This window comes from Winogradskyella sp. MIT101101 (genome assembly GCF_047126865.1).
GTDB lineage: Bacteria > Bacteroidota > Bacteroidia > Flavobacteriales > Flavobacteriaceae > Winogradskyella > Winogradskyella ouciana.
This window is the reverse complement of the sequence record NZ_CP138982.1, coordinates 2,520,933-2,751,618: the sequence shown is the minus strand read 5'-3', so window position 1 is coordinate 2,751,618 and position 230,686 is coordinate 2,520,933. Positions and strand designations below refer to the sequence as shown.

The following is a 230,686-nucleotide window of genomic DNA, read 5'->3' as shown; positions in this document are numbered from 1 at the left end:
GGATTCTCCCAATCTTAAATCTGCCTGACGTACTCCTTGCATGGAAATTGCACCAAGAGTATTGTAGGCGGCATCCTTAAGAATTGCGTTGTCGTCTAATTTGACGCAAAGGTTAACTGGAATTGATACAATTTCAGCATGGTTGGCATAACCAGCACCAGCACAAGCTACTTTATCGCCAATTTGGAATTCCGTAACCCCTTCTCCTACTTCTATAACTTCGCCAGCACAACTGTAACCCAGTGGTGAGTAGGCGTCTAATTTCTTCATCACGGCACGGTAGGTTTGAATTGGGCCTTGTTTTTTTAAGGTGTCTATGACTTGCTTTACTTGCTGTGGTCGTTCCTTTGCCTTGCCGATTAAGCTTTTTCTTGCCGCAGCAACTGTTGAGCCTTCGGTACCTGCACTGATGATAGAATAATGGTTTTTAACGATGACCATACCTTTGCCCAATTGTGGGTAAGGGACTTCTTGTATGACCATGTCACCAGAACCTAGTTTTTGTGTGAGTTGTTGCATTAATCTACATTTTTATGAACCTTTGGTAAAGATCTATAAGGTTTTTCTAATTCTTTTAAAATCTTAATAGGATTGCCAGCGGCAACCACACCTTCTGGTATATCTTTATTTACTACTGAGCCAGCACCAATTATAGCATGACTACCTATTGTAACATTTCTCATAACAACAGTATTGACACCAATAAACACATGATCGCCAATGGTTACATAACCAGTTCCATTGTCTTCTGGGTTTATAATATGTGCTGCACCATCGTGAGATAGGATATAACAACCATGAGTAATTAGACAATGATCCCCAATAGTAACTTTTCCTCTTCTCACATCAATTTTGGCCCCTAAGCTAATCATGGTATTCTTGCCGATAGTTGCACCAGAGGCTCTTAAAAATGATATTTGTACAAACCTCAACAGATTGCCCAAATAATGCACTATTCTTCTTATGATTATTTTCACGATGCCAAAGTTTTAGTGATTATACCTTTAAAATTACTAGCAATGGTCTCAATCGAAAAATTTTCTACAACATTGTTTCTATTGTTTCTTCCTATTGCTTTTCTATTGTTTTCATCGCTTAGTATTTTCCTTAGGGCTTTTTTCATTTGTTCTAAATCCCCTGGAATGAACGTATAACCATGGACTTCATTTTCAAAAACTTCACGATGTGCCCCAACTGGTGTAAAGACTGCTGGTTTTCCTATTGCCATAGCTTCCAATAAGGATCTCGAAAACCCTTCAGAATACGAAGCTGTCAAAAATACTTCGGCAGTCTGTATGTGCTTCATTTTATCTTTACCGCTTATGATTCCCAAGTTTACATAATTGTCCTTAAATCTTGAATTCAAAATTTTTGCTTCAGCTTCGTATGGGTTTTCATACTCAATCTTTTCACCGGTATATTGGTTATAGAACACGCCTCTTTCCCCTCTTCTTATGTTTCCAGCAAAATAGAATTTTACCTTAGGAAACTCTAGGCAAATGTCAGGAATTATTTTTAAAATATCCGTATATCCCTTGGCTTTGGTCATATGACCCATTACCAATATTTTTCCATTTTCTGTCTCAATATCATAATCGTCAGAATATTCTTCTATATCCATTGCCTGATATAGCACAGCCATTTTATTATGTTTTACGTACGGCTGAAATTGATCTTTAAGATATTCTGCCTGTACAATGGCACAATCTACCCGTCTTAAGCTAAAACCTACCAGTTTTTTAATTAGAATATTAAATTGCTGAAAATTTAACTTAAAATGACTACCCCTTAAGTGTATGATGACCTTTGTACCAAAAAGTTTACCTAATAATATTGTCCAAGCGTCTCTACCAACCCACCCTATTTGTGTAGGTGTTACAGGATAATATACACAAGCTGGTCTTTTAAAGCTTAAGTGCCTTAAGAGTTTAGTGAAGTAAATAAAGAAATTAGTGAACATAGAAAAGTCTAGCTTTCCTTTCTTAGTGTTATCTGTTCTAAAATTGGTCTTTAAAAACGTGATATCGAAGGCTTCATTAAGCAGTTCTGATTCCAAGAATTGCTGCATACTCAGTTCTGGTCCGGAGTAAGGTGGTGGCGTAGGGCCAATAAACAATATTTTAGGCTTTTTATCACTCATGCATTAGGCTTATCTTTATTTGTTGTACCCAATTTTGAACTGAAAGTCGTTTACCTTTTTCATTGGCGCTGTGACAAAAGTTTTCTAGCTTTTCCCTATTTTTCAATAGTTCCGATATTTTTTTAACAACTTCATTATCATCCGAAAGTATATATCCGTTTTTTCCGTTATCGATATAATCAATTTCAGGCGCATGACTTGACCCTCTTAAAGTAATATATGGACGGCCATAGGCAAAGGCATGATTTATAGATAAGCCTGAATGGCCTGGTACAAAAATGAGAGACGACCTTTGCATAATTGGTGCTATTTCACTCTCATCTACAACAGCTCCATGCCAAATGATAGAATCATCTTGCATTATTGCTGATTCAATAATATTCTTTTGTGGACCATCTCCAATTATCTCTAGTTTTAGGCCAGATATAACAACTTTTAACTGAGCATAATATTTTAATAAATCGTCCAGTCTTTTCGTAGCTATTAGGCGGCCTATAAAAAGTATATTAAATTGATTAGCTGGAGGCAAATTAAAGGTATAGTTTTTTGCAATCTCAATATTATCTAGTGTGTTATTTGCCCAGAAAGCTTTTTCTGGACTTATTATTTTGTTCTCATTCACCATATATTTATAACTCTCTTCTGTATAAAAAATAACCCTATCTAATTTATTGAAATAAAACTTAGTCAGAACCCTATCCAATAAAGTTGTCTTTCCTTTTTTGGATTTGAGAATAGGGTGGTTATAAGAAATTAATTTGGTAGAAGGATTACTCTTCCTCAAGTACAATAAATACAAAAAAAGAGGTAAGTTCTTTTTCTCAGCAGGTATCAGTACCCAGTCGAAATCCGAAAACACAGATTTTAAGTGCCTGACAATAGGTATAGACCAACCAAATTTTTGTTTTGATACACTTTTCTCAATATGACGAAAATTCCAATTAGCAGTGATTTTTTTATCTCCCATTTGACTTCTCCCGCTTCCTGACAAAACACTAAGCTCAATCTCACTTTCTTTTGCCAAATGATTCAAAAAGCGAGCTTTATAATGGTTGAAATTAGGTGACAGCCATAATATTCTTATCATACTATGTTTTTATTAATTTGTGAAGCTATTGCGACCACAAAATACATTAATGCTCCTGATGCCAATAAAGGAAGTGCACTGATACTGTACATTAGTATTACTATCACTGAAGCTAATAACAGGAATTTAAATTCCACTATTCTGGTCTTTAATGTCTTTTTAATAAGATATATCAGAAATGACACATAACATAGTATTCCTATTATGCCTGTGGAGAAAAAAAATCTCACATAATCATTATGCATTCCACCGCTCATCATTACACTAGATTTTTCATGCTGTGCAAAACCAGCTCCAATCCATTGGCCAAGTACATTGAAATTTTCCCAAAACGCATAATATTTTTTCCATAGATAGACCCTACCATTAAGTGCAGCAGTTTCTTTTGCCCCACCTTCATAGACCGCAATATCCTTTGCAAATAAAGTTTCAAAAATCTGGGTATAAAAATAACCTCCTACACCTAATGCTATAATAAAGAAAACAAACAATTGAAATGCAGACACTTGTTTTCTTATAAAATACACAAACATTGAAAGAAGTATCAGAGATACTGCCCAAGAAGCTTGATGGCGCAAATTATAAATACCTATTAAGCATATTAAGAGCACAAACAAAAAACCAACATTGCTAAATATAAAATGTTTACTTTTTCTTTTACTGTATTTTATATAGAAATAACAATAGCATATAAAACCACATATAAGATGGCTCATATAACCGAACAAATCTGCATAAAACCCACTTAACCTTAAACCGCCACCTCGCGAAGCTGTATTATAAACTTCCCTTATTGGATTGAACAAAATCTCATAATATAAGGTAGATATCGGAAAAACAGAAGCTATTAAAAATGTTATCAAAAACCCTTCAATATCAATAACAGAATTTAAATGTTTTCTGAAATAAAAGAACAACAGGAAGGGTAATATAGTCCGTATAGTATCCCCAAATTGAGAAAATGAACCTTCATAAAAAAACACCAACAGCAAATTAGTGATTAATAGAAAAAGGAAAACATAAAATAAAAAAAAGAGATTAGGAGCTTTAGTTTTTTTACTAATAATAGACATAAACGCAAAGGCAAACACCAAAAGACCTAATAACTGAAGTGGAGAAAACCCGGATGATTTTTTCATTTCCCAAGTTGCCGCGAACATAGGAAATACTAGAATGACCAATAGCATCCACTTTAAGTTGATTGGTCTGGTTGCAAACCATTTTTTAAAGGTTTTTCTATTCCAATATACACTGCCGCCTAAATTATACACTTCTTACCTTTTTAAATTAAGTAATTATCCCATTAACTCATTATAAACTTCTTGATAATCTTTTTCCATTCGAGTAATGCAAAAATTTTTGATTGCATATGCCTTTCTAAGCTTAGCGTTCTGAACAATTTCATGTTTATTATGATAATAATGACACAAACGTTCTGCCAATTCTTCTTCGCTCTTTACAACGTCTTTGGGTTCTAGAGGTGACACAACTTCCATTAAACCACCAGAATCATTAAAAGCCAGCATTGGCAAACCATGAAGGTAAGCCTCTACAGCCACTAAACCAAAACCTTCATTATCGGAGGGTTGAACGCAAACATTAAATTGTTTGTAATAAATATTTACGTTGTTGGTATATCCAATCAGATCAACCTTCTTCTCTAAATTCATCACTTTTATTTGCCTCTTTATATCACTAAAGTTAATACCATCACCAACCAATATTAAGCGTCCGTCCAATCCCTTTTTAAGAAATAAATCAAAAGCATTGATCAGTCTGTCTATTCTTTTTCTTGGCGTAAACCTAGAGACCATCCCTATTGTAAATTCGGTCTTGCTACCTATATAATCAGTATTGACAAAAGATCCTAAAGAAACTCCATTTAAAACCGCTTTATGTTTTATCTTTTTTAACCCATAATGTGTTTTGGCTTTTGACAAGGTAAATTCAGAATTCGCAATAAAGTAATCAACTTTGTTAAGACATTGTTTTTTTAAAAATTCCCTAACCTTATATTTTAAAAGATTCTCTTTACGAACATTTTTTGAAAGGCCATGAATTGTGTATAACACCTTTGCCGAAGACATTAATGCCGCTATTGAACGAATAGGGGAAAAACTATGCAAATGTATAACGCTGAACTCATTGAACTCATTTTTAAGCCTGGTATATGTACTTAAACTCATATCAAATCCATTTTTAATACCTGAATCTAATATTGGTATATTCTGAGCAATCAAAAAATCATAGAACTGTCCTTTCCTAGTGTCTAGCATTATAGAAACATCAAGTCCTTGCTGCTTTTGTTCTTTAGCTAGTTCAATAACTAAACGCTCAATACCGCCAATATGTGGGCTATTTAGACAATGTAATATCTTCATCAACTATTCTTACACTTTGGATTAATATATTGACAAACTAGAAGTGATTGCCATATAATGCGGATAAGACACCATATTTTTACTTACCATTTGCTTACTAAATTTAAACCTATCATCTAACAGAGTAGAATCGCCAGGAATTTTATATGGGATGTAATATTTGAATTCATTCAAGCGGTATTGTAAATTTATGAATTTCTTTCCCATAAATTGAAAAACACTTGGCAATACTATACCTCTATGGTCTTTATGAAAGTATTCGCCTCTGAGAATTTTAAAATTGCCAGGCAAACTAATGTTATTATATGGCAGATAGAAATCTTCTTTTTCTAGGATAGTCATTAGCAATTGTTCTAACTCTAAATAAAAACTTAGAACCAGCTCTTTTATTTCTTTCTCTTTATGTTTGTTTTTAAACCATGTACTCCTATAATCCAATATTTTATTGACTAAGTTAAAAAGCTCTCCATCTTTAATTCCCAACAGTTCCAAGTCGAACTTAATTGCCTTGCCCAACAATAAAAAAGAACGAAGTTTTACTGTTTTTAATTTGATTTGTGTATCTAAGGTGATATACATTTTTATCATATACTCTAGGGCGATTTGGTCTTTAAGTTCTTGACTGAAAATGGTTTGGTTTTCATCTAGGTTTAAGTTTTCACCTCCCAAGAATTTAAGATTAGACAATAGGTTATAGGATATTGTTTTTTCTAAATCTTTTACTTCCAAGCCAAAAATACCATGAGTTAGAATCTTCTTTTCGTTTATAGTAAGGTTATTTCTTAAATCAGCATTACACGTTGAGTCATTCTTAAAAATGCATATAATATCTAAATCTGAGATACCTGGATCTTTAACAGAGCCCATTTGGTAAACGCTAAGAACAGATCCTTCAGATAGCAACTGATTTACCAACTTAGTCCTTAAATCATTATATTGTTTTAATGCAATTTTTACGGGTTGATCTATTAATTTAAAGGTCATACAACATCTTCTTTTATTTTTCTAACAAGTATCATTAGGTTTCCGTAAAATTCCTCATTTAATTTTTTTTGGACAGCAATTGGTATTTTAGGTGCAAAAAAACGAGTTACAATCTTTCTGGCTGTTGTACCTGTTAAACTAAACATTGCCCTTTGAAAGCCATTAAGTGAACAATGCCAATTTGTTCTAATTTCTGTAGCACACTTTATGGGCATCCACTCTGGTTCTGAGAAATAAGACTTTACAGCCTCAAAGCTTTCTCTCTTAAAAACACCTTTGTTATGAATTGCCGAGAAATACAAACAGGGAATTAGCATTACCTGGCTCAGTACACTTTTTAATTGGTACATATTATTAGGTCTCCAATTCTCTGCGTCTCTTTTTTCAAATTGTTTCAGCATTTTGAAAAGTGAGGTTTTATAATCCACGTTTGAACTTACCTGTAGGTTTAGTTCTTTGTGTTCTACTTTAGGGTGAATAAGCTTGGAGTGTTGCAATGTTGAAACAGGCAGGTAACTTTCTGGGTAGTTTTTTAAATCGCTTTTCTTGATTTGAAACCAACCATGATGTTGTAATGGGTCAAACTTACAAACCAATTTCATGGATTCCTTCTTAAAAGATTCCAATTGTTTTGAATCTGCGTAGAAGTCATTAACAATGAGTAATCCATCGAAATCGCTATAGGGTATCACTTCATTGGTTGCAACACTACCATGCACCAAAATTGCATAAAACAGGTCTTGATATTCTTTTGAGACTAATTCTTGAATAGAATTTATCAACTGCAAATTGCCGTTGTATTTATTAATAGTCAAGTTATGTTTTGAGCCACTATCCATCAATCTGTTTTTCCTTGATAATATTTAAAACATTTGTAATCGTTTGCCTATGGAATATAAATAAAATCACTGTAGCTACAATTAGCATAATTACCAAAAGCAACAAAGCTTCTATTTTTAAGTACTTAAAATAATACAGTAAATATATGGTACTGAGTAGCACCAATGATACCATAGGTCCTTTTAGGCTCTGCAATAATCGTTTTATCGAAAACGGAATATGATGATTAAGCACAATCAAAAACAGTAGGTAAGATAGTGCCTTTGCAACTACCAACAAATAAGCAACCCATAATATACCATACTGTACACCAATTACAATAGCCAATATCGTTAAAATTGTTCTACCTATAGATACATATAACTCTACTTCTGGTTTGCCTATACTGGCAAAAACAACACCTCCAAATTGGCTAATGGATTGAATGGCTCCTGCAAAACATAAAATTCTTACAATAGGTATAGCCTCGTTCCATTTGTTTCCGAACACAGTTTGTATAACCAACTCCGCATTAAAGGCCAATATAGCCATTGCAGGCACAGAAACCATAGCCACTAAGGTCACCGATTTAAAATACCCATTAATGATCTTTATCTTGTCTTCTTTAAAAGATGAAAATGAAGGGAACAAAACTTCACTGAAAATATACGAAATACGCTTTACAGGTGTGTACATTATGTTATAGGCAAATGCATAATAACCCAAAATAACGCTAGTAAAAAACTTACCTAAAATTAAGTAGTCTATATTTCTCTCAAAGTACAAAGCCATATTTGATGCCTTAAACCTCATAGAATACCAAACCATGCCTTTTATTTCCTTGAAATTAAAATGAATTGATGGTTTCCATTTTTTACAAATCAATACAAAAATCAGTCTTACGGCAGAAGATACCAAAGGTTGCAACAATAGTGCGTACACTCCAAAACCTAAAAATGCGCCAGCAATAGCTGCCAAAGAACCTATCACTGTACCAGTGAGGTTAATTCTACTAATGGTCTTAAATTCTAAATCCCTCTCTAGGAGTTTGTAATGGATTATAAATATTGGATTGAGTAAAATGCTAAGTGCAGCTATGTGAACAATAGAAGTTAGTCTTTCTTCATCATAAAAATCTGCCGCTAAATGAGCCGTGGAAATTACAATTAAAAATGATGTAATGGATAAGCCAAAATTCAACCAATAAATGGATGATAATTGCTCTTGGCTCGTATCACTTTGATGAATTATGGAAGACCCAAAACCCATATTAGTAAATAATGTGATAAAACCAATAAAGGTCATCGTCAATGCCACTAAACCAAAATCTTCTGGCAATAGTAAACGCGCAAGAACAATATTGACTACAATAGCCAACAATTGAGAGAGTAAATTGACGATAGTGAGGTAGAATCCCCCTTTTATGATTTTTGATTTAACTAGTGCCATGCAACTTTGATTGGCAAAAATTAAGTATTTTGCCCATGGTATATTCAAAACTATGCTTTTGTGCATAGTTGTATGCAAGTTCGGATTTTAGGTTCATTTTTTCTTCGTCCTGCAAAATTTCTTTTACCTTTTTTATTAAAAGCTTAGGATTGTCTGGTTCAACAAAAAACACAATTTCTTCTGGAAATAAATGACGTAAGGATGGAAGATCCGAAAACAACACTGGGTTTTTACTATTAAAATATGAGCTTGATTTTCCTGGACCTAAATAGAATTTGTTGTAGTAAGTGGCTTCGTAATAGTCAACCAACAAATCCGCTGCTTTCACATATTTATAATATTCTGGCAAAGGCAGAAAAGGAACAACGGTTAGGTTGTTTAAGTTGTCCTCTTTTATTACACGCTGATAATACCGCATTGTATTTTCGTTGGCACCAACCAGTACAAAATTAAATTCCTCTAAGTTTTTTGCGCACTCCAAAAAATATTCAACACTCTTCTTACCTACACCTGTTTTGCCTGCATACAAAATGTACTTTTTATCGTCTATAAACTTCAGTTCCCTACGGCAATCTTGCTTACTAAGCTCTTCTTTTCCTCGCATTGAGTTAGACAGAAAGACTAATGGTGTATCGGCAAATTTTTCTTTATTAACGCCTGTATGCTTTATAATATCTGAAACGGTATATTTTAGTCCTGCTATTATAAGGTCAGAATTTCTAATGACAAATTTATGTAAATATGATTTAGGTTTAATTGAAGCAGCAGTAAACACTATTTTTGATGACACTAATCCAACTTTTCTTAGTAAAATATAAGGGACAGCGGAAATGTAGCATTGACTATAAATGATGGTTTCATCATTGGAAAATGTCCTTTTATTACTCCAAAAGAAACCAAAAAAGTGTATCAATTTTTGAATTGTGATTGTCCAAAATTTCAAACTCCCCTGGGTTTTTTCATTAATCCGAGTAGGCAATTCTTTAATGTTAAACGTTTGCTCTAAACCATACAAATCAAATATTTCTGAAAACTTAACATTATAGCCATTACGCTTAACTTTAGGCGTGACTAAGACTACATTAGTATTATGTTTGGCTAGAGCACTACAGCACATCATTATATGCACCGCATCGGATCTATTTTTTCTCATATCGCGAGGAGATATGTAATAGATGTTTTTAATCAAAATGATATCTGGATATAGTGTTTAACCTTTTTCACACATTAAAAATATACTAGAGCATAAATCTGGGTATTGTTGTCCTAGTTGAAAGCAGCCTTCAAGGTATTCTTTTGAAATAATATCCGTTTCTAACAACCTATCCCACTGAAAGTTTGCCAATGCTTTAAAGAAAATCCCTGACCTGTGCACAACTTTTAAGCCTGCTGCTTTAGCATCCCTTTCTAAAGTATCCAGAGTATAGGTTATATGATGCCCATGTTCTTTTTCCGCAGGAGTTACAGCAGAGTTATGTGAAATAATACCCATTTTAACTGCGATTTGTCTTGATGGTGCATTGGCATTTGGGCATACTAAGAAAAATCGCCCATTATCGCTTAGCCACTCGTCATTTATGCGCTTTAATACGTCAACAGGCGCATCCAAATGCTCTAAGACATGGGTTAAAATAATATTATCGTATTTTTTTGGCAACGTTACTTCCTCAAAGAGCGCATTTATATAATTTATATCATCCCCCAAAGTTTTTTTAGCAATTTCTATAGCTTCATCAGAAGCTTCAACGCAAGTAATATCATCAAAATGCGGTATTAATCTCTTTGTAAAATCGCCCTTAAAGCTTCCAAGCTCCAGGATATTACCTTCATTAAAAAATGGCTTAAAAGATTCTATCATATAATGATGCATTACATCAAAATCAAAATTATAAGCGTATTTATGATCGTCTGTATCCCTAAACTCCTTGTTATAATCTCTTTTGGTTTTTAAAGTCATAATGAGTGTTTTTTTTCTAGTCTCTGTGATGCTAAAATTATGCTTTTTATAAAAATTAACTGCATTTTGATTAGATTTATATACTTCTAAATCAATCTTCTCAATCTTTAAGCTCTTACAGTGATTAATGCATTTATTTAACAAAGCCTTTGCTATTCCTTGTTTCTTATATGGTTTGTGTAAACTTACGTTAGTTATGTAAGCTGATTTTAAATTTTTGTTGTCATAAGCAGCAATTAAACCAATTAAATCATTGCTATCCCATGCCTCGAAGGTGTTACTTTTTGCCCTAATCTTTGATGCATATTCGGTAATACTGACATAAGTACTCAATGGTGGACTGAACTCCTCAGAAGCTATTTGCAGATGAATCTCAATCTGTTCTTTTGTTGCCCTATTGAACTTATAACTAATCATCTTCTAAAACCGCTAGTCCAAAGCCGTATCTTCCAAAATCGTTACCGTTATATATCATATAATATTTGCCGTCCAACTCAAAAACATGTGGATAATGGTGCATTTTACTGTCCCAACCATTTTCACTGTAATGAATACCGACATTGGCGTCATCCCTTTCCCAATTAAACTTATCTTTTGAGGTCGCATAGCCTATTTTATAGCCTCTGTTTTCAGCAGTTCTAAAATTTAAGCCTTGTCTATACACAAAGTACATGTGGTATTTGTCTTTATATTTGAATACATCTGGACCAGCTTGACATTCGTTTTCGTCATATATATCGGCAATGATATTTCTGTTTTCACGATTCCAATTAATCCCGTCGTCAGAGGTTGCCATACGGTTTTTGTAAACAATCTCTGGTAAACCATCAGTCTTTATCCATCTGCTTCCTGCCAGATAATACATAAAGAATTTACCATCAAACTTTCTAACTTTTGGACCACTAATAACAAATGGTTCAAAAGGACCAGCCGGTAAAATAGGCCCTTTGGCATAACGTTTAAAGGTAACTCCGTCGTTATCGCTTATAGCTAAACCTACCGAAGTATTAAATGGTACTGACTTGCAACGAGACCAACCTGCATAATACAGTAGCACCTTACCGTTATGACGAATTACAGATGTTGGGTAAATGGCATTTTCGTCAAATTGACCTAGTTCCCCAAGTTCTAAAACTGGACGATCCGATACTCGTATAATTTTTTTAAGATTGGTACGCTCTACATCTAAAAATGTAGTTACAGAGGTTGCCTGACCATCTTTATCTTTATCATAACGGCTAGAAAAATAAATTCTCACAAAATCATCAAAGACAAGTGCACTTGTACATTGCGAATGGCTCTTCATCCAATCCCTATCCATACCATCATTCCATGTGGTAGGGTCAAAAACCTGACCTAATTTCTTCCACTTCATATTAATCTGTAATTATTTAACCAGTTTTTTACTTCTGTTTTATCATTAAACATCAATACATCCAAGATCGACAATCCAGGAACAAAGTCTTCATTAAACTGCTTGTATGTATTTATTTTGCTCTCCACAAACTTTAAGTTTATGTTTTTTTTCGAAAATGACTCTTTATCATATAATTCCATTCCTCCTATTGAATTATGATAAACATTGGCCTTTGTAACCTCACAAATATTCAAAACTTTATCTTGGCTTTTTAAACTAGGATCATAGTCTAATTCAGATGAATTTATCAACTCCGTATCTATTTCCAAATGTTCGCATAAAACTTTTATAGAATTATAAATGAAACCAAACAAATTACTTTCCTCAAAATTTATTATGGTTTCAATTATTGGCATGGTCTCCTTATAATAAGGTGCTTTTCTATATAGCCCTTTTACCTTGTTAAGGATTTTGGTTTTGTCCTTCGACCAAGAATCTGCCAAATATCTCTCATTAACATTTAAATAATCAGAATCTTTCTTAATAGCAAGTGAAATATATTGTGGTTTTCCATTAACCAATATTCTATTTCTATTGATCCATCCTTTTTTTGTGTACTCTATATCATCATACACCACAAATGTATCTACAGAATTGATCAGTTGAAAATAACCTATATACGGTAAAAAATAAGGTTGCATTATTGCAATAACCTTTTTGAGCTCTGAGTTATTTGAAATCATCATTATAGATTAATATACGTGCTATTAACTATTTACATTTAAAATCAATTTACTTATTACTTCAACATCCTCTAGAGTTAAGTCATAATATAATGGTAAACATAATATGCGGCTAGATATGTCATCAGTAATAGTTAAGCTTTTTTGCTCTACATAAGGCAGATTTGCCAAAGATGGATAAAAATATCGTCTAGGAAAAATGTTATTTTCATTTAAAACCTGCTGCGTTTGCAATAGTTTTTTTTCAGATTTAAAAATAAGTGGGTAATAACAATAGTTCCATTTCGTTTCCTCTCTAATCTTAAGCTTGGTGAAGTTTTCATTATCAAAAAATGAATCGTACAACTCACATATTCTTCTTCTAGAATCAAGAATATCGCTCATATAGGGTAAAACACTCAATCCCATTGCGGACTGAAGCTCGCTAATTTTAGCATTGGTGCCAATACCAAAATATTCATGCGGCCCATTATGTCCAAAATTATGTCCAAAAAACATCTGATTGTGCAATTCTTCATCTTGAGAGAACACCGCTCCACCTTCTGCGGTATGAAACAATTTTGTAGCATGAAAACTACATGTGCTTACGTCCCCATAGTTAAAAACAGAAGTCCCTTTATAGGTTACCCCAAAACAATGCGCTGCATCATAAATAACTTTAAGATTATGTTTTTTTGCTATTTCTTCAATGATCTCAACATTACAAGGATTGCCATAAACATGTGTTGCCAGTATCGTCGTTGTTCTAGGGGTTATAGCAGCTTCAATCTTAGTTTCATCAATAGTTAAATATTCTGGGTGAATATCCACAAAAATAGGTGTACATTTTTCCCAAACAATGGATGATGTAGTTGCCACGTAAGAAAAAGGAGTCGTAATAACTTCGCCTCCTTTTGCAAGTGCGCTCAACGCAATATGCAATGGCAAAGTACCATTAGTCATCACAATTACATTATTGATACCCAAGTAGGATTTCAATTTATCCTCAAGTTCAACAACCAAATTTCCTCGGTTTGTAAGCCACTGATTTTCCCAAATTTTAACAATATATTTCTGGTAATCTTCTATAGGTGGGAAAAACGGCTTTGTGACTGTAATCATATATTTTCGGAAAAATCAAAAAAGTTGTTAGTAAATGGCAAAGCTAATCAAATCCTTAAATTATCATTAAGAAAACATTATTAAAAAACTTATTTAAATGTATGATTTGAGTATTCCTCAACACACTCAATATACCTTATTAAAACTTTTTTAATATAAAAACACAAAAAGTGACCTAAGCTTATTAATTGTATCCAATTTATGGATTAACCGTTTGTTAATATATTAATCATATATAAATCTTAAGTTTTACTATATTTGTTTTCCCTTTTCTACACTCATATCCTTAACTGAATATTTTTTGTTATAGTAAAACAATAAATATTTAGAACACACATGAGACATTTTTACACTTTTTTAGTTGCCATTTTATTTACTAGCTTTGGTTTTGGGCAGATTATTAGCCAATACGTAGAAACCAATTCTGGCACTACCCCTAAAGGAATAGAGATTTGGAATAATACTGGGTCGGATATAATATTTTCTGGTAGTAATAATCTCCAGATTTCACAAGGAACAAATGGTGGAGCTTGTTCAGCAATAGCTAGCACAAATACTACATCAGGAACTCTGGTTGCTGGAGAAGTATGGATAATAGGTACATCTGACATAATCTCATATGTAACAACAAATGGCTCTGATGTAAGCGGAACCACAACATATAATTTTGGATTTAATGGAGATGACGCACTTGAAGTTCGCCTAGGTGGCACATTGATAGATATGTTTGGCACTTGCGGAACTGATCCAGGTTCTGCATGGTCAGGTTCTGGTGTCTCCACTGCCAATCAAAATATTGAACTCTTAAATAGCGTAACAACAGGGAATACAGGTGGATTTACTGACCCTAGTACAAGATTTTCAACCGTTAGTACAACACCTGCAACTTTACCCGCTGGGCTTGCTGGATTTGGAAACGCACCTTCCGCACCTTCAGCTAATCCATCTATTGGTTTTGATTCCCCTACAAGCACAGAAAATGAAACCAATACTACGTTTACAAGCTCAAACATACCTATCACTGTAAGCAATTACGATGGTAATCAAATTGATATCGATGTCAATGTGACCGGAGGTACAGCTGAAGCTGGTGATTATACTTTTACCTCACCAACGTCTTTGTCGTTTACTGCGGATGGTACCCAAAATATTACTATAGATATTAATGCTGATGCCGATTTTGATGATGAAACGGTAGAGCTGACTATTACGGAGACCAGTTCTGTCACTGGCTTGGTGATTTCTCAGGCGACGCATACGGTAACGATACTTGATGATGACACCCCTCCATTACCAAACATTGTCATTAATGAAATATTAGCAGATCCTAACGGCACTGATGCCAATGGAGATGGATTTGATGATGCCACAGAAGACGAATTTGTTGAATTAGTAAATAATGATATAACAGCAGTTGATATAACAGGATATACTCTATCGGACGCACTTGGTGTAAAGCATGTTTTTGGAAGTATCGTTTTACCTGCCGGAGGCTCTGTAGTCGTTTTTGGCGGTGGAACACCAACAGGAATCAGCGGAGCTTCTGAAATAGCATCAACTGGTGCTTTGCAGCTCAACAATGGAGGAGATACCGTTACATTAGAGGATACAAGTAGCAACGTTATTGCCAGCTACACTTATGGCTCAGAAGGTGGTGATGACCAATCCTTGGGTCGTAGCGAAGATTTATTTGGCGGTTTTGTACAACACCTAAGTATTGACGCCAATCCTGTTGCAGCTTCACCAGGCTTACACAATAGAGCAGGCGTTGCTTTTTCTACGCCAACATGGAAAGGTTTTGTCGACACCGATTGGAGTAACAGTGCCAATTGGGGCAGCGGCAGCGTTCCTGGAGCAGGTGATGATATTGTGATTTTAAGTGTCAATAATATTGCCACCATCGGCTCTAGTATTACGGTAAATTCTGTAACTACCAATCCTGGGGCCAACTTAATTGTATCTTCAGGAGGTACACTTAATGCTTCTAACGTAACGCTTAGATCTACATCATCTAGTTTTTCAAGTTTAATATCGGACGGTTCAATAAATAGTAGTATTGCCTATGATCGTTTTGTAAATGAAGTAGGTACAGGTGCTACTGGTACAGGTGGCAACGATTTAATTTCCTTGCCTTTATTTCCTTCTGGAGGGTTGACTTTTGATACGTTTTTAACGCTTGGAAGTCCAACTAATGCTACTAAATTAGCCTCACAAACAACCATAGCTACCACTTATGCATTTGGCCCTTACAACAATGGGGCTCCTGTGCCAGATTATGAAAATTATGATTCTAATAGTACAGATGCTCTTGTAGTTGCCAAAGGCTATAGAGTTGCCACGACAACAGGTGAAGCCCTGACGTTTACAGGTGATGCTTTGCAAGCCAACCAGACTATAATGCTCACCAATCCTGTGGCAGGAGGCTCGCAGTGGAATTTAATAGGTAACCCTTTTGCCAGTTATGTAGATGCACAAGCTTGGTTGAGCACCAATGGAGCTATTTTAGACCCTACTGCAATAGCCATATACGGCTATAACAGTGGTACTTACTCTGGTAGTGACCAAACTATAGGTAATTTTACTATAATTAATGGCACATCCAATAACACACTGAACATTGCACCTGGTCAAGCCTTTTTTGTGGCAGCAGACACAGGCGATATTTCTGGTAATGCCGGTACAGTTGTTTTTGCGGGCAACTCGGGCTTCCCAGCTGATATGCGTACTACAACAGGTGATGATGATTTTATCGAAGGAAGAAATAGTATAAATCACCACTTGAAACTGAAATTGAATGGTACAACCAGTGAAACAACAAGTTTTTATTTTAATGATCATTCTACCCGAGGTCTAGACCCAGGATTTGATGCAGCCACCTTAGATGCCTTTACTTCTGAACACTTGTTATATTCTCATTTGGTAGAAGATAATACAGGTAGAAGTATGGCCATAAATTCCTTGAGTTTGGAAGATATGTTAGACGTTACCATTCCATTAGGGGTTAACTCTAACCAAGGAGAAGAAATTACTTTTAGCATTGATACAAGTACTTTACCTAATGGCATCGATGTGTATCTAGATGATAACGTAGCCAACACTTCTACATTATTAAACTCTAGTGACTATACGGTAACACCTTCTGTAGATCTTAATGGCACAGGGCGTTTTTACTTGCGACTAGGTGATAGTGCACTATCTGTACCAACTGCTATTTTTGACCAAATAGACATTTTTACCAATAGAACTGAGAAAACTGTTGTTATATCTGGAGAATTACCAGAATCTTCCGTGGCGCATATTTATGATCTTCAAGGAAGACAAGTTCTCAGTACTGCTCTAGATACGGCATTAAGAACACAACGCATTAACATTAGTGATTTAAGTACTGGTGTCTATGTTGTAAAAGTCAGTAATAACACTGCGAGTAAATCACAAAAAGTGATCTTAAATTAAGATACTTTAGTTTAGAATAATTCATACGGTTGAAAAGTGGGCTATTGGTATAGTCCACTTTTTTATATGTTAATATTGGGTATTTTTCACTATTTTTATCCATCATAAACATTACGAATAAATATTCAAATCAATTAAAACTACTTATATTATGACAAAATATTACTCAATAATTATGCTTATCGCATTTGTATATGCTTTTACAGGAGGCACTGTCAAAGCTCAACAAAATGTTTTCAGCAGAAGTGACGTTACTACAGGGAATTTTGGAGATGGTCAATTACCTTGGTTTTATCAAACAGATAATAATAATCAAGGAGATCCAGATAATGGAAATACGGTTAGAAACTTTGTTAAAATAGGTCATAATAGCAATACTACAATGACTACAAATGTTAGGTTCTATCAAGTTAACACCCTAGATTTTGAAGCTGGTGCTACTTCAGCAAGAACCATAAATAACAGTGGAGGTGGTTTATCCGCTTCGGGAGGTATTTACAATGCTTCAAGCGCAACACATACCTTCAATACTCCAATAGGTATTGATGGGGCTACAGTACAATTGCATGCTAATTCCACTGGTGGTTTAACTTTTACGGATAACATATTTATTAATGCTAATACCGTAGAATTTGGTAATCTTGGAAGTGGTCAAATTTCCGTAAGTGGTACAATGTCTGGTTCTGGTAATGTCAGTAAGGTTGGCTCTAACATATTGACTATTTCCGGAAGTAATACTTATACAGGTACAACAACAGTTTCTGGAGGAACGCTCGTACTTCAAAGTGATTTGTCTAGTAGCGATGTTACTGTTGAGAATGGTGCAACTTTAGAAATTGATGGTACAATTACCCTTAAATCGCTAACCGTCAATACTGGTGGACAAGTCTCAATAACTGCAGGCAATGCCCTAACTGTTACCAATGCTATCGTTAACAATGGCACCATAACACTAGAATCTACTTCTACAAGCTATTCTAGCCTCATACCAGAAGGTACGATTACGGGTACTGTAAGTTACGAAAGGCATGTTAATGGCAACTCCACATTAGGAGACACCAATGCTATTGGCGATAACGATTTAATATCTCCTCCTGTTTCTGGGCAAACTTTTGGTGATTTTGCTACAGCGAACCCTAATCTGTTGGAAAATCCTGGTGATGCTACAGAAAAAGCTTTTGCACCATTTGATAAAACCACAGGAGCATACGAAAATTACTTTACCACAACAAATGCAGCTACAGTATTAGATGCTCGTCTTGGGTATAGAGCTGCTACAAACGATACTTCTACACTTACTTTTTCCGGTACAGTAATAACAGTTAGCGAGAGTTATAATATTGTAAACTCAGGTCCTACGCAAGCAGACTGGAATTTAATAGGTAATCCATATCCTTCTTATATCTTGGCTCGAGACTTCTTGGAGCATGAGGTTGATACTGGTGTTAGAAACATAGATTTATTTCAGCCAGATACGGCTGCAATCTATGGCTATGATGGTGATGTTAATAACAATACCAATAGTTATACGGTTTATAATTTAGCAACTACGCTACCTACCACAGTAATAGCACCTGGCCAAGGATTTTTGGTAAGTGCTGATCCTGCTGACGTTGTAGCTTACGATGTAGAATTTACGCCTGCTATACGTACCACAGGAACCGATGATGATTTCATTGTTGGGCGTGGTGGTTCCCTTATTAATTTAGAACTTCAATTGACAACGGCAACTGATGGCGCTGTCACGGACTTTTATTTTAATGCGAATGCAAGTTTAGGATTGGATCCAGGTTACGATGCTGCCATATTTGGTGGTACTGCCCCTCCATTTTCAATCTATTCGCTTCTTGTGGAAGACAATGACGGAACGCCATTTATTATACAGGCCCTAGGTGATATGGATTTTGGTGATACTACGGTTGCCTTAGGTGTTAATGCTAACCAAGGAGAGCAGCTCACCTTTAGTGTATCAACCAACACATTACCAAGTACCGTTGAAGTGTATTTAGATGATACTGTAGCCTCAACATCAACATTGCTAAGTTCAGGTGATTATGTACTTACACCAGCGACTGAATTGATCGGGACTGGAAGATTCTATTTAAGATTTTCTGACAGCTCCTTATCAACCGTTGAAAATAGCTTTGATGATTTAACGATTTATACCAATCAGGCGCAACGCAGTATTGTTATTTCGGGACAACTCGTAGAGCATACCATTGCCAATATTTATGATATACAAGGGCGTTTGGTGCGTTCTCAACAGTTAGATACCACTACAACACTACAGACCATTGCTGCAAGTGAATTGGGTACTGGTGTTTATATAGTAGAATTATCTAATGACCGTACAAGTAAAACTGAAAAAATAATATTAAACTAAAACCAAGCGTAGTAGTTTTGCGTATACAACTATAAAGAAACGAGGTTTTTTCACTGTAATGCCGTGTATTAAATTTGTATTTTTGATAAAATCTCGTTTTTTATACTTAAGTTAGTTTTTTTATCATAATCCTTTTGAGATTATGGCTTTATAAATAAATTATTTTATTATTTTTGATTTAAATATTTAGGCTACTGCCATGAAGAAAGATAACCATACAGATAAAATCACACGTAAAGATGCCATTAAAAAGATGGGTAAGTATGCTGCATTAACAGCTGTAGGAACTTTTGTGATTTTAAATCCACTTAAAGCACAATCATCTTCTCCCCCAGATCCAGGAGGAAACCCCTTCGATTAATTTTCTTTTTATATTTTGAATAACGACTTAGCACCAACATATAAACGGTTGTTTGGTCTGTATTGGGTATTGTGGTACTCCACATCCAATAACTATAGTATAGTTGAATCTGAGTTTAAATCCCTTTTAGATTTTTATTTGCAATCCAATTCTTTAGATGAATTTGGGTCTAAAATTTCTTCTGTTGAGCATGTTTCTAATCTCAGTACCATTACCAACAACCTTAAAACCTATTTAGAAAGCTGCAACGCAAGTAACACTTCATCTTTAGAAGATAGTGCTGAGTTTAACCATAGCAACTGTAATATAACAAAGTATTATAGTGTTAATGATAAGCCGATAACGATTAACTATGATACTGAATTGGTTGAAAACACCATTCACCCTGCCCTAGCTCATCTCGAGGTTAATAAAAACAATATAGACGCTCAAATCACCTTTGACATTTATTTAGATAGTGGGCGATTAACATTATTTAAAAACCAGCAATTAATTACATCTGTAGCTCAACGCGATTATCATTTACTACAAGGTAAATTTATTATGCAATTGCTCTGTGTAATGCACGATAAAGACGAGTCTGACTGGGTAGGGACTTTTCATGGATCTACAATCTCTGATGGTACCAACTCCATCTTATTTATTGGTAATTCTGGGAAAGGAAAAAGCACCTTATGTGCGCTATTAGCTGCAAATGGTTATGAATTATTAGCTGATGATGTCTCACCAATGCTGGCTAAAGATGGTCATATTTATCATAACCCATCGGCAATTTCAATAAAGGAAGGCGCATTTAGTGTATTACAACCCTTGATAACGGCTTTTGAGAATTTACCTATTACCGTTTTCAATAAAAACAAAGGCCCACTAAGGTATTTACCATGCGATCATCCTAAAAAGGACAACTATCCTTGTAAGGCCATAATCATAGTCAATTATGAGGCTGATGCCAAAACGAATGTAGAACCTGCTTCAATTAAGACCATTTTAGAAACTCTTATACCTGATTCCTGGTTATCTCACCACCCATTGCATGCTGAGCAATTTTTAAATTGGTTAAAAACCGTCCACTTATATCAACTAAGCTATAGCGACACCGATACTGTTATTACTGAGCTTTCGACAATTTTTAATGAATTCAAGAGCAATTAATAATACTTATATTTGGGTATATAATTCAAAATTAAATGGGTAATCTAGCCGTAACATATCAAAACATAGCTGATATCCTGAGTTTTGAAACTTCTAATTCTGAATTAGAGCAACTTCTCAGTCATTCATCCTTTAATTGGGATGCTATAGTTTCGGAAGGTAGTAGACATCTTGTTTTACCAGCTTTATATTGTCGATTACAATCGAAAGAACTTCTTCATATTCTACCTAATGATTTAAATGAATATTTAGAAGAAATTACTGAATTAAACAGAGAAAGAAACTCAGCAATTCTCGATCAAATTAATATCATTACAGAATGGTTCAATAAGCACAATATTGAGCATGCTTTTTTGAAAGGTGCAGCACTTTTAGCTTTAGATTGTTATGATGACATTGCTGAACGCATGATTGGCGATATTGACATTCTTGTTGCCACAGACCAATTAGACCTTGCTTTTGACTTGCTAAAAACGAAAGCATATTCGCCCACTGAGCAGACGCTCGGTTTTGATTTTTTTGAACACAAACATTTGCCTAGGTTGAAAACAGAACATCACATTTGTGCCGTTGAGTTGCATAAAACGTTATTTGTTACCTACAAAGACTCCTATCTTACAACCTCTAATATTCTCAAAAAGAAACAGTACAAAAATAAAATCTCAATTCCATCAAGGGCTCATCTATTAAGACACAATATTCTTAACTATCAAATTAACGATAAAGGTAGTTGGTTTAATAGTATCAGTTTCCGTTCTGCATACGATACCCTAATATTATTGAGGGGTAAACATTTTAATCCCTCGGACTATAATAATAAGATTTACAGAAAATACTTCAATGTATCAGGGCTGTTTTTTAACGATATTAAAGTTCTTACAAAGTCTAAAGAAAGTTTTTTAACCTCATTTTATCTGTTCAAATTAACTCATATTAGCTTTTATAAATTTTGGAATACGTTGCTAAAGATCATCGACTCGTCTTTATTGCTATTTGGGAGAACCTTATTTTTTTTAAAAAATAAAGACTATAGAAAGGCCATTATTAACGATAAAGAAAGAATTTATAACCGTATTAAATCATTTTTAAGTAATTCTTAATGATTTTATTATATTTACCCTTAATAACTTTACATCATTATTTGTTTTATATTTGATAAAGTTTACCTTTGAATAAATTGAACTTAACATGAAAAAATTAACTTTATTACTAATATTAGTTTCTTTTAGTTTATCCTCCAACGCACAGAAGAGTGATAACGAGTGGTTTGCCAGTGTTGGATTAAACGCAATTAACAGCTTGGGGTCACAATCTCCAATTTACAGACCAGGAGATTGGGCGAATGGTATTCCTATATCCTTAGCGGTTGAAGTTGGTTGGACTACAGGGTTTTCAATAGAACAAGCATTTACTGTAAATAAATTTTCAGAAGATGACGAAATTGATGGAGCTGATCTTAAACAAGATTATACCTATACATCATTTGACACCCATGTAAAATACTATTTTGGCAAGCATATTTTTCCAGACGCTGATTGGCTCGATTTTTATGGTAATGCAGGTGTAGGTTTTTTCTCTATAGATAACACGAATGTATCAGCCAATTTAGGTGGAGGAGTTCTAGTCTGGCTAAATAGAAGACAAACCATAGGTATTAGAGGGCAAGTTATTGGAAAGTTCGCTCTAAACCATAAAGAAAGTGGTTTAGACAATAACCATTATCAAACACATTTACAGGTTATTTTTGCATTATAAATTTATATAACTAATAATAAAAAAGCCTCATTATTAAATGAGGCTTTTTCTTTTTTATTACATATGGTAAAGTCATTTGATTTACCCATTTATTTTGATAAGAGTTTTTCAAAATAATCGATGGTATATTTAAGACCTTCTTTCAATGGCACTTTTGGTGCCCAGTTATTTAATTCTTTTCTAGCCAAGCTAATGTCTGGTTGACGTTGCATTGGGTCGTCTTGCGGTAAGGGCAAATATATTATTTTAGATTTTGAGCCCGTTAGTTCTACAACTTCGTTAGCTAATTGCAACATTGTAAACTCTACAGGGTTACCAATATTAACTGGCCCTGTAAATCCAGATCTAGAACCCATCATACGTATAGTGCCCTCAATTAGGTCATCTACATATTGAAAACTTCTTGTTTGGGTACCATCACCAAAAATGGTAATATCCTTACCCGTTAACGCTTGTACAATAAAATTAGATACCACCCTACCATCTTGAGGGTGCATTCTTGGTCCATAAGTATTGAAAATTCTAATGATTTTTATATCAACATTATTTTGATTGTGATAATCCATAAACAAGGTTTCCGCGCAGCGTTTGCCTTCATCATAACAAGAGCGTAAACCTATAGGGTTCACATTTCCCCAATAACTCTCTGGTTGAGGGTGCACATTTGGATCTCCATAAACTTCACTTGTTGAAGCCTGTAATATCTTTGCCTTAACACGTTTAGCGAGACCTAACATATTTATAGCACCCATCACCGAAGTTTTTACCGTTTTTATTGGGTTATACTGATAATGCACAGGTGATGCTGGGCATGCCAGATTATAAATTTCATCGACCTCTACCATGTAAGGATTGGTAATATCATGTCGTACCAATTCAAAATAATGGTGGTCCATTAAATGCTCTATGTTGCGTTTAGAACCTGTAAAGTAATTATCTAAACAAATGACTTCATTACCTTCTTTGAGCAGACGTTCGCAAAGATGAGAACCTACAAATCCCGCACCTCCAGTTACCAATATTTTTTTCATGTAAACCTGTATAATGAATGCTCAAAAATAAGATTTTATTTTAAGCAATTTAATAACCTGCATATTTAAAATTGAGCATCTGCCTCATGTAATTATAAAGTTTAGGAAATTGCGACTTAAATTCTTGTGGTGTTTCAATGAAATTTTCTAACAGAACCGCAAAAAACTCATAATGGTTGGTATAGGCATAAGCTCTAAAGTATTTTGAAGCAATTAGGTTTTCTCTCACAACTTTATGATGTTGCAAATAATTGGTAAGTTCCTTAAAACCTTCATTAAATATTAAACTACTTACGTCATTATTACTATAAGCATTTAAATGAATGGCGTGCCCAAACTCATGGATGCCTAAATTTAAATTATCATCACCAATATGATAACCCTTTTTAAAGTCTTCCCAAGAAAAAACAATAGCCTTCATAAGTGGATTGGTTTCCCCTTTATGATACGTTTTATTTATTTCCGAGAAATAGGCTTTAGGATATATGATAACCATTTCTATTAGTTCTATAAGGTAATCCCTAAAACCGAATGTTAACATAATAGCTGTAGCAGATAATAAAGTCTTCATTTCATTATTAGGTACTAAACCATCTCTACCAATAAATTGCTTTTGTTTTATAAATGTGGCCAATCGATGCCTAAATATGGCCTTATCTTTTGTATTCAGTCTTCTATAAAAAGAAAATTCGCTTTCTAGAAGTCTTATTTGGGCGACACTAAGTTCTTTTTTAAATACAATCGCATTTTTAAAAAAGGGCCTCTTATATTTTAAGGCATAAACTTGTTCAAAATAAATGTAAAATCTGCTAAGAATGACTGAAGCCATACCCACAAAAAATATGATTATAAAAATCAGTTTTAAAGTAGGATTCATAGAAGGCGCTTGTGTCTCCTGAAGGTAGAGTAAGATCATGGTTAAATATAGAAAGAAATTAAAAACCACGCCTTAAAGCGTGGTCTAATTGTTTCTGTGACTGCGAAGGGACTCGAACCCCTAACCCTCAGAGCCGAAATCTGATATTCTATCCAATTGAACTACGCAGCCAATATTTTATGTGCTATGACATTAGCTTAGCTTTGACAATAGTTGAAATTGTTTTCCCATCTGCTCTACCTGAGAGCTCCTTATTTACTATTCCCATCACCTTGCCCATATCTTTCATACCCTCTGCACCAATGTCATCAATGGTCATTACTACGACCTTTTCAATTTCTTCCTCACTTAATGCCTCAGGTAAAAATTGACTAATCACTTCTGCTTGGTCAATCTCTGGCAAAGCCAAGTCCTTTCTGTTCTGCTCTAAATAAATAGCAGCACTATCTTTACGTTGCTTCACTAATTTTTGAAGAATCTTAAGCTCTTCTTCCTCGGTAAGTTCTTCATTACCACCCGAAGATGTTTTAGCCAATAAAATAGCCGATTTAACCGCTCTTAAAGCTTCTAAAGCTACTTTATCCTTTTCTTTCATAGCTGTCTTCATAGCAGCCATAATATCATTTTGTAAGCTCATATTAACTTAATTAAATAGATGTGCGAAGATACTAAAAAGATAAGCATGGTTTAGAATTCAACACTAAAGAAAAACAAAAAGCCCAAAAGATTGAGGAACTTTTTGGGCTTTGACAATAGTGTGTAAACACTTAACTTAAATCTGCTATTAATCTACGTTATCGTGTAAAAATGAATTGTTACTTCTTAACTGAATATCGTCGTTATCATCTGTACCGACAGACATTCTAGAAGCGTTGGTTTCTGATGAATGCTGTGCATCCTCTAAATTAACACCTTGTCTTTTGTAAGCAGGTTCCTTTTCTATTTCATCTATTTTAGCTGTATTGAACTTATAGTTAAAATCCTTCATGTGCTTTCTGCGCTCATCGGCACGTGCTTTAATGAGCTCAGAAATTGGACTGTTCATAGGATCAATCTCATCCTCAGTAATTTCATCTGTATCTTCAACAGGAAGTGTTTTCTTTTCAAAAACAACTTCTTCTTTTACTTCAGCTTCTTTTGTATTTGTATTCATTGAAGACTCAAACGTTTCAAAATCATCTAAGGCATAACGCTTTTCGCCTTCTTCATTCACCTCTGTTACAGAAATTATTTCAACAGGTTCATTAACGTTAATATCCTTTACGTCTTCATCTAAGCTAAAAAACATTTTTTCTTCGCCAGATTCCGGTTCTTCCTCTATTTCAGGTTTTGTGCTAGACAATGGCAAATCAAATGTTAGTGTAATTTGCTCTTCCTCTGGTTCTATATCAATAGCTTCGGCTTTGTTTTCAATAGGAGTGATTACAAATTCTTCAGGCTCTGTATCCATCTGAGGTTTAGAATCTAAAACTTCATCATAAATCACATGCATGTCTCTAAGCAAATCTGTAGTAGGGATGATATTCATACCGTTATTCCCTTCTTTTTCAGCTTCCTCATCATCAACCAATAAGTGCTTCACTACTGGTTCTTCTTTTTTCTCTTCTAAAACTATATCTGGTGTAATGATTGCAGGATCTCTTTCTTGAACTCCTAACTCTTCAGCTACATCTTCTTCTAAAGCATGAATAACTTTTTTGGTCTCAGTGTTTGATATCTCGTTCTGTTGATCTAGATTAAAACCTGTAGCAATAATAGTTACAGCAATGGACTCCTGTAGAGATTCATCTTCACCAACACCCATAATGATGTTTGCTCCATGACCAGCTTCATTCTGAATATGATCATTAATTTCACCTATCTCATCAATAGTTATTTCTTGTGATCCAGAAACGATGAGCAACAATACGTTTTTGGCACCTGTAATTTTATTATCGTTTAATAATGGCGAATCCAGCGCTTTCATAATAGCTTCTTGGGCTCTAGTTTGACCAGAAGCTGTAGCCGATCCCATAATGGCTGTACCACTGTTACTTAAAACTGTTTTAGCATCACGTAAATCAATGTTTTGTGTGTAGTGATGTGTTATAACTTCAGCTATTCCTCTTGATGCCGTAGATAACACCTCGTCGGCTTTTGAGAATCCTGCTTTAAATCCAAGATTTCCGTATACTTCACGTAGTTTATTATTGTTTATTACCACTAACGAATCTACATGGCCACGTAGGTTTTCAATACCACGCTGCGCTTGTTCATTACGCATTTTACCTTCAAACTGAAACGGCATCGTAACAATACCAACTGTAAGAATATCCAGTTCTTTTGCCATCTTGGCAATGATAGGTGCAGCACCTGTACCTGTACCTCCACCCATACCAGCAGTAATAAACACCATTTTGGTATTGGTATCTAACATTCTGCGGATATCCTCCAAACTTTCAACAGCGGCTTGTTCACCAACATCTGGGTTGGCACCAGCTCCTAAACCTTCGGTTAAGTTAACTCCTAATTGAATTTTGTTTGGAACACCACTATTTTGAAGTGCTTGTGCATCTGTATTACAAATCACAAAATCAACACCTTTGATACCTTGTTGAAACATATGATTTATGGCATTGCTACCACCTCCACCAACACCAATCACCTTAATAACGTTAGATTGATGCTTAGGCAAATCAAATGAGATGTTTCCAAATTCGTTGCTATTACTCATATTTTTTGAGATTATGGGATTTTATATTCTTGATTAATTAATTTCTATTTTACATTCGTCTTAGCGCTACTCAGCGTTATCCAAAAACTCTTTAACACGTTCGGTTAACTTATCTAAAAATGAACGACGCTCTTTCTTAGGTTCTTCAACAACTGCTTCTGGTTCTGTATCTGCACCGCGTTCCGTCTCTGCTGTATTAAGCATTTCTTCTTCTAATTCTTCCGCTCGCTTTCTGTCTTGACGCTTTAAACCATCCATTACCAAACCAACTGCTGTGGCAAATAACGGACTTGCAATATCGTCATCACTATCGCCTGCCAAATGCTCATTAGGATAACCTATTCTGGTATCCATACCAGTGATATATTCTACCAATTGCTTTAAATGCTTTAACTGGCTTCCACCTCCAGTTAATACAATTCCCGCAATTAGTTTTTTCTTTTGTTCTTCGTGGCCATAATTCTTTATCTCTACATATACCTGTTCTATAATTTCAACCACTCGAGCATGAATGATTTTAGACAAGTTCTTTAATGTGATTTCCTTAGGCTCTCTTCCTCTTAATCCTGGAATAGATACAATTTCATTATCCTTATTCTCACCTGGCCAGGCTGATCCAAACTTTATTTTTAAGAGCTCTGCTTGCTTTTCAATGATTGAACAGCCTTCTTTAATATCTTCGGTAATAACGTTACCACCAAATGGAATCACAGCTGTATGACGAATAATTCCGTCTTTGAATACCGCTAAATCTGTAGTTCCGCCACCTATATCAATCAATGCTACACCAGCCTCTTTTTCTTCCTGACTCAGTACCGCGTTTGCAGAGGCCAATGGCTCGAGTGTAATACCTTCAAGTTGTAAACCTGAACTTTTTACACAGCGCCCAATATTTCTGATGGATGACACTTGCCCAACAACAACATGAAAATTAGCTTCCAATCTCCCGCCATACATGCCTATAGGCTCTTTGATTTCTGCCTGACCGTCAACCTTGAATTCTTGTGGCAATACATGAATAATTTCCTCACCAGGAAGCATCACTAACTTATGCACCTGATTGATTAAGCGATCGATATCCGCTTCATCAATTACCAACTCAGAATTAGCACGTGTGATGTAATCACTATGTTGTAAACTGCGGATATGCTGACCTGCTATACCAACAGTTACTTCTTCAATTTTTTCAGATGCCGCTGCTTCTGCTTCTTGCACTGCTTGCTGAATAGATTGTATGGTTTGTGTAATATTATTTACAACACCTCGATGCACACCCATACTTTTGGATTTGCCAACACCAATTATTTCAACTTTACCGTACTCGTTTTTACGACCAATCATGGCCACAATTTTTGTGGTTCCTATATCTAAACCTACCGAAATGTCATGCTTGTCCATAGCCTATATTTTGGTGCAAATCACTTGCTTATCAAATTTGAGATTCACAAGTTTGTAATTATCTAATATCTTGTCTTTTAAAGCTTTTTGATAAAAGGCCTTAAAATTATTTATCTTCTTTTTTAACTGATTCAATGTTCCTAAATGAACAACAAAATCACTTTTTCTAATTTTAAAATCAATGGTTTTATCGTCGTTCTGACGAATCTCAATGACATGTTTTTTTAAGAACTCATCCTCATCTACAGTCTTGGCAAATTGAAAAACCGTTTCTAAATCATTTTTCTTAACACTACCAGTAACTAATGGTACTCTTGCTGCATAATTAGATGACAATGGCATAAATGATCCTTCATCATCAATGTAATATGATGCATTTGTATTGACTCGTGCAATAGGTCGTTTTTGTTCAATTTCTGCTGAAAGCTCACCGTTCACTGACATAAACACTTCTGCTTTCTTTATCATTGGATTAGAATTTAGGGCAGTTTCTAATTCGTTCAAATCTATAATTTCTTTAGGTTGTCCCGTAACGGACTGTTGATTTTGTATTAACAATTTACTAACAGTTGCTTCGGTAATGAATAATTTGTTTTCCCCAAAGAATTTAATGATTGGTTCAGAGGTGTTTCTATTGCTGTTTCTGTGTTTTGAAAATGCAAATAAACCAACCACCAAAAACAGCAAACCAATGATTTTTATGTAGTTATAATTAATTCGCAATACTAAAAGCTTCTTTTATATGTTTAACTTCTTCTCCGATATCTCCTGCTCCCAATGTTAAAATTATTTGAGCATCCGATATTTTTATTTCATTAATTAATTCTGATTTTAAAATCAATTTTTTATTTGGGTTTTTAATTTTTTCCAATAGCCAATTTGAAGTCACTCCTTCAATAGGCAACTCTCTTGCAGGATAAATATCCAATAGCACTACTTCGTCAAATTTTGAAAGGCTTTCAGCAAAACCATCTGCAAAATCACGCGTTCTTGTATAAAGATGTGGTTGAAAAACCGCCAACACCTTTTTACTCGGATACATTTCTCTAACCGCCTGATGCACGGCATTAATTTCTTCTGGGTGATGTGCGTAATCATCGATAAACACAAAATCATCCGTTTTGATTTGATAGGTAAACCTGCGTTTTACGCCTTTATAAGATGCTAATCCCTTAGCGAGCTGCGGATGAGGGAGTCCATATTCTACAGACATCGCTAAGGCTATTATTGCATTCGACAGATTGTGTCTACCAGGTAGGTTAAATTTGAAATCTTTATATAATCCGTTAGGTGTCCTTACATCGAACACGTAACTTCCATTTTCTATTCTTACGTTTTGTGCACTATAATCTGAATGGTTCTCAATGCCATAGGTAATACCATCTAATGGCAATCCATTTCTAACGAACAGCTTGCCGTTAGGCTTAACACATTTTGAAAAATCTTCAAATGTTTTTACCAATTCTGAAGCATCTCCATAAATATCTAAATGATCTGCATCCATTGAGGTGATACAGGCCAAGTCTGGCGATAAGGTTAAAAATGAACGGTCAAATTCATCTGCTTCCACAACCGTAACTTCGGTTCCGTTTAGAATTAAGTTTGAATTGTAATTCTCACTGATGCCACCTAAAAAAGCAGTAACAGGCACATCGCACTCCTTTAATAAATGTCCTAAAATACTTGTCGTTGTTGTTTTACCGTGCGTACCTGCAACCGCCAAACAGGTTGTTTGTTTTGTAATTTCACCGAGAACTGTTGAACGTTTCAAAACCTGAAAACCATTTGTGCGGAAATAGTTTAACTCGGAATGGTCTTTTGGAATTGCTGGTGTATAAACAACCAAAGTAGCATCTGGGTTTAAATATTTTGAGCCTATATGGGAAACATTATCATTAAAGTGAACTTCTATATCTAAATCTTGTAAGGTCTTGGTGATCTCACTCGGAGTTTTATCGTAACCCGCTACCTGTTTTCCGTTGGCCACAAAATAACGCGCCAAAGCACTCATACCGATACCTCCGATACCGATAAAATAGACGTTAGAAGCCCATCCCAAACCCTTCCCAGAAGAAAGGGCTTTATCACGATTGCTTATATTTTCTTTATCCTTTTTATTCATGCATTTTGGGTTTCCTCCCTTTGGGAAGACGTAAGATGGGCTTTATTCAATAATTTCTCAACTTCATCAACAATGTCATTGGTAGCATTTACAAGTGCCAATGCCTCAATATTTTTACTTAATTCTATTCGTTTTTCTTCATTTGTTATCAATTCTGAAAATTGATTCTCAAACTCATTACCCAAGTCTCCTTCCTTAATTAAAATTGCCGCATTCTTATCTGCAACGGCCTTTGCATTCTTGGTTTGGTGGTCTTCAGCCACATTTGGAGACGGAATGAATATTACCGGCTTGCCCACTATACACAATTCTGAAACAGAAATCGCTCCAGCTCTTGAGATGATAACATCTGCTGCTGCGTAGGCCATATCCATATTATTTAAAAACGCATGCACCTGAACATATTTCAGCTCATTGTACTGCTTATATCTATCATAATAGAGTTTACCACATTGCCAAATCACTTGAACATTTTGAGCTTCAAAAAATTCGAGATTTGATTCAACAAGTTCATTTATCCGTCTTGCACCCAAACTTCCCCCTAGTACCAAAAGTGTGTATTTACTATGGATAAGCGTAAAGGCATCTTTACCTTCTATATGTTTTCCTTTGACCTCCAATAAATCCTTTCGGATAGGATTGCCAGTCACTCTTATTTTTTCCTTCGGAAAGAATTTCTCCAAACCTTCATAAGCCACACAAATTGTATCCACCTTCTTTCCCAATAGTTTATTGGTAATACCTGGATATGAATTTTGCTCCTGTATTAAACTAGGTACGTTTTTAGATGTTGCCACTTGTAACAATGGTCCACTTGCAAAGCCACCTGTACCAATCACCACATCTGGTTTAAAGGTTTTAATGATATTTCTAGAGCGCATCAAACTTGTCATTAGCTTAAAGGGGAATGCCAGGTTTTTTAAAGTCAATCTCCTTTGAATTCCAGAAATCCATAGTCCTTCAATCTTGTAACCAGCCTGAGGCACTTTATCCATTTCCATTCGGTCAGAGGCACCAACAAATAGGAATTCGGCATTCGGGTAGCGCGATTTTAATTCATTTGCAATAGCGATGGCAGGATAGATATGTCCTCCTGTTCCGCCTCCTGACAATATGAATTTATAGTTACTCATTAAATTGTTTCGCTTAATATATCTAGTGGATTTACATCCTCCGTTGATTCCTTATCTTTAATTTCTTGGCGCTTGGCACTAACACTTAATATTATACCAATAGCCAAGCATGTCATCCAAATCGATGTTCCACCACTACTTATCAACGGCAAGGTTTGACCCGTAACAGGAAATAACTCTACGGCAACTGCCATATTGATTAATGCCTGAAATACAATTGGCAAGCCAACACCCAAAACCAATAACTTCCCGAAAATGGTATCTGATTTTTGAGATACGATGACTATTCTAAATAACAACCATGAATACAGCACTAATAGAAACATACCACCTAACAATCCATATTCTTCTATGATGATGGCGAAAATGAAATCAGAGGACGATTGTGGTAAAAAGTTCTTTTGAACGCTTTTTCCAGGTCCTACTCCCTGAATGCCACCTGAAGCAATCGCAATTTTTGCCTTTTCAATTTGATAATCGGCTTCCGTATCTTCTCCATTGGCAAAATTCTCAATACGACTCATCCAAGTATCTACACGATTTGGCATTTGCTCTGGAAATGCCTTAGCCACTAAAATAAACATGGTCAGTGCCACCAAACCTGTCCCTATGACAAGCGCAAGGTATTTTATGGGATAACCACCAATAAACGCCAACATCATAATCATAGTAAATATGATAGCAGTTGTCGAAAAATTAGCAGGTAAAATGAGTAATAAAATTAAAGATACAGGTGCCCAAAGTGGTAAGACTGTATCTTTAAAGCTAATATCTTTATCTCTAATTTTAGACAGATAACGTGCTACATAAACCATTAATACCACTGCCGCCAAGGTAGAAGTCTGAAAAGAAACACCAACCACAGGAATCTGAATCCAGCGACTTGCGTTAGCACCTTCAATAGTTGTTCCTTGTAACATTGTGATGGCCAAAAGAACAATAACAATAGGCACCATTATCATTGATAATCCTCTGAAGTATTTGTAAGGCACTTTATGAATACCATAGATAATGGCAAAACCAAGTGCTAAATGCATAAAATGCTTTACGAAATAAGAGAACGTACTTCCTATACCTCCCACATAAGCCAGATTACTTGCCGCACTATAAACAGGTAAAAAGGAAAAAATAGCCAATAGGGTAACTATTGCCCAAATGGCTCTGTCTCCTTTTATTTGTTTGAATATGTTTTGCATTCCTTTTATATGATTGCTGAGGCTCTTAAGGCTTTCTAACCTAAAATTATGGTGATTTCTAGAACCTCAGTCACCAAGTATTCTTTTATAAATTCCTAACCGCATTTTTAAATTGACGACCTCTATCCTCGTAATTCTCGAACAAATCGAAACTTGCACAAGCAGGTGATAACAGCACATTATCACCAGCGTTTGCCAATTTGTATGCTATTTTAACCGCTTCGCTCATATACTGCGTTTCAATAATAACATCGACCATATTACCAAAAGCCTCAAATAACTTTCCGTTATCCACACCCAAACAGATAATTGCCTTTACCTTTTCATTAACAAACGGAAACAATTCTTTATAGTCGTTACCCTTGTCAACTCCACCAACAATCCAAACCGTAGGTGCATCCATACTTTCTAGAGCGAAATAAGTCGCGTTGACATTGGTCGCTTTGGAGTCATTGATATATTGCACTTTGTTGATTTTCAACACGTGCTCCAATCGATGCTCCACTCCTTGGAAGTTCTCCAGGCTTTCGCGAATGGTTTGCTTTCTAATTTTTAATAAATGCGCCACAGTAGAAGCTGCCATTGCATTTTTAACGTTATGTTTACCTTCTAATGTTATGTTTTCTGTTGGCATAATGATTTGATTGTTATCTATTGTTATTATTATCTTATTGTCTTTGTAATATGCTCCTTGGTCAATGACTTTAATCAATGAAAAAGGCAGTTTTTTGGATTGAACTTGATGGTTTTGAAGCCATTCTAAAATCACTTCATCATCTGCGTCATAGATGAAAAAATCGTTTTCCGTTTGATTTTCTACAATTCTAAATTTTGAAGCGATATAGTTTTCAAACTTGTTGTCGTATCGATCTAAATGATCTGGTGTAAGGTTGGTTAAAACCGCAATTTTAGGTTTGAAATGATGAATATCATCTAATTGAAAACTGCTGACTTCCAAAACATAGTTGTCGTGATTTTTCGCCAGAACCTGTTTTGCAAAGCTGTCACCTATGTTTCCGGCTAAACCAATATCTAACTCTTGTTTAAGTAAATGATGCGTTAAGGTTGCCGTCGTTGTTTTACCATTGCTTCCTGTAATCGCCACCAAAGTTGCATCGGTATAGTTTGAAGCAAATTCAATTTCTGAAACCACTTTTATACCAGCTTCGCGAATTTGTTTCACCAAACCCACTTTATCTGGTATACCAGGACTCTTCATAACGACATCGGCATTCAGAATTTTTAATTCCGTATGCTGTTCATCTTCAAATTCAATCTCATTATTTAAAAGAACGTCTTTATACTTTTTTTTAATTTTTCCTCTATCTGAAACAAATACTTCGTATCCTTTTGCTTTTCCTAGAAGTGCTGTTCCTACTCCGCTTTCTCCACCACCAAGAATCACCAATTTTTTCATTACCTAATTTTCAATGTCACTATCGAAATAATGGCGAGCAAAATGCCAATAATCCAAAATCGTGTGACTATTTTACTTTCGTGATATCCTGATTTTTGATAATGATGGTGCAAAGGTGACATCTTAAAAATCCGCCTCCCTTCACCATATTTTTTCCGCGTGTATTTGAAATAACTCACCTGTAGCATTACCGATAAATTTTCAGCCAGAAAAATGCCACACAACAATGGAATTAACCACTCTTTTCTAACTGCGATGGCGATAACAGCTATTATTCCACCAATGGTTAAACTTCCCGTATCACCCATAAATACTTGTGCTGGATACGCATTGTACCAAAGAAACCCAACCAATGCACCCACAAAGGCTGCGATGTAAATGGTGATTTCCTCAACTTGTGGTATATACATTATGTTTAAGTATTGTGAGAATATGATATTACCAGAAACCCAGGCAAAAATTCCTAGAGTTAGTACAACAATTGCCGATGTGCCTGCAGCCAAGCCATCGATTCCATCCGTTAAATTGGCTCCATTGGAAACTGCCGTAACTATGATGATGCTTACCAGAATGAAAATAATCCAGGCATATTGTTCTAAATCTGGACTAATCCATGTTATTAAATCTGAGTAATCAAACTCGTTGTTCTTTACAAAAGGAATTGTCGTTTTGGTCGATTTTTCTGCCACATCGAACAATTGTGCTTCCGGTAAATTTGGATTTTCAGCCAGTAAAACCCTTTGCTCTTGTAGTGGTAGCTCTTCTTTAATCGTTACATCTTCATGAAAATAGAGGGTTAGTCCAACTATTAAACCCAATCCGACCTGACCCAATACTTTAAATTTTCCTTTTAAACCTTCTTTATCATTTTTGAATTTTTTGATATAATCATCAATAAATCCAATTGTTCCCATCCAAAGGGTGGTTATAATGAGCAGTATGATGTAGATATTTTCTAGCTTAGCCAGAAGCAACACAGGAATCAGAGTTGCTAATATGATGATGATTCCACCCATGGTTGGTGTCCCTGCTTTTTCTACCTGTCCTTCTAATCCCAAATCACGAATGGTCTCTCCTACCTGCTGTCTTTGTAAAAATCTTATAATGCGTTTACCATATATTGTAGAAATCAACAATGACAAAATGATAGCCATAGCCGCCCTAAAGGTTAGGAACCCAAAGAGTGTTGCGCCTGGCAATTGAAACTGTTGTTCTAAGTATTCAAATAGGTAGTATAACATTTATCTTATTCTTTTCAACTTATCGACTATGTTCAAAGTGATAGTTTTATTGATTTTTATCACTTTTTATTTACGATTCTCGATTTACGATTCTTGGCTCTCATTGTTTTTATTGATGCTACTACAATTGATAGTAACTCATTGCCTTCGGCATGTAACCTCTTTATTTCAGTATGCTCTTTGTTGCTTACTTCAAGCAATAATTCTAAGAAATACATACTTTCATCTGTCTCTTCCTCAACTATTTTTAGCTTATTGATAAAATCAGCATCAGATTTAGCTCTACATGCTGCCCTATAATTAGCACCAACTGAACTTGAGCATCTTATCAACTGATTACAAAAAGCATTAAACTCTCTAGAAACAGGAAACTTAGTACACAAGTGCCAACAATCTGCTGCGTATTTTTGGGTTCTATTTTTTATTATTTGTTTCAATTTCTATTCGTAATTCTAAAATCGTATATCGTAAATCTCAATTCACTTTTGTAATTGTTTTAAAAATTCTCGTACTATTTTATAATCATCAAAATCGAAGCGTTCTCCTTTGATCTCTTGATAGGTTTCGTGCCCTTTTCCTGCTATAAGGATAATATCCTTGGCTTCTGCCATTTGACAAGCTGTTTTAATCGCTTGTTTTCTATCTGTTATAGACAGTGTCTTTTTAAAATTCTGTGGCTCAACCCCTTTTTCCATATCTTCAATAATGGTTTCAGGGACTTCGCTACGTGGATTGTCACTTGTAAAAATCACTTTAGTGCTCAAAGCTGATGCGATATGCGCCATTTTTGGTCGCTTTGTTTTGTCTCTATCTCCACCACAACCAACAACCGTTATCAATTCTTCGTTTTTGGTTCTTATATTGTTTATGGTTTCCAATACGTTCTTTAAGGCATCTGGTGTATGCGCATAGTCCACGATAGCCGTGATTTTGTCTTCGGAAATAAAATATTGAAAGCGTCCTGATACATTTTCCAACTCGCTTATTAACCTTAAAACTTCATCGCTTTCTAATCCCAACAAATCGGCTGCTGCGTAAATTGCCAAGATGTTATAAGCGTTAAAGCTTCCTATTAAGCGCGTCCACAACTCATTATCGTTGACTTTAAGAAGTAAGCCTCCAAATTCGTTTTCTAAAATTTGCGCTCTGTAATCTGCATAATTTTTTAAGGCATAAGTGTATTTTTTAGCCACTGTATTTTGAAGCATTACCAAACCATTCTTATCATCCATATTGGATAAGGCGAATGCATCCTTAGGCAATCCATCAAAGAATGCTTTTTTTACATCTCTGTATTCCGCAAACGAATCGTGATAGTCTAAATGGTCGTGTGAAAGGTTGGTGAAGATTCCACCAGCAAACTTTAAGCCTTCCGTTCTACTTTGATGAATGCCATGCGAACTCACCTCCATAAAACAGAACTCTACACCTTCGTCATTCATCATTTTAAGATACTTGTTGATGGTCAACGAATCTGGAGTGGTATGTGTGGCTTTAAAGGTTTTGTCATCTACCATAACTTTTACCGTAGATAATAACCCAACCTTATACCCTGCCTTCTTGAAAAGCTGATACAACAAACTTGTAACTGTAGTCTTGCCATTAGTGCCAGTAACTCCGATCAGTTTTAAATTTTCTGATGGATGCTCGTAATAATTGGCCGCCATATATGCCAATGCCTGGTTAGAGTTAGCCACTTCTATGTAGGTCACTCCTTCTTCTAGAGATTTAGGGAGTGTTTCACACACTATAGCAATTGCTCCATCAGCAATGGCTTTTTCAATAAACTTGTGACCATCTGTAATTGTGCCAGATATGGCTACGAAAACATCATTCTTTTTGATTTGGCGCGAATCGAATTCTATTTTGTTTACAGAAACACTTGTGCTACCAACCACAGCGTTAATAGTAACCTTGTACAATATGTCTTTTAATATCATCATGATGCTTCTAAGACAATGGTTTGGTTAGGCTTTAATTTCTGATGTCTTTCAACAGACTGTGCTTTTATGATGCCGCTGCCCTTTAGCTTAACTTTTACGTTAACCTGAAGATTTTCAAGTAGAGCTATTGCATCCATTGCAGGCATGCCAATGACACTTGGCATTAACTCTTTGTATTTACGGGCGTTTTCATAGTAGTCTTCAAAATCTTCATCAACCACTTTATTATTAAAGTCTAAAGTTTTTACTTCATCTATAATCGGTGTGTCTGTGTATATTTTTTGGGCAATACGCTTAAAAACAGGACCTGTAACATCTGCTCCATAGTATCCAACTTCTGTGCTTGGTTTATGGATTACCACTATACAAGAATACTTTGGATTGTCAGCCGGAAAGTAACCTGCAAAAGATGAAATGTACTTTCTGTCCTTTCTCCATTCTTCATAATTAGCATAGTCCGTTCTGGCTGTACCAGTTTTTCCTGCCATGGAAAACGTTTCGGAATACATACGTTTTCCCGTCCCACGAATCACTACATTTTTTAGAATATCCTGTATTTCTGACAAAGTTTTATCTGAACATATCTTATCGACCAAGACTTCCTTTTTAAACACTTCAATATCCTTATCGAAGGATTTTACAGACTTAATAAAGCGAGGTTTTATCATTTCACCCTTATTGGCAATGGCATTATAAAATGTTAGCGTTTGCAATGGTGTAATGGTTAAATTATAGCCGTAAGCCATTGATGGTAAAGCATTTTTACTCCAGTTAGATTTACCTGGCTCAGGTATATTGGGAATACCTTCACCTAAAATTGGTATATCCAAGGAATCGTTTAGCTTCCATCGCTTAATGTGATTTATAAATTTCTTAGGGTTTTTTGAGTAGTTTTCATCAATAATGGTTGCCAAACCAATGTTAGAGGATACTTCCAAGGTTCTAGCAGCCGATATCTTCCCATAACCATTACCAGAATCATTAATTACGCGACCATAAAAGTATTTTCGTCCATTCTTTGTATCGATAACCGTAGAAGTGTCTATAACCTTATCTTCAAGAGCAGCCATCATGGCCATAACCTTGAACGTTGAGCCTGGCTCGTGAGACTCATACACGGCATAATTTCTTTTCTCGTAGTAGGTTCCTTTTGATGTTTTAGCTAGGTTAGCTATAGCTTTTATTTCACCGGTCTTTACTTCCATAACCACAACACAACCATGTTCTGCTTCATACTTTTCAAGTTGACCTAAAAGCGAATGGTGCGCTATATCTTGAATGTTAACATCAATCGTCGTATAGACATCGTAGCCATCCTGCGGTTCAACTTGGTCAAAATCGGCAATTGGTTTCCATTGTCCATTTCCTATTTTTTGTTTTAAACGTTTTCCTTTGACACCTCTTAAATATTTTTCACCAAAAGCACCATCGATACCTGCCCTGCTTACATGGCCATCTTCGTCAAAACGCTCATAACCAATTGATCGCGCAGCAATTTCACCCATAGGATGCTCACGTCTTGTAGTTTGCTCTACAATTAAGCCTCCTTTAATTGCTCCAAGGTTGAGCAAAGGGAAGTTGCGCATTCTTATATAGTCTGAATAGCTAATATTCCTTGCCAACAGGAAATATCTATTCTTGTTTTGGCGTGCCTTTCTTATGATGTTTTTGTAGTAGGATGCTGACTTTCCTTTATAAACCGAAAGTGAATCTGCTAATGCACCTATGTGTTCTTCAAAAACTGGATCCTTTGCCTGTATCGCATCAATTCTTATGTCGTATTTTGGAATGGAAGTCGCCAATAAACTACCATCTGCTGAATATACATTGCCTCGATTGGGCTCTATGTCGAAATCCTTGACTGTTCGTTTTTCGGCCAATTCCCTGTACTCATCTCCTTGGATAAATTGAATAGTACACAACTTAAACACCACAGCAAGCGCAAAGACAAACATGCAGCCTGCTACGAAGTACAATCTGTTTAATATGTTGGTTTCTGTTGTTGCCAAAGTTTATTCTTGTTGTGATCTTACTCTAATTTTTGTTGGAGGAATCTCAGAAATCTTAATGTCCTTTTTCGCCACTTTTTTTATAATGGTTGACTCCATTTTTAATCGCATCAATGTTGAGCGTCCATCTACAAATGCTGACCTTAATTCCTTTACCTCATTAGTGAGTCTTGCAATTTCATGCACTTTTTTGTCTGCACTATGCGAACTCGCAATCATTACAATGGCCAATGCCGAAATAAAAATGATGATGCGCCAATTTTTAAACGAATCATCACTGATTAGAAACTTTCCACGTAATATGCTGTAGATGTTTTTCTTCATGCTACTTCCTGCATAGGCAGGAATCTCTTTTAATTTATTCTAACAAAACACTTCGACTGCGCTCAGTGTGACATTATATTATATCTTCTCAGCAATACGAAGCTTTGCGCTTCGTGCTCTATTGTTGTTTTTTATTTCTGATGCTGATGGCACTATTAATTTGCCCACTTTTTTTAATGGCACTTCAAAATTTCCGAAGACATCACGCTCAGGCTCTCCTTCAAACAAGCCGTTTCTTATAAAACGTTTTACCAGTCTATCCTCCAAAGAGTGGTACGAAATAAAACTTAATCTCCCACCAACTTTCAATATTTCTGGCATCTGTAAAAGCAGCTCTTTCAACACCTCTATCTCTTGATTCACTTCTATTCGGACGGCTTGAAAAATTTGAGCCAATACCTTATTTTCCTTCCTGTGATTTAGAAACTGCTTCAAGACCACCTTTAATTGCTCGCTGGTTTCAATTGGTGCTACTTTTCGCTCCGAAACAATTACCCTTGCCATAGCTGGTGCTTGTCTCAGTTCTCCATATTGATAAAGCACTGCCCTAAGCTGCTCTTCTTCATAATTGTTAATCACTTCAAAAGCAGACAGCTTGCTGTTTTGGTTCATTCGCATATCAAGCTTCGCTTCAAAACGTGTTGAAAAACCACGTTCTGCAACATCAAACTGATGTGATGAGACTCCGAAGTCTGCCAATACACCATCAACTTCCTTTACTCCATAAAATCTTAAGAACCTTTTTATATATCTAAAATTCTCATTAATGAGAACAAATCGATCGTCTTCAATGGTATTGGACAACGCGTCCTTATCTTGATCAAAAGCATAGAGTTTACCGTTCGGCCCAAGTCTGGATAAAATCTCCCTACTATGGCCTCCTCCACCAAACGTGACATCTACATAAACTCCATCTGGTTTTATGTTTAAGCCATCAACGGTTTCTTTAAGTAGTACTGCATTATGATATTCCATTGTCATCATCATCTTGTCCCATCACTTCTTCAGCTAGATCTGCAAAATCTGAAGCCGCATCGTCAATAGCCTGTTCGTATTTTGTCTTGTCCCAGATTTCAATAATGTTAACCGCAGAGGCCAGCACTACTTCTTTTGTAATACCAGAAAAACCAATTAAATCTTTTGGGATTAATAGTCGGCCTGCATTATCAACCTCTACCACTTTAACACCTGCCGTAAATCGTCTTATAAAATCATTATTCTTCTTTTTGAATCGGTTAAGCTTATTCACCTTGGCCATTAGGTTGTTCCATTCTGCCATTGGATAGAGCTCTAAGCATGGTTGAAACACAGCTCGTTTGAGCACAAAACCATCTTGTAAAGCAGCAGACAACTGCTTTTTTAACACAGCAGGAATCATTAACCTTCCTTTGGCATCAGCTTTACATTCGTATGTTCCAATAAATGAATTCAATATCCTTGATTTCCCACTTTAACGATTGAAATTCAAATATATTGAAAATTTTACCACATTTTACCACGATCTCCCACTTTTGTTGATAAGTTTTGAATTTCAAGTTTTCCTATCTTTTTGTAAGCCCATTAAAATCAGAACGCTTCACATTATTCAGCAAGTTTTGTTTATCAACAGATTAAGCGTTATCATTACAAAATGAAACGAATTGAAAGCCAATAATTCTATTTGTTTTAAAAAGGATTTAGTTATATTTGTTTTTAACACTAAGCACTAACTTTATAGATGGCACACCTTTTAAAAAAAGAAAAGGATTATAGATATATTGAAGTAGGAGAAGGCACACCGATTATAGTGCTTCATGGATTAATGGGTGGATTGAGTAATTTCGATTCTGTTACCAATTTCTTTAGTAATAATGGTTATAAAGTCGTTATTCCGGAACTCCCTATCTATACCATGTCACTATTAAAGACCAACGTAAAAAGTTTTGCTAATTATCTTAAGGATTTTATTGAGTTTAAAGGCTTTGATGAAGTTATCCTGTTAGGAAATTCATTAGGAGGTCATATAGGTTTATACCACACCAAATTGTATCCTGAAAAAGTTAAGGCACTTATTATTACAGGAAGCTCTGGACTTTACGAAAGTGCCATGGGTGGCGGTTATACCAAGCGTAGTGATTATGAAGTGATAAAAAAGAAAGCACAAGACGTGTTCTATGATCCTGCGGTTGCTACTAAGGAAATTGTTGATGAGGTTTATGAAACCGTAAACGATAGAAACAAACTTGTAAAAACACTGGCCATTGCCAAAAGTGCCATTAGGCATAATATGGCTAAGGATCTGCCCAATATGAATACTCCAACCTGCATTATTTGGGGGAAAAATGACAGTGTAACTCCACCTGAAGTTGCAGAAGAATTCCATGAACTTTTACCTGACTCTGATTTGTTTTGGATCGATAAATGTGGGCACGCTGCCATGATGGAGCATCCTGAGGAATTCAATAAAATTTTGAATTCTTGGCTTGATAAACGAGGGTTTTAAGCCCATCCCTAACCCTTCCCACAAAAAAGAGAACATCAGTGTAAAAAATAAAGTTTAATTTAAAAAGATTTCCACTTTCGTGGGAACAAAAAATGGGAAAAATAAAATCAGCTGAATTTGTTGTTAGTAATTCTGAAGTGGCAAAATGCCCTAAGAACCCTATACCTGAATATGCCTTTATAGGAAGGAGTAACGTCGGGAAGTCTTCATTAATAAATATGCTAACTGACCGAAAAAGCTTGGCAAAAACTTCAGGAAGACCTGGTAAAACACAGCTTATTAATCATTTTATTATTAATGACAGTTGGTACTTAGTGGATTTACCTGGTTATGGTTATGCACGTGTGTCTAAAACCTCAAAAAAGAAATTCCAGAAGTTTATTACCAACTATTTTGAGCAGCGTCAACAATTGGTTTCCGCATTTGTGTTGGTAGATATTAGACACAAACCTCAGCCTATCGATTTAGAGTTTATGCAATATTTGGGTGAAAGCGGAATACCCTTTGGTATCATCTTCACAAAAGCTGACAAATTGAAACCTAAGGCCATTGAGCGATATGTAGAGGACTATTGCCAGGAACTATTGAAGACTTGGGAAGAATTGCCACCTTACTTTATTACTTCTTCAAGCAAAAAAATAGGACAGGTAGACGTTTTAAATTTTATTGAAGCAACTAATGAGGAGATTGAGCGATTGAGGAATCAATAGACCCCTATGTTTTCACATCCAAAGCATCTCGTAAGGCATTACCAACCAACATAAATGCCATCACTAAGACCATTATACACAGTCCTGGAATCATTGCTAAATATGGTTTACCTAATATGATGTAATTATAATGATCTTTTATCATCGCTCCCCAACTTGCCATTGGTGGTTGAGCTCCGATTCCCAGAAAACTCAATCCACTTTCAATTAAGATAGCTGCGGCAAAGTTGGCTGCTGAAATTACGATTAACGGCCCAAATATGTTTGGCAAAATATGTTTAGTGATAATTCGGTAATCGTTATATCCCAAAGCTCTTGCAGCTGTGACATACTGCATTTCCTTAGCACTGATAATTTGCCCTCTTACGACTCTGGCGACCTCAACCCACATAGTTAAACCTACAGCTATAAAGACTTGCCAAAAGCCTTTTCCCAATGCCAATGTTATGGCTATTACCAACAACAACGTCGGAATGGACCAAGTCACATTAATAATCCACATAATTATGGTATCTACCTTTCCACCATAGTAACCAGCAAGGCTTCCCATTAGCAAACCTACAACCAAGGAAATAAACACCGCAATAAATCCAATAAAAAACGAAATGCGAGAACCAATTAGTATTCGACTCAAATAATCCCTTCCATACTTGTCCGTACCGAAGACGAAACTTCTATTATCTAAATACTTTTTATAATCTGAGTCAGGAAATCGATTCAATTCAATTTGCTTCTCCATGCCTTGCAATCCATCTGAAGCATACTCTATGTAGTGAAGCCTATTTCCTTTTACCTCATAAGACTGAATTGGAATTTCCGTGTCCGTATTTACTTTGCCAAAAAACAGCTTTGATAAAAAGTTTTGGTCAGACTCAACACCAGATGGGATTGTTAGCATTTCCACTTCAAACCCAGGGGATTTTGAATGAATTGACAAATGCATTTGGTTAGCATTCTTTGAAGCGTCTGGAGCAAAGAGATAGGCAAAAATGGAAATCAACCCAATACAAACAATAATGCCAAAACTAAAAACGCCCCAAAAGTTCTTTTTAAACTTTTGAAGCGCTAAACTTGTTAGTGAGTTGTTTTGGTTTGCCATTAAGGTTTTTTAATTCTTAACATCCGCGACATTGTTCTTAATAGCATAAGTCATTTTTAAATCATTAAGCACATTTAATGCTTCTTCGATGTAAACGTCCTTAGCCAAACTTACATGCCAACGCTTGCGTTTTTCTTTTAAAACCGAATCTTTTTCCATTAGTTTTATTTCATAAGGCAATGAGCTGAACGTTAAGTCAGTTTTATACTCTGACAGTTTCTCAAAGCGTTTTGCTTCTTCTTCGTTGAGCTCCATTTCCTTTTTATAATCTTCATAATTCAAGGAATAAATTTCACGGTCTCTAATTTTCTTTACCCATTGTGCATTGGCATCGATAAGCTTTAACTGCTCGTTAGCTGCCATACGTGCTTTACTTTTTTCTATGGTCGTATCGTAATCGAAATAATTTCCCCATAGTTCGTAATCCACAGCATCAATTTTATCCCAAGGCAATGGGTTTTCTTGATCTTTTTCGCCTATATTAATATAACTGTAACGATCTGGCACTACAACATCACTCTTAACACCTTCTAACTGTGTAGAGCCACCATTGACACGATAGAATTTCTGAGTCGTGAACTTTAAAGCTCCCATATCTCCGTTAGAATTGTTTCGCACCATTCTATTTAAATCCAATACGTTTTGCACTGTACCTTTTCCATAGGTTTGCTTACTACCTATAACAATAGCACGTTTATAATCTTGCATTGCTGCGGCTAAAATTTCTGAAGCTGAAGCCGACAGTTCATTTACCAAAATTACCAAAGGCCCATCCCAAATAATCGCTTTATCTTTATCTTTAAGAACTTCTTTAGGTTCTCCAGTTGTTTTAACTTGTACTATTGGGCCATCTTCAATAAACAGACCAGCGATATCAACTACAGTTTGTAGTGAACCACCACCATTGTTTCTTAAGTCTAATACCAAACCTTCAACACCTTCCTGCTTAAGACGAATAATCTCTTGCTTTATATCCGAAGCTGCGTTTCGTTTGTTGTAATCCTCAAAATTGATGTAGAACTTAGGTAAGTTAATCACACCAAATTTCTTATCATCTTTAATAACGGTTGAAGATTTAGCGTAGGTTTCTTCCAACTCTACAATATCCCTTGTTATTGCGATTTCTTCTATAGTACCATCTACTTTTTTAAGTGTCAGATTAACTGTTGTGCCTTTAGGGCCTTTAATTAACTTAATGGCATCATCTAAACGCATACCTACAATATTAACTGGCGCTTCTTCATCCTCTTGTCTCACCTTCATGATTTGGTCTCCCACTTCAAGCTCATTGGCCTTCCATGCTGGTCCACCGCTGATAATTTCATTAACTATTATAGCATCCATCTTCTTTTGAAGTCTTGCTCCAATACCTTCAAAATTACCAGACATAGCCACATCGAAACGATCTTTATCCTCTGGTGCAAAATAGAACGTATGTGGATCGAATTCTTCAACAATGGCATTGATATAAACGGCAAACCAATCTTTACGCTGTCTATCATCAATAAAGTCATAAAGCTCGTCAAGTGAACGTTTCGTTGCTTCTCTAGCTTCTTTTTCAATTTCTTCTAGAGATTTCTTCTCTTTAGTTGTTGACTTTTCATTTTCAGCAGAAAATACACTTTCAGGAAGGTTGTTTGCTCCTAAGTTTGAATCGCGTTGTGCTATAGCATCATCATAGTTAGCAATAGTCGAAAACTTGAGTTGCTGTCTCCAACGCTCTTTCATCTCGCGCTTATTGGATACGTATTCTAAATTGTCATAATCTGACGAATAAGTTTCATCCTTTGAAAAATCAAAAGGTTTACTCAAGATATCATTATAGATTTTCTTTGATTCCTCTATGCGCTGTAACAAACGCTCGTGCGTAAGACTGAAGAAAGACACATCATATGCTTTTATCTGATCGTCTAACTTATGCTTGTAAGCTTCAAATTCCTTGATGTCAGACTCATAAAAGTAACGCTTAAATGGGTCGAGCTGATTTAAATAATCCTCAAACACATTTTCAGAAAAATCATCATTTATGTCCTGAGGGTGAAAATGCCCTTGGTCCAATACGTAAGTAATCAGTTGTATAAGTAATTTGTCCTTATCCGGATCGTCAAAAGTTTTGCTTGTAAAGCTACATGAGGCAAAGGCTATTAATAACGCCAGCAATAAAAATTTATAATTCCCTTTCATTCTTTCAAATTTTAATATTAATAGTGAAGTAGGCTTCAATAATTCACTAAAATAGAAGAAAAAACCGTGCCATAAAAAAACAAGGCACTAATTTTTTGTTAAAGGTGTAGTTACCCTACGTTCTTTAGCTTTTTAGTATTTTTACCCAATCATAAAAAAGATAAGACCTATGTCTAAACGCCCTTTAATTTTAGTGACCAATGACGATGGTATTACAGCGCCAGGAATGCGGACCTTAATTTCCGTTATGCGAAAGATTGGAGATGTTGTGGTTGTTGCGCCAGATGGCCCTCAAAGTGGTATGGGACATGCCATAACCGTTAACGACACATTGTACATTGAAAAGGTGGATATTGATGGTAAACAACCCGAATATAGTTGCTCTGGCACACCTGCGGATTGTGTAAAGCTTGCGGTTAGAGAAATTTTGGACAGAACACCAGATATCTGTGTTTCTGGCATCAATCATGGATCTAATTCCTCAATTAACGTGATTTACTCTGGCACCATGAGTGCTGCTTTAGAGGCAGGCATTGAAGGGATTCCTGCGATTGGGTTTTCGCTTTTAGACTACAACTGGAATGCCAATTTTGAGCATTGCAAACCCTTTGTTGAAACCATTACAAGACAAGTTTTGGAGCATGGTTTACCTGATGGAGTCGTATTAAATGTTAACCTACCAAATCTCGACAAAAAAGACATTAAAGGGATTAAAGTTTGTCGCCAGGCACGTGCCAATTGGGTAGAGGAATTTGATAAGCGTACCAACCCAATGGGACGCGATTATTACTGGTTAGCCGGTAAATTTGTAAATATGGACGAAGGCGAAGATACGGATGAATGGGCTTTGGCGAATGGCTATGTTTCTCTTGTTCCGGTTCAATTTGATTTAACGGCACATCATAGCATTCAAAATATTAATACCTGGAAACTAAATGACTAAAAAAGACATTATCATTGGATTTGTAGTCGGTGTTATTGCTGCAGTGTTTGGGTTGATTTTTGCCATACAGATTTTTGGAAAGTCGGATAATTGGGGAGAAGTTATACAACAAGCCATTGCAAGTGGCACCTTAACCAAACTTATGAGTATTGGAGCCTTGTTGAATCTTGGTGCTTTTTTTCTATTTCTAAAGAAAAATCAAGATAACCGAGCTAAAGGTGTGCTCATTGCTACTTTGCTAATTTTTATAGTAACCATGATCATTAAATTTTTTAATTAATGAAATACTACATCATTGCTGGCGAAGCTTCGGGCGATTTACATGGCTCTAATCTTATGAAGGCTTTATTTCAACAAGACATTGAAGCCAACATTAGATTTTGGGGAGGTGATTTAATGCAAGCTGTTGGTGGTGAGTTGGTGATGCATTACAAAGAGCGCCAGTTTATGGGCTTTGCTGAGGTGATTTTTAACCTCAGAAAAATTTCTGGTCATATAAAATTCTGCAAAATGGATATTGAAACGTTTCATCCTGACGTGATTATTTTCATTGATAATTCAGGTTTTAATCTCAGAATAGCCAAGTGGGCAAAGGAGCATAATTTTAGAACACATTATTACATTTCGCCACAGGTTTGGGCTTCTAGAGCAGGTCGTGTTGAGAAAATCAAACGCGATATTGATGCCATGTACTGTATTCTTCCGTTTGAAAAGGAATTCTATAAAAAGTATGGTTATGATGTGAATTTTGTGGGCCATCCATTAATTGATGCCATTGCAGATCGACCTCAAATTGACGAAAATGAATTCAGAACAACTCATCTCTTAAGTACCAAACCCATAATTGCACTATTACCAGGCAGTAGAAAGCAAGAAATCACCAAAATGCTTGGAGTAATGCTGAGTTTGGTTGATGATTTTGAAGATTATCAGTTTGTCATTGCTGGTGCACCAAGTCAGGATTTTGAGTTTTACGAAACATTTATCAAAAAGAGTAATGTGAGTTTTGTGTCTAACAAAACCTATGACTTGTTGAGCATTTCAAATGCCGCTTTGGTGACTTCTGGCACAGCGACTTTAGAGACTGCGCTTTACAAAGTACCGCAAGTGGTTTGCTATAAAGCCAATTGGATTTCTTACCAAATTGCCAAACGCATTATTACCTTAAAATTTATCTCATTGGTAAATTTAATTATGGATCGTGAAGTGGTTACTGAACTCATACAAGGAGACCTCAATAAAAAACGTTTAAAGAAAGAATTGGCTTCCATCTTACATTCCGATAAGCGCGAGCAACTCTTTTTAGATTATTATGAATTAGAGAAAAAATTAGGAGGCAAAGGTGCCAGTGAGAATGCGGCTAAGTTGATTGTTTCAAAAATTTCAAATGACAAAAACTAAATTCCAAATCCTACAAATGAGAAGACTATTACCGATACTGCTTTTAGTGATGATTGCAAGTAGCTGCAAATCCAAAAAAAACTATTCCAGTAAAAAAAGGCAAACACATACGGTAAAGGTTAATACCAACACAAAGCCTTCAGAAGAAGCTGAAACCATTGCTAATTACGCCAAAAAGTTCAATGGCACACGTTATAAATATGGTGGCACTACAAAGCGTGGTATGGATTGCTCTGGTTTGATTTATACATCATTTACAGACAACAACATTTCTGTGCCTCGTACGACATCTGATTTAAAAAGCTTTGGAGATTGGATAGACCTTAAAGAAGTAAACGTAGGAGATTTAGTATTTTTTGCTACTAGGAAAAACAGCAGAAAGGTCAACCATGTCGGCATTGTTACCAATGTCCGCACAGGCAATGTAGAATTTATACATGCCTCAACAAGTAGAGGTGTTATGATTTCGTCCTTGGCAGAAAAGTATTGGTATTTTGCTTTTGTACAGGCGAGAAGAGTTTTGTAATCATTTCTTATATTAGTAACTCATTTCCATGAAGTTACTAAATTTCACCATCATAAAATTAACGCTATGCCTTATCATAGGCATTGTCATTGCGCATTATTTTAAACTTGATTTTAATAGTGCTCTTATTGCTACTATTGCTTTAATCCTTCTACTTGGTGGCTATTGGTTGTTGCTGAGACGAAAAATAAACCGTAAACCCTTTTTCGCATTGCTGACCTATCTATGCATGGTTGGTATTGGCATCAATGCCTATAACATTCAAAATGAAAAGTTACGACCGCATCACTATACAAATTTAGACGTTAATGATACGTTTAACACCATAACCTTTAAAATAGATGAGCGCCTTAAGCCAGATACTTATAATGATAAATATATTGTTTCTGTATTGTCAATTGATGATAAGTCTGCCACAGGAAAATTGCTCATAAACGTTAAGCCAGATTCCATTGGTGGAGTTTTACCAGTGGATTCCGTATTCTTTACGTCCTCAGAACTTCAAACGATTCAAAAACCGTTAAATCCACATCAGTTTGATTACAGTAAATATTTAGAATTGAAACAGGTCTATCACCAACTCTATCTTAAACAAAGTGAGTTGTTTTTGGTGTCAGACTCTAAAACATCCATCTATGGATTCGCCGACCAATTGAGAGCCACCATCAACGAAAAACTTGTTGAAGCCGGTTTTGCAGATGATACGCTCAGCATTATAAATGCCTTGTTGTTGGGCCAACGCCAAACCATTGATAAAAGCGTGTATAATAATTATGTCAATTCTGGCACCATACATATTCTGGCAGTTTCTGGACTTCATGTTGGGATTATACTATGGATTCTAAATTTTCTGTTTAGACCTCTACTCTATCTCAAGTATGGGAACTACATCAGACCATTAGTCTTGGTTACTATATTGTGGTCGTTTGCCGTAATAGCAGGTCTATCGCCATCCGTTACCAGAGCCGTAGCCATGTTTAGCATCATCAGTATTGCGATGCACTTAAAGCGACCAACCAATATTTATAATACACTAGCCATATCAGCCTTTTTAATTTTACTTTTTAAACCCACATTTCTGTTTGAAGTCGGTTTTCAGATGAGTTATTTGGCGGTTTTGGGCATTGTCAGTATTCAACCGATATTCTATAGACTTTGGAAACCCAAGTATTTGGTGACCGACAAGCTATGGCAAATCTTTACCGTTACGCTTGCAGCACAATTTGGTGTGGTACCCATTAGTCTGTTTTACTTTCATCAGTTTCCGGGTTTATTCTTTATCTCAAATTTAGTCGTCATTCCGTTTTTGGGTTTGATTCTTGGCTTTGGGTTGTTGGTTATTATATTGGCGCTTTTGAATGTATTACCAGAGTTTATAGTCAAAGGTTACAGTCTTATCATTGAAAGCCTAAACGGGTTTATTGCTTGGGTAGCACAGTTTGAGGATTTTCTGTTTCGGGATATTCCGTTTACTTTACTTCAAGTGATATGTGCTTACTTTATCATTGTTGCTATGGTGCAGATATATAAATTCAGGAATTTTAAGTGGATAGCGATATGTTTAGTTGGGATTCTAGCCTTTCAAGCTACATTTATCCATAACACGCTCAACAATAAAGAGGAAGCATTTATTGTGTTTAATAAAAGTCGGTTTTCACTGATTGGCTTGAAACAGAATGACAAACTCATTGTTCATCATAATCTTAATGCTGAAAAACAAGCAACCGACAACGTCATTAGAAACTATAAGGTTGGCGAAATCATTGATTCTATATCAATAGATAGTTTGAAAAACGTCTATCAATTTAAAGCTAAAACCATTTTGACTATTGACAGTTTGGGAGTGTATAAAGGCATCTCTTTTAAGACTGATTATATCTTACTACGTAATTCCCCAAAAATAAATCTTGAAAGAATGATTGACAGTCTAAAACCTAAGCAAATCATTGCTGATGCTAGTAACTATAAATCTTACGTAAGACGTTGGAAGGCAACATGCGCACAAAGAAAAATCCCTTTCCATTACACTAATGAAAAGGGAGCTTTTATACTTGAATAAGCTTTTTATTCCTTAAACGTCGGTTTAAAGGATTTAAAATATTCGTTAAACTTTTCTTGCGTATCCATTTCCTTGTATTTATCTGTGTTAAACAGCTTTAAATACAATTCTATTTGTTGTGGTTTCATATATCCTGAAATTGGCGCGATAACGTTTGCCTCTTCATCAAAATACACTATTGTTGGGTAAGCCCTGACTTGAAGGTATCTTGCAAATTCATGGGCACTATTACGTCTATTGGCCTTGGCAGGATCGTAATTGGGATTTTTAAATGTTTTATCATTAAAAGTCACCTCGTCATTACCTTCTGCATTAAATTTTACGGCATAGTAATGCTCATTGATATACTCAACAACGTCTGCATTCTGAAAGGTGTTTTTATCTAACATCTTACACGGTCCACACCAATTGGTGTAAACGTCCATAATGATTTTTTTAGGCTCTTCTTTTTGAAGTTCAATGGCCTCTTCTATAGTTATCCAATTAATTTTGTCCGCATCATTATTTAGGCTCTTTTGAAACGACATTAACGCTCCAAAGGCTATAAATGCTATTATATAATGTAATTTTTTCATTTGTAGGTTTTCATTTTTATAATTCTGTCAAATGTAATTCGTCAACCAACCTATAGCTCCAATTATGAATTCCATCTTTTCCTCATTTCATATCTCATTTGTAGCAAATGTTATACCGAACTTACAAAAAATGCTCCTATTGAGGAGCATTTTAAGGTATTTTAACGGTTTCTGGCTAATTGAGATTAGCGAATACCATGCATCATTCTTATTAAAGTTTTATTTAATATTAACATTATTACTCCTGCTCCAACTGGTACTGCTGTAAATATCAAAAAGAATGTGCTCATACCATATTCTTCGACAATAGGATCTATATAACTACCTGTCCAACCTGCAGTTAAATTAGCAATAAAGTTGGCGACAAACCATACACCAAACATTAAGCCCACTAATTTAATCGGTGCCAATTTACTCACATAAGAAAGACCAACAGGAGATACACATAGTTCACCTAAGGTGTGGAATAAGTATGCCAATATTAAGAATATCATACTAACTGAAGCTGTTTTTGCTCCTAACGGAATACCCATTGAACCGTAAGCTAATATTCCAAAACCGAGTCCTAATAAAATTAATCCAATGGCAAACTTCACTGGACCTGATGGATTGTATTTACTTTCCCAGACTTTAGAAAACAACGGTGCAAACGCAATGATAAAGAATGAGTTTAGGATACCAAACCATGACGCAGGCACCTCAGATTCTTCTGAACCAAATTCTCTGTTTAACATCCAAATCACAATTCCCCAGATGATAACGAAACTTGTACCGAGTAATAAATTAGATAGTGAATATTTTGAAAATGTCTGTTTAAATAACAACAGTAATACCCAGGTGATAATTAACATAGGCACAACAGTCAATAGTGTATTAAATATTTTAAAGGTAATAGCGCCTTCACCCGTTAATACTCTATCGGTATAATCTGCTGCAAAAACAGTCATAGAACCTCCTGCTTGTTCAAAAGCCCACCAGAAGAAAATGGTAAAGAATGCAAAAACACCAATTACTTTTAACCTATCAGAAGTAATTTTTGATTTTTCAGCCTCACTTGATACTTCTTCAATAATATCCTTAGTCTCTTCTAATGAATCTTCAACGGCGTCATCAAAATCTTGAGTACCTTTTGGTGACAATCCAATTCGTCCAAAAATCTTCTGAGCAAAATAGAATTGCAACATACCAAAAAACATAAAAATTCCTGCTAGTCCAAATCCATAGTGCCAGCCAACTTTTTCTCCGATGTAACCACACAATAAAATCCCTAAGAATGCACCTGCATTAATACCCATATAGAAAATGGTATAGCCAGCATCCTTTTCTTTTCCTTGTGATTTATATAATTGACCGACCATAGAAGAAATATTTGGTTTAAACATTCCATTACCAATAATTAAAAGTCCTAGACCTAAATAGAAAAACATATCTGCTGTCACCTCTAGCGCCATTGAAGCATGTCCTAAGGTCATAAGCAAAGCTCCTATAACAACAGCATTACGATAACCCGTGAATTTATCCGCAATAAAACCACCAATAATCGGTGTTATATAAACCAAACCAGTATACCATCCATACAATAATAGAGCTTCTGAACGCTCCCAGCCCCAGCCACCTTCACCTAATATAGCTGCAGTTAAGAAAAGTACAAGTAAAGCGCGCATTCCATAGTATGAAAATCGCTCCCACATTTCTGTAAAAAACAATACAAATAGACCTGAAGGGTGACCTAATACAGTCCTTTGGTTAGTTTCTGATCCTCCGAATTTAAATTCCATATATAATTAATTTAGTTAGTTTTTAGTTTACCTAGCCTTTAATCTTAGATGTTTCCGTTTCCTCTTTCTCATTTTGCTCTAGCTTATCACCTAGAGTTTTATGGATAAAATTGGTCATCTTTTTATATAAATGTAATCTTGTATTGCCTCCATAGATTCCATGGTTTTTGTCTGGATAAATCATCCATTCAAATTGCTTATCGGCTTGTACCAAAGCTTCAACCATACGCATGGTGTTCTGTAAGTGTACGTTATCATCTCCCGAACCATGGATTAATAAAAAGTCGCCTTCAAGCTTATCCACATGATTGATTGGTGAGTTCTCATCATAACCACTTGGGTTTTCCTGTGGTGTAGTCATATAACGTTCGGTGTAAATGGTGTCATAAAATCTCCAGCTTGTTACAGGTGCCACCGCAATTGCCATTTTAAAGACATCGTTACCTTTAAAAAGTGCATTACTACTCATAAAGCCACCATAACTCCAACCCCAAATTCCGATGCGGTCTTCATCAATATATGATAGTTTACCCAACTTTTTTGCCGCAGCGATTTGGTCTTCTACTTCGTATTTACCCAATTCATTTTGGGTTACTTTTTTAAAGTCAGCACCTTTATAACCAGTACCTCTTCCATCTATACAAACCACAATATAGCCTTGTTGTGCCAACATTTGGTACCAGTAATCATTTGTACTGTTCCAACGGTTGGCCACTTGTTGCGAACCTGGACCAGAATACTGATACATAAACAGCGGATATTCTTTGTTTTCATCAAAATCTGCAGGTTTAATCATCCACATGTTTAAGTCATTCCCATTAACGTTAATGGTACTGAATTCTTTCTTCGACGTCACATAATCACCAACTTTTTGAGCTAGCTTGTCATTATCTTTTATGCCTTTTACAAGGTCACCAGTTTTAGCATTGTGCAACGTATATTCCGGTGGTGTGGTGGCACTGGAATGTGTATTGATAAAATACGTGAAGTCTGCACTAAATGACGCACTGTTAGTGCCTTCAGATTTTGTCAGTCGCTTTTTATTTTTACCGTTTAATTTGATGGAATAAACATCTCTATTAATAGAACCGTTTTCTGTCGATTGATAATAAATTTTGTTGGCTTTTTCATTGAAACCATAGTAATTAGTTACTTCCCAATCACCATCGGTAACCTGATTGATTAAATCACCGTCTTTTGAATAGTGGTAAATATGATTGAAACCATCCTTTTCACTCGTCCAGATAAAACTATTATCCTCTAAAAAAGTAAGGTTGAAAGTTACATCGATATAAGCATTATCCTTTTCAGCCAAAACCAAATCGGAAGACATCTCTTTTGTATTGATGAACCACAGGTCTAGCTCATTTTGATGACGATTCATGTATTGTACGCTTAACACATTAGGATCCTTGGTCCATTTTATTCTCGGGATATAAAAGTCTTCGTATGTTTTATCAACCTTTAACTCGGATACATTATTAGATTCTAAATTATAAAGATGCAACGACACTTTAGAATTAGCTTCACCTGCTTTAGGATATTTAAACACCTGTTGCGTTTGGTATAAACCAGATCCAAAAACATCCATTGAAAATTCTGGCACTTCAGTTTCATCAAAGCGAATAAAGGCAATTTGGTTGCTATCCGCACTCCAATCAAAAGCCCTTACAAAGCTGAACTCTTCTTCATACACCCAATCCGTAATACCATTGATGATTTTGTTCTTTTCACCATCAGTAGTAATCTGATTCACTTTACCCGAAGCTAAATCCTTCACATAAAGGTTGTTTTCAAAGCCATAAGCGATTTTGGTGCCGTCTGGTGATAAGGTTGGTTCTTGCACCAAGTCATCAGAAACCTTGGTCAATGATTTGGTTTCAATATCATATACATAATATTCACCTAGTCGAGAGCGTCTGAAAACAGGTTTTTCGTTAGTGGTTAGAATTACTTTGGACTCGTCATCACTGAAGGTATAATCAAAAAAACCTTGAATCTCCGAAATATCTTCAGAAGACACCAAGGTCTTTACTTTTTCCAAGGTTTTGTAATCGTAAATATCTATAGTAGCTGTTCTGCTTTCTCTATCAAAATTTAATACCGAATACTGTTTACCATTCTTCATAGAATGTAAGGCTTGCATGCCTTCGGTTCTGAATTCTCCACTCCAAATATCTTCGAGCGTGATTTGCTTATTTTGACAATAAATTAAAGAAGTGGTTAAAAAACCAATAAGGGCAATGAAGTGTCTCAATTTCATAAATTTTCTATTTCAATAAAGCAATGCCAAGTTTACTAAAAATTATGGAAAAAACAGTTATTATTAACAGTAAATCGGCAATTAAAACAGATTATGCACACAATTTATGCCAATCTCAGTATCTTTGTTTTTTAAATTACTTAATCTATGTCAAATGCTATTTCTGGCTTTTCTAAGCTTTCAAAATCCGAAAAGATTGAATGGCTCTTAGATACTTACTTTACCGACAAAGACATAGCTCGAAAACTGGTAAAACAGTATTGGAATTCTGATGAAAAGCTCCAGAAGCTACATGATGAATTTATTGAAAACACCATAACAAATTACTATCTACCTTTAGGTGTTGCCCCTAATTTCTCAATAAACGGTAAACTCTATACCATCCCAATGGCCATTGAAGAAAGTTCTGTAGTGGCAGCAGCTAGTAAGGCTGCAAAATTTTGGCTGAAAAGAGGTGGGTTTAAAGCTGAAGTTATTTCTACTGAGAAAATTGGCCAGGTGCATTTTACGTATGATGGCGATTTCAATGACTTAGCTTCTTTTTTTAAAGTAGTAAAGCCGAAGCTTTTGTCCTCAACCTCAGATATCACGAAAAATATGGAACGTCGTGGAGGTGGAATTTTGGATATTGAACTTAGAAATAAAACTGAAAAATTAGATGATTATTACCAGTTGCATACTACGTTTGAAACGCTAGATGCCATGGGTGCAAATTTTATCAACTCGTGTTTAGAGCAGTTCGCTGATACCTTGAAAAATGAAGCCGAGCATAATTTAGAAGGCAATCTCGATGTGGTTATGAGCATACTCTCTAACTACGTGCCCAATTGTTTGGTGAGAGCCGAAGTAGAATGTCCTGTTTCTGAATTAAAAAGTAAGGACATAAAAAACCCAGAGGAATTTGCTGAGAAATTTAAGCAAGCTGTAAATATTGCTGAAGTAGAACCTTATAGAGCAGTAACGCACAATAAAGGAGCGATGAACGGTATTGATGCTGTGATATTGGCCACAGGAAATGATTTTAGAGCAGTTGAAGCAGGAGTGCATGCTTATGCAGCAAAAGATGGACAATATTCTAGTTTAACCCATTGCTCTATTGAGGATGGTGTTTTTAAATTTTGGTTGGAAATACCATTAGCGCTAGGCACGGTTGGCGGACTGACCAATTTACATCCATTGGTGAAATTTTCCCTTGAAATGCTACGAAATCCTTCTGCCAGAGATTTAATGCAGATTGTAGCTGTTGCAGGTTTAGCACAGAATTTTGGAGCTGTTAAATCACTCACCACAACCGGAATTCAAGAAGGGCATATGAAAATGCACCTTATGAATATCCTCAACCAACTTAAAGCGACACCTAAGGAAAAAGTGCGGTTGATTGAACACTTTAAAACCAATGTAGTGACTCATGGCGCTGTAGTTGAGGCTATTAAGAATTTAAGATAAAATTAATCTATACTGGTGGCTGAGCGAAGTCGAAGCCATATAATTAAAAAATGCCCAAAGGTTACGTTTACATATTAAAATGCAGTGATGGTTCTTACTATACTGGAAGCACTATCGATATTGAAACAAGAATCAATGAGCATAATGATGGCAAAGGTGCCAATCACACAAAAAAACGGTTACCTGTAGAATTAGTTTATCTAGAAGAATTTCAAAGAATTGATGATGCTTTTTATAGAGAAAAACAAATTCAAGGCTGGAGTAGAGCTAAAAAGGAAGCTTTGATTAAAAACAATTTTGAATCATTAAGGAAACTATCAGAATGTAAGAATGATAGCCATTTTAAATTATGGCTTCGACTACGCTCAGCCACCGAAAACCTAACAAATGGTTAAGACTTCAAAAACATACCACAGCCACGGCAAACTTTTAATCACTGGAGAATATGTTGTGCTGGATGGTGCTAAGGCATTGGCAATTCCAACAAAATATGGGCAAAGCTTGACTGTTGAGCCAAATGATAACAATACTATTGTTTGGAAAAGCTATGATGAGCTAGGTAAAGTTTGGTTTAATGGTGAGTTTTCAATTGACGACAGCTCGACTGCCTGCCTGTTCGGCAGACAGGCGCTCAGTGTGACAAGTGAAAATTCCAATGAGGTTAGTAATCGATTAATTCAAATATTGGAGGCTGCACAAAAATTAAATCCTGAATTCCTAAGTGATCATCAAGGTTATAATATTACTACGCATCAAGATTTTAATAGAAAATGGGGATTGGGAACATCCTCAACACTCATCAATAATATAGCCGATTGGGCAGAGGTTGATGCCTATGCACTTTTAGAACAAACGTTTGGTGGAAGCGGTTATGATATTGCTTGTGCTCAACATAATTCGCCAATAACATATCAATTAGATGAAAATCACAACCCAGTGGTTACAACCGTTGCATTTAACCCGAAGTTTAAGCATCATTTATATTTTGTTTACCTCAACCAAAAGCAAAACAGTAGAGATGGCATCAAAGCCTACAAAAGCTTAAATAGAGTTGACGTTTCTATTATAAAGAAGGTAAATCAAATCACTGAATCCATGATTGCATGTGAATCACTTTCAACATTTAATAGTCTTATCGATGCGCATGAAAATCTTATTTCTGGATTAATCCTACAGGAGCCTGTTAAAGCTAGCTTGTTTCATGACTTTAAAGGAGCCATAAAAAGCCTTGGTGCTTGGGGAGGTGATTTTGTTTTAATGACCTCGGAAACCGATCCAACGGATTATTTTAAAGCCAAAGGGTATGACACTGTTATTCCGTTTGAGGCTATGGTTCTTTAGTTAAATACTGTCGATTTATTGAAGAAAATTGGATGTGACAAATCAAAAAAGGCTTTGCGTTTCTGCAAAGCCTTTTTAATTATTCGTTGTTATATCTAAATACTAGTAAACCGTTTTGGCTCTGTTATCTTCAATCTCAGCAGCTTTTTCTAATGCTTGGTAAACACGAGACTGTACAGCGTTTTTAATTGTAGTATTTAACCTATTGACTATAGACGTATAATTATCTAACTCAGTAGCTTCATTAACTTTAGTCACCTCAATAACATAAACACCATTGGTTCCGTCTATTGGACCTGATGTCTGTCCCTCTTCTAAACCAAATGCAGCTCCAATTACCTTTGGTTCTGCACCTGCACCAGAAAGCGTTGTGTTTTTCATGGTTAAAGCAGCAGCTGTACGTGGACTTTGTCCTTGGTTTTTAGCGATCTCATTAACCGTTGTAGCCGTGATTTTTTGACGAATCATTTTCGCTTTCTTTTCTTTTCTTATTTCTGGCAATGCGGTTACGGAAGCATCCTCAACACTCATTAATCCTTCTTCGTTTTTCTCAACAAGTTTTGCGACAATAAATCCGAATCCGGAGATTGGAAAGTTCTTGTAGTCACCTACATCAGTATCTTCTTCAAATGCCCAACGCACAACTTGTCTCTGGCTTCCTAAGCCTGGCATATTCTCATCCAATTCCTTAAATGTGATTGGCTTTACAGTCAATTCACGTTCTGCCGCCAACTCATTAAAATCAGCATCTTTAGCAGCAATTTCGAACTTAGACATTTTGTTGAACACATCTTGTAATGTTTGGTCAGATGGCTCAATCTTTCGTGCTATTGTTCCGATTTTATAAGTCTCATTAAAACTCTTTTGTTCTAAAATTTCTATAACGTGGTATCCGAAAGACGTACCTACGACGTCAACATCTCCTTCTTCATTTTCAAATGAAAATGCTTTAAACTCTGGAGCCATACCTGCATTGTATGCAAACTCTATTTCGCCATCTTTTTCGTTACTCACTTTATCTGACGACAACTCTAATAGATCCAAAAACTTGGTCCCGCTTTTAATCTTTGCCAAGATGCTATCTGCTGTTTTCTTAGCTTCTTGAGGTGTTTTAGTCACCGAGGCATCAGCTCTTTGTCCACCTGCAAAAGGAATTAAGATATGTCTTACCTTAACCGAGTCTGGCATCTGCTCAACAGCTAACATTTTAGATAGTTTAAAGAACTCACCATCCTTGTATGGTCCATAATACTCACCAACCTCTAAATTCATTAAGCTGTCTTTAACTGTAGCAGGTAATTGGGCAGCTCTTAAAAATGAATCGTTAAATTTAATATCTGAGTTGGAGTTGATAAATTCCTCTACATCAGTCGTTGAATTAAAACCAGGAATAGTGTCATAATTTCCACTACTATCGTTATATAAAGGCTGATCGTTTTTTAATTTTAGAAGTTGTGCTTTTATAGCATCTTCATCAGCTTTAGAAGCCTCTTCTTTAAACTCTACATAAACAACCTCTCTATTGGCATCAGCTTTAAATTTGTCTTCGTGCTTTTTCATGTAAGCCTTTATATCTGACTTTGACACTTCAACCAAACTATCTGCAATAGACGTGTAAGGTATTTGTACATAGCGAATATCAACCGTTTTGGCGTCTGCCATATATTCATCTTTTGCCTCAGCTAAAGTAGCACCAACACCAGCTTTAATCATGTTATAATACGTTTGCTGAATGGCATTAGTAGCAATCGTTTGCTCGTTATTGGCCCAACTCTCATAATTCACTAAGAAATTTCCAAGCGGTGCAGCTTCACCGTTAAGGTCTTTTAGGTTTGCGATAAATGCATTAAGACGATTAACATCAAAGTTTCCGTTTTCATCCTGAAACTCTGGATACGATTGAAAACTATTCTTCAACAAATCGCGCATTTCATCCTTTTCAACAGAAAAGCCAAGTTCTTCATACTCCTCTTCCATAATAATTTTACGAAGCTCTTGGTTGTAAATGGTATTCATAGCTTGGGTAGAAGTCACTCTTCCACCTACTCTATCTTGATAGTTTTTTACCTTTTGTTGAAATTCATTTCTTTCAATATCGGTTCCGTTAACTGTTGCAACAACCCCTTGCGTATCTGAAAACGCATTTGGATTATCAATAACACCTTGAATAACAAAAGCGAATAATGCCAATGCTATTACTAATATTAAGATTAGCGAACGTTGTCTAATTTTATTTAAAATTGCCATAGTCTATCGTTTGATATAAATAAGTCTGCGAAAATAGTACTTTCTACCAAATTATAAAAGGAGAAGTTTAGTTTTTGTATGCTGTATTTGCTATTAATCGACTTCGAGTATTCTTAGAAGTACAACATCTATTTTTGTTGATGAAACTTCTTTGATGGTGAACTTAAAATTGCCTATCTGTACATCTTCGTTTTCTTCGGGAATACCTTCTGTTTCGTTAACGATCAATCCTCCTAAGGTTTCATAGGTTTCACTTTCCGGCAGGTTTAATTTATAGGTCTCGTTGATGTAATCGACTTCTAACCTTGCCGAAAATTTATAAGTTTTATCATCGACCTGCTCTTCAATCATTTCGAGTGTATCGTGCTCATCTTCTATTTCTCCGAATAATTCCTCTACAATATCCTCAACGGTCATGATACCAGAAGTACCACCATATTCATCGATAACAACAGCTATACTTTGTCGTTTTTTGGTTAAAATATTAAGTACATCCTTAATAAGAATGGTTTCTGGCACAAAGCTTACCGGAATAATAATGGATTTAATTGTTTTTGGTTTTTTAAACAATTCAAAGGCATGTACATACCCTAAAATATCATCTATATTGTCTTTATAAACGAGAATTTTGGTTCTGCCAGTTTCAACAAAGAGCTGCCTTAGATTTTCTATTGATTCTGAAATGTCCACAGCTGAGATTTCGGTACGTGGAATCATTACCTCGCGTGCTTTAACCTCTGTAAATTCCAATGCATTCTGAAATATTTGTATCTCACTATCCACATCTTCATGGTCTTCCACCGATTCCATTTGTTCGCTAATGTAGTTACCCAGCTCTACCTTGGTCATTGCCAATACTACATCTTCTCCTTGAGCTCTAAAAATGTATTTTAATACGGCATCCGAAATCCAGAGCACAAAATCTGAAACCCAAGTAAACAGCACATAAAATATATAAGTAGGCAATGCCAACACTTTTAATAGTGTATTGGCATAAATCTGAAAAAACACTTTTGGTAAAAACTCAGCTGTAATTAATATCACAAGCGTTGAGATGACGGTTTGTGTCAGTAGTTGCAAATCGACAAGCAAGTAGTTTAATGTTGTACTATCTGAAGGCAAATAACTTTGAAACCACCTTACCAACACGTCTCCCATTTTTAACCCATAGATGACCAGTGCTATATTGTTACCAATGAGCATGGTGGCAATATATTTTGATGGCCTAGCGGTAAGCTTGGTCAGTATTTTTCCCAGAAAGTCGTCCTGTTTCTTTTCTAGCTCTATATGTATTTTATTGGAAGATACATATGCGATCTCCATACCCGAAAAAAAGGCTGAAAGTATAAGTGTGGTTACAATAATGACTATATCAACAGTCATAAATTACTTTTTATTACGATCCTCAAACTTTTTTGCGAATCGTTTTCTAAAAAAGAACATAAATATAGCTAAAGCAGCAAAAAACAAGGACATATAAGCTCTATTTCCTTCTTCGTTCCAATTAGAAATGGCATCCCAAATAAAGAGTGCTGCAAAAATTAGATATGCGTATTGAAAGAATTTTAAAATCTTCATCGGTTAGTTTATCTATTAAAAGCACAAAGATAGTTAATTATCGAGCTCAAAATCACCACCCATCTCTAACATTTGGAAATTTTTGAAGTCTTTATCTGAATCAAACCCGATACCATGTAGAGGCCCTATAGCTCTTTTAAACAACCAAGGCTCATTAGTAAACACCCACTCTAACTTCTCATTATAGTACAATTGCTCTGTAAACAAAGTGTCTTTTTGATGTGTGGCAATCCTAACATTACCTCTTAAGTCTATAATATCCGTATCTGAGTAGAAGATCGCGTAACGCGAAGTAATGGTTGTCATCTTACCATCGTCATCATAGACCTTTAGTTCTATCCCATCCGGGAACTCTGAAAACGAAAAATCGCGATTGGAATAGTCTAACAATTTAGGACTAATCAAGTTTGCTTTTAAACGAACCGTGTCGTCGATGAACTCGGTATATTTTAAATCGATATTCTCAGCTTCGCCAATAGGTTGATTTTGCAAAACACCAACCTTCTGCACATCGCTAAAGTTATTTTCACAATTAAAAAACAAAGTCATAGCAAATGCTATGACTAAGTTTTTTATAATATGTGAATATTTTATTCTCATTAAATATTAGGAACCGTTATGGTACGTCCTATCCAACATCCTATTTTGAGAGGCTGACCTGCGTTTCCTTTCTGGAAAATCTCAGACTTTGTTGGCGCACTCGCTCTATAGCTTGCTGCTGATTTAGCTGCAGCTGACTTTAAACGACCATCTACTCTACCAGCTTTTTCAGCTTCTAAAGCTGCTAACCAAAATACAGCTCTTTTACTAAAGTTATCTGATCCACAGTTGTTAGCACTCTTGGCATACATTGCTGCAATCGCAATATAAGGAGAACCGTCTGACGGGTTTAATTTCATGGACTCCATATAGTACTGTCTTGCTTTACCGTAGCTTCCCTTACTTTTTAGATCTTGGGCTAATTTCTTGTACAGTTTTGCTTTCTTTAAAGGATCTGTTTCCAAAGAAATAGTCTCATCAAAGTACTTTTGCTCACCAGTTAATATATATAAGTAGTATGCTGTATCTGCACTTGGCTCAATACTATTTTTTTGCTCCACCAATTTTAAAAACAATGGATCTTCCTTACAGCCTTTAGCATACATACGGTTCATGGCTCGTTGTAACCAAACACCATCATTTTTATTAGCTTCATAATTCTTTTCATATAAAGGAATCAACACATCACAATTAGCTCTGTCTCCAAGTTTTTTGTCCATACTTCCCAAAATCTGATTCTCGAAAGCTTCAATATTAGACTCATAACTAGACTTATATCTAGCTTCCTTTTTTGATAAAGTCTGTCCTGCTTCTTCCTTTTCAGCATATTTGTTAAGCTTTATCGTATATCCTGCAATTAAGTTTTCGATCAACTCATTAACATCATCATATTTATCAAACATCTCCTGAGCAGGTTTTTTACCAGCATCAAACAAATCCACAGCTAATGAAAAATAGGTATAAAGCCCTTTAGCGCTTGTAAAGTTTTTAGGATCTTTTTTATAAGCTTCATCGAACATGTCATACAATTGCTGAGCGGACTTATTCAATTCATCCCTGTACTTATAAGCTAAGTTTGCCTTATCCACTAAAATTTCACCTTCATCATACTTAGAAGGAAAGTGTTCTCTACTTTGATCGTAAAGCGACATTAAATCATTGATATGTGCAACCTGATCTGCACCAGTAGAGTTTTCGATTTTGTGTGTAAGTATTTTTTCACCATGTGCATAGATAGCCCTGTTGAATTTTGGGCATTTGTTACGCACAATCTTCCAAGGCTCATAGGCTTCATCATATCGTTTGCTCTTAACATATCCATCAAATAGCGACAGATTGTTCATACACTCTTCATCTTGCTGAGCAAAACTAATGTTGAAACTCACAAACAGAGCAGCCAGTAGTATTGTAATTCTCGTCTTCATCTTGTTATTTATTATTGTTAGTTGTACTTCTTTTGTCTAAACCATCTAGAGTTTAAAGATAAACTTAAGTTAAAGTTTATAAAATTCTCTTGGATTAAATTTTTGTCAGTTGTTCCTCGTTGTCCTATTTCAACGCCTAAATTAGCGTTAGAAAATAAGTTTTGACGTCCAACTGGTAAACCTAGACCAAAAGATATGCCAAACTCTTTAATTGACTCATCTTTTATTACTAATCCTGTATTTGCAAAGTTAATACCTGCTCTGTAAACGACACGCTTAAAGTAACCAGAAAAAGCATCATAATCAGGAATATAGAAACCTCCTATCGCTATTTGAGAAGCATTTTCGAAGGAAGAAATATCATTATTAAAAATTGGGTTAGAAAAATCACTTGTATTCTGCAGTGTGTATTCTGCACCTACAAACCAAGATTTAGGCTTACCCAAACCTGCACCAAACGATAATCGCGATGGTAAGGTAAGCTTGGTGTTTTTCAAACCCTCAGATTCCAGGTCAGCTTCTGATGTATTAATGGTACCTTCTGCATTGGTTGTTGTATTAATTACAATAGTAGAAAAAGACCGTTGATTGTCCGAAGACAACTTACTCTGTGGTGCGTAGGTTGCCGTTGCCGAAAGCTCTAAAGTGTTAGACACCATTGTTTTATATGCCAAACCAAAGTTAAGACTTAATCCACTTAAATCTGATCTGTTATCCTCTCTGGTTTGATACTGAACCAACTCTCCTTCGGGTGTATAAGCAAACTGAATAGCAGAGTTTTGTATGTTACCGAAGTTATAACTAAAATCCACTCCAATACCAAGTTTAGGTGATAGCTGATAGCCAAAACCCGCAAACACTCTATTAAGACCACCTTCTCCTCTAAAACGATTTTGAAAATCACCATCATCATTGACATCATCTAGCTTATAACCAACAGAAGTATATGGTAAGAGCCCAAAGCCAAAGCCAAATTTTCCAATAGGAACAGATAATGCTATATAATCAAAGGTAGAACTGTTAGTCTCACCTTCTCCAGAATTGCTTTTAAGTTTCGTGTCGCTCGTAGTACCAGCCACAGTAAATTTTACTGGTCTGCTTTCTCCATCAAAAGGAAAAGCATCAACGTTTTTACCTACATAAGCTGCTGGATTTCTCAGGTTTACATGCACACTATCTAAGTAAACACCCATACCTCCCATGCTTCTGTTTTCTACCGTACCCTTAAACTTAAGCGTACCTATTCCATAAAATGAGTATGGTGAAGCTGTTCCTTCTTGCGCAAAAGCACTAGAACCTATAATTGCAAGACAAACTACAATGAGTTTTTTTATCATTATTTCGAATTATAATCTAAAATGAAGTTCAAACCCTCTAATAGAAAATTTGAATTCGCAAATATGCTATTTTTTAATTGGTTTGACAAAAAATTGGCATCACCTCCTGTTAAAATAACTGTTAAATCTTGGTGTTTCTCCTTATATTGGTCTATAACACCATCAATTTCCTTAACAACTCCGATAACAACACCAGAATGAATTGATGATTCTGTAGAATTCCCAATTATTGTTTTGGGCTGGTCTTTTTCTAATAACGGAAGGTTTGCCGTTAAATTATGAAGGGCTTGATATCTCAACCGTATTCCTGGTGAAATAGCTCCTCCAAGGTACTCATTTTTATCGGTAACAAAATCATAGGTTATACAAGTACCAGCATCTATAATTAACACATTATTATCTGGAAACTGGTTTACCGAAGCACTTGCAAGCGCTATACGATCTACGCCTAAGGTTTCGGGAGTTTTGTAGAGGTTTTTAAACGGAAGTTTTGTGTTGCTATTTAGTTCAAGCACCTTTAAATCATCGTCGATAATCTCAATCTGCTTCTTGGATAATCGGCCAACTGAAGATATTATTGACGTCTTTAGCTTTGGAAATTCCTTTTTCAGTAATTTATATTGCTTTTTAAACTCCGACAGTTCAAAACTCACTTTGTGAATGAGTTCATCATTCTTAAAAATGGCAAACTTTACAAAGGTATTTCCAACATCTACTATAAGATTCATAAGCGATACTAATTGTGCAAATTTAAAAAATCAAATTTTACAAGTTTCTTTTTGGTAATACTAAAAATGAATTTATATTTGCATCCGCTTATTTAAGCAACTGGTGCCTTAGCTCAGTTGGTAGAGCAAAGGACTGAAAATCCTTGTGTCCCTGGTTCGATTCCTGGAGGCACCACCATCAAAAACCCGATTCAAATGAATCGGGTTTTTTGGTTTCTGAAGATACCGCTTTTAGTATTTCTTAAAAATATACTCGAAAAACCACATTAGTTGCTGACCTTAAAGAGAATCTCGAGAACTTATTTACTGTATCACTTTCATTGACTCTGTAATAATTATTGATAGCATTTTCCCTATTTGATATATTCCAAATCGATGCTCCAATTTCTGACCTAAAAGTGTCGTTTATCGTGAACTTATATATAGCAGAGGCATCAATTCTTATATAATCCATTAACCGTTCATTATTACCTTCGTCAAAATTTACATCACCATCAACAATCTCATTCCCTTGTTGAGGAATAGAAGTAGGCTTCCCAGTTCTGTATTTAATTCCAGCTGAAATGTTCCAATATTTGTTGCTAAAAGTTGTTCCTAATGTAAAAGAATGAGTAATATCAAAATTACTAGGAAACTCAACATCTTCAAGGGCTTCAAAAGTGTAAGTATTATTGATGTAAGAATAACTCAGCCAACTGTTGAAGTTACCAAACTTTTTTCTAAATAAAAACTCAAATCCATAGGCATCATAACTGCCTTTTTCTTTTGCAAATTCATATTTAGTAGTAAAACTTTGACTTTGGGTAGTTATACCATCCACAGTTTTATAATAGCCTTTAACATCAAATAGCCAACCATTATTTTTATATGTTATACCTAAAGACCCTTGTTTACTCCGTAGGATGGGAATACTATCATTGTCGGTTAACTGCCAACGCCTTTTCTCTATACCTAAAAAGTCATTTTGAAAGTTGATAACTTGTGAGGTACTTTGATGTTTATACTCTCCTTGTGCTTCAATTTCAATATGCTCTCCAATCGATTGTCTTACACTTAATCTTGGTTCGACAATCATTTTTTTAAATCGAGTTAAGTAATTTGCCCTAATTCCACCTCTAATTGAAAAGTCATTATTAGAGTTTTTGTACCAAGCCTGCCCAAACACACCGTGTTCTCTTAATATTTCTTCATCGCGTCTTACAAATCGAGGTAAATCAATATCATTTAAGTTAATGACCTCGGTTTCTGTAAACTGATAACCAAGGTTAAACCTCCATTGATATTGGTCTAATACATTATTAAGTAAAATGCTTGTTTCAGAAACAATGTTTTCTTGTAATTGTAATTGATTGTTCAAGACATCTGCATTTAAGGCTTCAAGTTTATATTCATTGTCATAGATATTTATCGTTGATGATAACTTCTCATTCCATAGTCTTTTGTAATTAAGACCCACCGCAAGTGTATTTTGCGATATACTACTGCGTCTAGTCCTTGTAGTTCCATTAACATCAGCAGTTTCATTGAACCCTAAATCATTATTTATTAGAATAAAGTTCACTCGAATAAAATCCTTATCCGTAGGCTGATACAACCATCGTAAAGAAACATCATAGAAATCAAATTCCTGCTTAGAATTTGTAACGGCAGAAACATTGTTTTCAGCTTCGGTATCTTGTGTTACTCTTTCAAAATATACCTCGTAAGTGGGTGTTCTTAAAACATCATCTAAAGATTTTCTCGATGCAATTTGTAAGGATGACTTATTGCCAATGGGAATATTAGAAAACAATTCGGCATTTAAAAAGTTAATCCCAAATACACCATTGAATTCCGAATCTATTTGTTTCTCTGTTTGCATATGAATAGTCCCAGAGATACCATCAGTCAATACTACGTCTGATCCGTTGCTGATCACACTTGCTTTTTGTGTCATAAGTGGATTAAAACTAGATATTAAACCGAAAAAATGACCTGTTTGATACATTTTAATACCATCCCATAGCATCAAATTCTGATCGTGAGATCCTCCTCTAACATTAATATTAGAAACCGTTTCATCAACGCTTAAAATACCTGGTAATGCCTGAACGGTTTGCAATACATCAGATTCAATAAGACCAGGTAATAGACTAAATCGCTTGTAGTCAATTGAGGTTGACCAGTCCTGTCTTTTATCTATACCTCTAACAAGATAAGTTTCTATTAGTACTGGAGAAATAATTTCCTGCTGCACAAGCATTGTTATCGTTCCGCAATCTTCTAAATTGAAAAACTTTACCTGACGTTCTATGGTTTTATATCCTATATGTCTTATGGTTAAAATTTCATTTTCAGATTTCAACTCAATTTCAAAATAACCATTATTATCGGTGACTGCATAGGTAAATTTACCTGTCACAGTAGCACCAATGAGAGGCTCTTGTAATTCTAATCCTTTGATGTAACCACACAATTGAATCGTTTCTGAAATCGTGTAAACTAAATCGCTAACTTTTTCGAAAACTAAGTTGGTTTGCTTTTCAAGGTTATTGATTTTTGCAGCTAAGCTTAAATCTTGGGATACAGGAGTTACAGTTATACCCGTTAGAAGGCTACTCTCATAATTGAAAGTGATAGAGTGCTTTTTTGTGATATTGTCCAGAACTTCAGAGATGGAAACTTTCTGTTCTAAACTTTGTCCCATCAATTTAGAGGTGAGAGAAAAACACAGCAATAAGCATATATAAAATTTAGTTTTGCCCATTCCTTATTATGACCGTGTTAGTGTTCTTAATGGTGTAGGTCAAATTAAGGGGCTTTGTAATAGATTCTAGGGCATTCTCAAGATTATTGTGCTCAAAAGCACCTGTAAATTTTACAGTCATGTCAGATGGATATTGAACTTTTATGTTGTATTGTTTTTCTAGTTCATTAGCAACGGATTTAAGTGAAGCATCTTCAAAAACACTCATGTTTTTAAGCCAATAGGGCTCAGCGATTACAATGTCTGACTTTTGTCCTTTGCCTGAAGACAAAACAAACTCTGTACCAGCAGGTAACTCAACAGTGTTATCCTCATAGCTCACTTGCACCAAACCTTCATAACAAGAAACTTTAAAAATACGGTCTTTGGATAGTACATTAAACTCTGTTCCCAAAACACTTACTTTACCAAAGTCTGTATGAACATCAAAACGTTTACCTTCCTCCACATCAAAATACGCTTCACCATTAAGGTTTAACGATCTATTTTCATTCCAATTAGAACTATTGTATTCTAGCTGTGATAATTCGTTTAGGCTTACGGTTGAATTGTCAGGTAATGTGATAATTTCGTTTTGAGCCAAACCAGTCTTAAATGAACTTATTTGGTCTTTATTTATCAATGTAAATAATGCAAATCCCACAACAATAATTGCGGCTAAACTTGAAACAACTTTTATCCAATAAGTAGATGAGCTTTTTTTGGAAACTAAACGCTTATCAAATGCATCAAAGGATGCCACTTTAGCGTTGGTATTACCGTTGAACCTTTGAGCTTCCTCAATAATTTCTTTATATAAGTCAGCATCTTCCAACGCATGGAAAGCCTTTGACTCAGTCTCTGACAGGTCGTTATTTAACCACTTTTTTACTAATTGTTCTTTGTCCATAACATATGTTATATATTTAAAACAACTCAATAAAGGATTGTCCCATAATTATTTTCTATTGAGTTCTTCAAGTTCATCTTTGAGCTTATTTAAAGCACCATAGATTCTATGTTCAGCGACTTTTTTTGTGATGCCTAAAATTTCTGCAACCTCTTTATGTGTTTTACCATCTACTTTATTTAGTAGGAATGCAACGCGTTCCTCTTCTTTTAATTGCGAAAGAACACGCTCAAAACGTTTAAGGAATTCTTTTTTACGCAACACAAATTCAGGAGACTCATTGGTATAATCCTTCGGCTTTACCTTTTGATATTTTAAAACCACCTTTTGATGCTTTACCGCATTAAGCATCATATTGTTGGCTGTGGTATATAGATAGGTTTTGGCAGCTTCTGGTGCAATCTTAGCACAGTTTTCCCAGAGCTTAATAAAAGCTTCCTGAACCTTATCGGCCGGATTTAAGCGTTCCCCATACTTGTAAAACAATATATTGCTTAAGGATTGTGCATACGTCTCATAGAGTTTTGAAAATCGTATCTTATCACATATATCTTTATAAAGGGACTTTGGCATTACCAGTAAATTTCCTTGAAATTATATAAAATTTTTCAATCTCCTTTGGGACATTTCCAAATAAAAATGTTTTAACTATAAACTGCCTAAAGAATTAAGATTTGAAAATATCATGCAATTACAATGCACAGAAAGAACATCAAAATTCATTAAATCACTCGCTTTGATTAAGATAGAGGAATTATGGCAATGCAAAAAGAAAATAAAAACACTCGAATAAACACTCCAATATAACCACAATAAAATAGATCTCTATAAATACAGGCAAGCAAACCAAAGAATTGATAACTTAAAGTTTACTATTCTTAATCTAAAAGCATTGGAAATAAAGATGAATCAAAAATTTTAATTATTTTCTTGGGACATTCTTTTACTAAGTTGTTTTAAGAATAAAGAGGCGATTTAAAAGCCAATTAACAAACGAACTTAAAAATTAAAATAAATCCATTATGAAATCATTAAAACCAATTTTAGTAATAACAATCGGAGTTCTGCTTTCATTTACCTCCTGCAGAACTGAAGACGATGTAGCCATTGACCCACCAACAGAAGATACCATAGAAGCCAATTCTACCATTGCTAACCTTATGGCCAATGTGGCAATAAATGATGGATCGTTCGATAATATCATAGACAACGCAAGTTGCTTAAGCGTACAGCTACCTGTTACCGTAACGGTCAACGGAATAGAGGTAACTGTAAACGATGATGATGGTTACGAGGATATCGAAGATATTATCGATTTGTTCGATGACGATGTAGACTCCATTGAAATAACATATCCGATCACCGTAATTTTAGCAGACTACTCTACCGTAATTGTTAACTCAGATGCAGAATTAGCAGCACTCACTGTGGACTGCCCAGGTGAGAACGAAGATGATGACGACATAGAATGTATAGATTTTCAATACCCAATCACCGCATCCATATACAACGAAAACAATGATCTTATCAACACAATCACTATCAATAACGATAATGATATGTATGATTTTATAGATGATTTAGACGACTTTACCGCAGTGACCATTAACTTTCCAATAACCGTAGTTTTGGCTGACGGCAATTCACTGACCATAAATACAGTTCAAGAATTAGAAAATGCAATAGAAAATGCGGACGATACCTGTGATGAAGACGATGATAACGATTTTGATGATGACGATTGCGATAACTGTACCACATCAGAGCTCGACATGGTCTTTGCAGATTGTACCGAATGGACAGTAGATAAATTAGAACGAAACGATAACGACCTAGAAGACAACTATGTAGGCTATGTATTTGAGTTCAATAGTGACGGAACAATTCTAGTCACCCAAGGCGCCAATATGTTCAACGGAACTTGGGAGGCAGATGGTTCAGGCAATAATATTGCAGTGACCATCAATGTAACAGGTTTATCAGACTTCAATGACACTTGGAACCTACACGAAATAGATCAAGATCCAGGCGAAGTAAAGGTAGATTTAAGACTGGGTGATGACAGATTGCGCTTCGAGAGCGACTGCTCTAGCGATGGTGGTGTCGATGACTCAACATTGGTTAGTGCATTAACCAACGGAGACTGGTACGTCACCTACTTTTTCGATGATACAGACGAAACAGCTGACTTTGCAGACTACACATTCAATTTCGCGTCAGACAATACAGCAACCGCGACAAATACTAGTGGCACTACCAATGGCTCGTGGGCAACAACATCTGGAGACCAGACACAATTAGGATTAATCCTAAACTTTGGCACAAGTATGCCGCTAGACGAACTTGAGGACGATTGGGATGTCCTAGAAGTCACAAACGATATCATTAGGCTAAAAGATATAAGTGGTGGCGATGGATCCGAAGATTTCTTAACCTTTGAGCGACAACCTTTCGATGGAGGTATTGACGACTCAGCATTGGTTAGTGCACTAACCAACGGAGACTGGTACGTCACCTACTTTTTCGATGATACGGACGAAACAGCTGACTTTGCAGACTACACTTTCAATTTCGCATCAGATAATACAGCAACCGCAACAGACACTAACGGCACCATCAATGGCTCGTGGGCAACAACATCTGGAGACCAGACACAATTAGGACTAATCCTAAACTTTGGCACAAGTATACCGCTAGACGAACTTGAGGACGATTGGGATGTGCTAGAAGTCACAAACGATATCATTAGGCTAAAGGATATAAGTGGTGGTGATGGATCCGAAGATTTCTTAACCTTTGAAAGAAACCCATTTGATGGAGGAAGCGGCAACGACAATTTAGAGGATATCCTAACAGATGGCCTTTGGTTTGTGGCATCTTACGTCGAGGACTCAGACGACCAAACCTCAAACTACGCAGGTTATGAATTAGATTTTAACATCGATGGTACTGTAACTGCATCAAATGGCTCTAATACCAATAATGGTAACTGGGCGGTAATAAGTGGAGGTGACCAAATGGTTCTAAATTTTGGTACAGACTTGCCGTTTGAAGAGTTCAATGATGATGACTGGAATGTCCTCTCCGTCTCAAGTACAGAAGTGATCATTCAGGATGTAAGCGGAGGTAACGGCGGTACCGACACCTTAACACTACAAAAATTATAATTCTAAATCATTTTAAAATAATTAATCATGAAAAAAATAGGTAATATCGGATTGTTAATAATGCTAAGCTTTTCACTAATGTCATCCATGTGTTCTAGTGACGATGACGACGGAAGCTCAAACAACAACAACCAGCAAATAGCAGAAATAGAAGGCACAGCGCAATCAGGAACATGGAGAATCTCAAACTTCAATGATTCAGGGCAAAATGAAACCTCGGATTTTAACGGTTACAACTTTAGTTTCAACGCTGACGGATCACTTGTAGCAACAAATGGCTCTAACACTATGACAGGAACTTGGTCTGTGACAGATGATAGTAATAGTAGTGATGATAGCAGTAGTGATGACGATATAGATTTCAACATCTTTTTCCCGGTATCAGATAGCAATGACTTTGAAGACCTCAATGATGATTGGGATGTAGTAACAACCACATCTACAAGAATTGAACTCATAGATATCAGCGGAGGCAATGGTGGCACAGACCTGTTGACATTTGAGAGAAACTAATTAAAAATGGGAATAAGTTAGTAATTTGTCCCTTAGCTCCAGATTGTTTGATTAATAGCAGGCCAACCATGAGATTCATGGTTGGTTTTTTTTTGTGTAATACTTTAGATTAAATTACAATAACATAGCATAAAGTAAAAGCGGCACCAGAGGCACAACTTTTCAAACCCTCTAAGGCTTTGTTTTACAAAGTTTTTTTGTTTATATAAGAACTAAATTACAGACAACAAAACTTCTAATGATCGTGATCTGAATGGTCATCACTTTTTGTTTCGCCAGATTGATTCATCATCATATCGTGATCGTATTTACAACACCCTGGTAATCCTTCATACGCTTCTTCATCACCTGCAACTTTTTCTGTATCGTAACCTGAAGCTGCAATTGCTTTATGAATTGCCATAGCATCAGTTTTGGTATCATCAAACGTGACATCAATTTTCTTTTTATCAACGTCCCAATTGGCGCTTGCCACACCTTCAACACCATTAGCTGCCTTTTCGATAGTGCTTTTACACATACCACAATTACCTCTTACACCAAAAGACAGGTCTGTCATTGCCATAACTTCAGACATTTCAGTAGTTGTGGTTTCAGTTTCTTTTTTGGTTTCGTTTTTACAACTTGTTACACCTAATGCTGCGATTACAGCGATACTTAAAATTAGTTTTTTCATTTTCTTAAATTTAATTGTTATTATTTGTTTTATTATTCTATGACTTGTTTTACTTCACCGCAGGTTAGCATGGCATCACCAAAGTATGGATTGATTACTTTTTCTTCTTTGCTCAACCAATACGCACCCTTGTTGTTATCTGCCATTGGACAAAATTCTACATAGACTTTTTCATTGATTCCATATAATTGTACAGCATTGATTAGATGTGATGACAAATGCTTGAAATGGTCTCTTTGGGTTTTTATATCTGATGCTTTAGAAATAGAAGTTGCTGAAGATTTTATGTTGCCTTCCAATGACATCCAACGGTTATGAGTCTTATTATCTGACAACAATGTCATATCTACTTTACCCAAATTGTTTAATAAACTTCTAGCACTTCCTGTTGCGCTATTTAAATCTTCTTTTACTAAAGCATTTTTTAAAATGATATAATCACTATAAACTGCTTTTAATTGCTCTTGAAAATTCTTCGGTACCTCAACACGTTCATCCATACTGGCAAGGTCATTTTCTTTGTTGGATGCGTTGTTGTCCATTCCCATATGACCTTCATGACCTGTCATTGCTTTTCCACCGTCTTTATTCATCATAGACTTTTTGCCTTGTAATTGTGCTGCTGCATCAACAGTAAAGGTTCCGTTAGTTACGATTTCATTACCAGCAAACAAGCCTTCTAAAACTTCATATTGGTTACCCATTTGATTGCCTAATTTAATTTCACGCATTTCAAAAACAGGTTGGTTAGGGTTCGTTTTTAAATACACCACAGAGCGTTCACCTGTCCATAACACAGCAGAAGCAGGAATTATTATAACTTCGTCGTTATTCGCAGTACTACCTTCAATAGTTGCGGTTACAAACATTCCTGGTTTAAACACATCGTCCTTATTGTTTAAAACGACACGTAAGGTTACGGTTCTTGTTTTGTTGTTTAAAACTGGATCAATAAAATCGACAGTGCCTTTAAATTCCTTATTAGGATAAGCATTGGTGGTTATCATCACTTCCTGTCCTTTTTTAAAGCGGTCAATCTGATTTTCATACACATCAAAATTTCCCCAAACTGTGTTAAGATTAGCAATTTTTAATAAGGGTTGACCTTGCTTGATGTAATCGCCTTGTTCTACCAATTTTTCTGTAACGGTTCCAGAAACCGTTGCATACACAGGGAAGTTTTCTTTTACTTTTCCAGTTTCTTCAATCTGGTTGATTTGATTTTCTGAGAGCTTCCATAACTTTAATTTATTGCGAACCGCTTTGTACAAAGCAGGTTGCGATGCTTTTAAAGATGCTGCTGTAATCAATTCTTGTTGTGCAGCATAGAGTTCAGGTGAATAGATTGTTGCTAATAGTTGACCTTTTCGGACTTCCTCACCAGTAAAACTCACATTCAAACGCTCAATTCTACCAGAAAAGTAACTTACTTGTACCGAATTTGCTTCTTCGTTTTCAGCAATTTTACCAGATAGCTTAATGGTATTGTCTTCAACATTGCCTTTGCCAACAACAGTGGTTTGGATATTGGCTAAAGCCATAGCATTTTCTGTGAGTTTAAATTGGTCTGCCAACAAGCCATCACTTCCGCTTTCAGCAGGAATTAAATCCATACCACAAATAGGACAATCGCCTGGCTCTGGTTGCATAATTTGTGGATGCATAGAACAGGTCCACATTTGATTGGTTTCTTCAGTAGTATCGTGATTATGGTTAGTTTCCTCATCTGATGAGCCACCAAATAGCAACCAACCCAATAACACGCCTACTACCAGTAAACCTGCGTATATAACTATTTTACTATTTTTCATTCTCTAATCGTTTTATCATTGCTTTCATTTCTTCAATTTCTTTACGTTGTGCTTTTATAATGTCCTCTGCCAATTTTTTAACTTCCGGATCTTTAATATCTGCTCGTTCACTGGTTAAAATAGCAATAGAATGGTGAGGAATCATTCCTTTCATCCAAAGAACATCACCAACAGTTGATTTCTGGTCTCGTACCAGTCCTAAAGCACCAAGAAAGAGCACAATACTACCTATTACAATGCCTAAATTTTTCTTTTTATTGGTGTACATATTTTTCATGAAGAAAAACATAATCAGAGCCATAGCTGCAATTCCTAGGCAAACCATATAAAATCTGGTTAAACTAAACCAGACGTGGTCAAATTCATAAGTATTAAGATACATTGTGATATACATTGCTATAAATGATGACCCTAGCATTAAAAAGAATTTTGTGTAATTGCTCATTCCTTTGTCATTGTTTGTATGTTCATTAGCATTCATAATCTTTGGTTTTATAGTTAAACTTTATGTTTTTGTTTTTTTAATTATTTTTCTAATTGAAGGTGAAGAGGTAAACCACAATAAGAAGCCACTTAATACGGTAATCAAGCCTAAAAGTGAAAATGCTCGTAAAACAAGGGTGTTAAAATTGTCTCTACCTTCATAATCCATAGTATGTGTCATCCATAAAAAATCAAACCAACGCCAGGAACGATGTCTTACGGTTTGAAATTTTCCATCGTTTACAGAAACATAGGCTTTTAAAGCCTCATCTGTTTTATAGGAAATAACATAAGCAGGCAACAGTCTTTCTCTATACTCGTGATGCTTTCCAGCTTCAGTAATTTGCTCTACAGATTCTACCTCTAAACCATTTTTCATATAGTTTTTGGCAATATAGAGGGCTTCTTCTTGTGTAATACTATTTTTTGGACTTCCATCGATAGCGTTATACAGTCGTTTTTTGTTTACCCAATAGTAAGGCGTATTCTCAATATCTCTTAATTCAATCGTATTAACACCTCCTGATGCGCTAAGTTTTGAGGGACTTATTAAATTATTAAACGCTTTGGGCTGATACTCCAAGTTTTTGAATTGGTCTCCATGAATTTCATCAATATTCGTCCAACTAAAGTATAAACCACTAATCGTCCAAAACAGGAACTGAATCCCTAAAAAGAGACCCAAATACCTATGTGTTTTTCTAATTTTTAAAGCTGTATGCCTGTTTACCATTTTCTAATTTTTTATTGCAAAAGGAAACTCGATTTTAACTTTTTCCCAAGCCATTGAAATAGTGCCGCTTTCATCATCTATTTTATTGACCTTATATTCTAAATGTTCTACGGATTCCTCTAAGGTTATTGGTTTCACCTTAAACCTTACAACATCATCTTTTTCATCATATTCATCTTTACCATGTTGATCCCAATTTTTATTAATCATTACAGTCCAATCATCTTTAGAAGGAATTGTAAAAAATCCATACTTCCCTGCAGGAAGCGCTTTGCCATCTATAACTAAATCTTTATTAGTCTCTAACCAAGTCGCCATATGCGCTCCTGCTTGCCATACTTGGTCATAACCAACCAAACCACCAAAGATGATTCTATCCCTTACTCCTGGTGATGAATAATCAATATGAATATGAGCGTCACCTATCATTGCCATTGTTTCGGTATGCGGACTTAATGGTTTTTTCTTTGGTTCTTCAACTTTTTCATGTCCATTGTTATGATTGTGTTTTTGCTCTTCCAAGCTTGATTTTTCATTTTTACAACTTACGATTGTAAGCACTAGCACAATTAATAGGATTGGATTTTTCATTAGTTTTATATTTATAGTTATACGTTAGTTGTTCTTAATCGTAGTGCATTTCCAATAACAGAAACAGAGCTAAAGCTCATTGCTAAAGCGGCTATCATTGGTGAGAGTAATATTCCAAAGAAAGGGAATAAAACACCTGCTGCGATAGGCACACCCAATGTGTTGTAGATAAGTGCAAAAAACAGGTTTTGCTTGATATTCTTCATTACTGAATCGCTTAAATTTCTTGCTTTTACAATGCCGTTTAAATCGCCTTTTACTAAGGTTATCATTGCACTTTCAATGGCTACATCTGTCCCTGTTCCCATAGCAATCCCAACATCGCTTTTAGCCAATGCTGGTGCATCATTAATACCATCACCTGCCATAGCAACTACTTTTCCATTTTCTTGTAATTTTTCTACTTCTTTGAGTTTGTCCTCTGGTAGCATACTGGCTTTAAAATCTGCCAGATTCAATTCTGATGCGACTGCTTGTGCGGTATCATGATTATCTCCTGTAAGCATTATCACATCAATGCCTTTTTCTTGAAGTGCTTTAATAGCTTTGGCACTGGTTTCTTTTATCTTATCTCCAATAACCACATAGCCAACAACGGTTTCATCTATTGCTAAATAAGACACTGTTTTACCTTTTTTTTGATAGGTTTTTGCTTCCTCTTTCATTGTAGAGGTAATTTTTGCTTTGGCATATTCCATCATTTTAGGATTACCCAATGCTACTTTTTTGCCATCAATTTTTGCTTCAACACCTTTTCCAGTAACAGCACTAAAATCTTCTGACTTTAATATTTCTGCATTCTGATCTTTTCCATACTTAACGGTAGCTTCTGCCAAAGGGTGCTCACTATTCGTATTTAATGATACGATGTATTGTAACACCTCTTTTTCGCTTAAACCATCATTAAAAGTACCTATGGATTCAACTGTTGGTTTTCCTTCAGTAATTGTTCCTGTTTTGTCAACTATCAATGTATCTACCTTATCCATTTTTTCAAGAGCTTCGGCATTTTTTATCAACACACCATTTTGAGCACCTTTACCCACACCAACCATTACAGACATTGGCGTTGCTAACCCTAAAGCACAGGGACACGCTATAATTAAAACGGCAATAGCATTAACTAATGCATAGACATAAGCAGGTTCTGGTCCCCAAATAGACCATATTATAAATGTGATGACCGAAATGATTACTACGACTGGCACAAAATAACCCGAAACTTTATCGGCTAAATTTTGAATAGGTGCACGACTTCTACTGGCATCATTCACCATATGAATAATCTGTGATAATAAAGTGTCACTTCCAACCTTTTCGGCTTTCATTAAAAAGGATTGATTCCCATTGATGGTACCGCTACTTACTTTATCATCTACAGCTTTGTTTACTGGAATAGGCTCACCTGTAATCATCGATTCATCAATACTGGTGTTACCTTCCGTAATGACACCATCTACAGGAATTTTATCACCTGGTTTTACTTTTAGAATATCGTTGAGTTCTATCTCGTCAATACTGACTTCAACTTCCTCACCATCTACAATTTTTATAGCTTTATTGGGTGCTAATTTCAACAGTTCTTTTACTGCCGAATTGGTTTTACTATGAGCACGAGCTTCTAACAATTGACCTAAAAGCACTAACGTTAGAATTACCGTTGCAGCTTCAAAATAGACGTGTACCGCACCTGATTCCGTTTTAAATTGATCAGGAAATGCATCTGGAAATAGCATCCCAATCACGCTAAACAACCACGCTACACCTGCACCAATGCCTATAAGTGTAAACATATTGAGATTCCACGTTTTGATACTTTTGTAAGCACGTTCAAAGAACATCCACGTAGCGTAAAAGACAACTGGAATGGATAAAACAAACTGAATCCAGTTCCAATATTGCTGTTTCATTATGTCGTATAACGGATTGTTATGAACCATTTCACTCATTGCGATTAAGAAAATTGGCAAGGTAAATGCTGTGGCAATCCAAAACTTCTTTAATAGTTTTTTATAGGTTTTTTCTTCAGCTGAAAGGTCAGGTTGCATTGGCACTAAATCCATCCCACAAATAGGACACGAACCAGCTTCGACTTTGACAATTTCTGGATGCATAGGACACGTCCATTGTTCTGCTGAAGCTGTTGATAGATTTTGTTCTTCCACCAAATCCATTCCGCAAACAGGACAATCGCCTGATTCATCATAAGTTTTATCGCCTTCGCAATGCATAGGACAATAAAATGTGCCTTTGCCTTTCCCTTTTGGTTGCTCTTTCTTTTTATCTTTTGAATGTTGATTCTGTTCACCTTGTTTATGAATACTGTATCTGTCACCATCCTTTTTTAAGGCTTCTTGAAATCTTTCAATGGGAATATGTGATTCCATTTCTATGGTAGCTTCAGCCTTTTCTAAATCGACGGTTGCTTCTGAAACGCCTTCCACTTTAGAGAGTGTTTCTTCCACGTGACTGCGACATCCGTTACAGGTCATTCCGTGTATATGATATATGTGTTTCATTTTTAAATATTTTAGAATTATTAGGCTAAATTACAAGGACTTACCTTATAATATTATTCTAATTCTGGCTAATTTTTATACAATTTCATCCAAGGATTTTCTGTCACCATATTGTAAGTTTTTATAATCTGTCATTGACATTCCAGTAACTTGTTTAAACTGTTTCGATAGATGACTACTGTTTTTATAGTTAAGGCTATAGGCTATTTCTGAAAAATTAAGCTGATTCAATTGAATATACTCTTTAGCTTTTTCTATTTTCAGGTTGATAAAATACTTTTCAAGTGTTATCCCTTCTGATTTACTAAACGTTTTACTCAATGTAGAATAACTTTTGCCTATTTCACTCTCAAGTTTACCAAGAATTTCATCTGTATCATTTTTTTCAATATGCTGAATAAAATTAATTTTAATTTTTTCAATCAATGCCTTTGTAGGATCCTTAATCACTTCAAATCCTAAAGCATTCAACTGTGTTTCTAGCCGAACATAATCATTACTAGACTGTTCTTTAATAACAATTTTACCCAATTGTATAGATTCCACTTCATAGCCTTCATCATCCAACAAATTTATAATCGTCATTTTACAGCGATTACAGACCATATTTTTTATATGAAGAATATGATTCATTGTTTATTGATTCAATTTTTTAAATGAAGTATGTGAATGAATAATCTTCCAATCTCCATCTATTTTTTTTAAAATTGAAGTTGCTACGCCTTTACTTTCAATGGTTCGTTCTTTTGTTCCTTTAGCTTCATCTGCCTTTAAAACTATTGTATACAAATAATTTTCAGTTGTATATGCATAGGGCAAACTTACATTTACATCAATCTCATAATCTGAAAATGTAAAACTTTTAAAATGCCCAAGTTCTGGACCTAAATGACCATCTATATAATCTTTATAAGTTCCTTCTACTTTACCTTGCTCAAAAACGGTGGCATCTTGCGTAAAGAGTTGAAAAGTGCCTTCGGTTGTTAAGTTTTGAATGGCATCTTTATAAGATTTCATAATTTTCAACACTTCCTCTTTTTCATTTGTGTTGTCAACAACGACCTCTTTTTGAGTTTCGATAGTTGTATCTTGTTGTTTACTTTCTTTACAACTCACAATTAAAATCGTGAGTAATAAGACAAATATGGGTGGTTTCATAATCGAATATTTTGATGTTTGACTTTTAATTATTTAAATTTTCTTTTAAATCTGACATATACTCTATGAGTAATTTCTTTTCGCTTTCAGACAATTTTGCGTTTCCGTGAATTAATGTATAGGAATCCAAAGGCATTTCGCCACTTTCAATTTGATTAATGATGGATTTTAGTTTACTGTTTTTCCTTCTATTTGAATAATCATCCCATTCATTAAAATTTAATTCTGCCTTACCTTCTTTGATATGGTCTTCAAGAAACCAGGCTACCGGTTGTACCTTATTGTACCAAGGATATATTGTATTGTTACTGTGGCAATCATAGCAAGAGACTTGCAATTTGTTCTTGATATCATTTGGGACATCATTTACCAATATAAAGTCGGTTTTTGGAACAACTTCACTTTGATTGCGTGTTGTGGGTATAAATTGAATACCCACAAACGCCACCAACAATACTATTGCTATGATTTTTAAAATTTTCATTTAGTTAATTTCTCTTTGCACTTTACCACATTTCAACATTTGGTCACCGAAATAAGGGTTTCTAATTTCTTCGTTCATACTTAACCAAGCACCACCTTTATTGTTATCATACATTGGGCAGAATTGCTCATAAAGCTTCATCCCTGTTCCCGTAATGGCAACCATATCTGTAACATCTTTACTCAATACTTTGAAATGCTCACGCTGATGCTTGATGTCACTTTCTGAAATATGCTCTGCGTGTTCCGTAGCATCTTCGATAATGTCATTCAATTCTGATTTTTCACTTTCAGAATATTTTGATGCATCAAAAGATTTAAGAGATTTAACCAATGTGCCTCCCAATTCCTTTGCTTTATCATTATCATCGCCTACGAGGGCATCTTTTAAGTTGAAATAATCTTTTAAAATTGCTTCTGCTCTTGTGTCTTGATTGTCTATCATTGCCATATCGTCCTTGTCATCTACAGATTCTTGATTTACCTGATTATTACCATTTGTAACAGATTCATTTTTATTTCCATCTTTACAGGAAATTGTTAACATCATTGTGGCAGCAAGTGCCATTGTACCTATTGTTCTTTGTACTGTTTTCATAAATTTTGGTTTTAAAGATTATTATGTATTAATTATTATTTAAAATCTGGCTAAAAGTCCACCACCCCAACCATATCGGTTGTTATAATTACCTTGTATTGAAAAATTTCTAGATAAGATGTACGATGCTCCAATTAACCATTGCGTTTCTCCTTGATAAGATTTGTTATTTTCTAAATCATTGACCCATCCAAAATCCGCTCTATACTCGTATTCTCCTTCGAGAAAAATTCTAGGAAAAATCAATAGTTCTCTGTCCAAACGTATTCTTGGGCGCAGTTGATTATCCATACTCACATCCACATTAAACCTATAAGGCGTGAAATATTTAACTCCAACCAATCCCACAGTATTGAATGTATCATAAGAATCTGGTGTTGAAGTTTCGGTATTTACGCCTGCATACACGCGTACCCAATCATTGAGATATCTGTTATAATTTACTTCTATCTCGGCATTTTGGTTATAATCAAACTCGGCACGTAGTCCAAATTCGTTGCGGATGTTGCTCGACATCAATAAAAGTTCATTAAAGTTTGAACCTCCACGAAGCATTCCCCACGAATAGTAATGGTCTGTCTCGTCAATTAGGTTTTGTACTGGATAAGGTTTCATCCTTTCATCTCGTGGTGTATCATAGCTAAATACTCTTGCCATACCACCCATCATATGATATAGTACGTGACAATGAAAGAACCAATCACCATATTCTTCGTTATAAAATTCGATGACCACTTTTTGCATTGGTGGTACGTTAACCGTGTGCTTTAATGGTGAACGCTCTCCATTTTCATTAATCACCCTAAAATAATGACCATGCAAGTGCATTGGGTGGTGCATCATTGTCAGATTATTTAAGGTAATCCTTGTAACCTCATCACTTTTAATTTTAATCTTGTCTGTTTCGGATAATGGTGTGCCATTCATACTCCAAACATAGCGTTGCATATTACCAGTTAGATTCAGTAAAATTTCATTTACTGGCACATCAGTCTTAAAAGTGGTGTTTTCCTTTGCCTTTAAAAAATCATAATTGAAATAAGTTTTACGTGTATCATAATTAAATGAAGCGGTGTCCTTTTGCATCGTAGACATCTTATGATTCATTGGCGTCGCATCCTTTTTCATTTCCATATTCATTTCATTCTCCATCTTCATCTGTCCGTCTTTCATATCCATATTCATCTTCATTCCATATTTCTGCATTAGGGCTTTGGGGGTATTTCTATTTTTATTTCCCACTAAAGCAGGTGCACCCATCTTCATATCCATTTTTGCCATTTGCTTCATCATAGCCACTTTATCTGGTCTGTCTATTACAGTTGCTGGATACAATTTTCCGCTACCCAAGTGAATGGACGTATTACCAGAACCATCTTGGGCTGTTGCGGTAATTTCTAATGTACCTTCTGGAATGGTTACAATCACATCATAGGTTTCGGCAATTGCAAAAAGAAATCGGTTTTTATATTCTGGTATTACATCCACACCATCACTCGCAACTATCATCGGGTTACCACCACCAAAATCCACCCAATAATAAGATGAAGCAGATGCGTTGATAAAACGTAGTCGTACTTTTTCACCTGTTTTAAACTCTGGATATTCTGCAAGTTTTTTACCATTGGCTAAAAACGCAGGATAGTAGATGTCTGCAATATCAGCGCCTTCCATTCTATCGCGCCAAAATTTGAATTGTGCGCCTAATGCACCTTCTTTTATAACTCTGCTTAATGGTACTGCTGTCCCTTTTTTAACCTGATACCATTCGTTTCCTCGTTTAAGGTTTCTCAGTACATTCATTGGTTTTTCGTTGGTCCAGTCAGATAACACTATAACCAAATCTTTGTCGTAGTCCAACGTCTTTTCTTTAGGATGAATGACTATTGAGCCATAAACTCCTTTTTGCTCTTGCAACATCGTATGGGAATGATACCAATATGTACCAGATTGGTTGATAGGTATTCTATATTGAAATGTAGTATTTGGTTTTATAGGTGGTGTTGTCAAATAAGGAACACCATCATAAAAATTAGGAAGTATTAAACCGTGCCAATGTACAGAGGTTTCTTCATCCATTTTATTGGTTACATTAATAATAGCGAGGTCACCTTCATTAAATTCTAATGTAGGACCTGGAATTCCACCATTAATTGTCATTCCATTTGCGGTTACACCTGCAAGGGTTATTTCATTTTCTTTTATAGTAAGGTTATACGCTTTAATGTTTCGACCTTCTTCCTTTCTATCTTCACCATTTGTCCCAACTTGGGCGAATGTAATTGAAGTTAAGAATAAAAGAAGTATTGTGTTAAATGTTTTCATTGTTTACTTAATTAAATAATTAATAATAGTTGTCTGCAAATAATAGGTCTTTACAGATTCTATTTGATTCATTTGAAATTTTAACTGCAACTCTTGTATATCTAAAACATCATTAAAATCAATCGTTCCTGTTTCATAGCTTTTGATTAAAATATCTTCTGCATCCTTAGCTTGTTTTAAGTTTTTGGTTTGGGTAGCATAGCTTATTCTTGCTGAAATACGTTCGTTAACCGCTTTACTTAATAGCGTTTCCAGGGTATTTAGTCTTTCTTGTTTTTGAGCAGTAATTTCCAGCTGTTGCAACTCATTTTGTTTGGTTTGGGATTTATATTTTTTATTGAAAATAGGGATAGACACAGACACCATTGGCATGACAATATCCTTTCCGTTATCACTAAAATCCATTTTTGGTCTTTCAGCAACATTGATATAGTCTAAACCAAAACCAATCATAGGACTGCTTTCTTTTTGATTCAATAATTCTGATTGTTCTACTGATTGATAGAGCTTATCATATTTCAACAATTCGGGATGTAATGCTAAATTTTCTGTAGTAACATCAAAGTCTTCAGTAGGTATCATTAAACTATCTACCACATTCACGGTAACATCATTATCTCTATTCAATAGATTATTGAAGTTAGTCTGTTCTGCTAAAAATTGTCGTTGCAATACGTCTTTTAATTGTTGCATTTCGTTCTGACGCATTTGCAATCGCAATACATCTACTGCGGATGCTTTACCAACCTCAACAGAAGTTAAAGCTAAAGTTTCGTAAGTTTCTAAAAGGTTGATGTTTTCGGTTAACACCTCTTGTTTTGCTTGGTTAGCATACAAATTGTAATAGGATTGTGATACCGAAGCCATTAGTTTTCGCTTTGCGATAACGATGTCCTCGTATTTTGCATTAGCTAATGAACTCACGTAATTTTCTCGTGAAGTAATGGTACCAAACCACGGTAACATTTGTTTAGCTGACACCTTAAAGCGTTGTGCACCTGTTCTGGTTTCTGGTTCACTTACAAAATATCCTACGCCGAATTCAGTATTCGGAATGGTATTGACTTCGTTGACTTTTTCAGAAGCTCTTTTGTATTGCAATTCAAACTTTTGAATTTCAGGATTGTTTGACTCTGCTTCTTGGATGTAGGATTGAAGCTCTTGTGCTTTCGCCAAAGCGGAAACAAACAAAATACTGATTATTACAATTATATGTTTCATTTTGATGTTCTTTTAAGTTGAACTTCTGCTTTCAAGCTGTACAATACTGGTACAACAAATAAGGTGATTAACGCAATTAGCATTCCGCCAAAACTTGGAATTGCCATAGGAATCATTATATCGCTACCTCGTCCAGTGGATGTGAGGATTGGTAATAGTGCTAAAATAGTTGTTGCAGTGGTCATTAAACAGGGTCTGATTCGTTTTTCACCTGCTTCAACTACTGATGCTCTAATCTCTTTTTTATTATCTGGTGTATTTCTATTGAATGTTTGCGTTAAATAGGTTGCCATTACCACACCATCATCAGTTGCAATTCCGAAGAGTGCAATAAACCCAACCCAAACCGCTACACTTAAATTAATTGGGTGCATTTGGAATAAGTCGCGCAGATTTTTGCCAAAGAAATTAAAGTTTAAAAACCAATCTTGACTATACAGCCATATCATTATAAATCCACCTGCAAATGCGACAGCTATACCTGTAAATACCATTAATGATGTGCTTACAGAACGGAATTGAAAATACAGAATCAAGAAAATAATGGCCAATGCTAAAGGCACAACAACCGATAAGGTTTTTTCTGCTCTTAGTTGGTTTTCATACGTTCCTGTGAATGCATAGTTGATTCCTTTTGGTACAATTAATTCACCAGAATCTATCTTTTCTTGAATTAAGGCTTGTGCATTTTCTACGACATTGACTTCTGCAAAACCATCCAGTTTATCAAATAAGACATAACCTACCAAAAAGGTATCTTCACTTTTAATAACTTGTGGACCTTGTTCGTAACGAATGGTTGCCAATTCACTTAATGGCACAGGACTTCCTTTTTCAACTGGAATGTAAATTTGTTGTAAATCGGTTGGGTCTGCTCGTAATTCTCTTGGATAACGTACACGAACACCATAACGTTCTCGACCTTCTACGGTTTGCGTTAAGACCATTCCGCCAACTGCAACTTTTAATACATTTTGTACATCATCAATGGATATACCATAGCGTGCTATTTTCTCTCTGTCAATATCAATTAACAAATAGGGTTTACCAACAATACGGTCCGCAAAAACAGCTTCTTTTTTAATGCCTTCAGCCTCCTTGATAATGTTTTCTAATTGTACACCAAACGTTTCAATCTGTTTTAAATCCTGACCTTTCACTTTGATCCCCATGGGTGCACGCATTCCTGTTTGTAGCATTACCAGTCGGGTTTCAATAGGTTGTAGTTTCGGTGCAGAAGTCACACCAGGTAACTTTGTAACTTTCACAATTTCATTCCATATATCGTCTGGTGATTGTATTTCTGGTCGCCAGTTACGGTAGAACTCGCCATCATTGTCTGGAATGAGTTGAGACCTTTCGACTGCGCTCAAGATGACATTTTCAGTGTTATTTGGATTCGCTAGTAAACGTCCATCTTTCAATTCAAATAAACCATCATCATTGACTTTATAGCGTTGACGCTTTCCGTATTCATTCAGCATATATTCTGGTTTGTACTGAATGATATTTTCATACATTGATAGTGGTGCTGGGTCTAAAGCTGATTCTGTACGACCTGCTTTACCAACTACGGTTTCAATCTCTGGAATACTGGCGACAGCCATATCTAATTGTTGTAAAACCCGTTTATTTTCTTCTACGCCAGAATGAGGCATCGAGGTTGGCATTAATAGAAATGAGCCTTCATTCAATGAGGGCATAAACTCTTTGCCTGTGTTTTTCATAATGAAAAAACCTGCAATGACGATTGCTGTTGGGACAGACAAAAAGAGGAACTTATTATCTAAACACCACCTTAAAATACGTGTGTAGTATTTGATAAACAACGAGAAAACCCCTAATAAACCGAAACAAATAACACCTACGAAAATGAGATTCCAGAAAATGCTTTTATCCACACCTAATGGTCTCCAATATTCGGCTAACAAGAATACTATTGCTGATGCAGAAATAATAATATTAATACGATTAGCTTGCTTGTCTGTTATCTTATTTTGAAGATTAAGACCTGCTGTAATTCCAAACGCTATCAAGATCAATCCTAACCAATACCCATAGACTATTGCTACGATTCCCAATGCTATTAAAACGCCATTTAAAACATATTTAAAAGTGTTTTTAATGTTTTTCTTTCTGAATAAGAATGCAGCAAACGGTGGAATCAAAAATAACGCAACAATAATGGATGCTGTTAATGCAAAGGTTTTTGTAAATGCTAATGGTCTAAACAGTTTTCCTTCTGCTCCAATCATTGTAAATACTGGAATGAAACTGATAATGGTGGTCATTACTGCGGTTACGATAGCACCAGAGACTTCCGCTGTTGCGTTGTAAACTATCTGGTTAATTGATAGTTTGTCATTCTGAACATCGTGAAGAATCTCATTATGAGATTCCTCGTCGCTCGTTCCTCGCTCTGTCGGAATGACATTCTCGTTTTCATCTAAATGCCGAATGATGTTTTCTGATAGTATAACACCGACATCGACCATGGTACCAATAGCAATAGCAATACCAGACAAGGCGACAATATTGGCATCAACACCAAAGAGTTTCATCGCAATAAACACCATTAAAACCGCAACAGGTAATAGTCCAGAAATTAATACGGATGCTCGAAGATTAAAAACCATAATGATTATGACCAGAATGGTAATCAATATTTCAAGAGTTAAGGCTTCATTAAGCGTCCCTAATGTTTCTTGTATCAGTTCTGTTCTGTCATAAAAAGGCACTATGGTTACTTGGGAAGTTCTGCCATCTGCTAATACTTTTGAAGGTAATCCCGCACTTAATTCGTTGATTTTATCCTTTACGTTATTGATGACTTCCATTGGATTTGCTCCATATCTCGCTACCACAACAGCACCAACAACTTCAGCACCTTCCTTATCTAATAAGCCACGTCGTGTTGCAGGACCTAAAGAGACTTTTCCTATATCCTTTATTTTAATAGAAGTGTAATCTTCGGAAGTGACTACTGCATTTTCGATGTCCGAAATGGATTTAACATAACCCAAACCACGAACTAAATATTCGGCTTGATTAATTTCCAAAGTCTGTGCACCAATATCTTTATTACTTTCTTTAACTGCTTTTACGACGTGATGCAATCCAATATTATATTGACGCATCAATTCTGGATTCACGTCCACTTGGTATTCCTGAACATAACCACCAATAGAAGCGACTTCAGATACACCACTTGCAGACGATAGCGCATACTTTACATAGTAATCTTGAATACTGCGTAACTCTTGTAAATCCCAACCACCAGTTACGTTTCCGTTTTCATCACGACCTTCAAGCGTATACCAAAATATTTGACCTAATCCGGTAGCATCTGGACCCAAAGCAGGATTAACACCTTCTGGTAATAAACCACTTGGTAAGGAATTGAGTTTTTCGAGAATACGACTTCGACTCCAGTAAAATTCTATGTCTTCTTCAAAAATGATATAGATACTTGAAAAGCCAAACATAGAGGAACTACGAATGGTTTTTACTCCAGGGATACCAAGTAAAGATGTTGTGAGTGGATAGGTGATTTGGTCTTCTATATCTTGTGGCGAACGACCATCCCATTTGGTAAAAACGATTTGTTGGTTTTCACCAATATCTGGTATGGCATCTACAGCCACAGGATTACTTGGTAAGAAACCTGTATCCCAATTAAAAGGTGCGTTTACCGTTCCCCATCCTACAAAAAGGACGAGTAGTAGAACTGCAACGAGTTTGTTTTCTATTAAAAATTTGATGCTTTTATTTAGCATTAGCTTTGATTATTAAACAGTTAGACATTGGTTTGACACCTAATAAACTTCAAAATAATCGATTGAATTAGTTTCTATTTCCTTTATATTTCAATATAAAATAGAACCGTAACTTTGGCTATGCTTATATTTTCTATTTCATCTAAAGAAAATATAATTCAAATTCACTATCAATCATTTTAAAATTCATTCGGTATTAAGAAAACACCGAATACAGCGAATTATCCTTACGACATAAAGCCATAGGATAAAACAGTCTATTGTTTAAAAATCAAATTAAATAAGTCTCGTCAATCTTGTAGAGTTGCCTTATGACGAGTGGCGGTTTGTATTCTTCGTAAGAAGAAACGTTATTTTCTAAACCTTCAAAAAGGTTAATGTAAGTGTAAACAAATGAAGCTATAAATACTTGTTGTTCAAATGTGATTTTGTCAACTTGCAATTGTAATTCATCTTGACCTTCAATTGTTAATTGTTCATCATCACAACAATTTTTCTTGGTAATAGAACATCCTTCAGTAGATGGTTTTTCCATTTCCATTCCGCAACCTTTGGCCTTATGAAAAATAGCAGTTTCTACTAACGTATCTCCGCAATAATGCATATTCACAGTAAATAACATTGTAGAGCATAACACTACAAAAGCCATTGCTAAAGACATTATTTTATGGAAAAATTGCTTCATATCTATTTGCGAAGTTACGAAATTTTAACAACTCAATATTTTGTTTAACAGAAGTTTAATGTACCAACAACCCTAATCCCAAGGCAACCACTGTAGCTTAACAGCATTCAAAATGGCTAAAAGTGCCACGTTTAAATCTGCAAAAACAGCTTTCCTCATGGTAGCTAAACCACTTAATCCTAAAATAAATACAATGACTTTAACACCTTCGGGATATTCGCCAATGATAAATGCACCAATTGTTGCAATAGACATTAAAAAGAACTCGGTAAAAGCATCTCCTTTTATAAGGCTTTTCCATCCTTCTTTGATTACTGGAAATCCAACAGGAATATAAGCTTAAATGTGCCCAACTACTCGAATCCACCCTTCAAATTGAGGAATCACATCAAAATAGTCTCAACTCCTTTTGAAAAGTTAAAATCATCTAGAATGTATTCAATAGTCCTATTAGCATTTATTTCTGAAATTTAAAAAATTATAACAGCCCACTTTCCATAGCAATCTTAATAATTCCTACACTGTTCTTTGCCCCTAGTTTGCTCATTATATTCATACGGTGCGTTTCAACTGTTTTTGGACTGATGAAGAGTTTTTCTGAAATTTCTTGAGTGGTCAGTTCCTCGGAAATTGCAACTAGGACATCTTGCTCTCTTCTTGTTAAATTTGTTTTCAAATCATTGTTGGTTCTTTTTTTTGTGGACGGCATCAAAAGCTTTCTTTGAATATCCTTTTGAACAAACAATTCACCTGAGAGAACAGTTTTCATAGCATTTATCAATTCCAATTTATCAGTATTTTTTAATAAATAACCATGAATTCCATTTTTAAACATTCTCCTTACAAAAGAAATGTCCTCAAAATTGGTTAGGGCAATTATTTTTAGTTCTTCGTGTCTTTTTAAAAGCTGTTTGCTTAAATCGATGCCGTTGATATCTGGCAAATTGATATCCAGAAGTAATATATCTGGATTATCATGTTCTATATTACTAAGGGTTTCATTAGCATTCTTATAAGTACCAACAAATTCCAGTTCCGAAGTACTTTCAAGCATAGAAACAATGCCTTGTAGCACCATTTCATGGTCATCGGTTATGGCAACTTTAATCTTCATTAAGTTTTTCTTTATCAATATCTATGGTGTATGAAGTTCCATTTTTATTCGAAATTAAATCTATGGAAGCGTTTAAATAGTCTACTCTGGATTGCACATTACTCAACCCAATACCGTTCGATTTCGCTTCATTCTTATTAAAACCAATACCATCATCCTCCACAGTAACTTGAATATGGTTATTACGATTACTAATTTGCACATTAATAACTGATGCCTTGGCATGTTTTATAGCATTGGTCACAAGTTCTTGTACAATTCTAAAGATATTAATTTCTGCCTTTTTAGGTAAATCGATGTCATCACCCATGTGCTGAAATACAATTTCTGTTGACGGATTGGTTTCATTGAGATTGTTGCAATACACCTCAGCAGCTTCAACGAGATTAAAATTTTCTAACGATGGTGGCACTAAATCATGGGAAATAGCTCGTACTTGTTTACAAGAATTGTCAATCATTGTGATGGCCTCCATAATGACTTTATTATTCATTTCCAATAACGATGACAACTTGTATTTGATGGCCGATAAATCGCCATTAACTCCATCATGAAGTTCTTTGGCTATTCTAACCCGTTCATTTTCTTCTCCTTCAATTAGTGCTTCTAAAGTTTTGATTTGGTGTTGGCGTTTAAGTGCTAAAATCTCTTGGTTTTTACGTTTTTGACGTTGTTTGAAACCAAAAAATATCAGAATTGATGTAAAAAGCAAAAACAAGGAAATGACAGTCATATAATTATATTGGGTTTGCTTTTTTTGATAGGCTTCTTCTTGTTTGTGGAGTTTCAATTCTTGAGCAATGATTTCTTTCTCTTTCTTTTCGGTTTCAAATTGAATTTGTAATTGGTTTAAGGACTTTAATTTCTCTTCATTAAGAAGGGAATCTTTTAATTTGATATATGTATTTTGGTAATCGTACGCCTTATCCAAACTATTCAACTGCAGGTATATGTCAGATAAGCTTTTGTTGAGATCTCTCTGACCTGCCAAATCATGAGATATTTTGGCAATTTCTAATGCTTTTTTATAATACTGAATAGCAGTTGGGCTGTTTCTCTGCAATTTATGATAGTGTCCCAAGTCCCTGTAAACACTAATCTTTAAATTCTCAAACTTCGTATCTTTTAGTATTTCCTCAGTTTCGGTTAAATACCTGTAAGCAATTTGAGGATTGTCTTCCAAATAGGTTTTGCCCAAGGTATGCATGACCAAACTTTTAATATGTATTTCGTCAAGTTCATTTGCAATTTTAAGTGATTGATCTAAATAAGCTCTAGCTTGTTGTATATCATTTTCAATCAAATACATTTCACCAATGTTTTTTAAAGTATTTGACACATCACGCTGGTTACCAAGCTTTTCAAAAATAATTGTCGCTCTTTTAAAATTATCTATAGCTTCTGTATTCTGTCCCAATTGCCCATTAACAACCGCTATGCTATTTAATGTTGAGGCAATGGCAAAAGAGTCCTTTTTAGCCTCAAAAATTTTTAAAATCTCTAAATATGTTTTTAAGCTTTTTTCATAATCACCCATTTCATCATGTATGACACCTATTTGAAACAGGGCATATGACACTAGCGTAGAATCGTTCTTAAAATAGCGCATATTGCTATCTAAATGATTGAGTGCTTTTTTATAGTTGCCTTCAAAACGCTCCAGAACACCATATGTAAAATGGCATTGTGCCTCTAATTTTTTGAGTTTCTTTTTATTTGCAAGGAAAAAAGCACTGTCAAGATAGATACGACCCAATTTTAAGTCGTTAAGTCTACGCATTGTATAGTTAGCTTCCTTGTAGTATTTCTCAGCACGCAAGCTATCCGAAATTATTTTTTTTAATTCCGAAGAAATGCTGTCCTTGTATTTCTGGACCGTTTGCTTGTTTTGCTGTCCTAAAACACCCAATGGCAACAGCAAAATATATAGTACGAAAGTTTTCAAAATATTGACTGATTACTAACTGTCTTAAAGATAATGATTTATTGTTTGATTATCTTTTTAGAAATACGAGCTTTATCAGTTTTGAGATGCATTAAATAAGTCCCTGAACCCAGATTTCGCAGATCAATGTGATTAGACGAAGCATTACTTTGAAAGACAACCTGCCCGAGCAAATCAATGATTTTCACTTCAGTGATAGCCTGATTATTCAAATCAAAATACAATATGTCTTTCACAGGGTTAGGGTAGAATTTGAATCCTTGCAATTCAAAATCATTGTTAGATAACGACGATAACATTTCAGATATGGTATACAAACTCCATGTACCATCTGTGTTTTGAACACGCACGTACAAAAAATGATCACCATCTGGTAAATCTACTGGCACATCTATTGTTAGGTCTTCATTTAAATCTTCAGTATTGTCTAAATCTATCGGTGCTCCATTTCCTAAACCTGGATCAATATCAAAAAAGTATTCAGCTGATGTGATTAATGCCGTATTGGAATTATTTTCACTTACATAGAACACATTGCAATCATACAAACTCCAAGTGTTATCTTCATTGATAAGGCGTATACATAGTTTATGAATCCCATCAGGTAAACCAGATGTAGGTATGTCGAAGTCCATATCTACAATATTACCTGAAACCGATAGTGCTGTTCCATTACCAACGCCAGGATCTGTATCTATAAAATATTCGGCACCTGTTATGTTTGTGTTATTAGTATTATCGGGAAGAATATAAAACACATTTTTATCGTATAAACTCCAATTTCCGTCAGCATTCTCTACGCGTATATAAAGTTTATGTATACCAGCAGAAAGCCCAATTGTGGGTATACTAAAATCGGAATCTATAACATTACCCGTAACGGTCAAGGCTATACCATTACCCACACCTGGATCTGTGTCAATAAAATATTCAGCTGAAGTAATTTGAGCTTTGCCGTAGCCGAATGCAAGTAATAGAATTATTAAGAATAGTGATTGTTTCATTGTATCCATATTTACTAATCATTAATATTTGCGTTGGCCTTTATGTTGATATCCAAGGTCTCACCAGGACTAATAATATTGTTGAATATTACAAAATCCGTTAAGTATGGCAATTCGGTAGGATACCCTCTTTGACTAAAAGGAAATAGCCCATTGTACACACCAAGGTTATTGCCATCTGTACCTGCATTTTCGGCAGGCGAACTTGTTTGTATATTAAAGTCGTTAGAGGCACTTTCTAAAGATGAGCCTATGGTGTAAGCTACAAACTGCGGATCGGTATTGTCAATATTATTTGAACCAGACAAGGCATCTAAAGTAGTATTAAGGCTATAGGTTAAATTATTCTGATAGCTTAATGCCGAATTAGAACCTAAATTCATATTAACTAAATTAGTCCCTGTAAAGAGAAAAATATTATTACTTATTTGGGTACCATTGCAAGCATTAAATACACTTATTGATTGGTTAGTGTCCCCATTTTGTGTAGACCAAATTATATTATTACTCAATATAGTTGAATTCTTGAGCCTCGAAAAAATGTAACTAGTTGAGCTTGTAGTTTGTTTTGCAAATAGGTTGTTGGATATGATCCAGTTTTGTGAGTTATTATTATCAATAGAAAATGACCATGTAATAAAGACATTTCCAGCAATGATGACATTGTTTGCGTTTGAGGTTGAACTATTTCCAAAAATAGTTCTGATTCTATTATTGGTGATTAATACATCATGATTTTCAAAAGTTGTATTGTCTAGATAGATTTCAGTAATATTCAACCCAGATATTTCAGAGCCAGAGGCATTTCCGTGTCTAAATGCGACATTGGAAACCGATGCTCTTTGTCCTGAATTGAGCTCAGGTTTATACCCAAGACCATATATTTTTAACGGCTTGGTCATTTGTATGCTTCCATAACTGTTTGGCGAAGGTTGAATATAAATAATGTCATTATCAGCAGCCGCATCTACAGCATCCTGTACATTGGTATATGGTGCAGCAGACCCTTGATTATTATCAACTATATGAACAGTCTGAGCTATTATCAAAGAACTAGAACAGGTAAGTAGTAGCAATAAAAAGTATATATTTTTCATAACTTAAATTGTGTTGGTTTTACTTGAATGCAAGTTAGCATTTGAAAGTCTTGAAAGAGTAAGGGCTTTCCTTGATTTGTGAAAAATCAGGGTATTCCCTTAAATAATTATGACTATTTAAAGCTCCTTAATACCTTATAAATAACGATAAAATATTTGCTGTTTTTTATTATATGCTGTAAAGTCAATTATTAAGCTTTGTAAATCTTTATGAGAACAGTTCGACTTATGTTCCTTTGGCACCACCATCAATCCTGAAGTTACGGGACCATCCAATTGAATCGGGTTTTTTGGTTATAAAGTTTAAATATAAAGACCAAAAACACCTGATAGTAAGCATATTATTACAAATTGTATTCGTTTCAACGGTTTTTACGTTAAAAAAACCATTACAAATAACTTTTTCTTTAATTTTCTTAATCCAAATCCTTAAAACTTAATCTACCATGAAAAAGTTATACTTTATTTCATTGGCACTACTATTCCTTGTGTTTGCCTGTGAAACCGAATCACTATCAAATTCAGATTTAAACACAACAACCTACAGGTATGATTCTGAATATCAATTTTCAACTATAGAATCGTTTATAATTGATTTTGAAGATTTTAGCCCTGGAGACATTGTGTCAGAAATACTGATTACAGATTCTTTCGAAAATGCGCAAGTTGAAGGTATTACCATGGCTTTTCCCGATAGTAATGCAGCGATGATTTTTGACTCATCAAACCCTACAGGAGGTGATTTTGATATTGGCACTCCAAATGAAATCTATGGTGGACCAGGAATTGGAAATGGTGGTGCTAGTAATAATGTTGCATTAGGAAACGTCCTTATTCTTTCTGAAGATTTAGATCAAAATGATCCTGATGATATTTTAGAAATAGGTGCCAGCTTTGTATTTAACTTTAGTGCTAATGATAATGTTACTCTAAATTCGTTTGATATTTTAGATATTGAAGCAGCTTCTAACCCTACCATTGTTAATTTATACGATAATGAAGCAAACGTAATCTTTAGTACTAATATTACTCCAGGTGGCGATAATTCAAAAACAACTGTTGATCTTAACTCTACTTTTGGTGTAGCATTCATGGAAATTATAATGAATAATTCTGGAGCTATTGATAACATTTCGCTTGAATTAGAAACAGAAGAACCATGTGTTGAGTGTGATAGCAATATTGTAGAACTAACATTTAGATATATTGGTGCATCGCAAGAATCAGCTGTTAGAATTGAAACTCTTAACGGTGATATTCTATTTAACGACACTGTTGAGATAGATGAATTGTTTACTATCTCTGGGAATGCTTCAGATGGCAATTTCAGTAGCGATCTCATCGTTTTTATAGATAATGAACAAGTCGCTCAACTGGCTACAGATTGCTCTCAGATTATTGGCCCAGGTTTATTAGTAGGCAGTTTAGAAGTTGTATCTGGATCAACACAAACAGGAGGTCATTTATGTCCTGTAGAAGTAGCTTTTTAGCCCAAACTAAAGAATAAACACAGCTGTATTCACAATAACCAAAAACCCATCTCAATTGAGTTGGGTTTTTGGTTTTCAAAGACAACTGATAATTCTAGAATAATACGTAATTTAGAAGTATGAAGCCTTCGTATGTAGATTTACACTGCCATCCATCATTAAAGCCTTATGGTAAGAGTTTTAAATACCAGCCACAAAAACAGAATCACCTTAATAGCGGTAGAAAAAATTCGATATGGCATTACAGTCCACCAAATTTTCTGGAACGCCAAGTCAGCAGACTACTCACTTTGACCAAGTTCACCCAAACTGATATGACCACATTGGCAAAAGCCAACTGTAATATCGTAGTGATGTCCCTCTATCCTTTTGAAAAACATTTCCTAAAGGAAAAGATGTTGGGCTTTAAGTTTATTCCAGATTTATTGGTGAATCTTGCTGCTGGTGTAAGTCAAAAACGAATTGATAATTTACGGAATCACAATAGTTATTTTCAAGATTTACAGGACGAATACAACTACTACATGCAGTTGCATAACATGGCTCAGATTATTGATGGCATCACCTTTACCTATAGACTGGTCAACAATTATGCTGATATTGAAAACAACATCAATAGTTCAACTAAAACAAGAAAAATAATCAGTGTAGTTAATACGATTGAAGGAGCACATGCCTTTGAAACCGGATTGCACAGAGATAAAAACACAGCAGATGAAACAACGGTTTTAAACAATATCGAAACCGTGAAAAACTGGGAACACAAACCATTTTTTATCACCTTAGCGCATCACTTTTACAACGAAATCTGCGGTCATGCCAGAAGTATTAGCATAGGTTTAATAAAAAAACAACAAAACCGAGGACTCAATTCAGACATAACGGAATTGGGCTTTAAGATCATTGATAAGTTGCTAGACAATTCACAAAGAAAGCGCATACTGATTGACGTCAAACACATGAGCACTGCATCCCGAAAAACCTATTACCAACTTTTAGATACCAAATATGCCAGTCAAAATATTCCAATAATAGTCAGTCACGGAGCTGTAAATGGAAAACGTAGTATTGTAGAATGGGACAAATCAGATTCAAAACTCAGTAAAGCATTTAGCGATATTGATGTCAATTTTTATGATTCTGAAATCCTGCTTATTGCAAAATCTAAAGGCATTTTTGGATTGCAATTGGACGAACGACGCATTGGAAGCAAAAAAGCCATAAGAAGCTCTCGCATTTACTGGCCCAGTAAAAAACGACGCTCAAGAAACAAATCGCAATTAATCTGGAACCAAGTCCAACACATCGCAGAACTTTTAGATAAAAACGGGTTATTTTGTTGGGAAACCGTTGCTATAGGCTCTGATTTCGATGGTATAATAAATCCAATAAAAGGGCTTTGGACAGCAGAAAACATAGCAGACATTAAACCTTATTTGATTGAAAAAGCTGAGGCTTATTTGAAAGAAAATAGATCAAACCTACAGGCTCAAAATCAAATTTCAGCACAAGAAATCATCGACCGTTTACTTTTTATAAATGCAAACGAATTTTTGAAACATAACTTTAAATAACCTAAATTGTGTTCCCTTCTTCAGGAAGGGCTAGGGATGGGTTTAAAAAATTGAAAGAAATTAAATAAATGAATAAAAAAGAACAATTCATGAAAGAAGCAGTAAACGCTGCTTTAAAAGGTATGAAAAATAATGAAGGTGGCCCTTTTGGTTGCGTTGTGGTAAAAGATGGAAAAATAGTAGGTAGAGGCAACAACAAAGTCACCTCAACCAATGACCCAACAGCACATGCCGAAGTGACCGCCATTAGAGATGCCTGCAAAAACTTAAGTTCCTTTCAATTGGATGGTTGCGAAATTTACACCTCTTGCGAACCTTGCCCAATGTGCTTAGGTGCTATTTATTGGGCACGACCAGATAAAGTGTATTACGGAAGTAATCAAGTAGATGCGGCTAACATTGGCTTTGATGATGAGTTTATCTATAATGAAATTCCTTTGCCATACGAAAAACGAAGCATCCCTTTTGAGCAGTTAGCGAGAGAGATTGCTTTGGAGCCATTTGAAGAATGGGCTAAGAAAGAGGATAAGACTGAGTATTAAATTCTAGGAATTAATATGAGAAATAAAAGTTTAAATTATAATTGGGGAAATGAATTAAAAGAATTAGGATATACTAAGAAGAAGGTAAATCATTTTAGGAAAAAATATAAAAAAAACACTGGCTATGTATTGATTATGATTTAATGGGATTTATTTTAATGTTTAGAGTCTTAGGTCTTGATGCTTTTAACAAAACAAAATGTATCAAACATAAAGATATCGAAGATATGACTTCACTAACTCAAATTGGATTTATTAATATGGTGAATAAAATAGAAAATGAATTTAAGTCATTTATTGATAACGGTAAATAAAAGTATGCAAGTAAATGATAACCTTCATCCTAAATAACAAAACCATTAAAACCTCAGCCCATTCTGGTATGACTTTACTAGACTTTGTGCGCTACGAACAACGTCTAACAGGAACCAAAATCGGTTGTCGCGAAGGCGATTGCGGTGCTTGCACAGTTTTAGTTGGAACTCTAGAAAATGATACCATCTCTTACCAAAGTATCACCTCATGCATTTCACCATTAGGAAACGCACATGGAAAACATATAGTAACGGTTGAAGGTACAAACTTAAAAGATAAATTAACCACTGCTCAAGAAGCCATGAAAGCCAATTACGCCACGCAATGCGGATTTTGCACACCTGGTTTTGTCGTAGCATTGACTGGTTTTGCAATCTCAAATTCTGATAAGAATTACAATAAAGCTCTTGATGCTATCAGTGGTAACATCTGTAGATGTACGGGTTATAAGTCTATTGAAAATGCAGCATACCAAGTGGTAGAAACACTTGAAAATCAAGAGAAAAATTCCTTTAAATGGTTGATTGAAAACGGTTTTATTCCTGAATATTTTGAAGGTATTCCAAAACACTTAAAGGCTATTGAAGCTGATGACCTTGACCAACCCAAAGGCAAATATGTCGCTGGCGGAACGGATTTATATGTTCAACAAGCCGATAACTTAATTGACAATTCCGTTCATCTGATTCAAGAAAAAAGCTTTTTAAAAGGTATTGAAATCAATAATGGAATTTGCAACATTGGCGCTAATTCTACAGTTACAGATTTGTGGAATCATACAGAACTTAATAGCTATTTTCCTAACCTAAAAAAACATCTTAAACTAGTCTCTTCAGAGCAGATTAGAAATATGGCTTCCTTTGGCGGCAATCTGGTTAATGCGTCACCTATTGGAGATATGACCATTTTCTTTTTAGCCTTAAACAGTGACATCACCATTATTAATCCTGCTGATAAAGAACGACAATTGCCGCTTAAAGAATTTTATCAAGATTATAAAACTTATGATCTAAAGGATGGAGAACTTATCAAAACCATAAGCTTTAAACTCCCAACAAAAGATTCATATTTCAATTTCGAAAAAGTCTGCAAGCGAACCCATTTAGATATCGCAAGTGTGAATTCTGCCATACATATTTCTGTAGAAAACGAAAAAATTCAAGAGGCTCATGTGTCTATTGGAGGTGTTGCAGCTATTCCTAAATATTTGCACAAAACCTCAGCATTTTTAAACGGAAAATCATTGACTTCAGAAATCATTTTGGAAGCCAGTGATATACTTCAAAATGAAATTTCACCAATTAGTGATGTTCGTGGGTCAAGCGACTATAAACGCTTACTGGGAAGACAGTTGTTTTTTGCCCATTTCACAGAGCTTTTCCCAAAGCAATTCACCTTAAACGATTTTGTACAGCATGCATAAAAACAAATCAAATAACACCTTGGATTCTCAACTAGATGCTGTTTCTATCGCTTTAAAAAAGAGCATTAAGAATCTGGACTCCTATACGCATGTTCGAGGCGAATCGCTGTACGTTGATGATGTCAATATTAGACAAGGAACGTTTCATGCCGTAGTTTTTGATTCGCCTAAAGCTCATGGAAAAATAAAGTCTGTTGATTATTCTAAAGCCGAATCGTTGGAAGGTGTTGAACGTATTTTTACCTATAAAGACATTCCAGGAAAAAACCAGATTGGTGGTATTATACCAGATGAACCATTATTTGCGGAAGAAGAAGTCCATTTTTGGGGCATGCCGATCGCATTGATTGTTGCCGAAACGGAATTCATTGCCAGAAAAGCAAGAAGTTTAATCGCTATTGAAATTGAAGAATTACCAGTCATTACCACAGGGAAACAAGCCAAAGAAAAAGGCAGTCTCATTACAAAACCACGTTCATTTGTATTGGGAGATCCTGAGAAAGCGTTCAAGGATTGTGACTATGTTTTTAAAGGTGAAACCTTCTCAAACGGACAAGAACATTTATACATTGAAGCACAAGGTGCTTATGCTGAACCGTTGGAAAACGGAACTATAAAAATCACCTCATCAACACAAGGTCCTACTGCAGTACAAAGAACAACAGCACAAGTTTTAGGAGTGGCTATGCACAAAATTGAAGTGGATGTAACAAGACTTGGTGGTGGATTTGGTGGCAAAGAAGACCAAGCCACACCTTGGGCTGTCATGGCTGCTTTGGCGACTTACCATTTGAATCAATCGGTAAAATTGATACTCAATCGCCATGACGATTTACGTATGACAGGTAAGCGTCACCCTTATGAAAGCACCTATAAAATCGGATTATCAAAAGATTTGAAGATTTTAGCTTATGAAGCAGAATTTCTGCAAAATGCTGGTGCAGCAGCCGATTTGTCTCCTGCAGTTGCAGAACGCACCTTATTCCATGCGACGAATAGTTATTACGTCCCTAATGTCAATGTTACTGTAGCGAGTTGCAAAACCAATTTACCACCAAACACAGCCTTTCGTGGTTTTGGCGGTCCTCAAGGGATGTTTGTGATAGAGTCTGCTATTGCAAAAGCGGCACATGACATTGGAGTGAGACCAAGAGCCATTCAGGAAGCTAATTTGTTAGATGAAAACGATGTGTTTTCCTATGGGCAAATTGCTAAAAAAGTGGAAGCTAAAAACTCGTGGGAATCGGCAACGTCGATTTATAATATTGAAGCCCTAGAGCGTGAAGTTGAAGAATTCAATAATTCAAACTCAGCTTATAAAAAAGGTATGGCTTTGATGCCTATTTGCTTCGGCATTTCGTTTACCAACACACCTATGAATCATGCACGTGCTTTGGTTCATATTTATCTCGATGGAAGTGTTGGCATAAGCACAGCAGCCGTAGAAATGGGACAAGGTGTCAACACAAAAATGATGCAAATTGCTGCTGATGTGTTTTCTGTTCCTATTGAAAAAATTAAAATTGAAACCACCAACACCACTCGCGTTGCCAACACCTCTCCTTCTGCAGCAAGTTCAACAGCAGATTTAAATGGAAAGGCAACCTTAAAAGCCTGCAAAGCACTATTAAAACGATTGAAAACTGTTGCAGCCACATACCTCAAGGTTATACCTGAACAGGTCACTTTAAAAGATGAATTCGTATATGTTAAAGATGAAAAAACGCAACTCGAATGGACACAACTTATCAGTATGGCCATGCTAGAGCGTGTGGCTTTGACTGAAAATGCGCATTACGCCACACCAGAAATCCATTTTGATAAAACCAAAGAAAAAGGCCATCCTTTTGCTTATCATGTATATGGAACTGCCATCATCACTACAACCGTAGATTGTACTCGTGGCACTTATGAATTTGATTCGGTTAAGATTGTTCATGATTATGGAAAAAGCATGAGTAAAGGCATTGACTTAGGTCAGGTTGAAGGTGCACTAGTTCAAGGTATCGGTTGGATGACGATGGAAGAAATCGCATATAATGACGAAGGAAAATTATTATCAAACGCCTTATCAACCTATAAGATTCCAGATATATTTTCGGTACCGAAGATTGTAGAAACTGTACCGTTAGAAACCAAAGGTCATGAATTGGCAATACTAAAATCAAAAGCTGTAGGCGAGCCACCTTTAATGTACGGTATTGGTGCTTATTTTGCGATTCAGAATGCAATTAAAGCGTTTAATCCTAATTATAAAATGAAGTTTCATGCGCCAATGACACCTGAGAAAGTTTTGATGGGATTGTATGAGAAAAATAATATTTAAATAACACCTCTAAAGTCCCCTCAAGGGGACAATAGTTCAAAGTTTATTCATGGGAATATCCCCTTGAGGGGACTTTAGGGGTGTGAGACTATAAACAAACAAGAATATCTCACTACACTACAAAAAACAAAACATCCTAAAAGGCGCACTAATCTACAGTGCTGGTGACACTATTGCTGCACTTTTGTTAGATGAATTCTCCTTTACACGCTTATTAGGAATGATGTTTATTGGTGCAACAGTTTATGCCTTTGAAATTCCTAATTATTTTGATTGGATTGTACGTAAGACACAATTTTTAAAAGGTATAAAAGCCACATTAACCAAAACCGCATTAGCTATTTTATATTTTAACCCACTATGGATTGCCAGACATTTACTGTTTATTAAGCTATTTTCTGGTCAGTTTGATGCTATTGGTCGAAATATATTGGAAATTGCTTTTTGGTCATTTTTAGCTAATATTTTGATTTCGTTTATCGCCAATTATATCATTCAGAATCGATTTAAGTTGAAATGGCGGTTTTTGGGAAGTGCAGTTTTTTCTGCTTTAATGGCCATTTATTATGCTTTGAGTGAGACTTTTTTTGGTTGACAAGCCAAAGCTCAGACCTCACAGGTTTTTGAAACCTGTGAGGTCTAATCAAATAGTCTTAAGCCATCTTTTTTCAAAACAGAATATTCAGAAATATTATAATGTTCCAAAATATCATCAAACAAAGATTCACGAACTACGAGAATTAAATGATGGTCTTTTTTCTTTTCATATTTTGGAATCAAAACTTTAGCTGAATCATGTAGGCCGTTATATTTCAGTTCCAACTTCCCGAGTTCATCTATGATTAAATATTTAGAGACTCTTTTTTCATTAGCTTCTAATAAGTAATTATTCGCTTTTTGAAACGAAGACTTTAAAAATTGAAATGGTCCTATCGAAATTATTTTGTTTTCTTCTGTTTCAAGATTAGTACCAAGAAAATACTCCTCCTTAGTTTTTATATTCAAAAAATAACGCTTCCCATTCTCACTATCTGGACACAACACACCATCAACATCTGCTCTACCTTCAATCCAGTTTAAAAGTGCAGTTGTTTTACCAGTTCTAATATCTCCAGTTAAAATATAAATCATTCTGAAGGCACTTTAAAATGCATACAATTGGAAATGCTATCTGCCATAAAATGTTTGAAGCGTGTATAACCTTTTAGATGTTTGGTGTCTTTCCAAGTATATGAAACAATCTGTCTGAAATACGGAAACAAATCCATAGCATTAGTAATATCTTCTTTGTATTGCGATTCTTTTTTGTTTAAATACTTACGAACCATTTTTAAAAGAAAAGGACCAATAACTAAGTACCAAAGCATCAGAATTAAAAAACTTCGCATTAAAATGTAAACTGCTTTTTGCCAACCAAATAAGTCTCCGTCGAAAAATGAAAAGGCTAATACGATGACTGCTACCGTAATCAACCACAACCAGATCACTTTCGTTTTGAAAGCCCTTTTGCTCTTACCAGTTTCAATAGCGTCTAACTGAGTATTTAAATAAAACTCCGTTTCCTTCTTTTTTGATATTATTTTAATAATGTTTCTGATAAAAATGCCTGCGAGCAATCCACAAACTCCATAAACAATCAGATACAGACTAATGAGGTAAGTCGATGTGGTGGTTTCTGAAACAAAATTCAATTTACTTTGCACCCACTTCCCATAAATATTAATGGCTTCCCAAACTTCTGTACCGTAAACAATCGTTAATATCAGTAATTTTTGAAGTGCTGATTCTAAAAAGGTGACGATTCCCAAAACGATAATCGCTGCACCTTTCCAAGAAAAGTTAGAAAACAAAAACGCTCCAAATATGGCCTGAAAGCTCACAGCAACATAGGCTCCAATAGGTGAATATGGACTTACAGCCATTTTTATAATTAGTACAATAACAAGCGCTTTTAATATGGCTTGCCATTTGTTTTCTGCATAATAGGCAATTAAGCTTATCAATAAAATTGCGATCCCACCCACGATTAACCCCGTAAATGGCGTACTAAAAACATGCAAAAAACCCCCTAAACCAGACTCGTTTAATGCCCAAAGGGCAGTCAATCTATCAATGATTAATTTGTTATTCTTCATCTGTAGAAACAGTAGAATTATAATGCACCTGAAGCAATTGTGCCACAACACTAATTGCAATTTCTTTTGGAGTATCACCACCTATTGGCAATCCTATTGGGCAAACCACATTCTTCATGCCATCTTCAATTCCCATTTCTTTTATGAGCATATTATTGAAGCGTGCTTTTTTGGTTTTACTGCCTATTAAACCTAAATATTTGGTTTCATTTTCCAGTGCCATGGCGACAATATCAAAATCTATAGCATGGTTATGCGTCAACGCCAACACATAGCAATTCTTTCCCCAAGTGATGGTGTCCCTAAAAGTTTTAAAATCGTGTTCTTTTACCTGGCATTGTTCTATACTTTCATGAATATCAAACTCAGAAAACCAATCAGGTCTCGAATCGATCAGTTTTACTTTAAAAGGTGTCCCTACAAGAAGGTTGGCGATTTCGGTTCCGATGTGTCCTGCACCAAAGAGATGCAATTCTGGTGATTGATTCATGGGTTCTATTATAAATTCTACAACACCTCCACAGCATTGAGCAAAATCTGGTCCTAAGGTGTACGATGATTCAATGATTCTGTTTTCCCTTAAAGCTACTATGGCTTGATCAATGGCTTTATATTCTAATTTTCCGCCTCCAATGGTACCAAAAATAGATTTATCTTCAGTAACAATCATACGAGAAGACACCACGCAAGGTGCTGAGCCTGAGCATTTGGTTACGGTAACCAAAGCCACAGGTTGTCGCTTTTCTTTAAATTCTGATAAAAGTTCTATCCAGTTTTTCATTTTATTTAGAAAAAGAAGAACTAAAAGTAAGGTTTTTTAGTGTAATCCATCCAGAGTACACCTGCTTAAAATAAATTAGCATTCTCCTTATTTTTCTGTTAAGTTTGGGTTTATTTTTCGACCTAAAACCCAATACCTAAAAAATACGTAGGTAATATAACGAACTGAAACACTTTACAAATGTCTAAAACATACTACGACCCAGCAGATTTAAGAAAATTTGGAAAAATTACGGAATGGAGTGAAGAGCTCGGCAATAAATTCTTTGACTATTACGGTAAAGTGTTTGAAGAAGGAGCATTAACTGCACGTGAAAAATCCTTGATTGCATTAGCCGTTGCACATACGGAACAATGTCCATATTGTATCGATGCCTATACCAAAGATGGACTTCAACGTGGTGTTACTAAAGAAGAAATGATGGAAGCCATACATGTTGGTGCTGCTATAAAAAGCGGAGCAACTTTAGTGCATGGTGTACAAATGATGAATAAAGTGAATAAATTAGACGGATAAAAAAGCCCCTTTTTATTTTCCCAGAGGAAAAAAACCAATACGCATAAAATTAAATAAGCATAACAAACCCGAAACAGATTAATGGCGACAGCAACAAAATCCCTAAAAAAACAAGGAAGCGAACTAGCGAAAAGCAACAAACAACTTGAAATTCTCTCTAATGGAATTTTTCAAAATGGTGAATTGCCAACGTTTAAGAAAAAGATTTCTGAAACGAATCAGTTTCCCTTAAAAGCCAAAAAGCTCGAAATACTTCAAATCAATGTTGGTTACATGTGCAATCAGGTTTGTGAGCATTGCCATGTTGATGCTGGTCCAGACCGAAAAGAAATTATGACTCGCGATACCATGCGTCAATGTCTCGAGGTTATTAAAAATACTGGAGCACATACTTTGGATTTAACTGGTGGTGCACCAGAAATGAATCCTGATTTTAGATGGTTTGTAGAAGAAGCTGCAAAAGCAGGTATTAAAGACTTCATTGTACGTTCTAACCTTACTATTATTCGTGCGAACAAAAAGTACTACGATTTACCAGATTTCTTTAAAAAGCACAACGTCCATGTTGTAAGTTCTATGCCACATTGGACACGTGGAAAAACGGATAAACAAAGAGGCGATGGTGTTTTTGACAAATCGATAAAAGCGTTACAAGAACTGAATGCGGTAGGTTATGGCATGCCAGATTCTGATTTAAGATTAGATTTGGTTTACAATCCATCTGGAGCATTTTTACCAGGTGACCAAGCCTCTATGGAGAAGGATTTTAAAAAGGCTTTATTAGAAGATTTCAATATTCAATTTCATAACCTTTTTGCTATAACGAATTTACCAATTGCACGTTTCTTGGATTATTTAATAGCTTCAGAAAATTATGAAGATTACATGTATCAATTGGTAGAGGCTTATAATCCGGCTGCGGTGGAAAACGTGATGTGCACCAATACGCTTTCTGTAAGTTGGGATGGGTATTTATTTGATTGTGATTTTAATCAGATGTTAGAATTGCCTGTGAATAGCAAAGTAAAACACATTTCAGAATATAACGAAGAGCTTCTCGAGGGCAGAAATATTGTAATTTCCCAACATTGCTATGGTTGTGCGGCTGGTGCAGGAAGTAGCTGTCAAGGAAGTGTGGCATAAAGCCCCTTTAATTCCCCAGAGGGGAAAACTCAAAATATGAAAAAACTTTTTCTGTATATCACCCTTTTTCTGTCGAGCATTGGATTTTCGCAAGACAGTTTATCAGAATTACTAAAACGCCATAATTCTGAAACTGTGCCTTATATCTCTGTACAAGAATTGGCAATGCCTAAAACGGAAGCTGTGCTTTTGGATGCTAGAGAGACTGCAGAATATGAAGTTAGTCATATAAAGGATGCCATGCATGTTGGTTATAACGACTTCAACTTAGAAGAAACGACACAACAACTTAATGACAAACAACAAACCATCATCGTGTATTGTTCATTAGGTATTCGTTCAGAAGATATTGCAGAACAACTTCAAAAAGCTGGCTACACTAATGTTTATAATTTATTTGGTGGTATTTTTGAATGGAAAAACAACGCCTTTTCGGTTTATAATTCCGAAGGTGAAACAGATAACGTACATGCCTTTTCCAAAGCATGGAGCAAATGGCTATTAAAAGGAAATAAGATATATGACTGATGCGCTTGTCATTGTGTTTGTAAAGAACATAAAATTAGGAACCGTAAAAACCAGACTCGCCAAAACCATTGGCGACTATGGTGCTTTTGAGGTGTATTCAGAATTGGTTAAAATCACAGAAAAAGCAACGGAAGCTTTAGATATAGACAAACGTATTTATTTTTCTAATGCTGTGGTGGATACGCAATGGGAAAATGAATTTAAAACTGTTCAAAAAGGAATTGATTTAGGGGAACGCATGCTCAATGCTTTTAAGGATGGCTTTCAATCTGGTTATAAAAGAATCGTATTGATTGGTTCTGATTTACCAGATATCAATTCAACTCATATTGAAAATGGTCTTGATGCATTGAAAACTAATGACGTGGTTTTCGGACCTGCGGAAGATGGCGGTTATTATCTTGTCGGAATGTCTAAAATGGAAGAATTAATCTTTAAAAACAAACCTTGGAGTCAAGCTAACCTATTAGAACTTACACTTCAAGAATTACAAGAAAAACAAACTAAAGTGGGGATTCTTGAAACCCTCAATGATATTGATACTTATGACGATTTAATCGCTTCAGACTTTTATAAAAACAATCAAAAACTACAAGAAAAAATACAACAGCTTAATGATTAAATTTATTATTGAAAGTACAGAATACCTTCAAAGTAAAGGTTTTGAAAATCCAGAAGTTGGTATCATTCTAGGTACTGGTTTAGGGCAGTTGATTGATGACATTGACATCATTGCCGAAGCGAGTTATAATCATATCCCAAATTTCCCAACAGCAACCGTAGAGTTTCATAAAGGCAAATTAATTTATGGCAACTTAGGCGGGAAAAAAGTGGTAGTGATGCAAGGACGTTTTCATGTGTATGAAGGCTATACCTTACAAGATGTAACGTTTCCTGTTCGGATTATGGAAAAACTTGGCATAAAAACCTTATTGGTTTCTAATGCAGCTGGCGCCATAAATTTAGATTTCAAAAAAGGAGAGTTGATGTTAATTGATGACCACATTAACCTTCAAGGCGGTTCGCCATTAGCATTTAAAGGAGTTTCAGATTTAGGAGAGCGATTTACAGATATGAGCGCTCCTTATGATTTAGATATAAATTCGAAGTTTAAAAGTATTGCTAAAGCAAATAATATAAAATTGCATGAAGGGGTTTATGCCTCAGTCGTAGGACCACAACTAGAAACGCGTGCAGAATACAGAATGCTAAAAATTATTGGTTCAGATGCTGTTGGCATGAGTACAGTACCCGAAATAATTGTAGCCAATCACTTAGGCCTTAAAGCTGCAGCTATTTCTGTTTTAACCGATGAGTGCGACCCAGATAATCTAAAACCAGTGGATATTGCCGAAATTATTGCAATGGCAGGAAAAGCTGAGCCTAATATGATTACGTTATTTAAAGAATTGATAAAAACCCTATAACGTCATTCCGAACGAAGTGAAGGAATCTGCTTAATGAGATTGCCACGTCACTTTGTTCCTCGCAATGACAAATAATAAAAAAAATGAGTTACTTAGAAGCAACAAACGACCTTTACAAAGAAGCAGCACTAACACCAGATGTTGGCTTATGCTGTACTACAAATCCTATTTGGGAATTACCAGGATTAAAAATCCCTAAAATTATGCAAGAGATGAACTATGGCTGTGGTTCTACAGTGCATGCAAGAGATTTAACCAATAACCCAAAAATGCTATATGTTGGCGTTGGTGGTGGTATGGAATTGTTACAATTTTCATATTTCAATAGACAAAAAGGTGGAGTTATTGGTGTTGATGTAGTTGATGAAATGTTAGAAGCTTCCCGTAAAAACTTTAAAGTAGCTGAAGAGCAAAACGATTGGTTTAAATCGGAATTTGTTGAGCTTAAAAAAGGCGACGCCATGAATCTTCCTATTGAAGATAACAGCATCGATGTTGCAGCACAAAACTGTTTGTTCAATATTTTTAAAGCTGATGATTTGAAGAAAGCCATTGCAGAAATGTACCGTGTTTTAAAACCACACGGCAGATTGGTAATGAGCGACCCAACTTGTGAGCAACCTATGAATGATGAATTGCGTAACGATGACAGATTACGTGCGCTTTGTTTAAGTGGAAGTTTACCCATTGCTGAATATGTAAAGATGTTAACTGATGCAGGTTTTGGCACTATTGAAATTAGAGCACGCAAACCTTACAGAATTCTAGACCCTAAGCACTACAATACAGACGAGCTTATTTACATAGAATCTATTGAAGTAGCAGCTATCAAAGACCCAATGCCAGCAGATGGTCCTTGTGTTTTTACAGGTAAAGCAGCAATTTATTTTGGTGATGAAGATTACGTAGATGATAAAAAAGGCCATATTCTCTTGAAAAATCAACCTTTGGCTATCTGTGATAAAACGGCTGGAGCTTTAACTAGTTTAAATAGAGATGATATCTTTATTAGTGAATCTACTTACCACTACGATGGTGGAGGGTGTTGTTAGAAAAGAGCAATAGATAAAAGGAGCTTTAAGTTCCTTTTTTTATGAAAGTACTTGTTAAAACCCACACTTTTTTAATGACTTATTGAAAAAACAAGCTTCTAATATCAAGGTTCTGTTATGTTAAGTTTATTTAATACAAATCAGGCAAGCTATTCAATTTTTCTATATACAAACTACCCTGAAAAAACATATTTATTCCTTTTATGGTCAAAAATTTAAGCTTAATTCTATTTCTTTTTTGTTTAACTATCACAAATGCTCAAGAAACTACTGGCAGCATAGAGGGTAAAATTATCGACACTAAAAATAACCCGATAGATGCGGCAACTATAATCGTCACAGATACTGAAACTAATTTCAGGTATGGCAGTATTTCGCAAATTTCGGGTTTATACCTAATATCCAACATCCCTCCTGGAAGTACTTATAAAATTGAAGTTAGCTATTTAGGTTATAAAACAGAAATTTTAGAAAACGTTACGATTAATCTCGGTGTGACGACAACAAAAGATTTTGTTCTAAAAGAAAACAATGAACTTTTAGACGAAATTATAATTAATGTTGATAGAAATAATTTACAAAAAGATAATGAACAACTCATCTCTAAACGATTAATATCTCAAACTCCGACAATAACAAGGAGTATTCAAGACCTAACCAGAAATTTACCAGAATCTAATTTAAATTCATTTGCTGGGGCAAGTAATCGTTTTAACAATTTAAATATTGATGGTATTGCTAATAATGACGTTATTGGTTTTCAAGAAGCAGCAAGTGGCGCTTCAGGATCAGCTGCAAATGGCTCACCGGGAAGTTTAGCCAAAACCCAGCCTATAGCGTTTGGTGCTATTAAAGAATTGTCAGTAAAAACAACACCTTTTGACCTTAGTATAGGAAACTTTATTGGAGCCAATATTAATGTTGTTACAAATAATGGCACCAATACAACTAAGGGTTCTGTCTATGGATTTGGAAACAATCAAATACTTATAGGGAAATTTGCAGATGGTATTAAGCAAGATGTTCAGGATTTTTATGATGTGCAATTTGGTGCAAGTATTGGAGGTGCTCTAAAAGAAGATAAGCTCTTCTATTTTGTGAATTTTGAACAAGCTATTAATAATCTTCCTGTTTTAAATGCACCTGGGAGCTCTTCATCCAATATTAGTTTTGATACAGTAGAACTTATCTCTAACACACTTAAAGAGCGTTATAACTACGACCCTGGAACATTTACTTCTTCTGAACTAAAAACTGCAAGTACAAAATTGTTTGTGCGTTTAGATTATAACATTTCAGAAAAACACAAACTTACAATCCGTAATAATTACGTAAATGGTTTTTCGGATAATCTAGAATGGAATGAGTCAATCTTTAATTTTGGAAATCAAGGTTATAGACACAATAGTATAGCCAATAGCCTCACTACAGAATGGAACGCTAATTTTAGTAATACTACTTCTAATGTGTTGTCAATTGGATACAATAAAGTAATAGAAGACAGGGATTTTAATGGACGTGTTTTTCCTCATCTCGAAATCCAAGATGCCTCTAATCGCATTTTTGCAGGTACATATCGTGAGGCTTCTGTTTATAAAACAGAGCTTAATACTCTTCAATTAACCAATAAATTTACATTTATTAAAAACAAACACACATTCAGTATTGGTGGACTAATACAATATAATGATATAGACTATGGATTCCTTTCCGCTTGGAATGGTCGTTGGCAATACAGATCAGTAGAGGATTTCTTAAATGATAGACCATCAAGAATTAGAGGTGTTTACAGAACCTCTAATAACACTTTTGACTTTGTAAGCAATACACCATCAGCTACTATTGATGTTTTAACAACAGGTATATATGTGCAAGACCGGATTCGTTTTAATGACCTACTCACAATTTCTGGTGGAATAAGGTTAGACAACCAAGCATTTTTAACAGAATTACCAGTAAGTGAAGAAATTAAAAACACACCTGAATTTAGCAGGTTTGACAATAAAATTAGCGCAAAACCTCACATAAACCCTAGGATTGGGTTTAATTATTATTTCAATGAAAACAAAAAAATTAAGTTTAGGGGTGGGACAGGTTTCTTTACAGGTCGCATGCCTTATTTGTGGTTTGCATATGCTGAATACATTTCTGGCACTGATTATTTTAATGTTGATATTAGACCAAATGAACCAACTGCTATTGTTGAAAATGTTCAAGATTTAGCCAATCAACAACCTGGGCTTGCCGAAATTAACTTAATTGATAACAACTTCGAACTTCCTCGTGACTGGAAAACACATATAGCATTAGATTTTAAATTGCCTCATCAATTTGGCTTAACTATTGAAGCCACATACACTGATGTACAAAATGCCATATTCTTTAAATCAATAAACAGACAAAATAATACTGGGAATTTTACTGGTGCTGATAATAGACCTTATTTTTTAGAAACAGGTGAGGCTATAAAAATTAACCCAAATTTTACCAATGTATTTTTAATTACAAATACAGATAAAGGTTATCGTTATAATTTGACTTTAAGCTTATCAAAACGTACTGAAAATTACAATGGTTCTCTAGGTTATTCTTACGGAAAAAGTAAAGACATATCAAGTACTGTGCGTAGTTCACCTGCAGCAAATTTTGAGTGGAATCAAGCTCTTAATGGTAACAATCCTAGTTTATCCTTTTCAAACTTCGATTTACGGCATAAAATTATATCATCTCATAATTATAATATTAAACTTTCTGGCAAAAGCAACCTAGCAATTTCAGTATTATACAATGGGACTTCGGGCAGTCCATTTACATTTGTTAATCAAGGAGATGTTAATAGAGACGGATCATCAAGAAACGATTTAGTTTATATCCCTCGTAACTCAGACGAAATTAATTTAGTTGACATAACAGACAACTCTGGAGCTATAGTTACAACTGCTGAAGAACAATGGATTAATCTTAACAACTATATTAACAACAATGATTATTTAAAATCTAGACGCGGACAATATGCAGAACGAAATGGAGCAAAAACACCATGGAATCATAGGTTAGATTCTCGTCTAGAGTTTGGTATAGATTTAAAAGGAGATCAAAAATTAAATATCTCTTTAGACGTTTTTAATATTTTTAATTTAATTAACAGAAATTGGGGAAAGTTGGTATTTGTACCAAATGTTGTTAATTCTAGTTTTAGCTTACTTAATTTTAGAGGTATTGTTAATAACCAACCAACATATCAGTTTAATGTTACCGATAATACCCCATGGGTAGTAGATACAGAAAATTCTAGATGGAGAGCCCAATTAGGTATTAATTATCAATTTTAATATTAAGTATATTTATCCAAAATGGAAAAATACATTGAAATATTTCAAAAATCCTATTCAGATTATTGGAATTATCTCAAATACGAGCTCATTGACCTCAACCATTGGGATAACTTTTTTTATGGTCTTATAATAATTTCACTTTTGGTTTGGGTTTTGGAAATCGTTTTTCCCTGGCGAAAAAACCAATCTATTTTTAGGAAGGATTTTTGGTTGGATACCTTTTACATGTTTTTCAATTTCTTTTTGTTGAATTTAATTGTACTCATTGCGTTGTCAAATACTGCCGCAGAACTATTCAATGATATTTTAGGTTTAGTGGGACTTACTATTTCAAGCTTTCAATTATTTGACGTGGACGACTTGCCTCTATGGCTTGGGTTACTCATTTTATTTCTCATTTCAGATTTCGTACAATGGAATACACACAGGCTTTTACATCGTGTACCTTGGCTGTGGAATTTCCATAAAGTCCATCATTCTGTAAAAGAAATGGGCTTTGCAGCACATTTGCGATACCATTGGATGGAGCCTGTAGTTTACAAATCACTTTTATATATTCCAATTGCTATAATTGGTGGGTTTGATGCAAAAGATGTTGCCATCGTTTATTTTTTCACAATTGCTATTGGGCATTTAAATCATGCCAATTTAGGTTGGGATTATGGCAAGTTAAAATACATTTTCAATAACCCTAAAATGCACATTTGGCACCATGCCAAAGCTTTACCAAAGCACGCAAGGTATGGTGTTAATTACGGACTAACTTTAAGTCTTTGGGACTATCTCTTTAAAACTGCCCATGTCCCTCACGACGGAAGGGATATAGAATTAGGTTTTGAAGGCGATGAAACGTTTCCTAAGGATTTTTTACGTCAGGAGGCTTATCCTGCTTTTTCCCGCAGACAGAAACCTCATAAATAGAAGCAATACACATGAAATATCTATCAATTTTAGTAGTAGCATTATTAACCAGCGCTTGTTGTGGTGCAAAAAACACTGTTGTAGCTCAACCAGAACAAACTATGGAAGTTCCAGTTGTAACTGAAGTGCCTGATGCTGTTGAGGCACCTCCTGCTCCAGGATCTTTAGTTGATGAAACAGAAGTTGAAATACCCTTACCGCCAAAACCTCCTAAATTAAAAGATGACGACGTTGTAGATGATTATAAACCTGAAGCTTTCAACCATAGCAGATGGAATAAATTATTAAAAAAATATGTTACTGAAAGTGGAAATGTAGATTATAAAGGCTTTAAAAATAACCCTACGGAATTAAGTGTTTATATCGATGATTTAACACACAATACTCCAACTGAAGATTGGAATAGAGGCGACAAATTGGCTTACTGGATTAACGCATACAACGCCTTGACTGTAGATTTAATCCTAAAAAATTATCCTTTAGAAAGCATAAAAGACATTAAAGACCCTTGGGACCAACGCTTATGGCAGTTTGGTGATAAATGGTATAACCTTAACGATATTGAGCATGAAATATTACGTAAAATGGACGAGCCACGTATTCATTTTGCCATAGTTTGTGCGTCTGTGTCTTGTCCCAAGCTTCAAAATGAAGCCTTTACCGCTTCAAAACTTGAAGAACAATTAACCAATGCCACTAATGAATTTTTAGCTGACACTTCGAAAAATGAAATTTCAAAAGACGAAATCAAACTATCCAAAATCTTTAAGTGGTTTAAAAAAGACTTTGAGCAAAATGGAAGTTTAATTGATTTTCTGAACCAATATACTACTGTTACCATTTCAGAATCTGCAAAGAAGAGTTACAAAGACTACAATTGGGATTTAAACGATTAAAACTATTATCTTGTAATTTCCGTAAGTAACTATATGATTAGCATTATAATTCCTGTTTTAAACGAGTCTGAAACCATTAAAGATTTACTGTATCATTTAATTGATAATGCGTCGTTAAATTCAATTTCAGAAATTATAGTTGTAGATGGTGGCAGTACGGATGACACTAAAGACATTGTTAAATCTCTCGATTTAAACATTGTGCTTTTAGATTCAGAAAAAGGAAGGGCAAAACAAATGAATTTCGGAGCAAAGCATGCTAAAGGTGATATTCTATATTTTCTTCATGCCGATTCTTTTCCTCCAAACAGATATGATAAATTTATTATTGACGAAGTCCATAAAGGTAATAATGCAGGATGCTTTAGACTACAATTTGATAGTAACCATTGGTGGTTACGATTAGCAAGTTGGCTAACGCAATTCAGTTGGCGTGCATGTAGAGGTGGTGACCAAAGTCAATTTATAACACGTGCTTTGTTTGATGAAATAGGTGGTTATGACGAAAATTATATCATCTATGAAGATAATATTTTAATTAACGAACTCTATAAACGCAATGAATTTGTAGTCATCAATAAAAAGCTAAGAACATCTGCCAGAATGTATGATAAACATGGTGTCTGGAAAGTGCAATATCACTTCTGGACCATCTATGTGAAGAAATGGTTTGGTGCTTCAGCGGATGAGATGCTGGCTTATTATAAAAGGCATCTTTGTTGATTAAATATCAAACTCATTCATCTTTACACCCCTAAAGTCCCCTCAAGGGGACACTAGTCCAAAGGTTCTTTTTAGAATTGTCCCCTTGAGGATTATCAAAATAGAAGCTATAGCTTTTATTGAAGATAGCGAGCGAAGCTCATTAGAGCTGTCTTTTTTATCGAAAGTTTTTAACAATCCATAATTAGTATCAACTAGCCATTCCTCCCATCTTCATCAGGATAAAGTTTCGGCAACGTATCACTTTGAAAAATTTCTTTTGTATCAATATCTATAGCAGACAACATACCTGTAAATGCTGCACCAGTATCTACATTCCAAACATTGGCTTTATTCATCGGCTCGTAACTGTGACTGCGCAAGGTTGGTGTGTGACCGATGTAAATTTCAGAATAATGCTTTAATCGGTTTGGGTAATTATCTGCATCTTTTTTTATACGCTTATCCATAGTCTGTACCATTTCCCATAGCGTACGGTCCGTACAAAAGCTCTGATCAAATTTTTCTTCCTTAACACCGTGCATTGAGGTAAAACCAGCATGCACATAAAGTCTATTCTGATTGTCTATATAGTACATTGGCATAGTCTGAAAAAACTCTAAATGCTTTTGTTTGTCTTCCTTTGAAAAATCTTTATAACTTTCAATGGTGCCTTTTCCTCCATGGTATAACCAAACTGGTGGAGCCGTACCATGCTGCAGCCATTTTTCGCACCAAATATCGTGGTTGCCTTTTATGAACACACATTCATTTTTTTCTGAAAGTTCTATAAGATATTGAATGACTTGTGCAGATTCGCTCCAACCATCAACATAATCACCTAAAAAAATGAACTTATCATCCTTATTGACTTTAGCGCGTTCTAAAAGTTGGGTTAAACCTCTCAGTCCTCCATGAATATCGCCAATTGCTAATGTTCGCATATAAATTAATTGTATTGTGTGTAGTAAGATTGAATAACTTTTTCAACAGGTTTGTTTTGTGGGGTAAACATTGGGTTTTCTGCACCACCAACCTTGTCGTGCTTATGAAACCACTTCCAAACAAAGCCTCCCGCAAACCAATCTTCTTTCCAAAAAGTTTCAAAAAGCGCTTTTGTGGTGTTTACTTGGGCTTCAAGGTTTACATCTCTCATGGTGTGGTCTGACACCCAAGGTTCTTTTCCACTAAAATCTACACTTCTATAACCATATTCGGTAAACAAAATAGGTCTGTTCAGTTGTTCCGAAAACTGTTGTATCACTGGTTTGTGCTTCTCCCATCCTTTTAGGCAATCTTCAACCGTAGGTGTTTGTTTGTCACTTACCGGAAAATAGGCATCTATACCTATATAATCCATTTGATTCCAAAACGGAGTGCGTTTATATTCATCCCAATTGGCTGCGTAAGTGAGTTTGCCTTTATAAATGTTTTTTATTTTGACTATAAGACCGTTCCAATATTCTGGTCTATGTTTTATAAAATTTTCGAGCTCAGTGCCAATGCAAAATATTTCGGCATTGACTTCTTCTGCCAATTCAGCATATTCCAAAATAAAATCTGAATATGAGGATTCCAAAAGTTTCCAATTAGTTTCTGTTTTCATTTCCAGAAAACCGGTAAAAAATCCATGGGTCATCCAAAGTTGTGGCTTCACCATAATTTTAATTTTTGCTTTACGAAGCTCTTCGATGTACTGCTTAGCTCCTGCCCTAGTTTCACCATACCATTGTCTATTTGTATTATGAACTATAGTTGGGTTATCTAAATTTCTAATGAACCCAAAAGGCATAATCGCTGCACTATTTGCACCGACATTTACTACAGGATTGACGTGGGTTGTGTCTACCGCATCCCTTGCGGCTACAAAACTCACTCCATTAAATTTTACAGGCTTATAGGGTACTGCAGCACAACCCACTAAAACGAAAACCAAAAGGAACTGTAAAAAATATCTCATACTGTAAATTTATGCCTAAATTTAAAAGAAATTGAACTATCGCTGTTAAGGTTTTATCAAATCCTTCGACATAAAGATATCTAACTACAAAAGTTTCCCGACTTCTCGGGCCTAAAAAATGGAGCACATTGTTATTATTGGCAACGGCATTTCTGGTGTTACACTTGCAAGGCATATCAGAAAACTTTCAGACAAAAGAATTACAATAATTTCTGCTGAAACCGATTACTTCTTTTCCCGTACAGCACTAATGTACATTTATATGGGCCACATGACCTACGAGCACACCAAACCTTACGAAGATTGGTTTTGGGAGAAAAACAGAATTGAGTTGAAAAAAGGTTATGTGAAACATATTGAAACCAAATCAAAAACACTTCATTTTGCTGAAGGAGATTCAATGACCTATGACAAATTGGTCATTGCCACAGGAAGCAAACCCAATAAATTTGGTTGGCCAGGGCAAGACTTAAAAGGCGTACAAGGCTTGTACACCAAACAAGATGTGGACCAACTCGAAATTGATGCGCCAAACAACAAGGTCTGTAAACGTGCCGTGATAGTAGGTGGAGGTTTAATAGGTATTGAATTGGCCGAAATGTTGAATTCAAGAAATATTCCTGTTACATTTTTAGTTAGAGAATCGAGTTTTTGGAATGGTGTTTTACCAGAAGGCGAAAGCCAAATGATCAATAGGCATATTAAAAACCATCATATAGATTTACATTTATCGACAAATCTGAAGGAAATAAAATCGGACGAAAACGGAAAAGCAAAATCAGTTATTATCGAAGAAACCGGAGAGGAAATTCCTTGTGATTTAGTTGGATTGACCGCTGGAGTGTCACCAAATATTGATTTTCTAAAGGATTCTGAAATTGAAACTGACAAGGGAGTAAAGGTTAACAAATATCTCGAAACCAATGTTGAAGATGTTTATGCCATTGGTGACTGTGCTGAGCAACAAGAACCTAACGAAAACCGCAGACCAATCGAAGCCGTTTGGTACACAGGACGCATGATGGGAGAAGTTTTAGCGCAAACGCTTTGTGGTAACAAGATGGCTTATAATCCTGGCCATTGGTTTAATTCCGCAAAGTTTATGGATATTGAATACCAAACCTATGGTTGGGTACATGGCAGTAAAGGACGACTGGATTACGAACAACATTTTCACTGGAAACATGAGGATGATACCAAATGCATCACAATTGCATTCAACAAAGACACTAATGAATTTTTGGGAATCAACACCTTTGGAATTCGTATGAAACACGAAACTTTTGATAAATGGCTCACTGAAAAACGCGATATAGATTTTGTGGTTAAGAATTTAAGACAAGCCAATTTTGATCCAGAGTTTTACGACCATTATGAAAAAGAAATTTTAAACGCGTATCGTAAAGAATTACAAATCGCATAATTTATGAACACACCAAACCCAAGTATGTCGCTTACAAAGCCTGAAGCTTTTGACCTATCAACAAAGCAACGCATTTACGTTGCCATTGGAATGATTGGCCTTATAGTTTTAACCTTAGCGACATTCAATATTACATTTCCCTATCGCAAAATTACACTAACGGTATCCTTGCTCGCTATAATAATTGGCACCACACTTTTTGCTAATGATTTGTACCTCAATAAAATGGCTGGAATTAAGAACGATGGAGTGATGTTTAAATCCATTTCTTCTCGCGGACTTTGGGCATGGATTTCCGGATTGGCTTTAACAGGATTTTATATAGTTCTCTATTTTAAAGCAGGTTGGTTAGGGCTTGGAGCTGATGGTGCAGAAAACACAGGTTTGGTTGCGCTTTTTGATCCACTGAGTAGGTTGCTTAATGGTGGACAAGCCAGCCAGTGGTTTGTTTATGGCGTATTCTATACCATTGCCATATTAGTATTTGGTTATAAATTTTTGTTGAAATACAGACACAATAGATACGAACGATTACGGACTTATTCCGTAATGTTTTTTCAATTATCGTTTGCGTTTTTGATTCCAGAGTTTATGTCGCGATTAAACTCAGAATCCTTCAGTTTACCGTATTACGATCTAAAAAATATTTGGCCGCTTAATTACTATAATTTTGAACAGTATAGAGTCGATTCAATGATTGATGCAGGAGATATCGGTTTGGCAATGTTAATCTTCGGAATACTTTCAATTTTTGTCATCACACCAATCCTAACCTACAAATATGGAAAGCGCTGGTACTGTTCATGGGTTTGCGGTTGTGGTGGATTGGCAGAAACTGCTGGTGATCCCTTTAGGCATTTAAGTGACAAACGTCAGTTTGCCTGGAAAATTGAACGATGGGTTGTACATAGTGTGGTGGTTTTTGTGGTCTTAATGACTACGGCAGTTGTGTATTCATATTTAGGAGATGATAGCAGTAAATATTGGTTAACAAAAAGCACATTCCTTATCAGTGTTGCTGTTTTATTGACCGTAGTTTTTGCCTTGGCCATGATTTTTAAAAGAGACCAATTGGCCAAAGATGCGCAATATGGTGCCATTGGCTATTTTGTGATTATACTAGTGCTGTTAGGTATACATTATTTTAATGGCACTAATTTATTTTTATTTAAAGCCGAAACCCTGAGATCAACTTATGGGTTTTTAATTGGAGCTATATTCTCAGGTGTTATAGGAACAGGATTTTATCCAATTTTCGGGAATCGCGTATGGTGCCGTTTTGGTTGCCCTATGGCTGCTATTCTTGGATTTCAACAACGCTTATTTTCGAGATTTAGAATTACGACCAATGGAGGCCAGTGTATTTCTTGTGGAAACTGCTCTACGTACTGTGAAATGGGAATTGATGTAAGAGCTTACGCCCAAAAAGGTGAAAACATTATACGCTCAAGCTGTGTGGGTTGCGGTATTTGCTCAGCGGTTTGCCCAAGAGGTGTTCTGAAATTAGAAAATGATAGTATGAAAGGTCGAATTAATTCTAACGAAGTTTTATTAGGTAATGATGTTGACCTTATGGATTTAGTAAATCAGAAATAAGAAGTCTATTTTTGCATCTTCAAACTAACTAAATGACCAAAATTGTTGTCATCATTCCTGCTTTTAATGAGGAAGAATCCATTGCACAAGTTATAAAGGATATTCCTTCTATAGTTGACGAAGTTATTGTGGTGAGCAACGATTCAACAGACCAAACGGAAACCAATGCTAAAAATGCAGGTGCTACTGTCTTAACAGAATCGCGAAAAGGTTATGGTTATGCTTGTCTTAAAGGCATGGAATACATTACTCGCTTCGATGACGCTCAGCAACCAGATATCGTCGTTTTTTTAGATGGAGATTATAGCGATTATCCCGAAGAACTCACTAAAATCGTTAAGCCAATCATTGAAGAGGATATTGATTTTGTCGTAGGAGCAAGAGTTAAAGAATTACGTGAGGCCGGCTCAATGACGTTTCCTCAAATTTTTGGTAATTGGCTAGCCACAAGTCTGATGCGTTTATTTTTTCGCTCAAAATTTACCGATCTTGGTCCCTTTAGAGCCATTAAGTATGATAAGTTGTTAGCTTTGAACATGGAAGACAAAACCTATGGTTGGACAGTAGAGATGCAACTTAAAGCTCTTAAGCAAAAATTGAGTTATAAAGAAGTTCCTGTACGATATAAAAACAGAATAGGTGTCTCAAAAGTTTCAGGTACGGTAAAAGGTGCTATCTTTGCAGGCGTAAAAATCCTAACTTGGATTTTCAAATATAGTTTTAAGTGATTTATTTACAATATTTCATCATCATTGTTTACACCATTGCCATTGTACTTATTTTCTTGTACGCATTGGCTCAGCTTAATTTACTTTACAATTACCTATCCTCAAAAAAGAAAAGGGAAAAGTGTGTTACCTTTGACCTTTCTAACCCTGAAGAGGTACCTTATGTAACCATTCAGCTTCCCGTATTTAATGAGATGTATGTTATGGAGCGTCTTCTCGATAATATAGCACGGATAGAATATCCTCGTGAAAAACTGGAAATTCAGGTTTTAGATGATTCTACAGACGAAACCGTACATTCCACAAAAGCTCATGTTGAAAAATTAGCCGCTACAGGTCTTGATATAAAGCACATTACAAGGACCAATAGAACTGGTTTTAAAGCAGGTGCATTAAAAGAAGGTTTAAAAATTGCCAAGGGAGATTTTATTGCCATTTTTGATGCTGATTTTTTACCGCAGCCCAATTGGTTAAAACGTACCATTCCTTATTTTAAGAATGAAGAAATAGGCGTCGTCCAAACACGTTGGGGACACATTAACCGTAATTATTCTTTGCTTACAAAAATTCAGGCATTTGCTTTGGATGCACATTTTACTTTAGAGCAAGTTGGTAGAAATAGCAAAGGACACTTTATCAACTTTAACGGCACAGCTGGTATCTGGCGAAAAAAATGCATCATCGATGCTGGTAATTGGGAAGGTGATACTTTAACTGAAGATTTAGATTTAAGCTACAGAGCACAACTTAAAAATTGGAAGTTTAAATATCTCGAAGATGTTGAAACTCCAGCAGAATTACCTGTAGTGATAAGTGCCGCAAGATCTCAACAATTCCGTTGGAATAAAGGTGGTGCCGAGAACTTTAGGAAAATGCTTAAACGTGTGATTAAGTCCGAGAATATTTCAATAAAAACCAAAGTTCACGGTTTACTGCATTTACTGAATAGTACCATGTTTTTGAGCATTTTTATCGTAGCGGTTTTAAGTATTCCGATGCTATACATAAAAAATGAATACGCACATTTACGCGACTATTTTTATGTAATGAGCTTCTTCATTATGAGCACCATTATATTCTTTGTGTGTTATTGGTTTATGTACCGTAACATCTATGGTAGTGGCTTTAAAAAGTTTTTTGGGTATATTGGTATGTTCTTTACGTTTTTCTCTATTGCCATGGGCTTTTCGTTGCACAATTCAATTGCTGTGATAGAAGGCCATGCTGGTAAGCGTAGTGAATTTGTTCGTACCCCAAAATTCAACATCAGTACCATTAGAGACTCATGGAAAGGCAACAAATATCTTAGAAAGAAATTATCACCTCATGTAATTATAGAAGGTATTTTAATGTTGTATTTTGCTTTTGGTATGTACAGCGCTTTTATCGTTGGAGACCAAGGAGGAGACTTTGGGCTATTCCCTTTTCACCTAATGCTGTTTATTGGATTCGGCTATGTGTTTTTTAAATCCTTGAGCAGCAAAGTTTAGCCTCTATCTTCAAAAGGTACAATAGTTCCCTTTTCTAAATAATCTTTTAAGCCGTTTAACAACATTGCCCAACAGAAGGATGAATGTTTAAAATGGTTATTACATTCTGGCCAATCTTTATGAAAAAAGTTGAGACAAGTTCCGTTTTCTTTTTCCTTTAGCTCAAACCCAAATGTTGTGGGATTCCAATCGTCATCAGATTTTGTCATTTTAAAATGAATGTGACTGTCTTGTTCACAGCTCACTACCTCAGCGTACCAATCATACTCATCAGTAAAATTAAAGTTATAAGTTTCCCCTACTTTAGGGATTCCAGAACATTTCAATGGCCACCAATTGACCAAATGATCTGGATGTGAAACTGCATAATATACGCTTGCCTTATCGCTCTTAATAAGAAAATTGAAGTAAATGGAATGACTCATAACCTTAGTTTTTATGAATTAAAGTTATTAATCTTTTTTTAAACTCGGTTTTGCCAATTTTAAATAGTTCTATCTTTCTTCTGTACATTAAATTTAGCTTAAAAAAAATAGCAAAATTTAATGTACTTCAGGAACCACTGCGTTAGCACATAATTTTTTTTAATTTGATAACGAGTCAATTTTCAAACTAAAAAAATCATGTACTTTTGAATTTATGCTCGGGCTATCCAACCTTATAAAATATCATAAGATTCCAATACTCTTCATTACTCTAAGTGGTGTTTTTTATATTTCCTTTGGTTATGATTTAGAACGAACGGATAGTGAAAAACTGCTCGTATTGTATGTGGCTCTGTTTGCACTTGCTTTTCAAATTATAAAATTGTCTGGCTTTCACTTCAGGCTGCTTGTAATAGCTTCAATAGTATTCCGATTGCTGTTTTTGTTTGCCATACCCAACTTATCACAGGATTTTTACCGTTTTATATGGGACGGTAGAATGATTTTAGAAGGCTTAAATCCTTATCTCTATACGCCTGATTCATTTATACAAAATGGTAAGCTTCCTGTTAAACAAGCACAAGAACTATACAACGGTATGGGAGCATTGAGTTCTTCGCACTTTACCAATTATCCTCCATTAAATCAATTATGTTTTACTATCGCTGCACTGTTTTCTGGAAAAAGTATTTTGGGCTCTGTAATAGTGATGCGTGTTATAATTATCGCGGCTGATATTGGTACGCTTTATTTTGGAAAAAAACTGTTAGAGCGTCTTAAAGTACCTTCTAAAAGAATCTTTTGGTACATCCTTAACCCGTTTATAATTATTGAACTCACCGGCAACCTGCATTTTGAAGGAGTAATGATTTTCTTCCTGGTTTGGAGTTTGTATCTACTTCATTGTGGTAAATGGAAATGGGCTGCTGTAGTTTTAGCTTGCTCTATTTCCGTGAAGCTGATTCCGTTGATGTTTTTGCCTTTGTTTTTTTGGTGGTTTAGGAAAAACCCAAAAGAGAACGTCATTGCGAATGAAATGAAGCAATCTGTTTCTAATGAAAAGATTGCTTCGTCACGAGTGCCTCGCAATGACGTATTGAAATTAATTTCTTTTTATGCCATAGTCGGTATGACTACACTACTGTTATTCCTGCCATTCTTCTCTATGAAGTTCATCAATAATTACACAGAAACTGTTGGGCTTTGGTTTGGTGATTTTGAGTTTAATGCAAGTATCTATTATCTCGCTAGAGAAATTGGCTATGCCATAACTGGCTATAACGAAATTGCTATCATTGGAAAAATACTACCCATTGTATCCTTGTTTATAATTTTAGGGTTTTCATTTTTTAAAAAGAACCATACTATTCCAAAATTAACCACTTCTATCCTACTGGCTTTTGCTTGCTATTTATTTTTAAGTACAACAGTACATCCATGGTATATCGCCACTTTGGTAATACTTTGTGTATTTACAAATTATAGATTCCCTTTGGCTTGGTCCTTGGTTGTTGTTTTAAGCTATTTGGCCTATTTAAATGTTGACAATTCTGAAAACCTTTGGGTTATTGCTTTAGAATATATTATCGTGTTTTCAATTTTTATTTGGGAACTATGGTCAAAAAGAAAGCTGCCAGTTTCCTAGCAGCTCCTTAAATTTTATTATTAAAAGAATTAAAGTTTCTTCAATTTTACAATTTTATAAACTTCATATATTTCTGTAAAACCGTTTTCGTCTTCCTCTTCGTATTCTGTAATCTCATAAGTGATTTCAAAACGTTTGCCCATCATATCGTTAGACTGAAGATTTACAGCTTTCAACACATCCTCAGCGATTTCTGCAAAATACATCGTTTCATCGTCCCCTTCTTCATCTGGGACCACAAAAGCGTAACCATCATCTTCATCATAACCATCATAGGTACCTGTAATAGTTGCTGTAACCACGTCTTGATTGTTATGTTTGATCTCTAAAATTGCGTTAGCATTAAATGCAACTATTGAGAAGATAAATGCCAATATAACTTGTTTACTTTTCATTTTATTCAATTTTAAAATGGGTTGTCTTCCATATAGAATTATATTAGAAGATTTTAACTTTTCGTTTTTTGGGAATTTACCACCTCAAGCCCAAAAGTGCTTTTAGATTACAACCTTAGGGTTATAATTACCGTGGTTAGTTTTTGAAGTATTTTTTATTTGCCTAAAACAGTTTTAGAATAAACATATCTACGACTTCAACTAAGATTAAAATGATTATTATCCATTCTAATCGACTACTTTCCTTATGATCCATAATATCCTTAAAGAGTTCTAAATTCTCTTTAATAATTTCTATCCTATCATGGATAAGGTGGTATCGATCCTTTAGATCGAAGGTCTTCTTTAGCTCTAGGTTGAGTTTATTTAATTGTTCGTCTTCCCATGTAATTTCTGGAGAATCAAAAATGTAGAGATTCTCAGAAATCTTGTTTTTTATATTTAAAACCTTACCAATAAAACGTTTTAACTTGTTTCCTGAAATATCCAGTTTCCCTTTATTCTCGAGGTATTTAGTGTGCTCATTGGTTTCAATCAGTAGGTCTTCGGTTATTTTTGAAAACCGATCTAGGGCCACAGACTGTGACGCGTTAAGCATCACCAACCGAATCATTTCACTATTTAAATTTGGAAGTACAATACTCTCAAAATTTACTTGTAATGTGTTGGGTTTAATTTCAATCCGTACTTCTTCTGAAATGCTCTCTCCAAAATGATTTTCACAATAAGGTTGAATCATCTTTAAGGCAGCATCGCGCTCATCTGAGGATAAGTTGAAAAAACTGACCATCCCATAATGAAATAGGTAAATAAATTTGTTTTTAGAACTCGAAAAAAAGAGTTCGTCACTATCTTGAAACAGCAACTGCCACTGCAATTGCTGTTTACTAGCTTTTATGTTGATAGTGTTTGCTACTTGATAAGCAACAACGGTAAACATTAAGTCTTAAACATGTCTTTAAGTTCTTTAAAACTCTTAAACTCTATCATATAATTATTTGGGTCATTGATAAAAAAGGACAGGTGCTCTCCTGTTTTATCTTTTAAAAAAGTGGTCTGGGTCACAACTTCTAAATCACTTTTGCTAAGTTTTGCATAAAGTTCTCCCCAAGTGTCAATATCTACAATCACTCCAAAGTGGAATGATGGTAGAATTTTACCTTCAAGTACATAATTTGGACTATTAAAATTAAATTTCTCAGCCTGAATAAATGTTAACTGATGACCAAAGAGATTTATATCTAACCAATGTTCTGCCTTTCTTCCTGAGGAAGCACCAATGTTTTTGATGTAAAAGTCTTTGGTCTCATTTACATTTAAACATGGTAAGGACATGTGAAATGCTGTTTTCATAAAATCCTTTTTAAGATTTATAATTTTTTATCAATCAAAATCATCCGTATCGTCACTCGGCACCATATCTGGGTCTTGCACTGCATCTGGATCGTCATCTTCAAAATCCTCATAATCTTCTTCGTCATAGTTCTCCATAGTCACTTCTAGTTTCGAACTTATTTTTACAAGATACTTAGTGTCTTCTGTGGTTACCTCAACGGCTTCAATGAGCTCATTTTTAAGGTTTTTAAATTTCACCACATGACCATCATCATAACCATAAGGATACTTTTCTACTAAAAGTGCTAAAATTTCTGGTGTCAGTTTTTTAAAATCAACTATGACACGTTTTAAGTGTTGGTCTTTTTTATTCATTTTATTGTAGGTTTACATACCCAAAAGATACGCAAAAATTAATGGCGCAACAATAGTTGCATCACTTTCTATAATAAATTTTGGTGTATCAATATCTAACTTTCCCCAAGTAATCTTTTCGTTTGGTACTGCGCCAGAGTACGATCCGTAACTCGTTGTGCTATCACTGATTTGGCAAAAATAGCTCCAAAATGGCGTATCTGTACGTTCCATATCTTGATACAACATAGGCACTACACAGATAGGAAAATCACCTGCAATACCACCTCCTATTTGAAAGAAACCAATGCCTTCATCGGAATTATCAGTATACCAATCGGCTAAAAAGGTCATATACTCAATACCAGATTTCATGGTACTTGCTTTCAATTCGCCTTTAAGCACATAGCTCGCAAAAATGTTACCCATGGTGCTGTCTTCCCAACCTGGGCAAACAATCGGTAAATTTTTCTCAGCAGCCGCGTACATCCATGAATCTTTTAAATCTATTTCGTAGTGCTCTTCCAAAACTCCAGACAACAATAACTTGTACATATATTCATGTGGTAAATAACGCTCACCTTTGGCTTCGGCATCTTTCCAGATTTTTACAATATGCTCTTGTATACGTCTAAACGCTTCTTCTTCAGGAATGCAAGTATCCGTTACTCGGTTAAGACCTTTCTCCAATAAATCCCATTCATCTTGCGGAGTTAAATCGCGATAATTAGGTACACGTTTATAATGAGAGTGCGCCACTAAATTCATGATATCTTCTTCTAAATTGGCTCCTGTACAAGAGATAATATGCACTTTATCCTGACGAATCATTTCTGCAAATATCTTTCCCAATTCCGCAGTACTCATCGCACCTGCCAAAGACACCAACATTTTTGATCCATTGTTCAATTGGTCTTCGTAGCCTTTTGCGGCATCGACCAAAGCTGCTGCGTTAAAATGCAGATAGTACTTTTCTATAAACTGTGATATCTGTCCTTTAGTAGTCATCTTCAACATTGTATTTAGAATATTTGTTTACTCCTGTTGCGTCTTTGTTGAAATTACTATCAAAATCTTCATCAATATCTTGATCTTGAAACTTATAACTTAACATTTTGTAATAAAGCTTCGCTGCCAAGAAATCTGAAGACTTATCATTTTCATTAGGACATAATTCTACTATATCAAAGCCAACAACGTTCTTTTCTTCAAATACTTGCTTTAAGAAGTCCAAAGTCTCATACCACAACAAACCACCTGGTTCTGGTGTGCCAGTGCTTGGCATAATCGATGGATCCAAGGCATCCAAATCAAAAGTGATGAATACGTTGTCCGTCATTTGGTCAATGGCGGAATCCACCCAATTGTCATCTTCTGCCATTTCGTGGGCAAAATAGGTTTGTTCTTCATTCATTACGGTTTTTTCAATAACATCCATTGACCGAATTCCAACCTGAATAAGGTTAGTGGTCTGGCTCGCTTCATAAACCGCACAAGCGTGGTTGCACTTAGAACCTTCATAGCTTTCACGTAAATCGGCATGCGCATCGATATGAAGTACAGTTAAATCTTCAAACATTTCGTTAAAGGCTCTGATGGTACCAATGGAAATGGAATGTTCACCACCAAAAATCGTCACAAATTTGTTCTTTTTAATATATTTTTTTGTGGTTTGGTGTACCGCTTCTACCATAGCTTCTGGCGAAGCATTTTCTGTAACCGCTTCAGCTAAAAAGACACCTTGTTGATACACTTCAGAATCGGTTTCGATATCGTAAAGCTCCATATTTTCTGATGCTGCTAAAAACGCATCTGGTCCTTTGTCGGCACCTTTTTGCCATGTACTTGTGCCATCGTATGGCACGGGGATTAACACAATCTTCGATTGGTCTAATTTTCCATATTCTGCTGATATACCAGCGTAAGTTTTTGTTTTCATTTTATTTCCCTTGTAAGGAGGAATTATTATTTAATTATATTTTTTTTGATTTAAAAAACACCCCTAAAGTCCCCTCAAGGGGACAATTCTAGAATGGCAATTAATTATAATTTATAGTTTCAAGTTTTGGTTGTCCTTCTACTTTCTCCGTAGAAGCGTATCCTAAAATATTCAGTAAATCTTCGCTTTTTTGTTGTTCTGCAAAAATTTCCGTTGTTAAATCTCCGTTACCATTACGTTGAATTAAAATATGTTTTGGTGAAGGAATTAAACAGTGTTGCAAGCCACCAAAACCACCAATGGTTTCTTGGTACGCTCCTGTATTAAAAAATCCTATGTATAATGGTTTATCCTTACTATATTTAGGTAGATAAATGGCGTTAACATGCTGTTCGCTGTTGTAGTAATCGTCACTATCGCAGGTCAATCCACCTAGTAAAACACGTTCATAGCTATCATTCCAACGGTTTATTGGCAACATGATAAAACGTTTATTGATGGCCCACGTGTCTGGCAAAGTGGTGATAAACGAAGAGTTAATCATATTCCACTTCTCTCTGTCATTCTGTTGTTTTTGATACAATACTTTATAGATGGCACCACCACTTTCACCAACGGTAAAACTGCCGAATTCCGTAAAAATGTTTGGTGTATCCACTCCCTCTTCATCACATACCGTTTTTATCTGATTGACAATTTCATCCACCATATAGGCATAGTCAAAATCAAAAGCCAATGAGTTTTTAATTGGGAAGCCTCCACCAATATTAAGACTATCTAAAGTTGGGCAGATTTTCTTTAATGAGGTGTATACCTTTAAACACTTGGTCAATTCGTTCCAATAGTAGGCATTATCTCTAATACCAGTATTGATAAAAAAGTGAAGCATTTTAAGCTCTACCTGCTTATTATCCTGAATCTGGTTCTTATAAAACGGTACAATGTTCTTATAACCGATTCCAAGTCGAGATGTATAAAACTCAAACTTTGGTTCTTCCTCTGAAGCAATTCTGATACCTACATTAAACTTTTTGTTTATTTCTTGCGACAATAAATCCAGCTCTTCGTAATTATCTATAATCGGAATACAATTTTTATGTCCGCTATTGATCAGTTCGGCAATGTTAAGGATGTATTGCTCACGTTTAAAGCCATTACTTAACACGTAAGTATCATTGGTGATTTTACCTGCTTTTTTTAGGCTTTTTACAATATCAAGATCAAAAGCCGACGAGGTTTCTATATGAATGTCGTTACTCAACGCCTCTTCCAACACATGCTTAAAATGTGAGCTTTTGGTGCAGTAGCAATAGTTATACTTGCCTTTGTAATCGTGTTTTTTAAAGGCATCGCTAAACCAGGTCTTGGCACGCTGAATGTTGTTGGATATTTGTGGCAAATAGGTAAACTTTAAAGGTGCACCATATTGCTCAACCAATTCCATAAGGTCTATACCGTGAAATTGCAATGTTTTGTCCTGCAGCTCAAATTCAGGCTGAGGAAAATCGAAAGATTGATCAATAAGATCAATGTATTTTGTATTCATTCTGTGGTTTAAAAATTCAAGTGAAATAATAATGTTATAAGCGTAATCAATATGAGTTTAGCTTATATCAAACTTGAATTTGACTTTGTGTAGTTGGCACAAAACCATAGATATGCTGGCTTGCAGCGATGGTAGTAGCGGAAGTTAGCTCTAAAATTCGGTTACTTATCCTATAAGCAGCTTTTGAAAATGACTTCCTAAGGTCCAAAAGCCCGAACATAAAAACAGTTTTCAATGTGTTCAGCTAAAAACCGGTTTCTGTGTTATGTATTGAAGCCGATTTTCGCGGCAAATGTAGTCTATTTTTTAATATGCAAAACTTTTTTGTGATTTTTTTTGAGAGAAATTTTCATAACTTTCAAAAAGACATATTTCATTGGTAAACAAGACCTTATTGACTACCCTATCACCATTGTATATTATATTAAAACAAACTTAATTGTGTTTTTCGCTAGACAAATAGTTTTGTAAATATTTATATTTGTTTGGATAAACCGAATTAGCTACTATTATGAAACGGCCTCTATTTATCTTAATAGTCGGACTTCTTTTTGTGAATTTATCTTGTAAAAAATCTGAAGGAAAGAATAATACATCACTTACTGAATCCGAATATATTGAGGCACTAAAGAATGTATCGGATAGCATTAGAATTGAAAATATTACCATCAAAAATTTATTTAAAAATCAGATTTTAGCACATAAAGGGGTCGAATATGATAGTACAATGATCGTTGAAAAGGTTTACCAACCTCATCAATCACTTTGGGATCATTGTTATGGTATGATATTTGGCGCAGACAATGCTTCCAAATTCAATAGCCCGAGTGGTATGGTTGATTGGAACAGATGGCTATACCCAAAACATAAAACCTTTTTTGACGAAAGAGCCAAAGAACTTTTGAAAATTAATTTAGATTACACACTTAAAACAAACTTAAAAAAGTTTGCAGTATTAGCACCCTACCAACCAGAGGCAACAATTAGTATTTTATTTACACCTCTACAAGGCATTGGTTTTGGAGGTTGTAATAGCGAACAATTTTGTTTTGAACTCAATAATACGGACTATGATGTAGATTATACGATTGAAAAAGGCATCCCACATGAATTAAACCACCTTGCCTACGAACCTTTAAGAGAGAACGATCCAATGCAAGGTACAGCTTTATTTCTCACTATTGACGAAGGATTTGCATGCTATTTTACTTGGCTTTTCTTTAATGGACAAATAACAAAATATGAAGCTGTAGAGCAAATGAGCGAAAGCGACTGGAATTGGTATTTAGAAAACGAAAAGAAATTATTTATCAAATTAAAACCCTTTTTTGAAGATAAAAGCGGAGACAATCCTTTATTGAGAAATGACAAATTTCAGTCATTTCAGAATGCACCAAGAACACTTTACTATTGGTTAGGATTTCGTATTGTAGAAAAGTATATTGAAAAACATGGAGTTGATAGCTGGCGTGATATTTATACTATGAATGTTACAGACTTACTCACCAAAAGCGGTTACGAAGCTTATATAAAGGGATTATAATAATTTCTGCCGAAATCACTCAATGTAACTGCATTTTATCATAGATAATAGGGTAGATCAATAGTATCCCTTCTTAATATTATTTACACCATACCCTTCGTTTGTGCCTCGTGGATTTTATATTCGGTATCTCCAGGCTAAAACAGACGTTTAAACGAATCATTAAATACTTTACCCTATAAAAATGAAAACACACAATATGTCTAGAAGACAATGTACTGTCTAAATAGACCATAAAGGTAAGCAACTGATATTCTTAAAAGTTAAATGTATTTATTCTCCAGAGATAATCAATGTATTGTTAATATCGATTTCCAGTTCCAGGTTATCGCACAACTGAAGGTTTAAAGGGATTTTCTGCCCGTAAACAATGTCATTGGTAGCTACAGCTAAAACATCATTCTGAGATAATTCTACCCAACCACTATTAGCAGTCGCAGATACATTGCCAGAATGCAATAAGCTATAATCTTCAGCATAAACTATGAACTCAAAACTATGCGTACCGTTGTTGGTGAGTCTAACTTTAGGAGCATCATTTACACAGTTTTGCACAACTTGATTTGTGGCAGAAACCTCTAATACTTCTTCAGCGTTAGGTGAGTCTGTTGTACAGTTTACAAATAGTAAAAGCACAAGTAAGCGTCTTACATGTTTCATAAGCAGGTTATTTAATTTGGGAGGACTAACATAGAAAAATTAAAGATACGCTCGACAAATAGTATGGTTTATTCGACGAAATGCATAGTTTTAATTAAAATTAGTGCTACTTATGACGGATTTATAGCATTTTTAGAGTGCTAATCTCCTGTTCTGTAAGATGTTTCCAGTGGCCTCTTGGAATATCTTTCTTGGTTAAGTGACCTATGGCAACACAATCTATCTTTACAATATCGTAGTTAAGTGTATCAAAGATGGTGCGCAGTATGGTGTTTCCGGTATTTTTAATTTTTATGCCGATCTTGTTTTTAGACTCACCTTCAATATAACTTACCTCTTCTACAGTGATTAATTTGCCATCTACCTTAAAGCCTTCCTGTATCTTTTTAAGATCTTCAAACTTTAGGTTTTTATTTAATTCAACTTGAAATAATCGTGCTACACCATGCTTTGAGTTCGTGAACTTTTGCACCACTTTATCATCGTTGGTAAACAACAACAAGCCTAAAGAGTTTCTTCCTAGTCGTCCTATTGGTTTTATGTTTGCGTTGGTAGCATTGGCCACCAAATCCATAACCGTTCTACCTTTGCTTTCTGCCGTTGTAGTAGCAAAGCCTTTAGGTTTGTTCAATAACAAATAGACTTTAGGTTCTGGGTTGATACGCTGACCGTCAAATCTTACATCATCTTCGAGTTTTACTTTGTAACCCATTTCGGTCACCACTTTTCCGTTGACGGTTACCAAGCCAATGGCGATATTCTCATCAGCCTCTCGACGTGAACATATACCCGAATTTGAAATGTATTTGTTTAACCTTATTTCATCAGGATTAGATGAAGATTTCTTTTTTGGTTGGGACTTCTTTTTAAAAGGAGCATTTCCTTTGGTAAAACCTTTGGATTTACCTTTAGCATTTCCCTTTCCTGAAGCTTGTCCTTTTCCTCTGCTATTTTGATTTTTGCTCATATTTTAATTTTTTGCAAAGGTATAACAATAGTTGTCATTAACTACTTAATTTCCACAGTAGTTTGTCGCTCTCTATTGACGATGAGTTTTGTGACGTCTGGTCTTGAATAATGCCCTACTGGATCGAAGTTTTGACGTTCTTCTAACACACGATTAAAATCTATAGTTTGAATAATTAAGCCTTCTTTGTTCAAGACTGGTTCTACAATCCATTCTCCATCTGGTCCTGCAATACAGCTGCCTCCATTGGCTAAAGTATCAGGTGCGTTTTTGAGAATGGCATCAAGGTGCGGAGTTTCATCAGGAAAATCTGATTTAGACATTAAACTCGAAACCGAAACCACATAAGAGCGCGACTCCCTTGCTATAAAACGCGTAATATCTTTAGTGTTATGATCACTGCCAGGCCAAACTGCAATATGTAAATTTTCGCCTTGACCGTATAAAGCCGTTCTAGGTAATGGCATCCAGTTTTCCCAGCAATTGAGTCCACCAACCGTAAATGCCTTAAGCGGATGAACTTGCAAACCATTGCCATCACCTGGTGACCAGGTTAGGCGTTCGTCGTAAGTAGGTTGTAATTTTCTGTGTACCGATTTTATGTCTCCTTTTGCGTTGATATAAACCAAAGATGCATAGATACTATGACCACCTCTATCTGTTGGTCGCTCCATAATGCCTAGATAAATAGCCATTTTGTGTTTTTTTGCCAATTGACATACCGAATCAAGTTCGCCTTTCTCTATGCAAATGGAATTATTTACATAATGCGCGTGTAGTTCTTTATTCACTTTTGTGTTCCATTCTGCTCCACCTGTTAACGCCAACCAAAACGGATAGCCTGGCAACAAGGCTTCTCCAAAGACAATGAGCTCGCATTGTTCTTCTGCTGCATCTTTTATAGCATCTTCAATTTTTTGCAAAGTCGCACTTTTGTCTAACCATACTGGTGCGATTTGTGCCATCGCGATTTTTAAAGTCGTATTCATTTATATTCGGTTTAAAACAACAGATACATCGATTAATAAAATGGAAAACACACCCAGAACTATTATAAACTTAAGTATGTTATGCAGTATAAGATAATGCGTTTTTTTGTTTGATTTCCAGAGTACAAACAAGAATAGTATTAGCAACCCAATACTGAGATAGAAAAAGTAGTACATATGCCCAACTTTAAAGAACATAATTAAGATAACAGCAGAAACTATAGTTAATACAGACATTATGGTTAGCATGAATTTAGACACTTTTTCTCCATGCACCACAGGCACGGTTTTATAATCTAAAGCTAAATCCCCTTTTATGTTCTCAAGATCTTTGGTGAGTTCGCGCATAGAAACCAAAAGAAATAGAAAAATGGCATGGGCAAAGATGACCAGTTCAAAATTTTGGTAGTAAATAAAGATTGCAAAGAACGGTGTAACTGTTAGTATTGCGGAAACGAGATTACCAACAATAGGCTGTTTCTTTAATCTATGGGAATACAACCAAATCGCAAAAATGTAAATAGAAAAAAAGATGACTGCCCTAAACGATACATAGCTTGCAAAAACAATCGCCAGAAAATTCAACACAAAATAGAATGACAGTTTTGTGTTTTGGCTTACCAGACGATCTAACATCGTTTTTGTTGGTTTGTTAATCAGGTCTTTTTCTGAATCGTAGAAACTATTGATAATATAACCGGCAGCAATTGTTGCTGAAGATGCCAACACCAACATTAATAAGTTAACATCAAAAAGTACAGATTTAATGGTTTTATCTGGTGCAAAAATATAAATGGACGCTAAATATTGGGCAATAACTACCACTAGGATGTTATAACCTCTAACTACAGAAAACAGGCTGAAAAATTTAAGTAGAATGTGTTTCTGCCGTCTTGATAGCATAGGTCTAAATTAAAAAAACCTCATAAGTTTCAAGAACCTATGAGGTTTAAATGTAATATTTTTTGAATTAAAAGTTGTAAACAACCTCTAATTTCTGTCCTTTTAAAGCTACTCTGGCCTTATCAATATTCTCTGTAAAGCCTAAGATGTAACCCCCACCACCAGAGCCACAAAGTTTAAGGTAATAATCATTAGTTTCGATACCTCTTTTCCAAAGCTCATGAAATTGTTTTGGTATCATTGGTTTGAAGTTGTTCAATACTACTTTAGACAGTTGCTTTGTGTTTTTAAATAGTGATTTTATATCACCCTTAAGAAAATCATCCACACAAGCATCCGTATGTTTTATAAATTGATCCTTAAGCATACTTCTAAAGCCTTCATTCTTCATGTTTTCCATAAAAATGCTGACCATTGGTGCTGTTTCACCAACAGAGCCACTATCTAATAAAAATACAGCTCCTTTGCCTTCTGCTTTTTGAGACGGAATGCCAGTTGCTTCTATATTATCTTTAGAATTTATTAAAATAGGAAGGCTTAAATAGCTATTCAATGGGTCTAACCCAGATGATTTACCATGAAAGAACGATTCCATATCAGCAAATATAGCTTTCAATTTTAAAAGCTTTTCACGCGTTAGATTCTCTAAAACCGTAATCTTATCAGAAGCATATTTATCGTATATCGCAGCGACTAAAGCACCACTACTCCCTACTCCATAACCTTGTGGAATAGAAGAATCGAAGTACATGCCAGCGTTGACATCTTTCTGTAATGTTTCAAAATCAAAATCAACCAAGTCTTTGTCCAATCCCTTTAAATATTCAACGAATCGTTTTAAGCTTTCATTAGATTTAATCGCCTCTTCAGAGGGATTTTCATCGACTTTTAATGCTCCGTTATAAAAATTGTAAGGAATAGACAGACCTTTAGAGTCTTTAATGATACCATACTCTCCAAAGAGTAAGATTTTTGAATAAAAAAGTGGTCCTTTCATATTGGTATTAGCAATTTCCTTTAACAAATATACGTATTAATCTTCTATTTGGTTTGCTCCCAAGCCAGTATGGTCGCAAATATAATGTTCATTTTGACAAAATGCAGCCAATTCTTTCTTAATAAAATCGAGTACGGTTTCCTTTTCTTCTGAAGGATAAAGCACATGAACATTAGCTCCTGCATCTAAAGTAAAGCAAATATTAGAATTGGTTTCTTCTCTGAATTTCCAGATTTTATTGATGATCTCGAGGGTATTTGGCTTCATTAATATAAAATACGGCATGCTTGTCATCATCATCGCATGGAGCGTTAAGGCTTCACTCTCAACTATTTTGACAAAAGCCTTTAAATTACCTGAAGCGAAGACTTCTTTTAAGTCAGCAAGATTTCTATGGGCTTGGGCAAAACGTTCCTTTGCAAAGGGATGACCAAACATTAATTTGTGTCCAACGGTACTACTCACCTGTTTTTCGCCTTTATCGACTAAGAGTATGGTATCCTGATAGTTTTTAAAGTTCGAATGGACTTCGCCATTAAACTTAATTCCGAATAAGTCTGAACTTTCGGTACTTTCATTTACTCCCCAAACTACGAGTTCGCCTTCTATACTTCGGCATGCGCTACCAGAACCTAGTCTTGCTAAAAAGGATGCTTTTTTGTTGAAGTAATTTTGAGATTCTTCGCTATCGCTATGAATGACATCATCCTTTAATTTTTCTTCAATACTCATTAAGCATAAGGCCAAAGCGCTCATACCTGAAGCTGAAGACGCAATACCAGAACTGTGTGGAAATGTATTAGAGGTTTCTATTTTAAAATGATAATCTCTTAAAAAAGGTATATAGGATTCAATACGCTCAAAAAATGTTTGAATCTTTGGTTTGAAGGCTTCGTTTTTTTCACCTTCAAAATAGACATCAAAACTAAAATCATCACCTTCCTTTTTAGTATAAGTGACTTCTGTGATGGTTTTACAATTTGAAAGTGTAAAGCTTATAGAAGGGTTTTCTGGAATTTGATTTTCCTTTTTTCCCCAATATTTTACCAAGGCAATATTACTTGGTGAAGACCATTTTACAGTGCCACTTTTGATATGGCTATTATATGATTTGAGGATAAAATCTTGTTCTGTCATTTCGGTTAATTCTGTGACAAAGATAAGAGTTTTACCATCGTTTTATAATTTCTAGCAGTAGCACTCACCATTAATTTACGTTCAAAAAAATTAAGATTGAATTTTGCCTTACCATAACCATTGGCACAGAAGAAATATAGGGCATCGTTAAGAATTTCGTACTCTTCATTTTCATAGGTTTTCTTGTATGCCTCTTGGACCAAGTCTTCCTTTGGAGCTTCAGAAAGTATTGCAAAATAGCTGTTTTCTTTTTTCTCTTCCGGAAAAGGACAATCATTAAAAATTTTGCTTAACTGTACTCTGGTTCTTACCAACACGGAAACATCAAAACCAAAATGCTCTAAAATTGATTGCTTTATTTTTTCTTCTAACGTTTTAGTGTTCTTACTTGAAGATTGAAAAATAATATTCCCTGTTTGGATATAAGTTTTTACATTTTCCAGACCAGATTCGGCCAATAACGCTCTCAGTTCAGCCATTGGTACTTTTTTATGGCCACCAACATTAATACCTCTTAAGAGTGCAATGTATGTTTTCATGATTTAGCGATGGATTGTGACACAATATAAGCTCCTGTCCAAGCATTCTGAAAGTTGAAACCACCTGTAACCGCATCTACATTAATCACTTCACCAGCTAAATAGAGATTTGGGATTCGTTTGCTTTCAAAAGTTTTAAAGTTGATTTCTTTTAAATCTACACCTCCAGCAGTAACGAATTCTTCTTTAAAGGTGCTTTTGCCAGTAACATGAAATTGAGCTGCTGTTAATTGCAACGTCAAGGCCTCTAATTGTGATTTATTAATATCCGCCCAGCGTTCGGTTTCGCTTATGTTTGAAGCTAAAACCAATTGTTTCCAAAGACGTTTTGGTAATTCAAAATGTGTGGTATTGACCACTGATTTTTTTGCATATTCTTGTTTTGAATCTTTAAGCACACTCAAACACCATTCATAATCTTGTTTAATAAAGTTAACTTCAATTTTAAAGTTATAATTGAGTTTTGCCAGTTCAATAGCACCAAATGCTGATAGCTTTAAAATAGCTGGCGCACTCATACCAACATGTGTGATTAACAATGGTCCTTCAGAAACTAAATCAGTTCCCAAAACTTTTACCTCAACATCTTTTGCGACAACGCCAGGAATATCCTTTATACGTTTATCCTTTATATCAAAAGTGAACAGCGATGGTACAGGCTGTACTATGGCATGGCCTAAATTTTCTAACAGCTTCCAGATTTTTGGGTTGCTTCCTGTGGCAATGATAAGTTTATCACACTCAAAGACACCTTGGGAAGTATCTAGTAAAAAATCATTTTCTCTTGCATCAATAGATTTTACAGAATGATTATACAACACTTCAACATTATGTTTTTTGGCTTCGTGTAAAAAGCAATCGATAATGGTTTGTGAAGAATTAGAAACAGGGAACATCCTACCATCCTCTTCAATTTTCAATTCCACACCACGCTCTTCAAACCAGGCTATAGTATCTCCAGTCATAAAGGTGTGAAATGGCCCTAGCAGTTCTTTTTCTCCTCTAGGATAATTGCTAACCAAATCCGAAGGGATAAATTCAGCATGTGTCACATTGCAACGTCCACCACCTGAAATTTTTACTTTTTGAAGGCCTTCTTTACCACGTTCTAAAATAGCAACTGATTTCTCTGGATGTTGCTCTGCAATGTTGATTGCCGCGAAGAATCCTGCTGCTCCTCCACCAATAATTATAATATCTTTGTATGTATTCAATGCTATATATTGAAGTCATAAAATTACAATGATAATGGTCAAAAGACTAATATTTCTATTACTTATTGTTAGCTCTTGTCAGCACTCTGACTTGTTAACTATTGAAGGCTCCATCAATAATAGTTTAGATGAAGTTTCGGCAGCAGAATCTCTTATAAATTCTGACCTTATTTGGGTTATAGAAGATGCAGGTAACGATAACCATTTGTATGGCTTAAGCAGAAAAGGTAAAATCATTAGGGATATTACGATTCTAAATGCTGAAAATACGGATTGGGAAGATTTAACCTCTGATAGTGAAGGGAATATTTACATAGGTGATTTTGGAAACAACAATAAAAAGCGAAAATTATTTAGAATTCTAAAAGTTAAAAAAGAGGATTTAAATGCATCTAGAGCACATGCAGAAATTATTGAATTCATATTACCTAAAGATGTAAAATCAAAAGATTTTGAAGCCTTTTTTCTATTCAATAATTATTTCTACATCTTCAGTAAAGAGACTAAAAAATTTATTGTTTTAAAAGTTCCAAATAAAACAGGAAGACATGAAGCTATTGTAAGATCAGATTATAATTTAAAAGGGAAACACAATAAAATAACTTCAGCAGATATAAGTTTTAATGATGAAAAAGTTCTACTATTAAATCATGACAAACTATGGGCATTATCTGGCTTTGAAGGTGATGATTTCTTTTCTGGAGCTATTAATAAACTTCCATTTCAACATAACACACAAAAAGAAGGGGTTTGTTTTGTCAATGATACTATTGTCATTTTAACCGACGAACGCAACGACTATGAAGGTGGTAACATTTACAGTTTTAACCTAAAATAATTATCCTAATATCGTATTATAGGTGGTTTTTAGCAGGTTTAAATCCGCTGTATTCTGAATACTATTTTTGGCATCTTCATGTAGATTTTCTATTTCCTGACGTATAGTTTTTACGTAATCCTCACTGGCTTTTTCATTATTATCTAACATCGAAGCCAACATTTGCATGAGCTTTTGCACAATAATTATATCATGCTTACAATACGTTCTTAATGCTGTCATTACATTAAAAAGCAATTGCTTAAAACTCACAGTATTTATTAAAATTACAGGATTGTTTTTTTTATCCCTATATATACTCTGATCTTGTTTTTGCAACCGTAACAAAAACAGTTCCGTTAAATAATCAATAGCATTTATGGCAGTACCAGGATCGTTAATACCAGGAGACATGGCTTTTACAGCAATTTCAGTCAGCTGCTTAAAAGCCAACAGGTAATTATCTTCTATACGTTCACTTTTAGAATAATGAAAAGAAGAAAATACTTTTTCTATAGTATCTTCATCAACCTCTTTGCTCATTTTTAGCACAGGAGTGTTCTTAAAAACATAAGTGCCTTTTACTGGCACCACCTCTAATTGCATTTCTACTTCATCTGCAAGATTAGCCATAGCCGAAAGTGAAATATCTTGGAAGTAACCCGATTTTTTTGAATTCAGCGTTGTCCAATTGTCCGTAGACGGAAACTTGTTTTTTTCATCCGTTTGGTTATTAACCAGCTCTTTGAGTCGTTTTTTTGCTACAGAAAAAATTCTGCTCATAATATTGTTTATCTGTATTTCTTGTGAAATAGAATGAATAAAATAGATAAACGCACCTAAACAAAAGGTCATAAAAAAAATGGCAAGCAGAACACTAAAGCCTGGCAGTTGGTATTTATCTCCATCTGGCTCAATACTTACTAAAGTGAAAATACAATAGAGTAAAGAGGAATTGTAAATCCCAAGTATTACTTGATGTCTTCTGTTAGAAATTAAGCCTGGCAACACACGTGGCGAAAAATTACTTGATGCCTGACTCAATAAGATCATAACCATAGAAAAACTGAAGACCATGATTGAAATTAAACCAGCTACAAAAGTTGTAAGAAGATTTCTGGCAGTTTCAGTGTCATTTACAACCAATAAGGGAGCTTCTTCTATTAAGTAATCTGAAACACCTAAGCTTTCTGCATATATCATTACAAAAGCAAAAATGGTACCTATGAGACTTAAAACTGTCGGATAAAAGGCAATTTTACTTTCTAATTTGTAAAAATATTTAATGGTATAGTTTAAAAAGTTTTTCATTTACTATTAGAAATTAAGACCAAAACCAAATGAAAAGCGGAACCCTTCGGTACTATTAAAAAAATTAAATGTACCTGAAAGTGACTCGGCTGCAGTCACCCAAAAGCCACCACCATAGTCGCTATGCCACTTATCAGAAAAGTCATTTCGTAGCCACACTCTTCCCACATCAAAACCCGTAAAAACTCCTATCTGTAATGGTAAGATATTGGTTTTGAATGAATTGAAACTATACCTTAAATCACCACTGGTCACCAAAGAGCGCGACCCTGTAAAACGCTCGGTCCTGTAGCCTCTTAATCCATTGCTTCCTCCAATATTTGCGGCTTGGTAAAACTGATAATCCTTACCAATTCTAAATTGGCTTCTTAAATTTGTCTTTAAAACCAATTTTCTGTTTCGGGATAAAGCATTGTAAAACCCAATATCTGCATTGACATAGCCAAAAATGTTCTTTGCCTGCTTAAGCTCTGTTTTAGCACCTCCCTGAAGCATAAACGTCATTCCCCTAGTTGGGTTTATCTGATTGTCGTAACTCGCATAATTATACTGCGCTTCAACAGCACCAAAATAACGTCGTTCATAAAATTCTTCGTTAGATGATGGCGCAAAATCCGTTATGAACCTATCTGCAGTATCGTCTAGTTCTATACCTTCAAATATAACTCTAAACCCGTAATCACTACCAAAATTACCTTTTCTTATTATACCTGCCTTTGCCATATAAATACTAGTCCTAACTCGATTATAATCCAAATCTAGCTCATCATCATTATTTAGGGTTTCATTACCATAACCGAAGAAGTTATTGGTGAAATTATCTGAGGTAAACCGACCTCCAATATGAAGATTCCAGTCATTCATAATATTTGCAAATTCACCGTCATACTTTAAAGAAAACCCGCTTGTTGCGAAAAAGTAACCTCCCTTAAATCTGTGTTGTCTTGAAAATGGATTTCTCTGAAATCCATTAAGCGTAGATGCATAGGATACTCCTACGGAAATACCATCATCTGGATTATATCCAACAGCTGGAGTGATTACACTATTTTTTACAATATTTTTCTGAAAATCAAAGAGATTAAGATTATATACATCGGTCAATCTAATTGTGCTTTTTCGACTTTCTTTGATGGTATTGGGTTTACTTTCGTGGTCATAGACCTTAATACGCCTTCCAGATTTTATAATATATGTATCATTTTCTTGTCCACCAATTAATCGGATAAAAATTGGATTATCTCCTTTGCCTGTGACTTCAAAAACGTCTTTATCGTCTAATCCATATACCCAAATCTCCTTGGTTATATCTCTATTGAACACCCTATCTACAATAGAATCTGACTTCTTCCCATCTTTTATTCTAGAGATTATAACCCTTGTTTTTTTATTACCCTCTCTAATGACTTCAATATAATCATCCTTGTCGGTTCCTGTTAAGATTACAAGTTCATTTAAATAATTGTAATAACGTGTGGCAATATCCTGAAGGTTAGCACGTCGCCCTTTTAAATGTTGCTTTATTTCTTCTAAGGTTTTGTCGCGCACCTCCTCAGGTACATTTTCAAACGCTTTCTCTATGACCTCATCAGTTACATTATCCTGCAGAAATTTCGCCTGCTTTAACCATAATTTCTTTTCGGCATTTTGAATCAGCGTGCGATCTAATTTAATACCTGCATTATTCATCCACTTAATGTCTTCTAACTTATCGTCATATACCTGTAGCTGTTTGGTAGAACCCGAAATTATTCGCATAATTCCCAATAATGCTCCATCAAAATTTGAAAACACTTGATCCCTATCTCTTGGAATTGGTCTATAGTACTTATCGCCATTTTCCATATCAAATTGTGCCCAGCGCCATTGATCTTGGTGTCGATCCCAATCGCCAATAAGCATATCGAACAAACGAGCCCTAACAAAGGCATTTTCATCTATTTTATGCTCTTCATCTTCTCTAATCTTCTCAATGATATCATGAGTGCTCTCAATGTCATCTGCGTATCCAAAATTGCGCTCATCGGTGTAATTTTCTTCTGGACGCTCTTCAATCATGTAAAGCTCACCTCCATACTCTTCGTTATAATCACCGAGATGTTTATGTTTTGGTATATAGTATAGTTTTGGATTAGTATGATATACTTCTGCAGCGTCAGACAACTCTGGTACAACGGTAAAAGCATATGGATGAGCTGCTGTATAGAAATCTAAAATAAGCCCTTCAATTGCAGTTCTTTCAAATTCATCTTGAATATAAGTATCCTTAAACAATACGGTTTGCAGATATTGTGTAGCGCTCTTACGTAACGCTCTCATATTCAATTCTTTGCCGTCTTTGGTTTTTAATCGTAAAGATCTTGTCTGATGACCTCCTCCTTTTCTAACCACTTCCAAGCCTCCATATAATGTATCTAAAGTGGCGACTTCAGCTTTTATTTTTGTACTGTAAACATCTCGGTAGTGATCGCCCCAAACCGATTCAAAAAAACCTGTTTTATCTGTTTCTTCTTGGGTATATATTGAAACTTCCTTTTCGTTCGGAAAACTTTCCGGTAAATGAGAGACATCATAATATTTTCTGGGAGCGAACACTTCTTTTTCAAAAAGTACTTTAGGTTCACCATTTTCCGCACTATAGATTTTCACCCAAGAACTCCCATCTTTATATATTATAAGTTCTGCAAATCCTTGACCTCCATAGCTAAATACCCCATTTTTTCCTAGAGCAGCACCAGAGTATTTCGCACCAGAGCCAGAAACGATTTGTCGTATACTATCCTTTTCTATATATTGTAGTGTATGCTCGTGCCCTGAAACGAATACAACGTTATCTGCATCGTAAGTCATAGTCTCAAGACGTTTCATTAAATCATTATACCTTTCATTATATCTATCTTGAATAGAGACACCACCTTGTGTTCTAACCTGCGTTAAAAACGAAGCCAATATTGGCATTGGTATTTTGTTTTGGGTAGGGTATAAATGTTTTTTTGCAGCATAATAACCACCGTGCACACCGTTGGTAAACATTGGGTGATGCATAGCAAACACCGTTGTTTTATTTTGTGCTTTTTTTAGCTCACCTTCTATTTCCAAGAAAAACCGTTCACGTGTTTTAATTTCACATTCGTCGTTTATGGTTGGGTTCTTGTTCCAATTTTCTAAGTACCATTGAGAATCAATGATTATTAACTGAACCGTTTCACTGATATCTATGCTTTCTAGTGGGCAGCCATTTTCAGGCAAAAACGTGTTCTTTCCTAGAGCATCTTCAATATATTTTTCTTGCCTTTTGAGGCCGTTTAGGCCATCTGAATACCAATCGTGATTTCCTGGAAGAAATATAACATTACCATTAAAATTTTCTAGTGACATTAATTGACCCTCGAGCGCATTTATAGCATTCTCATAACCTTTTTGGCCTTCTTTTGGCAAACCTGATGGATAAATATTATCTCCAAGAAACAATACATGATCCTGAGTTGTATTTTTTCCTTTTATATGTTTGTCGAAAGCTGTCAACGCATCGGACATACCATTCATGGGCGACTTACCCGCGTCACCTATTAAGTAAAACCGTTTTTCAATTTCTTTTTCTGGAGATTTGTTTTGTTTGAGTGCCTCGTCTCTATATTTTGCTTCATAAGTCGCACAGGCATTACATAAGAAGGATAAAGCTATTAAGGTAATTAATCTTTTAATGTTCTTCATAAGTAAATTTAAACCGTAAAAATAATAAGACTATAACTTAAGTTTTAACGCAAGTGCTATAGATATTAATCCTTAAGGGAGTTTCTCCCAAAGGCTATCTGCAAAATAGTGCTTGCAATCCAAAAAGTTAGATTTTAGTTTAAAGTTGTTTGTTTCAGCTAAGTTACAAATTTCGTCAAGAGCATATTTTTTGGAAAGCTCTGTCCAAATCAACTCATTATAATCAAATTCTACATATGTATTAAGGGCTTTTATATTCACCTTTTGTTTCGTTAAACTAACAATGTAACTTTTAACCTCTCCAGTAATTGGGTTATAATGGCAATAAAAGTCGAAATCATCAATTTTAAAATCGGCATTTAATTCTCTATTGATTCTTAACAGCAAGTTGAGATTAAATCGTTTGGTTATGCCATGCTTATCATGGTATGCATTATGAATAGTTATTGGATTCTTTTTTAAGTCAAACCCAATAAGAAGCTTATCTCTCACTTTCATATTATCATTAAAAAGCTTAATAAGTTCATTAGCTTTATCCTCTAAATAATTACCAATATTACCACCTAAAAATAGTAGTAAACTGGGATAATCACTATTCTTATTAGCGCTTAGTATCTCAAAATAATCACCAACCTTAGGCTTAATGTTTATGCCTGGCAAACGCTTTTTCAATCGCTCTGACAGTATATCCATGGCCTCTTGGGAAATATCAATCGGCACATAATTAAAATTCACATTATTATTTACCAGATACTCGAGAAGTTTAAACGTTTTAAAGCCATCTCCTGCTCCCAGCTCAATTATATTGAAAGGAGTTGAAAACTCTAGAGCTTCTAAAATCTGTTTGGATTGCATGGAGAGTATCTCAAACTCAGCATCCGTAAGATAATACTCTGGCATATTCATTATTTCTTGAAATATGCGACTGCCATTATCGTCATAAAAATATTTTGAGGATAGGTACTTGCTTTTGGTTGTTAGGCCAGCGAGCACGTCCTTTGCGAAAGAATTTGTCATTTATTTTGCTAGTCTTATTCCCGAAAACTGCCAACGCAATTCGGCATGAAAAAAGTTTCTATAAGTTGGTCTGCAGTGCTGTGGCGAAGTCGCTACAGAACCACCTCTTAACACCATTTGGTTGACCATAAATTTACCGTTGTATTCACCCAACGCACCATCTGCTTTGGCATAATTTGGGTATGGAAGATAGGCACTATTAGTCCATTCCCACAACTGCCCATGTTTAAAATGTTCTGAAGATACTTCCCATTCAAATTCCGTAGGTAGTCGCATCTGTTTCCATTGCGCATAGGCGAATGCTTCATAAAACGTAATATGATTGACAGGCAATTCGTCTTCAATAGCTTTAAAACCTTGAAGCGTATAATGCATCCATTTACCGTTGACCTTATGCCAATACATTGGAGCTTCAATATTGTGATTCTGAACCCAATCCCAACCTTCTGCGTGCCATAGGTTAAAATCTTTATAGCCTCCAGCCTCGATAAATTCCATATATTCTGAATTGGTTACCAATCGATTTGAAATTTCAAAATCATTCAGATAAACTTTATGTCTTCCCAATTCATTGTCCCAACAAAAATCTTCTCCCTTGTGCCCAATATCATAGAGTCCTTCATCAATTTTTATAAATTCCTGTGATTGATTTTCGGGCTTCAAAGTGATGTTATAATCAAGTGTTGGAAATGATGGTTGGTGCCCAAAGATGTATTTTATATCGTAAAACAAAAGCTCTTGATGCTGTTGTTCGTGCTGCAATCCTATTTCAACAACATTCTCAATTTCCGTTGATATATCAGCACTCAAAAATTCTGACATCTGTTCATTGACATAAGTTCTGTAATCTAGGACTTGCCCTAAAGTAGGACGTGTCATTAATCCGCGATTGGTTCTTAAAACCTTATCTCCAACATTGTTGTAATAACTGTTGAAGTAATAGGCGAATTTTTCGTGAAATACCTCGTAATTTTTCTTATATTCTGAAAGCACAAACTGCTCAAAAAACCATGTGGTATGTGCCAAGTGCCATTTGGGTGGCGAGACAAATTCTACAGGTTGTAGTGAAACGTCTTCGGGTTTTAAAGACTTACAAATTTCTTCTGTTCTATGTCTTATTTCTAAAAATCGAGTTTTAGTAATCGGTTTTTCTAATTCTATCTGCACTATTCTTCTATTATTTGAGTTTCGAAAAAAACTTCGCTTGCTATGGTTTTATGCACAGGGCATCTCGAAGCTATTTCTTTTAATCGTTCTTTTTGAGTATCGTCTAAATTGCCCACAAATTTTAGCTTTTTATTAATATGGTCCATATATTTTGGTTTATCAACCTTAACCATTAAATCATCACTATGCTTTCTTGAATGAGAAAGATATACAAAGACTTCCCTGAGATCCCACTTCTTTCTTTCTGCATACATTTTTAAAGTCATGGCTGTACAAGCGGCCAATGCTGCATTAAGATATTCATAAGGTGATGGTCCAAAATCGCTACCTCCAATACCAGCAGGTTCATCTGCTATAAACGTGTGGTTTTTAGTTTGAATTGAGGTTGTAAAGTTATCTTCAACAATGTTTAAATGCCCAACCAATTGCTCACCCTCAGTATCTAGCATTTTGTTTTCGACCTGAGGGAAATAACGACTTGCCCATGTACCAATAATTTCTCCTACATACTGGCTATCTTTTTCTTCACTCAGAAGGTGATCAGCGTCATCCAAGGTTATAAAACTTTTGGGATGATGTGCTTTGAGGTACAATTGCTTGGCATTATCTATACCGACTATTTTATCTAATGGTGAATGCATTATTAATAGTGGCTTTCTTAGATTCTTTACAATTACTGGTAAGTCTGTTTTATCAAATTCCTCTACAAAGTCTTTATTAATTATAAATGGCCTTCCACCAATATCAACTTCAACATTTCCTTTGTTTTCAATGTCTTCAATTTGATGCGAAAATAAACGCTTTACATGGTCAACTGTAGCAGGTGCACCAACAGTTGCGACCGCTTTTACCGCTTTTAGTTTTGATGCTGCAACCAGTACCGCAGCTCCACCCAAGGAATGACCAACCAATAAACCTGGAGCTTCATAATGCTCTGATATGTAACTATGAACATCGAGTAAATCCTGAACATTTGCCGAGAAATGACTATCTGCAAACTCTCCTTCACTACGACCCAATCCTGTAAAATCGAATCGTATAACGGCAAAACCATCTTGTGTAAGTGATCTGCTCACATGCTTAACAGCATTTAGATTACTACTACAAGTAAAGCAATGGGCAAAAATGGCGTAGTAATTGGGTTTTTGATTTGCTGGCAACTCCATATAGGCATTCAGCGTTAAACCCTTACTGTTTTTTATTTTTAGCTTTGTGCTTTTCATACTATTCGGTTACTTCTACTCCCTTCCAAAAGGCCACCCTGTTCTGAATGTGTTTGGCTTCATCTGAGGGATCTGGATAAAACCATGCTCCATCAATATTCTCTTTACCATCAACATTAATATTGTAGTAGGATGCCGTACCTTTCCAGGGACATACCGATTTGGAATCGCTAGGTGTAAAAAAATCTTCTTTAATGCTGTTATGCGGAAAATAGTGATTGTCTTCCACTACAACGGTATCATTACTTTCTGCTATTACTTTATTGTTCCAGATTGCTTTCATAATTATTTTTTTATCAATTAATTTTATGAGCTACAGGATAACATAGAACAGCCTACCTTATGCCTTGCCCAATCAGGACGTTTTGTAAACCATTTTTCGTTTTTTGGTTGCTCTGCATAAGGCTGTTTTAATAGTTGAAACAAATCATCAATTAAACTGTAGTCTCCATTATTTGCCTTGTCTATAGCCAATTGCGCCATATAATTTCGCAACACATATTTTGGGTTCACTAAGTTCATCTTCTCTTTTCTTCCGTCGTCATCAACCTCTTCCATTTGTAATCTTTGGTCGTAAGCTTTAAACCATCCTTTCCATTGTTTTAATATATCACCCTTAATCTGTTCGGGTTTATAAAATGCTTTTTCAATAGTGCCTAATGCATTTTCAACTTTTCCTTTTTTATAATCGGATAGTAGCCTAAAGAAGATGGTCATATCGGTTTCAGAACTTAATAAACAATCCTCTAAATTGTTAATCAATTTTAGATCATTGTCTTCTTTTTTTTGCAAGCCTAATTTAGATCGCATCATATCCAATGACCTACTTTCAAAATTCGTTTTGTATTGATTTAAAATCTCTTCGAAAGGAGAGGCTTCTTCTACCAAAGGATAAAGTGCATTAGCAAGTTGCAACAAATTCCAAAGTGCAATATTAGGCTGGTTACCGAAGCGATAACGCTTGTTTTGACTGTCGGTAGTGTTTGGCGTCCAACCAAAATCAAAACCCTCTAACCAACCATAAGGACCATAATCTATGGTCAATCCCAAAATTGACATGTTATCTGTGTTCATCACTCCATGAACAAAACCTACACGTTGCCAGTGGATAATCATGTCTAAAGTTCTGTCGGCAACCTCTCCAAAAAACTTTATATAAGTTTCTTTTGAAGGTTTTCCCAGTTCAGGATAAAAATATTTGATGGTATAGTCTGCCAGTATTTTTAGGTTTTTAGTGTCTTGTCTTGAGGCAAATAACTCAAAATTACCAAAGCGGATAAAAGTTGGTGCCACGCGACATACAATAGCTCCTTTTTCGTACTCAGCATTACCATCATAGAGCATATCTCTCAATACATCATCACCTGATGACATTAGACTCAATGCTCTGGTTGTTGGTACACCTAGATGGTGCATGGCTTCACTGCACAGATATTCTCTTATTGATGACCTCAGTACTGCCAACCCATCGCCTTGTCTAGAGTAGGGAGTTTCACCAGCGCCTTTGAGCTGTAAAGCCCACCGTGTTTCGTTATTAACTATCTCAAATAAATTTATGGCTCTACCGTCTCCTAATTGCCCAGCCCAATTCCCAAACTGATGTCCAGCGTAAGCCATAGCATACGGTTTAGTTTTTGGGTAAACTTTTGCTCCTGAAAACACTTCTAAAAACTCTTTTGATTTTAATTCCTCAACTCCTATGCCTAAATTAGACGCCATTTCTTCTGAGGCATGAACTAATTTTGGGTTAGACGGAACCTTTGGTATAACATAAGAATGTGCCGCATTAAATACTTGTCGTCTTGTATTCTCAAGGTTTGAATCTGACGGTAATTCCTTATTAAATGAGTCTTTAATTTTCAGCTGCACAATATGGTGTTTGCTTAAATTTCTAAGCTTTGATTTATTTAAGTAACTAATTTAATCATTTAACAACCTTAATTACTATAAAAATAGATTTAGATTGTAACTCATTTAATAATTTTAAATATTAACTCGTTTATTTTTTTGTAAATTCACATTGTTCAAATAAACTCATGTAGCATGGCAAAATCCCTAGTAGAAAAGACTCAAGAATTTGTATTTAATCTTTTAAAACAAGAGCTGCCAAATTCTTTCTTGTACCATAACTATACGCATACTGAACGCGTTTTAAGGAGTACCCGGGAAATCATTGAAAATACTGAAGTATCTGACAAAGAGACTGAAATTCTTGAAATAGCTGCTTTATTGCATGATACGGGATACACTAAGAGTGCAGATGAGCATGAAGAAAAAAGTGTTGAAATTGCCACCAAGTTTCTTAAAGAACAGGATGCAAACCAAGACCTCATCGATGGTGTTAATGAGTGCATCATGGAAACAAAATTTAAAGAGCCACCAAAGACCAAGTTAGGCAAAATTATTAGAGATGCTGATGCCTCTCACTTTGGTAAAAAATATTTTGAGGAAGCAAGCGAATTCCTACGTAAAGAATTAGAAATGAGAGGTGTTAAGCACTACTCTTCAACAGAATGGCGTGATGAAAATATTAGAGTACTTGCAAAAAGCCATCAATATTACACAGATTATGCTTTGAAGGAATGGGATCCTAGAAAAGCGAAAAATCTTTCTAAGTTAATGAAGGCGAAAAAGAAACAAAAGCGCAAGTACAAGAAAGAAGAGATTAAGGCTAAATACAAAGCGCAGTACAAAAACGAAAGCCCATCTAGAGGTGTTCAGACGTTTTATAGAGTAGCATTACGAAACCATATTAAATTAAGTGACATTGCAGATACAAAAGCGAATATACTATTATCCGTTAATGCCATTATTATTTCTGTTGTACTTGCCAACCTCATCTCTAAGTTAGATACAAATCCTTATTTAACCTGGCCAACGGTGATATTCACTCTATTCTGTGTAACATCTATGGTTTTATCTATAATAGCAACACGTCCAAATGTAACGAGTGGTGAATTCACAAAGGAAGACGTAAAAAATCAAAAAGTGAATTTGAGTTTTTTTGGGAATTTTCACAAAATGAGCATGGACGATTACGAATGGGCCATTAAAGAAATGTTAGAGGACAAAGATTACATTTATAAAGCACTTACAAAAGATCTCTATTTTTTAGGTGTGGTATTAGAACGTAAATACAGATTGTTACGAATTACCTATACCGTCTTTATGACAGGGATTATTATTTCTCTTATTGCATTTGGTATAGCTGTTAAGAAAAATCCAGGTGTTGATTTAAAGGATGTTTTGCCTGAAACCAATACCAATACCTCAATGATATTTGAAGGTATTAGTAAAAATAAGACTGCAAATTTTAGGATTTAATCGTTTCCATTAAATCATCATAAGTGTAGAAGTTCTTATCGTTTTCATTATGGTAAAGAATACTGGTGCGCAATGCCTTAAGGCCTGTTACACCTTGTAAATCTTCAAGTTCTAAGATTTCTAAATCTTTATCTAAAACGTTCTTGGATTGAAGGAATCTTATATATCTAACATACTCTTCTTCATCTTCTTTTTGTGAGTAAACAATAGTGAGTTTGCCTTTTTTTGTGATTCGTTCCTCGGTACCTTTTATAAATGCTTTATCAACACGTTTTTTAACCACTTCGTAACGCGCATTGTACGTACCATCCACATCGAAACGTTTTTCGTCCATTCTAAAACGTATAGACAAAGGTTGGTTAAATACCAATATCATAGAAGCTACATCCAAACCAATTGGGTACTCGTGTTGGTTTTGGTAATATTCATTTTCCATTTCGCACATTACCTGCAATTGCCATAATCTTAAGTTGTAGAGGTAAATAATGTTAAAGCTATCTTGCTTTGTAATGGATTCACCTATATAAATATTATGCTCAACACCATCTGTCTTAAAGCGCTCAAAAAAATGTGGATACATTTTCTGAGCTTCAATTTGTTTCTCATCAATCAAAGATGACATATTGGTGTTAATTAGTTTTACCGTATCATCGTAATGTTTTCTGTAAAAATAGATAACTCCTAAGTCTTCATCTATTTTACTAAAATAATCCTCAATATCTGGTCTTAGTGCTTTTTGTGTTTGAGCTATTAGTTTAAAAATAGGTTTTACTTCAGTAGTTAAGAATACAGAAATAGCATGCTCACTATCCACCTTAAAATTCTCTTTTAATTGTGAAAGGAACTCAGTTATTTGAAATTTTATCTGCTCATAAATAGGCAAACTTTGCTCTTCTAAACTTTTCTCTAAAATCTTATCTGCCAAGTTAAGCTGTAGTGACAAGTCCTTTTGTGTCGCTTCGTTTCTAGCATTAGATGAGCCCTTAACATCAATTTGTCCAAATAATGGATAAACATTCTCAAAGGCAATTTTTCTAAAGGTCGGAGACTCGCCTGTATTAAACTCAGTTTTAATATAGTGTCTGGCCTCTTGAACGAATTTCCAGTGCACGCTAGAGTGAATCGATGTACATTCCTTTTGTATGATTGCCTCTATTAAGTTTGCTTCCGCATTTTTAGAACGTTCTACTGCAGATACAATAAAAGGCATAACATCTACCAACTTATTGGCATTTATACTATTTAAAGTCTTTGGTGTTTTAGATACTATTTCTAAAATTCCCATAAGACCATCGTCATTTGCAATAGGAGCAAAAATAGCACTCTTAAATCCTTGGTTATACAATTCCTTAACATGTGGTGCCTTACCTTTGGATTGTTTAAAGATGCGACCCACATCTGATACCGAAAAAAATGCGTTTTCTTTCATTAGTCTATTATAGGACCAATCGCATAAAGCATCAGAACAAGGCTTACTTTCAGACTCATTTAATAAAAAACTATTCATCCCTACACCATATACGCGCTCAAAAGTGTTTTCTACTTCATTATAAATGGAAAAACCCACTTCTAAATTCTTTAAGCCAAATAGTGAACGGAAAATTTCATAGAAGCCCTTCATAAAACTTTCATCCTTCCGTTTATCTTCACCTATTAAAGAAGATTTAATGTTTGAAATGGATTGATCATCAGTAACATCAAAAATATTTGAAATCACAAAACCTTTAAACGTATAACTGTTTGGTGGAAATTTTTCTTTCCAAAGCTCTATATTTTCAAAGTTATCTAACAGTTCCTCATAATCTTTATCTGTTATATTAGGAGCATCTTCATTAGGAACAATTTCAGTAAAGTCTGCATTATACAGTATCTTATAATAGCGTTTTATACCATTTGCATCTGGAATCTCATAAAAAAACGGACGTTTAAAATTAAGGTTATAACCATAGCAAAAGTTTAGAATGATGGTACATGCAATTATATAGGTTTGATCCTCTGGCATGTTTTTCATCTCTAATTCAAAATCTTCACCTGCCGTTTTTAAGATGGATTTAAAACGTTCTGAAGCATTAAATGTAAAATTGTGAAATGGTACCGATGCCGTTTTTATTTCGTTTTTTGTAAGTATAGGACTGAAAGTGTCTTGTAGAATTCCCTCTATTTCCTTTTCTAAATCTACAAATACCGAGAAATCACTAAACCCTTCTCTTAGTATTGGGTTTTCTTCTGCTATTTTGAGTACACGACGTGCATTAGAAGCAATAAAATCGTTATCAGTCTTAATTAATTCTTCGTACTGATTTAATAATTTATTGAAACTAACCTTTAAAACAAAAGGTGATTCTATGTTGTCATTAATGTCCAAACTGTAGTTGTATAAAGTAAGCAAAGTTACAAATATTTAAAATAGTCGTTTAGTTTAAGACTACCTTACAATCAGTTTGTTACAATAAGAAATGTTAAATGGCACTAGAATCCTAGTTGACCGTAGGTCCAATTAGACCCATCACTTACAAAAATCAAGGTTTTTGTTATGTCACCACCATCTCCTGCAGCATCTGGAGTCATAATAACTGGAGCCGCTGTGGCAACTCTACTATCACCAGAAAAAAACTGCCCGCCAAAACTATATATCTGCGCGTTTTCAGTATCCGATATGTTTCTAGCAATATATATTCTGCCAGGTACAGTTGTAGCATCAGGTAGAATAAACTCTAAGTTTCCAGATGTAGGAGTTAAATTTAAATAAATACCGTCATCAATTGGAGTAGCTGAACCACCTGGTCCACCATTATAACCAACAACTTTTAAAGATAAGTTTCCATTAATGTCTAGTGTACTCTTTGGATCTTGTGTATTAATCCCAACACCATCTACTTGGGCATTCAAGCAAAACGTAAATATTAAACATATGAGGGTTACTATATTTTTCATAGGGATTAAAAAATTAGTTGTTTTTCTTTTTCAAACTTATGGCAAAGCCACCTCCTTCGGCGAGTTTAATTGATAACCTATTACCTTTTTTAAGTTCCATTTTTTCTATTTCTATATCCAATGGGTTATCATTCCAATGGGCTTCTTTGCCATCTTTATAGATTGTAGCGTCGTACGTTTGGTCTTCATCCAGAAAATCGAAAGTCAACTCATGAGTTATTGAATTTTCATCCGTTATGCCGCCAACAAACCAGTTACCTGTTTCACGCTCTTTTCTTGCAATAGTCACATAATCTCCAACTTTACCGTTTAGCACTTTAGTTTCCTCCCAATCTACACCAACATCTCTGATAAACTGCAAAGGTTCTGGGTTAGCTTCGTAATGTTCCACTAAATCTGCTGCCATTTGCACAGGGCTATAAATAACTACATATAAAGCTAGTTGCTGGGCAATTGTAGTATTGACCTGATTATCTTTTTTGAACTCATCAAATTTTATATTGAAAATACCTGGCGTAAAATCTATTGGGCCAGACAACATTCTGGTAAAGGCCACTATTGGCAAATGCTCTGGTGGATTGCCACCATCTTCTGCCCAAGCGTTAAACTCCTGACCTCGCAAACCTTCTCTCGAAATAATATTAGGATAGGTTCTTCGCAGTCCTGTGGCTTTAATCGGTTCGTGTGCATTAACGGCAACTTCGTATTTAGCGGCTTTTATGGCTGCGTTGTTGTAATGATTAACCATATACTGTCCGTGATGGTATTCGCCTTTTGGTAAAATCTTACCCACATAACCCGATTTAACGGCATGCATACCATATTTCTGCATTAAGGCGTACGCTGTGTCTTGCTGTTTTTCATAGGTTTCAGTAGCTGCTGAAGTTTCGTGGTGCATTATAATTTCTACACCTTTTTCCTTGGCATAACGAGTTACTTCATCAATATCATAATCTGGATATGGTGTTACAAAATCGAATACACCTTCTCTGTCCTCAAAGCCAATCCAATGTTCCCAACCTGTATTCCAGCCTTCGACCAAAACACCACCAATATTGTTTTTTGCTGAAAAATCAATAAAACGTTTTACATTTTCTGTTGTTGCTCCATGTGTTCCGTTAGATTTCCCTGGATCTGTCCACGTATTCATATCTTGAGTCATTCCGTAATCCCAAGAGGACTTACCCAAGTGCATTTCCCACCAAACGCCAGTATATTTCATGGGCTTAAACCATGACACATCTCCAAGTTTGTTGGGTTCATTTAAATTGACAATGAGTTTAGACTCAATTAAATCTGGTGCATTATCTGTAATTTGAAGGGTTCGCCAAGGTGTATGAAATGGCAAACTTCTTTTTACCTTATAATCTGTATTTTCAGAACCTACTAGATTACTCTTTAGGTTAAGATTTTCAGTATCGACCTTTAAAGTCATTCCAGAATAATCTACTAATGCCGCTTCATGAAAACTTAAATGCGTACCATCATCACCAACCATGGTTACTGGTGTATTCACAGTATTTTCTGGTATATAGGTTTGTGCCAAATTCACATGACCTACATATTTTAAAGCATTGATTTCTGATAACTTTGTAGTGCTGTACAAGTGCTCATATATATCCCAATCACCAGGAATCCAAAAGGTATTGTAGTCTTTTGTGAGATTGAATTCTGTATGCTCATCTTTAATTAATGCTTCTGTCCATTCTTCTTGCTCTGGGAATTCGTATCTAAAACCAACGCCATCATCGTAAACTCTAAAAACGATGTTTAATTTTCGTTTTGGTTCTGAAGTTTCCAGTAGTTCTACTTTTAATTCATTATAATGATTAACCACATCGACTTGTTCTCCCCAAGGCATTTGCCAGGTTTCGTTGAAGGAATTTGTGGCTGTAGTTATAATTTTTAAATCATCTTTTAAAGCTTCAGCATTTGTAAATTCGAAACCCAAATACGAAGTATCTACAACCGTTTTATTGTTGAACGTCACCTGATAGAAAGGCTCTCCTTCAGCATTTAGATTAAAACTTACCTTAAGATTAGATTGTGGTGATTCCACATCTAGAATCATACTGTCATTCTTACAAGAAAATGAGAGCATTATAATTAAAACAACAAGAAATTTACATTTCATAATTTTACTTTTTCTCTAGCAATACCATATTATATTCTGAACTAACAACAGCTTTGCCATCAGTCACTGTAATATCTTGACCTGAATATGCATCATGCAGTTTATCTCCTTCTTTAAACACCTTAGAGACATCTAATACTTTTTGTCCTTTTTTAAGATCCATACCAATTACAACAAAGTCGTTAAAATGGTTTGTGGACAAACTTCTATAAAATACATACGGAGATTCTGTTATCATTTGATGTAAACCAGCACCTACTGCAGGGTGATTTGCTCTAAACTGCCCTAATTTTTGCCAATGTTCCAAGACTTCTTTCGTTCTTGGTTGATTTGCTATAGAATCCCAATTCATGAATGAACGCAATGTTGCATCTCCTACCGTGCCTTCCACAATTAATGATCTTGCCGACTCGTCTCCATAATAGACTTGCGAAGTGCCTGGTGATAACAATAATTTATTAGCAGTTTCATAGGGTTTTTGTCTTGAGGCATCAAAAGGACTTCCGTCATCATGTGAACTTAGATAGTTCATAGTTCCATAGTCTTTTAAATCGTTATTTAGCACCTCAGAATAGCGTTTAAAAAGTGCTTCGTAATCCATTTCTTTAGAATTCCATTTGAATTCAAAATTGATAAGACTGTGAAAGCTTTCAGGCTCAAAATAATTTACTTTTTTATCACCAAAATCAAACATTTGACCTCCACTGATACCATAGTTATAAACTTCCCCAACCAAATAGAAGTTATTGTCATCCAACACCTTATCTGGATTATTCTTTTTATACTCATTAAAGGCATAGTCACACTCTTTTCTGAACTCTTGCCACACGTGTTCTTCGGTATGTTTTACGGTATCTACTCTATACCCATCAACACCGAATTCTGTGATGTAATCCGTTAGCCATTTCATAATGTAAAAACGTGGTGCTCTAGGATGTCCTGTTCGTTCAAAAAAAGCATCGAGTTCTTTTACTTCTTCTTCATAACGCCCTTCTGCTTTCCATTTTTCAACCAATTGAGGTGGTAACTCTACATCCTCGTTACTTTCGGTTTTTATATCTGGTAAATTGGCGACCAATGTACAGGTCACTGTATTTTCATAATTATCATATTTGCATTGTGGGTCAGTCCTTACCCACTCATCTGGCCAAACTGGATCTTTTTCCGTTACTGGTCCTGTGTGATTTATCACGGCATCTAAAACAATACGAATGCCTTTGGCATGCGCCTCTTTTACTAACTCTTGTAAATCTTCTTTAGTACCATAATTTGGGTCTATTTTAGTCCAGTCTTTTGCCCAATAGCCATGAAAACCGTAGGTCACTCCTGTGCCTTCATCTGTACCTCCGTGAATTTGCTCTACGATTGGTGTCATCCAAATAGCATTGATTCCTAAATCTGTGAAATAACCTTCTTTTACTTTTTGGGTTATACCTTTAATGTCTCCACCTTCGAAGCCGCGAAGTTTACCTGTTTCTTTAGTTCTACCAAAGTTGACATCATTGGATGTGTCTCCATTATTAAAACGGTCGGTTAGTAAAAAATAAAGATTGGCACCTTCCCATACAAATGGTGAATCTTGCTGTAAGCTTTCTTTTTCTACTGCTATAGCGACATCCGAATCCGTATTATTTTTACAATTAAGAAACGTTAGTGCGATTAGTAAAACCCAAATTGTTTTCTGCATAGTTTATTTTATTAAAATCTTGTATTCCCAAGGGCCCATGGTAAAAGCATCTCCCTTCAATTCAATTTTTTCATTCACCATATAATCTAAATACATACCTCCAGGTACAGCTATTTTATTTGCTTCATCAGAAAAATTACCAATGAATAAAATAGTTTCATCATCTTTAGAACGTTCAAACATTAATATATCTTTTTCCGAGTCTAAACGCTTATACGAAGCCGCATTTTTGCCACCATGTAAGGCTGGGTTTGTATTTTTGAGTTTACCTAGTTTTTTGAGCAAATCCCAGCTATCTCCTTTTGTTTTAGGGATGGAATCTTTTTCAAAAAACTTTAATCTATGATTCATATCATATTCTTGACCTGAATAAATCAACGGCATACCTTTTAAAGTAAAGCTCAATGCCGTCATCAGCTCAGAGGCGTCTCCCATGCGTTCTTTTATAGTACCATTCCATGAGTTTTCATCGTGGTTAGTTACAAAATTCATTAAGATATCATCGTCATCATAGTCTTTTGAAATCTTTTGAATATAGGCTTCGTAATCTTCTAAATTCTTTTCGCCTTTAGCCAATCCATTAAGTAGATGGTGGCCATCCCAAGCATAGGCCATATCAAATAAATTACCATCCAATAATTCTGGTTCCCAGGCTTCAGCCAACATAAAAATATCTTTCTTTTCTCTTAATTGAGGTACGGCTTGTTGCCAAAAATCAAGAGGTACAGAACCGGCTACATCGCATCTAAATCCATCGACTCCTTCTTCGGTGATCCAGTAGGACATATCTTCAATCATTTCTTTTCGCATATTCTCGTTGTCGTAGTTTAAATCTGCGACATCTGTCCAATCTGTTCCTTTAGGGTGAATGACTTCACCATCTTCGTTTTGTGTATAGTATTCTGGATTTGTTTTTAACCACTCATGATCCCAACCTGTATGATTTGGCACCCAATCCAAAATAACATAAATACCATTATCGTGAGCCGTTTTAACCAATTCTCTAAAATCTTCCTTGGTACCAAATTCTGGATTAATCTCAGTAAAATCAGTTACAGCATAATAGCTCCCCAAATATTTTGAGCGCTCTTCTTCTGGAAATTCTGAAGCAAACTTGCTATCTGGTCCTCCTGTGGCTTTACGCTTGGTTTCTGAAATAGGAAATACTGGCATTAACCAAATAATTTTCACCCCTAATTCCCTTAGCTGAGGAATATCTTTTGTGAATTCATCAAAAGTGCCTTCTGGTGAATATTGACGAATATTAGCTTCATAAATCACGGCTGTTTCCATATCTGAAGCGGAAATTGGTGTAAATTCCTCTTTAGTAGTTTCCTCTACTTTGATGTCTTCTTTTTTCTCTGATTTACATGCTCCAAATACTAGTAGCATACAGATTATTAATGCAAAGTTTTTCATCTTGTTTTATTTTTTAAGTTTTATTTTTATTTCTTTTTTGGTTGTCGCTTCCCAGTTAATAGGGATAGTTAAGGTTTTTGTTTTCGAATTCCATTTTACATCAACTTTTTTACCATCAACCTTAATATACTTTGGTTCGTTTTGAACATTGTGGACTGTAAAATCAATTGACTTATCACTAGACTTTAAATTTCCACCATAATCATTGCTGATTTCAAACTCAAACTCAAATTTTAAATTAGATCCTTTATAAAGAGATTCAAATTTCATGAGTTCATAATTACCATTTATAATGGTGTTAGGATCAGAACCATTATCGTTAAACAGTAGTCGTTTATTTTCAGGAGAAGCCTCATCAAAATAATAGTGTAGTTCTATTTCACTACTGTTATATTCTGAAGTCGATTGCACCACCTTGGTCAATGGTATAAAAGCACCTGCCCTAACATAGGTTGGTATATAAGCTGGATGCGTTTTAATCATTTTAGTTTGTCCACCTTCAATGAGTTCATCAGTTTCTATATTAAACCAGTTTGCCGTTTTTGGGAAGTAAACCTCTTGTTCTGTTTTACCAGCTTCTAAAACTGGTGCTACCAGAATATCATTTCCCCACAAATAGGTTTTTGAATAGCTAAATAACTCAGGATTATTAGGTTCTTCAAAAAATAAAGGTCGCATTAATGGTTTGCCATATAAATGATTTTCGTACATCAAATTATAATTATACGGCAACATGCGATAGCGCATTTGAATCGCAAACTTCGCTAAGCGTTTTGCTTTCTCACTTCTAAATATAGGTTCGCTAGGCACATCTTCTTGTGCATGTGGTCTAAAAATGGGATTGAATACTCCGTATTGCAACCATCTCACATACAATTCATCATCCAAGTTTGCTCCTGCAAAACCGCCTAAATCAGAATGCATATAAGCCAGACCTTGCATTCCCATCTGTAAGGCGATTTCGGGTTGACTTTGTAATCCTCCCCAAGTTCTGTTGACGTCACCAGACCATGGCACCATGCCGTAACGCTGGCTACCGGAATAACCAGCTCGCATTAAGATGAATGGTCTTTTATTAGGATTAGCTTCTAGACTGGCTTCATATACCAGTTTTGCCCAATCGTGTCCGTATATGTTATGGACTTCTGAGGCCGAACCTGTATGGTGCTGTACCCAATTAGGATGCACTTCGGGCTCTCCCAAATCTCCCCAAAATCCGTTGACACCCATATTAGCCAATTCCTTGTAAATGTTTTTAAACCATTGCTCTCCTTTTGGGTTATAAATATCTATGATTCCTGTATTACCGAAATAGAAGTCGTATTTGGCTGGGTTTCCAATAGAGTCTTTAGCTAAAATATCTTCTTCAACAGCTTCGTCCCATCGGTTAGAAGTGGTTAATACAAAAGGTTCTGTGATAAGGATCGTTTCGACGTTTTTAGATTGCAAATTCTTAATCATTTGTTTTGGATTTGGAAATGAATCCCTTAAAAACTCAAGATTGCCCATGGTTCCTTTTATGTCTTTACCAAACCAATACAAATCCAAAATAATAGCATCAACAGGAATCTCTTCTTCTCTAAATTTATCAATCGTCATCTCAACTTCTTCTTGGGAATGATAGCCAAATCTGCTTGAAAAATTACCCAAAGCCCAACGTGGTAGCATAGGTTGCTTACCCGTTAAATTGGAATAGTTATTCATGATGTCATACCATGTATCGCCAACAATGACTTGATAGGTTTTGCGACCAGAAACAGTTTCGTAAGTTAAGGTATTATCACCTTCACTATCTAAATCTAAATAGCCAATTGGTGCGTTGTCAAAATGAATCATGTATTGATTGGAAGACAATACAATTGGCATGGTGTAGTTCATCAATTGAGATTCGGTTTCATAACCGTAATGTGCTCTATTGAATAACGGTAAACGATGTCCTCTACGATTCATACCCAAGGCTCTGGCACCTCCGCCATATAGCACTTCATCTTTTGATAGGTTGAATTCTATTTTCTCAGTAGAATCTGCAACAATATTGCCTTTTACCATATCCATTGGCTCGTGCTTACTTTTGTAGTAGCCTCGTTTTTCGGATGTAATGAGTTGGTCCTTGTAATAATATGAGATTTGGAATGGGCTTTTGGTGACAACTACATATAAACCGTTACGTGCTTTTATCAAAACGTCTTTAGCTCTTTCTGTAATATCAATTGTTGAACTTTTCGATTTTGCCACAACGGCATGCGATTCTGTGATTAATTCTTCACCGTTGGGCACAAATGTTGTCTCAACAATGTTTGACCCATACGGGTTAATGATGTAATAACCGTCATTCACCTCAACCTTTACATATAACCCATCAATTTGAGCGCTTTTAAAAATACGCTCAGCATTTTGCGCAGTGATTGAAACTGTAAAAAGTATAAACGCTATGTATAGTATGCTTTGCTTCATAGTAAATTTTAAAGACCTCACAGATTTAAACCTTTCCATGAGGTCTTAGGTTGCTATTAATCCAAATCATTCCCTAATAAGAATATTAAGGGTTGATCTAGGCGTTTATTCCAAGAATTCTCTGAATGGTCAGTGTCTTCAAAAAATAAGTTCTTAGAATCTTTATCTGTATAACCTTTTGCTTTTAATATCTCATCTACTCTAGGTGCATATTGTGGGTAATGCTGGTCTAGGGTTTTGTTGCCGTAATCAAAATACAACTTATGATTTCCTGCTTTTGGTAAATTAGTTTCCATATATTGAAAAATAGCATCAGGATAAGGGTTCTTTTCCATTGGCATAGCACCAACCCAATGGGTTGATAAACATGCTGCTCCACCGAAAACTTCAGGATATTCGGAAATAGCATACATTGACATTAAACCTCCCATACTTGAGCCCATAACAAAAGTCTGCTCTCTATCTGTATGAACAGGATAAGCAAAATCTATTTGTGGCTTTAATTCTTCGACTATAAATCTTAAGTAATTGTCACCATTGAGTTTTATATTCTTTTTACCAGCAATATCTGCAAGGGAATCTTTTACACTTTCATCTATATAATTAATTGCCTTCTCAGGAAACAAATCTTGCCAACGGATGTCAGGAATATTGTGGATAGCTACCACTATAAAATCCTGAACCTTTTCTCCCTCCATAAGTTTAGTTGCCCATTCATCAACTTTCCATTCTTGTTTGTTCCAAGATGTGGTACTATCAAATAACATTTGCCCATCGTGCATATAGAGGACGCTATATTTTTTATCTCTGGTGTAATCTTTCGGTAACCAAATATCTACCGGTCGTGGTGTTATATATTTAGAAGGAAAACTATCTACTCTAATTAAGGAACCTGCATAAAGCTCTACCTTGTCTAACTTTTCAAAAGTGTAGGTTTTACTTGGTACGTTAGATTCAAAAGCGGCATCAGTGGTTTTCTTATCGTTTTTACAAGACATTATCATTAATAGGACTAAAACATAAATGGTATTTTTCATCTTTATAGTTTTGTCGATAAGATTATGCTTCCTTTTTCATTCAACTTAATACTATCTCCCCAAACCATGGTCTCTCCAGTTATGACATTCTTTAATGTCTTTCCTTTTAGACCCATTTCTTCGTGATAGTTTAAATCAATTTCAATAGGTTCTTCGTTTTTATTAATGATGTGCACTACGGTTTCGTTACCATGTGTTCTGTATAAGAAATATGTTCCTTCGAGTGGTGCAAAATGTTTTGTTTCGCCTTCATGAATAGCTTTACTGTCCTTTCTGTAGTTGAGCATCTTTTTAAGGAAGTTCTGCATATCTTTTTGTTCGGCATTTAGACCTTCTCCTGTAAAAGCATTCACAGTATCACCTTGCCAACCTCCAGGAAAATCTGTTCTAATTAACCCATGATCGCCTGGATTATCAAAATCGTCCATTAAGATTTCTGTACCATAATAAATCTGAGGAATTCTTGGCAACATTAATAAGTAACTCAATGCCATTTTGGTGTTTACTACATCCCCTTTCAGTTCTGTATAGACACGGCTCTTGTCATGATTATCTAGAAATGCCATGATATCTTTTGGTGAGGTATAGGCAAAATCATTTGCTAAACCTTCGTACATTTTAACAAGACCTTTATCCCAAGATTCTTCTTCATTTAATGCATCAATAATATGTTTTTGCATCGCAAAATCCATTGATGATTTTAAGTTAGAATCGTAACCATCTTTATTTTCATGACCTTCTTGCCAATATGCTATTAAAAGCGGATTGTAACTCCACTCCTCACCAACAATACTAAAATTAGGATACTCAGTCATAATTGAACCTGCCCAATCACTCATAAATGCTTTATCTGGATATGGATAGGTATCTTGACGGATTCCGCCCAAGCCTAAAGTTTCTACCCACCAAATACTATTTTGAATGATGTAATTTGCCATAAACGGATTCCGTTGATTTAAATCTGGCATATCTGGTACAAACCAACCTTGAGACATGCCATCATTATCTATTTTTGCTGCATAAGGATCTTGATTTGTAGTTCGTCTATGATTAGACATTTTAGTTGTTTCTCTATTCCAATTATCTATATTTTCCAGATAATAATCCTGATAATTTACCCAATCCTTAAACGGCAAATCCTTCATCCACCAATGTTGTAAACCACAATGATTAGCCACTTGATCCATGATGAGTTTCATGTCCCTGTTTCTTAGCTCATCAGCTAGATTTTTATACTCATCTAAAGTTCCGAATCTTGGATCTACTTTATAAAAATCTGTCATGGCATAACCATGATAAGAGCCCCTTGGCATATCATTAATGAGTACAGGACACGGCCAAACCGCTGTAAACCCTAAATTGTCTATATAATCTAAATGCTCTGTTATACCTTGGATATCTCCACCATGTCTAGCATAACCATAGGTTCTATCTATTCCTTGTTCTAATAGACCTTCTACCTCATCATTTTCTGGGTTTGCATTTGCAAAACGGTCTGGTGTGATGAGATAAATGGCATCTGAACTATTAAAACCTATATAATCTTCAGCTGATTTTTCACGCGATTTCAACTCATAAGTTTGAACAAGCTCCTTACCATCATCTTGTTTAAAAACAATATTGAATTTACCTGCTTTTGCAGATTCCGAAATCTCTAAATCTAAAAACAGATAATTAGGACTATCTGCCTGATGAAAATTTTCTAGAGTGACACCAGAATAAGAAATCTCTGGTGTGTAACTTCCGATATTAGGATGTTTAACCAGTAATTGCAATTCAGAGTTTTTAAACCCAGTCCACCAATGTGGTGGTTCTACCCTTTCGAGATCATTTACTTCTTCGGTAAACTCTTTAGATGTTGACGGCTTTACCTCTTTTTGGGTTTGCTCCTTGCAAGAAGTCACAAAAATCAATAAGCATACTGAAACTATTTTTATTATGTTTTTCATATTCATTGTTTTTAGTGTTCTGTAACTGGAGCCTTAATTTGATTTAAACCGTTACCAACTTATTAGGTGAAATAATTACTTCGTTACCATGTACCATAATTGATAAATCTTCGTCGCCATCTAACTCAAAATGTGTTTTGCCTTGGTTTACGATGACCTTTAGTATTCTATTTCTAAAGTTCACCTTAAACGAATACCCTTCCCATTGTTCAGGGATTTTAGGCTCAAAACTTAACATATCGTTTTTAATACGCATGCCTCCAAAGCCTTCTACAATGCTCATCCAGGTACCTGCCATTGAGGTGATGTGCAAACCTTCGTGCACTTCGTGATTATAGTCATCCAAGTCTAATCGCGATGTTCTCAAATAAAACGTATAGGCCTGTTCCATTCGGTCTAACTTCGCTGCCTGAATACTATGTACACAAGGTGACAACGAGCTTTCATGTACTGTAAATGGTTCATAGAAATCGAAATGACGTTCTAGTTCTTCAGTAGAAAATTGATCTTCAAAAAAGTAAAACCCTTGAAGCGTATCTGCCTGTTTTATGTATGGTGAACGCAAAATTCTATCCCAAGACCATTTTTGGTTTATTGGCCGATGCGACTTATCTATGTCTGCTACAGTCATTAATTCTTTATCCAAGAAACCATCTTGCTGTAAATACACATTGTGTTGTTCAGAGTATGGAAAATACATGTTGTCCGCTACCTCTTGCCATTCCTTAATTTCGGCTTTAGATAGTTTAACCTTATTCATAATTCGGGTGTAATCCGTATCATATTCTGATGCCACTCGATTAATGTTTTCAACTGCATAATTGATACACCATTGGGCTATATAATTAGTGTACCAATTATTGTTTACATTGTTTTCATATTCATTTGGCCCAGTTACACCTAAGATAACATATTTGTTTTTGTCTGTTGAGAAATTTGCGCGCTGATGCCAAAAACGAGCAATACCAATAAGTACTTCTAATCCCATTTCTGGGATATAACTGTAATCTCCTGTATAACGATGGTAATTGAAAATGGCAAACGCAATGGCACCGTTTCTATGGATTTCTTCAAAGGTAATTTCCCATTCATTATGGCATTCTTCACCATTCATGGTCACCATTGGATACAACGCTGCACCGTTTGAAAACCCTAATTTTTCGGCATTTTCAATGGCTTTTTCTAAATGTTTATATCTGTAGGTCAATAAGTTTCTGGCCACCTTTTGGTCTTTTGTTGCCATATAAAAAGGAATGCAATATGCTTCGGTATCCCAATAGGTGCTTCCTCCATATTTTTCGCCAGTAAATCCTTTAGGCCCAATATTTAATCTTGCATCAGTACCGAGATAGGTTTGATTTAAGTGAAAGATATTAAATCGGATGCCTTGTTGTGCTTTTACATCTCCATTAATAGTAATGTCTGCCATATCCCAAATTTTTACCCATGCATTTTTTTGAGCTTCGAGCAATGCTGAAAATCCAGTTTTTGTGGCTTTGTTCAGAACCATTTTAGCAGCTGAAACCAATTCGTATTTATCGTGGTTTCTATCAACAGTATAACCACCGAACTTATGAATGGTGTAGGTTTGGTCTTTCTTTACATTATAACTATAACTAAACGAAGCACTGTTTGAATCTGCACTTATATTTGGCTCAATAATTACAGATTTGCCATCAATAAAAACTTGAGACTCCATAAAGGTACAGGTATAAAAATCGGTCTTCATTGTCTTGGCCTGAATGAAGGCTTGATTGTTCTCGTGACTTACATTTAAGGTATCCCAAAACTTATCATCCCAATTGGTATCTTCGTTTGTAATCCCACTATCGATATACGGTCTGTATGTTATGGTAGCGTCAGAACTCAAAGGTTTAACCGAGTAATTTATTGCACCTAATTCATCTATATCTAAACTTAAAAAACGTTTAACACTTACTTCTACTTTAACCTCATTTTGAAGCGTAGCGATAAAACTGCGAGATAGCCAACCTTCTTTCATGTTGAGCTCTCTTTTAAAATTTTCAATCTTTTTACATATATGAAGATCTAAGGCCTCATCATTAATAAAAACATTAATACCTATCCAGTTTGGTGCATTAAGTACTTTTGCAAAATATTCTGGGTAACCGTTTTTTCCACCAACCTACTCTGGTTTTATCTGGATAATAAACACCCGCAATATAACTTCCTTGAAATGTTGGCCCTGAATATTGCTCTTCAAAATTAGCGCGTTGTCCCATGGCACCATTTCCGATACTGAATATACTTTCTGACGCCTTTACGTTATTTGGATCGAATCCCTCTTCTAAGATTGACCAATCATTTGGTATGATATAATCTAAATTCATTTATCTTAATCTTAGTACCATATTCTAATGGCACTGTATGTTTTAATTTTCAATTAGTGAGTTTATAAACTCATTTGAGATTTCTGTGAAATCCTTAAATATATATTTGGCATGGCCAAGAACGTCTTCACTTCCAATACCAATCGACACCATGTTGGCAGCATTGGCAGCCTCGACTCCAGCAACAGAATCTTCAAAAACTATACAATGCTCTGGCTTTACATTTAATAGTTTTGCGGCTATTAAAAAAACCTCAGGATCTGGTTTCGCTTTGCTTACATCATTACCATCTACGATAGCATCAAAATGTTTTTTTAGATTTACACGCTCTAAAATGGTTCTGGCATTTTTGCTTGCTGAGCCTAATGAGATAGGTTGCTCTTTATCTTTTAATAAATTCAATATTTTTGGAACACCTGGAAGTATTTCATCTTCGTCCATTTTGGAAATATGACTTAAATAATCTGTGTTTTTTGCAGACATTAATTCCATGAATTTATCTTCGGAAATGGTTTTATTTCCCCAAGACAAAATCTTTTCTAATGATCTTACCCGACTTACACCTTTTAGTTGCTCATTTTCTTCTTCAGTGAAATCTATACCTAAGCTATTAGCTAATTTCTTCCAAGCCAAAAAGTGATATTTAGCGGTGTCAACTATCACACCATCAAGATCAAATATGAATCCTTTTTTATTCATTTTAAAGTTTTACGATTGAGGTTGGTAAGAAATTGCTGCTTTATCTGTAATTAAAAAATTACTTAAGCCTGCGATTACTAAACTCAGTCCTGCGATAATCATAGCATTAATAGCATCATCTCCCAAAAGGCCTGAAATGAAATTTATACCGCCAAGTGCAGCAATGATCTGAGGGATAACAATAAACATATTGAAAATACCCATAAACATTCCCATTTTTTTAGGGTCAACCGAACTTGAAAGCATAGCGTAAGGCATGGACAAAATACTTCCCCAAGCAATACCTATTAACACAAAACAATATTTTAGTTGTTCTGGTGAAACCACCGTCATTAATAAGAAGCCTGCACCTCCTATAATTAGTGATATCATGTGAACGTATTTTCGGTTAATATTTCGTTTTGAAGTGTAAAACACAAATAACAAAGCAAAAGCCATTGATGACAAACCGTAAACACCCATGGCAGAACCCACTAAATTTGAAGATTTTTGAAACGCAGTATTCTCAATATCGTAAGCTTTTTGACCCTCAACAGTAGTCATATCAAAATTTGCTTCAATAGGTGCTGGCATTTTATAAACATGCTCTGTTAAGGCAGGGTTTGCCATACTCCACATAGTAAAAAAAGCAAACCAGCTAAAGAACTGAATTACGCCTAGTTTCTTCATGGTGGAAGGCATATTCCCGATATTATTTATAATATCCGAAACAAAACTGCTTTTCTGCGCCTTCTCTCTTTCAAACTCTTCCATATCCTCTGGAGGATATTCTGTCGTTGTAAATACGGTATAAAGAATACTGATTAAGAACACGAATGCTCCGATAGCGAATGCTATTTTCACTGAATCTGGCACAACACCTAAAGCTGCAGAGTCACTGACTCCCATTTTCGACACTAACCAAGGCAAATTACTTGCCACCCAGGTTCCGATTCCAATAATTAGAGTTTGCATTACAAAGCCATAAGTTCTTTGAGATTCATCTAACTTATCTGCTACTAGAGCCCTAAAAGGCTCCATAGAAATATTAATCGATGCATCTAAAATCCAAAGAAAACCCGCGGCTACCCATAATGCTGGAGAATAAGGCACAAAAAATAATGCGATAGAACTCAAAACTGCACCAATAAGAAAGTATGGTCGCCGTCGTCCAAATCGGTGGTGCCAGGTTCTGTCACTCATGTAACCAATAATTGGCTGTACAAGTAATCCTGTTAAAGGAGCAGCAATCCACAACAATGGGATATCATGCTTATCTGCACCGAGCGTTTGAAATATTCGTGACATAAATCCGCCTTGCAAGGCAAATCCAAATTGGATTCCTAAGAAACCGAAACTCATGTTCCAGATTTCCCAAAATCCGAGAATGCGCTTTTTCATGAAATAGTATGTTTAAATTAATACTATTCTGACAAGCTGTGCTTATCAAAACTTATGTGTAGAAGTGAAAATATAAGTTTTGATTTCGTGGTAAAGATATAAAAGTTTTTAAAATGGCAATGTTAAATTTCTATTTGGTGGATTCGCGTTCTATCAATTCCGTAGCGATGACAACCGTTTGAAACTCTTCTTCCTTCTCATCATCAAACTCGTTTTCTAACTTATCGATTAACAGATTTGCTGCAGTCTCTCCCATCTGTTGTGCATGCTGACTTACCGTAGTTAAGCTTGGTGTGGCATGTTTTGACAAAACACCATCGGTAAAACCAATAACCTGAATATCATTTGGTATATCCAAGCCTAATTTCCTAGCGACTTTCATTGCCGATAAAGCATACAATTCATTAACTGCAAACACACCATCAATCTTTTTATTTGATTTAAAAAGTTGTTCAATTTCTAACTCTAACGCGTCCAAATGGACTTCGTAATCTAATGTGTCGTCAATTTTGAGGATAAGCTCCGCCTTTGGAGTCATTTTATGTTCATGCAAAGCCTCTAAATAGCCCTGAGTACGTAACTTACCAACACTTACATAATCTTTGGTTGTAATCAGAGCAATAGATTTACATCCATTGGTTATCAGTTTTTCTACTGCATTTTTCGAGCCCTTATAATCATCTACAATAACTTTATCGCATTTAATATCTGCAATTACACGGTCAAACATAACAATAGGCATACCCTGGCTCATAGTTTCATTAAAATGATGATAATCTTGTTGCTGCAATGTTTCTTTTGAAATTGACAAAATAAAGCCATCAATACTACCATTGGCAAGCATTTCCATATTTATGACCTCTTTAGAGAACGATTCATTTGAAAGGCCAACAATAACATTATAACCTCTGTTGTTGGCTACAGTCTCAACTCCACTAATGACCTTAGAGAAAAAGTGATGAACAATTTCTGGAATAATAATTCCAATGGTATTGGTTTTTCTATTTTTAAGACTTAAGGCAATATTGTTGGGTCTGTAGTTGTACAATTTCGCAAAAGCTTGGACTTTTTGCTTCGTATCATCACTAATTTCTACACTATTACGCAGTGCCTTTGATACGGTTGAAATGGAGACATCTAGTTCTTTAGCAATTTGCTTAAGGGTTATTTTTCGTTTCATGTATTATAAACTAACTAAGGGATCTTTAAAACGAATATACACCAAAAATAGTTTTACAGCTTTTCGGGACTTGGTAATTTTAACAGCTCTCAATTGAAAATATCTCATTTTTTTATTATTTTACTCTCACTATCAATAATTTCAGAAAAGTTTTTAACACGAAAACGTTTGCGTTAGGTCTCGCTTGCCTTTTAACACTTAAATCACATTAATTTTACATAGATTTAACCCAAGAAGTGAAAATATAAATCAATTAACTAAGCAATTAACTTAAAAACATTGTATGAAAACATTCTTAAATGCTTTAATAATCTGTTTAATTATGATACCAGCTACTCTGATGGCACAATCAACTGTCAGTGGTACAGTAACAGACAAAGCAAACGCTATGCCTTTACCAGGTGTAAATATTCTGGTAAAAGGGACTTCGAGAGGAACATCGACCGATTTCGATGGAAAATACACAATTGAAGTCAACCAAGGAGAAACTATTGTGATTTCTTATGTTGGTTACAAGTCGCAAGAAATAGTCTTTAACGGACAAGCTACCGTTGATGTAGTTTTGGAAGAAGACGCAGCTCAATTAGATGAAGTAGTACTTATCGGTTATGGTTCTACAACGAAACAAGACGCCACAGGTGCTGTAGAAAAAGTAGGCGATGAAGAATTTAACCGTGGAGCCATTGTAGCGCCACAGCAACTTATTGCTGGTAAAGCTGCAGGTGTTAGAATTACATCTGGTGGAGGTGCTGCTGGTGAAGGTGGTGAAATTAGAATTCGTGGTGGTGCATCCTTAGGATCTAATTTTGGTGCAACCAACGATCCATTAATTGTAATTGACGGGCTTCCAATTGATCAACGTGGTGGTGCGCAAGGAAGTAGAAATGCTTTAAACGCTATTAACCCAGCTGACATTGAAGATTTTGTGGTACTTAAAGATGCCTCTGCTACTGCCATTTATGGTTCTAGAGCATCTAACGGTGTTATACTAATTACTACGAAAAAAGGAAGTGCAAATCAGCCTTTTAAAGTTGAGTATGGTTTACAGGCATCAACGAGAAGTGTTACTAACACTGTAGATGTTTTAAACGCTGAGCAATACATGCAAGTAGTTACGGATAACGGAGGTGATACCTCATCGTTTGGTGGTGCCAACACAAATTGGCAAGATGAAATTTTTACAACTGGTATTGGAGCAATTCATAATATTACAGTTTCTAAAGGATACGAAAGATTTAACTTTAGAGTAAATTTAAACCATGTATCTCAAGAAGGGCCACTCGATGATTTATACGAAAGAAACGGCATCAACACGTCGTTTGTTCACCGTTTTCTGGATAATGATCTAAAATTGACTTTAGTTGCTAAAGGAATTCAAGATGAATACGCTTATGCAAATGAAGGTGCAATAGGTGCTGCAATATCTTTTGACCCTACGCAACCTGTATTTGATGAAAACGGTAACTACACACAATATGGTACTAGTGCAAATCTAGCACCTGCCAACCCTGTGTTTTTATTAGATAACAACAATTACAACAATAGACAAACTATAAAGCGAGTTATTTCAAACTTTAATGTTGATTATAAGTTTTGGTTCTTAAGAGACTTAAGGTTAAATGTCAATGCTGGTATAGATTACGCTGAAAATGATGGTTACGTTTTCTCAGCTGCTAATCCAAATAACTCAGGTGGAGTACCAACAAATGAAGTATCTTCTGGTCTTAACAGAAATACATCATTAGATTTCTATTTAAATTACAAGAAAGATGTTGAGTCTATTGATACTAAATTAGATATTACAGCAGGTCACGCTTTCCAAGAATTTTATATCAAAAGTTTTGTAGATAGAGTATCCGCTACAACACTTACTGATACTGATATTAATAGAAATGCACTTGAGTCTTATTTTGCAAGAGCAAGTTTTGATATTGCAGACAAGTACTTAATATCTGCAAGTTATAGACGTGATGGTTCTTCGAGATTTAGTGAAGATAATCGTTGGGGTTCTTTCCCAGGTGTCTCTGTGGGTTGGAAGATGACGAACGAAAGTTTTATGGACAACTCTTTCTTCTCTAACTTAAAACTTAGAGCTGGTTGGGGTGTTACTGGTCAGCAAGAAATTGGGCAGAATTATGGCTATTTAGGTATTTATACACCTTCACGTAACAACGCTGCCAATATTCAATTTGGTACGTTACCAAATGGTGATCCTATTTTCTTCCAAACTTTAAGACCAGAAGGTTTTGATGAAGAACTTAAATGGGAGGAAACCACACAATATAATGTAGCTTTAGACTTCGGTCTTTTTAACAATAGACTTACAGGTACTATTGATGCTTATTATAGAGAAACTGAAGATTTATTATCTCGTGTTCCTGTACCAGCTGGTGCTAACCTTACTGATTTACTGATTACTAACGTCGGTGAAGCCACAAGTAGAGGTATAGAATTAAGCCTTAATGGTATTATCTCACAAACCGAAAACTTTGGATGGGATACTAATTTTAACTTAACATTTCAGGATGTAGAAATTACTAAGTTAAGTTTAAGTGATGACCCTAACTTTACGTTACCAACTGGAGGTATTTCTGGTGGTGTAGGTAACAATATTCAAATTTTAAGACCTGGTTATGATCCAACTACGTTCTTTGTATTTAGACAAGTTTATGATGATAATGGAAACCCAATCGCTGGTTCTTACGTAGATGTTAATGGAGATAACCAAATTACTGAAGCAGACAGACAAGCTTATAAAAAGGCTACACCAGATGCTTTTATAGGTTTCACTAATAACTTTAGATATAAGAACTTGGACTTGAATTTTACATTCAGAGGAAGTTTTGGAAACTATGTGTATAACAATGTAGCCTCAGATAGAGGTAATACTAATGCCATTGTAAACCAACCTGGTTACCAAGCAAATGGACACGCTAGTTTATTAAATACTGGATTTACTAATCAAGAGTTGTTTTCAGATTTATACATTCAGCGTGCTGATTTTGTAAGATTGGATAACATCTCTCTTGGTTACACAATCCCTTTCTCAAAAATGACATTAAGAACTTCCTTAACGGCTACAAACGTTTTTGTAATCACTGAATATGATGGCTTAGATCCTGAAATTAGTAATGGTATAGAAAACAACTTCTATCCAAGAACTAGAGATATTGTACTAGGCTTAAACTTTACATTTTAAAAAAAATGAAAAATAAATATATAAACAACAAAGCTATGATGTTAAGAACAATTAAAAGTATCTTCTTGGTCTTTGCTATTGCACTTTTTGTGCAATCTTGTGCAGACCGATTAGATTTACAACCAGAAGACGAACGTCTTACTGGCGATGCTGCGTTTGAAGACCCTAATGCTTACAAAGAATTTTTAGCTAAAATTTATGCTGGAATCTCTTTGAGCGGTCAGGAAGGTCCTGCAGGCGCACCAGATTTAGCCGGTTTAGACGAAGGGTTTTCCAATTATCTAAGATTGTATTGGAAAATGCAAGAACTCACAACTGATGAAGCGCTTATTGCGTGGAATGACGGTACAATTCAAGATTTACACGGTCAAGTTTGGACCTCTGGTAACGAATTTATCAGAACCATGTACAGTAGACTAATGTACCAAGTTGCATTATGTAATGAATTTTTACGACAAACTACGGATAGTAAATTAGATGGTAGAGGTGTCTCTTCAGAATTGAGAGCTGACATTCAGACCTTTAGATCAGAAGTTCGTTTTATGCGTGCGCTCACCTATTGGCATGCCATGGATTTATTTGCAAATCCGCCATTTGTAACTGAGGACGATCCTATTGGAGCATTTCTTCCACCACAAATACAAAGAGCTGATTTATTTGATTTCATTGAGTCTGAATTATTGGCAATCACAGATAATATGGCTGCTCCTAGAAGCAATGAATATGGTAGAGCTGATAGAGCTGCTGCTTGGATGTTATTGGCTAAGATTTATTTAAATGCTGAAGTATATACTGGTACACCAAGATATGCAGACGTAATTACTTATACTAATAATATTATTGGTGCAGGATACTCCATTCCAGACATCCCTTATTTCCATTCTTTCTTAGCAGACAACGATTCTAATGGTGCACAAGACGAAGTTATCTTTACAATTCCTTTTGATGGTCAGAGAACACAGGCCTTTGGAGGTATGACATTTTTAACACATGCCCCAGTTGGTGGATCTATGGATCCTTCGGATTTTGGAATCAATGGTGGTTGGTTTGGCATTAGAACTACACCAACATTTGTTGAGCAATTCCCTGGTGAAGAAAATTCAGCAGACGGACGTGAGTTACTTTATACAGATGGGCAGTCCAAAGACATTATGTCTGTGGCTACATTTACTGATGGTTTTGCCGTTGCTAAATACCGAAATGTAGATGTGAACGGAAACCCAGGATCGGATACTACAGGAGACCATACGGATATTGACTTCCCAATGTTTAGATTGGCAGATGCATATTTAATGTATGCAGAAGCTTTCTTAAGAGGCGGCGGCGGTAGTGCCAGTACCGCTGTTGGTTATATTAATCAACTTAGAGAACGTGCCTATGGCGACACAAGTGGAAACATATCTGAAGCTGATTTAACCTTGGATTTCATTATAGACGAGCGCTCTAGAGAATTATACTGGGAAGCTCATAGAAGAACTGATTTAATAAGATTCGATCAATTCTCAGATAATGGCGTTTGGCAATGGAAAGGTGGAGTACAATCTGGTACTACAACAGAATCCTTTAGAGATTTAATGCCATTACCTGCAACAGACTTAGGTATAAATACCAACTTAGAACAAAACCCAGGATACTAATTAACACTAAAAAATAACATGAAAAAATTATCAATTTTAGGCCTTTTCATCTTAGCCTTAATAAGTTTTAATAGTTGTGAAACTGAAGATGACGTTGTTTTCACAACACAAGAACCAGAAGGGTTTGTGTTTACAAATTCTACTTTAGATAACTATGTACTTGCTGCTGCAACTTCAAGTAATCTTGGTGAAAGATTCACTTGGGCCAGCGCAGATTTTGGTGCACCAACAAATGTTACTTACGAACTACAAAGTTCAGTAAGTGGAGATTTTACAGATGCCACTGTTGTTTCATCAACCACGTCTAACGAAATAGCAATGACTATTGGACAAATGATGAGTGTTGCTATGGAAGCTGGTTTAGACGCTGATCCAGATAGTCCAGAGCCAAATACTGGATCATTTTCTGTGAGATTAAGAGCATATCCAGGTGATACTGGTAGTGGAACAGAAGCATTTTCAAATGTTATGGTATTAAATGTAGAATTATTAGAGAGCACTGGAACAGGTGGTGGCGGAATTATGCCAGCATCTTGGGGTGTTGTTGGTTCTGGTTATAATGACTGGGGCGGAGCAGGACCTGACGGTCAATTCTATACTACAAGTACTGCCGATGTCTTTGTAGCTTACGTAACACTTATTGATGGTGAGATTAAGTTTAGAGAAAATAACGAATGGGTAAATGATTTTGGTGACGACGGTGCTGATGGTACTCTTGATGCAGGTGGTGCAAACATCGCTGTAACTGCTGGAACGTATAAAATCACTTTAGATATTGCTGCTGGCACTTACATGATGGAAGATTTCTCTTGGGGAGTTGTTGGCTCTGGTTATAATGATTGGGGTGGAGCGGGTCCTGATGGAAAGTTCTACTACGACTATACTACTGATACCTTTAAAGTTGGCATTAGATTGGTAGATGGTGAAATTAAATTCAGACAAAACAACGAATGGGTTACTGACTTTGGTGATACTGGTTTAGATGGTACATTAGATGGCGGAGGAGATAACATCCCTGTAAGTGCAGGACATTACCAAATAACTTTAAACTTTAACGATGGAACCTATACAATTGAATCAACTGATGTTTGGGGAGTTGTTGGTTCTGGTTATAATGATTGGGGTGGAGCTGGTCCAGATTTCGCTTTAACTCAAATACAACCAGATGTTTACTACGGAGACATTGCTACTCTTGTTGATGGTGAAGTTAAATTCAGAGCTAATAACGATTGGGCTTCTGACTATGGCGATACTGGTGCTGATGGAACTATAGATGCTGGTGGTGATAATATTGCTGTAACTGCTGGATTATACAGAGTTAGATTGGATGTTGCTAATGGCACTTACCAACTTAATAAAATTCAATAATTTAGGGTACAACCCTTAAACCTAAAAGGGCTGATTTTTCAGCCCTTTTTTTAAAAACAAAAACTTCTATGAAAAAGTTCTACTTATCAATTTTATGCTTTGGCTTTTCATTACTTATGTTTAGTCAAGTGACTATTACACCCAACCCATTTGAAATTGATGAAAGCATAACCATAACTCTAGACATCAACAGTACAGCTACTGACTGCGATGGTTTTACTAGCCCAAACAAAGTGTATATGCACTCTGGTGTAGGTGATAGCGATAATGCTTTTAATATTAGTGTTGTTGGAAATTGGGGACAAGATGATGGTGTTGGCCAAATGACAAGCCAAGGGAGTGGTATATACTCTATAACCTTAGTGCCAGAAACCTATTACGGTCTAACCGCAACCCAAGCCGCGAACGCTGTTTTAATGGGAATGGTATTTAGAAATGAAGATGGTTCGCAAGAGTTTAAAGCTAGTGGCTGTAATGACTTTATTTTTGAGATTGGGACATTTCAGGTTAGTTTAACTTCTCCTAGCGATGATACAACTATCATTAATTCTGGTGATGACTTAGCTATTTCTGCAACTAATATTGGCGGAAATGCAAGTTACACACTAAGCGCAAATGGATCTGTTATTGACACGGATGGCTCAACTAATAGCTACTCTTACACTGTTACTAATATTACAGAAAACACAAATTATGAGTTGGTTGCTGTTTTAGATGGTACTACAATTACAAAAGAGTTTAGTGTTCTCATTGACCCAGGATCAAATATTGGCATCATGCCAACCAATTATCAAGATGGTATTACATATATTGACGACAATACGGCAGTACTAGTTTTATATGCTACTGGGAAAGATTTTGTGTATTTGGCAGGAAGTTTTAATAACTGGCAACCAGATTCTAATTATGCCATGAAAAAAGATGTAACCAGAAACAATAAATTCTGGATAGAACTTACAGGATTAACGCCGGGCCAAGTAGAAACCTATCAATATTGGGTAGCAGATAAAACACCAACTGCAAATTCTCCGTCTTTAGTTAAGGTAGCGGATCCTTATTCTACTTTAGTTTTATCTCCGTTTGATGATCCTTTTATTCCTAGCTCAACATATCCTAACTTACCAGCATATCCTGCAGGTCAAGAGCGTGAGGTCACTGTGCTTCAAACTGGTCAGACAGCTTATAATTGGCAGGTTACAAATTTTGAAAAACCAAAGAAGGAAGATTTAATTATATATGAAGTTTTGGTTAGGGATTTTGATGCTGATAGAAACTATCAAGATCTTATAGATAGAATCGACTATTTCAAAAACCTTAATATCAATGCTATTCACTTAATGCCAGTTATGGAGTTTGAAGGTAATGAAAGTTGGGGCTATAACACTTCATTTCATATGGCTTTGGATAAGTTTTATGGTACAGAAGAAAAGTTTAAAGAATTTATTGATGTTTGTCATCAAAATGGAATCGCAGTAATACTGGATATCGCATTAAACCACGCCTTTGGAAGAAGCCCTATGGTGAGAATGTGGATGAACGACCCTGATGGAGATGGTTGGGGAGATCCAAGTAGTGACAACCCTTATTTTAATGAAATTGCTCAACATAGTTATAGTGTAGGTAGTGATTATGATCACTCAAACCCTAGAACAAAAGATTACGTTAAACGTGTAGTAAAACACTGGATTGAAGAATTCAATATTGACGGATTCCGTTGGGATTTAACCAAAGGGTTTACCCAAAATTGTGAAAATAATGAAGGCTGCACCAATAGTTATCAGCAAGATCGTGTCGATGTACTTAAAGAGTATGCTGATTATTCTTGGTCTTTAGATGATGACCACTATGTAATTTTTGAGCATTTAGGAAGCGAAAATGAAGAAAAAGAATGGGCGAATTACAGGTTCGACGAAGGTAAAGGTGTTATGATGTGGGGAAAAATGACTGATCCTTATAATGAGTTGACCATGGGACAAAATGGAAACAAAAACATTAATGGTATTGGTCATAACTCTAGAGCTTCTTTTAACGGACCAAGAGTTCTAGGTTACCCAGAAAGCCATGACGAAGAGCGCTTAATGTATAAAAATTTAGCATTTGGTAACACCAGTAATGCAAGTCATAATGTACAGGATTTAAATACGGCCATTTCTAGAATGTCTGCTATGGCTGCCGTTTCGGTAATGGTGCCTGGTCCTAAAATGATATGGCATTTTGGTGAGCTCGGTATGGAAAATTCGATTTTCACCTGTAATAATGGTACCGTTAATTTACCTGGCGGAGGTGATGGAGATTGTAAATTAGACACGAAGCCACAACCACAATGGACCAATAATTGGTTAGCTGATGCTGTTAGAGGTGCAGTTTATGATGATTGGTCTAAACTTCATAAATTAAAAACAGATGAGCCTGTTTTTGAAGGAGATTACACCATGACTTCTGGCGATTTTACACCAAGAATAGACATTTTTGATAATGCCATACCAACAACGGAATTAAAGAACGTTATTATTCTAGCTAACTTTGATGTGGTATCACAAACGGTAAATACTAATTTCCCTGCAGGTGTCACTTCAACATGGTACGATCTTATGGATCCAACAGGAAATACCACAGTTGCTAACTCAACAACTTCTATTACTATTCCTGCTGGCCAGTTTAGAATTTTGGGTAATAAACCATCAAATGTATTGAGTGTTGAAGATGAATCACTATTTGGTTTTACTATTTACCCTAACCCATCTCGTACTTCATTTAGTATCAACACCAATGTTTCAGGCGTTGAGATCTATGATTTATCAGGAAAAATGATAAAGTCCTATAAAGGTGATTTTACAAGAACAGATTCATTTGATATTTCTTCTTTAAATACAGGAATGTATATCGTTAAAGTAGAAAATGACAACAAACAAACTATGACAACCAAGTTAGTCAAGCTCTAATTATTAAGTGTTATTTGAGCAAAAAGAGCTTCTCGATGAGAAGCTCTTTTTTATTTAAATATTTTAATGTTCCTGTTATTCCTTTGTCTATCGCAAAAAACGTTCAATATCTAATTTTATTTCTGAAACTTATTTTTCAAAAACATAGTTGCTTTTAAGACAAAGTCTTCCGTACGCTTATTATTTCTACCTTCTATTTTATCTATTGTAGATAACGAATAAGGAAGTGTTTGCCATATGGTTGGGTTAATATTCATATTTTTTATTGTTTTTTTATTTAAATATTCAATTAGAATTATCTATAATTCCTGGGACAAATATCATAAGAAAACATCGGTATATTCACCACTCGCTTAACGAGTTCATATAGTATTTTACCCCATTACAAAACCGAATTATTATATGTGGTTAATTTAGAATTGAAAGGTGGTAAAAAAGCAAATATTTTGAAATCTAAAGTTTCAGGGGGGGGAAAGACCCTTCAATAATTTGAAGAGTCTTCTTGTACAGGCGGCGAGATTTACTTTGACTGCTCTCAGCATAAACTTCTCGTCTCGCTCATTAAATTAAAGTCTATTCAAACAAAAAAGCTCCAGTTTAAAACTGAAGCTTAATCTTTGTACAGGCGGCGAGACTCGAACTCGCACACCTCGCGGCACTAGATCCTAAGTCTAGCGTATATTGCACCAAAGAAACGTAAAAACACTCATTTTCAATGATTTATATGTTTTTACATTTTCTTTAAAGTCATTTAATATCAGTTGATTTCAGCATTTGTTGTACCTATGTTGTACCTAAAAAGCCCAATAAATTCGTATCTTTATAGAAAGTGTACAACAAAAATTGAGCAAAAAAACGCAATGTTGTACCTATGTTGTACCTGATTTGGCTTTCGTACTCAAAACAGGTCAATTATGTCATCAAATGCAAAAATAGTTCTACGCAAAAAACCTAACACCAAGGGACAATATCCGTTGGCTATTCGAATTACAAAAAACCGTCGTTCCACCTATCAATATGTAGGTCATTATATTGATATAGAGGAATGGGACGAAAAAAATATTCGAGTAAAAAAATCAAATCCAAATGCCGATAGTCTAAACAAGTTATTATCACAGCAACTTTCCGATGCCAATAAGGCACTTATTGATTTACAGTCCGAATATAAAGATGCTTCAGCAAACCAGATTAAAAAAGAAATTTATGCCTCAGGGAATTCCTCAACTTTCTTTGAATTGGCAGAAGAACATCTGGACGAACTGGAAGTTGCAGAAAAGTTAAACCGTCTATCTACGGACAGCGCATTGATTAGTTATATTGTAAAATATCACAAATCTAAACAGCTTTCATTTCAAGAAATTGATGAACGATTTCTTAAAAAATTGATGATATACCTCAAGGTTAAGCACCACCTTGCTGAGACTTCAATAATGAATATACTTGTCCTAATCCGCTTATTATTCAACAGAGCTATAAAGCTAAAAATAGTCAGTAGGGAACTATATCCTTTCGGTGGTGACAAAATTAAAATCAAGTTTCCTGAGACTACAAAAATAGGGTTGAATATTATTGAGGTAAGAGCTATTGAAGCTTTAGATAATCTAATCTACAATGAAATTCATACAAGAAATGTTTGGCTATTTAGCTTCAATTTTGCAGGAATGCGGGTTACTGATGTACTCTGGACAAAGTGGTCAGACATATACGACAATAGGCTTCATTATAGAATGAATAAAAACTCAAAACTACTGTCCTTAAAAATTCCAGATAAGGTTCTAAGTATTTTAGATTTCTACAGAGATGATAAAAAACACGCTACCGATTTTGTTTTTCCTGAATTGAAAAAGGCCAATCTGGATGATGCAAAAGACATTTATAATAAAAGAAAAACGGCAACCAAAAAATTTAACGATAACTTAAAATCCATTGCCAAAAAAGCAAAAATAGACAAGAAGATTACAATGCACATTGCCAGACATACTTTTGGCAATATTGCCGGTGATTCTATTCATCCTTTAATGTTACAAAAACTATATAGGCATAGTGACTTGAAAACTACACTGAATTATCAGGCAAATTTTATCCATAAAGAAGCAGATGATGCTTTAGATAGCGTTGTTAACTTTTGAATTGACATACTGAAGAACAATCTTTGCACAACCTGTGCATCGATTAATTTGTATATTTGTAAAACTTTATGAAAATAATATTTTCCATATTAATGTCTATTTTACTCTTTTTTCAGGGAATCAGTATTGATATGGACTTATGTGGACCAATCAAAGAAATTTCAAACTTAATTTCACATTATCAAAATCATAAAGTTTATGGCGACTCTTTCTTTGAATATATAGTAGAAGATTACATCGAAAACGACACAAAAAGCGAAGGACATCATAATAATTCAGACAAGGAGAATATACCTGCCCATTCTCATCATCAATGTTGTCATCCTGTAGTGTTTATAGCAAACACCGCAACAGCTCAAATCAATCGATTTAAGTTTGAAGATAAAGAGCAGTTTAATTCATATACTGTCAACTTCAATTCCATATATCTGGAATCCCTTTTTCAACCCCCTCAAGTATAATTCAGTTTTTTTAAGGATAGCTATATCCTAACGTGATGTTTCTCAAAGTAGGCATTGCTTTATAAATACGTTGCATCTATTCGCACCGTAAGTTTTAAACTGAATTAATACATTTTCTATGATTAACAAAATCATTTCATTTTCCATTAATAATAAATTTATTATTGGACTCTTTATAGTGGCACTCGTTGGTACAGGTATTTGGTCTATGGCCACAATAAATTTGGGTTCTGTCCCAGATATTACCAACAACCAAGTACAAGTTATTACCGTTGCCCCAAATTTAGGTACTGAAGATATTGAACAATTTGTTACCTATCCGGTAGAATTGGCAATGGCCAATCTTCCTGACGTTATCGAGCTGCGTTCAGTATCCCGCTTTGGGCTGTCCGTGGTTACCATTGTTTTTAAGGACGAGGCAGGCACTTATCTTCCCCGGCAATTGGTACAAGAGAAATTAACCGAAGTTGCTGGAGAAATCCCCGAAGGCTTCGGCACGCCATTTATGGCACCCATAACAACAGGTCTGGGCGAAATCTACCAATACACCTTAAAATTAAAAGAGGGCTACGAAGATAAGTACGATGCAATGGAGCTTCGTACCATCCAAGATTGGATTGTAAAACGCCAAATGGCTTTAGTGCCAGGAGTCGTCGAGGTCAATGCCTTTGGAGGTTATGTAAAACAATACGAAGTTGCCATAAATCCTGATAAACTAAAAAGTTTTGGTATTACAATGAATCAGGTTTTTGAAGCCCTTAAAGCAAACAATGCCAATACTGGTGGTGCTTACATTGAAAAAAACCACCAAGCAAATTTCATTCGTGGAGAAGGTTTGGCACGTAGCATTGAAGATTTGGAAAATACAGTTGTTACCACACAAAACGGTAGTCCTGTTTTGATACGTGATGTAGCTGAAAAAGTAGGCTATGGTAATCAAGTGCGTTATGGCGCATTTACCCAAGATGGACACGAAACTGTTGGTGGACAAATTTTAATGCTGAAAGGCGAAAGCCCAGGCAACGTAGTCGAAAATGTGGAGAAGCGCATTGTAGAAATACAAAAATCCCTACCCGAAGGCGTTTACATAGATACATTTTTAAGCCGAAGTGAACTCATTGGAAGAACCACAAGCACTGTTGAGAAAAACCTCATTGAAGGGTCTCTAATTGTAATATTCGTACTTGTTCTTTTATTGGGAAGTCTTCGTGGTGGTTTGATTACCGCATCGGTAATTCCATTATCCCTCTTGTTCGCATTTATTTTGATGAAACAATTTGGGGTCTGGGCAAACCTAATGTCACTTGGGGCCATAGACTTTGGTATCATCGTTGACGGTGCAGTAATCATTGTAGAAGGAATGGTTTTTCATATTCATCAACGGATGAAAAAATCAACTAAAGTCATTGAACAGGCTGAAATGGATGAGATTGCCTATGAATCTGCAAGCACTATGATGAATTCAGCATTTTTTGGACAGTTGATTATTCTTATCGTCTTTACACCTATTTTATTCTTAACTGGTGTAGAAGGAAAAATGTTCCGTCCAATGGCGTTTACTTTTGGATTTGCCGTTTTAGGAGCGATTATCCTTTGTCTCACTTACGTCCCAATGATTTCAGCAATGTTTCTTAAACCTACTAAAAATCAGAATAGTTGGTTTGCCAAATTTGAAAATAAGATTGACAGGTTTAGTGATAAAATAATGTCTGGCTTAAACAGAGCGTATGTACCATTGCTCAATTTTGCACTTCGTTTTCGGGCTGGTGTGGTTATAGGCGCGGTTACCCTACTATTGATAGCAGGATTTATTTTCAGCAATATGGGTGGCGAATTCATACCTAAATTTGATGAGGGCGATATTGCTTTTCAAGCGTTGATAAAACCGGGGAGCAGTCTTACAGAATCCATTGAAGCTTCAAAAAAACTTCAAAATCTAATCAATGAATTTCCAGAAGTAAAAACGGTAGTTTCAAGGATTGGTGTGGCCGAAATACCAACAGACCCAATGCCTATGGACATTGCCGATAGTTACATTATTCTTGAAAAAGATAAGAGTAAATGGACTTCCGCAGATAGCAAAGAGGAACTCATAGAAAAAATCCAGGAAAAAATTTCAGTCGTTCCTGGCGTAAATTTCGTGTTTACCCAACCTGTAGAACTTCGTTTTAATGAATTGCTTACAGGTGTGCGTGAGGACGTGGCAATTAAATTGTATGGCGAGGATTTAGAAGTGTTGGCCGACAAGGTACAGGAAATCGCAGCGGTCATCAGAACCGTTCCTGGAGCGGCTGACCTCAATGTGGAAGCTACAAGCGGTTTACCTCAAATGACGGTGGAATATAACCGTGCGAAAATGGCCCAATATGGTGTAACCGTTGACAAGCTGAACGATTATGTGAGTGCTTCATTTGCAGGCGAACAGGCAAGTGTGATTTTTGAGGGCGAAAAACGGTTCGATGTGGTCATACGATTGGCAAAGGAATTTAGACAAGACATCAACAGCCTTAAAAATCTTTATATCGATTTGCCAAACGGAGCGCAAGTGCCTTTAAAGGAAGTGGCAGATATCAGCTACAAACCCGGGCCAATGCAGATTTCAAGGGACAATACCTCTCGTCGTATTTCGGTAGGGGTCAATGTCCGTGGGCGCGATGTAAAATCGATGGTCGAGGAAATTCAACAAAAATTGGAAACGGACGTGAAATTGCCACCGGGTTATTTTGTAACCTACGGAGGTTCGTTTGAAAACCTTCAACGTGCTTCAGACCGATTGATGATTGTAGTGCCTATTGCACTTTTCTTAATATTCATATTGCTCTATTTTGCCTTGAGTTCGTTCTCGCAATCCCTAATGATTTATATGGCAGTGCCATTGGCGGCTATTGGTGGCGTGTTTGCTCTTTGGATAAGGGGAATGCCTTTTAGTATTTCCGCAGGTGTTGGTTTTATCGTGCTCTTTGGCGTTGCGGTATTGAACGGACTGGTACTGATAAATAAATTTAATGAACTAAAAGAAAGTGGAATGACAGACTTAAAAAAACGAATATACGAAGCCACCCACGAACGCTTACGTCCCATTTTACTTACGGCAACCGCGGCCATTATGGGCTTTATCCCAATGGCGGTTTCTACCTCTGGTGGTGCAGAAGTACAACGACCATTGGCGACAGTAGTAATTGGTGGACTCATAACGGCTACCTTTTTGACATTAGTCGTTGTTCCAGTCCTGTATTATTGGCTGGAAGCTCGCAAAGAACGTAAAGGCAATGGTGGCGATACAAGTTACGTCAAGAAAAGTGCAACCGTGGTTGTGGTATTATTGAGTTTAGGAGGTTTCTTATCCCCAACTTCTGCAAATGCACAGGACGGCCAAATGAGCCAAGTGCTTACTTTGGAAGAAGCCATCGCTTTGGCCAAGGAAAATTATCCTTCCCTTAAAGAGAGCCAAGCCTTTATTGAACGTGAACAGGCGATGAAGGGTACCAGCTTCGATTTGGGAAATACACAGGTATTTACAGGAAAGGAAGAATTTGGTAATGACCTTCCCGGTGTACAAACTACCATAGGTGTACAGCAAGGAAATATTGATTTACTTTCAGGTTTTTCAAAATCAAAATTCTATAAGGAACGTGTTAAATTGGGCGAAACATTTTACGCGGTCAACGAACAGCAATTGATTCGCAATGTGATGCAGGCTTATGACCGCATCAATTACAACAAGGCGCAATTGCGTTTTGCGGAACAGTTGGACAGTGTTTATGCTAACTTTAGGACGGCTGCAGAATTGCGTTACGATACAGGAGAAACGGGCAAATTGGAATTTATTGCCGCCTCTTCAGAATATCAGCAGATTCAAGTCTTAAGGCAGCAGGCCTATGATGATATAGAAATCGCAAAAAGGGCATTGAAACAATATTTGGGCATTGACCAAGAAATAGAAACTGTGAATTTGGACTATGAACCGATGGATTTTTTGTCCAATTTAGATTCGGCTTCCACAGCCAATAATCCTTTGCTTCAATATGCTATGCAAAATGCAGAAGTAAGCAAAGCCAATGTCGGTGTGGAAAAAGCACAGTTCCTACCCAAGTTCAACCTAACCTACGGAAGACAGATTGTGGATGATGTATCGGGTTTCAATACCTATCAAGCAGGCATTAGCATACCGCTTTGGTTCTTTCCACAGAAAGCAAGGGTAAAGGCTGCCAAAGCAGATGCATTGGTTGCTGAGAACCAATACCTCGAACAAAAGGCAGTGACCGAAAGTAGGGTGTCGCAGCTCATAAAATCACTGGAAAAGACCCAAAAAACTCTTGATTACTATCAGGAAGGTGCATTGCTTTTGGCCGAGCAGCAAATTACTACGGCAGAACTGGCATCTAAAGAAGGTGAAATAGATTATGTGAACTATATCACTATTCTCAACAGTGCCATCAGGATAAAACAAAACCATTTACAGTTTATAAATCAATATAACCAGCAGTCCATTGAGCTGCAATATCAATTGGGTAACCTATAATTTAAAAAAGAATAAGAAATGAAATATATAGCAATAATTAGTGTAGCATTAATGACCTTCTTTATGGTTGGCTGCAACGACAAGCCCGATTCAGAATTGGGACATAACGAAGAAAGCACAACCGCCGAAAAAATGGAAGGTGAAGAAGATGCACACGATGAACACAATGAAGAAGAAGGAGAGGAAGGCGTAGTAGTGCTCACCAACGACCAAATCCAAACCGTTGGTCTTGAGACCAAAATGTTAGAAAAACGCAATCTTGGCAACAATATCAAGGTTACCGGAAGGCTCGAACTTTTTCCTCAGGATAAGGCAAATATCAGCCCGTTTATGGGTGGTAACGTTAGGTCCATCAAGGTTATAGAGGGAGATAAAGTACGTAAGGGTGAAGTGCTCGCCTATCTTGAACATCCAGATATTATAAGTATGCAACAGGAATATCAGGAAAAAAACGATGAACTCGTGTTCCTAAAGCAAGATTTTGAGCGAAAAAAGACATTGTTCGACAAGGGTGTTTCCTCTGGAAAGGAATTTCAAATGGCACAGTCAAAATTTCGTTCCACTACCTCAAGTGTAAACGGTTTAAGGTCAAAACTACGTTTGTTGGGTATTAACACATCCAAGGTAGAACAAGGAGAAATCTACTCTGCAATACCTATATCTACGCCAATTTCAGGCTACGTAGACGAGGTAATGGTAAGTCTTGGGGACTATGTGGCACCACAGTCCAAGATGTTCGCCGTAAGCGATAATTCTAAAATTCATTTAGACCTTAAAGTGTACGAAAAAGATATTCCAAAGGTAAAAGAAGGACAGAAAATAATCTTTACGGTAGCTTCCAAACCTGATGAGTTGTTGACCGCAGAAGTACATTCCATCGGCAAAACCTTTGAGGAAGACCCTAAGGCCTTGCACGTGCACGCGGATATTGATAATAAAAATGGCGAATTGCTTCCCGGTATGTATGTTGAAGGCAGAATTGCGGAAGGACAAAAATCAGGTTATGCTGTTCCAGAAGAAGCCATCGTCAAAGAAGGCGAACAATCCTATATTTTCATTGTAGATGAGGATGGGGAAACCGAAGAAAACACGGTAAAATTTAAAAGGATTCCTGTAAGTACGGGCGTAAATGACCTTGGTTTTGTGGAAATCAATATCCCTTCAGAAATGGCAAAAAATATAAAGGTAGTCACTGTTGGAGCCTATACCCTTTCTTCTGAAATGGTTAAGGGCGAACTGGAGCACGGGCACTAATTCAATAACAATCAAAGGTTTTGATTCCGAGTCTGTTTGTCGTCTTAATTATTTAGTTAAAAATTAAAGAACAGGCTCGGTTCAAAATCGATTAAAAATAAATGATATGAAAGAAATAAAAGCATTTGTAAAACCGAACAGGATACGAAGAGTAATAGAGGCCTTAACCGACAACGGATTTAAAAGTATGACCCTATCACAGGCAGAAGGTACCGGAGCGTTCAAGGCAAAAGGCGCCAAACCGTCACTCGATTTTCACGTGACGAACAGTCCTGTGGTAAAACTGGAACTCGTCTGCCAGAACGAAGAAGCACAATCTGCAATAGACATCATTCTCAAAAATGGCAAGACACCAGACCCTGGCGATGGCATCATTTATTTGTCAGAAATCGAAGATGCATTTCAGATAAAAACGGGGAAATCCCTGAAGCGGTATGACCTTTAATCCCTCTTATAGCAAATGGAAAAAATCGTAAAGAAGTTGGAAAGCAAGGGGGTTCGCCCTACGGCAATGCGCCTGATGACCTATAAACGGTTGGCGCAATTGAACGTGGCCATTAGTCTGGGCGAACTCGAAAAAGATTTTGAACGCTCGGAACGAAGTACGCTATTCCGCACTATGAAAACATTTGAGGAAAAAGGAATCGTGCATCAAATTGAAGATGGTACCGGCATCATTAAATATGCCCTTTGCGAGGACAATTGTGAATGTGAGGTCGGCAACGACCTTCACTTACATTTTCATTGCAATAGTTGCGGTGAAACCGTGTGTCTGACAGAGCATAAAATTCCGACAATAAACCTTCCCGAAGGCTATGTAGCAGAAGATATCAACCTCGTGGCAAAGGGTATCTGTGAGAAGTGCAGTGACGACTTGGATTAAATTTTTAGATTTAAAAAAAACAGGAACAATGATGACGATTTATAAAAATGAATGTAAGGTATATATGATAGCTCAGAATAGGCTGGATGCTACCGATTATGATAATATGACATCTCAATTAAAAGACCACATACAAGAACATAACAAAGTGTACTGGTATATTGAAATGGAAAATTTTGAGGGGTGGACCGCAAGTGCCTATTGGAAAGGTATTGAACTAAAACTTCCCAATGAGGAACGACTAAAGCGGGTCGCATTGGTAGGAAACGCAAAATGGCACGAACAGTTTACTGAGGTTTTGATACATTTTACAAGGGCGCACATAAAATTCTTCGGACCTGATGAAAAAAAATTGGCCAAAGAATGGATAGAGAAAGAAAATAATTAAAACAGCAAAATTGATTTAAACGGAAAAACTATACTACGTTTTAGGTAAAGTGTGGGATGTGTAATATAAAATTAGCGAAGTATATAGCACAAGGCTAAAACCGATAAAAAATCTGAAAAATGTAGTAAAAACTTTCTAATAAAAATTGGTAATGAACCAACCCAATGGCATACATAATCAAAATATAGGAGCGCTGAACAGGCGAGGACTTCTTATTACCGCTGCGATAGGATTTGGGGTTGGTATAATCTTCATACAGCCATTGGGCATTTCCCTGTTCCAATATGACCAAGGTGGTGATGCAGGCAATTGGTGGTATCTGTTCAAAAAAGCATTTGGACAAGTCGCAGGATTTAGCGATATAGACCAAATCCTAAAAAATGTCCTATTCGGCATTATGGGCAGTAGTCTCGCCCTGATGTTCTATACAAGAAAAACGATATTTCGACTAAACAGGGAAAAAGTCGGGGTTACTTTTATAAGGGAATTATTGGACAAAGGTGAAAACCACGAGGTAGAATTCAAAAGTACCTTGCGGTGGGACCTTCGACAAGGAAAGGTAAACAAAGCCTTGGAAACGGTAGTTGCAAAGACCATCGCAGGGTTTATGAATACCGAAGGTGGGCATTTAATTATAGGGGTTGATGATGAAGGTCGTATTCTGGGGCTGGAACAGGATTACGGTACTTTAAAGAAACCGGGGAAGGACGGGTTTGAACAGTATATAATGCAGTTGGTGTCCGTCAATTTAGGTACCCATTTTTGCCCCTTGGCAAAGGTGGTCTTTTATGAATTTGAAGAAAAGCATATCTGTTATGTAAGGGTTCACAAATCACAAAAACCCGTGTATTTGAATTTGGGCGACCGTTCGCTTTTCTTTATCAGAACCGGGAACGGAACCCGCGAGTTGGATATGCCTGAGGCTCTGGAGTATTTGGAGATACACTTAAATTAATACAAACCCTATAAAATCAAAAAAATGATACAAATATTGAACATAGAAAAAGAAAACTTAATCGCCGCTAAAGTCAACGGTAAAATCACAAAGAAGGACATAGAAAAAATCCATCCGCTCATCCACAACATCATCGAAAAAGGGCATAAAGTGGATTTCTACTTTGAACTAAAAGATTTTAACGGCTATGACCTACAAGGCTTTTGGGCAGATTTAAAGGTGGATGCTGCACATCTATCGGATTATGGAAAAATGGCATTTGTAGGCGAAAAAAAATGGCAAGAATGGGCCGCCAAAGCCACTGATTTCTTTACCGGTTCAGAAGTCAAATATTTTGACCTTCAGGATAAGGAACAAGCAAAAAACTGGATACAAAACAACTAAGGATATGAAAAAACTAAAAATCAAAATTCCCGTAATCCTTCCACAGGTGCCGGACGAGAAAGATGCCTGTGTCAACAGGCTCATCGATAAACTAAAAGGTCGTGAAGGTATTGACAATGTACACGTATCCGATGAAAAAGCGGACGGTGTTCCGCAACTCTGTTTCCATTACGACCCCGATGTCATTTCCCTTGATAGGGTACGGTCTTTGGCGGAGACTACTGGCGCCCAAATCACGGATAAATTTGGACATAAGTTGGTACAAGTGGAAGGGATACGCCACACCCGTCACGCCCGGACCATCGAGAAAGCAGTTAAGGAGGTCGATGGAGTTCTCGAAGTTTCCGCTTCCGCATCTGGAATGATACGTGTGGAATTTAATAAAGGTATCACAGGATTTGGGGCTATTAAAAAGAAAATAGAAAAACAAGGGCTTACCATTATTGAACCTTCCGTTGGTACAGAAGCGTATTTACAAAAAATGGAAGTTTCCAAGGGTGAAGAAAAATCCGAACATACTCAGGACAAGGAAGAAAAGCAACACATCGACGAGAGTGAAGACCACGTTCACAAAGAAGGCGAAGAACACGACCACAACGAGGATGAAGGCGAGGCACACGCACACGGCGGTATTTTCGGCAAGAACACCGAACTTATTTTCGCCATCATTTGTGGTGCCCTTCTCGGAATAGGTTTCGGATTATCCTACGTGGACTCGATACCGGATTGGGTCAGCTTGTCCCTCTACATAGGCGCCTACTTTTTTGGAGGTTATTTTACCGCGAAAGAGGCCATACAGACTGTAGCCAAAGGTGGTTTTGAAATCGACTTTTTAATGTTGGTAGCCGCCATTGGTGCCGCTGCTCTGGGCGAATGGGCAGAAGGTGCCTTGTTACTGTTCCTGTTCAGTCTTGGGCACGCCCTTGAGCATTATGCAATGGAAAAGGCCCGAAAGTCCATCGCGGCACTGGCAGATTTAGCACCAAAAACCGCCCTGCTGAAAAAAGATGGTAAGACCGAAGAGGTCGGTATCGAAAAGTTAAGTATAGGCGATATCATCGTGGTCAAACCAAACAGTAAAATATCTGCCGATGGCGTTGTGGTCGATGGTAAAAGTAGTGTCAACCAGGCCCCTATCACAGGGGAAAGCGTACCGGTGGACAAAGTTCCCGTGGAGGATACTGCCAAAGACTATTCAGAGGATGATGAAATCAAAGATGAAAACCGCGTATTTTCTGGAACCATTAATGGCAATAACACGCTTGAAATAAAGGTTATCAAAGAAGCGAAGGATTCTACACTATCCCGATTGGTAAAATTGGTGAATGAGGCGCAGACCCAAAAATCGCCTACCCAGTTGCTTACTGATAAATTTGAAAGATATTTTGTGCCTTCCGTACTGGTATTGGTCGTGCTGCTGCTCTTCGCTTTCTTGGTCATCGATGAACCCTTTAGCGATAGTTTTTATAGGGCAATGGCCGTATTGGTTGCTGCCAGTCCCTGTGCCCTTGCGATTTCGACACCGAGTGCCGTATTGAGTGGCGTGGCAAGGGCCGCCCGCGGCGGAGTGCTTATTAAAGGAGGTCGCCCTTTGGAAGACCTCGGCGTTATTACCGCCCTTGCCTTTGACAAGACGGGTACTCTGACCGAAGGAAAACCCAAGCTTACCGAAGTGGTTCCACTTGGGGATATATCTGAAAACGAACTTTTAAAAATAGCCGTGGCCGTAGAGAATCTAAGCGACCATCCCCTGGCAAAAGCAGTAGTTAGAGATGGAAAGGAGCGGCTGAAAGGTGATGAAATACCTGATGCGACCGATTTGGAAGCTGTGCTGGGCAAGGGCATAAAAGCATCATTGGGTAATGACAAAATCTATGTCGGCAACCTCGACCTGTACGAAGGGCTTGATAAAAGTACACCTTCCGAAGAAATAACCACGAAAGTCCGTGGTCTTGAAGGTGGGGGAAATACTACGATGCTCATTCGGAAGAATGACGAATATATAGGCATCATCGCCCTAATGGATACCCCTCGCGAAGCTGCCAAGGGAACCCTCAAAAAACTAAAGGAAATCGGTATTAAACGTATGATTATGCTTACGGGCGATAACCAAAAAGTAGCCGATGCCGTTGCGGAAGAAATAGGATTGACCGATGCCTGGGGCAGCCTATTGCCGGAAGAAAAGGTGGATGCTATTAAAGAGCTAAAAGAAAAAGAATCCAAGGTGGCAATGGTGGGCGATGGTGTAAACGATGCGCCTGCAATGGCAAACAGTACCGTAGGTATAGCAATGGGCGCGGCTGGAAGCGATGTGGCCTTGGAAACCGCCGATGTTGCGCTTATGGCCGACAAGCTGGAAACCCTGCCCTTTGCCATTGGCTTGAGCAGGAAGGCAAAGGCCATTATCAAGCAGAACCTATGGGTAAGCCTTGGGGTTGTGGCACTACTGATACCGGCTACCATTATGAGCTGGGCAAACATAGGGATTGCCGTGGCATTCCACGAGGGGTCTACCTTGGTAGTCGTGGCCAATGCGCTACGTCTTTTGGCTTATAAAAAAGATTAGAAGACCCGGACTTGGAAGAATCCGGTTTTTTGAAAGAATATAAAATGACAAAAACGGAAAGAACATTATTGTCCAAAGGGATACGCCCAACTGAAATGAGGTTAAAAATATATAAATACCTCAAAAGGAAGACTTATGCTGATAGTCTGAACGAAATGCAAAAGGTCTTTCTCAAAAAAAGTAAAAGTAACAAAACAGCAAATAAAACCACGTTTTATAGAACGATGAAGTTGTTTGAGGAAAAAAACATAGTCCACCAGATTGATGATGGAACGGCCGTTGCAAAATATGCACTTTCTGATGAAAACATCTCAGATTTGCATATGCATTTTCATTGCACCGTTTGTGGAAAAACTATTTGCTTGCCGGATAGAATATCGAAACAAAACTTGCCGGACGATTATAAAATAAACGATGTGAATTTGGTACTAAAAGGAGTATGTGAGAATTGCAGAAAAAAATAACAGGTGGGAGTGCCTTAAAAACTGAACCCTTGCGCCCAATGGTCAGCTTAAGGTTTCCCCCACCTTATTTAATTAAAAAATTTACGAATATGGAAAAATATGATGTAACAATTATAGGGTCTGGCCCGGGCGGGTATGTAAGTGCCATCCGTTGCGCCCAATTGGGTCTAAAAGTGGCCATTGTTGAAAGGTACAGCACGTTGGGCGGTACCTGTCTTAACGTGGGCTGTATCCCGTCAAAAGCCTGGTTGGAAGCCTCTGAGCATTATTACAAACTCAAGCATCAATTCGAAAAATTTGGGATTGATGTTAAAGAAGCCAATGTCGATATCCTGAAAATGAACCAAAGGGTTCAGGATGTGGTACAGGAAATCATCAATGGTGTTGATTATCTGATGAAAAAGAACAAGGTTACCGTTTATGAAGGCCACGGAACCATCAAGGACAAAGACACGGTCGCAATTAAGGGCGAAGATAAAACGGAAACCATAGCAACCGATAAAATCATCATTGCCACAGGGTCCAAACCCGCTTCATTGCCCAATATTAAAATCGACAAAAAGCGTATCATCTCTTCTACCGAGGCCCTTGCGCTACGGGAAATCCCCAAGCATTTAATGGTCGTTGGAGGAGGCGTTATCGGTGTTGAGATAGGTTCCGTATTCGCCCGCCTGGGTTCAAAGGTTTCTATAGTAGAATATTTTGATAGCCTCATTGCCACTATGGATGGCGCACTGGGACATCAATTGCACCGTTCCCTAAGAAAACAGGGAATTGATTTTTATTTGGAACATAAGGTGACAAACGCAACGGCAACTGAGGACAAAGTAGAATTGAAAGCGGAAAATCTTTCCGGTAAAGAAGAAATGGGTTTAGATGGCGATTACTGCCTTATGGCCATTGGCCGAAAGCCATACACCGCCAATTTAGGGCTTGAAAATATAGGAGTGGAAACCAATGAGAAAGGACAGATAACGGTAGATGAGAACCTCGAAACCAACATCAAGGGTGTGTATGCTATTGGGGATGTAATTCGAGGGGCAATGCTTGCCCATAAAGCCAGTGAAGAAGGCGTTTTCGTAGCCGAACGGATTGTTGGCCAAAAGCCCCATATCAATTACTCGCTCATCCCCAATATCGTGTACACCCAGCCTGAGGTGGCCGGAGTAGGTTTGACGGAAGAAGAACTGAAGAAGACCAATAGAAGTATAAAAACGGGCTCTTTTCCCTATAAGGCAAACGCACGGGCGAAGATAAGTATGGATACGGATGGTTTTATCAAGGTAATCACAGATAAGGAAACCGATGAGATATTGGGCGTGCATATGATAGGCCCGCGCATAGCAGACAGTTATACCGAAGCGGTGGTAGCGATGGAATTTAGGGCAGCTGCCGAAGACATAGCAAGAATGTCACACGGGCACCCCACATTTTCAGAAACCTTTAAGGAAGCGTGTCTGGCAGCCACCGAAGATAGGGCGCTACATATTTAATATTTACAATAACCTGCACAATAAAGAATAAAAGAGATGAAGAAGCTTCAGCAATTGACCAAGGAAATTAACGAATTGACATTGAGAATTGAACAGGACTATCCTGAACTATACCAATATCTTGATGAAAACCCTATTACCATCCCTGATTGCGAAACACCCGATATTTCCGTGAACTCGTTTGTGGACTATTTAGATAGCCTGAAGTCACTCTTGGAAAGGTATATAGAGTCGCATAAACAAATGAAGCACTAAAAGACAATTAATTAAGTAGTATATAAATGAACAAGAGCACTTTTAAAATCAGTAAAATGGACTGCCCTTCAGAAGAGCAGATGATTCGGATGAAGTTGGAGTCTTATGCTCAGGTCAAACACTTGGATTTTGATATTCCCAACAGAAAATTAGAAGTATATCACGTGGACGGTATCAAGGCGATACAAACGTCTATAGCCAGCTTAAAACTTGGGGATTCCTTTGAGGGAACCACAGAAGCCGAACCACCCGTAATGGAAGACCAATCCAAACAAAAAAGAATCCTTTGGTGGGTCTTGGGCATCAACTTTGGATTTTTCGTTATCGAAATGACCACAGGTTGGATATCTGGCTCAATGGGACTTATAGCGGATTCGTTGGATATGCTGGCAGATTCCATCGTATATGCGCTAAGCCTGTTCGCGGTAGGCGGTGCCATTTCCAGAAAAAAGAAGGTCGCAAAATTCAGCGGATACTTTCAGATGGCATTGGCAACACTTGGGTTTGTAGAGGTTTTGCGAAGGTTTTTCAGCGATACCGAAACACCTTTGTTCCAATGGATGATTATCGTTTCAATTTTCGCATTGGTAGGTAATTTGATATCGCTCTGGCTTATCAACAAAACCAAGAGCAAAGAGGCCCATATGCAGGCAAGTGCCATTTTTACGTCCAATGATATCATTGTCAATGGTGGTGTTATAGTAGCAGGGATACTGGTTTATTTTCTGAATAGTAAATGGCCCGATTTGGTGATTGGCGGCATCGTTTTCACGTTTGTAATGCGTGGTGCATTAAGAATTTTAAAATTGTCGAAGTAGCTTTAAGTAAACCTTGAAATAGAAAAAAAAATAAATCAATAATAAAAATGAATATTTGGCTTTGGGTAGTAGCATTAGGATTGGCAGCTTGGGCGGCACATTGGGGTGCGGACAAACTGTTGACACCTTTAAAGATGCTCAGAAAACAATGGGGGCTTACCGCTTCGGCAGGGGCGGCATTCCTTGCCATCGTGACCGCCAGCCCAGAAGTGGCCATAAATATTACCAGTGCAGCAAGGGGCGTATCGGATATTGGCCTGGGCAATCTACTGGGTTCTAATATTATTTCCATTCCGTTGATGGTAACCATAGCCTATTTCGCTTCGAGAAAGCGATTCAAGAACAACAAGGAGCATCAAAAACACCTCGACAACAAGGTGCTTTCCCTTAACAAACGTTCCGTTTCCGTCCTGTCCCTACCTTATTTGGGGATTATCGCCCTTGTAGCCCTATTGACTTTACCTAAAGCTTGGCGAGGACTTCAGCCCGTGGATGGCTGGATTATGCTTGCGGCATATGCTGTTTTTCTGGCTCACGCCATCATAAAAGGAAGGGAAAAGGGCAAAAAAGTAGAATGGGACAAAAAGCAGATTTGGTTATCGGTCGCGGGAGCTTTGGCGATAGCTACAGGGGCTTTTTTCATCGTAAAAGCAACTGAAAATATTGTTTCTGCCCTAAGCATCTCTGAAATGGTCGGCGGACTGTTCATTACGGGAATACTGACTACCGCCCCCGAAATATTCAAGACCTGGAGCGTGGTGAAAGGAGGCGAAGTAACGGCAGGCACCACCAGTGTTATCGCAGATAATGCGGTTACGATGACGGTAGCCTTTTTCCCATTGGCACTGGTAACCACCCCTATCGAAGATTTTCAGTTGTTCTGGGTGAACCTTGCCTTCGTTGGGCTGATGCCGCTTTTATATTCAGTATTTGTCCATCAGAGCAAGGAGCTTCACGGTTTTAGCAAGTGGCAGATATTAGTGTTCGATGCGGCGTATATAGTTTATCTATTGACAATGGTGTTCTTTGTTCTAAAGCTATTTTAAATATGAAGAATGAACTGTTCAAAGATTATCAAAAGAAGTTCGAAGTATTGGGTAAAAGTATTAAAAACGTGAACAAATTATTACTAATAAATATAACTTAAAACATATGAAAACAAGTGTAAAAAATTGTACAGCTTTATCGCTATTGCTTCTATTATATGGTATTTCATTTGCTCAAAATCAAAATGTTCAAAATATCTTGAATGAAGTAAAAATAGATTCAATGACATTTTTCGTAGCCCAACTCACTGGAGAAGAACCTGTGATTATCGGGGGCAACCCTGATATGATTATTTCACGACATAAGGACCACCCTGGTAATGAAAAAGCTTTTCAATTCATCAAGGAAAAATTCCAGACCTACGGACTTCAGTTGGATTCCCTACAGTTCAGTTCAACTGGGAAAAATCTTTTTGGAATAAAAGAAGGAATGCTTTATCCCGATGAAAAATTTATTATTGGCGCCCATTATGACAATGTTTCGGGCGTACCGGGAGCCGATGATAATGCAAGTGGTACGGCGGCTGTAATGGAAGCGGCGAGAGTCTTTTCTGAATACGATTTCCCTTATACTATTATTTTTGCATTATGGGATGAAGAAGAACAAGGACTAATAGGTAGTGATGCTTATGCATCTTCTGCGGCGTCTTCAAACGAAAATATTCTGGGATATATCAATATGGATATGCTTGGCTGGGACGGTAATAACGATAATGTTGCTGACATTCACGTGAGACCAGTTGCTTCCTCTCTTGCACTCTCGGATAAGGCTATGGCTGCAAATATTGATTATACTATTGGCTTAAGTATACATTTAGTAAATCCAGGAATTTCGGCCACGGACCACGCGTCATTTTGGAACAATGGATTTAGTGCTATTGGAATTAACGAAGAATATGATGGCGACTTTAATCCTTTTTGGCACACACCGTCCGATACCCTTGGGCAATTTAACGTGCCATTTTATGAAAAATGTGCCAAGCTCGTCTTTGCCACTTTAGGGGAATGTGCGTTGTCATCCACATTAGGGCTTTACAATATTACTGAACAAAATAAGATAAATGTTTACCCCAATCCAGCTTCGAATAAAATCTATATCGACGCAATGGAAACAATTGAGAGCGTCATCGTATACAATACGCTGGGCATCCAAGTGGGCAATATCAATTTAAGGGATACATCTCAAGTTGATACAAGTTCATTTACAGACGGGTTATATTTTTTTCATATACAGACTCAGTCAGCAAACTATAGTCCAAAAATAATTATACAACATTGATATGGCAGAATTAAAAAAATCCTTGGGTACGCTTCGACTCACTTTTTATGGTGTAGGAACGATTGTTGGTGCAGGAATATATACAGTAATTGGCGCAGCTGCCGGACAGGCGGGAACAGACCTTTGGTTGAGTTTTATTTTTGCTGCCATCGCAGCCAGTGTTTCTGCAATGTCCTATGCAGAGTTGTCCTCTACCTATCCTAATGCTGGCGCGGAATTTATTTTTGTACGGAAAGCGTTTCCAAAAATCGACATTCCATCGTTTCTAACAGGTTGGACGATTGCATTTCACAGTTCGGCCACCATCGCCGCCGTGCTACTTGCCTTTTCAGGATATTTCAATACCTTTTTTAATGTTCCTTCCCTTTTAATAAGCTATGGTGTACTATTGGCACTCTCGTTAATAAGCATTACGGGCATCAAAAAATCTTCTACTGCCAATATCATTATGGTGAGTATTCAGCTATTGGGACTGTTTATTCTTATTGCGGTTGGACTTTCAGAAACAGGTCCGCCAAAAGCCGAATTTTTTCAAGTGGAATCCTTTTCCGGCACCTTGGCAGCTACTGCTACCTTATTTTTTGTTTATACAGGCTTCGAGCATATGGCGGCATTGGGTTCTGAGGTAAAAAATCCGGGCAAGACAATTCCCAGGGCATTTTTATTGACAATGGTCTTTACAACTATTATTTACCTACTAATATCTTTTACGGTACTCAATATAAGTGACCCCGCAGAAATAGCAAAGGTAGATTCCCCATTGTCGCTGGCCGCTTCAAATTTAAATTCCTGGTTACCAGTAGCCTTGGCAGTTGCGGCACTTTTTGCTACGGCCAATGCGGCTTTTAGTGGCATTATTTCCATTAGCAGGTTACTTTTCGGTATGGCAAGTGTGGGCGAACTTCCAAAAGTTATGACCAAGACCAATGTACAAAAAGTACCTTGGGTAACAACCCTCGTTGTTATGGCTGCTGTCGCTGCATTTCTGTTATTGGGTGATATTAAAATCGTTGCGGGAATGTCATCATTGGGCGCGTTACTTGTTTTTGTTGCCGTGAATATCGCCCTGATTGTGCTGCGTTTTAAAGCACCTGACAAAGAAAGGCCCTTTAGAGTTCCCCTATCAATCGGGAAAGTACCTATACTACCTATTTTGGCAATACTCATCAGCCTGTCTCTGGTAATCCAATTTGACTGGGAAGTTTATATTGCGTTTGTCGGTGCGATTATAGTGGGCATTGTCTTGGACTATTTTTTGGACAAAAAGTCAAAGGATGAGATAGACCCTGAAAAAGAAAAAGAGTTGTTTAACCATTAAAAGAGGAAACTATGGATTGGATGTTCGAAGATTTTAAAACCGACCTCGATGGCTTAAACCCCAAAGTACGTGAAAAGGCATTGGAAATTGCGAAAGAGCTTGTCGAAAAAAAGGACCTGCCAGCAAAAGATGCCTTACAAGAAGCTATTACAAGAGCCGAAGAATGGTTCTACGATATAGAAGGATAAAAAATTTAAAACTAAAAAACTATGTTACAAATATTGGAACTTACAAAGAAAAATTTAATTGCCACTGAAGTAACCGGTAAACTGACCGCAAAGGATATTGAAAAGATACATCCGCTTATTCACGCCATATTGGACCGAGGGATGAAGGTACGCTGGTATTTTGAGATGAAAGACTTTGATGGCTGGGATGTCAAGGGATTTTGGGAAGACTTAAAGATGGATGCGGCACACGCAAACGACTATGAAAAGATTGCTATGGTGGGCGAAAAAAAATGGCAGGACTGGATAACCCAATTTATGAAGCCTTTTACCAACGCAGAAATCAGATATTTTGATTTATCTGATAAGCAGATAGCTAAAGATTGGATCAAAGCATAATATGAAAAAGAAAAACTTAAATCTAAAAGACCTGAAGACAACCTCAAATAAAAACAAAGTTTCATCACGTCTCAGCATTAGGGAATATATACCTTCCATTTTCAGCTTTGTAATGCTGATTGCAGGGATTACTTTTGATTATTTTGAAAGCTTCCCACATTTTTCGGGCTGGATTCGCATTGTATGGTATGTCGTGGCTTATCTTCCAGTCGGTTTTCCGGTGATAAGTGAAGGTTGGGAAAGCATCAAAAAAGGGGATTTCTTTACAGAGTTCTTCCTGATGTCCATAGCCACTTTAGGTGCTTTTGCCATCGGCGAATATCCTGAAGGTGTGGCCGTAATGTTGTTCTATGCCGTGGGCGAACTGTTCCAAAATGCAGCGGTCAACCGTGCAAAAGGAAATATAAAAGCCTTACTCGATGTAAGACCAAATGAAGCTTTGGTTTATCGTAATAGCGATTTTGTTTCAGTAAATCCTGAGACTGTTGAGATTGGGGAAAAGATACAGGTACGTGTAGGCGAAAAAGTTCCGCTTGATGGTATTCTTCTTTCAAAAAAAGGATCTTTTAATACTGCCGCCTTGACAGGCGAAAGCAAACCTCATACTATTGCTAAAGGCGATACCGTTTTTGCTGGAAGTATCAACCTTGATGGCGTAATCGAGATTGAAACCACAAAGGAATTTAAGGATAGTTCCATTGCACGAATTCTGGATATGGTGCAGAATGCAACCGCCAGAAAATCAAAGACCGAATTGTTCATTAGAAAGTTTGCAAGAATTTATACGCCTATCGTTGTATTCCTTGCCATCGGACTTACATTTCTACCTTACTTTTTTGTAGATAATTATGTGTTTAGGGATTGGCTGTATAGAGCATTGATATTCCTCGTGATTTCGTGTCCTTGCGCGTTGGTCATTTCTATTCCCCTTGGCTATTTTGGCGGATTGGGTGCGGCATCGCGAAACGGTATTCTATTCAAGGGTGCATCCTTTCTCGATGCAATGACTCAAGTGAACACGGTCGTAATGGACAAAACAGGAACCGTTACCAAAGGGGTTTTCAAAATCAAGGAAATCAATTCCATCACATTTGAGGAAGCCGAATTTATGAAGCATTTGATGGCGATGGAAGAACAATCCACACATCCTATCGCCAAGGCAATTTTGGAATACAAAGCGGACGGGTCGGATTATGAGGCAACCGATGTTTCAGAAGTTGCAGGAAAAGGTTTAAAAGGAACAGTCAATGGGAAAACGGTATTGGTAGGAAACAAAGCTTTGATGACCTCAAACAGCATAGAAGTCCCTTCGGAAACAGATGGTATCGTAGAATCAATTGTTATGGTGTCCATTGATGGAAAATTTGCAGGTTATGTAACCATTGCAGATGAACTAAAGGATGATGCGCACCAAGCCATTAAACAAATTAGAGATGCAGGGATTTCAAAGATTATAATGCTATCCGGCGATAAGGATTCTATTACTCAACAAGTTTCAAAAGAATTGAACATCGATTGGGCAAAAGGCGGACTGTTACCTGAAGACAAATTGAACGAGGTTGAAAAGCTCAAAAAACAACCTGATACGAAAGTCGCATTTATCGGCGATGGCATAAACGACGCACCCGTTTTGGCAGCAAGTGGTGTGGGAATAGCGATGGGTGGCTTGGGTAGCGACGTAGCCATTGAAACAGCTGATGTTATCATACAGACCGACCAACCGAGCAAGATTGCACGAGCGATTAAAATTGGTCGTTCAACGCGACGAATTGTCTGGCAAAATATTGGGCTTGCCTTTGGTGTAAAGGTTATTGTCCTCATTCTCGGGGCAGGTGGATTAGCGACAATGTGGGAAGCGGTTTTTGCTGATGTAGGTGTTGCTTTTCTTGCTATTCTCAATGCGGTACGATTGCAGAAAATGAAGTGGAACTAAAAGAACTTAATACGAATTTGAAATCAGAATAATAATAGAAAAATGAAAGTTATAATTAAAACTATTGTCCTGCTGTTAGTTGCGGGAAGTATTCAGAGCTGCTCACTTTTAGGTGCGGCAGGAATTACCAGTCAAGGGCAACCAACAAAGAAAGTTGAAGGCAAATTAGTCTCTACTACCACAAACTCTTCAGTAAATGTTGATCATACGATTTGGGATAATTTGTTGAGAAAGCACGTTAACAAGGAAGGCCTTGTAGATTACGAAGGTTTCAAGAAAGATTTTAAGACTTTAGAAGATTACCTGAAAATTCTTTCCACACAAGATCCAAACGACGATTGGTCTGTACCAGAATTGCTCGCCTACTATATCAACTCTTATAACGCTTACACTGTAAAGCTCATTGTAGAAAATTATCCAGTAAAAAGCATCAAGGATATTGATGGGCCGTGGACAAAACCTTATGTACCGATTGACGGTAGGGAAATTACCCTGGCGACTATTGAGAACGGTGTGTTACGTAAAATGAACGAGCCTCGCATCCATTTTGCCATTGCCTGCGCATCTATGTCGTGTCCCCCATTATTAAACGAGGCTTACACAGCAGGTAAGATAAATGAACAATTAGACCGTGTCACAAAAGATTTCATTAATAATGAAAAATTTAATGAAATTTCAGCAACTAATCCAAAGGTGTCAATGATATTCAAATGGTATGAAAAAGACTATACCGTTAATGGTAAAAAAGATATCATTGGTTTTATCAATAAATATGCAGACACAAAAATTAATACCAATGCCAAGCTGGAATATAAAAATTATGACTGGGACTTAAACGACCAGAAATAATTTTTCTAAATCCTGCAGGTTTTGAAAACTCGGTAGGGTTTTTAGATTTTATAAACATTCTGGGTTTTTCTTCCTCTCTTGGTCTAATGAAGTTAGCACGGTAATTATTGAATTCTTCCGTGTAGAAATTAACTAATGTTTCTTCTAAACCTTTATCCTGTGTCCTAATGGCAAATATTGCAAGTTCATTGATAATCTTAAAATGGTATTTATCATCTTGATCTTTTTTTAGCTTTCGGTATTCGGAAATTATATAGGTAAGCAAACGTGTGGACTTGCCATTGTACAGCGAAACCTTATCTAACCAAATAATAAAAATAACAACCAATGATATTGTTAAGAATAGCGTTAGAAGTTTTGCTGAGTTTTGCATCATCCAACTATCCTTCCAAAAAAAAGGTTCACGGTCTAATATTAAGAATATAAAAGAGCCGATTGTAAAGAACAAAACCCATTCAAATACTGTTATTCTTCTTGACCTTCCGGGAATTATCCCAAAAAGTTTTATCTGCGGAAATTCATTTTCAAAAGCATTAGCCAGATAGTTTGATGAAAACTTGTGACCTATATTGGATATTTTATCCACGATAATAGGATATGCTATACCCAAAATTGCGATGTCGATAGCGATACAGATTTCTATAATATACTTTAATTCCATTCACATTAATTTACAATAGTTCTACCGCCTTGTTCCAATAATAAAATATAGATTTATCGGGTTGGCGTTTTAATCTGTTCAAAAAGGCCCAATCCGGATTTTTAATAACCAATTCCTTTGTATCCTGATTCTCATAATATTCTATTTCAACATCCTCTTTTTGTAGAATAATAGCATTCAAATAAGCTACTTTGGCCGAAGCTGCCAATGCTTCTTCAATCCTAAAGTTCCCTGTCATTAAAAATGCGCTACCAAAGCTTCGTATGCCAGAGCTTAAATCTGCAAATTTCTTTTTCTTTTCAGCGGTTGGGTTACGTTCTCGTCTTGCCATAATAGCACAGGTATTTATGGAATCCCATAGCACATCCTTTTCATTGAGTTTCCTTTTACTAAAATCCTTGTCCGTACTTCGATAGGATAGTTCTGCTTTCGCGAAAGCTGAAAAACTTTTCTTTACCATTGCTACATCAGTAATATTTTCAAAAAGTTTTCCCAAGTCGAACAATTGCTTGCAGATTTCCATTGCAAATAACTGGTCGCCTTTGTAGAATGGTATGCCTATGGTATCTGGTGCAAAAGCTGTTAGCTTATCGCCACAAATAGCGTTTACCGAAGGCGTAGTAATTGTTGTAGCAGTTCCATCAATGGAAAGCCAAGGTGTTTCAATGGGCGATTCTATAAGTTCTGGATAGTGCGGACTGTCAAAAAGGATATCCAATAGAATGGTTCCAGGAACGTTTGGATTATATACCGACTCGAACTCAAAGGTGTAATGTGCCTTTGGAACACCTTCCTTATAGCTTCTATGCTCATTAAGCACGTGCTTTTTGAAATGTGAATTGGCTACAACTGCATCCAAAATTTCTTCTAATTTATCACGCTCAACGCTGGAAATAATATCGATATCAATAGAAAATCGGTTCCCTTCTTTTAGCAAAAGCACAAGTGATGTTCCACCTTTGAAAACAAAATCAAGTCCTAAAACTTTTAAATGTTCGAGTAATGATAGTGCGTGAACCATTTTTTCCAATATAGTTACATCGATACCCTTATGTTCCTTTTTTGCACGGAAGCCATTCAGCCATTCCTTTTCAAAACTTTTGTTATTAATCATATTTAATATCTTCTAAGAAATTTGGAATGTTGTTGCTTATAAACTGCTTTATTTCCTGTTCTTTTTTTCGTCGCTTGGCATAGCTGAACAACTTTGTAAAATTGATGCTATATCTATCAATTATTTTCTCGTAGATGTTTACCATTTCAGAACCTTGGTAAAAATGTAGCAGATTTTCATCTGCAAACAGGTCCACCATAATCTTTTCAAGTGTTGCAATGGGCACTACCGCTTTTTTATTTTTTATTTTTTGTATGGGTGCCCTTGTCACCAAACGTTTAATGATAACTGGCACGTTACTTTCTGAAATATAGAATTGAATTTCCTTTTCATCTGGATTTAGGAAAAAATCCATTCTTAGATTATCATTTAGGTAGTAATAGAGTGAGTCAATAAATTCTTTTTCTACCTCGACGACAATCATTTGATTTGACGTCTGGTGCTGAGAAAACTCATTGAGCCATTGGGTTTCCCAAATGGCATATTTTATGTCTTCAAAACGCTCATTGGTTTTACGGGCTATTTTGAACACACTATCTGATAGAAGAGGTTTATATTTAGGTTTATAGGAAATAACATAAAGTCCACGACCAATGGTTTTAATTATGTCCTTTTTCTTCAGGTCATAAATTCGCCAACTAAATGTACTTTCTTTTAGGTCTGGTTCGAAATCCAGATAGAAGTCATAGAGTTCATCTCTATCAAAAGAACTACGGTCTTTGAAAGTTTGTATCAGTTTATTTTCAATAATCTTTGGCATAGTTAAAAATCAAAACTTTGCCAAAAATACAAAAAAGTGGCGAATATTTGAAAACAAATTTTCGCCACTATATAGATTAAGTGGTAATAATTGGAAATTAAACCTATCTAAATTCAGACAAACTTAGAATATGATAATTGCAAATACATATGTTACTGTTTTGGGTTCAATATGGAAAGGAATTGCAACGATTTCAATTTTACCTCTTCAATCACAGCATTATTCTTTTCAGTCTCAAGTAATGCCCAATATTTGGATTCGTTCCAAACAAATTCTCTTGTTAGACCAGAACCGCGTTGATTTATAAATCCCCAGAACCAAAGGTCGTCCCAAACTTCCATTTCTTCAGAAGAATAATTATGCTGTAGCAGTTTATTAATTTTATGGAAATTCCATTTAATTGTTGGGTCAATACGATGGAAAATTGCTTCAATTACAGCATCGACAGGTAAGAAAATTTTTTCTTCTTTGTCAATGATTTTCGGCGCATCGTCCCATATTGAATTTTGAAATCCATACTTACCATTATGTAAATGATAAATGGTTTTGGCAAACAATGCAGACGTTTTATTACCCCAACCTTTTTGTCTCAACATACCATAGTAAAGAGATTCATAATTATAGGCACCATTTTCTTTATCTGTTAGAAAATCGATGAATGCCTTAAAACTATGAAGCTGTAATTTATTCGAATATACTTTCTGAAAAAAAGGTGCAAGTAAGTCAATTTTAGGTTGGCTTTGGGTATTCGCTACGTGATAAAGAGCTGAATATAATTTATCTTCAAGAGAATCGAACGGTGCTAAAAACAGATTATAAGAATTGGATTGCACCTTCTTATTATAAGCCCTATTTTCTTTCAAGAAATGAAATAAAGAGGATAGTTTGGAATTTGTTACTGTGTTCAAAATAAATTATTTTTCAAGAGTTACTGTTCCATTAGCATTAACCCAATAATGTTGTATACCTATCTTATTGAGCTCTGGAATAATACTGGCTATTGCTTTTCTTATTTGTTCGTCTTCGGGATGCGCAATGGCAATTTTTGCATTTGGGAACGCAACTTTGGTTTCTAAGCATTTGATAATTGCTTTACCCAAATGAGTTTTAATCTGTCCAGAGTTGAAATAATCTCGTCGCTTTGTTGGCGAATCCTTATGTGCTTTTGCACCTTTTACCTCAATTAATAATTTTTTGTCATTCTTAACAGCTACAATATCATATCCTCTCGTTTGGCCAAGACAGAAACTTTCTATTTCATAGCCTTGTTGAACCAAATGAGGCATCAGTAATTCAATGGTTCTATTTTCCGTTAGTTTTTCCATTTAAGCTAAAATTTCACACAATATAACTGAATTAAAAAACAAATAGACTTTGTGAAAAATAAGACGGGTTTCAAGCGAACTTAATTCACGATTTTGGCACGGGAATGTAGTTTTTCACGAAATAAAGGGAATGGGCTGAGTGGTATGTGATAGTTTGATTTACTTTATTCAACGGCCTCCATTTTGAAATGAGTAGTTGTGTAGTTTGGCACTTAACTTTACAAGTATACTATTATAAAAAGCTACTCAAATTTTCAAAAGTATGCGCGATCATCAAATAATATTTAGCCATTATTGGGTACAGTATTTTATATCATTCATTGATTTTGAGCCAGTTATTTGTTCCACCACAAAGCCAATTAGCATTAAGTTTAGGCTTTTTAACAGTTTTGCTGCGTCCGCTGAACTTCTACCTCCTTTACCACAAGCAGTAACAAATTGAAAGTTTTTATCGAGTTGCGAGATTTTTTTTCTTTTAGCTCTTGAAGTGAAATATTCAAAGCACTTGGAATATGTGCTTGTTCATATTCTTCTTTGCTTCTTACATCAATGATTTGGATTTATTTGTTGTTTTTAAAGGCTTGTTTTACTTCATCCACTTCAATACATTCTTTGATTGTTTTTATTTGTTCTGGCATCCGGAATTTGATAATAAGCGAAGAAATAATGGTCAGGCCACCTATTAAGAAAATAGCATATTCAACTCCAAATAAATCAGCAATTATACCTGATATTATTGCACCAAAGGCATATCCTAAATCTCGCCAAAGTCTGAATGAACCGATACTTTCTGCACGTTGGCTTGGGTTTGTTGCTTGGGCAATGGTTGAGAGAAAAGTAGGATAGACCAATGCCGTTCCTAAACCCAAAATTGCCGAAATGGCTGCTAAAACATAAAAATCACTACTGAATGGAATGAGCAATATTGATAATCCTTGCAGAAGCATCCCCCAAAATAGCATAGCCTTTTTTGAGTAGTGGTCAGACATTTTGCCCGTAAATAGTTGTCCTATACCCCAAACAGTTGGATAAATGGCCGTAATTATTCCGATATTCTCGTTGTTATAGTTCAGAGATAATAGGATGATTGGAAGCAAGCCCCAAATCATTCCGTCATTCAGATTGTTTACAAGTCCTGCCTGTGTAACTGAACTCAAAGTCTTGTTTTTAAAAGTCGTTTCTAAAAATACATTGTCAAGCTTAGCCGTTTTGTCGGTCGAACTTTCCTTATGAACAAAAATCCTTGTGTCTTTTACCCAAACGGCTGTCAAAATAAAACCAACGATTGTAATGAATATACCAAGGTAAAATGGATAGGGTGTTATACCATATTTGTTAGCAATTAGGCCTGTCAAGAAGGCAACGACACCAACTGCAAAATATCCTGCAAACTCGTTTAAACCCATTGCAAAGCCACGGTCTTTTTCGCCAACAATGTCAATTTTCATTACTACTGTACTGCTCCAAGTTAACCCTTGGCTTACGCCCAATAACACATTTGCAAAAATCACAAAACTCCAACTGGGCGCATAAATCAACATAAATGGAATAGGAATAGCGATTAACCAACCGAATAAAAGTAAGTTCTTACGACCGAATTTATTGGCAAGCCGACCTGTATAATAGTTGGCTATTGCCTTGGTAATCCCGAATGCAGTAATAAATGAGAGAATAGCTGTCTTGGAAGCAACCCCAAATTCCAACTCGGCAAATTGCGGAAAAATAGAACGTTCCATTCCAATCATTCCACCTACAAAAGCGTTTACAATCACTAAAATCGTAAACTGCTTCCAATTTTCTTTCAATCCAAGTTTGACCTTTTCCATTTTTTAAAATAAAAATATACAATGCAACAAAGTTCTATATATTTGATTACGTTTCCTTTAACAAATGATAAATAATTACATCAGATTTGCTCGAATACGGCTCAACGAAACTTGTGTAATTCCCAAGTAAGATGCAATGTGTTTAAGTGGAATTTTCTGAACCCAGTCAGTAGAATTCAATAATTCTATATATCTTTCAGTAGCGGTTTTCAATTGAAAGCTCTCAATTCTTCTTATGGCATTGACAAATTCATTTTCAAAAATCAATCGGAACAGACGTTCTATATTATGGTAATCATCATATAATCTGAACAAAGCATTTGCATCAATGGTGAACATAATTGTTTTTTCAATGGTCTCAATACCTTTCGTAGTAATTTGTCCTGTAAATAAACTTTCTGCTCGAACGATAATTTCATTTTTAAATGCGAAATGCTCGGTAACGTCATTGCCATTATTGTAATAAAATATCCTTGCCCCACCTTCTTTTACGAAATATAATGTTCGGCAAGTATTGCCAATATCTTGAACAATAGCATTTTTACCATATTGCTTTTCGATTATTATATTCTTTAATTCTTGCTTAGCTTCTTTTCCAATCTTATAGAAACTATCAAAATAATCAAGTATTTCCATATTTTTAAGTATTTCCTGAAAAACTCAGTATTTCTTTCCTTAACTAAATTACTATTCTTGATACATAACGGGTTTTTAACTTACCGTAAGCAGCGTTATTTATAATAATTAAAACTTTCAAATTATATATATTCTAATAGTTGTAAGTAATCTTTAGTTTGCATATAATTTGGTATATAATATGAATATAATGTTATCTGAGTTATGAAAATGAATTATCCTGTTTTGTAGAATTTAAAGCGGACTTAATTCACGATTTTGGCTCTGGAATGAAGTGTTCCTTCCCAGCGCAGCGGGAAGGGTTAGCGGAATGGAAAGCTGAAATTGGGGATTGTGTCCAAGACGTGTGTAGTGAAGCTCTTTTCCCGAAGTGAAGTGGTTGCCTGCTTTTTCAGCGGGCGAGCGTGGAATGTAGGGGAATGTGCTGAGTGGGATTTAAACAGTTTACAAGAATGGATATTCAAATTATAGATTAAAAATTAAATACTAAGGATAGGGTTTTTCCCGTTATGTTTGTTTTATATATGATAACCAAATCTTAATGAATTATGAAAATTACGAAATTCTATTTTATGCTTTTAACCATTGTCGCTACCACGGTCTTTGTAGGCTGTAGTGACGATGATGATAGTGACACGATGGCTCAGGTGAGTGTCAACGGAACTGTATTGTTTGATGATGGTGACGATTTTAATGGTGATGTGGACGGTGACTTCACAGGTAACGGTGGAAGCGCCACAAGGACGTTTCTCTGGATGAACAATTTGACCACAGCGGACTATAATGCGGATATAACCGCCTCAGCCGAAGGCACTTTTAATATGCTGGTTTTGGATGCTGACGGAAATACTGTATTGAACAGGTCTCTTGATGGTGCTTCAGAACCGGATTCCTTTTCTGGGGTGACCGATGCGGGTACTTCTGGTATATGGTCTGTTACAATCAGCCTTGACTCTTTTAACGGCGACGGAAGCTTCTCGTTGAGCGAGGGCGACTAACAAAATTGGAATGTCCAGCAGCCTCTATAGAATTTTGTTGGGGCTTTTCTCAGAATGAAGCGGCAATGTGCTGAGTGGATTTTTAAAATTAATGCATAAAAAAACCTTCCTACCATAGTAAGAAGGTTTTTAATTGTAATTTGTTTGCTATTTTTCCTTTTTCAGAACCAACTGATACACACAAGGAATAACCACTAAATTCAAAATGGTAGCTGAAAGTAAACCGCCTAAAATTACAACGGCCATAGGGCTTTGAATTTCACTACCGGGTTCGCCACCTTTTAAGGCCAATGGAATTAATGCCAGACCTGTGGTAAAGGCAGTCATTAATATGGGATTTAATCTGTCTAAAGCTCCAGCTTTTATTAACTGAAAACCGTGTACTCCTTCTTTTCTCAAATCTTCATACCGTGAGACCAAGAGAATACCGTTTCGTGTGGCAATTCCAAACAAACTGATAAAACCTATGGTCGCTGCAATACTTATGATTCCCGAAGTAAAATACACAATCAAAATTCCACCAATTAAAGCCAATGGTAAATTGATTAATACTACAAATGCCAATTTTACGTCCTTAAATTCATAATACAATAACAAGAAAATAATGGCTATGGCAATAATAGCCGTTATCAATAGAAGCTGTGATGCTTTTGATTCACTTTCAAACTGTCCACCATATTGCACACGGTAGCCTTCCGGCATATTCACGTTGCTGCCCACAACTTCCTTTATTTCATTAACAGCACCACGTAAATCCCTGCCTTGAACATTGGCAGCAACCACAATTTTACGTTGTACATCTTCACGATTAATGGTGTTTGGGCTACTTACGGATTGCACAGTCGCCAATTCGCCTAAAGTTGTTTGACCTCCATTTGGTAAACTGATTAAGGCTTTATTGATGTTCTCAATATTGTCTCGAAACGGTTTATTATAGCGCACCACCAAATCAAAATACTGCTGTCCTTCATAAATCTCGCCCGCTTCTTCGCCTGCAAAGGCAATATCTACCTGTTCCATTAAATTACCGACCGTCATTCCATAGGCCGAGAGAATCTGGCGTTTGGGTTTGATACGAATTTGTGGCACTTCAATTTGTTGGTCAACCGCAACATCTGCCAATCCATCAATGTCCTTGATGTTCTGCTCTACGCTTTTACCTACTTCAAATAGTTGTTGTAAATCGGAACCAAATATCTTGATGGCAATATTGGCGCGTGTTCCGGAAAGCATATGGTCAATACGGTGGGCGATGGGTTGTCCCAAGGTAATATTGACACCTGGTGCAACGCTCAATTTGTTTCGGACTTCCTCAAAGAACTCTTCTTTTGTTTTGTCCTCAAGGACAAAAGGCACATCAATTTCAGAAGCATTGACACCTTGCGCGTGTTCGTCCAGTTCGGCACGGCCTTGTCTTCGGGTAACGACCTCCACTTCGGGCATATCCAATAGTATAGTCTCGATTAATTTACCTGTCTTATTACTCTCTTCTAAAGACATTCCCGGCGGACCGACAACACTTATTACTAAAGAACCTTCGTTGAATTCAGGAAGAAAACTTCGTCCTAATTGTGTGACAACCAACAGACTTAACAGAAAGGCAATCACGGTTACGCCTATAATGGTTTTGGGTATTCTGGTTACACGTTCCAAAAGGTTGCCATAATGTTTCTGTAGCCATCGCTCCACGCGTGTACCTTCTGCCTGCTTGTTCAAAAGCTTTTCGTTATCCAATAAATAGGAACACAGAATAGGCGTGACCGTCACGGCAACTACCAATGAGGTCAATACAGATGTTACAAAGGCTATTCCCAGCGGTTGCAACAATCGACCTTCCATTCCGCTTAAAAAGAACAAAGGAACAAATGATACAATGATAATTAGGGTTGCAATAATGATGGAACTTCGTATCTCTACTGAAGCATCACGTACTACTTTTATAGTCGATTCCCGCTTCTCTTTCGGTTTTCTGATATTTTCGCGCAAGCGTTTATACACATTTTCCACATCGATGATGGCATCATCTACTAACGCACCTATGGCAATGGCCATACCACCCAAACTCATTGTATTTATGGTATAACCCAACCATTTTAATATGATGATGGAAACCAATAATGAAATAGGAATAGCCAGCAAGGAAATAACGGTAGTTCTCCAATTCATTAGAAAGATGAACAGGATAATCATTACAAAAAATGCACCTTCTAAAAGGGTCATATTTAGATTACTAATAGAAGCATCTATGAAATCAGATTGTCTAAAGATTTGACTTTTGATGTTGACCCCCTTTGGCAATGAGGATTCTAAATCAGCAATCGCTTCATCCAAGCGGTCTGTCAGCTCCAAGGTGTTTACATCGGGCTGTTTTGAAATGGTCAGAATCACAGCGGGATTTGCGTTTAACGAGCCATCGCCAATTTTATCGGCCGCACCAACTTGTACCGTCGCCACATCCTTAATTTTGATGGTCTGACCGTTTACTTGTTTTAGAACCGCTTCCTGCAAGTCTTCCAGCACATAGGCTCTACCGCTTCCTTTTATGATGTATTGGTTGCCATATTGGTTTATGATACCGCCAGGCGCATTTTGATTTGCTTCCTTAACCTGTTCAACCAATTCCGATAGGCTCACATCGTAATACTTCATCTTTTCGGGATTGGCAAATACTTGGTATTGCTTATAATCGCCACCAATGACCACCACATTTGCTATACCACCAATCGCTTTGATGCGTGGTCTAATTGTCCAATCGGAAAGCGTTCGTAATTCCATTGGCGAAAGACTATCCGAAGTCACGCCCAAGAGCATTATTTCGCCCATAATGGAAGAAATAGGTGCCATTGTAGGCGCACCGATTCCTTCGGGAAGGTTCTCTCGTACCATTGGGATACGTTCGCTCACGATTTGTCGGGCACGGTAAATATCGGTTCCCCATTCAAATTCTACCCAAACAATGGAAATACCTGCTGCCGATGACGAACGGATTCGTCTCACATTGGGCGAACCATTCAGGGCCGTTTCCAGTTGATAGGTAACCAGTTTTTCTACTTCTTCAGATTCCATACCGTGCGCTTCGGTAAGAATGGTTACCGTAGGTGCCGTGAGGTCTGGGAATACATCCACGTTCATAGTACGCGCATAATAGATTCCCAAAACGCTCAATGCAACAGCTCCCAATAGAATGAGCAATCTGTTTTGAAGTGAAATTGATAATATTTTGTTTAACATTTCTCTTCGTTTTTAATGTTCGTGGCCGTGCGCGGGTGTAGAACCGGACATTGAAGCCATTTTAACTTGATACGCTCCGGTTGTTACCACCACTTCGCCAACTTGCAGACCTTCCAATATCTCTACATTTTCGCCATTGCGCTTTCCAATCTTAACAGGTCGTCTTTCAAAACTTTCGCCTGATAGTTGAACGATAACTGAATAGCTTCCATAGTCTTCCAAGAGAGCATTCACGGGAATCATTGTGTTCTGTGTTGCATTTCCCATCGCTATCTGAACAGGTGTTAGACTTCCTATTGGCATATCGACGGTAGCATTGACTTCTGCAAAAACAGAAATCAAAGGGTGTTCACGTTCCACGTCCTTACCAATCGAAAGGATTTTGCCCTCGGCATCAGTTACGTCTTTCCATTGGTTATCATTATCCTGATACCATATACCTTGTAAATTACCCATCGCAAGTCCGTAGTTGGGTGCTAACTGCGCTTTTAAAACTCTGGATTGATGTGTTCCAACGCTTACCAGCGCAACGCCCTGTTCTACATAATCGCCATTTGAAACGGTTATGGATTTGATAAACCCATCAAAAGGGGCACGGATTTGTTTGCTTCCGCCCGAAACACCGGATACCAAGGATTGATAGTTAGCTCTGGCTATCTCATAACTGCTTTCTACTTTCTCAAATTCAGATTTTGGGACTATTTTCGATTCGTATAGCTCTTTCTTCCTTTCATATTCGGATCTGGCTTGTTGGAATTTCGCTTTCGCGGAAGCGATATCCGTACTTAAATTGTTGGATGCCAAACCTTGACTGTTCAAGCTCATTAACAGCTGACCTTGTTTTACCGCTGTACCTTCCGTAAGGTTATCCATTTTAAAATCTACCACACCATTGGATTTTGCCGCCAAGGACTTTGTTGAACCTGGTGATGGCATCCAAACACCTGACGTGTTGATGACATCGTAGATTTTACCAGAAACAACAGGTGCGGTCTGAAAATCGATTTTCCAAGCCTGCTCCTTTAAGAACGAGATTCCTGCATCATCTTCTTCCGCACCCAAAGCCTTTATGGCCTCATCCGTGGCGGCATATACCATTACATCATCAATGGAAATTTTATCTGAATAGTCTGGGGTTGTCAATTCAAAAACCAATTGATAGTTCCCAGCTTCTTTCGGTTGTATGGCAGGCGAAAAAATACCTGGTGATGACGGTGCATCTACCGTATTTCTAATTCCTTTTCCATCCTTTATTAAGCTAACTGTTACAGAACCTTCTGTAACAGGTCGATGTTCGTCCAATACGGTAAAGTGAGCTGCAAATCGACTTCCGTTGCCTACCACAAGCGCAGGAAATTCAACAAATAGCTCCGTTTTGTCCGTCCAGATAGTATGGCTTAATCGTGGGGTGTCTTCGCCTACGTGGCTGCCATCTGCGTTATGTGCGTGTGCGTCTTCTGTCCTGTTGTTACAGGACATAGCCAAAAAGGCAAGCACAATTATTAAATATTTCATCTTTTGTATTTATTGGGTTTTTAATGGTCGTGGTGTTCTGAACCATCATCGTGTTTGTGGGTGTCAGAATCATCATCTGAATGGTTACCGTCCGAATCGTGGTCGTGACCGTGGTCATCTGCCTTTGTTCCCATAGAATCTTTTCCTACTTCAAATTCTTCTTGTTTTATGTCTTCCTCGTGCATATGGCTTCCGTCTTCATTGTGTTCGTGACCGTGGTCATCTGTACTCTCTTTTTTTGTTTCCCTACAAGAGGTTACCAAAAAAGTTGATGCGATTGCTATTGCGAATATTTTTTTTGAAATGTTCATAATCTTTGTTTTTGAGGTTTATAAAGTATGTTTTAATAATTCTGCCTGTAGTAGTTGGATTTCCTTTTCCATCTGCAACATTCTGTCTGATGCATTTCGGTAAAACTGAAGCTCTACATAGTAATCCATAAATGAATATTCGCCCAGCATATAAGCCTTAAAGAGCAGTTGTTCGCTGTTTAAGTTGCCCATCGTGGTTAGATACTCATTGTATTTTTCGAGTATCAATTCGTATCGATTGTATGTTTCCTGAAATTGGGTATACAGCGAAGCGGTAATGACTTGAGTATTCGATTGCTGATATTCATAATCGGCCTCGGCCGCTTTTACCTTGTTCTTGCTGTTCCACAACGGAATAGAAAGGCCACCGTAAAAACCTGAATAATTGCTACCACTAACACCCTGATAATTGTAACCGAGTGCCACATTTGGTAAGACCTTGTTTTTTTCCAGTTTTACTTTTTGAAGCGAAGCTGTTTCAGCAGCCTTTAAACGTTGCAAAGAAGGATCGTTTGCCAATTTTTCTTGCCAAAGCGTTTCGACCGCAACAACTTCGATAGGCAAATCGATACCTGCTGTAAAACCATCAATGGCATTCCCGCCGTTCAATGTTCTGAGTTTGGACAGTACAATTTGGATTTCGCTTTCAATCTTTTGAACAACGAATTGCTCTTGAATCCAAGCGATTTTCGCCTTGTTCAAATCCAAAATACCCACTTGCTCTTTATCATAAAGCTCCTGAACCTGGTCGAAAACCTGTTTGCTTTGGGTTCGTCTTTCGGTTTCAACGGCTTTCTGCTTTTTAAGGAAAACGAGTTCAACCAATACCGATTTCGCTTCCAACAAAACTTCCTGCCGCTTTTTGGCATAGGACGTTTGCAGTTGTATCGACTTTAGGTCGTTCCATTTACTGCGTGAACCATAAACCGTCGGAAATTCGAAAGATTGCGATATTTGATATTCGGAATAATTTCCCGTTGCGTTATCGCCAAATGGCAAATAATAGCCTAAAAGCTGTGGGTCGGGTAAATTATTGGCGCTCTTGTTTTCGAGTTGTTGGCTTTCAATGAACGATTGATAGCCTTTTAACTCTGTGTTGTTCTGTTCTATTTCGTTAAGCAGTTCCCCAATGTTTTTATCCTGTGAGAAACCGCTAACAAAGAACAGGCATCCGCAAATCGCGGACACGATGAATTTATTCATTGTTTGAAATTTTAGGTTTAATCTTAATGTATAAGAGGATTCCTTCCGTAGCGGTAGGTATTCCTAAACGATTAACCTAAAAATGGTGGACCCCGTAAATCGAGGGATGAAAGGTAAGAGTTGAAATAATAGCTGGGTGGTTGATAAATTGGGGGCTTAGCGTTTTGCCTTTTATCAACGACATAAAATTCTTGAAAATCAGATACAGCTTTTACAATATTGTCATCTACAGTAGTCTGTTGCTCAGCAGTATTCCTTTTAAGTACAACAATATCGCTGGACACCGTTGAATGGACGTGCATATCCATAAAGAACCCAAAGAAACCGTATGGGGATTCTTCTTTCTCGTGAGAACCGTCATCGTGATGATGGTGTTCGCCAGTATGGGCAATATCTGAATGGGAATGCGTTTCCTCGTGCTGATGATGCAAATGTGGAAAAACCTGATGCAGCATCATTAGACTAAACAAGCCTAAGAAGAAAAATGCTGCTATTTTATTTGGATTTTGCATCACTTACAAAACTAATGAAAATTAATTTTACTTTTCAGTTTCGCAGATAGAAAGAAAACATTTAAATAAAATATTCAAAAAATTATTTTTTTAATGTGGCAATCTGTCCTTAATCATACCATATAAAAAAGTTCCAAATAGCGCGCCGATAAGTACAATTAGAATTGAAGGAAACCCAGCACCTATTAATACATATATAGGGCCTGGACAAACACCTGCCAATGCCCAACCCAATCCAAAGATTATTCCACCAATAAGATACCGAGCAACGCTTTTATTCTTTGGCTGCAAACTCATTTCGCTTCCATCCAAAGGTTTGATGTTTTTTCTTTTGATGACTTGAATACCAATAACACCAAGAACCAAGGCGGAACCTATAATACCGTACATATGAAAGCTGCCAAACTGGAACATTTCATAAATGCGAAACCACGATGCAGCTTCAGATTTAAACATAATTATTCCGAAGAAAGTACCAATAACTAAGTATGTGATATAACGCATAATTTAAAAGATAATAGGGTATAATAAATGAATCATAACAAGTCCACCAATGAAGAAGCCTATGACGGCTATCAACGATGGTAATTGTAAATTACTCAATCCAGAAATGGCGTGACCAGATGTACAACCACCGGCATATCTTGCGCCAAATCCCACAAGTAATCCACCAATTAACAAAATGGCAATGTTTAATGGGTCAGCAAGATTTTCGACAGCAAAGATTTCAGTTGGAAGGTATGCTTGGCCAGCACTCTTGATGTTGAAATCATCAGATAGTTGTTGAGCGATTTCGGAATTAATGTTTACTGTATTATCACTCAAATAGGTAGATGCAATAAAACCGCCAAGAATTGCACCGAGTACAACCATCAAGTTCCATCGTTCGGCCTTCCAATCAAATTTAAAAAATTCAGATGCTTTTCCAGCGCCCACAGCAGCACAAGCCGTTCTTAAGTTAGACGACATTCCAAATTGCTTACCAACGAGCAATAAAACGAACATCACAAGGGCAATAAGTGGTCCCGCTACATACCAAGGCCACGGTTCATATATCAAATCCATATTATATAATTTATACAAAGATGCTGATTTCAATATAGCCAAACGGTAACAATAGTTACATTAATCTCAATTGATTTTTATTACCTTTAAATAAAATTGAAGATTATGACACGTAATAAAAAATTGAACTTGATTTCTATACTACTTGCCTTAACTGCCATTGCAATGATTGTAGTTGGCATTGTTATGAAAATTCCTGCGCCGGCAATAACGGGTGTTGGATTTTTACTAATAGTTTGGGCATTTCAAGTACTAAAGTGATAAAACCTGAGGCTAACGTATTTGTTTTTTACGTATATCCTACCTGTTTTAAATTATATTAAGTTAGGTAACAAAGGTTACACATAGAACAAACCCTTTCTCTTATTTTTGTATCAATTGTGAAATCTAAAACTTACATAGCGTTATTTCTTACATTCATCTTTATGGCGAAATTTATCGTCATTGATGCAAATGGACTGAACGCTTTGTTCAGCGGAAATGACATATCTTTTGTAAAACCTAATTGTAAAAAGAAAAATTCTCCAAAACAGACAAACAAAACAATCGATTTTTCGCAAGTTGACCTTAGCACGTCACAAATTGTTATGTTAAGTGGTATTTGTATATCGCAATTTCAATTTGAACTTTTCTCTTGGGAACCAAATATTTCAAGACCTACAGCAATTTTCAACGAACATTTTTCTTCACTATTAAGTTATCGCTTTTTAGATAATGATTCTCCGCCACCACGTTTGGTGTAATTACTTTTTTATAAAATTTTAAAGTTGGTGCTTCCGTACTGCTCTTTCACACATCATAATTTTGGTCTGTTAAACCATTAGGATAAACACCACGCAAATTCAATCATTTTTTTACATCATTTATAATGACGACAAAAATTTTAATAAGCCGTCGTTCCATACAATTATTACGCATATTGGTGAGCGGCATATTTCTCGTTGCAGGTTTTAATCACTTGCTTAACATAGAGAAAACTGCCAAACGCATTGAACAAGCCAGTTTTAAGGGTATTGCCTATTTCTTTGGCGAACCTCAGTGGCTAATCATTATCTCTGGTATCGTAATGTTAACAGCAGGTTTTATATTCCTGATAGGATATAAAACCAAATGGGCGGCAATAGTTTTGATGGCGGTTTTAATACCCATCACATTAACGGTTCAAGTAGGACAAATTACAACCCTTGGACCACTCTTTAAAAATATAGCAATTCTCGGTGGACTTCTTTTTTTTATACTGAACGACACCAGTAACCTTTTAAAATAAATTAAAATGAAAACAATTTTTTATAGTACAGTAGTAATAGTAATGACTCTTTTTACGAGTTGTAGTTCTTTAGCCCAAAACACTGTAGATACAAACAAAAATAATTATGTGGTACTTACTAAAAAAGTGCCCCAATTAGAACCAATAATTTTAACTGCGGAATCATTAAAAGAGGAAGATGGTAGCAATTTTGGTCAGTTTGAAGTTATCATTTGCGGCAAGGAAATTGGCGATATTACAGATAGTTCTAAAATGAATGACTTTATAGAGCGTGCTGAAAATGCTGGTGTCCAATTGGTAGCCTGTGGTTTTTCGCTCAATAAATTCAAGGTTGATAAAACGAAAGTACCCAAAGAAATGAAAACCGTCGAAAACGGCATTTTATACAACTTTCAACTTCAGAAAAAAGGATATAAAAGTTTAAGCCTATAATTATGAAAATATTTAAGAAAAGTTTCATTGCAGCTCTTTCGATAATTGGAATACTATTGGTCTTGGTCTCGTGCAAAACAGAAATATCGAATGGAATGGGAACAAACGATTCTGTACGGGACACCTTGAGCATTACTGTATTACAAACTGCCGATATACACGGACAGCTTGATACACATCCCGAACTTTTTTGGGAAAACGAGAACGTACTTTTTAAAAATCGTGGCGGTTTGGCCAATATAAAGACGCTCTTTAAAATGGAACGACAAAAAAATCCCAATAGAACAATTATAGTTGATGGTGGCGACTTAATACAAGGCAGTGGTTACACGGCTCTGTCTGAAGGTAAGGTAATGCCCGAACTCATCAAAAATATGGGCTATGACATCATCATCCCGGGTAACTGGGAAGTGGTGTACGGCAAAGACGTGATGATAGATGTGATGCAGGGATATGACACGGATGTAATTGCACAGAATATGTACCACGAAAAAAGCGAAGAACTTTTGTTTCCCGCTTATTCTGTTAAAGAAATAGAAGGTGTGCGTATCGGGTTTATGGGCATAAACGATCCTGACGTTCCCGTTAGGCAAAATCCAATTTTTAGTAGAGGGATTGCCTTTAGTGGTCTTACCAATGATTTGAAAAAGCAAGTGGATGATTTAAAGGTCAATGAAGACTTGGATGTACTTTTTTTAGTGACGCACTTGGGTATTTTTAAACAGGTAGAACTCGCCAACAATACCCTTTCAGAAAATGTAGATTACATATTAGGGAATGACACACACGAGCGCGTGCGCAAACCTATACAGGGCAAGTACGCCAAGGTTACCGAACCGGGTGCATTTGGTTCTTTTGTTGGTAAACTTACTTTGCATTTTGTTGATGGTACATTGGTGGATGATGATTATGAACTTATTGATGTTGACCCAGAGGTTTTCCCAGCTGATAAGAAAGTACAAGCGCTTGTTGATAAGGCAAAAGCGCCCTACGAAGAGCATTTGGAAACGGTGATTGGGTACACCGAGACACCTATTTATCGCTATCTTACCGTTGAAAACCCAATGGATAATATGATTACCGATGCTGCCCGCTGGAAAACGGGTGCGGATATCGCTATTTCAAATGGCTTTCGCTTTGGCAATCCTATTGTGCCCGAAAATGGAAAACCCGCTCCAATAACCCGGGCTAATTTATGGAACTTACTTCCGGTAAATGAAAAGGTGAAAACGGGAAAAGCCACCGGGAAACAGATTAGGGATTGGTTGGAAAAAGAGACGCACAATGCCTTTTCACAAAAACCGACCGAGCGATTTGGCGGTTGGTTGGTGCGGTTTTCAGGTATGAAGGTCAATTTCAATAGCCAAAACGAACGTGGAAACCGTATTTCAGCAATAACGGTCAACGGCGAGCCTATGAAAGATGACGAATTTTACACGATTTCTGCTTGTGTACGACCAGGCGACCCAATAGATAATCTGTGCAGGATGGCTAATGTGAAAGATGTGGAAGTAATGGATTATACCATTCACGATGTGGTAGAGGAATATCTTAAAAAAAATTCGCCCATATCGCCCACCTTGGAAGGAAGAGCCTATTGTGAATATCTCGGCACGTATTCCTTTTCGACCGTGCCCAAAACTAACTATAAATTTCAATAAAAATTAAAGTTATGAATACTAAGAAAGAAAATAAAAACAAAAAGAAAACGTGGATACAATATGGAATTTTTGCGATAGTGGCCATTACACTTTACGCAACTGGTTTACATACCGAAGTCGTAGGTTTTGCTCAACGCGGATTACTCGCTACAGGCTTGATGAATCCTGATGTAGAAGAAATTACGCTGGTAAGAAACAATGAAAATAACGATGATGAGGCATCAATGCCAAATCTTACCAAAGCAGATTTGAACCTAAAATTGATTGACGCTGAAGGCAAAATAAGGTCATTGAAAGAATTTAAAGGCAAGGTCATATTTTTGAATTTTTGGGCAACGTGGTGTCCACCTTGTATTGCCGAAATGCCCAGTATCGACAAATTGCACGAAGAAATGGGCGATGAAGTTGCGTTTGTAATGTTGTCCTTCGATGATGATTTTGAAAAGGCTAAAGTTTTTGATAAGCGCAAGGGTTATGATTTACCGATTTACGCTCCTGCGAGTAATCTTCCAGAAATGTTCCAATCATCTTCATTACCAACAACCTATATAATTGATGCGGCTGGCAATTTGGTTTTGACTCATAAAGGTATGGCCGATTATAGTGACCAAGAATTCAAGGATTTTTTGTTAGATTTAAAGTAAAAAACAATTAAAAAAAACGGCATCAATTTTAAAGTTGATGCCGTTAACCTATATGCTTTGAGGTTTTATTTGAATTCCTTTATGTCATCACTTAAATCATACACTGTTACATCATTAAGTTTTTTCTGAAGAATACTACTTCCAGCAGCACTGCGATAACCACCTGCACAATGCACTACAATTGGCTTATTTGTAGGTATATCTTCAGCCGTATCACGAAGTTCATTTAGAGGATGAGCTAAGGCGCTATCAAAATATTTTCCCTCTTCAACTTCACTTTTGTTACGAATGTCTATAATGGTATATTTATCAGGATTGTTTTTAAAGTCTTTCAAATCCAAGACCTCCGTAGAAACTAAATTTTTATCTGAAAGCGTGATAACCTGCTTCAATTGTTTTTCATAACCGATTTTAGCCACTCGGTGTAAAAGCTTTTCTTTGTTTTCTTTGCTATCTATAACTAAAGTAAATTCTTCTTCTGGCTCTACAATGGCACCTAACCAAGTTTCAAATTTTGCATTATCTGAAACTGCCTGAATATTAAAACTGCCTTCAAGATGTCCTTTTTTAAAGATTTCCTCTTCACGTACGTCAACAATCAGGCCTTGGGCTGTAGCATTTTCCTTAAATGGAATTCTATCTATGGATTGTTGAACATTCTCTGCACCATCTTTATTTGTATCTACATCATAACCAAAATATGAGGGTATGAATGGTTGACTATCCAAAAGTTTCTCTATGAATTCTTCTTTCGATTGTTCTTTAAAAGCCCAATTGCCCATTCGTTCATTACCTAAAGTACTGCTGTTGTCATCACTCATACTTTTTCCACAAAGGGACCCAGCACCGTGAGCGGGATAAACAATGGCATCATCTGGTAAACCATTGAACTTATTCTGTATGGTATCATACATCATTTCAGCCAGTTCTTCTCGTTTGGCTTGCATATTTCCTGCCTTTTCGCGTAAGTCTGGACGACCAACATCGCCTATAAATAGCGTATCGCCAGTAAAAAGTACTGTTTTATCATTTTGGGTTGCAACTACCGTTATACTATCTGGCGAGTGGCCTGGTGTATTGATTGCCGTTAGTACAACATTACCAATTTTTAAGGTGCCGCCTTCATCAAAAGCGGTGTATGGGTAATCTGCACCAGTTTTTTCACTGTTATAAATTGTTGCACCGGTTTCTTTATGAATCTGTAAATGGGAACTTACAAAATCTGCGTGGGGATGTGTTTCAATAACTGCAACGATTTTAGCATTGTTGGCTTTTGCGAAATCGTAGTACTGCTTCGGGTCACGCTCTGGGTCAATAACGGCCATTTTTCCTTCGCTTATAATCGCATAGGAATAATGCGCCAATGGTTTGTATTCAAATTGTTTTATATCCATAATTTTATGATTAAATTTTTTCGTTCATTTCAAAAATAATTGGAATCTCCACCAATTGTGGTAACCTTTGATACACAAGTTAATGTTTTAAAAAAAGATTAACATTTACACTAAAAAAAGCTTACAATTAATATCAGTTACTAATGATGCCCTCAAAGTATTTTGGGTATTGTGTTTTTCCCTATTTACTCTCTTTCTGAAATGGATATATAAGTTGTTGCCAAAAAGTTTTCGGAAAACTTTCATCGCCTTGAAAACCAATTTCCAAATTACGGCCACTTTTAGGTACGTGGGCAGTACCAAATAAATAATCCCATATGCTAAGTGTCAGACCAAAGTTCATTCCGTATTTAAATTGTTTGGGAAACTCTTTAGCGTGATGCCAAATGTGCATTCTTGGGTTATTAAATATATAGCCTAAATAACCATAGCTCCAGCCTAAATTGGCGTGATTGAGATGCCCAACAAAAACGGCAAACATATGAACAATAAAAAATTCTTGTATGCCAAAACCAATCATTGCCAATGGGATGTACTGTATAGTTTTATATACTATAGTTTCCAAAAAATGAAACCGAAACTGTGCCGCAAAGCCCATTTCTTTAACGCTGTGGTGTACTTTATGAAATTTCCATAACCAAGATACGCGGTGCAACAATCTATGCACGTTCCATTGGACAAAATCTGCAATTAGAAACATAATCAACAATTGCGACCATTCTGGTAGCGATTGAACTTCAATAGCTACTATATTGTTTATACCAAAACTACTAAGAAAATCATCGAATAGGGCGACTCCTACATTTGATAAGGCGTTGTAACCTACAAGAGAAAATAGGAAAAAGTTAAACAGTATATAGAAAGCATCCAGCCAAAATCCTTTTCTAAAAATAGGTTGTTTTTTTCGCCAGGGAATAATGATTTCCAAAGTGAAAACCATCAAAGAGAGCCCAATAAGCCAATAGAAATAGTTGGTCCAAGAGGGGTTTGATATTTCATAAACAAGGTAGTCCCAATAGCCAATAAAAGATTCTATTATTATGTCAATGTATTTTTCCATCCTTGTATTTTACATTGTTAGTTCTTTGTAGATTATATAAATACCCATTACAAGAACGAACCATCCAAATGCTTTCTTGAGTTTCTTTCCGTCTATAAATTTATTGAGCCAGATCCCAATAAAAATGCCCACAACTGAAATTGATGTAAAAATAAGAAGGAATGGCCAGTCAATATCTAAATTCTGAACATCGCCCAAAAAACCAATCAGAGATTTAATCGCGATTATTAAAAGGGACGTCGCAACTGCTTTTTTCATTGGCAATTTTGCTAAGAGAACTAAGGCAGGTATAATTAAAAAGCCACCGCCTGCACCTACTATACCTGTAATAGTTCCCACCACCAAACCTTCTATAATTATTAAAGGATAGTTATAGGTTATTTGAGCTTCCTCGTCAATTTCTTTTCGCTTGTTTCGAATCATTGAAACAGATGCGAGCAACATAATAATGGCAAAAAAGAGCATTATGGCCAGGTTCTTCGTGACCATAAAACTGTTTACACTAAAAAGTTCTTCAGGAATAGCAGGAATTAAGAATGCCCGAGTAAGATAAACAGCTATAAAAGCTGGGACAGCAAAAATGATGGCTGTTCTATAATCCACCATCCCTTTCATCATATTTTTAATTGCGCCAATAAGAGATGTTGCTCCCACCACAAATAATGAATATGCTGTTGCAATTACTGGGTTAAGCGCAAGTGCATACACCAAGATAGGAACGGTAAGAATTGAGCCACCACCACCAATCAACCCTAATACAAGTCCTATCAAAAGAGCACCTACGTAACCTAAAATTTCTACGATTTCCATTTGTTCAGAAAATTATGGAACAAATGTACGTGTCGGTATGTTCAAAGTCTGTAACTGTTGTTACAGGACTTCAATAAAACTGCGGTGCAATTTTAACTTATTGCTATTTTCCATTTTCTTCAGCAGGCGTGAAATTACCACACGACTGGTATGCAGGTCTTGTGCAATCTCTTTGTGAGTCGAGTATATGTGTTTGCTATTTAATAATTCCATTTTATCCTGAAGATATTTTTCCAATCGCTCATCCATATTATTAAACGCAATATTGTCTATACTGTCCAACATTTCCATCATTCGGTTATGGTAACTGTTGTAAACAAAATGTCTCCAGGTTTTATAAGAACTGGACCATTCTTCCATTTTGGCAACAGGTACTTTAAGAATCTTGACATCAGTTTCTGCAATCGCGTGTATTTCACTTTTTGTGCTTCCCAAACAACAATTCATTGACATCGCACAGGTTCCTCCTTCTTCTAAATGATAAAGCAATAACTCATTTCCGTCATCATCAGGACGCATTATTTTAATACTACCTTGAATTACCAATGGTATAAAATGGATGAATTGTCCAACTCTAATTAAGTCTTGACCTTCAGAAATTTGACTAAATTCCCCAACCTCAATCATCTCGCTGATTAGGGCAGGTTCAAACTGACTAAAATATGTGGTTTTAAATAATTTCTCCAAAATATACTTTATGGTCGTGTAAATTTATTACCCTCAAATTTAAATAGAAAAAAATCCATCCGATCACTTTACACACTTTTTTCTTACAGGATAAGTTTGAATGCCCTTGATAGCCCATTTTTTAATGGTAAAATTTAGTGACACCTTAGGGAATGATAAATCAAAATCCAGTTTGAGGTACTGGACAAACCTTTATTTAATTTATGCCATAGCATAGACTTCATCAAACAGCTTTTTATCTAACCGCTCTTGTTGTCCGAAGCTTTTCTTCAAAACGTTATGAAGTACCGAGTTGAAGGCATTGTAACCCAACCATAGATTTGGTTCTTCGTTGAGCAACAAGGCTTCGTAGTTCAATATTTCGATAACCTCGCGAGACTTTTTTGAAGGGTCGCTATTCTTGTCGCTACATTCGTATCTGAACAGTTTCGTTCTGTCGAGAATTGCCTTCACAAATTCTTGTGTATTGATGATTTTAAATTCTTTCATCTTGTCGAATTTCTTGGTAATGGTATAGAATTCATTATCTAAAAATTTATCGAATAGATTATTCAATCTCGGCATAATCAAGTGCGTATTGTTCTTACTGTGTTTTATGGAAAACTCGATTTCTGCTTGTGACACGTGCAGACCGTTTGAGCACACCTCTCTATAAAACCCGAAGTGTCCAGAGGTCTTTTCACTTCCGTCATACGAGTTTTTGAACCGAAGCATCGGTAATATCAAGTCCTTATCATTCTTGACGGTAAACTGGCTTTTATCATCGATAATAAAGTCAGTAATGAACGACCTATCATTTTTGTTGATGGTGCGTTTGTGGAAGTTCAGTTGCGCATCGGTCAACATATCTTCAGCTTTCTTGAAGAACAGTTGGTTTGGAATGTGGCCATAACTGTTCGATACCACATTCACGATTTTGCCATTTGAGATAATGACATTTTCAAAACCTCGTCGGGATTCCATCTGTGTCAGACTTTTTAAGGATTTCATTTCTGATGGAACAAAGATTTCATCCTGTTGCAAATTTTGTAAATACATAACTTTTGAATTTTAGTTAAACAATATTTGAGCAGTACCCAAACGGAAGCTAAAATCTCAGCTCAAAAGGAAACGGAATAAATAAGCGTAGGATGTCGCGTGGGCTTTATGCCGTAGTCTTTTGATGGGTGTATTTTACGAGTTTACCTTTGCGCTAACTATTGATTGATAACCCATTTTATTTTATAGTCACTTCAACTAAAGCGGTATCATAAAAAAGAAGAAGGGCCAGCACGAATGCCGACCCTTCTTCAAACAACAAAAGCTAATCTTTCAGTTGCTGAATTTGCTTTTCAAGAACCGTGATGCGCTCTTTCATACGTTCCTCACGCTTGCTTCTTTTTTCGGCATATTCCTTTTCTATGCCTGCAATCTTGGATTTATAATATCCCTGTATCGCATTGTAGAATGAAATATT

The 230,686-nt window shown here is 36.1% G+C and carries 201 protein-coding genes, 2 tRNA genes and 1 pseudogene (2 of these 204 only partly in view); 75 read left to right on the top strand and 129 right to left on the bottom strand.

Going from position 1 to position 230,686, the window contains the following annotated elements; all coding sequences use genetic code 11:
* The 14 genes in view from SIB89_RS12355 to SIB89_RS12290 are tightly spaced (at most 57 nt apart) and all read right to left on the bottom strand, a layout consistent with a single transcriptional unit that may run on beyond the window.
* On the bottom strand, nucleotides 1-519 hold the 5' portion of the coding sequence (locus SIB89_RS12355) for a Gfo/Idh/MocA family oxidoreductase (RefSeq protein ID WP_412560020.1). It extends 1,620 nt beyond the left edge of the window; only the first 519 of its 2,139 coding nucleotides appear in the window; its start codon is at nucleotides 517-519; its stop codon lies beyond the left edge, outside the window.
* Nucleotides 519-977: an acyltransferase gene (locus SIB89_RS12350; RefSeq protein ID WP_412560019.1), complete on the bottom strand. Its 459-nt coding sequence runs from the start codon at nucleotides 975-977 to the stop codon at nucleotides 519-521. The genes SIB89_RS12355 and SIB89_RS12350 overlap by 1 nt, the downstream gene beginning before the upstream one ends.
* Complete coding sequence (locus tag SIB89_RS12345; RefSeq protein WP_412560018.1) at nucleotides 974-2,140, bottom strand: glycosyltransferase family 4 protein; 1,167 nt, start codon at nucleotides 2,138-2,140, stop codon at nucleotides 974-976. Before SIB89_RS12345 ends, SIB89_RS12350 begins: the two co-directional genes overlap by 4 nt.
* Nucleotides 2,133-3,227, bottom strand: a complete 1,095-nt coding sequence (locus SIB89_RS12340) for a glycosyltransferase family 4 protein (RefSeq protein ID WP_412560017.1) — start codon at nucleotides 3,225-3,227, stop codon at nucleotides 2,133-2,135. The genes SIB89_RS12345 and SIB89_RS12340 overlap by 8 nt, the downstream gene beginning before the upstream one ends.
* A complete protein-coding gene (locus SIB89_RS12335; RefSeq protein ID WP_412560016.1) occupies nucleotides 3,224-4,498 on the bottom strand; it encodes an O-antigen ligase family protein in 1,275 nt (424 codons plus the stop codon). The genes SIB89_RS12340 and SIB89_RS12335 overlap by 4 nt, the downstream gene beginning before the upstream one ends.
* Nucleotides 4,499-4,522: 24 nt before the next feature.
* A complete protein-coding gene (locus tag SIB89_RS12330; protein ID WP_412560015.1) occupies nucleotides 4,523-5,608 on the bottom strand; it encodes a glycosyltransferase family 4 protein in 1,086 nt (361 codons plus the stop codon).
* Nucleotides 5,609-5,629: 21 nt separating this feature from the next.
* Nucleotides 5,630-6,592: a hypothetical protein gene (locus SIB89_RS12325; RefSeq protein WP_412560014.1), complete on the bottom strand. Its 963-nt coding sequence runs from the start codon at nucleotides 6,590-6,592 to the stop codon at nucleotides 5,630-5,632.
* On the bottom strand, nucleotides 6,589-7,407 hold the full coding sequence (locus tag SIB89_RS12320) for a hypothetical protein (RefSeq protein ID WP_412560013.1): 819 nt from the start codon (nucleotides 7,405-7,407) through the stop codon (nucleotides 6,589-6,591). The genes SIB89_RS12325 and SIB89_RS12320 overlap by 4 nt, the downstream gene beginning before the upstream one ends.
* Nucleotides 7,408-7,423: 16 nt before the next feature.
* A complete protein-coding gene (locus tag SIB89_RS12315) occupies nucleotides 7,424-8,860 on the bottom strand; it encodes a lipopolysaccharide biosynthesis protein (RefSeq protein WP_412560012.1) in 1,437 nt (478 codons plus the stop codon).
* Nucleotides 8,847-10,013 carry a glycosyltransferase gene (locus tag SIB89_RS12310; protein ID WP_412560011.1) on the bottom strand — a complete coding sequence of 389 codons (1,167 nt, stop codon included), beginning with the start codon at nucleotides 10,011-10,013 and terminating at the stop codon, nucleotides 8,847-8,849. The genes SIB89_RS12315 and SIB89_RS12310 overlap by 14 nt, the downstream gene beginning before the upstream one ends.
* A 57-nt stretch (nucleotides 10,014-10,070) precedes the next feature.
* Nucleotides 10,071-11,234: a GNAT family N-acetyltransferase gene (locus SIB89_RS12305; protein ID WP_412560010.1), complete on the bottom strand. Its 1,164-nt coding sequence runs from the start codon at nucleotides 11,232-11,234 to the stop codon at nucleotides 10,071-10,073.
* On the bottom strand, nucleotides 11,227-12,192 hold the full coding sequence (locus tag SIB89_RS12300) for a hypothetical protein (protein ID WP_412560009.1): 966 nt from the start codon (nucleotides 12,190-12,192) through the stop codon (nucleotides 11,227-11,229). The genes SIB89_RS12305 and SIB89_RS12300 overlap by 8 nt, the downstream gene beginning before the upstream one ends.
* Entirely contained in the window at nucleotides 12,189-12,920 is a 732-nt protein-coding gene (locus SIB89_RS12295) for a WbqC family protein (protein WP_412560008.1), read from the bottom strand. Before SIB89_RS12295 ends, SIB89_RS12300 begins: the two co-directional genes overlap by 4 nt.
* A 21-nt stretch (nucleotides 12,921-12,941) precedes the next feature.
* The gene (locus tag SIB89_RS12290) at nucleotides 12,942-14,018 is read right to left on the bottom strand and encodes a DegT/DnrJ/EryC1/StrS family aminotransferase (protein ID WP_412560007.1); all 1,077 of its coding nucleotides are present in this window, start codon (nucleotides 14,016-14,018) and stop codon (nucleotides 12,942-12,944) included.
* Nucleotides 14,019-14,354: 336 nt separating this feature from the next.
* On the opposite strand from SIB89_RS12290, the gene SIB89_RS12285 reads away from it, so the two are divergent.
* From SIB89_RS12285 to SIB89_RS12260, 6 genes are all read left to right on the top strand, one after another.
* Nucleotides 14,355-17,471: a lamin tail domain-containing protein gene (locus tag SIB89_RS12285; RefSeq protein WP_412560006.1), complete on the top strand. Its 3,117-nt coding sequence runs from the start codon at nucleotides 14,355-14,357 to the stop codon at nucleotides 17,469-17,471.
* A 151-nt stretch (nucleotides 17,472-17,622) separates the two neighbouring features.
* On the top strand, nucleotides 17,623-19,854 hold the full coding sequence (locus tag SIB89_RS12280) for a T9SS type A sorting domain-containing protein (RefSeq protein ID WP_412560005.1): 2,232 nt from the start codon (nucleotides 17,623-17,625) through the stop codon (nucleotides 19,852-19,854).
* A gap of 199 nt (nucleotides 19,855-20,053) precedes the next feature.
* The gene (locus tag SIB89_RS12275) at nucleotides 20,054-20,215 is read left to right on the top strand and encodes a hypothetical protein (protein WP_202913882.1); all 162 of its coding nucleotides are present in this window, start codon (nucleotides 20,054-20,056) and stop codon (nucleotides 20,213-20,215) included.
* 15 nt (nucleotides 20,216-20,230) lie between these two features.
* Nucleotides 20,231-21,367, top strand: coding sequence for a hypothetical protein (locus tag SIB89_RS12270; protein ID WP_412560004.1), 1,137 nt, complete (start codon nucleotides 20,231-20,233; stop codon nucleotides 21,365-21,367).
* A 35-nt stretch (nucleotides 21,368-21,402) separates the two neighbouring features.
* Nucleotides 21,403-22,467: a nucleotidyltransferase family protein gene (locus SIB89_RS12265; RefSeq protein WP_412560003.1), complete on the top strand. Its 1,065-nt coding sequence runs from the start codon at nucleotides 21,403-21,405 to the stop codon at nucleotides 22,465-22,467.
* Nucleotides 22,468-22,555: 88 nt separating this feature from the next.
* Nucleotides 22,556-23,122, top strand: coding sequence for a hypothetical protein (locus tag SIB89_RS12260; RefSeq protein WP_155088346.1), 567 nt, complete (start codon nucleotides 22,556-22,558; stop codon nucleotides 23,120-23,122).
* 89 nt (nucleotides 23,123-23,211) lie between these two features.
* Here SIB89_RS12260 and SIB89_RS12255 read toward each other — a convergent pair whose 3' ends face one another.
* The 18 genes from SIB89_RS12255 to mraZ form a co-directional block, all read right to left on the bottom strand.
* Nucleotides 23,212-24,153 (bottom strand): UDP-glucuronic acid decarboxylase family protein, encoded by a 942-nt coding sequence (locus tag SIB89_RS12255; RefSeq protein ID WP_412560002.1) that lies wholly within the window; start codon nucleotides 24,151-24,153, stop codon nucleotides 23,212-23,214.
* Nucleotides 24,154-24,202: 49 nt separating this feature from the next.
* Nucleotides 24,203-25,069 (bottom strand): zinc-dependent peptidase, encoded by an 867-nt coding sequence (locus SIB89_RS12250; RefSeq protein ID WP_412560001.1) that lies wholly within the window; start codon nucleotides 25,067-25,069, stop codon nucleotides 24,203-24,205.
* A 58-nt stretch (nucleotides 25,070-25,127) separates the two neighbouring features.
* Nucleotides 25,128-25,201: transfer RNA gene (locus SIB89_RS12245), tRNA-Arg, on the bottom strand.
* Between the two features lie 13 nt (nucleotides 25,202-25,214).
* Nucleotides 25,215-25,667 carry a GatB/YqeY domain-containing protein gene (locus SIB89_RS12240; RefSeq protein ID WP_273291843.1) on the bottom strand — a complete coding sequence of 151 codons (453 nt, stop codon included), beginning with the start codon at nucleotides 25,665-25,667 and terminating at the stop codon, nucleotides 25,215-25,217.
* A 147-nt stretch (nucleotides 25,668-25,814) separates the two neighbouring features.
* Nucleotides 25,815-27,743: a cell division protein FtsZ gene (ftsZ, locus tag SIB89_RS12235; protein WP_273291845.1), complete on the bottom strand. Its 1,929-nt coding sequence runs from the start codon at nucleotides 27,741-27,743 to the stop codon at nucleotides 25,815-25,817.
* A 66-nt stretch (nucleotides 27,744-27,809) separates the two neighbouring features.
* Nucleotides 27,810-29,141 (bottom strand): cell division protein FtsA, encoded by a 1,332-nt coding sequence (gene ftsA / locus SIB89_RS12230; protein WP_155088341.1) that lies wholly within the window; start codon nucleotides 29,139-29,141, stop codon nucleotides 27,810-27,812.
* A gap of 3 nt (nucleotides 29,142-29,144) precedes the next feature.
* The gene (locus tag SIB89_RS12225) at nucleotides 29,145-29,864 is read right to left on the bottom strand and encodes a cell division protein FtsQ/DivIB (RefSeq protein ID WP_273291847.1); all 720 of its coding nucleotides are present in this window, start codon (nucleotides 29,862-29,864) and stop codon (nucleotides 29,145-29,147) included.
* A complete protein-coding gene (gene murC / locus SIB89_RS12220; RefSeq protein ID WP_412560000.1) occupies nucleotides 29,854-31,263 on the bottom strand; it encodes a UDP-N-acetylmuramate--L-alanine ligase in 1,410 nt (469 codons plus the stop codon). The genes SIB89_RS12225 and murC overlap by 11 nt, the downstream gene beginning before the upstream one ends.
* Nucleotides 31,260-32,396, bottom strand: coding sequence for an undecaprenyldiphospho-muramoylpentapeptide beta-N-acetylglucosaminyltransferase (gene murG, locus SIB89_RS12215; protein ID WP_412559999.1), 1,137 nt, complete (start codon nucleotides 32,394-32,396; stop codon nucleotides 31,260-31,262). The genes murC and murG overlap by 4 nt, the downstream gene beginning before the upstream one ends.
* Complete coding sequence (locus tag SIB89_RS12210; RefSeq protein WP_412559998.1) at nucleotides 32,396-33,592, bottom strand: FtsW/RodA/SpoVE family cell cycle protein; 1,197 nt, start codon at nucleotides 33,590-33,592, stop codon at nucleotides 32,396-32,398. Before SIB89_RS12210 ends, murG begins: the two co-directional genes overlap by 1 nt.
* An 85-nt stretch (nucleotides 33,593-33,677) precedes the next feature.
* On the bottom strand, nucleotides 33,678-35,009 hold the full coding sequence (murD, locus tag SIB89_RS12205) for a UDP-N-acetylmuramoyl-L-alanine--D-glutamate ligase (RefSeq protein ID WP_412559997.1): 1,332 nt from the start codon (nucleotides 35,007-35,009) through the stop codon (nucleotides 33,678-33,680).
* Complete coding sequence (gene mraY, locus SIB89_RS12200) at nucleotides 35,009-36,250, bottom strand: phospho-N-acetylmuramoyl-pentapeptide-transferase (protein WP_273291855.1); 1,242 nt, start codon at nucleotides 36,248-36,250, stop codon at nucleotides 35,009-35,011. The genes murD and mraY overlap by 1 nt, the downstream gene beginning before the upstream one ends.
* Nucleotides 36,251-36,309: 59 nt before the next feature.
* Nucleotides 36,310-36,687: a four helix bundle protein gene (locus SIB89_RS12195; protein ID WP_412559996.1), complete on the bottom strand. Its 378-nt coding sequence runs from the start codon at nucleotides 36,685-36,687 to the stop codon at nucleotides 36,310-36,312.
* Nucleotides 36,688-36,729: 42 nt separating this feature from the next.
* Nucleotides 36,730-38,193 carry a UDP-N-acetylmuramoyl-L-alanyl-D-glutamate--2,6-diaminopimelate ligase gene (locus tag SIB89_RS12190; protein ID WP_412559995.1) on the bottom strand — a complete coding sequence of 488 codons (1,464 nt, stop codon included), beginning with the start codon at nucleotides 38,191-38,193 and terminating at the stop codon, nucleotides 36,730-36,732.
* The gene (locus SIB89_RS12185; RefSeq protein WP_412561912.1) at nucleotides 38,190-40,148 is read right to left on the bottom strand and encodes a penicillin-binding protein; all 1,959 of its coding nucleotides are present in this window, start codon (nucleotides 40,146-40,148) and stop codon (nucleotides 38,190-38,192) included. Before SIB89_RS12185 ends, SIB89_RS12190 begins: the two co-directional genes overlap by 4 nt.
* A 57-nt stretch (nucleotides 40,149-40,205) precedes the next feature.
* Nucleotides 40,206-40,526, bottom strand: coding sequence for an FtsL-like putative cell division protein (locus SIB89_RS12180; RefSeq protein ID WP_412559994.1), 321 nt, complete (start codon nucleotides 40,524-40,526; stop codon nucleotides 40,206-40,208).
* A gap of 78 nt (nucleotides 40,527-40,604) precedes the next feature.
* A complete protein-coding gene (rsmH, locus tag SIB89_RS12175) occupies nucleotides 40,605-41,501 on the bottom strand; it encodes a 16S rRNA (cytosine(1402)-N(4))-methyltransferase RsmH (RefSeq protein WP_412559993.1) in 897 nt (298 codons plus the stop codon).
* A complete protein-coding gene (gene mraZ / locus SIB89_RS12170) occupies nucleotides 41,488-41,958 on the bottom strand; it encodes a division/cell wall cluster transcriptional repressor MraZ (protein WP_155088331.1) in 471 nt (156 codons plus the stop codon). The genes rsmH and mraZ overlap by 14 nt, the downstream gene beginning before the upstream one ends.
* A gap of 285 nt (nucleotides 41,959-42,243) precedes the next feature.
* Between mraZ and SIB89_RS12165 the strand changes: the two genes are divergently transcribed.
* Entirely contained in the window at nucleotides 42,244-43,008 is a 765-nt protein-coding gene (locus SIB89_RS12165; RefSeq protein ID WP_412559992.1) for an alpha/beta fold hydrolase, read from the top strand.
* Nucleotides 43,009-43,100: 92 nt separating this feature from the next.
* The gene (gene yihA / locus SIB89_RS12160; protein ID WP_412559991.1) at nucleotides 43,101-43,718 is read left to right on the top strand and encodes a ribosome biogenesis GTP-binding protein YihA/YsxC; all 618 of its coding nucleotides are present in this window, start codon (nucleotides 43,101-43,103) and stop codon (nucleotides 43,716-43,718) included.
* A gap of 4 nt (nucleotides 43,719-43,722) precedes the next feature.
* On the opposite strand, the gene SIB89_RS12155 is transcribed toward yihA, so the two are convergent.
* Entirely contained in the window at nucleotides 43,723-44,817 is a 1,095-nt protein-coding gene (locus tag SIB89_RS12155; protein ID WP_412559990.1) for an ABC transporter permease, read from the bottom strand.
* 9 nt (nucleotides 44,818-44,826) lie between these two features.
* On the bottom strand, nucleotides 44,827-47,001 hold the full coding sequence (locus SIB89_RS12150) for a carboxy terminal-processing peptidase (protein WP_412559989.1): 2,175 nt from the start codon (nucleotides 46,999-47,001) through the stop codon (nucleotides 44,827-44,829).
* A gap of 169 nt (nucleotides 47,002-47,170) precedes the next feature.
* On the opposite strand from SIB89_RS12150, the gene surE reads away from it, so the two are divergent.
* Genes surE through SIB89_RS12125 form a run of 5 tightly spaced genes read left to right on the top strand, consistent with a single transcriptional unit; the run spans nucleotide 47,171 to nucleotide 51,930 of the window.
* Entirely contained in the window at nucleotides 47,171-47,944 is a 774-nt protein-coding gene (surE, locus tag SIB89_RS12145; RefSeq protein ID WP_273291087.1) for a 5'/3'-nucleotidase SurE, read from the top strand.
* Nucleotides 47,937-48,224: a hypothetical protein gene (locus tag SIB89_RS12140; RefSeq protein WP_155088325.1), complete on the top strand. Its 288-nt coding sequence runs from the start codon at nucleotides 47,937-47,939 to the stop codon at nucleotides 48,222-48,224. Before surE ends, SIB89_RS12140 begins: the two co-directional genes overlap by 8 nt.
* Complete coding sequence (lpxB, locus tag SIB89_RS12135) at nucleotides 48,224-49,345, top strand: lipid-A-disaccharide synthase (protein WP_412559988.1); 1,122 nt, start codon at nucleotides 48,224-48,226, stop codon at nucleotides 49,343-49,345. The genes SIB89_RS12140 and lpxB overlap by 1 nt, the downstream gene beginning before the upstream one ends.
* Before the next feature lie 16 nt (nucleotides 49,346-49,361).
* Nucleotides 49,362-49,871 carry a C40 family peptidase gene (locus SIB89_RS12130; RefSeq protein WP_412559987.1) on the top strand — a complete coding sequence of 170 codons (510 nt, stop codon included), beginning with the start codon at nucleotides 49,362-49,364 and terminating at the stop codon, nucleotides 49,869-49,871.
* A gap of 28 nt (nucleotides 49,872-49,899) precedes the next feature.
* A complete protein-coding gene (locus SIB89_RS12125) occupies nucleotides 49,900-51,930 on the top strand; it encodes a ComEC/Rec2 family competence protein (RefSeq protein WP_412559986.1) in 2,031 nt (676 codons plus the stop codon).
* Nucleotides 51,931-51,935: 5 nt separating this feature from the next.
* On the opposite strand, the gene SIB89_RS12120 is transcribed toward SIB89_RS12125, so the two are convergent.
* The 3 genes from SIB89_RS12120 to SIB89_RS12110 form a co-directional block, all read right to left on the bottom strand.
* On the bottom strand, nucleotides 51,936-52,505 hold the full coding sequence (locus SIB89_RS12120) for a thioredoxin family protein (protein WP_412559985.1): 570 nt from the start codon (nucleotides 52,503-52,505) through the stop codon (nucleotides 51,936-51,938).
* A gap of 185 nt (nucleotides 52,506-52,690) precedes the next feature.
* Entirely contained in the window at nucleotides 52,691-54,283 is a 1,593-nt protein-coding gene (locus SIB89_RS12115) for a peptide MFS transporter (protein ID WP_412559984.1), read from the bottom strand.
* Nucleotides 54,284-54,314: 31 nt separating this feature from the next.
* Entirely contained in the window at nucleotides 54,315-56,546 is a 2,232-nt protein-coding gene (locus SIB89_RS12110) for a S9 family peptidase (protein WP_412559983.1), read from the bottom strand.
* A gap of 147 nt (nucleotides 56,547-56,693) precedes the next feature.
* Here SIB89_RS12110 and SIB89_RS12105 point away from each other — a divergent pair, with 147 nt between their 5' ends.
* The 3 genes from SIB89_RS12105 to SIB89_RS12095 are packed head-to-tail and all read left to right on the top strand — an operon-like array spanning nucleotide 56,694 to nucleotide 59,333.
* On the top strand, nucleotides 56,694-57,992 hold the full coding sequence (locus tag SIB89_RS12105; protein ID WP_412559982.1) for a hydroxymethylglutaryl-CoA reductase, degradative: 1,299 nt from the start codon (nucleotides 56,694-56,696) through the stop codon (nucleotides 57,990-57,992).
* A gap of 50 nt (nucleotides 57,993-58,042) precedes the next feature.
* Nucleotides 58,043-58,387, top strand: coding sequence for a GIY-YIG nuclease family protein (locus tag SIB89_RS12100; protein WP_412559981.1), 345 nt, complete (start codon nucleotides 58,043-58,045; stop codon nucleotides 58,385-58,387).
* Entirely contained in the window at nucleotides 58,380-59,333 is a 954-nt protein-coding gene (locus tag SIB89_RS12095) for a GYDIA family GHMP kinase (RefSeq protein WP_412559980.1), read from the top strand. The genes SIB89_RS12100 and SIB89_RS12095 overlap by 8 nt, the downstream gene beginning before the upstream one ends.
* Before the next feature lie 102 nt (nucleotides 59,334-59,435).
* Here the strand turns inward: SIB89_RS12095 and SIB89_RS12090 are convergent, their stop codons facing one another.
* From SIB89_RS12090 to SIB89_RS12060, 7 genes are all read right to left on the bottom strand, one after another.
* Nucleotides 59,436-61,580 (bottom strand): SurA N-terminal domain-containing protein, encoded by a 2,145-nt coding sequence (locus SIB89_RS12090; protein ID WP_412559979.1) that lies wholly within the window; start codon nucleotides 61,578-61,580, stop codon nucleotides 59,436-59,438.
* Nucleotides 61,581-61,673: 93 nt separating this feature from the next.
* Nucleotides 61,674-62,963 (bottom strand): hemolysin family protein, encoded by a 1,290-nt coding sequence (locus SIB89_RS12085; protein ID WP_412559978.1) that lies wholly within the window; start codon nucleotides 62,961-62,963, stop codon nucleotides 61,674-61,676.
* Nucleotides 62,964-62,966: 3 nt separating this feature from the next.
* Nucleotides 62,967-63,158, bottom strand: coding sequence for a hypothetical protein (locus SIB89_RS12080; RefSeq protein ID WP_412559977.1), 192 nt, complete (start codon nucleotides 63,156-63,158; stop codon nucleotides 62,967-62,969).
* A gap of 33 nt (nucleotides 63,159-63,191) precedes the next feature.
* On the bottom strand, nucleotides 63,192-63,758 hold the full coding sequence (gene lptC / locus SIB89_RS12075) for an LPS export ABC transporter periplasmic protein LptC (RefSeq protein WP_412559976.1): 567 nt from the start codon (nucleotides 63,756-63,758) through the stop codon (nucleotides 63,192-63,194).
* Nucleotides 63,758-65,122, bottom strand: a complete 1,365-nt coding sequence (locus SIB89_RS12070; RefSeq protein ID WP_273291065.1) for a hypothetical protein — start codon at nucleotides 65,120-65,122, stop codon at nucleotides 63,758-63,760. The genes lptC and SIB89_RS12070 overlap by 1 nt, the downstream gene beginning before the upstream one ends.
* 17 nt (nucleotides 65,123-65,139) lie before the next feature.
* Entirely contained in the window at nucleotides 65,140-66,459 is a 1,320-nt protein-coding gene (locus SIB89_RS12065; protein ID WP_273291063.1) for a hypothetical protein, read from the bottom strand.
* Nucleotides 66,459-67,187: a type III pantothenate kinase gene (locus SIB89_RS12060; protein WP_155088308.1), complete on the bottom strand. Its 729-nt coding sequence runs from the start codon at nucleotides 67,185-67,187 to the stop codon at nucleotides 66,459-66,461. The genes SIB89_RS12065 and SIB89_RS12060 overlap by 1 nt, the downstream gene beginning before the upstream one ends.
* Before the next feature lie 102 nt (nucleotides 67,188-67,289).
* Here SIB89_RS12060 and SIB89_RS12055 point away from each other — a divergent pair.
* Nucleotides 67,290-67,365 (top strand) — tRNA-Phe (locus tag SIB89_RS12055).
* Nucleotides 67,366-67,428: 63 nt separating this feature from the next.
* Here SIB89_RS12055 and SIB89_RS12050 read toward each other — a convergent pair.
* The 3 genes from SIB89_RS12050 to SIB89_RS12040 are packed head-to-tail and all read right to left on the bottom strand — an operon-like array spanning nucleotide 67,429 to nucleotide 71,395.
* On the bottom strand, nucleotides 67,429-69,873 hold the full coding sequence (locus tag SIB89_RS12050; protein WP_412559975.1) for a carboxypeptidase-like regulatory domain-containing protein: 2,445 nt from the start codon (nucleotides 69,871-69,873) through the stop codon (nucleotides 67,429-67,431).
* A gap of 46 nt (nucleotides 69,874-69,919) precedes the next feature.
* The gene (locus SIB89_RS12045) at nucleotides 69,920-70,822 is read right to left on the bottom strand and encodes a FecR family protein (RefSeq protein WP_412559974.1); all 903 of its coding nucleotides are present in this window, start codon (nucleotides 70,820-70,822) and stop codon (nucleotides 69,920-69,922) included.
* A 48-nt stretch (nucleotides 70,823-70,870) separates the two neighbouring features.
* Complete coding sequence (locus tag SIB89_RS12040; protein WP_412559973.1) at nucleotides 70,871-71,395, bottom strand: RNA polymerase sigma factor; 525 nt, start codon at nucleotides 71,393-71,395, stop codon at nucleotides 70,871-70,873.
* Between the two features lie 449 nt (nucleotides 71,396-71,844).
* On the opposite strand from SIB89_RS12040, the gene SIB89_RS12035 reads away from it, so the two are divergent.
* Nucleotides 71,845-73,989 carry a hypothetical protein gene (locus SIB89_RS12035; RefSeq protein ID WP_412559972.1) on the top strand — a complete coding sequence of 715 codons (2,145 nt, stop codon included), beginning with the start codon at nucleotides 71,845-71,847 and terminating at the stop codon, nucleotides 73,987-73,989.
* A gap of 27 nt (nucleotides 73,990-74,016) precedes the next feature.
* Entirely contained in the window at nucleotides 74,017-74,502 is a 486-nt protein-coding gene (locus tag SIB89_RS12030; RefSeq protein WP_235898280.1) for a hypothetical protein, read from the top strand.
* Nucleotides 74,503-74,737: 235 nt separating this feature from the next.
* Here the strand turns inward: SIB89_RS12030 and SIB89_RS12025 are convergent, their stop codons facing one another.
* The 19 genes and pseudogenes from SIB89_RS12025 to SIB89_RS11935 all read right to left on the bottom strand — a co-directional run bounded on the left by SIB89_RS12025 (nucleotide 74,738) and on the right by SIB89_RS11935 (nucleotide 96,721).
* Nucleotides 74,738-75,178: a heavy-metal-associated domain-containing protein gene (locus SIB89_RS12025; RefSeq protein WP_412559971.1), complete on the bottom strand. Its 441-nt coding sequence runs from the start codon at nucleotides 75,176-75,178 to the stop codon at nucleotides 74,738-74,740.
* Between the two features lie 32 nt (nucleotides 75,179-75,210).
* Nucleotides 75,211-76,989 (bottom strand): efflux RND transporter periplasmic adaptor subunit, encoded by a 1,779-nt coding sequence (locus SIB89_RS12020; protein WP_412559970.1) that lies wholly within the window; start codon nucleotides 76,987-76,989, stop codon nucleotides 75,211-75,213.
* Nucleotides 76,979-77,470, bottom strand: coding sequence for a DUF305 domain-containing protein (locus SIB89_RS12015; protein ID WP_412559969.1), 492 nt, complete (start codon nucleotides 77,468-77,470; stop codon nucleotides 76,979-76,981). The genes SIB89_RS12020 and SIB89_RS12015 overlap by 11 nt, the downstream gene beginning before the upstream one ends.
* A gap of 24 nt (nucleotides 77,471-77,494) precedes the next feature.
* Entirely contained in the window at nucleotides 77,495-78,205 is a 711-nt protein-coding gene (locus SIB89_RS12010; RefSeq protein WP_412559968.1) for a PepSY domain-containing protein, read from the bottom strand.
* A gap of 3 nt (nucleotides 78,206-78,208) precedes the next feature.
* Nucleotides 78,209-78,796, bottom strand: a complete 588-nt coding sequence (locus SIB89_RS12005) for a DUF2911 domain-containing protein (RefSeq protein ID WP_412559967.1) — start codon at nucleotides 78,794-78,796, stop codon at nucleotides 78,209-78,211.
* A 17-nt stretch (nucleotides 78,797-78,813) separates the two neighbouring features.
* Nucleotides 78,814-81,315, bottom strand: a complete 2,502-nt coding sequence (locus SIB89_RS12000; protein WP_412559966.1) for a heavy metal translocating P-type ATPase — start codon at nucleotides 81,313-81,315, stop codon at nucleotides 78,814-78,816.
* Between the two features lie 75 nt (nucleotides 81,316-81,390).
* Nucleotides 81,391-81,900, bottom strand: coding sequence for a helix-turn-helix domain-containing protein (locus tag SIB89_RS11995; protein ID WP_235898279.1), 510 nt, complete (start codon nucleotides 81,898-81,900; stop codon nucleotides 81,391-81,393).
* A 51-nt stretch (nucleotides 81,901-81,951) separates the two neighbouring features.
* Nucleotides 81,952-82,473, bottom strand: coding sequence for a YybH family protein (locus SIB89_RS11990; protein WP_412559965.1), 522 nt, complete (start codon nucleotides 82,471-82,473; stop codon nucleotides 81,952-81,954).
* Nucleotides 82,474-82,498: 25 nt separating this feature from the next.
* Nucleotides 82,499-82,957, bottom strand: coding sequence for a heme-binding domain-containing protein (locus SIB89_RS11985; protein ID WP_412559964.1), 459 nt, complete (start codon nucleotides 82,955-82,957; stop codon nucleotides 82,499-82,501).
* Nucleotides 82,958-83,554, bottom strand: coding sequence for a DUF3347 domain-containing protein (locus SIB89_RS11980; RefSeq protein ID WP_412559963.1), 597 nt, complete (start codon nucleotides 83,552-83,554; stop codon nucleotides 82,958-82,960). It abuts the gene before it with no gap.
* 39 nt (nucleotides 83,555-83,593) lie between these two features.
* Nucleotides 83,594-85,879: a multicopper oxidase domain-containing protein gene (locus SIB89_RS11975; protein ID WP_412559962.1), complete on the bottom strand. Its 2,286-nt coding sequence runs from the start codon at nucleotides 85,877-85,879 to the stop codon at nucleotides 83,594-83,596.
* 3 nt (nucleotides 85,880-85,882) lie between these two features.
* Nucleotides 85,883-87,100 (bottom strand): TolC family protein, encoded by a 1,218-nt coding sequence (locus SIB89_RS11970; RefSeq protein WP_412559961.1) that lies wholly within the window; start codon nucleotides 87,098-87,100, stop codon nucleotides 85,883-85,885.
* A complete protein-coding gene (locus SIB89_RS11965) occupies nucleotides 87,097-90,876 on the bottom strand; it encodes an efflux RND transporter permease subunit (RefSeq protein ID WP_412559960.1) in 3,780 nt (1,259 codons plus the stop codon). Before SIB89_RS11965 ends, SIB89_RS11970 begins: the two co-directional genes overlap by 4 nt.
* 271 nt (nucleotides 90,877-91,147) lie before the next feature.
* Nucleotides 91,148-91,561: an HYC_CC_PP family protein gene (locus SIB89_RS11960; RefSeq protein WP_412559959.1), complete on the bottom strand. Its 414-nt coding sequence runs from the start codon at nucleotides 91,559-91,561 to the stop codon at nucleotides 91,148-91,150.
* 186 nt (nucleotides 91,562-91,747) lie between these two features.
* A pseudogene (locus SIB89_RS11955) lies at nucleotides 91,748-91,960 on the bottom strand (heavy metal translocating P-type ATPase); the annotation flags it as partial.
* 79 nt (nucleotides 91,961-92,039) lie between these two features.
* Nucleotides 92,040-92,675 (bottom strand): response regulator, encoded by a 636-nt coding sequence (locus SIB89_RS11950; protein ID WP_412559958.1) that lies wholly within the window; start codon nucleotides 92,673-92,675, stop codon nucleotides 92,040-92,042.
* Nucleotides 92,665-94,620 (bottom strand): tetratricopeptide repeat protein, encoded by a 1,956-nt coding sequence (locus tag SIB89_RS11945; RefSeq protein ID WP_412559957.1) that lies wholly within the window; start codon nucleotides 94,618-94,620, stop codon nucleotides 92,665-92,667. Before SIB89_RS11945 ends, SIB89_RS11950 begins: the two co-directional genes overlap by 11 nt.
* 38 nt (nucleotides 94,621-94,658) lie before the next feature.
* Nucleotides 94,659-95,624 (bottom strand): T9SS type A sorting domain-containing protein, encoded by a 966-nt coding sequence (locus SIB89_RS11940; RefSeq protein ID WP_412559956.1) that lies wholly within the window; start codon nucleotides 95,622-95,624, stop codon nucleotides 94,659-94,661.
* 14 nt (nucleotides 95,625-95,638) lie between these two features.
* Nucleotides 95,639-96,721 (bottom strand): hypothetical protein, encoded by a 1,083-nt coding sequence (locus tag SIB89_RS11935; protein ID WP_412559955.1) that lies wholly within the window; start codon nucleotides 96,719-96,721, stop codon nucleotides 95,639-95,641.
* 446 nt (nucleotides 96,722-97,167) lie between these two features.
* Here SIB89_RS11935 and SIB89_RS11930 point away from each other — a divergent pair, with 446 nt between their 5' ends.
* The 6 genes from SIB89_RS11930 to SIB89_RS11905 all read left to right on the top strand — a co-directional run bounded on the left by SIB89_RS11930 (nucleotide 97,168) and on the right by SIB89_RS11905 (nucleotide 104,986).
* On the top strand, nucleotides 97,168-98,211 hold the full coding sequence (locus tag SIB89_RS11930) for a hypothetical protein (RefSeq protein ID WP_412559954.1): 1,044 nt from the start codon (nucleotides 97,168-97,170) through the stop codon (nucleotides 98,209-98,211).
* A 119-nt stretch (nucleotides 98,212-98,330) separates the two neighbouring features.
* Nucleotides 98,331-99,785 carry a peptidase M19 gene (locus tag SIB89_RS11925; protein ID WP_412559953.1) on the top strand — a complete coding sequence of 485 codons (1,455 nt, stop codon included), beginning with the start codon at nucleotides 98,331-98,333 and terminating at the stop codon, nucleotides 99,783-99,785.
* A 68-nt stretch (nucleotides 99,786-99,853) separates the two neighbouring features.
* On the top strand, nucleotides 99,854-100,327 hold the full coding sequence (locus tag SIB89_RS11920; RefSeq protein ID WP_412559952.1) for a nucleoside deaminase: 474 nt from the start codon (nucleotides 99,854-99,856) through the stop codon (nucleotides 100,325-100,327).
* Between the two features lie 328 nt (nucleotides 100,328-100,655).
* Complete coding sequence (locus SIB89_RS11915; protein WP_412559951.1) at nucleotides 100,656-102,065, top strand: FAD binding domain-containing protein; 1,410 nt, start codon at nucleotides 100,656-100,658, stop codon at nucleotides 102,063-102,065.
* On the top strand, nucleotides 102,058-104,391 hold the full coding sequence (locus tag SIB89_RS11910; protein WP_412559950.1) for a xanthine dehydrogenase molybdopterin binding subunit: 2,334 nt from the start codon (nucleotides 102,058-102,060) through the stop codon (nucleotides 104,389-104,391). Before SIB89_RS11915 ends, SIB89_RS11910 begins: the two co-directional genes overlap by 8 nt.
* Before the next feature lie 184 nt (nucleotides 104,392-104,575).
* Nucleotides 104,576-104,986 carry a hypothetical protein gene (locus tag SIB89_RS11905; RefSeq protein ID WP_412559949.1) on the top strand — a complete coding sequence of 137 codons (411 nt, stop codon included), beginning with the start codon at nucleotides 104,576-104,578 and terminating at the stop codon, nucleotides 104,984-104,986.
* Between the two features lie 44 nt (nucleotides 104,987-105,030).
* On the opposite strand, the gene SIB89_RS11900 is transcribed toward SIB89_RS11905, so the two are convergent.
* The 3 genes from SIB89_RS11900 to xdhC are packed head-to-tail and all read right to left on the bottom strand — an operon-like array spanning nucleotide 105,031 to nucleotide 107,307.
* Nucleotides 105,031-105,522, bottom strand: a complete 492-nt coding sequence (locus tag SIB89_RS11900) for a nucleoside-triphosphatase (protein ID WP_412559948.1) — start codon at nucleotides 105,520-105,522, stop codon at nucleotides 105,031-105,033.
* Complete coding sequence (locus SIB89_RS11895; RefSeq protein ID WP_412559947.1) at nucleotides 105,519-106,526, bottom strand: hypothetical protein; 1,008 nt, start codon at nucleotides 106,524-106,526, stop codon at nucleotides 105,519-105,521. The genes SIB89_RS11900 and SIB89_RS11895 overlap by 4 nt, the downstream gene beginning before the upstream one ends.
* Nucleotides 106,516-107,307, bottom strand: coding sequence for a xanthine dehydrogenase accessory protein XdhC (xdhC, locus tag SIB89_RS11890; RefSeq protein ID WP_412559946.1), 792 nt, complete (start codon nucleotides 107,305-107,307; stop codon nucleotides 106,516-106,518). Before xdhC ends, SIB89_RS11895 begins: the two co-directional genes overlap by 11 nt.
* Before the next feature lie 180 nt (nucleotides 107,308-107,487).
* Between xdhC and SIB89_RS11885 the strand changes: the two genes are divergently transcribed.
* From SIB89_RS11885 to SIB89_RS11840, 10 genes are all read left to right on the top strand, one after another.
* A complete protein-coding gene (locus tag SIB89_RS11885; protein WP_248724107.1) occupies nucleotides 107,488-107,823 on the top strand; it encodes an arsenosugar biosynthesis-associated peroxidase-like protein in 336 nt (111 codons plus the stop codon).
* An 81-nt stretch (nucleotides 107,824-107,904) separates the two neighbouring features.
* Entirely contained in the window at nucleotides 107,905-108,966 is a 1,062-nt protein-coding gene (gene arsS, locus SIB89_RS11880) for an arsenosugar biosynthesis radical SAM (seleno)protein ArsS (RefSeq protein WP_412559945.1), read from the top strand.
* Between the two features lie 36 nt (nucleotides 108,967-109,002).
* Complete coding sequence (locus SIB89_RS11875; protein WP_412559944.1) at nucleotides 109,003-109,494, top strand: rhodanese-like domain-containing protein; 492 nt, start codon at nucleotides 109,003-109,005, stop codon at nucleotides 109,492-109,494.
* Nucleotides 109,487-110,116 (top strand): TIGR04282 family arsenosugar biosynthesis glycosyltransferase, encoded by a 630-nt coding sequence (locus tag SIB89_RS11870; protein WP_412559943.1) that lies wholly within the window; start codon nucleotides 109,487-109,489, stop codon nucleotides 110,114-110,116. The genes SIB89_RS11875 and SIB89_RS11870 overlap by 8 nt, the downstream gene beginning before the upstream one ends.
* Nucleotides 110,109-110,921 carry a purine-nucleoside phosphorylase gene (locus SIB89_RS11865; protein WP_412559942.1) on the top strand — a complete coding sequence of 271 codons (813 nt, stop codon included), beginning with the start codon at nucleotides 110,109-110,111 and terminating at the stop codon, nucleotides 110,919-110,921. The genes SIB89_RS11870 and SIB89_RS11865 overlap by 8 nt, the downstream gene beginning before the upstream one ends.
* A gap of 83 nt (nucleotides 110,922-111,004) precedes the next feature.
* Entirely contained in the window at nucleotides 111,005-111,973 is a 969-nt protein-coding gene (arsM, locus tag SIB89_RS11860; RefSeq protein WP_412559941.1) for an arsenosugar biosynthesis arsenite methyltransferase ArsM, read from the top strand.
* Nucleotides 111,974-112,176: 203 nt separating this feature from the next.
* The gene (locus tag SIB89_RS11855) at nucleotides 112,177-115,305 is read left to right on the top strand and encodes a carboxypeptidase regulatory-like domain-containing protein (RefSeq protein ID WP_412559940.1); all 3,129 of its coding nucleotides are present in this window, start codon (nucleotides 112,177-112,179) and stop codon (nucleotides 115,303-115,305) included.
* 21 nt (nucleotides 115,306-115,326) lie between these two features.
* On the top strand, nucleotides 115,327-116,229 hold the full coding sequence (locus SIB89_RS11850; protein WP_412559939.1) for a sterol desaturase family protein: 903 nt from the start codon (nucleotides 115,327-115,329) through the stop codon (nucleotides 116,227-116,229).
* 11 nt (nucleotides 116,230-116,240) lie between these two features.
* Nucleotides 116,241-117,125 (top strand): DUF547 domain-containing protein, encoded by an 885-nt coding sequence (locus tag SIB89_RS11845; protein ID WP_412559938.1) that lies wholly within the window; start codon nucleotides 116,241-116,243, stop codon nucleotides 117,123-117,125.
* 33 nt (nucleotides 117,126-117,158) lie between these two features.
* Nucleotides 117,159-117,848 carry a TIGR04283 family arsenosugar biosynthesis glycosyltransferase gene (locus SIB89_RS11840; protein ID WP_412559937.1) on the top strand — a complete coding sequence of 230 codons (690 nt, stop codon included), beginning with the start codon at nucleotides 117,159-117,161 and terminating at the stop codon, nucleotides 117,846-117,848.
* 194 nt (nucleotides 117,849-118,042) lie between these two features.
* Here SIB89_RS11840 and SIB89_RS11835 read toward each other — a convergent pair whose 3' ends face one another.
* Both SIB89_RS11835 and SIB89_RS11830 read right to left on the bottom strand, forming a co-directional pair.
* Nucleotides 118,043-118,771, bottom strand: coding sequence for a metallophosphoesterase family protein (locus SIB89_RS11835; RefSeq protein WP_412559936.1), 729 nt, complete (start codon nucleotides 118,769-118,771; stop codon nucleotides 118,043-118,045).
* Nucleotides 118,772-118,776: 5 nt separating this feature from the next.
* Nucleotides 118,777-119,787, bottom strand: coding sequence for a glycoside hydrolase family 113 (locus tag SIB89_RS11830; RefSeq protein WP_412559935.1), 1,011 nt, complete (start codon nucleotides 119,785-119,787; stop codon nucleotides 118,777-118,779).
* A 118-nt stretch (nucleotides 119,788-119,905) separates the two neighbouring features.
* On the opposite strand from SIB89_RS11830, the gene SIB89_RS11825 reads away from it, so the two are divergent.
* From SIB89_RS11825 to SIB89_RS11810, 4 genes are read left to right on the top strand one after another with little or no spacing between them, the layout of a single operon-like run.
* A complete protein-coding gene (locus tag SIB89_RS11825; RefSeq protein ID WP_412559934.1) occupies nucleotides 119,906-121,210 on the top strand; it encodes an NAD(P)/FAD-dependent oxidoreductase in 1,305 nt (434 codons plus the stop codon).
* A 3-nt stretch (nucleotides 121,211-121,213) separates the two neighbouring features.
* A complete protein-coding gene (locus SIB89_RS11820; RefSeq protein ID WP_412559933.1) occupies nucleotides 121,214-122,806 on the top strand; it encodes a 4Fe-4S binding protein in 1,593 nt (530 codons plus the stop codon).
* Nucleotides 122,807-122,838: 32 nt separating this feature from the next.
* Entirely contained in the window at nucleotides 122,839-123,534 is a 696-nt protein-coding gene (locus SIB89_RS11815; protein WP_412559932.1) for a glycosyltransferase family 2 protein, read from the top strand.
* Nucleotides 123,534-125,024, top strand: a complete 1,491-nt coding sequence (locus SIB89_RS11810; protein ID WP_412561911.1) for a cellulose synthase family protein — start codon at nucleotides 123,534-123,536, stop codon at nucleotides 125,022-125,024. Before SIB89_RS11815 ends, SIB89_RS11810 begins: the two co-directional genes overlap by 1 nt.
* Here SIB89_RS11810 and SIB89_RS11805 read toward each other — a convergent pair.
* Nucleotides 125,021-125,449, bottom strand: coding sequence for an SRPBCC family protein (locus SIB89_RS11805; protein WP_412559931.1), 429 nt, complete (start codon nucleotides 125,447-125,449; stop codon nucleotides 125,021-125,023). The genes SIB89_RS11810 and SIB89_RS11805 overlap by 4 nt on opposite strands.
* A gap of 214 nt (nucleotides 125,450-125,663) precedes the next feature.
* On the opposite strand from SIB89_RS11805, the gene SIB89_RS11800 reads away from it, so the two are divergent.
* Nucleotides 125,664-127,094, top strand: coding sequence for a mannosyltransferase (locus SIB89_RS11800; RefSeq protein ID WP_412559930.1), 1,431 nt, complete (start codon nucleotides 125,664-125,666; stop codon nucleotides 127,092-127,094).
* 29 nt (nucleotides 127,095-127,123) lie between these two features.
* On the opposite strand, the gene SIB89_RS11795 is transcribed toward SIB89_RS11800, so the two are convergent.
* The 7 genes from SIB89_RS11795 to SIB89_RS11765 all read right to left on the bottom strand — a co-directional run bounded on the left by SIB89_RS11795 (nucleotide 127,124) and on the right by SIB89_RS11765 (nucleotide 132,663).
* Nucleotides 127,124-127,489 (bottom strand): hypothetical protein, encoded by a 366-nt coding sequence (locus SIB89_RS11795; protein WP_412559929.1) that lies wholly within the window; start codon nucleotides 127,487-127,489, stop codon nucleotides 127,124-127,126.
* 163 nt (nucleotides 127,490-127,652) lie between these two features.
* A complete protein-coding gene (locus SIB89_RS11790; RefSeq protein WP_273291012.1) occupies nucleotides 127,653-128,429 on the bottom strand; it encodes an RMD1 family protein in 777 nt (258 codons plus the stop codon).
* The gene (locus tag SIB89_RS11785; RefSeq protein WP_412559928.1) at nucleotides 128,429-128,842 is read right to left on the bottom strand and encodes a VOC family protein; all 414 of its coding nucleotides are present in this window, start codon (nucleotides 128,840-128,842) and stop codon (nucleotides 128,429-128,431) included. Before SIB89_RS11785 ends, SIB89_RS11790 begins: the two co-directional genes overlap by 1 nt.
* A gap of 30 nt (nucleotides 128,843-128,872) precedes the next feature.
* Nucleotides 128,873-129,199, bottom strand: coding sequence for a hypothetical protein (locus SIB89_RS11780; protein WP_155088249.1), 327 nt, complete (start codon nucleotides 129,197-129,199; stop codon nucleotides 128,873-128,875).
* Nucleotides 129,200-129,211: 12 nt separating this feature from the next.
* Nucleotides 129,212-130,186, bottom strand: a complete 975-nt coding sequence (locus SIB89_RS11775) for a deoxyhypusine synthase family protein (protein ID WP_412559927.1) — start codon at nucleotides 130,184-130,186, stop codon at nucleotides 129,212-129,214.
* Nucleotides 130,176-131,117, bottom strand: a complete 942-nt coding sequence (speB, locus tag SIB89_RS11770) for an agmatinase (protein WP_412559926.1) — start codon at nucleotides 131,115-131,117, stop codon at nucleotides 130,176-130,178. Before speB ends, SIB89_RS11775 begins: the two co-directional genes overlap by 11 nt.
* A 100-nt stretch (nucleotides 131,118-131,217) precedes the next feature.
* Complete coding sequence (locus SIB89_RS11765) at nucleotides 131,218-132,663, bottom strand: arginine decarboxylase (RefSeq protein ID WP_412559925.1); 1,446 nt, start codon at nucleotides 132,661-132,663, stop codon at nucleotides 131,218-131,220.
* A 511-nt stretch (nucleotides 132,664-133,174) separates the two neighbouring features.
* Here SIB89_RS11765 and SIB89_RS11760 point away from each other — a divergent pair.
* Nucleotides 133,175-134,206, top strand: coding sequence for a DUF2268 domain-containing putative Zn-dependent protease (locus SIB89_RS11760; protein ID WP_412559924.1), 1,032 nt, complete (start codon nucleotides 133,175-133,177; stop codon nucleotides 134,204-134,206).
* A 273-nt stretch (nucleotides 134,207-134,479) separates the two neighbouring features.
* Here the strand turns inward: SIB89_RS11760 and SIB89_RS11755 are convergent, their stop codons facing one another.
* From SIB89_RS11755 to SIB89_RS11720, 8 genes are all read right to left on the bottom strand, one after another.
* Nucleotides 134,480-134,866: a hypothetical protein gene (locus SIB89_RS11755; protein WP_412559923.1), complete on the bottom strand. Its 387-nt coding sequence runs from the start codon at nucleotides 134,864-134,866 to the stop codon at nucleotides 134,480-134,482.
* A gap of 121 nt (nucleotides 134,867-134,987) precedes the next feature.
* Nucleotides 134,988-135,833, bottom strand: a complete 846-nt coding sequence (locus SIB89_RS11750) for a pseudouridine synthase (protein WP_155088238.1) — start codon at nucleotides 135,831-135,833, stop codon at nucleotides 134,988-134,990.
* Between the two features lie 41 nt (nucleotides 135,834-135,874).
* Entirely contained in the window at nucleotides 135,875-136,822 is a 948-nt protein-coding gene (locus SIB89_RS11745) for a carbon-nitrogen hydrolase family protein (RefSeq protein WP_155088237.1), read from the bottom strand.
* Nucleotides 136,823-137,725 carry a geranylgeranylglycerol-phosphate geranylgeranyltransferase gene (locus tag SIB89_RS11740; RefSeq protein WP_155088236.1) on the bottom strand — a complete coding sequence of 301 codons (903 nt, stop codon included), beginning with the start codon at nucleotides 137,723-137,725 and terminating at the stop codon, nucleotides 136,823-136,825.
* 67 nt (nucleotides 137,726-137,792) lie between these two features.
* Nucleotides 137,793-138,722: a mevalonate kinase gene (locus SIB89_RS11735; protein WP_412559922.1), complete on the bottom strand. Its 930-nt coding sequence runs from the start codon at nucleotides 138,720-138,722 to the stop codon at nucleotides 137,793-137,795.
* A gap of 36 nt (nucleotides 138,723-138,758) precedes the next feature.
* Nucleotides 138,759-139,859 carry a diphosphomevalonate/mevalonate 3,5-bisphosphate decarboxylase family protein gene (locus SIB89_RS11730; protein WP_412559921.1) on the bottom strand — a complete coding sequence of 367 codons (1,101 nt, stop codon included), beginning with the start codon at nucleotides 139,857-139,859 and terminating at the stop codon, nucleotides 138,759-138,761.
* A gap of 5 nt (nucleotides 139,860-139,864) precedes the next feature.
* Nucleotides 139,865-140,398 carry a DUF1697 domain-containing protein gene (locus SIB89_RS11725; RefSeq protein ID WP_412559920.1) on the bottom strand — a complete coding sequence of 178 codons (534 nt, stop codon included), beginning with the start codon at nucleotides 140,396-140,398 and terminating at the stop codon, nucleotides 139,865-139,867.
* Entirely contained in the window at nucleotides 140,395-141,612 is a 1,218-nt protein-coding gene (locus SIB89_RS11720; RefSeq protein WP_412559919.1) for an NAD(P)/FAD-dependent oxidoreductase, read from the bottom strand. Before SIB89_RS11720 ends, SIB89_RS11725 begins: the two co-directional genes overlap by 4 nt.
* A 34-nt stretch (nucleotides 141,613-141,646) precedes the next feature.
* On the opposite strand from SIB89_RS11720, the gene SIB89_RS11715 reads away from it, so the two are divergent.
* Nucleotides 141,647-142,450, top strand: a complete 804-nt coding sequence (locus tag SIB89_RS11715) for a hypothetical protein (RefSeq protein ID WP_412559918.1) — start codon at nucleotides 141,647-141,649, stop codon at nucleotides 142,448-142,450.
* Here the strand turns inward: SIB89_RS11715 and SIB89_RS11710 are convergent, their stop codons facing one another.
* The 7 genes from SIB89_RS11710 to SIB89_RS11680 all read right to left on the bottom strand — a co-directional run bounded on the left by SIB89_RS11710 (nucleotide 142,451) and on the right by SIB89_RS11680 (nucleotide 152,730).
* The gene (locus SIB89_RS11710) at nucleotides 142,451-143,740 is read right to left on the bottom strand and encodes a DUF2254 domain-containing protein (RefSeq protein ID WP_412559917.1); all 1,290 of its coding nucleotides are present in this window, start codon (nucleotides 143,738-143,740) and stop codon (nucleotides 142,451-142,453) included. It abuts the gene before it with no gap.
* 6 nt (nucleotides 143,741-143,746) lie between these two features.
* The gene (locus SIB89_RS11705) at nucleotides 143,747-147,454 is read right to left on the bottom strand and encodes a metallophosphoesterase (RefSeq protein WP_412559916.1); all 3,708 of its coding nucleotides are present in this window, start codon (nucleotides 147,452-147,454) and stop codon (nucleotides 143,747-143,749) included.
* Nucleotides 147,455-147,526: 72 nt separating this feature from the next.
* A complete protein-coding gene (locus SIB89_RS11700; RefSeq protein ID WP_412559915.1) occupies nucleotides 147,527-148,471 on the bottom strand; it encodes an L-histidine N(alpha)-methyltransferase in 945 nt (314 codons plus the stop codon).
* Entirely contained in the window at nucleotides 148,472-149,638 is a 1,167-nt protein-coding gene (gene egtB, locus SIB89_RS11695) for an ergothioneine biosynthesis protein EgtB (RefSeq protein WP_412559914.1), read from the bottom strand. It abuts the gene before it with no gap.
* Nucleotides 149,638-150,861, bottom strand: coding sequence for an alpha/beta fold hydrolase (locus tag SIB89_RS11690; protein ID WP_412559913.1), 1,224 nt, complete (start codon nucleotides 150,859-150,861; stop codon nucleotides 149,638-149,640). Before SIB89_RS11690 ends, egtB begins: the two co-directional genes overlap by 1 nt.
* Before the next feature lies 1 nt (nucleotide 150,862).
* Complete coding sequence (locus SIB89_RS11685) at nucleotides 150,863-151,144, bottom strand: DUF427 domain-containing protein (RefSeq protein WP_155088226.1); 282 nt, start codon at nucleotides 151,142-151,144, stop codon at nucleotides 150,863-150,865.
* A gap of 23 nt (nucleotides 151,145-151,167) precedes the next feature.
* Nucleotides 151,168-152,730 (bottom strand): protein adenylyltransferase SelO, encoded by a 1,563-nt coding sequence (locus tag SIB89_RS11680; protein ID WP_412559912.1) that lies wholly within the window; start codon nucleotides 152,728-152,730, stop codon nucleotides 151,168-151,170.
* 174 nt (nucleotides 152,731-152,904) lie between these two features.
* Here SIB89_RS11680 and SIB89_RS11675 point away from each other — a divergent pair, with 174 nt between their 5' ends.
* Nucleotides 152,905-154,185, top strand: coding sequence for a Pycsar system effector family protein (locus SIB89_RS11675; RefSeq protein WP_273291761.1), 1,281 nt, complete (start codon nucleotides 152,905-152,907; stop codon nucleotides 154,183-154,185).
* On the opposite strand, the gene SIB89_RS11670 is transcribed toward SIB89_RS11675, so the two are convergent.
* The 13 genes from SIB89_RS11670 to SIB89_RS11610 form a co-directional block, all read right to left on the bottom strand.
* Nucleotides 154,175-156,550 carry a GAF domain-containing protein gene (locus SIB89_RS11670; RefSeq protein WP_412561910.1) on the bottom strand — a complete coding sequence of 792 codons (2,376 nt, stop codon included), beginning with the start codon at nucleotides 156,548-156,550 and terminating at the stop codon, nucleotides 154,175-154,177. The two genes, SIB89_RS11675 and SIB89_RS11670, sit on opposite strands and share 11 nt — an antisense overlap.
* Nucleotides 156,551-156,654: 104 nt before the next feature.
* Nucleotides 156,655-157,119, bottom strand: coding sequence for a hypothetical protein (locus SIB89_RS11665; protein ID WP_412559911.1), 465 nt, complete (start codon nucleotides 157,117-157,119; stop codon nucleotides 156,655-156,657).
* 13 nt (nucleotides 157,120-157,132) lie between these two features.
* The gene (locus SIB89_RS11660) at nucleotides 157,133-159,253 is read right to left on the bottom strand and encodes a glycoside hydrolase family 97 protein (protein WP_412559910.1); all 2,121 of its coding nucleotides are present in this window, start codon (nucleotides 159,251-159,253) and stop codon (nucleotides 157,133-157,135) included.
* 4 nt (nucleotides 159,254-159,257) lie between these two features.
* A complete protein-coding gene (locus tag SIB89_RS11655; RefSeq protein WP_412559909.1) occupies nucleotides 159,258-160,940 on the bottom strand; it encodes an alpha-amylase family glycosyl hydrolase in 1,683 nt (560 codons plus the stop codon).
* 3 nt (nucleotides 160,941-160,943) lie between these two features.
* Entirely contained in the window at nucleotides 160,944-162,359 is a 1,416-nt protein-coding gene (locus SIB89_RS11650) for an alpha-amylase family glycosyl hydrolase (protein ID WP_412559908.1), read from the bottom strand.
* A 6-nt stretch (nucleotides 162,360-162,365) separates the two neighbouring features.
* Nucleotides 162,366-164,813: a TIM-barrel domain-containing protein gene (locus SIB89_RS11645; protein ID WP_412559907.1), complete on the bottom strand. Its 2,448-nt coding sequence runs from the start codon at nucleotides 164,811-164,813 to the stop codon at nucleotides 162,366-162,368.
* Between the two features lie 56 nt (nucleotides 164,814-164,869).
* Nucleotides 164,870-165,850 (bottom strand): alpha/beta hydrolase, encoded by a 981-nt coding sequence (locus SIB89_RS11640; protein ID WP_273291774.1) that lies wholly within the window; start codon nucleotides 165,848-165,850, stop codon nucleotides 164,870-164,872.
* Between the two features lie 2 nt (nucleotides 165,851-165,852).
* Nucleotides 165,853-167,799 carry a glycoside hydrolase family 13 protein gene (locus tag SIB89_RS11635; RefSeq protein ID WP_273291776.1) on the bottom strand — a complete coding sequence of 649 codons (1,947 nt, stop codon included), beginning with the start codon at nucleotides 167,797-167,799 and terminating at the stop codon, nucleotides 165,853-165,855.
* Between the two features lie 43 nt (nucleotides 167,800-167,842).
* Nucleotides 167,843-169,879 (bottom strand): family 65 glycosyl hydrolase domain-containing protein, encoded by a 2,037-nt coding sequence (locus SIB89_RS11630; protein ID WP_412561909.1) that lies wholly within the window; start codon nucleotides 169,877-169,879, stop codon nucleotides 167,843-167,845.
* A gap of 19 nt (nucleotides 169,880-169,898) precedes the next feature.
* Nucleotides 169,899-170,150 (bottom strand): hypothetical protein, encoded by a 252-nt coding sequence (locus SIB89_RS11625; protein ID WP_412559906.1) that lies wholly within the window; start codon nucleotides 170,148-170,150, stop codon nucleotides 169,899-169,901.
* A gap of 42 nt (nucleotides 170,151-170,192) precedes the next feature.
* Nucleotides 170,193-170,849: a beta-phosphoglucomutase gene (pgmB, locus tag SIB89_RS11620; RefSeq protein WP_273291780.1), complete on the bottom strand. Its 657-nt coding sequence runs from the start codon at nucleotides 170,847-170,849 to the stop codon at nucleotides 170,193-170,195.
* A gap of 9 nt (nucleotides 170,850-170,858) precedes the next feature.
* The gene (locus SIB89_RS11615) at nucleotides 170,859-172,229 is read right to left on the bottom strand and encodes an MFS transporter (protein ID WP_273291782.1); all 1,371 of its coding nucleotides are present in this window, start codon (nucleotides 172,227-172,229) and stop codon (nucleotides 170,859-170,861) included.
* 130 nt (nucleotides 172,230-172,359) lie between these two features.
* Nucleotides 172,360-173,409: a LacI family DNA-binding transcriptional regulator gene (locus SIB89_RS11610; protein WP_412559905.1), complete on the bottom strand. Its 1,050-nt coding sequence runs from the start codon at nucleotides 173,407-173,409 to the stop codon at nucleotides 172,360-172,362.
* Between the two features lie 283 nt (nucleotides 173,410-173,692).
* On the opposite strand from SIB89_RS11610, the gene SIB89_RS11605 reads away from it, so the two are divergent.
* From SIB89_RS11605 to SIB89_RS11590, 4 genes are all read left to right on the top strand, one after another.
* Complete coding sequence (locus SIB89_RS11605) at nucleotides 173,693-176,608, top strand: SusC/RagA family TonB-linked outer membrane protein (RefSeq protein WP_412559904.1); 2,916 nt, start codon at nucleotides 173,693-173,695, stop codon at nucleotides 176,606-176,608.
* Between the two features lie 38 nt (nucleotides 176,609-176,646).
* The gene (locus SIB89_RS11600; protein WP_412561908.1) at nucleotides 176,647-178,245 is read left to right on the top strand and encodes a RagB/SusD family nutrient uptake outer membrane protein; all 1,599 of its coding nucleotides are present in this window, start codon (nucleotides 176,647-176,649) and stop codon (nucleotides 178,243-178,245) included.
* An 18-nt stretch (nucleotides 178,246-178,263) separates the two neighbouring features.
* Nucleotides 178,264-179,613, top strand: coding sequence for a SusE domain-containing protein (locus SIB89_RS11595; RefSeq protein WP_412559903.1), 1,350 nt, complete (start codon nucleotides 178,264-178,266; stop codon nucleotides 179,611-179,613).
* A 68-nt stretch (nucleotides 179,614-179,681) separates the two neighbouring features.
* Nucleotides 179,682-182,555 carry an alpha-amylase family glycosyl hydrolase gene (locus SIB89_RS11590; protein WP_412559902.1) on the top strand — a complete coding sequence of 958 codons (2,874 nt, stop codon included), beginning with the start codon at nucleotides 179,682-179,684 and terminating at the stop codon, nucleotides 182,553-182,555.
* Between the two features lie 116 nt (nucleotides 182,556-182,671).
* Here the strand turns inward: SIB89_RS11590 and SIB89_RS11585 are convergent, their stop codons facing one another.
* Nucleotides 182,672-182,812: a hypothetical protein gene (locus tag SIB89_RS11585; RefSeq protein ID WP_412559901.1), complete on the bottom strand. Its 141-nt coding sequence runs from the start codon at nucleotides 182,810-182,812 to the stop codon at nucleotides 182,672-182,674.
* A 657-nt stretch (nucleotides 182,813-183,469) separates the two neighbouring features.
* On the opposite strand from SIB89_RS11585, the gene SIB89_RS11580 reads away from it, so the two are divergent.
* The 21 genes from SIB89_RS11580 (at nucleotide 183,470) to SIB89_RS11480 (ending at nucleotide 206,118) form a co-directional block, all read left to right on the top strand.
* Nucleotides 183,470-184,684 carry a phage integrase SAM-like domain-containing protein gene (locus SIB89_RS11580; RefSeq protein WP_412559900.1) on the top strand — a complete coding sequence of 405 codons (1,215 nt, stop codon included), beginning with the start codon at nucleotides 183,470-183,472 and terminating at the stop codon, nucleotides 184,682-184,684.
* A 92-nt stretch (nucleotides 184,685-184,776) separates the two neighbouring features.
* Nucleotides 184,777-185,145: a hypothetical protein gene (locus tag SIB89_RS11575; RefSeq protein WP_412559899.1), complete on the top strand. Its 369-nt coding sequence runs from the start codon at nucleotides 184,777-184,779 to the stop codon at nucleotides 185,143-185,145.
* Between the two features lie 118 nt (nucleotides 185,146-185,263).
* Nucleotides 185,264-189,667, top strand: coding sequence for a CusA/CzcA family heavy metal efflux RND transporter (locus SIB89_RS11570; protein WP_412559898.1), 4,404 nt, complete (start codon nucleotides 185,264-185,266; stop codon nucleotides 189,665-189,667).
* A gap of 18 nt (nucleotides 189,668-189,685) precedes the next feature.
* Nucleotides 189,686-190,921: an efflux RND transporter periplasmic adaptor subunit gene (locus SIB89_RS11565; protein WP_412559897.1), complete on the top strand. Its 1,236-nt coding sequence runs from the start codon at nucleotides 189,686-189,688 to the stop codon at nucleotides 190,919-190,921.
* A 106-nt stretch (nucleotides 190,922-191,027) separates the two neighbouring features.
* Complete coding sequence (locus SIB89_RS11560) at nucleotides 191,028-191,366, top strand: P-II family nitrogen regulator (protein WP_115122658.1); 339 nt, start codon at nucleotides 191,028-191,030, stop codon at nucleotides 191,364-191,366.
* 15 nt (nucleotides 191,367-191,381) lie between these two features.
* The gene (locus SIB89_RS11555) at nucleotides 191,382-191,804 is read left to right on the top strand and encodes a Fur family transcriptional regulator (RefSeq protein WP_115122657.1); all 423 of its coding nucleotides are present in this window, start codon (nucleotides 191,382-191,384) and stop codon (nucleotides 191,802-191,804) included.
* Between the two features lie 28 nt (nucleotides 191,805-191,832).
* Nucleotides 191,833-192,192 carry an STAS/SEC14 domain-containing protein gene (locus SIB89_RS11550; protein ID WP_115122656.1) on the top strand — a complete coding sequence of 120 codons (360 nt, stop codon included), beginning with the start codon at nucleotides 191,833-191,835 and terminating at the stop codon, nucleotides 192,190-192,192.
* Nucleotides 192,193-192,343: 151 nt separating this feature from the next.
* A complete protein-coding gene (locus tag SIB89_RS11545) occupies nucleotides 192,344-193,147 on the top strand; it encodes a helix-turn-helix domain-containing protein (protein WP_412559896.1) in 804 nt (267 codons plus the stop codon).
* 24 nt (nucleotides 193,148-193,171) lie between these two features.
* Nucleotides 193,172-193,531 carry an STAS/SEC14 domain-containing protein gene (locus SIB89_RS11540; protein ID WP_412559895.1) on the top strand — a complete coding sequence of 120 codons (360 nt, stop codon included), beginning with the start codon at nucleotides 193,172-193,174 and terminating at the stop codon, nucleotides 193,529-193,531.
* A gap of 4 nt (nucleotides 193,532-193,535) precedes the next feature.
* A complete protein-coding gene (locus tag SIB89_RS11535) occupies nucleotides 193,536-196,097 on the top strand; it encodes a heavy metal translocating P-type ATPase (RefSeq protein ID WP_412559894.1) in 2,562 nt (853 codons plus the stop codon).
* A gap of 44 nt (nucleotides 196,098-196,141) precedes the next feature.
* On the top strand, nucleotides 196,142-196,561 hold the full coding sequence (locus tag SIB89_RS11530) for a Fur family transcriptional regulator (protein WP_412561907.1): 420 nt from the start codon (nucleotides 196,142-196,144) through the stop codon (nucleotides 196,559-196,561).
* A gap of 89 nt (nucleotides 196,562-196,650) precedes the next feature.
* Nucleotides 196,651-198,054 carry a dihydrolipoyl dehydrogenase gene (gene lpdA, locus SIB89_RS11525; protein WP_412559893.1) on the top strand — a complete coding sequence of 468 codons (1,404 nt, stop codon included), beginning with the start codon at nucleotides 196,651-196,653 and terminating at the stop codon, nucleotides 198,052-198,054.
* Nucleotides 198,055-198,090: 36 nt separating this feature from the next.
* The gene (locus SIB89_RS11520; RefSeq protein ID WP_412559892.1) at nucleotides 198,091-198,309 is read left to right on the top strand and encodes a hypothetical protein; all 219 of its coding nucleotides are present in this window, start codon (nucleotides 198,091-198,093) and stop codon (nucleotides 198,307-198,309) included.
* 26 nt (nucleotides 198,310-198,335) lie between these two features.
* On the top strand, nucleotides 198,336-199,127 hold the full coding sequence (locus SIB89_RS11515; protein WP_412559891.1) for a cation transporter: 792 nt from the start codon (nucleotides 198,336-198,338) through the stop codon (nucleotides 199,125-199,127).
* Nucleotides 199,128-199,174: 47 nt separating this feature from the next.
* The gene (locus SIB89_RS11510) at nucleotides 199,175-200,173 is read left to right on the top strand and encodes a sodium:calcium antiporter (RefSeq protein ID WP_412559890.1); all 999 of its coding nucleotides are present in this window, start codon (nucleotides 199,175-199,177) and stop codon (nucleotides 200,171-200,173) included.
* Nucleotides 200,174-200,279: 106 nt separating this feature from the next.
* Nucleotides 200,280-201,452 carry a M28 family peptidase gene (locus SIB89_RS11505; RefSeq protein ID WP_412559889.1) on the top strand — a complete coding sequence of 391 codons (1,173 nt, stop codon included), beginning with the start codon at nucleotides 200,280-200,282 and terminating at the stop codon, nucleotides 201,450-201,452.
* A 1-nt stretch (nucleotide 201,453) separates the two neighbouring features.
* Nucleotides 201,454-202,770 (top strand): APC family permease, encoded by a 1,317-nt coding sequence (locus SIB89_RS11500; protein WP_412559888.1) that lies wholly within the window; start codon nucleotides 201,454-201,456, stop codon nucleotides 202,768-202,770.
* An 11-nt stretch (nucleotides 202,771-202,781) separates the two neighbouring features.
* The gene (locus SIB89_RS11495) at nucleotides 202,782-202,958 is read left to right on the top strand and encodes a hypothetical protein (protein WP_412559887.1); all 177 of its coding nucleotides are present in this window, start codon (nucleotides 202,782-202,784) and stop codon (nucleotides 202,956-202,958) included.
* Between the two features lie 21 nt (nucleotides 202,959-202,979).
* The gene (locus tag SIB89_RS11490) at nucleotides 202,980-203,336 is read left to right on the top strand and encodes an STAS/SEC14 domain-containing protein (RefSeq protein WP_412559886.1); all 357 of its coding nucleotides are present in this window, start codon (nucleotides 202,980-202,982) and stop codon (nucleotides 203,334-203,336) included.
* 1 nt (nucleotide 203,337) lies between these two features.
* Complete coding sequence (locus SIB89_RS11485) at nucleotides 203,338-205,269, top strand: heavy metal translocating P-type ATPase (RefSeq protein ID WP_412559885.1); 1,932 nt, start codon at nucleotides 203,338-203,340, stop codon at nucleotides 205,267-205,269.
* Nucleotides 205,270-205,311: 42 nt separating this feature from the next.
* On the top strand, nucleotides 205,312-206,118 hold the full coding sequence (locus SIB89_RS11480; protein ID WP_412559884.1) for a DUF547 domain-containing protein: 807 nt from the start codon (nucleotides 205,312-205,314) through the stop codon (nucleotides 206,116-206,118).
* Here SIB89_RS11480 and SIB89_RS11475 read toward each other — a convergent pair.
* The 8 genes from SIB89_RS11475 to SIB89_RS11440 all read right to left on the bottom strand — a co-directional run bounded on the left by SIB89_RS11475 (nucleotide 206,057) and on the right by SIB89_RS11440 (nucleotide 212,440).
* Entirely contained in the window at nucleotides 206,057-206,779 is a 723-nt protein-coding gene (locus SIB89_RS11475) for a hypothetical protein (protein ID WP_412559883.1), read from the bottom strand. The two genes, SIB89_RS11480 and SIB89_RS11475, sit on opposite strands and share 62 nt — an antisense overlap.
* A 10-nt stretch (nucleotides 206,780-206,789) precedes the next feature.
* Entirely contained in the window at nucleotides 206,790-207,893 is a 1,104-nt protein-coding gene (locus SIB89_RS11470) for a nucleotidyl transferase AbiEii/AbiGii toxin family protein (RefSeq protein WP_412559882.1), read from the bottom strand.
* Entirely contained in the window at nucleotides 207,886-208,653 is a 768-nt protein-coding gene (locus tag SIB89_RS11465; protein WP_412559881.1) for a DUF6577 family protein, read from the bottom strand. The genes SIB89_RS11470 and SIB89_RS11465 overlap by 8 nt, the downstream gene beginning before the upstream one ends.
* Before the next feature lie 152 nt (nucleotides 208,654-208,805).
* Nucleotides 208,806-209,561: a hypothetical protein gene (locus SIB89_RS11460; protein ID WP_412559880.1), complete on the bottom strand. Its 756-nt coding sequence runs from the start codon at nucleotides 209,559-209,561 to the stop codon at nucleotides 208,806-208,808.
* A 6-nt stretch (nucleotides 209,562-209,567) separates the two neighbouring features.
* On the bottom strand, nucleotides 209,568-209,978 hold the full coding sequence (locus SIB89_RS11455; RefSeq protein WP_412559879.1) for a hypothetical protein: 411 nt from the start codon (nucleotides 209,976-209,978) through the stop codon (nucleotides 209,568-209,570).
* Nucleotides 209,979-210,358: 380 nt separating this feature from the next.
* Nucleotides 210,359-210,529, bottom strand: a complete 171-nt coding sequence (locus SIB89_RS11450; protein WP_412561906.1) for a rhodanese-like domain-containing protein — start codon at nucleotides 210,527-210,529, stop codon at nucleotides 210,359-210,361.
* 9 nt (nucleotides 210,530-210,538) lie between these two features.
* Entirely contained in the window at nucleotides 210,539-211,804 is a 1,266-nt protein-coding gene (locus tag SIB89_RS11445; RefSeq protein WP_348700865.1) for an MFS transporter, read from the bottom strand.
* Between the two features lie 75 nt (nucleotides 211,805-211,879).
* Nucleotides 211,880-212,440 (bottom strand): Crp/Fnr family transcriptional regulator, encoded by a 561-nt coding sequence (locus tag SIB89_RS11440; protein ID WP_412559878.1) that lies wholly within the window; start codon nucleotides 212,438-212,440, stop codon nucleotides 211,880-211,882.
* 548 nt (nucleotides 212,441-212,988) lie between these two features.
* Between SIB89_RS11440 and SIB89_RS11435 the strand changes: the two genes are divergently transcribed.
* Complete coding sequence (locus SIB89_RS11435) at nucleotides 212,989-213,438, top strand: hypothetical protein (RefSeq protein WP_412559877.1); 450 nt, start codon at nucleotides 212,989-212,991, stop codon at nucleotides 213,436-213,438.
* 147 nt (nucleotides 213,439-213,585) lie between these two features.
* On the opposite strand, the gene SIB89_RS11430 is transcribed toward SIB89_RS11435, so the two are convergent.
* The 7 genes from SIB89_RS11430 to SIB89_RS11400 form a co-directional block, all read right to left on the bottom strand.
* Nucleotides 213,586-216,669: an efflux RND transporter permease subunit gene (locus SIB89_RS11430; RefSeq protein WP_412559876.1), complete on the bottom strand. Its 3,084-nt coding sequence runs from the start codon at nucleotides 216,667-216,669 to the stop codon at nucleotides 213,586-213,588.
* Between the two features lie 12 nt (nucleotides 216,670-216,681).
* A complete protein-coding gene (locus tag SIB89_RS11425) occupies nucleotides 216,682-218,184 on the bottom strand; it encodes an efflux RND transporter periplasmic adaptor subunit (RefSeq protein WP_412559875.1) in 1,503 nt (500 codons plus the stop codon).
* Nucleotides 218,185-218,204: 20 nt separating this feature from the next.
* Nucleotides 218,205-218,495, bottom strand: coding sequence for a hypothetical protein (locus tag SIB89_RS11420; protein WP_412559874.1), 291 nt, complete (start codon nucleotides 218,493-218,495; stop codon nucleotides 218,205-218,207).
* A gap of 18 nt (nucleotides 218,496-218,513) precedes the next feature.
* Nucleotides 218,514-219,698: a TolC family protein gene (locus SIB89_RS11415; RefSeq protein ID WP_412559873.1), complete on the bottom strand. Its 1,185-nt coding sequence runs from the start codon at nucleotides 219,696-219,698 to the stop codon at nucleotides 218,514-218,516.
* Nucleotides 219,699-219,769: 71 nt separating this feature from the next.
* Nucleotides 219,770-220,210, bottom strand: a complete 441-nt coding sequence (locus SIB89_RS11410) for a hypothetical protein (RefSeq protein ID WP_412559872.1) — start codon at nucleotides 220,208-220,210, stop codon at nucleotides 219,770-219,772.
* Nucleotides 220,211-220,300: 90 nt separating this feature from the next.
* A complete protein-coding gene (locus tag SIB89_RS11405) occupies nucleotides 220,301-220,714 on the bottom strand; it encodes a DUF6691 family protein (RefSeq protein WP_412559871.1) in 414 nt (137 codons plus the stop codon).
* A 3-nt stretch (nucleotides 220,715-220,717) separates the two neighbouring features.
* Entirely contained in the window at nucleotides 220,718-221,275 is a 558-nt protein-coding gene (locus SIB89_RS11400; RefSeq protein WP_412559870.1) for a YeeE/YedE family protein, read from the bottom strand.
* 105 nt (nucleotides 221,276-221,380) lie between these two features.
* Between SIB89_RS11400 and SIB89_RS11395 the strand changes: the two genes are divergently transcribed.
* The 6 genes from SIB89_RS11395 (at nucleotide 221,381) to SIB89_RS11370 (ending at nucleotide 225,279) form a co-directional block, all read left to right on the top strand.
* Entirely contained in the window at nucleotides 221,381-221,536 is a 156-nt protein-coding gene (locus SIB89_RS11395; RefSeq protein WP_412559869.1) for a hypothetical protein, read from the top strand.
* A gap of 164 nt (nucleotides 221,537-221,700) precedes the next feature.
* Nucleotides 221,701-222,018 carry a hypothetical protein gene (locus tag SIB89_RS11390; protein WP_412559868.1) on the top strand — a complete coding sequence of 106 codons (318 nt, stop codon included), beginning with the start codon at nucleotides 221,701-221,703 and terminating at the stop codon, nucleotides 222,016-222,018.
* Nucleotides 222,019-222,143: 125 nt separating this feature from the next.
* The gene (locus SIB89_RS11385; RefSeq protein ID WP_412559867.1) at nucleotides 222,144-222,542 is read left to right on the top strand and encodes a DoxX family protein; all 399 of its coding nucleotides are present in this window, start codon (nucleotides 222,144-222,146) and stop codon (nucleotides 222,540-222,542) included.
* 6 nt (nucleotides 222,543-222,548) lie between these two features.
* On the top strand, nucleotides 222,549-222,974 hold the full coding sequence (locus SIB89_RS11380) for a sulfur reduction protein DsrE (protein ID WP_412559866.1): 426 nt from the start codon (nucleotides 222,549-222,551) through the stop codon (nucleotides 222,972-222,974).
* Nucleotides 222,975-222,976: 2 nt separating this feature from the next.
* A complete protein-coding gene (locus tag SIB89_RS11375) occupies nucleotides 222,977-224,635 on the top strand; it encodes a bifunctional metallophosphatase/5'-nucleotidase (RefSeq protein ID WP_412559865.1) in 1,659 nt (552 codons plus the stop codon).
* A gap of 11 nt (nucleotides 224,636-224,646) precedes the next feature.
* Nucleotides 224,647-225,279: a TlpA family protein disulfide reductase gene (locus SIB89_RS11370; protein ID WP_412559864.1), complete on the top strand. Its 633-nt coding sequence runs from the start codon at nucleotides 224,647-224,649 to the stop codon at nucleotides 225,277-225,279.
* Nucleotides 225,280-225,344: 65 nt separating this feature from the next.
* Here the strand turns inward: SIB89_RS11370 and SIB89_RS11365 are convergent, their stop codons facing one another.
* From SIB89_RS11365 to SIB89_RS11340, 6 genes are all read right to left on the bottom strand, one after another.
* Nucleotides 225,345-226,673: an MBL fold metallo-hydrolase gene (locus tag SIB89_RS11365; RefSeq protein WP_412559863.1), complete on the bottom strand. Its 1,329-nt coding sequence runs from the start codon at nucleotides 226,671-226,673 to the stop codon at nucleotides 225,345-225,347.
* A 181-nt stretch (nucleotides 226,674-226,854) separates the two neighbouring features.
* On the bottom strand, nucleotides 226,855-227,733 hold the full coding sequence (locus SIB89_RS11360; RefSeq protein WP_412559862.1) for a sterol desaturase family protein: 879 nt from the start codon (nucleotides 227,731-227,733) through the stop codon (nucleotides 226,855-226,857).
* Nucleotides 227,734-227,742: 9 nt separating this feature from the next.
* A complete protein-coding gene (locus SIB89_RS11355) occupies nucleotides 227,743-228,543 on the bottom strand; it encodes a sulfite exporter TauE/SafE family protein (RefSeq protein WP_412559861.1) in 801 nt (266 codons plus the stop codon).
* A gap of 60 nt (nucleotides 228,544-228,603) precedes the next feature.
* Nucleotides 228,604-229,170, bottom strand: coding sequence for a Crp/Fnr family transcriptional regulator (locus tag SIB89_RS11350; protein ID WP_412561905.1), 567 nt, complete (start codon nucleotides 229,168-229,170; stop codon nucleotides 228,604-228,606).
* A gap of 261 nt (nucleotides 229,171-229,431) precedes the next feature.
* On the bottom strand, nucleotides 229,432-230,268 hold the full coding sequence (locus tag SIB89_RS11345; RefSeq protein ID WP_412559860.1) for a DUF932 domain-containing protein: 837 nt from the start codon (nucleotides 230,266-230,268) through the stop codon (nucleotides 229,432-229,434).
* Between the two features lie 265 nt (nucleotides 230,269-230,533).
* A protein-coding gene (locus SIB89_RS11340) for a ParB/RepB/Spo0J family partition protein (RefSeq protein WP_412559859.1) crosses the window boundary here: on the bottom strand, nucleotides 230,534-230,686 show its final stretch. Its footprint extends 1,635 nt past the window's final position; 153 of the gene's 1,788 nt are visible here — the last part of the coding sequence; its start codon lies beyond the right edge, outside the window; the stop codon is at nucleotides 230,534-230,536.

Coding starts and splice junctions, on each gene's coding strand:
- rsmH (WP_412559993.1), bottom strand. CDS start 41,501: ATGGAATATCATAATGCAGTACTACTTAAAGAAACCGTTGATGGCTTA.
- SIB89_RS11995 (WP_235898279.1), bottom strand. CDS start 81,900: ATGACGATTATAAATTTGTTGGATGATGAAGGCTATGAAGTGGAATCT.
- SIB89_RS12285 (WP_412560006.1), top strand. CDS start 14,355: ATGAGACATTTTTACACTTTTTTAGTTGCCATTTTATTTACTAGCTTT.
- SIB89_RS11445 (WP_348700865.1), bottom strand. CDS start 211,804: ATGGAAAAGGTCAAACTTGGATTGAAAGAAAATTGGAAGCAGTTTACG.
- SIB89_RS11390 (WP_412559868.1), top strand. CDS start 221,701: ATGGCGAAATTTATCGTCATTGATGCAAATGGACTGAACGCTTTGTTC.
- SIB89_RS12080 (WP_412559977.1), bottom strand. CDS start 63,158: ATGAAGATTTTAAAATTCTTTCAATACGCATATCTAATTTTTGCAGCA.
- SIB89_RS12325 (WP_412560014.1), bottom strand. CDS start 6,592: ATGACCTTTAAATTAATAGATCAACCCGTAAAAATTGCATTAAAACAA.
- SIB89_RS12185 (WP_412561912.1), bottom strand. CDS start 40,148: ATGTTTGTCTTTGCGCTTGCTGTGGTGTTTAAGTTGTGTACTATTCAA.
- SIB89_RS11395 (WP_412559869.1), top strand. CDS start 221,381: ATGACACGTAATAAAAAATTGAACTTGATTTCTATACTACTTGCCTTA.
- SIB89_RS11690 (WP_412559913.1), bottom strand. CDS start 150,861: ATGAAAAGCACAAAGCTAAAAATAAAAAACAGTAAGGGTTTAACGCTG.
- xdhC (WP_412559946.1), bottom strand. CDS start 107,307: ATGAAAAACTGGATAGAACTTTTATCAGAATTTAAAGAAAAGCGACAA.
- SIB89_RS11510 (WP_412559890.1), top strand. CDS start 199,175: ATGAATATTTGGCTTTGGGTAGTAGCATTAGGATTGGCAGCTTGGGCG.
- SIB89_RS11835 (WP_412559936.1), bottom strand. CDS start 118,771: ATGCGAACATTAGCAATTGGCGATATTCATGGAGGACTGAGAGGTTTA.
- SIB89_RS11715 (WP_412559918.1), top strand. CDS start 141,647: ATGGTCAAAAGACTAATATTTCTATTACTTATTGTTAGCTCTTGTCAG.
- SIB89_RS12030 (WP_235898280.1), top strand. CDS start 74,017: ATGAAAAAAATAGGTAATATCGGATTGTTAATAATGCTAAGCTTTTCA.
- SIB89_RS11545 (WP_412559896.1), top strand. CDS start 192,344: ATGAACCAACCCAATGGCATACATAATCAAAATATAGGAGCGCTGAAC.
- SIB89_RS12025 (WP_412559971.1), bottom strand. CDS start 75,178: ATGAAAAAACTAATTTTAAGTATCGCTGTAATCGCAGCATTAGGTGTA.
- SIB89_RS11980 (WP_412559963.1), bottom strand. CDS start 83,554: ATGAAAACAGTACAAAGAACAATAGGTACAATGGCACTTGCTGCCACA.
- SIB89_RS11885 (WP_248724107.1), top strand. CDS start 107,488: ATGTCTAAAACATACTACGACCCAGCAGATTTAAGAAAATTTGGAAAA.
- SIB89_RS12345 (WP_412560018.1), bottom strand. CDS start 2,140: ATGAGTGATAAAAAGCCTAAAATATTGTTTATTGGCCCTACGCCACCA.
- SIB89_RS11725 (WP_412559920.1), bottom strand. CDS start 140,398: ATGAAAACATACATTGCACTCTTAAGAGGTATTAATGTTGGTGGCCAT.
- SIB89_RS11815 (WP_412559932.1), top strand. CDS start 122,839: ATGACCAAAATTGTTGTCATCATTCCTGCTTTTAATGAGGAAGAATCC.
- SIB89_RS11570 (WP_412559898.1), top strand. CDS start 185,264: ATGATTAACAAAATCATTTCATTTTCCATTAATAATAAATTTATTATT.
- SIB89_RS11870 (WP_412559943.1), top strand. CDS start 109,487: ATGACTGATGCGCTTGTCATTGTGTTTGTAAAGAACATAAAATTAGGA.
- SIB89_RS11925 (WP_412559953.1), top strand. CDS start 98,331: ATGAAGCCTTCGTATGTAGATTTACACTGCCATCCATCATTAAAGCCT.
- SIB89_RS12340 (WP_412560017.1), bottom strand. CDS start 3,227: ATGATAAGAATATTATGGCTGTCACCTAATTTCAACCATTATAAAGCT.
- SIB89_RS11785 (WP_412559928.1), bottom strand. CDS start 128,842: ATGAAAACAGCATTTCACATGTCCTTACCATGTTTAAATGTAAATGAG.
- SIB89_RS11355 (WP_412559861.1), bottom strand. CDS start 228,543: ATGGAAATCGTAGAAATTTTAGGTTACGTAGGTGCTCTTTTGATAGGA.
- SIB89_RS12020 (WP_412559970.1), bottom strand. CDS start 76,989: ATGAAAAATAGTAAAATAGTTATATACGCAGGTTTACTGGTAGTAGGC.
- SIB89_RS11495 (WP_412559887.1), top strand. CDS start 202,782: ATGGATTGGATGTTCGAAGATTTTAAAACCGACCTCGATGGCTTAAAC.
- mraY (WP_273291855.1), bottom strand. CDS start 36,250: ATGTTATACTACCTATTTGAATACTTAGAACAACAGTTTCAATTGCCA.
- SIB89_RS12300 (WP_412560009.1), bottom strand. CDS start 12,192: ATGAAGTGGAAGAAATTAGGTCAGGTTTTTGACCCTACCACATGGAAT.
- SIB89_RS11950 (WP_412559958.1), bottom strand. CDS start 92,675: ATGAAGATTAAAGTTGCCATAACCGATGACCATGAAATGGTGCTACAA.
- SIB89_RS12180 (WP_412559994.1), bottom strand. CDS start 40,526: ATGAAGAAAAACATCTACAGCATATTACGTGGAAAGTTTCTAATCAGT.
- lptC (WP_412559976.1), bottom strand. CDS start 63,758: ATGAGAATAAAATATTCACATATTATAAAAAACTTAGTCATAGCATTT.
- SIB89_RS11550 (WP_115122656.1), top strand. CDS start 191,833: ATGATGACGATTTATAAAAATGAATGTAAGGTATATATGATAGCTCAG.
- SIB89_RS11560 (WP_115122658.1), top strand. CDS start 191,028: ATGAAAGAAATAAAAGCATTTGTAAAACCGAACAGGATACGAAGAGTA.
- SIB89_RS11685 (WP_155088226.1), bottom strand. CDS start 151,144: ATGAAAGCAATCTGGAACAATAAAGTAATAGCAGAAAGTAATGATACC.
- SIB89_RS12095 (WP_412559980.1), top strand. CDS start 58,380: ATGGTTAAGACTTCAAAAACATACCACAGCCACGGCAAACTTTTAATC.
- SIB89_RS11915 (WP_412559951.1), top strand. CDS start 100,656: ATGATAACCTTCATCCTAAATAACAAAACCATTAAAACCTCAGCCCAT.
- SIB89_RS11900 (WP_412559948.1), bottom strand. CDS start 105,522: ATGATTTATATTTTAACTGGAGATATTAGAACTGGTAAAACAACTGCA.
- SIB89_RS12190 (WP_412559995.1), bottom strand. CDS start 38,193: ATGATGATATTAAAAGACATATTGTACAAGGTTACTATTAACGCTGTG.
- SIB89_RS11780 (WP_155088249.1), bottom strand. CDS start 129,199: ATGAATAAAAAAGACCAACACTTAAAACGTGTCATAGTTGATTTTAAA.
- SIB89_RS11440 (WP_412559878.1), bottom strand. CDS start 212,440: ATGGAAATACTTGATTATTTTGATAGTTTCTATAAGATTGGAAAAGAA.
- SIB89_RS11830 (WP_412559935.1), bottom strand. CDS start 119,787: ATGAGATATTTTTTACAGTTCCTTTTGGTTTTCGTTTTAGTGGGTTGT.
- SIB89_RS12050 (WP_412559975.1), bottom strand. CDS start 69,873: ATGGGACAAAGTTTAGAACAGAAAGTTTCCATCTCTGAAGTTCTGGAC.
- SIB89_RS11910 (WP_412559950.1), top strand. CDS start 102,058: ATGCATAAAAACAAATCAAATAACACCTTGGATTCTCAACTAGATGCT.
- SIB89_RS11380 (WP_412559866.1), top strand. CDS start 222,549: ATGAAAACAATTTTTTATAGTACAGTAGTAATAGTAATGACTCTTTTT.
- SIB89_RS11480 (WP_412559884.1), top strand. CDS start 205,312: ATGAAAGTTATAATTAAAACTATTGTCCTGCTGTTAGTTGCGGGAAGT.
- arsM (WP_412559941.1), top strand. CDS start 111,005: ATGAGTTACTTAGAAGCAACAAACGACCTTTACAAAGAAGCAGCACTA.
- yihA (WP_412559991.1), top strand. CDS start 43,101: ATGGGAAAAATAAAATCAGCTGAATTTGTTGTTAGTAATTCTGAAGTG.
- lpxB (WP_412559988.1), top strand. CDS start 48,224: ATGAAATACTACATCATTGCTGGCGAAGCTTCGGGCGATTTACATGGC.
- SIB89_RS11420 (WP_412559874.1), bottom strand. CDS start 218,495: ATGAACATTTCAAAAAAAATATTCGCAATAGCAATCGCATCAACTTTT.
- SIB89_RS12140 (WP_155088325.1), top strand. CDS start 47,937: ATGACTAAAAAAGACATTATCATTGGATTTGTAGTCGGTGTTATTGCT.
- SIB89_RS12085 (WP_412559978.1), bottom strand. CDS start 62,963: ATGACTGTTGATATAGTCATTATTGTAACCACACTTATACTTTCAGCC.
- SIB89_RS11415 (WP_412559873.1), bottom strand. CDS start 219,698: ATGAATAAATTCATCGTGTCCGCGATTTGCGGATGCCTGTTCTTTGTT.
- SIB89_RS11850 (WP_412559939.1), top strand. CDS start 115,327: ATGGAAAAATACATTGAAATATTTCAAAAATCCTATTCAGATTATTGG.
- SIB89_RS11765 (WP_412559925.1), bottom strand. CDS start 132,663: ATGAATACAAAATACATTGATCTTATTGATCAATCTTTCGATTTTCCT.
- SIB89_RS11350 (WP_412561905.1), bottom strand. CDS start 229,170: ATGATTGAGGTTGGGGAATTTAGTCAAATTTCTGAAGGTCAAGACTTA.
- SIB89_RS11700 (WP_412559915.1), bottom strand. CDS start 148,471: ATGACAAATTCTTTCGCAAAGGACGTGCTCGCTGGCCTAACAACCAAA.
- SIB89_RS12060 (WP_155088308.1), bottom strand. CDS start 67,187: ATGAATCTTATAGTAGATGTTGGAAATACCTTTGTAAAGTTTGCCATT.
- SIB89_RS12265 (WP_412560003.1), top strand. CDS start 21,403: ATGGGTAATCTAGCCGTAACATATCAAAACATAGCTGATATCCTGAGT.
- SIB89_RS12125 (WP_412559986.1), top strand. CDS start 49,900: ATGAAGTTACTAAATTTCACCATCATAAAATTAACGCTATGCCTTATC.
- surE (WP_273291087.1), top strand. CDS start 47,171: ATGTCTAAACGCCCTTTAATTTTAGTGACCAATGACGATGGTATTACA.
- ftsA (WP_155088341.1), bottom strand. CDS start 29,141: ATGGACAAGCATGACATTTCGGTAGGTTTAGATATAGGAACCACAAAA.
- SIB89_RS12210 (WP_412559998.1), bottom strand. CDS start 33,592: ATGCAAAACATATTCAAACAAATAAAAGGAGACAGAGCCATTTGGGCA.
- SIB89_RS11805 (WP_412559931.1), bottom strand. CDS start 125,449: ATGAGTCATTCCATTTACTTCAATTTTCTTATTAAGAGCGATAAGGCA.
- SIB89_RS11565 (WP_412559897.1), top strand. CDS start 189,686: ATGAAATATATAGCAATAATTAGTGTAGCATTAATGACCTTCTTTATG.
- SIB89_RS11865 (WP_412559942.1), top strand. CDS start 110,109: ATGATTAAATTTATTATTGAAAGTACAGAATACCTTCAAAGTAAAGGT.
- SIB89_RS11465 (WP_412559881.1), bottom strand. CDS start 208,653: ATGCCAAAGATTATTGAAAATAAACTGATACAAACTTTCAAAGACCGT.
- SIB89_RS11575 (WP_412559899.1), top strand. CDS start 184,777: ATGTCTATTTTACTCTTTTTTCAGGGAATCAGTATTGATATGGACTTA.
- SIB89_RS11710 (WP_412559917.1), bottom strand. CDS start 143,740: ATGAAAAACTTTTTAAACTATACCATTAAATATTTTTACAAATTAGAA.
- SIB89_RS11400 (WP_412559870.1), bottom strand. CDS start 221,275: ATGGATTTGATATATGAACCGTGGCCTTGGTATGTAGCGGGACCACTT.
- SIB89_RS11735 (WP_412559922.1), bottom strand. CDS start 138,722: ATGAAAGGACCACTTTTTTATTCAAAAATCTTACTCTTTGGAGAGTAT.
- SIB89_RS11615 (WP_273291782.1), bottom strand. CDS start 172,229: ATGAAAAAGCGCATTCTCGGATTTTGGGAAATCTGGAACATGAGTTTC.
- SIB89_RS12290 (WP_412560007.1), bottom strand. CDS start 14,018: ATGATTACAGTCACAAAGCCGTTTTTCCCACCTATAGAAGATTACCAG.
- SIB89_RS11645 (WP_412559907.1), bottom strand. CDS start 164,813: ATGAAGCAAAGCATACTATACATAGCGTTTATACTTTTTACAGTTTCA.
- SIB89_RS11590 (WP_412559902.1), top strand. CDS start 179,682: ATGAAAAAGTTCTACTTATCAATTTTATGCTTTGGCTTTTCATTACTT.
- SIB89_RS11975 (WP_412559962.1), bottom strand. CDS start 85,879: ATGAAAACATTTAACACAATACTTCTTTTATTCTTAACTTCAATTACA.
- SIB89_RS11705 (WP_412559916.1), bottom strand. CDS start 147,454: ATGAAGAACATTAAAAGATTAATTACCTTAATAGCTTTATCCTTCTTA.
- SIB89_RS12275 (WP_202913882.1), top strand. CDS start 20,054: ATGAAGAAAGATAACCATACAGATAAAATCACACGTAAAGATGCCATT.
- SIB89_RS12310 (WP_412560011.1), bottom strand. CDS start 10,013: ATGAGAAAAAATAGATCCGATGCGGTGCATATAATGATGTGCTGTAGT.
- SIB89_RS11655 (WP_412559909.1), bottom strand. CDS start 160,940: ATGCAGAAAACAATTTGGGTTTTACTAATCGCACTAACGTTTCTTAAT.
- SIB89_RS12105 (WP_412559982.1), top strand. CDS start 56,694: ATGTCAAATGCTATTTCTGGCTTTTCTAAGCTTTCAAAATCCGAAAAG.
- SIB89_RS11730 (WP_412559921.1), bottom strand. CDS start 139,859: ATGACAGAACAAGATTTTATCCTCAAATCATATAATAGCCATATCAAA.
- SIB89_RS11530 (WP_412561907.1), top strand. CDS start 196,142: ATGACAAAAACGGAAAGAACATTATTGTCCAAAGGGATACGCCCAACT.
- SIB89_RS11385 (WP_412559867.1), top strand. CDS start 222,144: ATGACGACAAAAATTTTAATAAGCCGTCGTTCCATACAATTATTACGC.
- SIB89_RS12305 (WP_412560010.1), bottom strand. CDS start 11,234: ATGATTAGTTATAAGTTCAATAGGGCAACAAAAGAACAGATTGAGATT.
- SIB89_RS11775 (WP_412559927.1), bottom strand. CDS start 130,186: ATGACTACTAAAGGACAGATATCACAGTTTATAGAAAAGTACTATCTG.
- SIB89_RS11745 (WP_155088237.1), bottom strand. CDS start 136,822: ATGAATACGACTTTAAAAATCGCGATGGCACAAATCGCACCAGTATGG.
- SIB89_RS11625 (WP_412559906.1), bottom strand. CDS start 170,150: ATGAATTTAGATTATATCATACCAAATGATTGGTCAATCTTAGAAGAG.
- SIB89_RS11650 (WP_412559908.1), bottom strand. CDS start 162,359: ATGAAAAACTTTGCATTAATAATCTGTATGCTACTAGTATTTGGAGCA.
- SIB89_RS11610 (WP_412559905.1), bottom strand. CDS start 173,409: ATGAAACGAAAAATAACCCTTAAGCAAATTGCTAAAGAACTAGATGTC.
- SIB89_RS11490 (WP_412559886.1), top strand. CDS start 202,980: ATGTTACAAATATTGGAACTTACAAAGAAAAATTTAATTGCCACTGAA.
- SIB89_RS12070 (WP_273291065.1), bottom strand. CDS start 65,122: ATGAAGACGAGAATTACAATACTACTGGCTGCTCTGTTTGTGAGTTTC.
- SIB89_RS11470 (WP_412559882.1), bottom strand. CDS start 207,893: ATGATTAATAACAAAAGTTTTGAAAAGGAATGGCTGAATGGCTTCCGT.
- SIB89_RS12100 (WP_412559981.1), top strand. CDS start 58,043: ATGCCCAAAGGTTACGTTTACATATTAAAATGCAGTGATGGTTCTTAC.
- SIB89_RS11665 (WP_412559911.1), bottom strand. CDS start 157,119: ATGAAAAATATAGTAACCCTCATATGTTTAATATTTACGTTTTGCTTG.
- murG (WP_412559999.1), bottom strand. CDS start 32,396: ATGAGTAACTATAAATTCATATTGTCAGGAGGCGGAACAGGAGGACAT.
- SIB89_RS11790 (WP_273291012.1), bottom strand. CDS start 128,429: ATGTTTACCGTTGTTGCTTATCAAGTAGCAAACACTATCAACATAAAA.
- SIB89_RS12295 (WP_412560008.1), bottom strand. CDS start 12,920: ATGATGATTTCAAATAACTCAGAGCTCAAAAAGGTTATTGCAATAATG.
- SIB89_RS11365 (WP_412559863.1), bottom strand. CDS start 226,673: ATGGATATAAAACAATTTGAATACAAACCATTGGCGCATTATTCCTAT.
- SIB89_RS11540 (WP_412559895.1), top strand. CDS start 193,172: ATGATACAAATATTGAACATAGAAAAAGAAAACTTAATCGCCGCTAAA.
- SIB89_RS11820 (WP_412559933.1), top strand. CDS start 121,214: ATGAACACACCAAACCCAAGTATGTCGCTTACAAAGCCTGAAGCTTTT.
- SIB89_RS11430 (WP_412559876.1), bottom strand. CDS start 216,669: ATGTTAAACAAAATATTATCAATTTCACTTCAAAACAGATTGCTCATT.
- lpdA (WP_412559893.1), top strand. CDS start 196,651: ATGGAAAAATATGATGTAACAATTATAGGGTCTGGCCCGGGCGGGTAT.
- SIB89_RS11375 (WP_412559865.1), top strand. CDS start 222,977: ATGAAAATATTTAAGAAAAGTTTCATTGCAGCTCTTTCGATAATTGGA.
- SIB89_RS11410 (WP_412559872.1), bottom strand. CDS start 220,210: ATGCAAAATCCAAATAAAATAGCAGCATTTTTCTTCTTAGGCTTGTTT.
- SIB89_RS12035 (WP_412559972.1), top strand. CDS start 71,845: ATGAAATCATTAAAACCAATTTTAGTAATAACAATCGGAGTTCTGCTT.
- SIB89_RS12255 (WP_412560002.1), bottom strand. CDS start 24,153: ATGAAAAAAATATTGGTAACTGGAGGTGCGGGATTTGTAGGTTCTCAT.
- SIB89_RS11520 (WP_412559892.1), top strand. CDS start 198,091: ATGAAGAAGCTTCAGCAATTGACCAAGGAAATTAACGAATTGACATTG.
- SIB89_RS11435 (WP_412559877.1), top strand. CDS start 212,989: ATGAAAATTACGAAATTCTATTTTATGCTTTTAACCATTGTCGCTACC.
- arsS (WP_412559945.1), top strand. CDS start 107,905: ATGGCGACAGCAACAAAATCCCTAAAAAAACAAGGAAGCGAACTAGCG.
- SIB89_RS12015 (WP_412559969.1), bottom strand. CDS start 77,470: ATGAATGCTAATGAACATACAAACAATGACAAAGGAATGAGCAATTAC.
- SIB89_RS11600 (WP_412561908.1), top strand. CDS start 176,647: ATGTTAAGAACAATTAAAAGTATCTTCTTGGTCTTTGCTATTGCACTT.
- SIB89_RS12000 (WP_412559966.1), bottom strand. CDS start 81,315: ATGAAACACATATATCATATACACGGAATGACCTGTAACGGATGTCGC.
- SIB89_RS11795 (WP_412559929.1), bottom strand. CDS start 127,489: ATGAAAAGTAAACAAGTTATATTGGCATTTATCTTCTCAATAGTTGCA.
- SIB89_RS11455 (WP_412559879.1), bottom strand. CDS start 209,978: ATGGAAAAACTAACGGAAAATAGAACCATTGAATTACTGATGCCTCAT.
- SIB89_RS11515 (WP_412559891.1), top strand. CDS start 198,336: ATGAACAAGAGCACTTTTAAAATCAGTAAAATGGACTGCCCTTCAGAA.
- SIB89_RS11875 (WP_412559944.1), top strand. CDS start 109,003: ATGAAAAAACTTTTTCTGTATATCACCCTTTTTCTGTCGAGCATTGGA.
- SIB89_RS12040 (WP_412559973.1), bottom strand. CDS start 71,395: ATGCCAAAGTCCCTTTATAAAGATATATGTGATAAGATACGATTTTCA.
- SIB89_RS11920 (WP_412559952.1), top strand. CDS start 99,854: ATGAATAAAAAAGAACAATTCATGAAAGAAGCAGTAAACGCTGCTTTA.
- SIB89_RS11535 (WP_412559894.1), top strand. CDS start 193,536: ATGAAAAAACTAAAAATCAAAATTCCCGTAATCCTTCCACAGGTGCCG.
- SIB89_RS12260 (WP_155088346.1), top strand. CDS start 22,556: ATGAAAAAATTAACTTTATTACTAATATTAGTTTCTTTTAGTTTATCC.
- SIB89_RS11605 (WP_412559904.1), top strand. CDS start 173,693: ATGAAAACATTCTTAAATGCTTTAATAATCTGTTTAATTATGATACCA.
- SIB89_RS11500 (WP_412559888.1), top strand. CDS start 201,454: ATGGCAGAATTAAAAAAATCCTTGGGTACGCTTCGACTCACTTTTTAT.
- SIB89_RS11485 (WP_412559885.1), top strand. CDS start 203,338: ATGAAAAAGAAAAACTTAAATCTAAAAGACCTGAAGACAACCTCAAAT.
- pgmB (WP_273291780.1), bottom strand. CDS start 170,849: ATGAATAAAAAAGGATTCATATTTGATCTTGATGGTGTGATAGTTGAC.
- SIB89_RS11755 (WP_412559923.1), bottom strand. CDS start 134,866: ATGAAACATGTAAGACGCTTACTTGTGCTTTTACTATTTGTAAACTGT.
- ftsZ (WP_273291845.1), bottom strand. CDS start 27,743: ATGAGTAATAGCAACGAATTTGGAAACATCTCATTTGATTTGCCTAAG.
- murC (WP_412560000.1), bottom strand. CDS start 31,263: ATGAATAAAAAGGATAAAGAAAATATAAGCAATCGTGATAAAGCCCTT.
- SIB89_RS12130 (WP_412559987.1), top strand. CDS start 49,362: ATGAGAAGACTATTACCGATACTGCTTTTAGTGATGATTGCAAGTAGC.
- SIB89_RS11855 (WP_412559940.1), top strand. CDS start 112,177: ATGGTCAAAAATTTAAGCTTAATTCTATTTCTTTTTTGTTTAACTATC.
- SIB89_RS12010 (WP_412559968.1), bottom strand. CDS start 78,205: ATGGTAAACAGGCATACAGCTTTAAAAATTAGAAAAACACATAGGTAT.
- SIB89_RS11760 (WP_412559924.1), top strand. CDS start 133,175: ATGAAACGGCCTCTATTTATCTTAATAGTCGGACTTCTTTTTGTGAAT.
- SIB89_RS12090 (WP_412559979.1), bottom strand. CDS start 61,580: ATGGCAATTTTAAATAAAATTAGACAACGTTCGCTAATCTTAATATTA.
- SIB89_RS12165 (WP_412559992.1), top strand. CDS start 42,244: ATGGCACACCTTTTAAAAAAAGAAAAGGATTATAGATATATTGAAGTA.
- SIB89_RS11750 (WP_155088238.1), bottom strand. CDS start 135,833: ATGAGCAAAAATCAAAATAGCAGAGGAAAAGGACAAGCTTCAGGAAAG.
- SIB89_RS11985 (WP_412559964.1), bottom strand. CDS start 82,957: ATGAAAATTTTAAAAATCATAGCAATAGTATTGTTGGTGGCGTTTGTG.
- SIB89_RS11895 (WP_412559947.1), bottom strand. CDS start 106,526: ATGAAGAATAACAAATTAATCATTGATAGATTGACTGCCCTTTGGGCA.
- SIB89_RS11405 (WP_412559871.1), bottom strand. CDS start 220,714: ATGCGTTATATCACATACTTAGTTATTGGTACTTTCTTCGGAATAATT.
- SIB89_RS11555 (WP_115122657.1), top strand. CDS start 191,382: ATGGAAAAAATCGTAAAGAAGTTGGAAAGCAAGGGGGTTCGCCCTACG.
- SIB89_RS12110 (WP_412559983.1), bottom strand. CDS start 56,546: ATGAAATTGAGACACTTCATTGCCCTTATTGGTTTTTTAACCACTTCT.
- SIB89_RS11970 (WP_412559961.1), bottom strand. CDS start 87,100: ATGAAACATATAATTGTAATAATCAGTATTTTGTTTGTTTCCGCTTTG.
- SIB89_RS12315 (WP_412560012.1), bottom strand. CDS start 8,860: ATGGCACTAGTTAAATCAAAAATCATAAAAGGGGGATTCTACCTCACT.
- SIB89_RS12250 (WP_412560001.1), bottom strand. CDS start 25,069: ATGATCTTACTCTACCTTCAGGAGACACAAGCGCCTTCTATGAATCCT.
- SIB89_RS11940 (WP_412559956.1), bottom strand. CDS start 95,624: ATGAAACAATCACTATTCTTAATAATTCTATTACTTGCATTCGGCTAC.
- SIB89_RS11585 (WP_412559901.1), bottom strand. CDS start 182,812: ATGAATATTAACCCAACCATATGGCAAACACTTCCTTATTCGTTATCT.
- SIB89_RS12065 (WP_273291063.1), bottom strand. CDS start 66,459: ATGATAAAAAAACTCATTGTAGTTTGTCTTGCAATTATAGGTTCTAGT.
- SIB89_RS11505 (WP_412559889.1), top strand. CDS start 200,280: ATGAAAACAAGTGTAAAAAATTGTACAGCTTTATCGCTATTGCTTCTA.
- SIB89_RS12280 (WP_412560005.1), top strand. CDS start 17,623: ATGACAAAATATTACTCAATAATTATGCTTATCGCATTTGTATATGCT.
- SIB89_RS11370 (WP_412559864.1), top strand. CDS start 224,647: ATGAATACTAAGAAAGAAAATAAAAACAAAAAGAAAACGTGGATACAA.
- SIB89_RS12240 (WP_273291843.1), bottom strand. CDS start 25,667: ATGAGCTTACAAAATGATATTATGGCTGCTATGAAGACAGCTATGAAA.
- SIB89_RS11930 (WP_412559954.1), top strand. CDS start 97,168: ATGAAAAAGTTATACTTTATTTCATTGGCACTACTATTCCTTGTGTTT.
- SIB89_RS12330 (WP_412560015.1), bottom strand. CDS start 5,608: ATGAAGATATTACATTGTCTAAATAGCCCACATATTGGCGGTATTGAG.
- SIB89_RS11425 (WP_412559875.1), bottom strand. CDS start 218,184: ATGAAATATTTAATAATTGTGCTTGCCTTTTTGGCTATGTCCTGTAAC.
- SIB89_RS11475 (WP_412559883.1), bottom strand. CDS start 206,779: ATGGAATTAAAGTATATTATAGAAATCTGTATCGCTATCGACATCGCA.
- SIB89_RS11960 (WP_412559959.1), bottom strand. CDS start 91,561: ATGAAGCAATTTTTCCATAAAATAATGTCTTTAGCAATGGCTTTTGTA.
- SIB89_RS12155 (WP_412559990.1), bottom strand. CDS start 44,817: ATGGCAAACCAAAACAACTCACTAACAAGTTTAGCGCTTCAAAAGTTT.
- SIB89_RS12045 (WP_412559974.1), bottom strand. CDS start 70,822: ATGGACAAAGAACAATTAGTAAAAAAGTGGTTAAATAACGACCTGTCA.
- SIB89_RS11845 (WP_412559938.1), top strand. CDS start 116,241: ATGAAATATCTATCAATTTTAGTAGTAGCATTATTAACCAGCGCTTGT.
- SIB89_RS11800 (WP_412559930.1), top strand. CDS start 125,664: ATGCTCGGGCTATCCAACCTTATAAAATATCATAAGATTCCAATACTC.
- SIB89_RS12005 (WP_412559967.1), bottom strand. CDS start 78,796: ATGAAAAATCCAATCCTATTAATTGTGCTAGTGCTTACAATCGTAAGT.
- SIB89_RS12115 (WP_412559984.1), bottom strand. CDS start 54,283: ATGGAATTTAAATTCGGAGGATCAGAAACTAACCAAAGGACTGTATTA.
- SIB89_RS11635 (WP_273291776.1), bottom strand. CDS start 167,799: ATGAAAAACATAATAAAAATAGTTTCAGTATGCTTATTGATTTTTGTG.
- SIB89_RS11740 (WP_155088236.1), bottom strand. CDS start 137,725: ATGCTATCAAGACGGCAGAAACACATTCTACTTAAATTTTTCAGCCTG.
- SIB89_RS11640 (WP_273291774.1), bottom strand. CDS start 165,850: ATGAAAAATACCATTTATGTTTTAGTCCTATTAATGATAATGTCTTGT.
- SIB89_RS11345 (WP_412559860.1), bottom strand. CDS start 230,268: ATGTATTTACAAAATTTGCAACAGGATGAAATCTTTGTTCCATCAGAA.
- SIB89_RS11595 (WP_412559903.1), top strand. CDS start 178,264: ATGAAAAAATTATCAATTTTAGGCCTTTTCATCTTAGCCTTAATAAGT.
- SIB89_RS11660 (WP_412559910.1), bottom strand. CDS start 159,253: ATGAAATGTAAATTTCTTGTTGTTTTAATTATAATGCTCTCATTTTCT.
- SIB89_RS11965 (WP_412559960.1), bottom strand. CDS start 90,876: ATGCTAAATAAAAGCATCAAATTTTTAATAGAAAACAAACTCGTTGCA.
- SIB89_RS11840 (WP_412559937.1), top strand. CDS start 117,159: ATGATTAGCATTATAATTCCTGTTTTAAACGAGTCTGAAACCATTAAA.
- speB (WP_412559926.1), bottom strand. CDS start 131,117: ATGAAAACAAAAACTTACGCTGGTATATCAGCAGAATATGGAAAATTA.
- SIB89_RS11675 (WP_273291761.1), top strand. CDS start 152,905: ATGGCAAAATCCCTAGTAGAAAAGACTCAAGAATTTGTATTTAATCTT.
- SIB89_RS11580 (WP_412559900.1), top strand. CDS start 183,470: ATGTCATCAAATGCAAAAATAGTTCTACGCAAAAAACCTAACACCAAG.
- SIB89_RS12120 (WP_412559985.1), bottom strand. CDS start 52,505: ATGAAAAAATTACATTATATAATAGCATTTATAGCCTTTGGAGCGTTA.
- SIB89_RS12150 (WP_412559989.1), bottom strand. CDS start 47,001: ATGAAAGGGAATTATAAATTTTTATTGCTGGCGTTATTAATAGCCTTT.
- SIB89_RS11990 (WP_412559965.1), bottom strand. CDS start 82,473: ATGAAACCACCCATATTTGTCTTATTACTCACGATTTTAATTGTGAGT.
- SIB89_RS11935 (WP_412559955.1), bottom strand. CDS start 96,721: ATGAAAAATATATACTTTTTATTGCTACTACTTACCTGTTCTAGTTCT.
- murD (WP_412559997.1), bottom strand. CDS start 35,009: ATGAAAAAATTGGTGATTCTTGGTGGTGGAGAAAGCGGAGTAGGAACA.
- SIB89_RS11825 (WP_412559934.1), top strand. CDS start 119,906: ATGGAGCACATTGTTATTATTGGCAACGGCATTTCTGGTGTTACACTT.
- SIB89_RS11360 (WP_412559862.1), bottom strand. CDS start 227,733: ATGGAAAAATACATTGACATAATAATAGAATCTTTTATTGGCTATTGG.